Source organism: Sphingomonas sp. Leaf20, from assembly GCF_001421535.1.
Classification (GTDB): domain Bacteria; phylum Pseudomonadota; class Alphaproteobacteria; order Sphingomonadales; family Sphingomonadaceae; genus Sphingomonas.
This window is the reverse complement of the sequence record NZ_LMKN01000009.1, coordinates 285,726-516,411: the sequence shown is the minus strand read 5'-3', so window position 1 is coordinate 516,411 and position 230,686 is coordinate 285,726. Positions and strand designations below refer to the sequence as shown.

The 230,686-nt window shown below is 65.6% G+C and carries 201 protein-coding genes, 3 tRNA genes and 2 pseudogenes (2 of these 206 only partly in view); 94 read left to right on the top strand and 112 right to left on the bottom strand.

Features of this window, described 5'->3' with window-relative positions; genetic code table 11:
- The 4 genes from ASE72_RS15770 to ASE72_RS15755 all read right to left on the bottom strand — a co-directional run.
- Window positions 1-1,648 carry the 5' portion of a TonB-dependent receptor gene (locus tag ASE72_RS15770; protein ID WP_082446231.1) on the bottom strand. 1,562 nt of this gene lie to the left of the window's left edge, so only the first 1,648 of its 3,210 coding nucleotides appear in the window; it begins with the start codon at window positions 1,646-1,648; the stop codon falls past the left edge of the window.
- 475 nt (window positions 1,649-2,123) lie between these two features.
- The gene (locus ASE72_RS15765; RefSeq protein ID WP_235532393.1) at window positions 2,124-3,245 is read right to left on the bottom strand and encodes a glycoside hydrolase family 43 protein; all 1,122 of its coding nucleotides are present in this window, start codon (window positions 3,243-3,245) and stop codon (window positions 2,124-2,126) included.
- A 115-nt stretch (window positions 3,246-3,360) separates the two neighbouring features.
- Entirely contained in the window at window positions 3,361-4,731 is a 1,371-nt protein-coding gene (locus ASE72_RS15760; RefSeq protein ID WP_082446156.1) for an SGNH/GDSL hydrolase family protein, read from the bottom strand.
- Entirely contained in the window at window positions 4,728-6,875 is a 2,148-nt protein-coding gene (locus tag ASE72_RS15755) for an alpha-glucuronidase family glycosyl hydrolase (RefSeq protein ID WP_056023439.1), read from the bottom strand. The genes ASE72_RS15760 and ASE72_RS15755 overlap by 4 nt, the downstream gene beginning before the upstream one ends.
- Window positions 6,876-7,039: 164 nt before the next feature.
- Between ASE72_RS15755 and ASE72_RS15750 the strand changes: the two genes are divergently transcribed.
- From ASE72_RS15750 to ASE72_RS15730, 5 genes are read left to right on the top strand one after another with little or no spacing between them, the layout of a single operon-like run.
- Window positions 7,040-9,400 carry a glycoside hydrolase family 3 N-terminal domain-containing protein gene (locus ASE72_RS15750; RefSeq protein WP_443024778.1) on the top strand — a complete coding sequence of 787 codons (2,361 nt, stop codon included), beginning with the start codon at window positions 7,040-7,042 and terminating at the stop codon, window positions 9,398-9,400.
- Between the two features lie 9 nt (window positions 9,401-9,409).
- Window positions 9,410-10,621 (top strand): D-mannonate dehydratase ManD, encoded by a 1,212-nt coding sequence (manD, locus tag ASE72_RS15745; protein WP_056023436.1) that lies wholly within the window; start codon window positions 9,410-9,412, stop codon window positions 10,619-10,621.
- Window positions 10,615-11,904 (top strand): MFS transporter, encoded by a 1,290-nt coding sequence (locus tag ASE72_RS15740; protein ID WP_235532421.1) that lies wholly within the window; start codon window positions 10,615-10,617, stop codon window positions 11,902-11,904. The genes manD and ASE72_RS15740 overlap by 7 nt, the downstream gene beginning before the upstream one ends.
- Complete coding sequence (gene uxaC / locus ASE72_RS15735; protein WP_056023432.1) at window positions 11,901-13,313, top strand: glucuronate isomerase; 1,413 nt, start codon at window positions 11,901-11,903, stop codon at window positions 13,311-13,313. The genes ASE72_RS15740 and uxaC overlap by 4 nt, the downstream gene beginning before the upstream one ends.
- Window positions 13,310-14,761, top strand: a complete 1,452-nt coding sequence (locus tag ASE72_RS15730) for a mannitol dehydrogenase family protein (RefSeq protein ID WP_056023429.1) — start codon at window positions 13,310-13,312, stop codon at window positions 14,759-14,761. The genes uxaC and ASE72_RS15730 overlap by 4 nt, the downstream gene beginning before the upstream one ends.
- 54 nt (window positions 14,762-14,815) lie before the next feature.
- On the opposite strand, the gene ASE72_RS15725 is transcribed toward ASE72_RS15730, so the two are convergent.
- Complete coding sequence (locus tag ASE72_RS15725; RefSeq protein WP_443024784.1) at window positions 14,816-16,390, bottom strand: aldehyde dehydrogenase (NADP(+)); 1,575 nt, start codon at window positions 16,388-16,390, stop codon at window positions 14,816-14,818.
- 364 nt (window positions 16,391-16,754) lie between these two features.
- Between ASE72_RS15725 and ASE72_RS15720 the strand changes: the two genes are divergently transcribed.
- Window positions 16,755-17,858, top strand: a complete 1,104-nt coding sequence (locus ASE72_RS15720) for a LacI family DNA-binding transcriptional regulator (protein ID WP_082446154.1) — start codon at window positions 16,755-16,757, stop codon at window positions 17,856-17,858.
- A 154-nt stretch (window positions 17,859-18,012) separates the two neighbouring features.
- The gene (locus ASE72_RS15715; protein WP_268795914.1) at window positions 18,013-19,794 is read left to right on the top strand and encodes an IlvD/Edd family dehydratase; all 1,782 of its coding nucleotides are present in this window, start codon (window positions 18,013-18,015) and stop codon (window positions 19,792-19,794) included.
- Window positions 19,795-19,853: 59 nt separating this feature from the next.
- On the opposite strand, the gene ASE72_RS15710 is transcribed toward ASE72_RS15715, so the two are convergent.
- The 5 genes from ASE72_RS15710 to ASE72_RS15690 all read right to left on the bottom strand — a co-directional run bounded on the left by ASE72_RS15710 (window position 19,854) and on the right by ASE72_RS15690 (window position 25,054).
- Window positions 19,854-20,687 carry an aldose 1-epimerase gene (locus ASE72_RS15710; protein WP_056023421.1) on the bottom strand — a complete coding sequence of 278 codons (834 nt, stop codon included), beginning with the start codon at window positions 20,685-20,687 and terminating at the stop codon, window positions 19,854-19,856.
- Window positions 20,688-20,689: 2 nt separating this feature from the next.
- On the bottom strand, window positions 20,690-22,129 hold the full coding sequence (locus ASE72_RS15705) for a sugar porter family MFS transporter (RefSeq protein ID WP_056023418.1): 1,440 nt from the start codon (window positions 22,127-22,129) through the stop codon (window positions 20,690-20,692).
- A 67-nt stretch (window positions 22,130-22,196) separates the two neighbouring features.
- Window positions 22,197-23,090: an SMP-30/gluconolactonase/LRE family protein gene (locus ASE72_RS15700; RefSeq protein ID WP_235532392.1), complete on the bottom strand. Its 894-nt coding sequence runs from the start codon at window positions 23,088-23,090 to the stop codon at window positions 22,197-22,199.
- Window positions 23,091-23,093: 3 nt separating this feature from the next.
- The gene (locus tag ASE72_RS15695) at window positions 23,094-23,906 is read right to left on the bottom strand and encodes an SDR family NAD(P)-dependent oxidoreductase (RefSeq protein WP_056023415.1); all 813 of its coding nucleotides are present in this window, start codon (window positions 23,904-23,906) and stop codon (window positions 23,094-23,096) included.
- Window positions 23,903-25,054, bottom strand: a complete 1,152-nt coding sequence (locus tag ASE72_RS15690; protein WP_056023412.1) for a fumarylacetoacetate hydrolase family protein — start codon at window positions 25,052-25,054, stop codon at window positions 23,903-23,905. Before ASE72_RS15690 ends, ASE72_RS15695 begins: the two co-directional genes overlap by 4 nt.
- Before the next feature lie 376 nt (window positions 25,055-25,430).
- Between ASE72_RS15690 and ASE72_RS15685 the strand changes: the two genes are divergently transcribed.
- Window positions 25,431-25,667, top strand: coding sequence for a hypothetical protein (locus ASE72_RS15685; RefSeq protein WP_156350539.1), 237 nt, complete (start codon window positions 25,431-25,433; stop codon window positions 25,665-25,667).
- A gap of 31 nt (window positions 25,668-25,698) precedes the next feature.
- Here ASE72_RS15685 and ASE72_RS15680 read toward each other — a convergent pair.
- The 3 genes from ASE72_RS15680 to ASE72_RS15670 form a co-directional block, all read right to left on the bottom strand.
- Window positions 25,699-25,774, bottom strand: a tRNA-Ile gene (locus ASE72_RS15680).
- A 120-nt stretch (window positions 25,775-25,894) separates the two neighbouring features.
- Window positions 25,895-26,161, bottom strand: coding sequence for a hypothetical protein (locus ASE72_RS15675; protein ID WP_056023407.1), 267 nt, complete (start codon window positions 26,159-26,161; stop codon window positions 25,895-25,897).
- A 154-nt stretch (window positions 26,162-26,315) separates the two neighbouring features.
- The gene (locus ASE72_RS15670) at window positions 26,316-27,716 is read right to left on the bottom strand and encodes a M20/M25/M40 family metallo-hydrolase (protein WP_056023404.1); all 1,401 of its coding nucleotides are present in this window, start codon (window positions 27,714-27,716) and stop codon (window positions 26,316-26,318) included.
- Between the two features lie 103 nt (window positions 27,717-27,819).
- Here ASE72_RS15670 and ettA point away from each other — a divergent pair, with 103 nt between their 5' ends.
- From ettA to ASE72_RS15655, 3 genes are all read left to right on the top strand, one after another.
- A complete protein-coding gene (gene ettA / locus ASE72_RS15665; RefSeq protein ID WP_056024301.1) occupies window positions 27,820-29,499 on the top strand; it encodes an energy-dependent translational throttle protein EttA in 1,680 nt (559 codons plus the stop codon).
- Window positions 29,500-30,149: 650 nt separating this feature from the next.
- Window positions 30,150-31,349, top strand: a complete 1,200-nt coding sequence (locus ASE72_RS15660; protein ID WP_235532391.1) for a sensor histidine kinase — start codon at window positions 30,150-30,152, stop codon at window positions 31,347-31,349.
- Between the two features lie 70 nt (window positions 31,350-31,419).
- Complete coding sequence (locus ASE72_RS15655) at window positions 31,420-32,121, top strand: DUF3108 domain-containing protein (protein WP_156350537.1); 702 nt, start codon at window positions 31,420-31,422, stop codon at window positions 32,119-32,121.
- 27 nt (window positions 32,122-32,148) lie between these two features.
- On the opposite strand, the gene ASE72_RS15650 is transcribed toward ASE72_RS15655, so the two are convergent.
- The 3 genes from ASE72_RS15650 to ASE72_RS15640 form a co-directional block, all read right to left on the bottom strand.
- Window positions 32,149-32,919 carry an NYN domain-containing protein gene (locus ASE72_RS15650; RefSeq protein WP_056023398.1) on the bottom strand — a complete coding sequence of 257 codons (771 nt, stop codon included), beginning with the start codon at window positions 32,917-32,919 and terminating at the stop codon, window positions 32,149-32,151.
- 95 nt (window positions 32,920-33,014) lie between these two features.
- Complete coding sequence (gene greB, locus ASE72_RS15645) at window positions 33,015-33,491, bottom strand: transcription elongation factor GreB (RefSeq protein ID WP_056024295.1); 477 nt, start codon at window positions 33,489-33,491, stop codon at window positions 33,015-33,017.
- A gap of 31 nt (window positions 33,492-33,522) precedes the next feature.
- Window positions 33,523-35,532, bottom strand: a complete 2,010-nt coding sequence (locus ASE72_RS15640) for a lytic transglycosylase domain-containing protein (protein ID WP_056023395.1) — start codon at window positions 35,530-35,532, stop codon at window positions 33,523-33,525.
- Between the two features lie 79 nt (window positions 35,533-35,611).
- On the opposite strand from ASE72_RS15640, the gene dapA reads away from it, so the two are divergent.
- The 11 genes from dapA to ASE72_RS15585 all read left to right on the top strand — a co-directional run bounded on the left by dapA (window position 35,612) and on the right by ASE72_RS15585 (window position 49,702).
- Entirely contained in the window at window positions 35,612-36,511 is a 900-nt protein-coding gene (gene dapA, locus ASE72_RS15635; RefSeq protein ID WP_056023392.1) for a 4-hydroxy-tetrahydrodipicolinate synthase, read from the top strand.
- A 115-nt stretch (window positions 36,512-36,626) separates the two neighbouring features.
- Window positions 36,627-37,109, top strand: a complete 483-nt coding sequence (smpB, locus tag ASE72_RS15630) for an SsrA-binding protein SmpB (protein ID WP_056023389.1) — start codon at window positions 36,627-36,629, stop codon at window positions 37,107-37,109.
- 78 nt (window positions 37,110-37,187) lie between these two features.
- Complete coding sequence (locus ASE72_RS15625) at window positions 37,188-37,673, top strand: DUF2062 domain-containing protein (protein ID WP_056024292.1); 486 nt, start codon at window positions 37,188-37,190, stop codon at window positions 37,671-37,673.
- A 75-nt stretch (window positions 37,674-37,748) separates the two neighbouring features.
- A complete protein-coding gene (locus tag ASE72_RS15620; RefSeq protein WP_056023385.1) occupies window positions 37,749-39,827 on the top strand; it encodes a M13 family metallopeptidase in 2,079 nt (692 codons plus the stop codon).
- Window positions 39,828-39,922: 95 nt separating this feature from the next.
- Window positions 39,923-41,992 (top strand): M13 family metallopeptidase, encoded by a 2,070-nt coding sequence (locus ASE72_RS15615; protein WP_056024290.1) that lies wholly within the window; start codon window positions 39,923-39,925, stop codon window positions 41,990-41,992.
- 58 nt (window positions 41,993-42,050) lie between these two features.
- Window positions 42,051-44,435 (top strand): hybrid sensor histidine kinase/response regulator, encoded by a 2,385-nt coding sequence (locus tag ASE72_RS15610; protein WP_056024288.1) that lies wholly within the window; start codon window positions 42,051-42,053, stop codon window positions 44,433-44,435.
- A gap of 47 nt (window positions 44,436-44,482) precedes the next feature.
- Entirely contained in the window at window positions 44,483-44,833 is a 351-nt protein-coding gene (locus ASE72_RS15605; RefSeq protein ID WP_056023383.1) for a response regulator, read from the top strand.
- A 172-nt stretch (window positions 44,834-45,005) separates the two neighbouring features.
- Window positions 45,006-46,727: a dihydroxy-acid dehydratase gene (gene ilvD / locus ASE72_RS15600; RefSeq protein WP_056023380.1), complete on the top strand. Its 1,722-nt coding sequence runs from the start codon at window positions 45,006-45,008 to the stop codon at window positions 46,725-46,727.
- Between the two features lie 16 nt (window positions 46,728-46,743).
- Entirely contained in the window at window positions 46,744-47,112 is a 369-nt protein-coding gene (locus ASE72_RS15595; RefSeq protein WP_235532390.1) for a hypothetical protein, read from the top strand.
- Window positions 47,109-48,482 (top strand): bifunctional ADP-dependent NAD(P)H-hydrate dehydratase/NAD(P)H-hydrate epimerase, encoded by a 1,374-nt coding sequence (locus tag ASE72_RS15590; protein ID WP_056023374.1) that lies wholly within the window; start codon window positions 47,109-47,111, stop codon window positions 48,480-48,482. The genes ASE72_RS15595 and ASE72_RS15590 overlap by 4 nt, the downstream gene beginning before the upstream one ends.
- Window positions 48,479-49,702, top strand: coding sequence for a class I SAM-dependent RNA methyltransferase (locus tag ASE72_RS15585; RefSeq protein WP_056023371.1), 1,224 nt, complete (start codon window positions 48,479-48,481; stop codon window positions 49,700-49,702). Before ASE72_RS15590 ends, ASE72_RS15585 begins: the two co-directional genes overlap by 4 nt.
- A 72-nt stretch (window positions 49,703-49,774) precedes the next feature.
- On the opposite strand, the gene truA is transcribed toward ASE72_RS15585, so the two are convergent.
- Together truA and fmt are read right to left on the bottom strand one after the other, a co-directional pair.
- Entirely contained in the window at window positions 49,775-50,533 is a 759-nt protein-coding gene (gene truA, locus ASE72_RS15580; protein WP_056023369.1) for a tRNA pseudouridine(38-40) synthase TruA, read from the bottom strand.
- Window positions 50,530-51,444 (bottom strand): methionyl-tRNA formyltransferase, encoded by a 915-nt coding sequence (gene fmt / locus ASE72_RS15575; RefSeq protein ID WP_056023366.1) that lies wholly within the window; start codon window positions 51,442-51,444, stop codon window positions 50,530-50,532. Before fmt ends, truA begins: the two co-directional genes overlap by 4 nt.
- A 53-nt stretch (window positions 51,445-51,497) precedes the next feature.
- On the opposite strand from fmt, the gene recR reads away from it, so the two are divergent.
- The 3 genes from recR to rmuC all read left to right on the top strand — a co-directional run bounded on the left by recR (window position 51,498) and on the right by rmuC (window position 54,449).
- Window positions 51,498-52,094 carry a recombination mediator RecR gene (gene recR / locus ASE72_RS15570; protein ID WP_056023361.1) on the top strand — a complete coding sequence of 199 codons (597 nt, stop codon included), beginning with the start codon at window positions 51,498-51,500 and terminating at the stop codon, window positions 52,092-52,094.
- 31 nt (window positions 52,095-52,125) lie between these two features.
- Window positions 52,126-52,650, top strand: coding sequence for a peptide deformylase (gene def, locus ASE72_RS15565; protein ID WP_056023359.1), 525 nt, complete (start codon window positions 52,126-52,128; stop codon window positions 52,648-52,650).
- 356 nt (window positions 52,651-53,006) lie between these two features.
- A complete protein-coding gene (gene rmuC, locus ASE72_RS15560; RefSeq protein ID WP_056023358.1) occupies window positions 53,007-54,449 on the top strand; it encodes a DNA recombination protein RmuC in 1,443 nt (480 codons plus the stop codon).
- Window positions 54,450-54,458: 9 nt separating this feature from the next.
- Here rmuC and ASE72_RS15555 read toward each other — a convergent pair whose 3' ends face one another.
- From ASE72_RS15555 to ASE72_RS15525, 7 genes are all read right to left on the bottom strand, one after another.
- A complete protein-coding gene (locus ASE72_RS15555; protein WP_056023354.1) occupies window positions 54,459-55,256 on the bottom strand; it encodes a TrmH family RNA methyltransferase in 798 nt (265 codons plus the stop codon).
- 108 nt (window positions 55,257-55,364) lie between these two features.
- Window positions 55,365-55,637, bottom strand: coding sequence for an HPr family phosphocarrier protein (locus ASE72_RS15550; protein ID WP_056023351.1), 273 nt, complete (start codon window positions 55,635-55,637; stop codon window positions 55,365-55,367).
- Entirely contained in the window at window positions 55,634-56,041 is a 408-nt protein-coding gene (locus tag ASE72_RS15545; RefSeq protein WP_056023348.1) for a PTS sugar transporter subunit IIA, read from the bottom strand. Before ASE72_RS15545 ends, ASE72_RS15550 begins: the two co-directional genes overlap by 4 nt.
- A gap of 16 nt (window positions 56,042-56,057) precedes the next feature.
- Window positions 56,058-56,978: an RNase adapter RapZ gene (rapZ, locus tag ASE72_RS15540; protein WP_056023345.1), complete on the bottom strand. Its 921-nt coding sequence runs from the start codon at window positions 56,976-56,978 to the stop codon at window positions 56,058-56,060.
- Window positions 56,975-57,406 (bottom strand): HPr kinase/phosphorylase, encoded by a 432-nt coding sequence (locus tag ASE72_RS15535; protein WP_056023343.1) that lies wholly within the window; start codon window positions 57,404-57,406, stop codon window positions 56,975-56,977. Before ASE72_RS15535 ends, rapZ begins: the two co-directional genes overlap by 4 nt.
- 12 nt (window positions 57,407-57,418) lie before the next feature.
- On the bottom strand, window positions 57,419-59,002 hold the full coding sequence (locus tag ASE72_RS15530) for a sensor histidine kinase (protein WP_056023340.1): 1,584 nt from the start codon (window positions 59,000-59,002) through the stop codon (window positions 57,419-57,421).
- Between the two features lies 1 nt (window position 59,003).
- Window positions 59,004-59,711 (bottom strand): response regulator transcription factor, encoded by a 708-nt coding sequence (locus ASE72_RS15525; protein WP_056023338.1) that lies wholly within the window; start codon window positions 59,709-59,711, stop codon window positions 59,004-59,006.
- Window positions 59,712-59,956: 245 nt separating this feature from the next.
- Here ASE72_RS15525 and ASE72_RS15520 point away from each other — a divergent pair, with 245 nt between their 5' ends.
- Window positions 59,957-61,558 carry a phosphoenolpyruvate carboxykinase gene (locus ASE72_RS15520; protein ID WP_443024783.1) on the top strand — a complete coding sequence of 534 codons (1,602 nt, stop codon included), beginning with the start codon at window positions 59,957-59,959 and terminating at the stop codon, window positions 61,556-61,558.
- Window positions 61,559-61,640: 82 nt separating this feature from the next.
- Here the strand turns inward: ASE72_RS15520 and ASE72_RS15515 are convergent, their stop codons facing one another.
- Together ASE72_RS15515 and ASE72_RS15510 are read right to left on the bottom strand one after the other, a co-directional pair.
- Window positions 61,641-62,072 (bottom strand): NfeD family protein, encoded by a 432-nt coding sequence (locus ASE72_RS15515; protein WP_235532388.1) that lies wholly within the window; start codon window positions 62,070-62,072, stop codon window positions 61,641-61,643.
- Window positions 62,073-62,077: 5 nt separating this feature from the next.
- Window positions 62,078-63,064, bottom strand: coding sequence for an SPFH domain-containing protein (locus tag ASE72_RS15510; protein WP_056023329.1), 987 nt, complete (start codon window positions 63,062-63,064; stop codon window positions 62,078-62,080).
- 119 nt (window positions 63,065-63,183) lie between these two features.
- Between ASE72_RS15510 and guaB the strand changes: the two genes are divergently transcribed.
- From guaB to ASE72_RS15495, 3 genes are all read left to right on the top strand, one after another.
- Entirely contained in the window at window positions 63,184-64,641 is a 1,458-nt protein-coding gene (gene guaB, locus ASE72_RS15505; protein WP_056023327.1) for an IMP dehydrogenase, read from the top strand.
- Between the two features lie 117 nt (window positions 64,642-64,758).
- Complete coding sequence (locus tag ASE72_RS15500; RefSeq protein ID WP_056023324.1) at window positions 64,759-65,946, top strand: RsmB/NOP family class I SAM-dependent RNA methyltransferase; 1,188 nt, start codon at window positions 64,759-64,761, stop codon at window positions 65,944-65,946.
- 49 nt (window positions 65,947-65,995) lie between these two features.
- Entirely contained in the window at window positions 65,996-66,496 is a 501-nt protein-coding gene (locus tag ASE72_RS15495) for a tetratricopeptide repeat protein (protein ID WP_156350535.1), read from the top strand.
- A gap of 4 nt (window positions 66,497-66,500) precedes the next feature.
- Here ASE72_RS15495 and rsmA read toward each other — a convergent pair whose 3' ends face one another.
- From rsmA to ASE72_RS15475, 4 genes are all read right to left on the bottom strand, one after another.
- Complete coding sequence (rsmA, locus tag ASE72_RS15490) at window positions 66,501-67,349, bottom strand: 16S rRNA (adenine(1518)-N(6)/adenine(1519)-N(6))-dimethyltransferase RsmA (protein WP_056023317.1); 849 nt, start codon at window positions 67,347-67,349, stop codon at window positions 66,501-66,503.
- Window positions 67,346-68,347 carry a 4-hydroxythreonine-4-phosphate dehydrogenase PdxA gene (gene pdxA / locus ASE72_RS15485; protein ID WP_156350533.1) on the bottom strand — a complete coding sequence of 334 codons (1,002 nt, stop codon included), beginning with the start codon at window positions 68,345-68,347 and terminating at the stop codon, window positions 67,346-67,348. Before pdxA ends, rsmA begins: the two co-directional genes overlap by 4 nt.
- A 13-nt stretch (window positions 68,348-68,360) precedes the next feature.
- Window positions 68,361-69,632 carry a peptidylprolyl isomerase gene (locus tag ASE72_RS15480; protein WP_235532387.1) on the bottom strand — a complete coding sequence of 424 codons (1,272 nt, stop codon included), beginning with the start codon at window positions 69,630-69,632 and terminating at the stop codon, window positions 68,361-68,363.
- A 196-nt stretch (window positions 69,633-69,828) separates the two neighbouring features.
- Complete coding sequence (locus ASE72_RS15475) at window positions 69,829-72,093, bottom strand: LPS-assembly protein LptD (protein ID WP_200916318.1); 2,265 nt, start codon at window positions 72,091-72,093, stop codon at window positions 69,829-69,831.
- Window positions 72,094-72,248: 155 nt separating this feature from the next.
- Here ASE72_RS15475 and ASE72_RS15470 point away from each other — a divergent pair, with 155 nt between their 5' ends.
- From ASE72_RS15470 to ASE72_RS15455, 4 genes are all read left to right on the top strand, one after another.
- A complete protein-coding gene (locus ASE72_RS15470; RefSeq protein ID WP_056023308.1) occupies window positions 72,249-73,727 on the top strand; it encodes a leucyl aminopeptidase in 1,479 nt (492 codons plus the stop codon).
- A 73-nt stretch (window positions 73,728-73,800) separates the two neighbouring features.
- Window positions 73,801-74,238, top strand: coding sequence for a DNA polymerase III subunit chi (locus ASE72_RS15465; protein ID WP_056023305.1), 438 nt, complete (start codon window positions 73,801-73,803; stop codon window positions 74,236-74,238).
- A gap of 104 nt (window positions 74,239-74,342) precedes the next feature.
- Window positions 74,343-74,765, top strand: a complete 423-nt coding sequence (gene ndk, locus ASE72_RS15460) for a nucleoside-diphosphate kinase (RefSeq protein ID WP_056023302.1) — start codon at window positions 74,343-74,345, stop codon at window positions 74,763-74,765.
- Window positions 74,765-75,283 carry a GNAT family N-acetyltransferase gene (locus ASE72_RS15455; protein ID WP_056023299.1) on the top strand — a complete coding sequence of 173 codons (519 nt, stop codon included), beginning with the start codon at window positions 74,765-74,767 and terminating at the stop codon, window positions 75,281-75,283. Before ndk ends, ASE72_RS15455 begins: the two co-directional genes overlap by 1 nt.
- 41 nt (window positions 75,284-75,324) lie before the next feature.
- Here ASE72_RS15455 and ASE72_RS15450 read toward each other — a convergent pair whose 3' ends face one another.
- Genes ASE72_RS15450 through purM form a run of 3 tightly spaced genes read right to left on the bottom strand, consistent with a single transcriptional unit; the run spans window position 75,325 to window position 77,622 of the window.
- Entirely contained in the window at window positions 75,325-75,933 is a 609-nt protein-coding gene (locus tag ASE72_RS15450; protein ID WP_056023296.1) for a hypothetical protein, read from the bottom strand.
- Window positions 75,930-76,502, bottom strand: coding sequence for a phosphoribosylglycinamide formyltransferase (purN, locus tag ASE72_RS15445; RefSeq protein ID WP_056023294.1), 573 nt, complete (start codon window positions 76,500-76,502; stop codon window positions 75,930-75,932). The genes ASE72_RS15450 and purN overlap by 4 nt, the downstream gene beginning before the upstream one ends.
- Window positions 76,495-77,622 (bottom strand): phosphoribosylformylglycinamidine cyclo-ligase, encoded by a 1,128-nt coding sequence (gene purM / locus ASE72_RS15440; protein ID WP_056023292.1) that lies wholly within the window; start codon window positions 77,620-77,622, stop codon window positions 76,495-76,497. The genes purN and purM overlap by 8 nt, the downstream gene beginning before the upstream one ends.
- A 64-nt stretch (window positions 77,623-77,686) precedes the next feature.
- Between purM and ASE72_RS15435 the strand changes: the two genes are divergently transcribed.
- The 4 genes from ASE72_RS15435 to ASE72_RS15420 are packed head-to-tail and all read left to right on the top strand — an operon-like array spanning window position 77,687 to window position 83,289.
- Window positions 77,687-78,931, top strand: coding sequence for a heavy-metal-associated domain-containing protein (locus ASE72_RS15435; protein WP_056024282.1), 1,245 nt, complete (start codon window positions 77,687-77,689; stop codon window positions 78,929-78,931).
- Window positions 78,932-78,942: 11 nt separating this feature from the next.
- Window positions 78,943-79,587 (top strand): HdaA/DnaA family protein, encoded by a 645-nt coding sequence (locus ASE72_RS15430; RefSeq protein WP_056023290.1) that lies wholly within the window; start codon window positions 78,943-78,945, stop codon window positions 79,585-79,587.
- A 28-nt stretch (window positions 79,588-79,615) separates the two neighbouring features.
- On the top strand, window positions 79,616-81,781 hold the full coding sequence (locus ASE72_RS15425) for an RNA degradosome polyphosphate kinase (RefSeq protein ID WP_056023287.1): 2,166 nt from the start codon (window positions 79,616-79,618) through the stop codon (window positions 81,779-81,781).
- Complete coding sequence (locus tag ASE72_RS15420) at window positions 81,778-83,289, top strand: Ppx/GppA family phosphatase (RefSeq protein WP_056023284.1); 1,512 nt, start codon at window positions 81,778-81,780, stop codon at window positions 83,287-83,289. Before ASE72_RS15425 ends, ASE72_RS15420 begins: the two co-directional genes overlap by 4 nt.
- A gap of 7 nt (window positions 83,290-83,296) precedes the next feature.
- Here the strand turns inward: ASE72_RS15420 and ASE72_RS15415 are convergent, their stop codons facing one another.
- From ASE72_RS15415 to ASE72_RS15385, 7 genes are all read right to left on the bottom strand, one after another.
- Window positions 83,297-84,343 (bottom strand): c-type cytochrome, encoded by a 1,047-nt coding sequence (locus ASE72_RS15415; RefSeq protein WP_056023282.1) that lies wholly within the window; start codon window positions 84,341-84,343, stop codon window positions 83,297-83,299.
- Entirely contained in the window at window positions 84,340-84,960 is a 621-nt protein-coding gene (locus ASE72_RS15410; RefSeq protein ID WP_056023279.1) for a cytochrome c oxidase assembly protein, read from the bottom strand. Before ASE72_RS15410 ends, ASE72_RS15415 begins: the two co-directional genes overlap by 4 nt.
- The gene (locus ASE72_RS15405; RefSeq protein WP_056023276.1) at window positions 84,957-85,358 is read right to left on the bottom strand and encodes a hypothetical protein; all 402 of its coding nucleotides are present in this window, start codon (window positions 85,356-85,358) and stop codon (window positions 84,957-84,959) included. Before ASE72_RS15405 ends, ASE72_RS15410 begins: the two co-directional genes overlap by 4 nt.
- Entirely contained in the window at window positions 85,355-87,901 is a 2,547-nt protein-coding gene (gene ctaD, locus ASE72_RS15400; protein ID WP_056023273.1) for a cytochrome c oxidase subunit I, read from the bottom strand. Before ctaD ends, ASE72_RS15405 begins: the two co-directional genes overlap by 4 nt.
- Window positions 87,898-88,866 (bottom strand): cytochrome c oxidase subunit II, encoded by a 969-nt coding sequence (gene coxB / locus ASE72_RS15395; RefSeq protein WP_056024279.1) that lies wholly within the window; start codon window positions 88,864-88,866, stop codon window positions 87,898-87,900. The genes ctaD and coxB overlap by 4 nt, the downstream gene beginning before the upstream one ends.
- A gap of 115 nt (window positions 88,867-88,981) precedes the next feature.
- Window positions 88,982-91,900: a PAS domain-containing protein gene (locus ASE72_RS15390; RefSeq protein WP_056023270.1), complete on the bottom strand. Its 2,919-nt coding sequence runs from the start codon at window positions 91,898-91,900 to the stop codon at window positions 88,982-88,984.
- A 182-nt stretch (window positions 91,901-92,082) separates the two neighbouring features.
- The gene (locus tag ASE72_RS15385; RefSeq protein ID WP_056023267.1) at window positions 92,083-92,886 is read right to left on the bottom strand and encodes an N-formylglutamate amidohydrolase; all 804 of its coding nucleotides are present in this window, start codon (window positions 92,884-92,886) and stop codon (window positions 92,083-92,085) included.
- Here ASE72_RS15385 and ASE72_RS15380 point away from each other — a divergent pair.
- The 3 genes from ASE72_RS15380 (at window position 92,885) to ASE72_RS15370 (ending at window position 95,099) form a co-directional block, all read left to right on the top strand.
- The gene (locus ASE72_RS15380; protein WP_327196488.1) at window positions 92,885-93,847 is read left to right on the top strand and encodes a transglutaminase family protein; all 963 of its coding nucleotides are present in this window, start codon (window positions 92,885-92,887) and stop codon (window positions 93,845-93,847) included. The two genes, ASE72_RS15385 and ASE72_RS15380, sit on opposite strands and share 2 nt — an antisense overlap.
- 13 nt (window positions 93,848-93,860) lie before the next feature.
- The gene (locus tag ASE72_RS15375; RefSeq protein WP_056023263.1) at window positions 93,861-94,676 is read left to right on the top strand and encodes a transglutaminase-like domain-containing protein; all 816 of its coding nucleotides are present in this window, start codon (window positions 93,861-93,863) and stop codon (window positions 94,674-94,676) included.
- 87 nt (window positions 94,677-94,763) lie between these two features.
- The gene (locus tag ASE72_RS15370; protein WP_056024276.1) at window positions 94,764-95,099 is read left to right on the top strand and encodes a hypothetical protein; all 336 of its coding nucleotides are present in this window, start codon (window positions 94,764-94,766) and stop codon (window positions 95,097-95,099) included.
- Between the two features lie 16 nt (window positions 95,100-95,115).
- On the opposite strand, the gene ASE72_RS15365 is transcribed toward ASE72_RS15370, so the two are convergent.
- On the bottom strand, window positions 95,116-95,850 hold the full coding sequence (locus ASE72_RS15365) for a Crp/Fnr family transcriptional regulator (protein ID WP_082446148.1): 735 nt from the start codon (window positions 95,848-95,850) through the stop codon (window positions 95,116-95,118).
- Between the two features lie 75 nt (window positions 95,851-95,925).
- Window positions 95,926-96,531 carry an arylesterase gene (locus tag ASE72_RS15360; RefSeq protein WP_235532386.1) on the bottom strand — a complete coding sequence of 202 codons (606 nt, stop codon included), beginning with the start codon at window positions 96,529-96,531 and terminating at the stop codon, window positions 95,926-95,928.
- 181 nt (window positions 96,532-96,712) lie between these two features.
- Between ASE72_RS15360 and ASE72_RS15355 the strand changes: the two genes are divergently transcribed.
- The 5 genes from ASE72_RS15355 (at window position 96,713) to ASE72_RS15335 (ending at window position 102,473) form a co-directional block, all read left to right on the top strand.
- Window positions 96,713-97,387: an ABC transporter ATP-binding protein gene (locus tag ASE72_RS15355; protein WP_082446144.1), complete on the top strand. Its 675-nt coding sequence runs from the start codon at window positions 96,713-96,715 to the stop codon at window positions 97,385-97,387.
- Window positions 97,384-99,882 carry an ABC transporter permease gene (locus tag ASE72_RS15350; protein ID WP_056023250.1) on the top strand — a complete coding sequence of 833 codons (2,499 nt, stop codon included), beginning with the start codon at window positions 97,384-97,386 and terminating at the stop codon, window positions 99,880-99,882. The genes ASE72_RS15355 and ASE72_RS15350 overlap by 4 nt, the downstream gene beginning before the upstream one ends.
- Before the next feature lie 112 nt (window positions 99,883-99,994).
- Window positions 99,995-101,218, top strand: a complete 1,224-nt coding sequence (locus ASE72_RS15345) for a YihY/virulence factor BrkB family protein (RefSeq protein ID WP_235532385.1) — start codon at window positions 99,995-99,997, stop codon at window positions 101,216-101,218.
- Window positions 101,219-101,234: 16 nt separating this feature from the next.
- Entirely contained in the window at window positions 101,235-101,606 is a 372-nt protein-coding gene (locus ASE72_RS15340) for a ribonuclease HI family protein (RefSeq protein WP_327196487.1), read from the top strand.
- A gap of 132 nt (window positions 101,607-101,738) precedes the next feature.
- The gene (locus ASE72_RS15335; RefSeq protein WP_056024270.1) at window positions 101,739-102,473 is read left to right on the top strand and encodes a Crp/Fnr family transcriptional regulator; all 735 of its coding nucleotides are present in this window, start codon (window positions 101,739-101,741) and stop codon (window positions 102,471-102,473) included.
- Here the strand turns inward: ASE72_RS15335 and ASE72_RS15330 are convergent.
- The 4 genes from ASE72_RS15330 to ASE72_RS15315 all read right to left on the bottom strand — a co-directional run bounded on the left by ASE72_RS15330 (window position 102,470) and on the right by ASE72_RS15315 (window position 106,358).
- Window positions 102,470-103,234: a 3'(2'),5'-bisphosphate nucleotidase CysQ gene (locus tag ASE72_RS15330; RefSeq protein WP_056023244.1), complete on the bottom strand. Its 765-nt coding sequence runs from the start codon at window positions 103,232-103,234 to the stop codon at window positions 102,470-102,472. The genes ASE72_RS15335 and ASE72_RS15330 overlap by 4 nt on opposite strands.
- 5 nt (window positions 103,235-103,239) lie before the next feature.
- Window positions 103,240-105,153 (bottom strand): sulfate adenylyltransferase subunit CysN, encoded by a 1,914-nt coding sequence (gene cysN / locus ASE72_RS15325; protein ID WP_056023241.1) that lies wholly within the window; start codon window positions 105,151-105,153, stop codon window positions 103,240-103,242.
- Window positions 105,153-106,052, bottom strand: a complete 900-nt coding sequence (cysD, locus tag ASE72_RS15320) for a sulfate adenylyltransferase subunit CysD (RefSeq protein WP_056024266.1) — start codon at window positions 106,050-106,052, stop codon at window positions 105,153-105,155. Before cysD ends, cysN begins: the two co-directional genes overlap by 1 nt.
- An 87-nt stretch (window positions 106,053-106,139) precedes the next feature.
- Window positions 106,140-106,358 carry a hypothetical protein gene (locus ASE72_RS15315; protein ID WP_056023238.1) on the bottom strand — a complete coding sequence of 73 codons (219 nt, stop codon included), beginning with the start codon at window positions 106,356-106,358 and terminating at the stop codon, window positions 106,140-106,142.
- Window positions 106,359-106,616: 258 nt separating this feature from the next.
- Here ASE72_RS15315 and ASE72_RS15310 point away from each other — a divergent pair, with 258 nt between their 5' ends.
- Entirely contained in the window at window positions 106,617-107,213 is a 597-nt protein-coding gene (locus ASE72_RS15310; RefSeq protein WP_056023235.1) for a hypothetical protein, read from the top strand.
- Window positions 107,214-107,315: 102 nt separating this feature from the next.
- Window positions 107,316-107,510 (top strand): hypothetical protein, encoded by a 195-nt coding sequence (locus tag ASE72_RS15305; RefSeq protein WP_056023232.1) that lies wholly within the window; start codon window positions 107,316-107,318, stop codon window positions 107,508-107,510.
- Between the two features lie 51 nt (window positions 107,511-107,561).
- On the opposite strand, the gene ASE72_RS15300 is transcribed toward ASE72_RS15305, so the two are convergent.
- The 7 genes from ASE72_RS15300 to rnd all read right to left on the bottom strand — a co-directional run bounded on the left by ASE72_RS15300 (window position 107,562) and on the right by rnd (window position 114,050).
- Window positions 107,562-108,824 (bottom strand): N-succinylarginine dihydrolase, encoded by a 1,263-nt coding sequence (locus ASE72_RS15300; RefSeq protein WP_056023229.1) that lies wholly within the window; start codon window positions 108,822-108,824, stop codon window positions 107,562-107,564.
- The gene (locus tag ASE72_RS15295) at window positions 108,824-109,885 is read right to left on the bottom strand and encodes an arginine N-succinyltransferase (protein ID WP_056023226.1); all 1,062 of its coding nucleotides are present in this window, start codon (window positions 109,883-109,885) and stop codon (window positions 108,824-108,826) included. The genes ASE72_RS15300 and ASE72_RS15295 overlap by 1 nt, the downstream gene beginning before the upstream one ends.
- Window positions 109,882-111,087, bottom strand: coding sequence for a hydrolase (locus ASE72_RS15290; protein WP_056023223.1), 1,206 nt, complete (start codon window positions 111,085-111,087; stop codon window positions 109,882-109,884). Before ASE72_RS15290 ends, ASE72_RS15295 begins: the two co-directional genes overlap by 4 nt.
- Window positions 111,088-111,125: 38 nt before the next feature.
- Window positions 111,126-111,965: a DUF481 domain-containing protein gene (locus ASE72_RS15285; protein WP_235532384.1), complete on the bottom strand. Its 840-nt coding sequence runs from the start codon at window positions 111,963-111,965 to the stop codon at window positions 111,126-111,128.
- A 128-nt stretch (window positions 111,966-112,093) separates the two neighbouring features.
- The gene (locus tag ASE72_RS15280) at window positions 112,094-112,582 is read right to left on the bottom strand and encodes an RNA pyrophosphohydrolase (RefSeq protein ID WP_056023215.1); all 489 of its coding nucleotides are present in this window, start codon (window positions 112,580-112,582) and stop codon (window positions 112,094-112,096) included.
- Window positions 112,579-112,878: an I78 family peptidase inhibitor gene (locus tag ASE72_RS15275; protein ID WP_056023212.1), complete on the bottom strand. Its 300-nt coding sequence runs from the start codon at window positions 112,876-112,878 to the stop codon at window positions 112,579-112,581. Before ASE72_RS15275 ends, ASE72_RS15280 begins: the two co-directional genes overlap by 4 nt.
- Window positions 112,875-114,050, bottom strand: coding sequence for a ribonuclease D (gene rnd / locus ASE72_RS15270; protein ID WP_056023209.1), 1,176 nt, complete (start codon window positions 114,048-114,050; stop codon window positions 112,875-112,877). Before rnd ends, ASE72_RS15275 begins: the two co-directional genes overlap by 4 nt.
- 91 nt (window positions 114,051-114,141) lie before the next feature.
- Between rnd and aspS the strand changes: the two genes are divergently transcribed.
- The 5 genes from aspS to ASE72_RS15245 all read left to right on the top strand — a co-directional run bounded on the left by aspS (window position 114,142) and on the right by ASE72_RS15245 (window position 119,168).
- Window positions 114,142-115,965, top strand: a complete 1,824-nt coding sequence (gene aspS, locus ASE72_RS15265; protein WP_200916316.1) for an aspartate--tRNA ligase — start codon at window positions 114,142-114,144, stop codon at window positions 115,963-115,965.
- Window positions 115,966-116,070: 105 nt separating this feature from the next.
- Window positions 116,071-116,844, top strand: coding sequence for a polyphosphate kinase 2 family protein (locus ASE72_RS15260; RefSeq protein ID WP_056023206.1), 774 nt, complete (start codon window positions 116,071-116,073; stop codon window positions 116,842-116,844).
- A 157-nt stretch (window positions 116,845-117,001) separates the two neighbouring features.
- Window positions 117,002-117,709, top strand: coding sequence for a PAS domain-containing protein (locus tag ASE72_RS15255; protein ID WP_056023203.1), 708 nt, complete (start codon window positions 117,002-117,004; stop codon window positions 117,707-117,709).
- Between the two features lie 68 nt (window positions 117,710-117,777).
- A complete protein-coding gene (gene lipA / locus ASE72_RS15250; protein WP_443019348.1) occupies window positions 117,778-118,692 on the top strand; it encodes a lipoyl synthase in 915 nt (304 codons plus the stop codon).
- Window positions 118,692-119,168 (top strand): type II toxin-antitoxin system RatA family toxin, encoded by a 477-nt coding sequence (locus ASE72_RS15245; protein WP_056023198.1) that lies wholly within the window; start codon window positions 118,692-118,694, stop codon window positions 119,166-119,168. Before lipA ends, ASE72_RS15245 begins: the two co-directional genes overlap by 1 nt.
- On the opposite strand, the gene ASE72_RS15240 is transcribed toward ASE72_RS15245, so the two are convergent.
- The 3 genes from ASE72_RS15240 to ASE72_RS15230 are packed head-to-tail and all read right to left on the bottom strand — an operon-like array spanning window position 119,111 to window position 121,364.
- On the bottom strand, window positions 119,111-119,629 hold the full coding sequence (locus ASE72_RS15240; RefSeq protein WP_056023195.1) for a CinA family protein: 519 nt from the start codon (window positions 119,627-119,629) through the stop codon (window positions 119,111-119,113). The genes ASE72_RS15245 and ASE72_RS15240 overlap by 58 nt on opposite strands.
- Window positions 119,629-120,156 (bottom strand): hypothetical protein, encoded by a 528-nt coding sequence (locus ASE72_RS15235; protein WP_056023192.1) that lies wholly within the window; start codon window positions 120,154-120,156, stop codon window positions 119,629-119,631. Before ASE72_RS15235 ends, ASE72_RS15240 begins: the two co-directional genes overlap by 1 nt.
- Window positions 120,153-121,364: a bifunctional 2-C-methyl-D-erythritol 4-phosphate cytidylyltransferase/2-C-methyl-D-erythritol 2,4-cyclodiphosphate synthase gene (locus ASE72_RS15230; protein ID WP_056024260.1), complete on the bottom strand. Its 1,212-nt coding sequence runs from the start codon at window positions 121,362-121,364 to the stop codon at window positions 120,153-120,155. Before ASE72_RS15230 ends, ASE72_RS15235 begins: the two co-directional genes overlap by 4 nt.
- 115 nt (window positions 121,365-121,479) lie before the next feature.
- Here ASE72_RS15230 and dusB point away from each other — a divergent pair, with 115 nt between their 5' ends.
- From dusB to hflX, 7 genes are all read left to right on the top strand, one after another.
- Complete coding sequence (gene dusB / locus ASE72_RS15225; RefSeq protein ID WP_056023189.1) at window positions 121,480-122,478, top strand: tRNA dihydrouridine synthase DusB; 999 nt, start codon at window positions 121,480-121,482, stop codon at window positions 122,476-122,478.
- On the top strand, window positions 122,465-123,529 hold the full coding sequence (locus tag ASE72_RS15220) for a two-component system sensor histidine kinase NtrB (protein ID WP_056023186.1): 1,065 nt from the start codon (window positions 122,465-122,467) through the stop codon (window positions 123,527-123,529). Before dusB ends, ASE72_RS15220 begins: the two co-directional genes overlap by 14 nt.
- A gap of 10 nt (window positions 123,530-123,539) precedes the next feature.
- Window positions 123,540-124,985, top strand: coding sequence for a nitrogen regulation protein NR(I) (gene ntrC, locus ASE72_RS15215; RefSeq protein WP_056023183.1), 1,446 nt, complete (start codon window positions 123,540-123,542; stop codon window positions 124,983-124,985).
- A gap of 85 nt (window positions 124,986-125,070) precedes the next feature.
- A complete protein-coding gene (locus ASE72_RS15210) occupies window positions 125,071-127,320 on the top strand; it encodes a sensor histidine kinase (protein ID WP_056024257.1) in 2,250 nt (749 codons plus the stop codon).
- A gap of 4 nt (window positions 127,321-127,324) precedes the next feature.
- Window positions 127,325-128,701, top strand: a complete 1,377-nt coding sequence (gene ntrX, locus ASE72_RS15205; RefSeq protein WP_056023181.1) for a nitrogen assimilation response regulator NtrX — start codon at window positions 127,325-127,327, stop codon at window positions 128,699-128,701.
- Window positions 128,702-128,750: 49 nt separating this feature from the next.
- Window positions 128,751-129,344, top strand: a complete 594-nt coding sequence (gene hfq / locus ASE72_RS15200) for an RNA chaperone Hfq (RefSeq protein WP_082446142.1) — start codon at window positions 128,751-128,753, stop codon at window positions 129,342-129,344.
- A 25-nt stretch (window positions 129,345-129,369) separates the two neighbouring features.
- Window positions 129,370-130,662: a GTPase HflX gene (gene hflX, locus ASE72_RS15195; RefSeq protein WP_056023177.1), complete on the top strand. Its 1,293-nt coding sequence runs from the start codon at window positions 129,370-129,372 to the stop codon at window positions 130,660-130,662.
- Here hflX and mazG read toward each other — a convergent pair.
- The 7 genes from mazG to ASE72_RS15160 all read right to left on the bottom strand — a co-directional run bounded on the left by mazG (window position 130,643) and on the right by ASE72_RS15160 (window position 138,161).
- Entirely contained in the window at window positions 130,643-131,389 is a 747-nt protein-coding gene (gene mazG / locus ASE72_RS15190; protein WP_056023175.1) for a nucleoside triphosphate pyrophosphohydrolase, read from the bottom strand. The genes hflX and mazG overlap by 20 nt on opposite strands.
- An 87-nt stretch (window positions 131,390-131,476) precedes the next feature.
- Window positions 131,477-132,241 carry an MBL fold metallo-hydrolase gene (locus ASE72_RS15185; RefSeq protein ID WP_056023172.1) on the bottom strand — a complete coding sequence of 255 codons (765 nt, stop codon included), beginning with the start codon at window positions 132,239-132,241 and terminating at the stop codon, window positions 131,477-131,479.
- A complete protein-coding gene (locus tag ASE72_RS15180; protein ID WP_056023170.1) occupies window positions 132,238-133,026 on the bottom strand; it encodes a TatD family hydrolase in 789 nt (262 codons plus the stop codon). Before ASE72_RS15180 ends, ASE72_RS15185 begins: the two co-directional genes overlap by 4 nt.
- On the bottom strand, window positions 133,026-134,600 hold the full coding sequence (metG, locus tag ASE72_RS15175) for a methionine--tRNA ligase (RefSeq protein ID WP_056023167.1): 1,575 nt from the start codon (window positions 134,598-134,600) through the stop codon (window positions 133,026-133,028). Before metG ends, ASE72_RS15180 begins: the two co-directional genes overlap by 1 nt.
- A 74-nt stretch (window positions 134,601-134,674) precedes the next feature.
- A complete protein-coding gene (locus ASE72_RS15170) occupies window positions 134,675-135,667 on the bottom strand; it encodes an AAA family ATPase (RefSeq protein ID WP_235532383.1) in 993 nt (330 codons plus the stop codon).
- A 67-nt stretch (window positions 135,668-135,734) separates the two neighbouring features.
- Window positions 135,735-136,973 carry a D-alanyl-D-alanine carboxypeptidase family protein gene (locus ASE72_RS15165; RefSeq protein ID WP_082446140.1) on the bottom strand — a complete coding sequence of 413 codons (1,239 nt, stop codon included), beginning with the start codon at window positions 136,971-136,973 and terminating at the stop codon, window positions 135,735-135,737.
- A gap of 129 nt (window positions 136,974-137,102) precedes the next feature.
- A complete protein-coding gene (locus tag ASE72_RS15160; RefSeq protein ID WP_082446138.1) occupies window positions 137,103-138,161 on the bottom strand; it encodes a lytic murein transglycosylase in 1,059 nt (352 codons plus the stop codon).
- Between the two features lie 536 nt (window positions 138,162-138,697).
- Between ASE72_RS15160 and ASE72_RS15155 the strand changes: the two genes are divergently transcribed.
- The 4 genes from ASE72_RS15155 (at window position 138,698) to ASE72_RS15140 (ending at window position 142,037) form a co-directional block, all read left to right on the top strand.
- Window positions 138,698-139,081 (top strand): hypothetical protein, encoded by a 384-nt coding sequence (locus ASE72_RS15155; RefSeq protein ID WP_056023161.1) that lies wholly within the window; start codon window positions 138,698-138,700, stop codon window positions 139,079-139,081.
- Window positions 139,082-139,239: 158 nt separating this feature from the next.
- A tRNA-Pro gene (locus tag ASE72_RS15150) sits at window positions 139,240-139,316 on the top strand.
- A gap of 298 nt (window positions 139,317-139,614) precedes the next feature.
- Window positions 139,615-141,108 (top strand): FAD/NAD(P)-binding protein, encoded by a 1,494-nt coding sequence (locus tag ASE72_RS15145; protein ID WP_235532382.1) that lies wholly within the window; start codon window positions 139,615-139,617, stop codon window positions 141,106-141,108.
- Window positions 141,105-142,037: an AEC family transporter gene (locus ASE72_RS15140; RefSeq protein WP_056023154.1), complete on the top strand. Its 933-nt coding sequence runs from the start codon at window positions 141,105-141,107 to the stop codon at window positions 142,035-142,037. Before ASE72_RS15145 ends, ASE72_RS15140 begins: the two co-directional genes overlap by 4 nt.
- Before the next feature lie 220 nt (window positions 142,038-142,257).
- On the opposite strand, the gene ASE72_RS15135 is transcribed toward ASE72_RS15140, so the two are convergent.
- Complete coding sequence (locus ASE72_RS15135) at window positions 142,258-142,713, bottom strand: MarR family winged helix-turn-helix transcriptional regulator (protein ID WP_056023151.1); 456 nt, start codon at window positions 142,711-142,713, stop codon at window positions 142,258-142,260.
- Between the two features lie 116 nt (window positions 142,714-142,829).
- Between ASE72_RS15135 and ASE72_RS15130 the strand changes: the two genes are divergently transcribed.
- Window positions 142,830-143,255, top strand: a complete 426-nt coding sequence (locus ASE72_RS15130; RefSeq protein WP_056023148.1) for an organic hydroperoxide resistance protein — start codon at window positions 142,830-142,832, stop codon at window positions 143,253-143,255.
- 96 nt (window positions 143,256-143,351) lie between these two features.
- Here ASE72_RS15130 and ASE72_RS15125 read toward each other — a convergent pair whose 3' ends face one another.
- From ASE72_RS15125 to ASE72_RS15115, 3 genes are read right to left on the bottom strand one after another with little or no spacing between them, the layout of a single operon-like run.
- Window positions 143,352-144,113, bottom strand: a complete 762-nt coding sequence (locus tag ASE72_RS15125) for an SDR family NAD(P)-dependent oxidoreductase (RefSeq protein WP_056023145.1) — start codon at window positions 144,111-144,113, stop codon at window positions 143,352-143,354.
- Window positions 144,113-144,682 carry a type 1 glutamine amidotransferase domain-containing protein gene (locus ASE72_RS15120; RefSeq protein WP_056023142.1) on the bottom strand — a complete coding sequence of 190 codons (570 nt, stop codon included), beginning with the start codon at window positions 144,680-144,682 and terminating at the stop codon, window positions 144,113-144,115. The genes ASE72_RS15125 and ASE72_RS15120 overlap by 1 nt, the downstream gene beginning before the upstream one ends.
- Before the next feature lie 37 nt (window positions 144,683-144,719).
- On the bottom strand, window positions 144,720-145,805 hold the full coding sequence (locus ASE72_RS15115; RefSeq protein ID WP_056023139.1) for a catalase family protein: 1,086 nt from the start codon (window positions 145,803-145,805) through the stop codon (window positions 144,720-144,722).
- 315 nt (window positions 145,806-146,120) lie between these two features.
- Between ASE72_RS15115 and ASE72_RS15110 the strand changes: the two genes are divergently transcribed.
- Window positions 146,121-148,640: a TonB-dependent receptor gene (locus ASE72_RS15110; RefSeq protein ID WP_056023137.1), complete on the top strand. Its 2,520-nt coding sequence runs from the start codon at window positions 146,121-146,123 to the stop codon at window positions 148,638-148,640.
- Complete coding sequence (locus tag ASE72_RS15105) at window positions 148,637-149,821, top strand: YdcF family protein (protein ID WP_235532381.1); 1,185 nt, start codon at window positions 148,637-148,639, stop codon at window positions 149,819-149,821. The genes ASE72_RS15110 and ASE72_RS15105 overlap by 4 nt, the downstream gene beginning before the upstream one ends.
- 84 nt (window positions 149,822-149,905) lie before the next feature.
- On the opposite strand, the gene ASE72_RS15100 is transcribed toward ASE72_RS15105, so the two are convergent.
- Both ASE72_RS15100 and ASE72_RS15095 read right to left on the bottom strand, forming a co-directional pair.
- Complete coding sequence (locus tag ASE72_RS15100) at window positions 149,906-150,640, bottom strand: DUF4893 domain-containing protein (protein WP_235532380.1); 735 nt, start codon at window positions 150,638-150,640, stop codon at window positions 149,906-149,908.
- Window positions 150,637-151,422, bottom strand: coding sequence for a 3-hydroxybutyrate dehydrogenase (locus tag ASE72_RS15095; RefSeq protein ID WP_056024246.1), 786 nt, complete (start codon window positions 151,420-151,422; stop codon window positions 150,637-150,639). The genes ASE72_RS15100 and ASE72_RS15095 overlap by 4 nt, the downstream gene beginning before the upstream one ends.
- Before the next feature lie 150 nt (window positions 151,423-151,572).
- Here ASE72_RS15095 and ypfJ point away from each other — a divergent pair, with 150 nt between their 5' ends.
- Window positions 151,573-152,508, top strand: coding sequence for a KPN_02809 family neutral zinc metallopeptidase (ypfJ, locus tag ASE72_RS15090; RefSeq protein WP_056023134.1), 936 nt, complete (start codon window positions 151,573-151,575; stop codon window positions 152,506-152,508).
- A gap of 52 nt (window positions 152,509-152,560) precedes the next feature.
- Here ypfJ and ASE72_RS15085 read toward each other — a convergent pair whose 3' ends face one another.
- Both ASE72_RS15085 and ASE72_RS15080 read right to left on the bottom strand, forming a co-directional pair.
- Window positions 152,561-153,550: an NADP-dependent oxidoreductase gene (locus tag ASE72_RS15085; protein ID WP_082446134.1), complete on the bottom strand. Its 990-nt coding sequence runs from the start codon at window positions 153,548-153,550 to the stop codon at window positions 152,561-152,563.
- A gap of 142 nt (window positions 153,551-153,692) precedes the next feature.
- On the bottom strand, window positions 153,693-154,991 hold the full coding sequence (locus ASE72_RS15080) for a DUF2171 domain-containing protein (protein ID WP_056023128.1): 1,299 nt from the start codon (window positions 154,989-154,991) through the stop codon (window positions 153,693-153,695).
- Window positions 154,992-155,225: 234 nt separating this feature from the next.
- On the opposite strand from ASE72_RS15080, the gene ASE72_RS15075 reads away from it, so the two are divergent.
- A tRNA-Ala gene (locus ASE72_RS15075) sits at window positions 155,226-155,301 on the top strand.
- Window positions 155,302-155,334: 33 nt separating this feature from the next.
- Here the strand turns inward: ASE72_RS15075 and ASE72_RS15070 are convergent.
- On the bottom strand, window positions 155,335-156,570 hold the full coding sequence (locus ASE72_RS15070; protein WP_082446132.1) for a tyrosine-type recombinase/integrase: 1,236 nt from the start codon (window positions 156,568-156,570) through the stop codon (window positions 155,335-155,337).
- 435 nt (window positions 156,571-157,005) lie between these two features.
- Between ASE72_RS15070 and ASE72_RS15060 the strand changes: the two genes are divergently transcribed.
- Window positions 157,006-157,500 carry a helix-turn-helix domain-containing protein gene (locus ASE72_RS15060; protein ID WP_156350531.1) on the top strand — a complete coding sequence of 165 codons (495 nt, stop codon included), beginning with the start codon at window positions 157,006-157,008 and terminating at the stop codon, window positions 157,498-157,500.
- A gap of 89 nt (window positions 157,501-157,589) precedes the next feature.
- The gene (locus ASE72_RS15055) at window positions 157,590-158,087 is read left to right on the top strand and encodes a hypothetical protein (RefSeq protein WP_056023116.1); all 498 of its coding nucleotides are present in this window, start codon (window positions 157,590-157,592) and stop codon (window positions 158,085-158,087) included.
- A gap of 589 nt (window positions 158,088-158,676) precedes the next feature.
- Here ASE72_RS15055 and ASE72_RS21210 read toward each other — a convergent pair.
- From ASE72_RS21210 to ASE72_RS15040, 4 genes and pseudogenes are all read right to left on the bottom strand, one after another.
- Window positions 158,677-159,102, bottom strand: coding sequence for a HipA domain-containing protein (locus ASE72_RS21210; RefSeq protein ID WP_082446130.1), 426 nt, complete (start codon window positions 159,100-159,102; stop codon window positions 158,677-158,679).
- A pseudogene (locus ASE72_RS21205) lies at window positions 159,026-159,229 on the bottom strand (HipA N-terminal domain-containing protein); the annotation flags it as partial. The gene ASE72_RS21210 and the pseudogene ASE72_RS21205, both read right to left, overlap by 77 nt.
- Before the next feature lie 17 nt (window positions 159,230-159,246).
- A complete protein-coding gene (locus ASE72_RS15045) occupies window positions 159,247-159,516 on the bottom strand; it encodes a helix-turn-helix transcriptional regulator (protein ID WP_327196485.1) in 270 nt (89 codons plus the stop codon).
- Between the two features lie 139 nt (window positions 159,517-159,655).
- A complete protein-coding gene (locus ASE72_RS15040; RefSeq protein ID WP_200916345.1) occupies window positions 159,656-160,141 on the bottom strand; it encodes a low molecular weight protein tyrosine phosphatase family protein in 486 nt (161 codons plus the stop codon).
- 711 nt (window positions 160,142-160,852) lie between these two features.
- Between ASE72_RS15040 and ASE72_RS15035 the strand changes: the two are divergent.
- Window positions 160,853-161,692 (top strand): annotated as a pseudogene (locus ASE72_RS15035) (IS3 family transposase).
- A 435-nt stretch (window positions 161,693-162,127) separates the two neighbouring features.
- Entirely contained in the window at window positions 162,128-162,427 is a 300-nt protein-coding gene (locus ASE72_RS20325) for a hypothetical protein (RefSeq protein ID WP_156350529.1), read from the top strand.
- 537 nt (window positions 162,428-162,964) lie between these two features.
- Here ASE72_RS20325 and ASE72_RS15030 read toward each other — a convergent pair.
- The 7 genes from ASE72_RS15030 to ASE72_RS15000 all read right to left on the bottom strand — a co-directional run bounded on the left by ASE72_RS15030 (window position 162,965) and on the right by ASE72_RS15000 (window position 170,502).
- Window positions 162,965-165,223, bottom strand: coding sequence for a xanthine dehydrogenase family protein molybdopterin-binding subunit (locus ASE72_RS15030; RefSeq protein ID WP_056023110.1), 2,259 nt, complete (start codon window positions 165,221-165,223; stop codon window positions 162,965-162,967).
- On the bottom strand, window positions 165,220-166,173 hold the full coding sequence (locus tag ASE72_RS15025) for an FAD binding domain-containing protein (protein ID WP_056023107.1): 954 nt from the start codon (window positions 166,171-166,173) through the stop codon (window positions 165,220-165,222). The genes ASE72_RS15030 and ASE72_RS15025 overlap by 4 nt, the downstream gene beginning before the upstream one ends.
- Window positions 166,170-166,796 carry an aldehyde dehydrogenase iron-sulfur subunit PaoA gene (gene paoA / locus ASE72_RS15020; protein WP_056024238.1) on the bottom strand — a complete coding sequence of 209 codons (627 nt, stop codon included), beginning with the start codon at window positions 166,794-166,796 and terminating at the stop codon, window positions 166,170-166,172. Before paoA ends, ASE72_RS15025 begins: the two co-directional genes overlap by 4 nt.
- A gap of 14 nt (window positions 166,797-166,810) precedes the next feature.
- A complete protein-coding gene (locus tag ASE72_RS21110; RefSeq protein ID WP_056023104.1) occupies window positions 166,811-167,977 on the bottom strand; it encodes a (R)-mandelonitrile lyase in 1,167 nt (388 codons plus the stop codon).
- 64 nt (window positions 167,978-168,041) lie between these two features.
- Window positions 168,042-168,455, bottom strand: a complete 414-nt coding sequence (locus ASE72_RS15010) for a nuclear transport factor 2 family protein (protein ID WP_156350527.1) — start codon at window positions 168,453-168,455, stop codon at window positions 168,042-168,044.
- Between the two features lie 189 nt (window positions 168,456-168,644).
- A complete protein-coding gene (locus ASE72_RS15005) occupies window positions 168,645-169,502 on the bottom strand; it encodes an aldo/keto reductase (protein WP_056023101.1) in 858 nt (285 codons plus the stop codon).
- 16 nt (window positions 169,503-169,518) lie between these two features.
- Window positions 169,519-170,502 carry an aldo/keto reductase gene (locus ASE72_RS15000; protein ID WP_056023098.1) on the bottom strand — a complete coding sequence of 328 codons (984 nt, stop codon included), beginning with the start codon at window positions 170,500-170,502 and terminating at the stop codon, window positions 169,519-169,521.
- Window positions 170,503-170,650: 148 nt separating this feature from the next.
- Here ASE72_RS15000 and ASE72_RS14995 point away from each other — a divergent pair, with 148 nt between their 5' ends.
- Complete coding sequence (locus ASE72_RS14995; protein WP_056023096.1) at window positions 170,651-171,574, top strand: LysR family transcriptional regulator; 924 nt, start codon at window positions 170,651-170,653, stop codon at window positions 171,572-171,574.
- Between the two features lie 122 nt (window positions 171,575-171,696).
- Complete coding sequence (locus ASE72_RS14990; RefSeq protein ID WP_235532379.1) at window positions 171,697-171,999, top strand: DUF4113 domain-containing protein; 303 nt, start codon at window positions 171,697-171,699, stop codon at window positions 171,997-171,999.
- Window positions 172,000-172,494: 495 nt separating this feature from the next.
- On the opposite strand, the gene ASE72_RS20320 is transcribed toward ASE72_RS14990, so the two are convergent.
- The 6 genes from ASE72_RS20320 to ASE72_RS14965 form a co-directional block, all read right to left on the bottom strand.
- Window positions 172,495-172,713 carry a hypothetical protein gene (locus ASE72_RS20320; RefSeq protein ID WP_156350525.1) on the bottom strand — a complete coding sequence of 73 codons (219 nt, stop codon included), beginning with the start codon at window positions 172,711-172,713 and terminating at the stop codon, window positions 172,495-172,497.
- Window positions 172,714-172,970: 257 nt separating this feature from the next.
- Window positions 172,971-174,158 carry an abortive infection family protein gene (locus ASE72_RS14985; protein ID WP_056023090.1) on the bottom strand — a complete coding sequence of 396 codons (1,188 nt, stop codon included), beginning with the start codon at window positions 174,156-174,158 and terminating at the stop codon, window positions 172,971-172,973.
- A 290-nt stretch (window positions 174,159-174,448) separates the two neighbouring features.
- On the bottom strand, window positions 174,449-175,495 hold the full coding sequence (locus ASE72_RS14980; RefSeq protein ID WP_056023087.1) for a hypothetical protein: 1,047 nt from the start codon (window positions 175,493-175,495) through the stop codon (window positions 174,449-174,451).
- Between the two features lie 188 nt (window positions 175,496-175,683).
- Entirely contained in the window at window positions 175,684-176,364 is a 681-nt protein-coding gene (locus tag ASE72_RS14975) for a DUF7002 family protein (protein ID WP_056023084.1), read from the bottom strand.
- A complete protein-coding gene (locus tag ASE72_RS14970; RefSeq protein ID WP_082446122.1) occupies window positions 176,361-177,989 on the bottom strand; it encodes an adenylosuccinate synthetase in 1,629 nt (542 codons plus the stop codon). Before ASE72_RS14970 ends, ASE72_RS14975 begins: the two co-directional genes overlap by 4 nt.
- Window positions 177,986-179,326: an ImmA/IrrE family metallo-endopeptidase gene (locus ASE72_RS14965; protein ID WP_056023081.1), complete on the bottom strand. Its 1,341-nt coding sequence runs from the start codon at window positions 179,324-179,326 to the stop codon at window positions 177,986-177,988. Before ASE72_RS14965 ends, ASE72_RS14970 begins: the two co-directional genes overlap by 4 nt.
- Before the next feature lie 516 nt (window positions 179,327-179,842).
- Here ASE72_RS14965 and ASE72_RS14960 point away from each other — a divergent pair.
- Entirely contained in the window at window positions 179,843-180,841 is a 999-nt protein-coding gene (locus ASE72_RS14960; protein ID WP_156350523.1) for a hypothetical protein, read from the top strand.
- A complete protein-coding gene (locus ASE72_RS20315) occupies window positions 180,834-181,517 on the top strand; it encodes a hypothetical protein (protein WP_156350521.1) in 684 nt (227 codons plus the stop codon). Before ASE72_RS14960 ends, ASE72_RS20315 begins: the two co-directional genes overlap by 8 nt.
- Here the strand turns inward: ASE72_RS20315 and ASE72_RS14950 are convergent.
- Window positions 181,483-182,274, bottom strand: coding sequence for a DinB/UmuC family translesion DNA polymerase (locus ASE72_RS14950; RefSeq protein WP_443024782.1), 792 nt, complete (start codon window positions 182,272-182,274; stop codon window positions 181,483-181,485). The genes ASE72_RS20315 and ASE72_RS14950 overlap by 35 nt on opposite strands.
- 215 nt (window positions 182,275-182,489) lie before the next feature.
- Complete coding sequence (locus ASE72_RS14940) at window positions 182,490-182,966, bottom strand: LexA family protein (protein WP_200916310.1); 477 nt, start codon at window positions 182,964-182,966, stop codon at window positions 182,490-182,492.
- A 341-nt stretch (window positions 182,967-183,307) separates the two neighbouring features.
- Between ASE72_RS14940 and ASE72_RS14935 the strand changes: the two genes are divergently transcribed.
- The gene (locus ASE72_RS14935) at window positions 183,308-183,544 is read left to right on the top strand and encodes a hypothetical protein (protein WP_056023067.1); all 237 of its coding nucleotides are present in this window, start codon (window positions 183,308-183,310) and stop codon (window positions 183,542-183,544) included.
- 80 nt (window positions 183,545-183,624) lie between these two features.
- On the opposite strand, the gene ASE72_RS14930 is transcribed toward ASE72_RS14935, so the two are convergent.
- The 3 genes from ASE72_RS14930 to ASE72_RS14920 are packed head-to-tail and all read right to left on the bottom strand — an operon-like array spanning window position 183,625 to window position 187,522.
- A complete protein-coding gene (locus tag ASE72_RS14930; RefSeq protein WP_056024225.1) occupies window positions 183,625-185,205 on the bottom strand; it encodes a sensor histidine kinase in 1,581 nt (526 codons plus the stop codon).
- Complete coding sequence (locus ASE72_RS14925; RefSeq protein ID WP_056024222.1) at window positions 185,202-185,909, bottom strand: response regulator transcription factor; 708 nt, start codon at window positions 185,907-185,909, stop codon at window positions 185,202-185,204. The genes ASE72_RS14930 and ASE72_RS14925 overlap by 4 nt, the downstream gene beginning before the upstream one ends.
- A gap of 11 nt (window positions 185,910-185,920) precedes the next feature.
- The gene (locus tag ASE72_RS14920; protein WP_056023064.1) at window positions 185,921-187,522 is read right to left on the bottom strand and encodes a DUF4153 domain-containing protein; all 1,602 of its coding nucleotides are present in this window, start codon (window positions 187,520-187,522) and stop codon (window positions 185,921-185,923) included.
- A 304-nt stretch (window positions 187,523-187,826) separates the two neighbouring features.
- On the opposite strand from ASE72_RS14920, the gene ASE72_RS14915 reads away from it, so the two are divergent.
- Genes ASE72_RS14915 through ASE72_RS14905 form a run of 3 tightly spaced genes read left to right on the top strand, consistent with a single transcriptional unit; the run spans window position 187,827 to window position 190,910 of the window.
- Window positions 187,827-188,447 carry an OB-fold-containig protein gene (locus tag ASE72_RS14915; protein ID WP_056023061.1) on the top strand — a complete coding sequence of 207 codons (621 nt, stop codon included), beginning with the start codon at window positions 187,827-187,829 and terminating at the stop codon, window positions 188,445-188,447.
- Between the two features lie 26 nt (window positions 188,448-188,473).
- Entirely contained in the window at window positions 188,474-190,210 is a 1,737-nt protein-coding gene (locus ASE72_RS14910; RefSeq protein WP_056023058.1) for a flotillin family protein, read from the top strand.
- Window positions 190,211-190,214: 4 nt separating this feature from the next.
- Complete coding sequence (locus tag ASE72_RS14905) at window positions 190,215-190,910, top strand: phytanoyl-CoA dioxygenase family protein (protein ID WP_056023056.1); 696 nt, start codon at window positions 190,215-190,217, stop codon at window positions 190,908-190,910.
- Window positions 190,911-191,233: 323 nt separating this feature from the next.
- Here ASE72_RS14905 and ASE72_RS14900 read toward each other — a convergent pair whose 3' ends face one another.
- Window positions 191,234-191,626 carry a MerR family transcriptional regulator gene (locus ASE72_RS14900; RefSeq protein ID WP_056023053.1) on the bottom strand — a complete coding sequence of 131 codons (393 nt, stop codon included), beginning with the start codon at window positions 191,624-191,626 and terminating at the stop codon, window positions 191,234-191,236.
- A 107-nt stretch (window positions 191,627-191,733) separates the two neighbouring features.
- Here ASE72_RS14900 and ASE72_RS14895 point away from each other — a divergent pair, with 107 nt between their 5' ends.
- The 3 genes from ASE72_RS14895 (at window position 191,734) to ASE72_RS14885 (ending at window position 196,936) form a co-directional block, all read left to right on the top strand.
- Window positions 191,734-192,441, top strand: a complete 708-nt coding sequence (locus ASE72_RS14895; protein WP_056024219.1) for a MauE/DoxX family redox-associated membrane protein — start codon at window positions 191,734-191,736, stop codon at window positions 192,439-192,441.
- 240 nt (window positions 192,442-192,681) lie between these two features.
- Window positions 192,682-195,321, top strand: coding sequence for a TonB-dependent receptor (locus tag ASE72_RS14890; RefSeq protein WP_056023050.1), 2,640 nt, complete (start codon window positions 192,682-192,684; stop codon window positions 195,319-195,321).
- A gap of 22 nt (window positions 195,322-195,343) precedes the next feature.
- Window positions 195,344-196,936 carry an alkaline phosphatase D family protein gene (locus ASE72_RS14885; RefSeq protein ID WP_056023047.1) on the top strand — a complete coding sequence of 531 codons (1,593 nt, stop codon included), beginning with the start codon at window positions 195,344-195,346 and terminating at the stop codon, window positions 196,934-196,936.
- A gap of 24 nt (window positions 196,937-196,960) precedes the next feature.
- On the opposite strand, the gene ASE72_RS14880 is transcribed toward ASE72_RS14885, so the two are convergent.
- A complete protein-coding gene (locus ASE72_RS14880) occupies window positions 196,961-197,902 on the bottom strand; it encodes a 3-keto-disaccharide hydrolase (protein WP_235532377.1) in 942 nt (313 codons plus the stop codon).
- A gap of 198 nt (window positions 197,903-198,100) precedes the next feature.
- Between ASE72_RS14880 and ASE72_RS14875 the strand changes: the two genes are divergently transcribed.
- On the top strand, window positions 198,101-198,895 hold the full coding sequence (locus ASE72_RS14875; RefSeq protein ID WP_056023041.1) for a ThuA domain-containing protein: 795 nt from the start codon (window positions 198,101-198,103) through the stop codon (window positions 198,893-198,895).
- A 161-nt stretch (window positions 198,896-199,056) separates the two neighbouring features.
- Window positions 199,057-199,923 carry an energy transducer TonB gene (locus ASE72_RS14870; RefSeq protein ID WP_056023038.1) on the top strand — a complete coding sequence of 289 codons (867 nt, stop codon included), beginning with the start codon at window positions 199,057-199,059 and terminating at the stop codon, window positions 199,921-199,923.
- Between the two features lie 196 nt (window positions 199,924-200,119).
- Here ASE72_RS14870 and ASE72_RS14865 read toward each other — a convergent pair whose 3' ends face one another.
- Window positions 200,120-200,950 carry a 23S rRNA (adenine(2030)-N(6))-methyltransferase RlmJ gene (locus tag ASE72_RS14865; RefSeq protein WP_056023035.1) on the bottom strand — a complete coding sequence of 277 codons (831 nt, stop codon included), beginning with the start codon at window positions 200,948-200,950 and terminating at the stop codon, window positions 200,120-200,122.
- 326 nt (window positions 200,951-201,276) lie between these two features.
- Between ASE72_RS14865 and ASE72_RS14860 the strand changes: the two genes are divergently transcribed.
- Window positions 201,277-203,652 carry a TonB-dependent siderophore receptor gene (locus ASE72_RS14860; protein WP_056023032.1) on the top strand — a complete coding sequence of 792 codons (2,376 nt, stop codon included), beginning with the start codon at window positions 201,277-201,279 and terminating at the stop codon, window positions 203,650-203,652.
- 143 nt (window positions 203,653-203,795) lie between these two features.
- Window positions 203,796-204,083, top strand: a complete 288-nt coding sequence (locus ASE72_RS14855; protein WP_156350517.1) for a hypothetical protein — start codon at window positions 203,796-203,798, stop codon at window positions 204,081-204,083.
- 18 nt (window positions 204,084-204,101) lie between these two features.
- On the opposite strand, the gene ASE72_RS14850 is transcribed toward ASE72_RS14855, so the two are convergent.
- On the bottom strand, window positions 204,102-204,299 hold the full coding sequence (locus ASE72_RS14850; RefSeq protein ID WP_056023026.1) for a hypothetical protein: 198 nt from the start codon (window positions 204,297-204,299) through the stop codon (window positions 204,102-204,104).
- 148 nt (window positions 204,300-204,447) lie between these two features.
- Between ASE72_RS14850 and ASE72_RS14845 the strand changes: the two genes are divergently transcribed.
- From ASE72_RS14845 to ASE72_RS14835, 3 genes are all read left to right on the top strand, one after another.
- Window positions 204,448-204,837, top strand: a complete 390-nt coding sequence (locus tag ASE72_RS14845; RefSeq protein ID WP_235532376.1) for a hypothetical protein — start codon at window positions 204,448-204,450, stop codon at window positions 204,835-204,837.
- Between the two features lie 60 nt (window positions 204,838-204,897).
- Window positions 204,898-205,314, top strand: coding sequence for a secondary thiamine-phosphate synthase enzyme YjbQ (locus ASE72_RS14840; protein WP_056024213.1), 417 nt, complete (start codon window positions 204,898-204,900; stop codon window positions 205,312-205,314).
- Between the two features lie 136 nt (window positions 205,315-205,450).
- Complete coding sequence (locus tag ASE72_RS14835; protein ID WP_056023023.1) at window positions 205,451-206,074, top strand: CC0125/CC1285 family lipoprotein; 624 nt, start codon at window positions 205,451-205,453, stop codon at window positions 206,072-206,074.
- A 112-nt stretch (window positions 206,075-206,186) separates the two neighbouring features.
- On the opposite strand, the gene secA is transcribed toward ASE72_RS14835, so the two are convergent.
- Window positions 206,187-208,925, bottom strand: a complete 2,739-nt coding sequence (gene secA / locus ASE72_RS14830) for a preprotein translocase subunit SecA (RefSeq protein ID WP_056023020.1) — start codon at window positions 208,923-208,925, stop codon at window positions 206,187-206,189.
- Between the two features lie 97 nt (window positions 208,926-209,022).
- The gene (locus ASE72_RS14825) at window positions 209,023-209,274 is read right to left on the bottom strand and encodes a hypothetical protein (RefSeq protein WP_056023017.1); all 252 of its coding nucleotides are present in this window, start codon (window positions 209,272-209,274) and stop codon (window positions 209,023-209,025) included.
- 127 nt (window positions 209,275-209,401) lie between these two features.
- Here ASE72_RS14825 and argJ point away from each other — a divergent pair, with 127 nt between their 5' ends.
- Window positions 209,402-210,622 carry a bifunctional glutamate N-acetyltransferase/amino-acid acetyltransferase ArgJ gene (gene argJ, locus ASE72_RS14820; RefSeq protein ID WP_056023014.1) on the top strand — a complete coding sequence of 407 codons (1,221 nt, stop codon included), beginning with the start codon at window positions 209,402-209,404 and terminating at the stop codon, window positions 210,620-210,622.
- A 44-nt stretch (window positions 210,623-210,666) separates the two neighbouring features.
- Here the strand turns inward: argJ and trxA are convergent, their stop codons facing one another.
- The 7 genes from trxA to ASE72_RS14785 form a co-directional block, all read right to left on the bottom strand.
- Complete coding sequence (gene trxA, locus ASE72_RS14815; RefSeq protein ID WP_056023011.1) at window positions 210,667-210,990, bottom strand: thioredoxin TrxA; 324 nt, start codon at window positions 210,988-210,990, stop codon at window positions 210,667-210,669.
- Window positions 210,991-211,054: 64 nt separating this feature from the next.
- Window positions 211,055-214,483, bottom strand: coding sequence for a double-strand break repair helicase AddA (gene addA, locus ASE72_RS14810; protein ID WP_056023008.1), 3,429 nt, complete (start codon window positions 214,481-214,483; stop codon window positions 211,055-211,057).
- Complete coding sequence (gene addB, locus ASE72_RS14805; protein ID WP_235532375.1) at window positions 214,470-217,433, bottom strand: double-strand break repair protein AddB; 2,964 nt, start codon at window positions 217,431-217,433, stop codon at window positions 214,470-214,472. Before addB ends, addA begins: the two co-directional genes overlap by 14 nt.
- Window positions 217,426-218,181, bottom strand: coding sequence for a nucleotidyltransferase family protein (locus ASE72_RS14800; RefSeq protein ID WP_056023005.1), 756 nt, complete (start codon window positions 218,179-218,181; stop codon window positions 217,426-217,428). The genes addB and ASE72_RS14800 overlap by 8 nt, the downstream gene beginning before the upstream one ends.
- Window positions 218,178-219,146: an aminoglycoside phosphotransferase family protein gene (locus tag ASE72_RS14795; protein WP_082446208.1), complete on the bottom strand. Its 969-nt coding sequence runs from the start codon at window positions 219,144-219,146 to the stop codon at window positions 218,178-218,180. Before ASE72_RS14795 ends, ASE72_RS14800 begins: the two co-directional genes overlap by 4 nt.
- Window positions 219,143-219,586, bottom strand: a complete 444-nt coding sequence (gene tsaE / locus ASE72_RS14790) for a tRNA (adenosine(37)-N6)-threonylcarbamoyltransferase complex ATPase subunit type 1 TsaE (RefSeq protein WP_056022999.1) — start codon at window positions 219,584-219,586, stop codon at window positions 219,143-219,145. Before tsaE ends, ASE72_RS14795 begins: the two co-directional genes overlap by 4 nt.
- Window positions 219,583-221,940 (bottom strand): sensor histidine kinase, encoded by a 2,358-nt coding sequence (locus ASE72_RS14785; RefSeq protein WP_056022996.1) that lies wholly within the window; start codon window positions 221,938-221,940, stop codon window positions 219,583-219,585. Before ASE72_RS14785 ends, tsaE begins: the two co-directional genes overlap by 4 nt.
- A gap of 296 nt (window positions 221,941-222,236) precedes the next feature.
- Between ASE72_RS14785 and ASE72_RS14780 the strand changes: the two genes are divergently transcribed.
- On the top strand, window positions 222,237-225,311 hold the full coding sequence (locus ASE72_RS14780) for a TonB-dependent receptor plug domain-containing protein (RefSeq protein ID WP_056022993.1): 3,075 nt from the start codon (window positions 222,237-222,239) through the stop codon (window positions 225,309-225,311).
- A gap of 137 nt (window positions 225,312-225,448) precedes the next feature.
- Here the strand turns inward: ASE72_RS14780 and ASE72_RS14775 are convergent, their stop codons facing one another.
- The 4 genes from ASE72_RS14775 to hisI are packed head-to-tail and all read right to left on the bottom strand — an operon-like array spanning window position 225,449 to window position 228,563.
- Window positions 225,449-227,251 (bottom strand): acyl-CoA dehydrogenase C-terminal domain-containing protein, encoded by a 1,803-nt coding sequence (locus tag ASE72_RS14775; RefSeq protein WP_056022990.1) that lies wholly within the window; start codon window positions 227,249-227,251, stop codon window positions 225,449-225,451.
- A 3-nt stretch (window positions 227,252-227,254) separates the two neighbouring features.
- Window positions 227,255-227,686 (bottom strand): MerR family transcriptional regulator, encoded by a 432-nt coding sequence (locus ASE72_RS14770; RefSeq protein ID WP_056022988.1) that lies wholly within the window; start codon window positions 227,684-227,686, stop codon window positions 227,255-227,257.
- Window positions 227,687-227,718: 32 nt separating this feature from the next.
- A complete protein-coding gene (locus ASE72_RS14765) occupies window positions 227,719-228,204 on the bottom strand; it encodes a hypothetical protein (protein WP_056022985.1) in 486 nt (161 codons plus the stop codon).
- On the bottom strand, window positions 228,201-228,563 hold the full coding sequence (gene hisI, locus ASE72_RS14760; protein ID WP_056024207.1) for a phosphoribosyl-AMP cyclohydrolase: 363 nt from the start codon (window positions 228,561-228,563) through the stop codon (window positions 228,201-228,203). Before hisI ends, ASE72_RS14765 begins: the two co-directional genes overlap by 4 nt.
- 132 nt (window positions 228,564-228,695) lie before the next feature.
- Between hisI and purF the strand changes: the two genes are divergently transcribed.
- Together purF and ASE72_RS14750 are read left to right on the top strand one after the other, a co-directional pair.
- Entirely contained in the window at window positions 228,696-230,153 is a 1,458-nt protein-coding gene (gene purF / locus ASE72_RS14755) for an amidophosphoribosyltransferase (RefSeq protein ID WP_056022982.1), read from the top strand.
- 16 nt (window positions 230,154-230,169) lie between these two features.
- Window positions 230,170-230,686, top strand: partial view of an SDR family NAD(P)-dependent oxidoreductase gene (locus ASE72_RS14750; protein ID WP_056022979.1) — the 5' portion only. Its footprint extends 194 nt past the window's final position; only the first 517 of its 711 coding nucleotides appear in the window; its start codon is at window positions 230,170-230,172; its stop codon lies beyond the right edge, outside the window.

Here is a 230,686-nt window from a genome sequence, read left to right as displayed (position 1 = left end):
TGTTCGCGTCGATATAGTTGCCACCGACGTTGAACTTGCTGCCCCCGCCGAGGTCCCAGGCGACGTCGCCGCCGAACTGGTTGATCCGCGCTTTCTGGGTCGACGTGATCCGTCGCGCGACCTGGCTGCCCAGATCACCGACATCGAGGATGTTGTTGCAGTTGCCACCGCGGTTGCCGTTGGTCGCACGGCAATCGTTGATCGTCTCGGATTGCTGTGGGAAGCCGGTGGTGAAGTCGACCTTGTGCGAGGAGCGTACCGGGGCGCCGATCGAGATCGTCGTCGCCGAGGTTCCGTTCGAATTGTCCGGATTGGTCGTCGACTTGGCGTGGTTGGCGTCGAGTGTCAGTCGCAGATTGTCGGTGAAGTCCCACTTCACATTGCCGCCGACCGAGTAGAGTTCGGTCTTGGTCGCGAACCGCTGCTGCTCGTAGCCCTTGTCGGCCTGGATCGCCTCGGCGAGGATGACCGCGCTCTGCATCTGCTTGTTGTCGTCGAAGGTGACTTCGGTGAACGGCCGCTGGAACCAGTTGGTCTGCTCGCTACGCTCTTCGCTCAGCTTGTTGCGCGCATACATGCCGTCGATCGAGATCTCGAAACGGTCGCTCGGCTTGAACTGGATGTTGGCCTGACCGTTCAGGCGCTCGCGGCGGTTTTCCGAGAACTGATAGCGGCTGTCGTTGGGGATCTGCACATAGGGGGTCGTCGGACGATTGGTGATCGTCGTCGTCGGCCGGATATACGCGCCCGCGGTGTTGAGGAAATCGGCCAGCGGCACGATGTTCCAGTAATTGGGGTTGGACTGGACCGACGCGGAATTGCGCAGCTGATAGCTGCCGAACACATTGACGCCGAAGGTCTCGTTCGGGTTCTTGTAGTTGATCAGCCCGGACAATTCAGGCGTGACCTTGCTCGGATCGCTCTCGGCCTTGTCGATCGAGGTATCATAGAGTGCCTTGGCACCGATCGACCCCGAAAGGCCGCTCTCGTTCGCCGACAGCGGTCGGCGGGTGACGACGTTGATCGCCGCACCGATGCCGCCCGACGGAATGTTGGCGCGCCCGGTCTTGTAGACCTCGAGCGTGGCGACACCCTCGGATGCGAGGTTCTGGAAGTCGAACGAGCGACCCGTGCCGGTCGCGAACGCGTTGCCGGTGCTCGTGTCGATGCTCGTCGCCGGAAGCTGCCGGCCGTTCAGCGTGACGAGGTTGAAGCCGCCGCTGAAGCCACGAACGGCCACCTGCGACCCTTCGCCGTTCGCGCGGCTGATCGACACGCCGGTGACACGCTGCAATGACTCGGCGAGGTTGGTGTCGGGGAACTTGCCGATATCTTCGGCCGAGATCGCGTCGACGACGCCCGCCGAATTCCGCTTGATGTCGATCGCGCGGCCAAGGCTGGCGCGGATCCCGGTGATGACGATTTCGGAGTCGTCGCCCTGCGACTGCTGCGCCTGGACGGGCTCCTGCGCGACGACGGTTCCGGTTCTAGCGGGGGGATTGGCCGGCTGGACGGTGCTTGCAGGCGATCCTGCTTCGGTGGCCAGCGCCGTCTGCGCCATGCCGGCGGCCGGATGGATCAGGCACACGGCGACAGCCGCAACCGAACTTGAGCGCGCAAGCACCTTCAACACTGCAGAACCCCTCATCATTCTCTCCCCATCAGCGGCGTAGCACTGGTATCGACAAGCTCTGATCGGCTTGGTGTGTTAGGGCTAACATAGCGGCGCGGCGTGTCAACGGGAATCTCGCCGCTGATGACGTGAATACTGTGGCAAAACACGATCTTCTTAATACGTGACAATAATGTCGGCGTGGCGATGCAGCGAAAACCGATGTTGCGATGCAATAAATAGGGTGTCAGTTCTTACCATCACTTCAGCGGATCGGCGATTCGCGCCCTCGCCCTCCGGACGGACTGAATGATATAAACAATTACTTTAATATGCTTCGACTTGCTTGATCGCGTCGCGTGACGTGGCGCGGATTCAAACCGCTCGCGGCCGTTCCCATCTGCTCCGTGCAGCATAGGCAAAGCAACGCCGCGCCCGGTAATAGGACGCAGCGTCGCCTGTCGGCATCACGAATGGGACCGCCACCGCCGGTCAGGGCGGTGGCGCGCGCTCAATCCTTGAACGGGTCGATCGGGTTGATCGTCCCGTCGGGACGGAACGTCATCTCGGTCATCTTCGCCGAGCGCAGGTTATTGCGGTTCGACAACTGCGTGTCGTGATAGAACAGCCACCAGCGGTTCTTGAACTCGATGATCGAGTGGTGCGTCGTCCAGCCCTGGACCGGCGTCATGATATGCCCGGTATAGCGGAACGGGCCATACGGATTGTCGCCGATCGCATAGGCGAGAAAATGCGTGTCGCCCGTCGAGTAGGTGAAATAATATTTGCCGCTGCGCTTGAACAGCCATGACGCTTCGAAGAACCGCCGCTCGTGGTCACCGCCGAGGATCGGCTTGCCCGCCTCGTCGACGATCTGGACGTCGCGGGGGGCCTCGGCGAACTGCTTCATGTCTGCCGACATCCGCGCGACCTTGGGGGCGAGGGCGGGCTTGTCGTCCTGCTTCAGGTCGGTGTCGCCCGCATTGGCGTCGAAGCGACCATTGGCCCAGCGCTGCAGCTGCCCGCCCCAGATGCCGCCGAAATACATATAGCTTTCGCCATTCGTGTCGCTGAATACCGCGGGATCGATCGAGAAGCTGCCGCGGATGGGCAGCGGCTCGGCCTTGAACGGGCCGGTCGGCGACTTCGACGTCGCGACGCCGATGCGGAACACGCCCTGCTTGTCGCGCGCGGGCATGTAGAGATAATAGGTCCCGTTCTTGTACGCGGCATCCGGAGCCCAGGTCTGCTTCGACGCCCAGGGGATATGTCCGACGTCAATGCCGACGGGGTGGATCGTCACGGGGCCGCCGGGACGGTCCATGCTGAGCACACGGTAGTCGCGCATCGCATATTGACTGCCGAGATCATCATCGGGGATCCCCGAATCGATGTCGTGGCTCGGATAGACGTAGATCTTGCCATTGAAGACATGCGCCGACGGGTCGGCCGCGAAGATCTTGGTCACCAGCGGCTGCGCCAGATAGCGCCTGCCATCGGGACTTCGCGATTCGCCGCCGGCGTTGGCCTTGGCAGCGACCGGAGGCGCCTTGCCCGTCTGGGCGATCGCCAGACCGCCGGCGAGCAGGACGGGAAACATGGTCGCGAAAAGCGTCAGTCTACGGACGGTCATGGCCTTTGGATCCTTCCTAGGAATACGATCTTCTATCGAGATCTGTCGAGAAATTATGCACCGGATAGCGCTACCATACTCAAACCGGCGGCTGCGGCAAGACAGGTCTGGTGCGTCAGCGACGGCGGATGCGGCCTTTCGCGCCGGACGCTGCGGGCGTGAACAGTGCCAGGGGTATCGCCTCGCCCATCGCACGGTAGCCGGCCTCTGACGGGTGAAGATGATCGCCCGAATCATAGGCTGCGGCCAGCCGGTCCGGACGCGCAGGATCACGCATCAGTGCATCGAAATCGATCACCGCGTCGAACAGGCCGGATGTCCGGATGAAGTGGTTGACCGCCTGACGATCGGCCTCGTTCTGGGCGCCAGGGTGATAATAGTCGTTGCCGCCGAACGGCATGACGGTGCCGCCGACGACCTTGATGCCATGCGCGTGCGCGCGGGTGACGATCTGGGTGTAGCCAGCGACGATCTGCGCGACCAGCGCGCGGTGCTGTGCCGTGGTCGCGGGCGCGTCGCGGGTCAGCGTGCCGAGATCGTTGATCCCCTCGAGCACGATCGCCCAGCGAACACCGCTTCGCGCAATCACGTCGCGGTCGAACCGCGCGAGTAGATTGGGCCCGAGCCCGTCGAGCAGGATGCGGTTGCCGCCGATCCCTGCATTGAGGACGCCGATCGCGCGGGTCGCCGGGCTGGCGCGGAGCCGTATCGCCAGCACGTCGGTCCACCGCGAATTACGCTCGGGCAGCACGCCATAGCCGTCGGTGATCGAGTCGCCGATCGCGACGATCGTGCCCGAATTGGTGCCTGGCGCGACGGGCGCCATGACCTCGATATCCGAGAGCGCATACCAGCGCGTCGTCGGCTTTGCTCCGGCGAGCGCGACATCCGCCGCATGCGCACCGCGAAGCGTGAAGCTGGTTGCCCGCGCGCCGGGATGCCCGGTCTGCGGCGTCGGCGCATCCGGCAGGTACAGGCTGACCGCGACGTCCGCGCCCGCCGCGACGTGCAGCGTGACCGGATCCGAATAGAGCTCCGCACCCGCGGGGATCACCGTGTCCGGCCGTCCCGCGAAGGTGAGGGAGGTGCCGCCGTCGATACGCGGCGTTCCCGGCGCGGCTGCGTGTGCAAGGTGAGCGGCGCCGATCGGCAGTGGTCGTGTGCCGAAGACGTTGGACAGCCGGACGCGGATCAGATCGCCACCCGCCGACACCCGTACGATCTGGCGCAGCGTGACGTCGCTCGCGCGGTCGGCGGGGAGCGCGTTATCGCCTTCCGGAACGAGCTGCGACGTGCCCCAGGTCGCGATCCAGCGAGGCTCGGACGGTTGCGCGGCTGCCGAACGCACGGCGGGCGCCTGTGCGGGGTTCCGGGCAACGGCGCCGGTGGAAAGCCCGGTCGACGCCAATGCGGTGGCGAGCAGCGCTGTTGCGATCCACGGCGTCGTGGCGCGTCTGCTGGCGGGTGCGATGCGATCGCGGGTCATTGCGGGTTGCCCGGCGCATAGGGGAAGCTCTGCGCCTTGTACCACGCCAGGTCGTGCGCAGGCGGTGCGGCACCCGCGGGCAGTGTGAGGCCGTTGATCGACATCCAGTAGCTCAGCGACGCATCGCGCCACCAGCGCGCCTCCTGCTCCTGGATCGCGAGGAAGCGATCGGTCTTCGTCCAGCGCTCCGCGTCGATCTCGCTCCGAAGCGCGTTCCATTGCTGTCGCATGCCGCCGACATAGCCGACGCCGCGGTCGTAATCATGCACCATCTCCGCCCAGAGCGTCCGCCCGGACGCCATCGGCCGGTCCCAGGCGACATGGTGGAACCACAGCAGGTCGCGTTCGGGCGTGGTCGCCGGATCCGCTAAGCCGCGTGCGACCGACGGGGCATATTGAGCAACCGCGTTGCTGCCCGTCCTGGTCCGGTCGAACCCGATCCCGGCCTTGTCGGCGCGGTGATAATAGACCGGGTTCCACTCGGGACGCTTCAGCTCGGCGACCCATGGGCCGGGACCATAATGATGCCCCGTCGCCATCACATGCGCGAGACCCAGCGGCGTCATATAGTCGACGACCGCCTCGCGCGATCCCATCATCATTGCGGTTACCGGACCGACGATCGCGGGCGAGGCGCCAAAGGTCATCGCCGCCCATTCGCGTGCGACAGGCTCGGCGCCGATCGTCGGATCCCAGGCCATGCGTCCGAACGCGTACCAGTTCGCCTGGTTGAACGGCGAACCGGCCCAGTCGCGATCGCGGCCGATATTGGCGACGCCCGCCATGCCGGTCAGCGCATGCCCCTCGAGCGATCCGTCGACCACGCGCGCGACGGTCGATCCCTTGCCCCTCACCATCGTGTCGCTCGCCAGCGTCTCGGCGAACATCGGTCCGAGATAGGCGAGGTGGGTCGCGAAACCGAGATATTCCTTCGTCGTCTGGAATTCGATCATCAGCGGCGTCCTGGGCATCGCGCCGAACAGCGGATGGAACGGCTCGCGCGGCTGGAAATCGATCGCGCCGTTCTTGACCTGGACGATGACGTTCTTCGCGAACCTGCCGTCGAGCGGCTTGAACTCGGTATAGGCCTGTTTCGCGCGATCGTCGGGATCGGTTTCGGCATAGACGAACGCGCGCCACATCACGATGCCGTCATGCGGTGCCACGGCGGCGGCGAGCATGTTGGCGCCGTCCGCATGGCTGCGGTTATAGTCGCGCGGGCCCGGCTGTCCCTCGCTGTTGGCCTTGACGAGGAACCCGCCGAAATCGGGGATCGCACGATAGATCTCGTCGGCCTTGGCCTTCCACCACGCCGCCACCTGCGGATCGAGCGGATCGGCCGTCTTCAGCCCGCCAAGCTCGATCGGTGCCGAAAAGCGTGCCGACAGATACACCTTGATTCCATAGGGGCGGAAGACGTCGGCCAGCGCCGCGGCCTTCGCGATATAGCGGGGCGACAGGCTCTCGGGCTTGGCATTGACGTTGTTCAGGACCGTCCCGTTGATCCCGATCGACGCATTGGCGCGTGCGTAATCGGTGTAGCGCGGATCCTTGAAGTCGGGGAGCGTCCACCAGTCCCACAAGGACTGCCCCGCATAGCCGCGCTCGACGACGCCATCGAGATTGTCCCAGTGATTGAGCACGCGCAACTTGACGCGCGGTGCCGAGGACAGCGCGACGCCTGCCAACGTCCCGCCGGTCTGGAGATGGCGCAGCAGCGCGAAGCTGCCGTACAGCACGCCCCGATCGGTGTTCGCGGTGATCAGCGTCACGCGTCGGCCGCCGATCGATACGGCGCGCACGACATAGCCCTCGTCCCCGAGCGACGCCACCGGCAGCCTGAGCGCCGCGACGTCGCGGTCGGACGCCGTCGCGAGCATGATCGCGGTCGTGCTGCTGCCCTGCAGCAAGGCGGCGCCCGTCAGGCCCGTCAGCCCGCGGCGCAGCTCGTCGGCGGCGGCCCGAAGCGTCGCGCTGTCGCCGCGGATTTCGACCGCCTGCGCGTCGCGATGCAGCGTCGCCGCCTTGGCGGGCGACAGCGTGCGATAGCGCATCCAGAGGTCATATCCATCCTCGGCCTGCGCCGCGGTCGTGCCGGCAACAAGCGCGGCAACGGTAAACCCAAGCCAACCAATCAGCCTCATTCTTTCCTCTCCCGCCGACCGGCTCCGCATTGACAACGGAATGGTTTGTCGGACATTGTTATCGCTATCACAACGACGGTGTCGACAGCAATGCCGCGTTTAGAGACAGGAGAAGACGGTTGTTTGGCGACAAGACTGGCGCGATACCCACCAATAGGCGGGCTGTGTTGCGATGGCTGGGCTCAGCGTCCGCTGCCGCACTGACCCCCGGCGTCGCGCTGGCGGCAACCGCGGAGCGGCTCGTCTACCGCGACCCCAGGGCGCCGGTCGACCTGCGCGTCCAGGACCTGATGGCGCGTATGACGCTCGACGAAAAGGTCGCGCAGCTCATCACCTTGTCGACGACCAAGAAGGACGTGATGGACGCCGCGCTCCGGTTCGACCCGGCGCGCGCGGACACCGCGTATCCGAACGGCATCGGCCAGATCGCACGTCCCTCCGACCGGGGCGGCGCGGCGACGCTGACCAACACGGGCAACGACGTCACGGGCCGGTGGCGCGCGCCGGCGGACACGATCGCGTTCGTCAACGCCGCGCAGCTTTGGGCGACGACACGCTCGCGGCTCGGCATCCCTATCCTGTTCCACGAGGAGGCGCTGCACGGCTTCATGGCCCCCGAGGCGACCAGCTTTCCGCAGGCCATCGCGTTGGCGGGCAGTTTCGACCGCGAGCTGGTGCGGCGGGTGAATGCGGTGATCGCGCGCGAAGTCCGTGCGCACGGCACCGTCCTCGCGCTGAGCCCAGTCGTCGACATCGCGCGCGACCCGCGCTGGGGCCGGATCGAGGAAACGTTCGGCGAAGACCCGTATCTGTGCGGCGAGATGGGCGTCGCCGCGGTGATCGGGCTGCAGGGCGAGAGCAAGACGCTGGCCCCCGACAAGGTGTTCGCGACGCTCAAGCACATGACCGGGCACGGCCAGCCCGAAAGCGGTGAAAACGTCGCGCCTGCGCCGCTCGCCGAACGCGAGCTGCGCGACTTCTTCTTCCCGCCGTTTCGTGCGGTCGTCACGCGTACCGGGGTGGGTGCGGTCATGCCGTCGTACAACGAGATCGATGGCGTGCCGAGCCATGCGAACACCTGGCTGCTGCAGGACGTGCTGCGCGGCGAATGGGGCTTCGACGGAGCGGTGGTCAGCGATTATGCGGCGATCGGCGAACTCGCATCGCTACATCACATCGCCGCGGATCGCGACGCGGCCGCCCGCCTCGCACTCGCCGCGGGGGTAGATTCGGATCTTCCGGACGGGCTGGCCTATCGCTCGCTCGCGGATCAGGTTCGCGCGGGCAAGGTCTCGCTCGCTGCGGTCGATGCCGCGTGCCGCCGGATGCTGACGATGAAGATCCGCTCGGGGATGTTCGAGCGCGCGACGGTCGATCCCAAGGCCGCGGCACGGCTGACGGGCAATGCTGAGGCGCGCGCGCTGGCGCTCGAGGCGGCGCATCGCTCGATCACGCTGCTCGTCAACGATGGCATCCTTCCGCTGACCGCGGGCGCGCACAAGCGCGTCGCGGTCATCGGTCCGAATGCCGCGGTCGGCCGGCTCGGCGGCTATTCGTCGATCCCCAAGGCGACGGTGTCGCTGCTCGAGGGCGTGCGTGCGCGGCTGAAAGGCAAGGCCGAGGTCGTCCATGCGCAGGGCGTCTTCATCACGCAGAGCGAGGACCGCTCCGCCAACGAAGTGCTGCTCGCGGATCCGGCGAAGAACCGGCAGCTGATCGACGAGGCGGTCGCCGTCGCGACTACCGCGGACCTCATCCTCGTCGCGGTGGGGGATACCGAGCAGACCAGCCGCGAAGGCTATGCGCGCAATCACCTCGGCGACCGCACGAGCCTCGACCTGCTCGGCGAACAGAATGCGCTCGTCGCCGCGATGAAGGCGACGGGGAAGCCGGTGATCGTGGTCGCGATCAACGGGCGCCCCCCGTCCTGGCCCGCCGCGGTCGAGAGCGCGAACGCGTTTCTCGAATGCTGGTATGCGGGGCAGGAGGGCGGCACCGCGATCGCGGACGTGCTGTTCGGCGACGTCAATCCCGGTGCCAAGCTGCCGGTGACGGTGGCGCGCAGCGTCGGCCAGCTGCCGGTGTTCTACAACGCCAAGCCGTCCGCCCGCCGCGGCTATCTGTTCGACACCACTGCGCCGCTGTTCCCGTTCGGCTTCGGGCTCAGCTACACCCGCTTCGAGATCGGCGCGCCGCGGCTGTCGGCGCCGCGGATCGGAATCGCCGGCTCGGTTACGGTCGCGGTCGAGGTCGCCAATGTCGGTGCACGCGCCGGCGACGAGGTCGTCCAGCTCTACGTCCGCGACCAGGTCTCGTCGGTGGCCCGCCCGATCCTCGAGCTCAAGGGTTTCGAGCGCGTCACGCTGGCCGCCGGCGAGCGACGCACGCTCAGTTTCACGCTGAACGCCGATGCGTTCCGGTTCTTCGACATCGCGATGCGTGAAGTCGTCGAGCCGGGGCTGTTCGACATCATGGTCGGTGCCGATTCCGCGCACCTCAAGACCGCAATTCTCGAAATCGTCTGAAGGTCTGCAATGCCCAGAATCGTTTCTGCCCGTGTCATCGTCACCTGCCCGGGGCGCAATTTCGTCACGCTGAAGATCACCTGCGACGACGGCACCACGGGGCTTGGCGACGCGACGCTCAACGGCCGCGAACTCAGCGTCGCGAGCTATCTGACCGATCACGTCGTGCCGTGCCTGATCGGCCGCGACGCGCACCGGATCGAGGATGTCTGGCAGTATCTCTACAAGGGCGCCTATTGGCGGCGCGGGCCCGTGACGATGGCGGCGATCGCGGCGGTCGATACCGCTTTGTGGGACATCAAGGGCAAGCTGGCGGGCATGCCGGTGTACCAATTGCTCGGCGGCGCGGCGCGCGATGCGTGCATGGTCTATGCGCACGCCAACGGCACGACGATCGAGGACACGATCGCGGTCGCCAGGGCCGAGCAGGCGAAGGGCTACAAGGCGATTCGCCTGCAATGCGGCGTGCCCGGCCTCGCCTCCACCTACGGCGTCGCCAAGCATGGCGCGCGCTACGAGCCTGCGGACGCCGACCTGCCGAGCGAGAGCGTCTGGTCGACCGAGAAATACCTCCGCGTCGTGCCCGAGTTGTTCAAGGCGGCGCGTGAAGCGATGGGGTGGGACGTCCACCTGCTGCACGACATTCATCACCGGCTGACGCCGATCGAGGCGGGGCGGCTGGGCAAGGCGCTCGAACCGTACAACCTGTTCTGGATCGAGGATCCGACGCCCGCCGAGAACCAGGAAGCGTTCAAACTGATCCGTCACCACACCACGACGCCGATCGCGGTGGGCGAGGTGTTCAATTCGATCTGGGATGCCAAGGACCTGATCCAGAACCAGCTGATCGACTATATCCGCGCGACCGTCGTGCATGCCGGCGGTATCACGCATCTGCGCCGGATCGCCGCGCTCGCCGACCTGTATCAGGTGCGGACCGGCTGCCACGGCGCGACCGACCTGTCGCCGGTGGCGATGGCGGCGGCGCTGCATTTCGGGCTGTCTGTGCCCAATTTCGGCGTGCAGGAGCATATGCCGCACACCGAAGAGACCGACGCGGTCTTCCCGCACGCGTATAGCTTCGACGACGGCATGATGCATCCGGGCGACGCCCCGGGACTGGGCGTCGACATCGACGAGGAACTGGCGGCGACCTACGACTATAAGCGCGCCTATCTCCCGGTCGCGCGCCTGGAAGACGGCACGCTGTGCAACTGGTGAACGGCGCCGCTGCCGTCGCGCTCGAAAAGCCGCGCGGCAAAGTCCGCTGGATCGTCTGCGCGCTGCTCTTCGCGGCGGTGGCGCTCAGCTATATCGACCGGCTCGTGCTCCCGACGCTCAAGCCCGAACTCCAGGCGCGCTACAACTGGAGCGAGCAGGGCTATGCCGATCTCGCGATCGCGTTCCAGGCGGCGTACGGCATCGCCTATGTGCTGTTCGGCCGGTTCGTCGACCGGGTAGGCGCCAAGATCGGCTATGCGGTCGCGGTGACCTTGTGGACGATCGGCCATGTCGCACACGCCTTGTTCACCAGCGCCGGCATGATGATCTTCGCGCGCATCCCGCTGGCGATCGGCGAGGCCGGCGCCTTCCCCGCCGCGCTCGCCGCGACCAACGAATGGTTTCCACAACGCGAGCGCGCGCTGGCGATCGGCATCTTCAACGCAGGCTCCAATGTCGGCGCGATCCTGACGCCGCTGGTTGTGCCGGTGATCGCGGTGACGTTCGGCTGGCGGATGGCGTTCGTCGCGACCGGCGCGCTGACGGTCATCTGGCTCGTCGCGTGGCTCGCTTTCTATCGGTCGCCGCGCAAGCATCCGCGCGTCACGCCTGAGGAACTAGCGTGGATCGAGGCCGATCCCGTGCCGCCCGCCAAGCCCGTCCGCTGGCGCACATTGCTGCGGTTGCGGCAGACCTGGGCGTATATGCTCGGGCGGTTCCTGATTGATCCGGTGTGGTGGACGTTCCTGTTCTGGCTGCCCGATTTCTTCAACCGGCAATACGGCGTGAAGATGCTCGACTTCGGTCCGCCGCTGGTCGCGGTGTATGTGTTGGCGGATGTCGGATCGATCGCGGGCGGCTGGTTCTCGTCGCGGCTGCTCAGCAAGGGCGCAACGCCGAACCGTGCACGCAAGACCGCGTTGTTCGTATGCGCCTTGTTCGCCTTGCCGATCATCTTCGCAGCGCAGGCCCCCGGATTGTGGTGGGCAGTCGCGGCGATCGGGCTGGCGTGCGCTTGCCATCAGGGCTTTTCCGCCAACGTCTATGCGATCCCCGGCGATCTGTTTCCGCGCGGGATGGGTGGATCGGTGATCGGTCTGGGCGGGCTCGCCGGCGCGTGCGGTGGCATGCTGATGGCCAAGTTCGCGGGCACGATCCTCGCCGGGGTCGGCAGCTATGGACCGATTTTCGCGGTTGCCGGCTGCGCCTATCTCGTCGCATTGCTGGTTATCCACTTGCTCGTACCGCGCTATACCCCCGTCGATCCGGAACGCCTTGCATGACCCAGCCGCTACGCCTGCACCCCGACCGCCTGTTTCCTGCCGACGGCCGTACCCTCGACATCGCGCGCGCGCTGCATGCGGGCGTCAAGGACCTGCCGATCGTGAGCCCGCACGGCCATACCGATCCGGCCTGGTTCGCGCGCGACGAGGCGTTCAGCGATCCGGCATCGCTGCTGATCGTCCCCGATCATTACGTGTTCCGGATGCTCTACAGCCAGGGCGTGCCGCTCGACGCGCTGGGCGTGCCGACGGTCGACGGCAGCCTCACGGAAAGCGACCCGCGCACAATCTGGCGGATCTTCGCCGACAACTATCACCTGTTCCGCGGCACGCCGTCGCGGATGTGGCTCGACTGGGTGTTCGCCGAAGCGTTCGGGATCGACGTCCGCCTCGAGCCCGCGACCGCGGACCTGTATTTCGACACGATCGACGCCGCGCTGAAGACCCCCGAATTCCGCCCGCGCGCGCTGTTCGACCGGTTCGGGATCGAGCTGATCGCGACCACGGAGAGCCCGCTCGACCCGCTCGAGCACCATGCCGCGATCCGCGCGAGTGGGTGGCAGGGGCGGGTCGTCACCGCCTATCGTCCCGACCCGGTCGTCGATCCCGACACGCCGGGCTTCGCCGCGAACGTCCGCCAGTTCGGCGAGACCGCGAACGAAGACGTCGGCAGCTATGCCGGCTATCTCGCCTCGCACCGGTTCCACCGCGCGCGGTTCCGCGCGGCAGGCGCGACCTCGACCGATCACGGCCACCCGTCGGCGGCGACCGCAGACCTGACATTCGCCGAAGCCGAGGCGCTCTACGCGCGCGTGATGGCCCAGCCGACCGCCGCGGACGCCGAACTCTTCCGCGCGCAGATGCTCACCGAGATGGCGGCGATGTCGGTCGAGGACGGGATGGTGATGCAGTTGCACCCCGCGGTCTCGCGCAGTCACAATGCGCAGGTGCTGGCACGGTTCGGTCGCGACAAGGGCGGCGACATCCCGCTGCCCGGCGAATTCGTCCGCGCGTTGAAGCCGCTGCTAGACCGGTTCGGTAACGATCCCCGGCTGACGCTGATCCTGTTCACGCTCGACGAGGATACCTATTCGCGCGAGCTGGCGCCGCTCGCGGGACATTACCCGGCGCTGCGGCTGGGGCCGCCCTGGTGGTTCCATGACAGCCCGGAGGGGATGCGGCGGTTCCGCGAGCGCGCGACCGAGACCGCGGGCTTCTACAACACGGTTGGGTTCAACGACGATACGCGCGCGTTCCTCTCGATCCCGGCGCGGCACGATGTCGCGCGGCGGATGGACTGCGGGTTTCTCGCGCAACTCGTCGCCGAGCACCGGCTCGAGGAGGACGAGGCGCACGAGGTCGCGCGCGCGCTCGCCTATGATCTCGTCAAGCAGGCGTATCGGCTGTGAGGCTGTCGCAGGCCACGCTCGACCGGCTGCCCGCTGACGTCGTCCGCCCCGCCTATGACCGCGCGTCGGTCAGGCCCGGCGTCGTGCATCTCGGCATCGGCGCTTTCCACCGCGCGCATCAGGCGACGATCTTCGAGGCCGCGCTCGCAAGCGGTGATCTGCGCTGGGGGATCATCGGCGTGTCGCTGCGATCCCCGCAGGTCCGCGACCAGCTCGTTCCACAGGACGGACTGTACACGGTGGTCGAGCGTGACGGCAGCGACGAGCGCCTGCAGGTCATCGGTGCGATCGTCGACGTCCTCGTCGCGCCGGAGGATCCTTCCGCGGTCGTCGCGGCGATCGCGTCGCCCGAGACGCACCTCGTCACGCTGACGGTGACCGAGAAGGGGTACAAGCTGGATCGCGCAACCGGATCGCTGCAGGCAGGTGATCCCGACATCGTGCAGGATCTCGCGTCGCTCGACCGTCCGCGGACGGTACCGGGACTGCTGGTCGCCGGGCTCGCTGCGCGTCGCGCCGCGGGGCCCGGTCCGCTGACCGTGATGTCGTGCGACAATCTGCCGCACAACGGGACGCTGTTGCGCAGCGCGGTGCTCGCGATGGCGCAGCCGCATGATCCGGCGCTTGCCGCGTGGATTGCCGCCGAGGTCGCCTTCCCGCAGACGATGGTCGACCGGATCGTTCCTGCCACCACCGACGACGATATCGCGCGACTGGGCCAGACGCTCGGCGTCACCGATCAGGCGATGGTGAAGGCCGAGCCGTTCCTGCAATGGGTGGTCGAGGACAAATTTGCCGGCGCGCGCCCCGACCTTGCGGCGTTCGGCGTTCAACTGACCGACGCCGTCGCGCCCTGGGAGGACGCCAAGCTGCGCCTGCTCAACGGGGCGCATTCGGCGATCGCCTATCTGGGCGGACTCGCGGGCCTCGATTTCGTGCACGAGGTTGTCGCGATTCCGGCGGCGCGCGCGTTCGTCGAGGCCTTGTGGGACGAAAGCGCGACGACGCTCGATCCGCCCGCCGGGCTCGATCTCACCGCCTATCGCGCGGCGTTGATGGCGCGGTTCGCGAATGCTGCGCTTCAGCACCGGACGCGTCAGATTGCGATGGATGGCTCGCAGAAGCTTCCGCAGCGCCTGCTCGCGCCGATCGCCGAGCGGCGGGCAAAGGGCCTTGGCGTCGATACGCTCGCGCTTGCCGTCGCGGCGTGGATCCGCTGGCAATCGGGACGGACCGATATGGGTGAGGCGTTCGCGATCGACGATCCGATCGCGGATCGGCTGGGAAGCGCGGTCGCGGGCACGGCGGATACGGGTGCGCGCGTCGATGCGCTGCTCGGGCTGCTCGGGTTCACCACCGATGCCGACCTGCATGCGACGCTGGTCGCCGCGGTCGACCAACTCGCACAGGTCGGTGCGCTGGCGATGCTCGAGCGCTATCGGCGCTAATTGCGGCCGGTAGCCGCACGCCGCTCCCGTGGGGGACCGGCGTGCGGCCGGTGGTTACGCGGCCTCGACGACGCCGTCGATCACGCGCTCGAGCCCCAGCGGGTTGGCGTGCTTGACGGCGCGCGGCAGCAACGCGTCGGGCAGGTCCTGATAGCAGACCGGGCGCAGGAAGCGCTCGATCGCCGCGGTGCCGACCGACGTCCCGCGCGGATCCGACGTCGCGGGGAAGGGGCCGCCATGCACCATCGCTGTCGACACCTCGACACCCGTCGGCCAGCCATTGGCGAGGATGCGACCGGCCTTGCGCTCGAGCAGCGGGACGAGCGTTGCCGCGGCGTCGTGGTCCGCCTCGTCGAGATGCAGCGTTGCGGTCAGCTGCCCCTCGAGCCCGGCGAGCACATCACGCAGCTGCGCCATGTCGCGGCAGCGGATGATCAGCGATGCCGCGCCGAACACCTCATGCGACAGCGCCACGTCCGCCATGAACGCGTCCGCGGTCGTCGAGAACAGCGCCGCACGGCCGCGGTTGCAGCCCGTACCCTCGGCGCCACGCGCGAGCGTCGCGATCTCGGCATGGCTTTCGAGCGCGGTGACGCCCTTGTCATAGGCGGCATGGATGCCGGGGGTCAGCATGACCTGCGGCTGGGCGGCGCTCAGCGCCTCCGCCGCGGTCGCCGCGAACGCGTCGAGTTCGGGCCCGTCCAGCGCGACGACGATGCCGGGGTTGGTGCAGAACTGGCCCGAACCCATCGTCAGCGACCCGACATAGCCCTTGGCCAGCGCCTCGCCCCGCGCCGCGAGCGCCGCCGGCATCAGGATGACCGGGTTGATGCTGCTCATCTCGGCATAGACCGGGATCGGCTCGGCGCGTCGGTTGGCGAGCTCGACCAGCGCGAGACCGCCCGCGCGCGATCCGGTGAAGCCGACCGCCTTGATCCGCGGATCGACGACGAGTGAGGCGCCGAGCGCATTCGATGGCCCCTGGACCAGCGAGAACACGCCCTCGGGCAGGCCGCATTTCGCGACCGCCGCCTGGATCGCGCGCGCGACCATCACGGTTGCGCCGGGATGCGCGGGGTGACCCTTGACCACGACGGGGCAACCCGCTGCGAGCGCGGATGCCGTGTCGCCGCCGGCAACCGAGAAGGCGAGCGGGAAGTTCGATGCGCCGAACACCGCGACCGGGCCGACCGCGATCCGGCGCTGGCGCAGGTCGGACCGGGGCAGGGGCGTGCGGTCGGGCAGCGCGGAGTCGATCGTCACCTGCGTATAGCGGCCCTGGCGGAGCAGCTTGGCGAACATGCGAAGCTGGCCGGTGGTGCGGCCACGCTCGCCTTCGAGACGCGGCCGGGGCAGGCCGCTTTCGAGGATGGCACGCGCCACCAGCTCTTCACCGATCGCTTCGATCTCGGACGCGATCGTCTCGAGGAAGGTCGCGCGGTCCGCCGGATCGGTCTCGCGGAATGCATCGAACGCGGCGTCCGCCAGCGCGCATGCTTCCGCGACGTTCTCGGGGGACGATACGGCGAACGCGGTATCGAGCGTGTCGTTCGTCGCGGGATCGATGCCCTCGAACGTCGTGTCGCTGGTGACCGCACGCGCGCCGATCAGGAAACTGCCGTCCATGATATCATTCTCCTAGGAATTCGATTGAGGCCGTGATGTCGCAGGGGCGGACGCGGAGCGCCCGACCCGTGACGGTGGGATAATCCGCCATCGCCCCGTTGCAACGGGCGCCGGGTGCGCGCCGTTGATCCGGACACTATCTGAGGGTCCTGCCGCGCCGTTTCCACCCGTCAGGGCGAAACGCGTATCGTCCGCGGCGCATCGTTCTCCCGTCACACCATCACAAACGCATCATAGCAAGAATGGATGCTACCGCTACCATTGTGTGCATGCGATGGTGCGCGATCGGCAGGCGGCGGCGTCACGTGCGATTTCGGCACGGAATATGGGGCTTTCCGGCAGTGCGCGGCATGCTAGGGTTTCAACGATGACGACCAGTGTTCGCAAAACTCGTACCACCAAGCGGCAGGGCGGCGCGCCGACCATTTCGGACGTGGCGCTGCTCGCCGGGGTATCGCCGATGACCGTGTCGCGCGTCATCAACGCCGATACCAATGTTCGCGAAACCACGCGCGAGGCGGTCAACGTCGCGATCGCACAGCTCAACTACGCCCCCAATCCGGCCGCGCGCAGTCTCGCGGGTGCAGCGCAGTTGCGGATCGCGTTGCTCTATTCGAATCCCAGCGCGAGCTATCTCAGCGAATTCCTCGTCGGCAGTCTCGACCAGGCCGGGCGCAGCGACATCCAGCTGATCGTCGAGAAATGTGAAATCGGCGACCATGACGTCGAGGTCGCCGAACGGCTGGTCCGGAGCGGGATCGACGGCGTCGTCCTGCCGCCACCGCTCTGCGACTCGAAGGGCGTGCTCGAGGTGCTGCTCAACGCCAAGATCCCCACCGTCGTCGTCGCGACCGGGCGCGCGCCCGAAGAGGCGGCGTCGGTCAGCATCGACGACATGCAGGCCGCGCACGCCATGACCGCGCATCTGGTCGGGCTCGGTCACGCGCGGATCGGCTTCATCATCGGCAACCCCAACCAGACCGCCAGCGCCAAGCGGCTCGAGGGCTATCGCGCGGCGCTCGCCGAACACGGTGTCGCCGCGGATGAGACGCTGATCGCGCAAGGCCTGTTCACCTATCGCTCGGGGCTCGATGCGGCGGAGCATCTGATGGACGCGCCGAACCCGCCGACGGCGATCTTCGCAAGCAACGACGACATGGCCGCGGCAACGGTCGCGGTCGCGCATCGTCGCGGGCTCGACGTGCCCGGCGACCTGACCGTCTGCGGGTTCGACGACAGTGCGCTGGCGACGACGATCTGGCCCGAGCTCACGACCATCCATCAGCCGATCGCGACGATGTCGCGCGCCGCGGTCGAACTGCTCGTCGGGATCGTCCGCTCGGCGCGCAATGGCAAGACCGAGCGCGCGCGGCACGTCCTGCTCGACTACACGCTGATCCGCCGCCAGTCCGACGCCGCACCGCGTCGCCGCCCCTCGACTCGCGCGCAGCACAAATCGAGCAGGGACTAGGTCCGGCGACCGGGCAATGATCCGGCGCGACATTGATCCGGCGCGACATTGTTTTGACACGCTTTTTCGTCGCGTTGACCGCCCGCCGTCACGCTATCGCTTGACTGGGCCGTCAGTGACGGTAGCGCTCTCATAGGGTTATAACAGGAGAGATATCTTGGATCGCGTACCGGCAAGGCCGTTCCGTTCCCGCGACTGGTTCGCCGACCCCGCCCGGTCGGACATGACCGCGCTGTATCTCGAACGCTTCATGAATTACGGGCTGACCCCCGCCGAGCTTCGCTGCGGCAAGCCGATCATCGGGATCGCGCAGACCGGCAGCGACCTGTCGCCGTGCAACCGAATCCACGTCGAACTCGCCAAGCGGACGCGCGACGGAATTATTGCCGCGGGCGGGATCCCGATGGAATTCCCGACGATCCCGATCTTCGAGAACTGCCGTCGCCCGACCGCCGCGCTCGATCGCAACCTCGCCTACATGACGCTCGTCGAGACGCTTTACGGCTACCCGATCGACGCGGTGGTGCTGACCACCGGGTGCGACAAGACGACCCCCGCGGGGATCATGGCGGTATCGACGGTCGATATTCCGGCGATCGTGCTGTCGGGCGGTCCGATGCTCGATGGCTGGCACGACGGCGAACTCGTCGGGTCGGGCACCGTGATCTGGCGCAGCCGCCGCAAGCTCGCCGCGGGTGAGATCGACGAGGAGGAGTTCCTCCAGCGTGCCACCGACAGCGCTCCGTCCGCGGGGCATTGCAACACGATGGGTACCGCCTCGACGATGAACGCGGTCGCCGAGGCGCTTGGCATGTCGCTGACGGGGTGCGCCGCGATCCCCGCGCCGTACCGCGAACGCGGCCAGATGGCGTACGAGACCGGACGGCGGATCGTCGACATGGCGTATGAAGACCTGCGCCCGTCGAAGATCCTGACGCGCGCGGCGTTCCTGAACGCGATCCGCGTCGTCAGCGCGATCGGCGGATCGAGCAACGCGCAGCCGCACATCATGGCGATGGCGCAGCACGCCGGCGTCGAGCTCGACATGGCGGACTGGGCGGACCACGGCTACGACGTCCCGCTGATCGTCAACATGCAGCCCGCGGGCAAATATCTCGGTGAGCGGTTTCATCGTGCCGGCGGCGTGCCCGCGGTGATGCACGAGCTGTCCGAGGCGGGGATGCTCGACACCAGCTGCCTGACGATCACCGGACGCAGCGTCGGCGACAATCTCGGCGGGCGTGTCACGAACGACCGCGAGATGATCCACACGCTCGAGGCCCCCCTGCTCGAGCGCGCGGGGTTCCTCGTGCTCAAGGGCAATTTGTTCGACCATGCGATCATGAAGACCTCGGTGATTTCCGACGCCTTCCGGATGCGTTATCTGTCGACCCCCGGCGCCGAGAACCGGTTCGAAGCGCGCGCGGTCGTGTTCGACGGGTCGGACGACTATCATCACCGCATCAACGACCCTGCGCTCGGCATCGATGCGCAGTGCATCCTCGTCATCCGCGGCTCGGGACCGATCGGCTGGCCCGGCTCGGCCGAGGTCGTCAACATGCAGCCGCCCGACGCCCTGATCCAGCAGGGCGTGCTGACGCTGCCGACGCTGGGCGACGGCCGGCAGTCGGGTACGTCGGACAGCCCGTCGATCCTCAACGTCTCGCCCGAAAGCGCGGTCGGGGGCGGCCTCGCATGGCTGCGCGACGGTGACATGATCCGCATCGACCTCGAAGCCGGCACCTGCAATGCGCTCGTCGAGCCGGACGAGATCGCGCGCCGCAAGACCGAGCCCGTACCGCCGATTCCACCGAGCAATTCGCCGTGGGAGGAACTGTACCGCGAGAAGACGGGGCAGCTGGCGCAGGGCGGCGTGCTCGACTTCGCGGTCAAGTATCGCGGGATCGCAGCCAGGACACCGCGGCACAACCACTAGGGACGGGCAGTAGGGGGAAGGGGGCGTTCGCCCCCCTCCTTCGCATCCCCAACGCTCGGCTATACGGCGGTCAGCGTCATCGTGATCGCGTGGCTCTCGTCTGGCTGCAGGACGGCGGGCACGGCGCGGTTGAACGCATCGGGCATCGCGTTGACCGGCTCGACGCAGAAATACGGCTCGCCCGGCGGCGTGAACACGTGGAGGAACGACGTGTTCGTACCGGCCAGCCGCAGATCGCCATCGTCGCGCAATATCGTCGCGGTGCCCGACCATCCTTCATAGCTGTTGTCGATCAGGCTCGTCCGTTCGACCGTTTCGCCCGCAGCCCAGTCGCCGAGCCGGTCCGCCGGCGACGGCTCGGTCGGCAGAAACGCGTCATCGATCAGCCACATCCGCTCCGCATCGAAGCGAAGGCGCGAAACCCCGGCCTTTGTGAAATAGGGATGAAGACCAAGCGAGAAGGGCATCGCCCGATCGCCGGTGTTGGTGAGCGACAGCGTCAGGTGCAGCCCCTCATCGCCGAGCATGATCCGCTGCTCCGCGTCATGCGCCCACGGCCAGCCATCATCTGCGCCGTGACGATAATGAAGCGTCGCGGATCGTTCGTCGCTCTGTTCGACGGTCCAGGGCTGGAGCCACCCCGTGCCGTGCAGCGGATGCGCTTGGTCCGCGACGTTGCGCGGGATGACGAACCCTTCGCCCTCGAAACTGAAGCGGCCATCGGCTATCCGGTTCGCATAAGGCACCAGCGGGAAGCACGCGGCCTCGAGCGGGTGCCGCGCGTCGTGCGGGGTAGGGCGGAAGATGTCGGCCCCGTCACGCCGGAGCGCACCGATCGCGCCCCCCAGCGCGGGGAGCAGGTCGAGCTCCCACGCGCCGCATGCCAGTCGCATCGTCAACCGACCATGTCCTCGAGTTCGCGACCGCGGGTTTCGGTGACCATCTTCTGGACGAAGAAGAACGAAACGAGCGCGGCAATCGCATAGCCGAGATAGGTGATCGCCAGACCCGGCGACAGCACGAGCGACGGGAAGCTCACCGAGATCACCGCGTTGGCGATCCACTGTGCGAAGCCCGATACTGCGAGCGCCGACCCGCGGATCTGGTTCGGGAACATCTCGCCCAGCATCACCCACATTACCGGGCCCCAGCTGACGTTGAAGAAGATCACGTACATGTTGGCCGCAATCAGCGCGATCAGCCCGGTGTTGCCTGGCAGCGTGACGCCGACGCCCGACGCCGCAGGGATCGCGTTCGAGAACGCCCAGGCGACGATACCCAGCGTGACGGTCATGCCGGCCGAGCCGACGAGCAGCAGCGGCTTGCGCCCGATCTTGTCGATCAGCGCGATCGTCAGCAGGCATGCCGCGATCGAGAGCACGCCCGACAGGATGTTGATCTGGAGCGCATTGTCCTCGGTAAAGCCCACCGCCTCCCACAGCGTCGCGCCATAATAGAAGACGACGTTGATGCCGACGAGCTGCTGGAACACCGCGAGGCCGATACCTGCCCACAGGATCGGGCGGATCTTGCCGGTCTTCTTGTCGATCAGGTCGGACAGCCGCGGCTTGTGATGATCGACCGCGAGCGACGCACGGATCTCTGCGACCTTGCGACGCGCTTCGGCATTGCCGAACAGCCGCGTCAGAACGGTCTCGGCGCGCGCGTCATGCCCCTTGACGACGAGGTAGCGCGGGCTTTCTGGAATGAAGAACAGCGCGACGAAATAAATCGCTGCGGGAATGACCTGGAGCCAGAACATCCAGCGCCACGCCTGATAGCCCAGCCAGAATTCGGCAGTCGATCCGCCGGCGATCCGCGCAAGCGCGAAATTGGCGACGAACGCGCCGGTCAGGCCGGAGATGATCATGACCTGCTGGATGCTGGTCAGCCGTCCGCGAATATTGGCCGGAGCGACCTCGGAAATATAGACGGGCGATGTGACGCTTGCCGCGCCGACGCCGAACCCGCCGATGATCCGCGCGATGATGAACACAGCGGACGTGTCCGCCGCGCCTGCCGCGAGCGCGCTGATGATGAACAGGACCGCGGCCAGCATCATCGTGTTGCGGCGACCGATCACGTCGGACAGCCGGCCTGCGGCAAACGCACCGACCGACGACCCGACCAGGATCGCGCCGACATTGACGCCGATCCCGAACCGGCCGAGCCCGAACGCCGCCTCGATCCCCTTCTGTGTCCCGTTGATCACGCCCGAATCATACCCGAACATGAATCCGCCGACGGTCGCGACCGCGACGATCAGGCCGATCAACGTCCCGTTGACGCGACCTGCGTCGATGCCCGGGTCCGTGACAGTTGCCGTGCCGTTCATTAAGGCTTCCTTCCAGATGGTACGCGCTCTGACGGCGCGCTGTATTCGTGCGTTGGGTATTCGTCGTTCAGGTGGCGAGGCGTACCGGCGTCACCGGCGCGGCGCCCACGTCGACACGGAACGTGAAGACATTGCCGGCAAGCGGCTGATCCGCCAGCGCATCCGCCGACAGCCCCTGCCGCGCGGTGGTCGCGTAGGCGGTCTTGCCGTCTTCGCCGCCAAGCGCGATCTTGGTGATATTGGCGACGGGGAAGCGCACCTCGGCCGTCATGCTGCCATCGGGCGCAAACCGCCGCGCCGCCCAGCCGCCGTAGAAACCCACCCAGACGCCGCCTTCGGCATCGCAGATCGCCCCGTCGGGATACCCCGTCTGGCCGTCGAACGTCAGGAAACGCCGGCCTTCGCCGATGACGCCGTCGGCATCGATCGGATGCGCATCGATCGACAGCCCGAGCGTGTCGACGAGATACGCCGTCCGGCCGTCGGGCGCGATCGCGGGGCCGTTGGTGATGACGATGGGGGCGACCGGCGCGGGCGTGACCACGCCGGCCTGCCAGCGATAGAACCGGCCCGTCGCGTTCGCCTCGTCATTGTCCATCGTGCCGAACCAGATCCGGCCCGCCGGATCGATCGCCGCGTCGTTGAGCCGGTTGCGCGGCAGATCGTCCTCGACAGCGTTCAACAGCGTGAAGCTGCCATCCGCGGGATCGAACCGGTGGACGCCCGTGGCGAGACCGGCGACCCAGTATCCGTCGTCCGCGGGCAGGATCCAGCCGACATGATCGGGTGCGTCCCATCGGTCGAGCGCGCCGGTCGCGGGGTCGTGGCGATAGACGCAGGGCGCCTTGATATCGACGAACCACAGACACGAATCGCGCGGCGACCAGACGGGTCCCTCGCCGAGCTCCGCACCGACCGTCAGGATCGAACGGGCGTCCTTCTCCATCAATCCCTCATCCATGAATCAGCGCCATCCCGCGTCGATGAAATAATCATGACCCGTACACATCCGCGCATCGTCCGACGACAGGAACAGCACCAGCGCGGCAACGTCGCTCGGCTGGATGCGGCCATCGGTGCATTGTGCCGCGACGATCTCGGCCTCGCCTTCGGGCGTGTACCATTTCTCCTGGCGCGGAGTCTGGACGTTGCCCGGGACGACGGTATTGACGCGAATGCCCTCGCGGCCGAGATCGCGCGCGAGCCCGCGCGTCAGACCTTCGATCGCCGCCTTGCACGTCTGGTACAGAACCAGATCGGGGAGCGCGAGGTGCCAGCTGATCGACCCGAAGTTCAGGATGACGCCGCCGCCTGCGCGCTTCATCGCCGGCACCACCGCCTGCGCCGCGAAGAACTGGTGCCGCAGATTGACGTTCAGCCGCTGGTCCCAATAGTCGGGCGTGACCTCGTCGATCCCGTGGCGATCGTCGTTGCCGGCGTTGTTGATCAGGATGTCGACACCGCCGAGCACTGTCTCGATCTCGGCGAAGATCGACTTGAGCTGGTCGATGTCGGTCAGATCGCAGTGGCGGTAGAGGGGCTCGTGCACCGCGCCGGGGGTCAGTCGCGCGAGCAGCGCATGGCTGGCATCGTCCGCCACGTCGACGAACGCGACGCGCGCGCCCTGCGCCACGAAGGCCTCGACCAGGCCTTCGCCGATACCCGATCCGCCACCGGTGACGATGACTCGCTTGTCGGCGAGGCTTGGATAGATCGCCTTGCCGCCGATAGCGGTCGTTTGCTGCAGCACTGGGGTCTCCGTCTGGTCGATTATCATGCGTCTAACAGCCCGCGACGGGCCAGATTGTTCATCAGCCCGCTGATGCCGAGCGTCCAAGCGGGCGCGTCGCGCGACGTCGTCACGCGGTTGACCAGCGATCCGAGCTTCGGATTGGAGATCGACACCACGTCGCCCATCTTGTGCGTGAACCCGCGGCCCGGTTCGTCCCGGTCCTTGGTCGGGGCGAATAACGTGCCGAGGAACAGCACGAAACCGTCGGGATAATGGTGCTCGCTCATCGCCTGTACGACCAGGTCCTCAGGGTCGCGGCTGATCTCGCGCATCGAGCTATGGCCGTCGAGCACATAGCCGTCCTCGCCCTCGATCTTCAGCGTGACCTCGCTCGCACGAACGTCGTCGAGCGTAAAGCCGTCGTCGAACAGGCGGATGAACGGCCCGATCGAGCAGGACGCGTTGTTGTCCTTCGCCTTGCTCAGCAGCAACGCCGACCGCCCCTCGAAATCACGCAGATTGACGTCGTTGCCAAGCGTCGCGCCGACGACGGTCCCCTGCGCATCGACGAGCAGCACGACCTCGGGCTCGGGGTTGTTCCATGTCGAATCGGAGCGGATCCCGATCGGCCCGCCCCAGCCGACGGTCGACAGCGTCGGGCTCTTGGTGAAGATCTCGGCGTCGGGGCCGATCGCGACCTCGAGATATTGCGACCACATGCCGTCGTCGATCAGCGCCTGCTTCAGCGCCGCAGCCTCTTCCGAGCCGGGGACGACCAGACGGACGCTGCCACCAATCCGCGATTCGAGCCGGCCGCGTACCTCGGCCGCCTTGCTCGCATCGCCGCGGGCGCGTTCCTCGATCACGCGCTCGATCGCCGATACAGCGAACGTCACGCCCGCCGCCTTGACGCATTGCAGATCGATCGGGCTCAGCAGGCGGGCGGGGGCGTCGGTCGCCGCGGACAGCGCGAGCGTCTCGAGCGCGCCGAGTGGGCGGCCCGCTGTCGTGTCGAAATCGCCACCGGCGACCAGCGCGGAGACGGTCGGCGCGACGCCCGACATATCGAAGACCTGCCCATCCCTGACCAGCACGGGGGTAGGACCGTCACCCAGGTCGATCCGACCCAGCAGGAGCGCACTCCGCCAATCTGCGGGCAGCGCCGATTCGACCGGCGCGGCGATATGCGACATCAATTTCCCTCTCCACTTATGTTACCGCTATCGTATCGGCGATTGCCCGATCGTCAAGGGGTGCGGCGCATATCGCGGACTATCCGCGCGGCACTCGTCCTCCTCCGTCTGACGCCTGCACGCATCGGTGGCAAGCCGGTCGGCTCTACGCGGCCGCACAACGCGCGCGCATCATGATCGTCCCGTTCCGATCCGCCCTGCCGATTCGCGCGAAACCAGCCCGCGACATCGTCCGTTGTCGTGCGCGGCAAATGTCGAAGGGATAACGCTATCATTCATCGCGCGGAACCATGGCTGTGTGCGCCGGCAAAGCGAACGGGTGCTCGGCGAGGATCAAAGCGCGGCCCGGCCCGTTGACCCTGTGAGGAGAATGATGATGGCAAACGATGGCAAGCAGCCGATGCAGGCGGTTCCCGACAAGGACGACGCGAAAATGTCGGGCGATGTCGAGACGGGGCGCACGGGCGGCGGCGAGAGCGGCGGCGGCGCGTTCAAGGACAAGGACCAGGTCAAGGGTGACCCCGACAATGACGGCTTCGACCACCAACATGGCGGGCAGTCGCACATCGACTATAGCGGCCCCGACAATCCCAACGCGACGGCGGGAAGCTGAAGAGGGTTGAACGGGCTGGTTGCAGGGGTGTTGGTGGGCCCGGCAGGAATCGAACCCGCAACCTAGCCGTTATGAGCGGCCAGCTCTAACCGTTGAGCTACAGGCCCCACCGACGCCTGCGTTAGCGCAAGCGTTGGGAAAGCAAAAGACCACAAAAGAAAAGGGCGCCCCCGCGGGGACGCCCTTCCGACACCAAAACCTGTCGGGCGCGAGCGCCCGACAAAGTCTTAGTTCATGTTGTCGGTCTTCTCGTCGGCAGCTTCGCGGACGTTGTCTGCTGCTGCGTTCATGTTGTCGGCTGCGTTCTCGAGCACGTCGGTTGCGACTGCGTTCGAGGTGTTGTCCGCCATGGCGTCCATGTTGTCAGCCTGCATTTCCATGTTGTCTGCCAGCATGTCCGCGTTGTTCTCAACTGCGGCTGCTTCTGGCGACTTGCTGCATGCTGCGACGGACATCAGGCCGGCGGCAGCAGCGATCAGAACGATCTTCTTCATTCGAATGCTCCCAAGCATAGTTTCACTCGCGGCCGACCCGATTGCCGTCGCGAAGTCCCGTCAAATAGCGGACCCCCGCAGCCGGTCAATCCGCTAAATTCATCTCCTGGCAAGGTTTGCGACAGGACGATGACGCAATCGAGCCACCGATTGGTCACTTTCTAGGCACAACCGGTCCGATTTCTTCGGGTGCATTGGCGACGATCGCGAGCATCGTCGTCCACGCCGCGACGTTCTGCTGCAGCTGCACAGGATCGATCCGGTCGAGCGTATCGTCGGGCGTGTGATGCGTATCGAAATAGCGCGTACCCGACTGGTTGAGGTCGATCGCCGCGACGCCGAGCGCCATCGTCGGTCCGACATCGGTGCCGTCGCCGCCGACACCCGCGCCCCGCGCGATACCGAGCGGCGCGAGCGCGGAGGCGAGGCGATCGGCGACGGGCTTTGCGCTCTCGGGCAGGTTGGTCTCGAACCGCCAGACGCGGTCCGCACCGAAGTCGGATTCGCCGGCGGTCGCGTGGCGATCGGTCTTGTGCGCCTCGGCATAGGCCTTGCCGCCAAAGCCGCCGACCTCCTCGGCACCGAACCAGACGACGCGGATCGTCCGGCGCGGGCGCGGGCCGTCGAGGATCCGCTTGGCCGCCGCCGCGGTGATCGCCACGCCGCTCGCATCGTCGATCGCGCCCGTGCCGAGATCCCAACTGTCGAGATGCCCGCCGATCAGCACGATCCCCGCCTTGGGATCGGTCCCGGGGACCTCGGCGATGACGTTGCCCGATTCGTGCGTGCCCGTCATCCGCGGCGTCAGGACGAGCGTCATCGTGATCGGCTTGCCGCGCGTCGCGATGCGTTCGATCAGTTCGGCATCGGGGACCGACAGCGCGGCCGAGGGGATCGGCGTGACGCCGGCGGGGAAGTTGGTCGTGCCGGTATGCGGGTTGCGGTGATGGTCGGTGCCGATCGAGCGGATCACGATCGCGGCCGCGCCCTTGCTCGCCGCCATCGCCGGACCGACGAAGCGCGCAGGGCCATAGGCGCCATAGCTCGACCCGTCCTGCGTCGGCTCCATCGCGTTGCCGACATAGGCGATCTTGCCCGCAAGGCTCCCCGCAGGCGCCGCCGCGAGGTCGCCATACGTCTTGAACACGACGACCTGCGCGGTCAGCCCGCCTGCTGGCGTCGCACCCGAATTGCCGAGCGCGGTCAGCTTGAGCGCCTGCGGGAAGGGCGAGAGGATCGACGCGGTCTCGATCCCACGCACCCAGACGGGCATCTGGTACGGCTCGATCCGGACGTTCTTGAACCCGAGCGCCTTGAGCTTGACGACCGACCAGGCGCGCGCCCGCGCCTCCGCTTCGGTACCCGCCAGCCGTGGCCCGATCTCGGTCGTCATCCCCTCGACGATATCGTACGCGACCTCGTCCTTCAGCGCCGCATCGCGGAGCGCGGCGACCTTGGCGTCGACCGGCGCGGGCGGCGGCGGCGCCGTGCGCTGTGCCATAAGGGGAAAGGTCAGGGTGGAGGCGGCCAGTACCGCGAGCGTGCGCTTAATCATCGGCGAAGCCTATGTCGCCGCTCCCCGTTTGCCAACGGCCCGCCGCATCGCTATCTGCGCTCGTCAAATCCCGCCTCAGTCTAGCATGGAGCCCGGCACCCACATGGCCGTCCAGTACACCTACGTCATGAAGGGTCTGACCAAGACCTTCCCCGGTGCCGCAAAGCCCGTCCTCAACAATATCCATCTGCAGTTCATTCCGTCGGCGAAGATCGCAATCATCGGCCCCAACGGGTCGGGCAAGTCGACGCTCATGAAGATCATGGCGGGGATGGATCCCGATTTCACCGGTGAGGCCTGGGCAGCCGACGGCGTAAATGTCGGCTATCTCGCGCAGGAGCCGCAGCTCGATCCGACCAAGGACGTGATGGGCAACGTCAAGGACGGCGTCCGCCCCGTCGCGGACCTCGTCGATCGCTTCAACGCGATCTCGGCCGAGATGGGCGATCCGCAGGACGATACCGATTTCGACGCACTGATGGAGGAGATGGGCGATCTCCAGGCCAAGATCGACGCGGTCGACGGCTGGTCGCTCGACAGCCAGCTCGAACAGGCGATGGAAGCGCTGCGCTGCCCGCCAGGCGATTCGTCGGTCGAGAACCTGTCGGGCGGTGAGAAGCGCCGCGTCGCGCTCTGCAAGCTGCTGCTCGAGAAGCCGCAGATCCTGCTGCTCGACGAACCGACCAACCATCTCGACGCCGAGAGCGTGTCGTGGCTCGAGAATTACCTCAAGGAATATACCGGCAACGTCATCCTCGTGACGCATGATCGCTACTTCCTCGACAACGTCGTCAACTGGGTGCTCGAGCTCGATCGCGGGCGCTATTACACCTACGAGAGCAACTATTCGGGCTATCTGGAGAAGAAGGCGCAGCGCCTCAGCCAGGAAGAGCGCGAAGAGGCGGGCAAGCAGAAGGCGATCGCCGACGAGCTGGCGTGGATGCGCCAGACCCCCAAGGCGCGCCAGACCAAGTCGAAGGCGCGTATCCGCGCGTTTGACGAGCTGATGGAGAAGCAGGAGAACCGCGTCGCCGGCAAGGCCGCGATCCTGATCCAGCTGCCCGCGCGTCTCGGCGGCAAGGTGATCGAGGCGAAGGGCCTGACCAAGTCGTACGGCGACAAGCTGCTGTTCGACGGTCTCGACTTCACGCTGCCCCCGGGCGGCATCGTGGGCGTGATCGGCCCGAACGGTGCGGGCAAGTCGACCTTGTTCAAGCTGATCACCGGGCAGGAAACGCCCGACGAGGGCACGATCGAGGTCGGCTCGACGGTCAAGCTCGGCTATGTCGACCAGAGCCGCGACGATCTCGACCCGAACAAGAACGTCTGGCAGGAAATCTCCGACGAGCTCGAGATCTTCCGCTTCGGCAAGCAGGAGATGGGCACGCGGGCGTATGTCGGCGCGTTCAATTTCCGCGGGCCCGACCAGCAGAAGAAGGTCGGCCAGCTGTCGGGCGGTGAGCGCAACCGCGTCCACATGGCCAAGATGCTCAAGGAAGGTGGCAACGTCCTCCTGCTCGACGAGCCGACCAACGATCTCGACGTCGAGACGCTGCGTGCGCTCGAGGAGGCGCTCGAGACGTTCGCCGGCTGCGCGGTGGTCATCAGCCATGATCGCTTCTTCCTCGATCGCCTCGCCACGCACATCCTCGCGTTCGAGGGCGACAGCCATGTCGAATGGTTCGAGGGCAATTACGAGAGCTACGAGGAAGACAAGCGCCGTCGCCTCGGCGATGCCGCCGACCGCCCGACGCGTCTGGCGTACAAGAAGCTGACGCGCTGAACGACCCAGCCCGCCGCACCCGGGTGACCGGGCTGCGGCGGGTGAACCGGTCGCCCCGCGATGTGGGCCCAAGCCCTTGATGTCGAGACTCGTCATCCTGACGAAAGTCAGGATCCAGGGTTACAGGCGGTCCGCTTCATGGCTCTGGATCCTGACTTTCGTCAGGATGACGGAGGGGGGGATGGTGTTGATCAGCCCTGACGCTAACTCGCCATGCCGCTCAGCCCGACGTATCGGGGGACAAGAGGCCGACCCACTGCGGGGCCAAGTCCGCCGCGCGCCAATCAAAGGCTGCGGTCGATAAAGCGGTCTCCGCGCGACGGGGATGCTGGCACCTAACCTCCAAACCCCTCCGTCATCCTGACGAAAGTCAGGATCCAGGGTCACCAGCGACCCGCTTCATGGCTCTGGGTCCCGACGTTCGTCAGGATCACGGAAAGGCATCAACGTTCGTCAAGCTCGTCGCCCAAAGGCCGGCGGCGGCGGGCAACGGTCGCCGCGCCAAGCGACCTCGACCCGGAGCTTTACGCCCCGCGGGACAATGGTAAGAGGTACCATCCCGGTCACAGCAGCAACCCGGCATGACCGGCCGGACGTCCCGAAGCGCCCGTATCATGCCGCAAGGCGCGCAGAGTTTAGCGGAGTTGAGAGTGCCGATCGTCGAAATTTCACCCGGAGGGGATGCTCCCCCGGGGGCGGGCGAGCTTCAGTATCGCCTCCGCCAGCAGTCGATCCTCGCCGACTTCGGAATCGAGGCGTTGCGCGCGCGCGATCTGGATCCGATGCTCCAGCGCGCGACCGAGCTTTGCGGCGAAGGCATGCGGTCTAAATACTGCAAGTTTCTCGAATACCGGCCCGAGCGCGACACGTTGCTGGTCCGCGCGGGGATCGGCTGGGCGCCCGGCGTCGTCGGGTCGACCGAGATGCGTACCGATCTCGGTTCGCCTGCCGGCTTTGCGCTGGAGACGGGTGAGCCCGTCATCTCGAACCATCTCGAAAATGAGGGGCGGTTCCGGACGCCCGACTTCATGGCACAGCACCAGATCCGCCGCGCGATCAACGTGCTCGTCGAAACGTCGGGAAAACGCTTCGGCGTGCTCGAGGTCGACAGCCCCGACGAGGGCAAGTTCGAACCCGCCGATCTCGCCTTCATGCAGGGCTTCGCCAATCTGATCGGCGTCGCGATCGAACGCCAGCAGGCCGAGCAGCGGCTGAGCGACGCGATGGAGCACCAGGAACTGCTTACGCGCGAGGCGAGCCACCGCGTCAAGAACAGCCTCGCGCTCGTGTCGGCGATGCTCAACCTGCAGATGCAGGAGGACGACGATCCGCGCATCACGCGGCTGCTTGGCGACGCACAGGCGCGCATCACCGCGATCGCGCAGACGCACGACCAGCTCTGGCGGGGCGAACAGGTCGGCATCGTCGCGCTCGACGATCTCGTCTGCGGGATCGCGACGGGTCTTGCCGAGCAGGCGCCGAACCACCGTATCGACTGCGAGATCGATGCGATCCTGATCAGCGCCGACACCGCGATCCCGATGGGCCTGCTCGTCACCGAACTCGTCACCAACGCGATCAAATATGCCTATGACGAGGCGGGCGGCGTGATCCACGTCACGATCCGCGCGACCGAGGGCCGAATCATCCTGTCGGTCGTCGATGACGGCGTCGGCATCCCCGAGGACTTCGACCTCAAGGCGGCATCGCGCAAAAGTCTCGGCATGCGGATGATCAACAGTCTGGGGCGTCAGCTCGGCGGCGCGACGACGATCACCAATACGGGCAGGGGCACCTGCGCGACGCTCGAGATCGCCGATCCGCGAAAGGCAACGCCCGCCGAGGCTTGACGTGTGTTGCTCGAGCATAGCACACTCGCCCGCATAGTCGCAGGGCGGGGACATTGGCGGGGACATGGGCATGATCTTGGGCATGATGGCGGCAGCGGCCGTGACGATAGCGCCGCAGGGGGCGCCGCGGGGCGCGCGGCTCGTGCCCGGCGATCAGTGCTTTGCGATAACCCGGCCTGACGCGGCATCGGGGGGCGACGTGGTCATCGGCGCGACGCATCAGGTGATCCGCCGCGTCCGCATCGGCGGCAGGGCAGCCTTCGATATCGTCGTGAATCAAAGCGTCCCTGTCGCGAAGTTCGCGATGCGCGACCATTTCGTTCTCGCCCGCGCCGACCTGACGCCGATCGCGTTCGACAGCCGCCGCAACGGGGTCGACCATGTCTCGCTCAGCTATGCGCCCGGGCGCGTGACGGGGCGCCGGATCGAAAAGGGGGCGACCGTTCCGATCGACGTCGCGGTGCCGACGCCGGTCTGGGAGGGTAATCTCTGGGGGGTGACGTTCGGCGCGTTGCCGCTCGGCGCGGGCCGGTCCTTCGTGCTGCCCTTCTACCAGTATGACAGCGGCATCGGCCACTTCGACCTGACGGTGACGGGCAGCGAGCGCGTGTCCACGCCGACGGGCGCCATCGACGCGTGGACGGTCGCGATCGTCAAGGACGGCAAGCCCAGTGGCACCGCGCTCATCGCCAAGCGGGACGGCCGCGAACTTGGCTTGCGCAGCCCGCGTGGCGGCACCAGACTTGGCGGCGATTGCAAAGGCCTGGACTGAGGACCTCGGACTAGGCCTCAACCCGCCTCAGCGCACCCGCTTGACGAAGATCCGCCCGCCGTCGCGGCGCTCGGTCTGGAAATTGGGCACCGCCTCGATCAGCTCGGAGAGATGGTTGAACCCGTAATTGCGCGCGTCGAAGCTCGACCGGTTGCCCGCGCGCTGGCCCAGCTCGGTCAGGCTCTGATAGCCTTTCTCGTCGCGCTTACCTGCATTATACGCGTCGATCAGCAGTTTGATCAGGTCCGATCCGATCGGCTCSCCACCGCGCGACCGACGCGCAGTTGGCGCGGTGGGGGCAGGGGCCTTCTCGCCCCCGATCGCGGGCGGCAGCGACAGCGGCATCGGCTCGGATTCATCATCGAGCGCACTCACATCGATGAAGCGCGTGCACGCCTGGCGGAACCCTTCAGGTGTTCGGCTCGTGCCAAAGCCATAGACGGGAACGCCATCCTGGCGGATGCGCATCGCCAGCGGCATGAAGTCGCTGTCCGACGACATGATCCCGAACCCGTCGATCCGCCCGCGGAACAGCAGGTCCATCGCGTCGATCGTCATCTTCATGTCGGTCGCGTTCTTGCCCTTGGTCAGGTCGAACTGCTGCTGCGGCTCGATGCCGTGCTTGATCGACATGTCGCGCCACCCCTTGAGCGCGGGTTTCGACCAGTTGCCATAGACGCGGCGGACGTTGACCGTGCCAAGCTCTGCAAGGACGGTGAGCACGGGATCGAGCGTCGCGGACGAGGCGTTGTCGGCATCGATTAGCAAAGCGACGTTGCGGGTTGGGGTTTCGGCCATGGACCCGGGATTAGCCCCGCACGGTCCGCGCGTCCACGCTCGATCCGCCGGGTCGCGGCGCCAGACATCCCCGACCATGCCGCCACGCACGTTCGTCAGGGGTAGTGGATCGCCATCACTTCATATTCGCGCTCGCCCGCGGGCAGGTCGACGCGTCGAACGTCGCCGACGCCCGCGCCGCGCAAAGCGCGCGCGAACGGCGAATTCCAGCCGATCCGGCCATTGCCCGCATCGGTCTCGTCGTCGCCGACCAGCGTCAGCGTGCGGTGCGCGTCATCCTCGTCGGCGACCGTCACGCACGCGCCGAACCACACGCGCGACCGATCCTCCTGCGCGGCGGGATCGATCACCTTCGCCGCCTTCATCCGCTTCGATAGCCAGCCGAGCCGCCGGTCGATCTCGCGCAGGCGTTTGCGGCCATAGATGTAATCGCCATTCTCCGACCGGTCGCCATTGCCCGCCGCCCATGAGATCGTCTCGACGAGCTTCGGCCGCTCGTCGACCAGAAGCTGCTCATATTCCGCGCGCAGCACGGCATAGCCGGCGGGCGTGATGTAGTTCGGGCGATCCATCGTCATCTGCCGTCAGGAACAAGCGCGCCGATCAGCCCGGGCGGTTCTTGCCGAGATACCAGGACGTCCGCGTCGCGACGCGGCTCTTGGCGCGCGCGGGGTTCATGAGATCGTACACGACCGCATTCTCGATCACGCGCTGCACATAGTTGCGCGTCTCCTGATACGGGATCGCCTCGATCCAGTCGACGATGTCGACCGCGCTCTTCCGTGGGTCGCCATTCGCGCGCAGCCACTTGTTCACGTTGCCGCCGCCGGCATTATACGCCGCGATCGCAAGCGGATAGCTCCCATAGTTCGCATAGATCCGCTGGAAGTAGCTCGACCCCAACATGATCGATAGATTGGGATCGCTCGTCAGCGCCGCCTGATCGTAATTCAGCCCGATCTTCCCCGACTGCTCGCGCGCGGTCGCGGGCATCAGCTGCATCAGCCCGCGGGCCCCCGCATGGCTGACCGCGGCGCGATCGAACTGGCTCTCCTGCCGCGAGATCGCGTGGATGATCGTCCAGTTGTCCTCATAGCCCGCGGGCACGGGGACGGTCGGGAACCCCGCCGCCGAATAGTCGCTCAGCCCGTTGGTCAGCGCGCTGCGGCCGACCATCACGCCGAGGTCGGGACGGTTGATCGACTTGGACAGCTCGGCCGCCAGCACGTGATCGGTGTCGCTGGTCGCGTCCGCCGCGATCTGGCGTACGAACGCGGTCTGATCCTGCCAGTCGTTGATCCGGCCGAGAAACCGCACCGCGCGAACCGTCTCGCGCTGGTCGAACGCCGCGCGCACCGCGGGTGCGATCGCGAGGCTCGCCATTGGCGGCGGCGGGGTCAGCGTGCGCCCCATCCGCTCGGTCGCGAGCTGGCCATAGAATTGATCGCGATAGCCCGCCGCCTGCGTATAGAAGGCGGTGGCATCCGCGGCGCGCCCGGCTGCTTCGGCGGCGCGCCCGGCCCAGTAATAGCCGCGCGACCGGACCACGGGCGAACTCGACCCGCGCGCATAGCGGTCGAACAGCGTCATCGCATCGGCGGGTCGGCCGAGCTGCTTCATCGCTGCCTGGCCACCAAGCCACGCCAGATTGGTATATTCGTCTCGCTCGGCATAGGATTTCGCCGAGATGTTGGCGCCGGCGGGATAGGCATCGTCGATCTGCCGCGCGATGTCGTACGCGGTCTGCCACTGGCCGTCGTTCGCCGCGCCGCGCGCGTTGGTCACCAGCGTCTCGTACCATTTCGCCGGATTGCCAGGACGCGTCGTCAGCGACCGCGGCCGCGCGAGCCAGGCGCGTGCGGTCGGGCTCGCCCCGGCATTGCGCAGCCACAACGCGCGATCGGCGACATAGCCCGCATCGCTGCGATAGGTCTCCTGCGTCGCTGCCGACAGGTCGGAGGCGTTGGGGGCATTGGTGCGGAACGCGAGCCGTGCCTCGAACAGCGGACGCCGCGCCGGGCTGACCAGCATTATCTGCCGCTGCGCCGCGCTCGTCTGTCCGGACCACAGCAGCGCGTCCATTCGCGCGTCCTGGTCTTCGGCCGTCAGCGCGCCGGCAAAGCCCGTCGTCACCATGACCTCGTCGGTCGGCGACAGTCCGCCCGATCGCCAAGCGGTGCGCGCCGCGGCATAGGCGCGGTCGCGCTGCCCCGACGCCATCAGCGCGCGCGCGAAGGCGAGATTGCCCGTCGCGGACTGCGGTGGATAGCGCGTAAAGAACGCGACGACGTTCGCCGGTGCCCCGGTCGCCGCCTTGCGTTCCGCCGCACGCCGATTGGCGGTCTCGTTCGGCCAGCCGGGATGCGCCATCAGGAACCCGGCATAGCTGTCGAACGGCAACGCGTCGGTCTGCTGCAACGCGCGCCACTGCGCGATCGTCGCGGCGATCGCGCCATCGCTGAACGCGGGCGCGGCGGTCGTCTGTGCCTGCGGCCCCATATTGGCGAGCTGCGTCCGATACCGATCGAGCGTTTCCTGCCCGGCCCCGGACGCGATTGCGGTGCCCGCGAGCGCCGCCAGAATGATCGTCGATTTAAACGCCAATGCTACCATGTGGACAGGATAGCGCTTCAACCCGTATCTGTCCTGAACGAAATACCCGATTTCAGCGCAGCAGGAGCGCGATACACCGATGGTTTCAGGTTCCCAGTTTGCCGGCTCGATCCCGGCGCTCGTCACACCCTTCGCCGCGGACGGCAGTTTCGACGAGGCGACCTACCGCGATTTTGTCGAATGGCAGATCGCCGAAGGCTCGTCCGCGCTCGTCGCGTGCGGCACGACGGGCGAGGCGGCGACGCTGAGCTATGACGAGCATTTTCACGTCGTCCGCGTCTGCGTCGATCAGGCGAAAGGCCGTGTGCCCGTGATCGCGGGGGCAGGATCGAACGACACGCGCGTTGCTTCGGCGAACCTGCGCGCGGCGCGCGATGCCGGCGCCGACGCCGCGCTGATGGTCCCGCCGTATTACAACCGTCCGAGCCAGGAGGGGATCTTCCGGCATTTCGAAGCGCTCGCCACCGACGCGCCGCTGCCGATCATCCTCTACAACGTGCCCGGCCGTACCGTGACCGATATCCAGCCCGCGACGCTGGCGCGCGTCGTGACCGCGTTTCCGCACGTGTTCGTCGGCGTGAAGGATGCCAGCGGCGTGCTCGCGCGCGTGTCGCAGCACCGCGCAGCGTGCGGGCCCGACTTCTGCCAGCTGTCGGGCAATGACGACCTCGCGCTCGCGTTCAACGTGATGGGCGGTACGGGCTGCATCTCGGTGACCGCGAACGTCGCGCCGAGGCTCTGCGCGGACTTCCAGTCGGCGTGCCAGGCGGGCGATTTCGTCAAGGCGCTCGCCTATCAGGATCAGCTCTATCCCTTGCACGACGCGCTGTTCACCGACGCGTCGCCGGGTCCGGTCAAATATGCCATGGCGCGCGTGCGGGCCGGGTTCCCGGAGACATTGCGCCTGCCGATGACCCCCGCCGGCGACGCCTCGCGCGCCGCAGTCGATGCAGCGCTGGCCCACGCAGGGTTGGCCTGATCCCCTTGCGTCATCCTGGCGAAAGTCAGGATGACGTCGGGACCGACAATTAACATCCTGCTGGATACCGCGCCCGCTTCCCCTTCGCGCTCCGACCTCCTACATCGCGCATCGCATGGCACGTCCCAAACCCCCCACCTTCGAGAAGACCAAGATCGTCGCCGAGAACCGGCGCGCGCGGTATGACTATTACATCGAGCAGGTCTTCGAAGCGGGGATCGCGCTGACCGGCACCGAAGTGAAGGCGCTGCGCGGCGGCGAGGGCTCGATCGCGGAGGCCTATGCCGAGGTGAAGGGCAAAACCGTCCAGCTGGTCAATTCGAACATCCCCGAGTTCAGCCACGGCAACCGCTTCAACCATGAGCCCAAGCGTCCGCGCAAGCTCCTGCTGCACGAGCGCGAGATCAACAAGATGCACGGTGCCGTCGCGCGCCAGGGCATGACGCTCGTGCCGCTGATGATCTATTTCAACTCCAAGGGCCGCGCGAAGATCGAGCTCGCGCTCGCCAAGGGCAAGCAGAACCACGACAAGCGCGACTCGGTGAAGGAACAGGACTGGAAGCGCGAGCAGGGCCGGATCATGCGGGATCGTGGATAGGCCGTGAGCGGGACGCCGGTCGGTATCTTCGGACGCCTCGCGGCGTGGTCGCATCGCAATCTGCCGACCCGCGAATCGATGGAGCGCAACCGGCTGCTCCGTCCCGTCGCGCACCGCGTGCTCGCGCCCGAATTGTGGCGTTTCACGCGGCGTTCGGTACCGCGCGGCGTCGCGCTCGGGATGGTCGCAGGCATCCTCATCCCGGTCGCACAGACCCCCGTCGCCGCGTTGTTCGCGCTGCCGTTCCGGGCCAATGTCCCGACCGCGGCGCTGACGACGTTCATAACCAATCCACTGACGACACCGCCGCTATGGATCGCGGCCTACTGGATCGGATCCTGGCTGCTGCGGATCGACGCGCACGTCCCCGGCCAGCCCGTTGCCGAGGCCGCGGCGCAGGCGGACTGGATCCCGTGGCTGATGCAGGCCGGGCCGGCCACCGCGCTGGGTCTGCTGGTCATCACGATCGTCGCTTCGATTGGCGGGTATGCGCTCAGCGCGCTCGGTTGGCGGCTGTGGATCGCGCGTAAATGGCGTCATCGCCATGTCGGCAGGAACGCCTAGAATCGCGAATTGACGAGGCGTATTATCGGCGTACAACACGCCCAGTTTCAGGCTTTATCTTTTCAAGGATCACCGATGCGCACGCCGATTTTCGCTGCCCTTCTGCTTGCCTCCGTTTCGACGATCGGGTTCGCCCAGAGCCAGGGTCCCGCACCGACCGCGACCGGTCCGGGCGCGACGGCTGCACCGGCCGGCAAGCCCAAGCTCGGCGACTTCGGGGTCGACACCACCGCGATGGACAAGTCGGTCCTGCCGGGCAATGACTTCTACCGTTTCGTCAACGGCAAGTGGATGGAGCGGACCGAGATCCCGGCGGACCGCTCGAGCTGGGGCGGCTTCGCGATCCTGCGCGACCTGTCCGACACGCGCACGCGCGCCGTCATCGACGAGGCCGCCAAGACGCAGAATGCGCCGGGCAGCGTGCGCGACAAGATCGGCACCACCTATGCCAGCTTCATGGACGCGCCGGCGATCGAGGCGAAGGGCGCAGCGCCGCTCAAGCCCTATCTCGCCAAGATCGCCGCGATCAGGACGCAGACCGATCTCGCGCGCGCGTTCGGTGACGCGACGCGCAACGGCATGGACGTTCCGATCGGTGCCGGCGTGCAGCAGGACCTCAAGGACAACACCGTCTACGCGGTGTATCTGGGGCAGGGCGGTCTCGGTCTGCCCGACCGCGACTATTACCTCGTCGACAACCCCAAGTTCGTCGAGACGCGCGCGAAATATCAAGACTATGTCGCGACGATGATGCGTCTTGCCGGCCAGCCCGATCCGGCCGGCGCCGCCAAGCGCATCTTCGATCTCGAAAAGGCGATCGCGCAGGTCCACTGGACGCGCGCCGAGCAGCGTCAGGTCGAGAAGGGCTACAACCCCGAGATGGTTGCGGCGCTCGCGACCAAGATGCCCGGCTTCGACTGGAAGACGATGCTCGACGCACAGGGGCTCGGCAGCCAGTCGCGCGTGATCGTCGGCCAGCCCTCGGCGCTGGCGGGCACCGCGAAGATCGTCGCGGCGACGCCGATCGCGACGTGGAAGGAATATCTCGCCTTCCACACGATCGCGAAGTCGGCACCGTTGCTGTCGTCGCCGTTCGTCAATGCCAACTTCGCGTTCAACGGCACCGTCCTGTCGGGCACGCCGCAGCTCAAGGAGCGCTGGAAGCGCGGCGTCGACCTCGTCAACGGCAGCCTCGGCGAGGCGGTCGGCCAGGTCTATGTCGAGAAATATTTCCCGCCCGAGGCCAAGGCGAAGGCCGACGAGCTCGTCCGGAACCTGATCGCGGCGATGGACATCCGGCTGTCGAAGCTCGAATGGATGGCGCCCGAGACCAAGGTCAAGGCGCGCGCCAAGCTCGCGGCGTTCACGCCCAAAATCGGTTATCCCGACAAGTTCCGCGATTACACCTCGCTCAAGGTCGTGGCGGGCGACGTGCTCGGCAACGCCGACCGGGCGACCGCGTTCGAATATGACCGGCAGCTCGCCAAGATCGGCAAGCCGGTCGATCGCAGCGAATGGTTCATGACGCCGCAGACGGTCAACGCCTATGCCAATCCGGTGATGAACGAGGTGGTCTTCCCCGCCGCGATCCTGCAGCCGCCCTTCTTCGATCCGAACGCCGATCCCGCGGTCAATTATGGCGGTATCGGCGCGGTGATCGGGCATGAACTGAGCCATCATTTCGACGATCAGGGCCGCAAGTTCGACCCGAAGGGCAATTTCGCCGAATGGTGGACGCCGCAGGACGTGACGCGCTTCAAGGCGTACACCGACAAGGTCGTCGCGCAGTACGGCGCCTATGAGCCGATCGCGGGCGCGAAGGTGAACGGCGAACTCACGCTCGGCGAGAACATGGCCGATCTCGCGGGCGTGACCGTCGCGTATGACGCCTACAAGATCTCGCTCGCGGGCAAGCCCGCGCCGGTTCTCGACGGCTATACCGGCGACCAGCGCTTCTTCATGGGCTTCGGGCAGGTCTGGCAGAACAAGGCGCGCGAAGCGTCGATCCGCCAGCAGCTGACCACCGATCCGCATACGCCCAGCGCGTGGCGCAGCTATGTCGTGCGCAACCTCGACCCTTGGTATGCCGCGTTCGACGTCAAGCCGGGGCAGGCCTATTACCTCGCACCCGCCGACCGCATCCGCGTCTGGTAACCCGACCCGCCGACCCTATGTCGAGCCCCGTGACACCGGGGCTCGACGCCGCCCCCTGACCCGCTTCGTCACGACGACGAAGTCTGGAGACAATGATGAAGACCGTTCTCGTCGCCGGCCTGCTGGCCGCGTCCGCGCTCACCGGCGTGACCGCCGCGCTCTCGCAATCCACCACCGCCGCACCCGTCGCTGCCCAGCCTGCTACAGCCGAGCCTGCCGCGAAAGCGGGCCCCACCTTCGGGGCGTTCGGCTTCGACGAGCAGGGCATGGACCGGACGGTCGCGCCGGGCGACGATTTCTACGCCTATGCCAATGGCGGCTGGGCGAAGGCGACGCCGATCCCCGCGGACAAGTCGAACTACGGTTCGTTCAACCTGCTGTCCGACCTGTCGGAGTCGCGCACGCGCGGTATCCTCGACACGGCTGCGAAGGATCTGCAGTCCAAGATCGGGCGCGCCTATGCGACGTTCCTCGACACCGGTGCGATCGAGGCGAAGGGGCTCGCGCCGATCCGTCCATGGCTCGGCCGGATCGCCGCGCTCAAGGACCGGGCAGGCTATCCCGCCTTGCTCGCCGAAGCGGACCGCGCCGGGATCGGCGGACCGTTCGGCAGCGGCGTCGGGCAGGACGACAAGAGCCCCGAGCAGTACGCGCTGTCGCTCGGCCAGTCGGGGCTGGGCATGCCCGACCGCGATTATTACCTCAGCACCGACGCCAAGCTCGTCGAGGCGCGCGCCGCGTACCAGGCGCATATCGCCAAGATGCTGACGCTCGCCGGTGAACCCGATGCACAGGCGCGCGCCGCGGCGCTGCTCGCGTTCGAGACCGAGATCGCCAGGGTCAGCTGGACGCGCGTCGACAGCCGCGATGCGACCAAGACATACAACAAGATGACCGTCGCCGATCTTGCCGCCAAGGCGCCCGGCTTCGACTTCGCCGGCTATTTCAGGGGCATCGGCACGCCCGTCCCGACCGTCATCGTCGCGCAGCCCTCCGCGATCACCGGCATTGCCAAGCTTGTCGCATCCGCGCCGATCGGCGTCCTCAAGGATCAGCTGATCCTGCGCTCGCTCGACAATTATGCCGACGTGCTGCCAAAGGCGTTCGATGCCGAGCAGTTCGCGTTCTACGGCACCGTCCTCGGCGGCACGCCCGAGCAGGAGGCGCGGTGGAAGCGCGGCGTGCAGTTCACCAGCGGTGCGCTCGACGACGAGGTCAGCAAGATCTACGTCGCGAAATACTTCCCGCCCGAGACCAAGGCGGCCGCGGACAGCCTGGTCCGCAACGTCATCGCCGCGATGGACGCGCGGATCGACAAGCTCGACTGGATGGCGCCCGAGACCAAGGTCAAGGCGCATGCCAAGCTCGCCGCGTTCACCCCCAAGATCGGCTATCCGAGCCGCTGGAAGGATTATTCGTCGCTGACGATCACCGCGGGCGACGCGTTCGGCAACGCCTGGCGTGCGAACGAATGGCAGCACCGCGACAACGTCGCCAAGCTCGGCAAGCCGCTCCAGCGCTGGGAATGGGGCATGACGCCGATGACGGTCAACGCCTATGCCAATTTCGGCATGGTCGAGATCGTCTTCCCCGCCGCAATCCTCCAACCGCCCTTCTTCGATCCCAAGGCGGATCCGGCGGTCAATTATGGCGGCATCGGCGCGGTGATCGGTCACGAACTGAGCCATCACTTCGACGATCAGGGCTCGAAATATGATTCGAAGGGACAGCTGACCGACTGGTGGACGCCGCAGGACGTCGCGCGCTTCACCGCGCTGACGGGCAAGCTCGGCGCGCAATATGACGCGTACGAGCCGCTTCCCGGACTGCATGTGAAGGGCCAGCTGACGATGGGCGAGAACATCGCCGATCTCGCCGGGCTGACGGTCGCGCACGATGCGTATATGACCTCGCTCGGCGGCCGGACGCCGCCCGCCATCGGCGGGTTCAGCGCGGACCAGCGTTTCTATCTCGGCTGGGCGCAGGTCTGGCGGCGCAACTACCGCGAGGCCAATCTGCGCCAGCGGCTGCTGACCGATCCGCACTCGCCCTCGCAGCAGCGCGCCGCGGTCGTCCGCAATCTCGACCCGTGGTACGCGGCCTATCAGCCCAAGCCGGGGCAGAAGCTATACCTGACGCCGGATCAGCGCGTCCGCATCTGGTGACGCGCGGGAGCGGACATCGCGCTTGACGCTGAACCCCGGAACGGCGGAAGACCCGCGCATGGTTTCGCTTCCGCTCAACACCCCCGTATCGCCGCTTCGCACGGCGGGGCTGATCGCCGGTATCGTCGGTCTGGGGGCGGCCGGGCTCGTGCTGTTCCTGATCGGCAACATGCTGGTCGCGGCAGGATTTCTCGGCGCGGCGATCCTCGTCGTCGGCGCGATCTGGGCGTGGCACGCGCTGTCGCCCGAACGCCGCAGCGAACCGCGCGCGATCGACTGGGACTTTACCCGGGCGATCGCGCAGGCGAGCAGCGACGCGGTCGCGGTGACCGACCGTGCGGGCCGGCTGGTCTGCGCCAATGATGCCTATGACGCGCTGTTCGCCGGGTTCCCGACACCCCCCGGGCTGCCGCTCGACGACGCGGGCGTCGCCGCGCTCGGTGACGCGGGCCGCACCGCGTGGCGCGACGGTCGCGCGATCGCCGAACGCCTCGTCGCCAACGGCCTGCGTGTGTCCGCCGAGGTCACGCGCGCGGGCGACGAGGCCGACATGCTCGTCTGGCGGTTCCTGACCGCGCCCGAATACGACCTTGCGCAGACCGTCGAGCGGCTGATCGCGGGCCCGACCGGCGATCGCCTCGGCAGCAGCGGGATCATGGTCGCGCTGATCACCGCGGACGGCCGGATCCGCGCGACCAACCGTGTGCTCCGCGCGCGCGCGCTCGGCGACGGGCAGGACCTGATCGAGGGCAAGGACTTCGCGCGGTTCCTCGTCACCGACAGCCGCGGGCTCGTCCGGTTCGCGCATGAGGGGCTGATCGGCACGCCGTTGCGCGTCCTCCAGGTCCCGTTCATCGAGGGCGATGACGCGCCCGTCCTCGTCATGCTGCTCGACGAGGAGGAGAACGCCCCCGCGATCGGCGCCAGCGCGTCGGCGCATGTCAGCAATCTCGTCAGCCTGATGCCGTTCGGCATGGCACTGGTCGACCGCGACGGCCGCTTCATCCAGATGAACGACTCGTTCCGGCGCGCCGCGGGCGTCAACGGCACGGTCCCGCCGCTTTATCCGGGCGATCTGGTCGTGCGCGAGGACAAGGCCGCGGTCGCCGACGCGATCCGCCGGTTCGCGGGCGGCGTGACGCATTCGACCGACATGGCGGTTCGCCTCAAGGATCACCCCGACGAACCCGTCGCGCTCACCATCGCCGGCGCGCGCGGGCTCGGCGACGCCGCGGTCCTGCTCAGCCTCAAGGACAATTCGGAGGAATCGCGTCTCAAGCGCGAGGTTGCACAGGCGACCAAGATGCAGGCGGTCGGCCAGCTGGCGGGCGGTGTCGCGCATGATTTCAACAACATCCTGACCGCGATCATCGGGCATTGCGACCTGATGCTGATGCGCCATTCGCCCGGCGACAGCGATTATGACGACATCCAGCAGATCCGCACCAATTCGAACCGCGCGGCCGGCCTCACGCGCCAGCTGCTCGCGTTCAGCCGCCAGCAGACACTGCGCCCGCAGATCCTTCAGCTCCCCGATGTCGTCTCCGAAGTTTCCAACCTGCTCAAGCGGCTGATGGGCGAGACCGTCCGTCTCGACATGATGCACGGCCGCAACCTGGGGCCGGTGCGCGCCGATCCGGGACAGCTCGAACAGGTCGTCGTCAATCTCGCGGTCAACGCGCGCGACGCGATCCTGTCCGCCAACCCCCGCGGCGGCGGGACGCTGACGATCACCACACGCGGCGTATCTTCGACCGAGGTCCGCCAGATGGCATCCGACATCCTGCCGATCGCCGACTATACCGCGTTGATTGTCCAGGACACCGGCGCCGGCATCCCGCCCGACGTACTGCCCAAGATCTTCGAGCCGTTCTTCACGACCAAGGAGTTCGGCAAGGGAACCGGGCTCGGGCTATCGACGGTGTACGGTATCGTCAAACAGTCTGGCGGCTATATCTTCGCCGAATCGAAGCCGGGGCAGGGGGCAACGTTCAGCATCTTCCTGCCCGTCCATGCCGCGCCTGCCGCGCCGCGGCTCACGCTTCCCAAACCCGCCGCCAAGCCCGCGGACCTCTGGGGCACGGGGACGATCCTGCTGGTCGAGGACGAGGACATGGTCCGTGCGGTCGCCGAGCGTGCGCTCACGCGGCAGGGGTACAGCGTGCTCACGGCGGAGAATGGCGAGATCGCGCTCGAGGTGATGGCGCGCAACGGCCGGCCCGATCTGCTCATCACCGACGTCGTCATGCCGACGATGGACGGACCGACGATGGTCCGCCACGCGCGCGAGAAATATCCCGACCTGCCGATCGTCTTCATGTCGGGCTATGCCGAGGAACAGCTTCGCAAGTCGATCGACCTCGACAATGTCGAATTTCTTCCCAAGCCGTTCTCCGTGCAGCAGCTCGCCGAGGCGGCGCGCGACGTACTTGCCGGACGTTAAGCAACAAGGTGTTGGCAGACTGTAACAATCCCGCCTAAGGCGGTGCGATGAACGTTCCCCAGCAAATCCTCATCGTCGAGGATGAACCCTTGATCGCCATGATGCTCGAGGATTTTCTAGAGGTCTTGGACAAAGCGGTGGCCGGGTCGGTCGACACGGTCGCCGATGCCCTGTCGCGAATCGCGCAGGGCGGCGTCGACGGCGCGATCCTCGACGTCAATCTGCGCGGCGGGGAAAAGAGCACTGCGGTCGCCGAGGCCCTCGCGGCGCAGGGCGTACCGTTCGTGTTCGCCACCGGCGGCGGTGACGACGGTGTCGCACCCGAATTCCGCGACCGCCCCCGCCTGCAGAAGCCCTTCACGATGGACGGCGTGGCAAAGGCCCTCGAAGCGCTGTGACGCCGTCATCCTGACGAACGTCAGGACCCAGAGTTAATACTACCGTGACCCGTGTTTCGCGCGAATGAGCCCCGCTGCGTTCAGCGAGGGCCGGACAGTTTCGCGTGCTCGCGTCAAAAATCGACGCAACTCTCTTGCGCGAATGCCCCTTCCCGCGACATAGGCGGTCGCCATGACCCGCACATTCGATAAATCGCGCCTGCCGAGCCGTCACGTCTCCGTTGGTCCCGAACGCGCCCCGCACCGCAGCTATTACTATGCGATGGGCATTCCCGAGGAGGATATCGCCCGGCCGTTCGTCGCCCTCGCGTCCGCCGGCAACAACTCCGCACCCTGCAACACCACGCTCGACGCGCAGGCCGATGCCGCACAGGCGGGCGTCATCCAGGGTGGCGGCATGCCACGCCGCTTCAACACGATCACCGTCACCGACGGCATCGCGATGGGGCATCAGGGGATGAAGGCGAGCCTCGTCAGTCGCGAGGTCATCGCCGATTCGGTCGAACTCTCGGTTCGCGGCCATTGCTACGACGCGCTCGTTGGCTTTGCCGGCTGCGACAAGTCGCTTCCCGGTATGATGATGGCGATGCTGCGCCTCAACATCCCGTCGGTGTTCGTTTATGGCGGCTCGATCCTGCCCGGCCGCTATCAGGAGCGCGACGTCACCGTCGTCGACGTGTTCGAGATCGTCGGCAAATATGCGGCGGGCGCGTGCCCGCTGTCCGAAGTCCACGCGCTCGAGAAGGTCGCCTGCCCCGGTCACGGTGCGTGCGGCGGCCAGTATACCGCCAACACGATGGCCTGCGTCGCAGAGGCGATCGGTTTGTCCATTCCGAACAGCAACATGGTGCCCGCACCGTACACGACTCGTGAACAGATCGCGGTGGCCGCGGGGGCGCAGGTCATGGAGTGTCTGGCGGACAATATCCGCCCGCGCGACATCTGCACGCGCGAGGCGTTCATAAACGCCGCGCGCGTCGTCGCCGCGACGGGGGGCTCGACCAACGCCGCGCTGCATCTCCCCGCAATGGCATCCGAAGCCGGGATCGAGTTCGACCTGTTCGACGTCGCCGAGATCTTCAAGACGACCCCGTACATCGCCGACCTCAAACCCGGCGGCAAATATGTCGCGAAGGACATGCACGAGGCCGGCGGCGTCTACATGCTCATGAAGACGATGCTCAGCGGCGGCTTCCTCGATGGCAGCTGCATGACGGTCACGGGCAAGACGCTCGGCGAGAATATCGATCAGGTGACGTGGAACCCAGACCAGAAGGTCATCTACGACATCAACACGCCGCTGACCCCGACGGGTGGCGTCGTCGGCCTGCGCGGCAGTCTCGCCCCCGATGGTGCGATCGTGAAGGTCGCGGGGATGCACCGTCTCCAGTTCTCGGGCCCTGCGCGCGTGTTCGACTGCGAGGAGGACACGTTCGCGGCGGTCGAGGCCCGCGAGATCAACGAGGGCGAGGTCATCGTCATCCGCTACGAAGGGCCCAAGGGCGGCCCGGGGATGCGCGAGATGCTGTCGACCACCGCCGCGCTCTACGGTCTTGGTATGGGCGAGAGCGTCGCGCTGATCACCGACGGGCGCTTTTCGGGTGGGACGCGCGGCTTCTGCATCGGCCATGTCGGCCCCGAAGCCGCCGATGGCGGCCCGATCGCGCTCGTCGAGGACGGCGACATCATCCATATCGACGCGGAGGCGGGGACGATCGACCTCGACGTTCCCGAGGACGTGATGGCCGCGCGTCGTGCCGCCTGGGTCCCGCGCCCGACCGATTATGGTTCGGGGGCACTCTGGCGCTATGCCAAGACCGTCGGTCCGGCCTACAAGGGTGCGGTCACGCACCCCGGAGCCGCAGCCGAAACCCATGTCTACGCGGATATCTAAACGATCGCAGTATTTTGTGGCTGTTCTTTCGCTCCCGCTCGCATCATGCGGGCAGGAGCAGCCGGGCGCTTCGGAGACGGCGCAGCGTCGCGACGACGGGCAGGCGGCGATGCATATCCCGTGTGCGAAGGGCGATGCTGCACTCGCGGCCGATTGCACGATCGAACAGGCTTCGGGGCCTGACGGCATCGTCCTGACCATCCGTCACCCCGGTGGCGGGTTTCGTCGGTTGCGCGTCACGGCGGACGGCCGCGGTGTCGTCGCGGCAGATGGGGCCGAGCAGGCGCGTGTCACGGTGCCCGGGGCGGGCAACATCGACGTTGCGCTGGGTACCGAGCGCTACCGTCTCCCGGCAACGGTCCGCGCGGGGGCAACCGGCTCATGATCCCGATCGAGGGCCAGCCCGTCCTGACCGCCGCCGAGATGCGCGGGGCCGAGGAGGCGGTGATCGCAACCGGCATCTCGATCGACACGCTGATGGACCGTGCGGGCACGCGCATCGCGCACGCGGTCCGTCGCCTGGCGGGGGCGAACGCCGTCCTGATTCTCTGCGGTCCCGGCAACAACGGCGGCGACGGCTATGTCGCCGCGCGCGTGCTCGCGGACCTGGGCGCGACGGTCCGCGTCGCGGCGCTGTCCGAGCCCCGGACCGACGCGGCGAAGGCGGCACGGGCAGGGTGGGGCGGCCCCGTCGAAACACTCGGGGATGCCAGACCCGCCCCGGTGCTTGTCGACGCGCTGTTCGGTACCGGCCTGACGCGCCCGCTGGATGCCGCGGCGGTGCAGCTTCGCGCGTTGGCCGACGCCGCGAACCTCAGTATTGCTCTCGACCTGCCGAGCGGCCTCGCCACCGACACGGGCACCGCGCTCAGCACGCCCCCGGTCTTCGATCTCACGCTCGCGCCCGGTGCGGTGAAGCCTGCGCATCTGCTCCAGCCCGCCGCGCGCTATTGCGGGACGATCCGCCTGCTCGACATCGGCGTCCCCGTCACCAGCCAGGCCGCGGTCCTCGCACCGCCAGTGCTCGCGGCGCCGGGCCCCGATTCGCACAAATATTCGCGCGGCATGGTGGCGGTCGTCGCGGGTGGCATGCCGGGAGCAGCGGAACTGGCGGCCCGCGCCGCGATGCGCGCGGGCGCTGGCTATGTAACGCTGCTCGGCGACACCACAGGCGCGCCGCACGCGCTCGTCCGCGCGCCGCTGACCGACGCCGCGCTGGCCAACGACCGGATCGGCGTGGTCGTCATCGGCCCGGGGCTCGGCCGCGACGATCGCGCGCGCGCCCGGCTCGACGCGGCGCTCGCTGCAGGCCACCCGCTCGTCATCGACGGCGACGCGCTCCGCCTGCTCGACCCCGAGCGGATCGCGGCACTCGGGCTTCCCGTCATCCTGACGCCGCATGCGGGCGAGTTCGACGCGCTCTTCGGCGGATCCGATGCGGACAAGATCACGCGCGCGCGCGATGCCGCGGTCCGCGCGGACGCGGTCGTCGTTTTCAAGGGCGCGGACACCGTCGTTGCCGCGCCCGATGGCCGCGTCCGGATCGCGCACGGTGCGAGCGACTGGCTCTCGACCGCGGGGACGGGCGACGTGCTCGCCGGCGCAATCGGCGCGATGATGGCGGCACGGCTCGATCCGTTCGCCGCCGCCTGTGCCGGGGTGTGGCTCCACGGCGACGCCGCGCGCCGGTCGGGACCGGCATTTATCGCCGATGACTTGGCGGATGCGCTCCGGTCGGCCAGAGCGTCGGCATGACCTCCGACATCACGCCCGACATCGCCCCCGACCTCATCATCCGCGTCGCCGCGCGCGGGGACGGCATCACCGCGGACGGCCGCCATGCCGCGCTGACCGCGCCCGGCGACACGCTCGCACCCGATGGCACGGTGACGCACGGGGTCCACCACCAGACGCCGCCCTGCGTCCATTTCCCGACCTGCGGCGGCTGCCAGCTCCAGCATCTCGACGACCAGAGCTATGCCGAGTTCGTCACCGACCGGATCGCCTCCGCGCTCGACGGGCAGGGGCTGTCCGCCCCGCTACGCACGCCGCACGTCTCGCCCGAACGCAGTCGCCGCCGCGCGACGCTCCACGCCGAGGCCAAGGGGGGCAGGATCACGCTCGGTTTCACCGCCGAGAAGGCGCACACGATCGTCGACATCAGGGAATGCTGGATCCTCGATCCGCGCCTGTTCGCACTCGTCGAGCCGCTCCGCCAGCTGCTCAGGCGGCTCAACTTCCGCCGCCGCGCCGACATCCACCTGACGCTCGCCGACCAGGGCGCGGATATCCTCATCACTGGCTTCGCGCCCGAAGGCCTCGCCGCCGCCGAAGCGCTCACCCGGTTCTGCGAGACGCACAAAGTCGCGCGTGTCGCGTTCGACGACGGCCTCGGACCCGAGACGCGTTGGGAGCCCGACGCGGTCACCATCACGCTCGGCGGCGTCCCCGTGCCGCTGCCGCCCGCGTCGTTCCTTCAGGCGACCCCCGACGGCGAGGCCGCGCTGACCGATGCCGTGCTCGAGGCGATCGGCAAGCCCGCCACGGTCGCCGACCTGTTCGCGGGGCTCGGCACCTTCACGCTCGCTATCCCCGCCAAGGTCTATGCCGCCGAGGGCGCACGCGATGCGCTGTCGTCGCTGAAGGCGGCTGCGCACCGGTTGCAGCGTCCGGTCTATCCCGAGCACCGCGACCTGTACCGCCGCCCGCTGACGACCGCCGAGCTCGACCGGTTCGACGCGGTCGTCATCGACCCGCCGCGCTCGGGCGCGCGCGAGCAGATGGCCGCGCTTGCCGAGAGCAAGACGCCCGTCATCATGTACGTATCGTGCAACCCGGCGAGCTTCGCGCGCGATGCGAAGGACCTGTGCGCGGCGGGGTGGCGGATCGACTGGATCCAGCCGGTCGGCCAGTTTCGCTGGTCGACGCATGTCGAACTCGCAGCAAAGTTCGTCCGCGACGCTCAGCCGTCCTGACGCCCGCGTCATCCTGACGAAAGTCGGGAGCGAGGGTATCAGGCGCAGCGCTGCGTGACCTGGGGTCCCGGATCAGGTCCGCGATGACGGCGGCGGATACACCGCGGTCACGAAGTACAACCCGTCGGGCGGTGCATTCAGCCCCAGCATCGCCCGATCCCTCGCCGCGAGCGCCTTCGCCACATCGTCGACCGCCCAGCGTCCCATGCCCACCAGCGCGAGGCACCCGACCATCGACCGCACCTGGTGATGCAGGAACGACCGCGCCGCCGCGTGGATGAACAGCCGCTCGCCGTCGCGCACCACCTCGAGCCGGTCGAGCGTCCGCACGGGGCTGTCCGCCTGGCAATGCGCCGAGCGAAATGTCGTGAAATCATGCCGCCCGACCAGCGCGGCCGCCGCCGCCGCCATCGCGTCTGCATCGAGCGGCTGCGGCACCTGCCACGCCAGCCCCGCCTCGAACGTCAGCGGCGAGCGGCGGTTGACGATTCGGTACTCGTACGACCGCCCGATGCACGAAAACCGCGCATGCCAGTCGTCGTCGACGACCTCGCACGCCAGCACCGACACCGGCGCGGGCCGCACCAGCGCGTTCAGCGCCTCCATCAGCCGGAACGCCGCGACCGGCTTCGCGATGTCGACATGCGCGCGCATCGCCATTCCGTGCACGCCGGCATCGGTCCGACCCGCCGCCTGCACCGACGCGGTCTCGCCGGTCATCTTCAGCACGGCCGCCTCGAGCGCCGCCTGGACACTCGGCCCGTGCTTTTGCCGCTGCCACCCCATGAACGGCCGCCCGTCGAATTCCACCGTCAGCGCGAACCGCGTCAAAGCTGCGTACCCGAGGGGATCGCGAAGCCGCGGAGCAGGTCCGTCGCCGACGTCACGCCGCGCCCCGCGCGCTGGACGATCGTCGGCCGGATCGCGCCGTCGCCGCATGCGATCGTCAGCTCGCCATTGACCGTCATCCCCTCGCTGCCCGGGAAGGTGAAGGGCAGCACGTCGGCGGCCAGCACCTTTACGCGCTCGCCCTTGTACTCGAACCACGCCCCCGGTGCCGGGTTCATCGCCCGGACCAGCCGCTCGACCTCGGTCGCGTGCTTCGTGAAATCGATCCGCGCCTCGGACTTGTCGATCTTGGCGGCATAGGTGACGCCCGCGTCGGGCTGCACGCGCGCCGGGTGCGCGTCGAGATCGCCAAGCACCTCGAGCATCAGTCGCCCGCCCATTGCGGCAAGTTCGCGCGTGAGGTCGCCCGTCGTCTTCCCGACGATCGGCGTCCGTGCCTCCAGCCGGACCGGCCCGGTGTCGAGACCGGCCTCCATCTGCATGATCCCGACCCCCGTCTCGCTGTCGCCGGCCAGGATCGCGCGCTGCACCGGCGCCGCGCCGCGCCACCGCGGCAACAGCGACCCGTGGACGTTCAGGCACCCATGTTTCGGTGCGTCCAGAATGACTTGCGGCAGGATCAGGCCATAGGCTGCGACCACTGCGACGTCGGCATCGTGCGCGGCGAACGCGGCCTGTGCCTCCGCCGTCCGCAGGCTGGTCGGGGTGAAGACAGGAATGCCCGCCGCCTCGGCGCGGAGCTGCACCGCGGAGGCGACCAGCTCGCGCCCGCGCCGCCCCCCCGCGCGGGGGGGCTGGCTGTAGACCGCGACGACGTCGTGTTCCGATGCCACCAGCAGCGCGTCGAGGATGTCGCGCGCGAACTCGGGCGTTCCCATGAAGATGATCCGCATGCTTCCCCTCGAACACGCTGGCGGGGAGGCTTGCAACCCCCTATCTGTTCCCGATGGCATCCCCAGAGATCGAGGCGTTGACGCAGGCGCTGGCCCGGCTTCCCGGCCTAGGCCCGCGATCCGCGCGTCGCGCCGTGCTGCACCTGCTCAAGAAGCGCGACGCCGCGCTCGGGCCCCTGCGCGAGGCGCTGACCGCGGTCGACGAACGGCTCCAGAACTGCACTGTCTGCGGGAATGTCGATACGACCAACCCGTGCGGGATATGCGCCGACCCGCGCCGCGACCAGCGCGCGCTGTGCGTCGTCGAGGAGGTCGCCGACCTCTGGGCGCTCGATCGTTCGCGGCTGTTCCCCGGCCGCTTCCATGTCCTGGGCGGGCGCCTGTCCGCGCTGGAGGGCATCCGCCCGGAGGATCTCAGCATCGACAGCCTCGTCCGCCGGATCGAGGCGGGGGGCGTCGACGAGGTCGTGCTCGCGATGAACGCGACGCTCGAGGGGCAGACGACCGCACACTATATCGCCGAGCGGATCGAGCGCTTTCCGATCCGCGTCACGCAGCTCGCCCACGGGCTCCCGGTGGGGGGCGAACTCGACTATCTCGACGAGGGCACGCTGGCGCAGGCGCTTCGTGCGCGACGTCCGATGGCTTGACGGCACCCGGCGCAAAACCTAGCTGCGCGGTATGACCGTCATGACCGTTCTCGAAGTCCCCGATCCCCGCCTGCGTCTCGTCGCCGAGCCAGTGGAGACGGTCGACGATTCGATCCGCACGCTCGTCGCCGACATGATCGAGACGATGTACGACTTCAACGGCATCGGCCTCGCCGCGACGCAGGTCGGCGTCCAGAAGCGTGTCCTCGTCATCGACCTGCAGGATGAGCAGGGCGAAGACGAAAAGCCGATCAAGAATCCCAAGGCGTATATCAACGCCGAGATCCTGTCGGTCAGCGACGAAGTATCGACGTACAACGAGGGCTGCCTCTCGATCCCGGATCAATATGCCGAGGTCGCGCGGCCGGCGCGGTGCCGCGTCAAGTGGCTCGACGAGACCGGTGCGGCGCATGAGGAGGATCTCGACGGCCTGCTCTCGACCTGCATGCAGCACGAGATCGACCATCTCGACGGCGTCCTCTTCATCGACCATATCAGCCGTCTCAAGCGCGACATGGTCCTCAAGAAGCTGGCAAAGGCGCGCAAGCTCGGCTGACCTGCTTGCGGTGATGCGGTTGGCGGGCGCCCGACGCGCCCTGCGTCGCACTTAGGCGTGATTCTGAATGATTGCTCGCCGCCCCGGCCGAGGCCGGGCGCGGTCCATCGCAGCACCGCCAGCGTTGGCCATGCGGGGCATGGCCACGCCACGTCTTTTCGCCACGAATGCGGAAACGCGCTGCTAGAGCGCGGGACAGGCCGCGTAAAAATACTGCTGTCCTGCACGGCGTGTTCGACCTATGTTCTCGGCATGCCAGGCCAGACCGTCACTGCTGCGTCGTCGTGTATCGATCATGACGACCAGGGCGGGCACCGGTGCCGGCGCGTATGCCTCTTCAACTTGTGGATCGATTCATGACCGAACTCGTGATCGTCGCCGTGCTCGCGGCGGCTGCCGGGCTCCTGCTCGGCTGGCTGCTCGCGGCACGTCGCGCCGCCACGCTCGCCAGCGACCTTGCGGTCGCGCAGACCAGGGTGGCCGATGCCGACCTCGTTCGCACCGCGCGCGATGCGGTCGAGCGTGAACGCAACGCCGCGCTGCAGGATCTCGCCACGCTTCGCGCGCAGAGCGCCGAACGCGCAGGGGAGGCGGATCGCCTTCGCAGCGATCTGCTGACGATCCGCGCGGACCGCGATGCGGCGCGGACCGAACTCGCCACCGAGCATGCCCGCAGCGAGGCGTTCGAGGCGCGTCTGGTCGAACTGCGCGAGGCCAAGGACGTCATGGCGGCGCAGTTCGGCGATGTCGCCAACAAGCTGCTCAACGACGCGCAGAAGACGTTTCTCGACCGCGCCGACGCGCGCTTCCGCCAGTCGGAGGAGAGCGCGGGCCAGAACCTCAAGTCGATGCTCCAGCCGGTCAGCGACCGCCTTCAGCGTTATGAGGAAGGCGTCGCCAAGGTCGAGGCGGACCGTCGCGATGCGTTCGGCGATCTCAAGGGGCAGATCGAGCAGATGCGGCTCGGCCAGGAAAAGGTCTCGACCGAGGCCGCCAAGCTCGTCAACTCGCTCCGCAACGCGCCCAAGTCGCGCGGCCGCTGGGGCGAGCAGCAACTCAAGAACGTGCTCGAGACCTGCGGGCTCAGCGAACACACCGATTTCCAGACCGAGGTCTCGGTTGCGGTCGGCGATGACGGTGCGCGGCTCCGCCCCGATGCGATCATCCGCGTCCCCGGCGGGCGCGCACTGGTGATCGACGCCAAGGTCTCGCTCAACGCCTATCAGGACGCGTTCGGCGCGGTCGACGATGCCGAGCGCCTGATCGGTCTGGCGGCGCACGCCGCGTCGATGCGCGCGCACGTCAACGGTCTCGGCAACAAGGCGTATTGGAGCCAGTTCGCCGACACGCCGGACTATGTGATCATGTTCGTGCCCGGCGAGCATTTCCTGTCGGCGGCGCTCGAGCATGACCCGACCCTGTGGGACTTCGCGTTTGAAAAGAGGGTGTTGCTCGCCACCCCTACCAATCTGATTGCGATCGCCCGGACGGTCGCGGCGGTCTGGCGTCAGGAAAAGCTCGCCAACGAGGCGCGCAAGATCGGCGAGCTTGGCAAGGAGATGCACGACCGTCTAGCCAAGGTCGCCGACGATCTCCGCAAGGTCGGGGTCGGATTGAACAGCGCGGTGAAGAACTTCAACGGCTTCACCAACTCGTTCAACGGCCGCCTGATGGTCACGGGCCGCAAGTTCCGCGACCTCAATATCGAAACGGGTGCCCGCGATCTCGAGGACGTGTCGTCGGTCGATGCGCTGGCGTTGGGGGAGGGGCCGGCGCTGATCGAGAAGCCGGAAAGTTAAGGCGCTATATCAACGCTGTTGGGCAAGAACCTCGTACGCCATGACGGCGGTCGCAACCGCGGCGTTCAGGCTGTCGGCCTTGCCCAGCATCGGAATCTTGACCAACGTGTCGCACCCTTCCGCCATCTCGGCGGGCATGCCCTGCGCTTCGTTCCCGGTGAGCAGGAACGTCGGCGCGGCGTATCGCGCGGCGCGGTAGTCGGTCTCGGTATCGAGGCTTAAGCCGACCAGCTGCCCGGGTCCGCTGCGGAGCCAGGACTGGAAGGGGGCCCATTCGGTCTTGACCACGGGAATCGTGAACAGCGCGCCCATGCTCGCGCGAACCGCCTCGACCGAAAACGGATCGACCGACTCGCCGATCAGGATCAGCCCACCCGCGCCGACCGCATCGCCGGTCCGCAGGATCGTCCCGAGATTACCCGGATCGCGCAACCGCTCGGCAACCAGCCATATCCCGGCGGACTCCCGGTCGAGTTGCTCCAGCGTCGTATCGAACTCGTCGAATACCCCGACGACCGCTTGCGGGTTGTCCTTGCCCGACAGTTTGGAGAGGATATCCGGCGTCGTCTGGATCGACTCGCCGCCTGCCTCCTCGACGTCCATCGACAGCGCATGGACCAGTGGATGGTTCCCGCTCGCGGCGGCGTAGAACAGCGTCCGGGGCAGCCGCCCCGTCTCTCGCGCCTCGGTCAGGATGCGCAATCCCTCGGCCAGGAACTGTTTCGCCGCCCGCCGATGCCGTTTGTCGCGCAGATCGCGGACATATTTGATGAGCGGGTTGGAGAACGCGGTGATTTCGCGGGGCATCTGTCAGGCGTCCAGCGCGCGGGAGTGAGAAAAGTCGATGAGCACGCGCCGCTCATGCCCGTACGCACGCGCTCCGGCAAGCCGTGCAGCGGGCTGGTTCGCCGCGGATCAGTCCTCGCCGAACTTTGCCTCGACCAGTTCGGCGAGACGGGTGACGGCTTCGTCGGCGCCGTCTCCGTTCGCCGATATCGTGATCGAGTCGCCCATCGCGGCACCGAGCATCATCAGCCCCATGATAGACGTGCCCGTAACGCTGCCCGATCCGTCCTTCTCGACCTGGACGTCGCAACTCTGCGACGACGCGAGCGTGACGAACTTCGCGCTGGCGCGGGCGTGCAGGCCACGGCGGTTGGTGATCAGGACGGTCCGTGCGACGCTCACGCCGCGGCCTCGCCGAGAACCTCGGACGCAACCGAGATATATTTGCGACCCGCCTCGCGCGCGGCCGCGACCGCGGCGACCACGGTCATCGCCTTGCGCGCCGACCCGAGCCGGATCAGCATCGGCAGGTTCATCCCGGCGATTACCTCGACGCGGCCGCGTTCCATCAGCGAGATTGCCAGATTGGACGGCGTGCCGCCGAACAGGTCGGTCAGCACGATGACGCCGCGGCCCGTATCGACGTCGGCGATCGCCGCGGCGATATCCGCGCGGCGTTCCTCCATATCATCGTCAGGCCCGATCGCGATTGTCGCGACACGTTCCTGTGGACCGACGACGTGAATCATCGCGGTGACGAATTCCTCGGCGAGCCGCCCATGGGTCACCAAAACTAGGCCGATCATATCAGACGCTTCATACTCATGTGCCGACCGGTAGTCCCTCGAGCGAGTCCTGCGGCGCGGCCCCCAGGTCGCGATGGATGACCGTGGGCGAAAAACCCTCGACGCGCAACCGTCCGGCGATCCGTTCGGCGACATGAACCGAGCGATGTCTCCCTCCGGTACATCCGATCGCGACGCTGACATAGGATTTGCCCTCCGCCTTGTAGCGCGGGAGCAACAGGAGCAGCAGGTCCTCGATCCGCGAGAGGGCGGCCTCATAGGCGGGGTCAGTTGCGATATAGGCGGCGACGTTACCGTCCAGTCCGGTGCCCGGACGCAGGCTGTGGACCCAATGCGGATTGCGCAGAAAACGCATGTCGAACACCATGTCCGCGTTGCGCGGCAGGCCCCGCGAGAACCCGAACGACTGGATCGACAGCGTCGGCGTACCGCGTTCACCGCGCGCAAATTCCGCGCGAATCTGTTGTGCAAGTTCGTTGGCGGACAGTGTCGTCGTGTCGATCAGCCGGTTTGCCCAGTCGCGCAATGGTCGCAGCAGTTCGCGTTCGCGCGCGATGCCGTCACCGGCGGGGCGATCCAGCGCAAGCGGATGGCGACGCCGCGTCTCGGAATAGCGTCGCTCGAGTTCGGTGCTCGCACAATCGAGAAACAGCGTGCTGATCTCCAGCCCATGTTCGTCACGCAGATCGCGGATGCGACTGATGATCCGCTGCGAATCGAAGTCGCGCGTGCGGGCGCCGATGCCGATCGCGAGAGGCTGCTTGCCGTCGTCGAGCGCGTTGTGCGGGGGCGGGGTATCGAGCAATCGATCGAGCAACAGCAACGGCAGATTGTCGACGATTTCCCAGCCAAGGTCCTCCAGCGTCTTCAGCACGGTGGACTTTCCCGCGCCGGACATGCCGGTCAGAAGCAGGATAGGTTTGTGGTGAGTCGTCAAGCGAGTGCAACTCCGTTGCGCAGGGCGAATTCGATCTTGATCGGTGCAGAGCTATGGAACGGCTCGATCGCCACTTCGGGTACGTCGATCCCGGCGATCCGTCGGATTCTCCGATCGGGCATGCGCTGAACCTGGTCCTGCAACCTGACGAGCATCGCAACGGGTATGTCGGCGACATGCGGCAAAGACAGGATGCCGACGCCGCGGATCTCCAGCTTGCCAGCGATCGTCTGCGGCGGGCGTGCCAGCAACCGCGAACCGGCGCGGATGAGCAGCGTCTGGTCGTCGCTAATGAGCACCGCGCCACGGTCGATCAGCCGCAGCGCCAGATCGGACTTGCCCGACCCCGACGGCCCCTCGATCAGCACGGCAACGCCGCCGATCGCGACCGCCGTCGCATGCAGCCGATCCGATGACAGTTCGACCATCGCGCAGGCTCCTCAACTATCATTCAGCGGAATGCGGATGACGAAGCGTGCGCCACCAAGGCGATCTTCCCGCGATTCGACGGTAATCGCGCCCTGATGGCCTTCGACGATCGTCCGGGCGATGGCCAGACCCAGTCCCGAATGTCGGCCGAAGGTCTCCGATTCGGGGCGGACGGAATGAAAGCGACGGAAGATCGCGTCCCGCGCGTCCTCCGGTACGCCCGGTCCCTCGTCCTCGATCCGGATCACGAGATGCTGCGCCCCCCGAACCGTCGACACGGTGATCAGCCCGCCATCGGGTGAGAAGGACACGGCATTGTCGATCACGTTCTCGATGACGCGTTCGAGCCGCGCGCCCTCGCCGAGGATGACAAACGGGCCGTCCGTGCCGCGGTCGAAACGGATGCGGATATCCCGCTCGACGCCCCGTGCGGTGCGCTGTGCGAGCAGGCCATCGATCAGCGTCGCCATGTCGACCGGCTCGAACTTTGCCCGGCTCAGTTGCGCGTCCAGACGCGAGGCGTCCGAGATGTCCGAGATCAGCCGGTCGAGCCGGTGGACGTCATCGCGGACGATCGCCATCAGCTGTTCCTGCAACGCCGGGTCGCGCACGCGCGAGAGTCCCTCGACGGCAGACCGCAGCGAAGCGAGCGGGTTCTTCATCTCGTGCGTGACGTCAGCGGCAAACGCCTCGGTCGCATCGATCCTTGCCCGGAGCGCGAGGCTCATGTCGGACAGCGCGCGCGCCAGCATGCCGAGCTCGTCGCGCCGAGAGGGGAGTCGCGGCACGACGACTTCGCGCGCTCGCCCCAGCCTGACCCGCACCGCGGCGCGCGCCAGCCGCCGCAAGGGCCGGACGATCGTCCGTGCCAGGAACAACGACAGCAGCACCGAGACGATCGAGACGAGCAGCAGAACCATGCTCAGGCGGAAGCGCTCGATCCGGACGGTCCGCGTGATGTCCCGGGCGTTCACCGTCGTCATGACGACGCCGCCGCGAGGCAGCGGTGCGGATGCCGTGATGACGGGGGTACGGTCCGGCGCACGCCACACGGTCGCCGAAATGCGCTGGTGCTGGCGTGCTCGATCGACGTCGGGCCAGGATTGGCCGGCGCCACGTTCTCGGTAGAGCGGCGCTCGCGGTGCCATCACGACGATATCGATCACCGCGTCGAGAAAACGCGCGACGTCCTGACCCCAATCCTCCTTGTCGGGATCCTGGAGCACGAAATTGCGCAGTCCGAGCAAGCGGCTGTCCACGATCGGCTTTCCGGCAGCGTCGTAGAGTCGGATGCGCGAGCCGGTATCATTGCCGAGCCGGACGATCAGCGGGTCACGCAAGGCGGGCGCGACCGCGGCGAGCGCCTCGCCGATCAGTCGTGCCTCGCGACCGGCTTGCGCCACGCGGCTGTCGAGGATCCGGCTGCGATAGGAATCAAGGTAGAAGAACCCGCCGGCCAACAGCAGCAGCGCAAAGATGTTGACCGCCAATATCCGCCGGGTGAGCGAGATCTGGCCCGACCAGCGCAGCGTCAGATCCCGGCCATCTTCACTTTCGCGCAGATCGTCGATGTCATGCAGATCGGGGGCGGGCATGCTAATCGTCTGAAAATCTGTATCCGGCGCCATAGAGCGTCTCGATCGCATCGAATTCCGGGTCGACCTGTCGGAACTTGCGGCGAAGGCGTTTGATATGGCTGTCGATTGTCCGGTCATCGACGTAGATGTCGTCCTGATAGGCGGCATCCATCAGCTGGTTGCGTGTCTTCACGATCCCCGGCCGCTGCGCGAGTGTTTCGAGGATCATGAACTCGGTCACGGTGAGCGTAACGGGAAGCCCGTTCCACATCGTCCGGTGACGCGCCGGATCCATGTTCAGACGACCACGATCGAGCGGGCCCGCCGTCTCCGCTTCGGTTTCCGATCCCGGGGACTGCGTCAGTTCGGTGCGCCGCAGGATCGCACGGATACGCGCGATCAGCAGGCGTTGCGAAAAGGGCTTGGCGATATAGTCGTCGGCACCCATCGCGAGGCCCAGCGCCTCGTCGAGCTCGTCGTCCTTGCTGGTCAGGAAGATGACGGGGATCTGGCTCTTCTCGCGGAGCCGACGGAGCAGCTCGAGCCCATCCATTCGCGGCATCTTGATATCGAAGATCGCGAGATCCGGCGGGTTGTCGGTCAGCGCCTTCAGCGCCGTTTCCCCGTCGGAATAGATACGCGTCGTGAACCCCTCGGTCTGCAGCGCGATCGACACCGAGGTCAGGATGTTCCGGTCGTCATCGACCAACGCGATCGTCGCGGTCATGGGAAAACTGTCATTCGATCGCCGTTCGCATCCGTCATGCATCCATCACGTGCGGACCGGACTAAGCCAAAGTCGGGCGCCACTCAACAACATCGCGCGTTTGAGCCAATATGGGTCATGAAATGTCTGACGATGGTAAGATTGTAGGTTACCCCGTTTGACCCGTGCCGGGGCGCCGGATACATCGACTTTCAATCACATACATACGTATGCGGCAGAGTTTATGGAGAGTTGACGTGGCGGATTTGCGCATTCCCGATGGCGGGCTGGCAGAACAGGGGATCGAGACCCCGGCGAAGCTGCACTGGAACCTCGTTACCGCCCAGCTCGTCGAGGCCGCGCTCGAGCGTGGCGAGGGCACATTGTCCGCCGATGGACCGCTCGTGGTGACGACGGGTGCCCATACGGGGCGCTCGGCGCAGGACAAGTTCATCGTCCGCGATGCCGAGACGGAAAGCACCGTGTGGTGGGGCAAGAGCAACAAGGCGATGGAGCCGGCGCATTTCGAGGCGCTCAAGGCCGACTTCTTCAAAGCGCTCGCCGATCGCAAGGAGCTGTTCGTCCAGGATCTGTACGGTGGGTCGCAGACGGATCATCGCGTCCAGGTCCGCGTGATCACCGAGCTTGCTTGGCATAACCTCTTCATCAGGACGATGCTGGTCCGCCCCGAAGAGGCCGCGCTCAAGGGCTTCGTCGCCGATTATACGATCGTCGATCTGCCGAGCTTCCGCGCCGATCCGGCCCGTCATGGTTGCCGCAGCGAGACCGTGATCGCGGTCAACTTCACCGACAAGCTCATCCTGATCGGCGGCACCAAATATGCCGGCGAGATGAAGAAGTCGGTGTTCGGACTGCTCAATTATCTGCTGCCGCCGACCGGCGTCATGCCGATGCACTGTTCGGCCAACATGGGACCGAATGGCGATACCGCCGTGTTCTTCGGCCTGTCGGGTACCGGCAAGACGACGTTGTCCGCCGACGCGAGCCGTACCCTCATCGGCGATGACGAGCATGGCTGGTCGGATACCGCCGTCTTCAATTTCGAGGGTGGCTGCTATGCGAAGATGATCCGTCTCTCCGCGGATGCCGAGCCCGAGATCTTCGCGACCACGAAGCGGTTCGGCACCGTGCTCGAGAACGTCGTGATGGACCCGACGACGCGCCTGCTCGATCTCGACGACCACACGCTCGCGGAAAACAGTCGCGGTGCCTATCCGATCGACTTCATCCCGAATGCGTCGGATGAGAATATGGGCCCGGTTCCGCGCAACATCGTGATGCTGACCGCGGACGCCTACGGCGTTCTGCCCCCAATCGCGAAGCTGACGCCCGATCAAGCGATGTACCATTTCCTGTCGGGCTACACGGCTCGCGTGGCAGGAACCGAGATCGGCGTGACCGAGCCCGATGCGACATTCTCGACGTGCTTTGGCGCGCCGTTCATGCCCCGCCACCCTTCGGTGTACGGCAATTTGCTCAAGGAGCGGATCGCAAAGGGTGGCGTCGACTGCTGGCTGGTCAACACCGGCTGGACGGGTGGCAAATATGGCGTCGGCAACCGGATGCCGATCAAGGCCACGCGGGCATTGCTCAACGCGGCGCTCGACGGTAGCCTGAACGACGCGACGTTCCGGACCGATCCGAACTTCGGGTTCAAGGTGCCGGTCAGCGTTCCGGGCGTCGACGACGCGATCCTCGACCCGCGCGCCACCTGGGCGGACAAGGATGCCTACGACGCGACGGCGGCAAAACTCGTCGACCTGTTCGTCGAGAACTTCGCTCAGTTCGCCGATCATGTCGATGAGGGCGTCCGGCAGGCCGCCCCCAAGACTCGCGAAGCGGTATAACGCGTAGGATCTGTCCTGACCGGTCGTCTGCTTCGGGGCGGGGGTGCTTCATATTGCACGCCCGCCACGGGTATGCGTCGGGTCAGACCGGCGTCACGTCCGCCACGCCGTCAGCGACGCGCGTAATCCGAACACGTGTCCCAGCCGCGGCGTCGTCCCCGCGTGCCGGCCAGCTTCCATCGCCGACCAACACCCGCCCGCGTCCATCCACGATCGCCGTTTCGACGATCACGATCTGCCCTACCATCCTGGCGGACCGGTCGTTTAGCATCGGGTCGGCACCGGCGACGGGATAGTCGCGGTACCAGCGCCGGCCGATCAGGACCGTCGCGGTGCTCCAGACCGCGAACGACGCCAACTGGACGGCGATCGGCAACTCCGGAAGCGCGAGAAGGGCAACCCCGGTCACAGCTGCGGCGATTGCCAGGAACACGAGGAATATCCCGGGCGCGGCAAGCTCCGCGATCCCTAGCACAAGCGCGGCAATCAGCCACGCGCCAGCCGCACCGATCATTCCCATCAGGTCGTGGGCGGTTCGGTTGAGGACGACAGTTCAAACGGACCACGCGGCGCCGGTTTGGCTGGGGGTGGACTGACCGTTTCGCGCAGCGCGTCCTTGGCGAGTTCGCCGATCCCACCCAGCGTGCCCATCAGCTGCGTCGCTTCGACGGGGAACAATATCGTCTTGGCGTTTGGCGATGTTGCGAACTTGCCGATGGCCTCGACATATTTCTGCGCGATGAAATAGTTGATCGCCTGCGCCCCGCCTTCCTCGATCGCGTGCGAGACGGCGCGGGTGGCAGCGGCTTCGGCTTCGGCGGCGCGCTCGCGTGCTTCCGCATCGCGAAACGCCGATTCCTTGCGCCCTTCGGATTCGAGGATTCGCGCCTGTTTCTGCCCCTCGGCACGAAGGATTTCGGAAGCGCGTGAGCCCTCGGCGTCGAGGATGTTGGCGCGCTTCTCTCGTTCGGCCTTCATCTGCCGGCCCATGGCGTTGACGATGTCGGCCGGCGGTCGGATGTCCTTGATCTCGACGCGCGTGATCTTGACGCCCCAGGGGGTCGTCGCGTGGTCGACGACGCTGAGCAGGCGCGCATTGATCTCGTCGCGCTTCGACAGGGTCTCGTCGAGGTCCATCGACCCCATCACCGTCCGGAGATTGGTCGTCGTGAGCTGAAGAAGCGCCTGGTACAGATCCGACACCTCGTACGCCGCCTTTGCGGAGTCGAGCACCTGGAAGAACACGACGCCATCCGTCGAGATCATCGCATTGTCCTTTGTGATGATCTCCTGACCGGGGATGTCGATGACCTGTTCCATCATGTTGACCTTGCGGCCAACACGGTAAAAGAACGCGGGGTAGAAGTTGAAGCCGGGCCGGGCGACCGCGGTGAAGCGTCCGAAATGCTCGATCGTGTACTGATATCCCTGACGGACGATCTTGATGCTGGTCATCAGGTAGAAAAGCACCAGCGCCACTGCGAGCGCGGCTATCACAAGACCCATGGTAACTCCCCCATCCGTGTATCGCTTCGCTATAGCACGTCGACCGACGAGAGGCCTAGCCGTACGCGTCGGCTTTGGTTACATGGCGCGCCACCTCACACCCAGGATCGGCAGCTTACATGGATATCCGCCTCGGCCTCACCTTCGACGACGTCCTCCTGTATCCGGGCGAGTCGGACGTCCTGCCTAGCCAGGCGGACACGCGTACCCAGCTGACGCGCGGCATCGCGCTGAACATCCCGATCCTGTCCTCGGCGATGGACACCGTCACCGAGGCGGACATGGCGATCGTCATGGCGCAGCTCGGCGGCATTGGCGTGCTCCACCGCAACCTCACCGTCGAGCAGCAGGTGGCGGCAGTGCGGCAGGTCAAGCGGTTCGAGTCGGGGATGGTCGTCAATCCGATCACGATCAAGCCGACTGCGACGCTGGGCGAGGCCCAGGCGTTGATGGCAGGGCACCGCATCAGCGGTATCCCCGTTGTCGAGGCGGACGGCAAGCTCGTCGGTATCCTCACCAACCGCGACGTGCGCTTTGCCGGCAACCCGCAGCAGCCCGTCAGCGAATTGATGACGCATGAAAACCTCGCCACGGTTTCGACCGAGGTCGGCAAGGAAGAAGCCCGCCGCCTGTTGCATCAGCGCCGGATCGAGAAGCTGCTGGTCGTCGATGCGCAGTATCGCTGTGTCGGGCTGATCACCGTCAAGGATATCGAGAAGGCGGTCATGTTCCCCGATGCCACGAAGGACGAGGCAGGCCGGCTGCGCGTCGCGGCCGCGACGACGGTCGGCGACAAGGGGTACGACCGGACCGAGCAGCTGGTCGATGCGGGCTGCGATCTGATCGTGATCGATACCGCGCATGGGCATAACCGTGACGTCGGCCGCGCTGTCGAGCGCGTCAAGAAGCTCTCCAATTCCGTCCAGGTCGTCGCGGGCAATGTCGCGACCGCTGCGGCAACGCGCGCGCTCATCGACGCCGGTGCCGATGGCATCAAGGTCGGGATCGGGCCCGGTTCGATCTGTACGACGCGTGTCGTCGCAGGCGTCGGCGTGCCGCAGCTGACTGCGGTCATGGATTGTGCCGAAGCGGGTCACAAGGCAGGCGTCCCCGTCATTGCCGATGGCGGGATCCGGACCTCGGGCGATATGGCCAAGGCGCTCGCCGCGGGCGCCTCGACCGTCATGATCGGCTCGCTGCTGGCCGGGACCGACGAGGCACCGGGCGAGACGTTCCTGTATCAGGGGCGCGCTTATAAGTCCTATCGCGGGATGGGCTCGGTCGGCGCGATGGGCCGCGGCTCGGCGGACCGCTATTTCCAGGGCGATATCAAGGATCAGCTGAAGCTCGTTCCCGAGGGGATCGAGGGCCAAGTCGCCTATAAGGGGCCGGCAAAGGACGTCATCCATCAGCTCGTCGGCGGCATCAAGGCAGCAATGGGCTACACAGGCTCGGCAACGATCCCCGACCTTCAGTCGCGCGCCGAATTCGTCCAGATCACGGGCGCGGGCCTGATGGAGAGCCATGTCCATGACGTGACGATCACGCGTGAGGCGCCGAACTACCCGACCCGCTAAGCGCTGCCCCCCGAAAATATTCCCCTCCCGGCGCCGGGAGGGGCTAGGGGGGGGCATGATGATGAGCTTGTTGTACCGATCGCCGCTGATATCCCTCCTTGTTGAGGAGTCAGCAGCATGACCCCCCCGGCGCGAACGCAGGCTGCGATCGAACTGCTCGATCAGATCATCGTCGCTGCGCGCGAAGGCGGCGCTGCCGCCGACACGCTGATCGCGCGGTATTTCGCGACCAGGCGCTATGCCGGGTCGAAGGATCGTCGGGCCGTTCGCGAGCTCGTCTATTCCGCCATCCGCAAGGCCGGCGATCGCCCCGAGGACGGGCGGTCCGCCATGCTGCTCGTCGCCGATGCCGATCCCGCCGTTGCGGAAACCTTCGATGGCTCGACGCATGCGCCGGCGTCGATCGCAAAGGATGAGCCGCGGGCACGAGCGGGTGTCGCCCCGCAATGGCTGACCAAGGCGTTGCGCGCGTCAGGGCTTGATGGCGCCGCGCTGACCGACCTGGCCGGCCGCGCGACGCTCGATCTTCGCGTAAACCGGCTTATAACCGACCGCGCAGCCGTTCTGGCGGCGCTGCCCGAGGCGGAGGCGACCGATAAGGCGCCGGATGGCATCCGGCTTCCGCTGGGTACCAATGTCGAGTTGCTCCCGTTGTTCAACGGAGGCGCTCTCGAGGTTCAGGACGAAGGCAGTCAGATCGTCGGTCTTGCGATGCAGGCAAAACCTGGCCAGCGGATCGTCGACTTCTGCGCCGGGGCAGGCGGCAAGACGCTCGCGCTGGCAGCGGCGATGGCCGATCAGGGTGTGATCCTGGCATGCGATACCGACCGCAACCGGTTGGCGAGGCTCGCCCCCCGCGCAACCCGCGCGGGCGCGACGATCATCGACACGATGCTGCTCAATCCCGGCCGCGAGCGGGATGCGCTGGTCGAATGGAGCGGGCAGGCCGATGGCGTGCTTGTCGACGCCCCCTGCTCGGGGACCGGGACGTGGCGGCGCAACCCGGAGGCCCGGTGGCGGCTCACCCCCGACCGCCTGTCGCGGTTGCAATCGACGCAGCAGCAGGTTCTCTCGGCGGCATCCTCGCTGGTCAAGCCGGGCGGCGCGCTCGTCTATATTGTCTGCTCGCTGCTGGACGCGGAGGGCACGGATCAGGTCAGCTGGTTCCTGAACGCGCAGCCGGGTTGGCAGGTCGATCGCTTTACCTTGCCCGCCGGTGCGGAGCATGGTCACGGTATCCGCCTCGAGCCCGGCCGAGACGGGACGGATGGCTTTTTTGTCGCGCGGCTTATCCGCGCATGCTAGCCGCCTAGCAATGCTAGCCAATGTCGCTGTGCGCCGCCTGGAGACCCTGATGCGTTTTTCGACCGTTGCCTTTGCTGCCGCGCTAACGGTGGTGTCGGTGTCGACCTCGCTCAGCGGGCAGCGCCCGGACAACCAGATCGACCCCCGGTCGATGCAGCTGCTGGCGCAGGGCCGCAGCCTGAAGGCGGCCGGCAATCTGGACGGTGCGACCGACATGCTGGAAACAGCGGTTGCGGTCGATCCGCGCAATCGTGCGGCGTTCATCGAGCTGGCAAAGGTCGCAGAGGCACGCGACCTTCCCGGAAAGGCGATCCGTCTCTACCGCGAGGCGTTGCTGCTCGAGCCGAACGACGTCGTCGCGCTCAACGGACAGGGCACCGCCTTGGTCATGAAGGGTGCGGTCGTTCGTGCGCGCGACAACCTCGCCAAGATCAGGACGATCTGCAAGGGCGCATGCCCCGAGGCAAGCCAGCTTGCCGCGACGATCGCCAAGGGGCCGCCGATCACGACGGCGCAGGTCGCTCCCAAGCCGGCGCCGGCCAAGGACTGACCGATCAGCGGGAGGCGCTGACCGCTGATTCTGCCTCGCGGGCCAGCGCGACGAAGTCGACCACCGCGAGTGTCTCGGCGCGGCGCGTTCCGTCGATACCGATCCGTTCGAGCGCATCGAGCGCGCCCGGTACCGACTTCAGGCTTTGCCGGAGCATCTTGCGCCGCTGCCCGAACGCCGCGCCGGTAAGCCGCTCTAGCAGGCTGAAATCGACATCCTGCGGCGCGGGCGATGGGGTGATATGAACGACCGCCGACATGACCTTCGGCGGCGGCGTGAAGGCGGAGCGATGGACGGGCATCGCAATACGCGCGGTGCTTCGCCACTGCGCGAGTACGGCGAGCCTGCCGTAATGGTCGCTGTCGGTTGTCGCGACGATACGCTCGGCGACTTCCCTCTGGAACATCAGCGTCAGCGATTGCCACCACGGCATCCAATCCGTCGATAGCCACCCGACGAGCAACGCCGTGCCAACATTGTACGGCAGGTTCGAGACGATATGCGGTGCGCCTTCGAAGAGCGACGGGGCGTCGATCGCCAGTGCGTCGCCTTCGAGCACGCGCAGGCGCCCCGGGAACGCATCGCCGAGTTCGCCGAGCGCCGGGATGCAGCGATGGTCGCGTTCGATCGCGGTAACCCGCGCGCCTGCGGCGAGCAGCGCACGCGTGAGGCCACCCGGGCCCGGTCCGATCTCGAGAACTTCCCTGTCGTGGAGATCCCCCGGAACCGCGGCGATCCGCGCGAGCAGCTGCCCGTCGAACAGGAAGTTCTGACCAAGCGCCTTGCTTGCGTTCAGGCCGTGCCGCGCGATGACTTCGCGGAGCGGCGGCAACGGCATTGTCGGTTGGATCATTGCGCGAGCGCGGACCGTGCACGACGGTCCGCCGCCTGGCCGGCCATTGCAATCGCAGCGATCATCGCACCGGGCTCGGCCATATCCTTGCCCGCGATGGAAAAAGCGGTGCCGTGATCGGGCGAGGTCCGGACGATCGGGAGGCCGAGCGTGATGTTCACACCCTCATCGAAATGGATGGTCTTGAGCGGAACCAGCGCCTGGTCATGGTAACAGCAGAGCGCCGCATCATAGGTCGCACGGGCACGCGGATGGAACAACGTATCTGCCGCAAAAGGACCCGTCGCATCGATGCCCTCGGCCTGGAGGATCGCGATGGCCGGTTCGATGACGTCGATCTCCTCGCGACCCAGCGCGCCCTGTTCGCCGGCGTGCGGATTGAACCCTGCAAACGCCAGCCGAGGGGCTTCGATACCGAAATTGCGGGTCAGCCCCCGCGCGGTTGCACGCGCGCGCGCGAGGATGAGATCGATGGTCAACATGGACGAGACCGCGTTGAGGGGGACGTGCGTGGTGATGGGTACGACCCGAAGCGACGGACCGGCGAGCATCATCACGGCATTCTCACCGGCAATGCCAAACCGTTCGGCGACGAATTCGGTCTGACCCGGATGGCTGAAACCGATCGCATAGAGACGCGCCTTCGACACTGGCCCGGTCACCAGCGCGCGGGCTGCGCCGGTCCGGACGAGTCCTACGGCGAGTTCGAGCGAATGGAGCGCGCATCGGGCCCCATCGGTGTCCGGCACGCCCGGCACGACATCGCCCGCGTCCTCGACGCTCAGCACGGGAACGCCCGTCGCAAAGGCAGCGCTGCCTTCGTCGAGGCTTGTAACGCGGACGAGCGGACCGTTCCACACCCGCTCGATCGCTCGGGCGTCACCGATCGCCACGAACGGCGGCAGATCATGGGCTTCACGCTTAGCCCACGCCTTGGCGATGATCTCAGGTCCGATTCCGGCCGGGTCGCCCATCGATACCGCCAAGGGATTGCGCATGCTCATCGTTCGATCAGCGATATTCGACCACCGCGTCGCGACGGAGATCGCGCAGCTTCTGTTGCGCACGCAGGTTGACGCGCTGCTGCTCGAGCTGACCCTGGATCTGGGCCGAGCTTGGCAGCGCGCCCGATTGCGGATCGTCGCGACCACACAGCACGAGCGCGCGGACACCCTGTTCGGCGGAGCCGAATGGCGGACTCGACTCGCCGACCTGAAGCTTCAGCATGACTTCCTGCAGCTGCGGCGGGAGATCACGGATACGCACGGTGTCATTGTCGACCACGTCGGCGCCGATCCCGGCAGCGACCTTCTCGACGGTCCCGCAGCCCCGAAGATCCCTCGTAGCCTGCGCGAACGCCTCGGCGCGCACCGCGGCCTGTGCCTGCGTCGTGTTCGCCGGAAAACGCAGCGTGAGCTGCTTGAGGCTGAGCCGTGCGTCGCGCGGATCCGCCGTGAGCACCTGCCGCTTGTCGGTCAGATAGAGAATCGAATAGCCGCCCGAGACTTCGATCGGCCCGGCGACCTGACCGACCTGCATCGACTGTGCCGCCTCGGCGAGCTGCGGCGGCAGCGTTGCGGCGCGCACCCAGCCAAGGTCACCGCCGACTGCACGCGTCGACGCTTCCGAGAACTGCGTCGCATAATAATCGAACGGCTTGCCGCCCTTCTGGATATCCTGGATCAGCTGGCGGGCGTTGGCATAGACCTGCTGGCCGTTGGTCGCATTGCCCGCAAGGTAGATCTCCTTGAGGTTGAACTCGTCGGTGCCCTTGGCTGCCTCGAGGCGGTCGATGATGCCCTTGACCTCCTCGTCGCCGACATTGACGAACGGCTCCACGCGCTTGCGCAGATAGCGCTGCCAAGCCAGTTCACCCTCGATCTGCCGCTTGAGCGAACGATCCGACGACCCCGTTTCGCGCAGATAGGCGGTCATCGCCACGGGGGTGCGGTTGAAGCGCTTCGATACCGCGTCATAGCTCTGGGTAAGTTCGGCGGGCGAGATCGTGATGTCGGCCGTCTTCGCTTCCTGAAGCTGCAGCGTCTCGTCGATCAGCTGGCGCAGGACCTGGAGCTTCAGCCGGTCGCGGTCTTCGGGCGACAGCTTCGCACCTTCGTTTGCCATCGCGATCAGCGCGACACGCTGGTCGACGTCGGTGCCGGTGATGACCGAATCGTTGACGATCGCCGTCGGCTTTCGAACGTTTGGATCGACCTTGCCGAAGATCTGGAGGTTAGCCGGAATGTCGAGCCCGGTATTGTCCGGTATGCTCTGATCGGACACGGTGCGGCCCGAGTTGGCCGCCGGTGGCGCGGTTTGCGCTACGGCGCCAGCCGCCAGGGCCGCCAAGACCACTGCCCCGATTACCCGGCTTCCACGCGTTGCCAGTCGAACATCATGCTTCAAGATATCGGTATCCCATCATCGCGTAATCATCGCACGCAACGCGCGTCTTGCCGTGCAGTAGCTGAATAGGGGCTTAGCGGCCCAGATTAGTGAAGGCCAGCGTCAGCAGGAAACTGTTGCCCCTGCGCGCATCCCCGGTGTTGTTGTAATAGCGTCGCCACGTTGCACCGAGCCGCAGACAATCGTCCTCATATTGGACACCCAGCCGGTGGCGGATCGGATCGAAGCCGCTCGACTGCGACAAGGGGTCCTCCGCACGGTTCGTGAGATCGACGACCGCCGAACCGAACGCCGACCAGAATTTGGCGAACTGGACACGCCCTGCGACGCGCGCCTCTTCGCGATCCTGGAGATCCTCGATCGCCGGCGTGATGTCGCGGTTGAGCCGGAGATACCCGACAAGAATGTAGGTTGCGCGCGAGCCGAGCGTGGCGTCGATTTCGTTGCGGCGGACCGCGAAGCCGTCCTTGTCGAGGCGGAACCGGTGAGTCACCGAGACGAAGTCGCGGAAGCGGACCTCCGTGCGACCGACGACATCCGAGAACCGGTCGCTGAGTCCCGTGCCGTCGGGGAGGATGGTCGGTCGCGTGTCGAGGCGGTAGCTCTGGCCGATGTTCGTCTCGATCGCGATCCCCGGCAGATCGATCGCCCAGTCGGCGCCATAGGTGACACGGGTCGAATCCTCGAACCGGTCATATCCGGCGAACCGGTTGAGCGAAAACAGGTTGGACGTATCCAGATCGAGCGCACGACTGTCTTCATTGGGGACAGAAAGATTGGCCAGCTTCGGTGCCGCGACGACCTGTACCCGCGGCGTGAGACGCTGCGTGCCGCCGAGGAAGGACCCGATGAACGGCCATTTCACGTCGACGGCAACCGCGCCGATCGCGCGGCCGGTAAAGCCTTCGTTCCCGCGATAGCTCGCGACCGACGTCAGCAGCGTATCGTCGGTATTGTAGGCATCGCCGCGTGCGAAGGCGGTGAAGGTGACTTCCTGCCCCCACCGCGTCAGACGACGGAGGTCCCACTGGAGGCTGGCGAACGCGCGCTGCGTGTCCTGCCCATCCGTTCGCGTCAGCGCGAGCGTGTTCAGCTGCAGCTGGAACCGGCCTCCGAGCACGCCGTCGTCGAACCGCTTGCGATAGTCGATTTCCGGCAGCGCGATCGGTTGCTGGCCTTGCGGATCGTTGACCCGCAGCGTCTGTGCAGCCCAGGCGGTCAGCGACAGGTAGCTCGAATCGTCGACCCGCTGAATACTGGCGGTCGAACGGAGCCGATCATCGCGGGAAATGTCGTAGCGTCGCAGGAACGTGCGATCGGTCGTCACACGCAGCGATGCGCTGGCACTCCATTGCGGCGAGAACTGGTATCGCGCGATGCCGTCGAGATAGCCGCGAAAAGCCATCTCCGTGTCGGCGGGGTTGCTGTTCAGCAGGTCGTCGCTGCGCCGGCTGGCCGTGGCATAGGCGTTGACCCTGAACGCCCCCTTCGTCCCCAGCTGCGAATAATCGGCCTGCACCATCGGCAGGACGCTCGAATAGACGCGAGGCGTGATCACGAGGCCCTTGTTTGGCCCCAGCTTGAAATAATAGGGAACACCGAGCTCGAGCCCGTTGACCCGGCTGTAACTCGCGGTCGGCGACAAAAGACCGCTGTCGCTGCCGCCGCCCACGGGCGTGGAGAATTTGGGCAGCGGGAGCGAGGGAAGCCCGAAGAGGTGGAGTCGTCCGCCGTCGAAATAGATACGCTCTCGCTGCGGACGATAGGTCACGCGTACGGCCGTGATCTTCCACGTCGGGTCCTTCGGGCATCCTTCCGAATTGGTGACCGAGCACGGCGTATAGGCGGCGCTGCGAAGGTTGAGCGTTCCGTCCGCTTCGCGCGTACCCTGCGCTGCCGCCATTCGTCCGCCCTGCTCGAGCACCACGAGCATATTGTCGACGACGCCGTCCTTGAGCGAATCGGTGAGCTCGATCTGGTCGCCATAGGCGATGTCGCCCTGCGGGTTGGTCACCGCGATATCGCCGGTCGCGAGCACCTTGCCCGTCTTGCGGTTCCAGACGACCGTGTCCGCGCGCAGGCGGCTTCCCTCGCGAAACATGCGAACCGCACCCTTGGCGGTCACGACATCGGTGTTCGTGTCATATTCGAGCGTCTCCGAGCTGAACTGGACCTGGTCCGCGTCCGGCACCGTCGGCGCGCCCGCCGCCGGTGCTTCGGGCGCAGGGGGTGTGACCGGGCGGTCCTGCAGATCCTGCGCATGGGTAGGCGACGCCGCCAGCAATGCGAGCGACAGGGCGCAACCCGCCAAAAGGTCGATACGCAGCACGATGAACATCAGCCCCTTTTGGCATTCGGGCCACCGTTCGTGCCCGTCGAAGGCCGCCTATCGCACCACCGGGCCTTTGCTGCAATCGTCGTGCTTTGCCAGACCCGCGTCATGAGCCTAGGAGGCTGTCATCGCCTATTTATCCCGTGGTTCGAGGTCCCCTGATGCAGATCCATTTCGCTCCCGCCGCTGCCGCTGATGCCGCCATTCTCGCACTTCCCGTCGGCAAGGACGGCGTGCCCCATATCGTCTGGGGTGCGATCAGCGAGCATGCGCAGGCTGTCGCGGACCAGGCCACCACCGCGGCGCGCTTCTCGGGCGACGCGGGTTCGATCGTCGAACTCTTCGTCCCTGTCGACGATGTCGTTCGGCAGGTCTTGCTGGTCGGGACGGGTGCGGGAAGCGAGAACGACTGGGAGAAGGCCGGCGGCGCCGTCGTCGCGCGCCTGCTGACGTCGGGCGCGACGGCGGTCACCGTGATGATGCAGGCTCTGCCATCGGCACCTTCGGCCGATCTCGTCGCGCGGTTTGCCGCGGCTGCCGAACAGCGCGCGTGGCGCTATGATACCTATCGTACCAAGCTTGCCGAGACGGCGAAGCCGACGCTGACGACGCTGACGATCGTCGGGTCTGGTGACGGAGGCGAAGCCGCATGGGCGCGCCACGACGCCGTCACCGACGGGCTCGATCTGACCCGCTGGCTCGTCACCTCGCCCCCGAACATCCTGTACCCGGAGAGCTTCGTCGCGAAGGTCACGAAGGAGGTCGAAGGTCTGGGCGTCGAGATCACCGTGCTCGACGAAGCGCAGATGGCGGATCTCGGCATGGGCGCCTTGCTGGGCGTGAGCCAGGGCTCGCGTCGGGAAGCCCGTATCCTCGCGCTGAAGTGGAATGGTGCTGGCGCGGATGCACCGACGCTGGCGTTCGTCGGCAAGGGTGTGACGTTCGACTCGGGCGGCATCTCGATCAAGCCCGGCGCGGGCATGGAAGACATGAAGTGGGATATGGGCGGTGCCGGTGCGGTCGCCGGCGCGATGAAGGCGCTTGCCGCGCGCAAGGCCAAGGTGAACGTCGTCGGCGTCATGGGGCTGGTCGAGAACATGCCCGACGGCGCGGCCTTGCGGCCCAGCGACGTCATAACCTCGATGTCGGGTCAGACGATCGAAGTGCTCAACACCGACGCCGAAGGCCGGCTCGTGCTGTGCGATTGTGTCACATGGGTGCAGAAGACGTTCAAGCCGACGATGATCGTCGACCTCGCGACGCTGACGGGTGCGATGATCGTCGCGCTCGGGACGGAGAATGGCGGCATCTTCGCCAATGACGATGCGCTCGCGGACAAGCTCCTCGCGGCGGGGAAGGCGACCGGCGAGACATTGTGGCGGTTTCCGCTGTCGCCGGCCTATGACAAGCTGATCGATTCGCCGATCGCTGACATGAAGAATGTCGGTCCCCGCGGCGCCGGTTCGATCACCGCGGCACAGTTCATCCAGCGTTTCGTCGACGAGGGCGTCAAGTGGGCGCATCTCGACATCGCCGGCATGGTCTGGTCCGACAAACCGGGGACGAACCACGACAAGGGCGCGACGGGATATGGCGTGCGGCTGCTCGACCGGTTCGTCGCGGACAATTTTGAGGGCTGAGGCTAAAGCGCATGTGCCCATCGTCATCCTGAAAAGGTCGGGATGACGGAAGGGTCGGGCAGGGGGACGCAACGTGCAGGTCGACTTTTACCACCTCAGCATCCCCCTCGACCGCGTCCTTCCCCGGATCGCGGAGCGTGTCGTCGCCACCGGGGGAAGGCTGGTCGTCGTCGCGGAGTCGGAGGCGCAGCGCGTCGCGCTCGACCGGCTGCTGTGGTCCTACGCGCCCGAGAGCTTCCTGCCGCATGCGCAACAGGGCGCCGGTAACGACGGGGCACAGCCCATATTGATCGCGCCCGACGTGACCGCCGCAAACGCCGCCGGCAACGTCGCGATCGTCGATGGCAAATGGCGCGATACGGCACTCGACTTCGACCGCGCGTTTCACATCTTCGACGAAGACGCGATCCGTGAGGCACGGCTGGCGTGGAAAGCGCTTGCGGGCCGCGATGGCGTGGAACGACGCTATTGGAAACAGAACGATTCGGGGCGTTGGGAGCAGGCCGCCTGATCGGATCGCCCGGGCATGCGCGCGGCATAGACGTTGCTTTAGGGCCGCTCTGCGACTAAGCGCCGCGCATCCCATTTCCGTCAACACAGGAGCCCGTGACCAGCATGGCCGCGAACCGTACCTTTTCGATCATCAAGCCCGATGCAACCCGCCGCAACCTGACCGGCGCCGTCACGAAGATGCTTGAGGAAGCCGGCCTCCGCGTCGTTGCTTCGAAGCGCATCCAGATGACCCGCGAGCAGGCCGAGGGCTTCTACGCCGTGCACAAGGAGCGCCCGTTCTTTGGTGAACTCGTCGACTTCATGATTTCCGGCCCGGTCGTGGTTCAGGTTCTCGAGGGCGAGAACGCGATGCAGCGTAATCGCGACATCATGGGTGCGACCAATCCTGCGAATGCCGATGCCGGCACGATCCGCAAGGAGCTCGCCGAATCGATCGAGGCAAACTCCGTTCACGGTTCGGACTCGGACGAGAACGCCGAGATCGAGATCGCCTATTTCTTCAAGCCAGAAGAAATCGTCGGCTGATGACCTGGCGGCTGCGACGCGCGACACCGGGTGATTCACCCGCCCTGTCGCTCGTCGCATCCGCCGCGTTTCTCGATGCCTATGCGAGCGTGCTGAACGGGGCCGACATCATCGGGCACTGCGCGCGCAACAACAGCCACGCCGTCTTCGAGACTTGGCTATCGGATCCGCAGACGGTGGTGACCCTGGCCGAGTATGAACCAGGCCATGCCCCGATCGGCTACACGGTGCTTACCAGCCCGGACTTCCCGATCGACACGGACGCAGCCGATATCGAGCTGCGTCGGATATACACGCTCAAACAGTTTCATGGTGGCGGGGTCGGACAAGGCCTTTTGCGAGAGGCATGCGACGATGCGAGGGCGGGTGGCCACACGCGGATGTTGCTGGGTGTGTGGGCAAAGAACTCGCGCGCCAGGCGATTCTACGAGCGTGCCGGCTTCGAGGTCGTGGGGTCACGGTCCTTTGCGGTAGGCGATACGCTCTACGAAGACCCCGTATACGCGCTCCGGCTCTGAACGGGGCGATCGCATCCTGCCATCGCTGGCCAACCTCACCACTATGATTTCGGTTTTTCCCGCGCCCAGATCGCATCCAGCTTCGTTTGGTCGCCGCCCCGTTGCCGCGCGCGCAAGCCTTGCAGCTTGAGTGAACGGCCCGCCAGGAACCCGCCGGGTTTCGTCTCCCAGATGATGTCATGGATGCCACGCGCGGTGCGTACGGCATCACCATCGGTGTACGAGACCGTGATCAGCACCGGCAAGCGCCCCTCTTGCTCGTCCGCGCCACCGTCGGTCGCCTTGAGCAAGGGCTTTTCGAACCAGCTGCGCTGAATCTGGTCGGTCAGTGCCTCCTTGCGCCCAACCTGAAGGGCGGATGGAAAGGCGACGGTCGCATTCTGGATCTCGTGTTTGTCGTCGCGCAACAACAGCAGCGAGTCGCCGTTTTCCGCCGCTACCGCACGGATTTCGAACCGCCGCGCGGCCTGTCGTTCGCTCGCGCTGGCGTTCGCCCTTTCGGCCTTCTCGGCCGAACGTTCCGACCAGTTGCTCCATAGCGTCAGCGCCGCGATCAGAACGCCGGCGATGGCAAGAAGCTCTGCCAATGTGATCCAGCGCCGCCGGACTGCTGACGCTTCGGCGCGTTCGGTGGGCGTGGGGCCGCTCATCGCGTCACGAACGCGGCCAGCGTCCTTGGATACAGCGCATGCTCGGCCGCCAATACGCGGTTCGCGAGACGATCGGCGTCGTCACCGGGACGGATCGGGACCTCGGCCTGGCCCAGCACCGCGCCTCCGTCGAGTTCTTCTGTCACAAGATGGACGGAGCACCCGCCAACCGCGTCGTTGGCCGCGATCGCCCGTGCGTGCGTATCGAGACCCTTGTACTTCGGCAGGAGCGAGGGATGGATGTTGACGATCCGGTCCCGCCATGCGGCGACGAACGTGTCCGACAGCAGCCGCATATATCCTGCGAGCGCGACCACCTCGACGCCAGCGTCGCGCAGGGCCGAGTCGATCGCCGCTTCATAGGCCGGCTTGCCCAGGCCGCGTGGCGACAGCGCAAACGTCGGCAAATCGTGTGACCGCGCCCAGTCGAGCCCCGCCGCATCGGGCTTGTCCGATGCCACCAGCACGATCTCGTAGGGGCAATCCGGTTCGCGTGCGGCGGTCGCCAGCGCCATCATGTTCGAGCCGCGCCCCGAGATCAGGACGCCAACGCGCGTCCTGTCAGCCATGCGTCGCCGTCCAGTCGGCGCGCGCGCTCCACGTACCCGCCGATCCCCGGACGGTACAGCCGTGCGTCCCGGCCTCGATCCGCCCGATCGTGTGGACCGTTTCGTCCGATGCAGTAAGGGCGGCGGTAACGGCCTCGGCCTCGTCGCTGCTCACGATGACGACCATGCCGATCCCGCAGTTGAAGGTCCGCGCCATCTCCTCGGGTTCGATCGCGCCCTGCGCCTGTAGGAACGCCATCAACCGTGACTGTTCCCAGGCGTCGGCATCGACCACCGCGTGAACGCCGCCCGGCAGGACACGCGGGATATTCTCGAGAAGCCCACCGCCCGTAATGTGCGCGAGGCCCTTTATGCGACGGTCCCGCAGCAACGGGAGCAGGCTTTCAACATAGATGCGCGTCGGCGCCATCAGGTGATCGATCAGCAGCCGGTCCTGATCGAACAGCGCAGGCCGATCGAGCTTCCAGCCGCGATCGGCGGCAAGACGGCGAACGAGCGAGAACCCGTTCGAATGGACTCCGGACGAAGCCAGGCCGAGCATGACGTCGCCCGGCGCGATCTCGCGGCCGGTGAGGACATTGCTGCGCTCGACTGCGCCGACGCAGAAGCCCGCGAGATCGTAATCGCCATCGGCGTACATGCCCGGCATCTCCGCCGTCTCGCCACCGATCAGCGCACAGCCCGCCATCTTGCAGCCCTCGGCGATCGAGGCGACGACGCGTTCCGCCACGGCCGCATCGAGCGCGCCGCTGGCGTAGTAATCGAGGAAGAACAGCGGTTCGGCGCCCTGGACGATGAGGTCGTTGACGCACATCGCAACGAGATCGATCCCGACGCCTTCATGCCGGTTCCAGTCGATCGCAAGCTTGAGCTTGGTACCCACGCCGTCGTTCGCCGCCACCAGCAACGGATCGGTGAACCCTGCCGCCTTCAGATCGAACATCCCGCCGAACCCGCCAAGGTCGGCGTCGGCGCCGGGCCGCCGCGTCGCGCGGGCCAGGGGAGCGATCGCCCGCACCAGGGCATTGCCCGCAGCGATCGAAACACCGGCTTGGGCATAGGTGTACGAACCGGTCTGGGGCTGGTTCGGGGCGGCGGTTGGCTCTGGCGTGTCGGTCATGTTCGATGCGCCTAGCCATATCGCGCTTGGATTTCCACGCCTGCTTCGCCAAAAGGCCGATGTGATGCGTATCCGTGCCCTGCCCACCGCCCTTGCCGGCGCCGCCTTGTTGCTTGGCGGCGGCGCCGTGCTCGCCCAGATCGAGGGTGGCGGCCGGGGCGCGCCGCCAGTCGACAGCGGTAGCGCCTACGAGGTCAGCGGAGTCGTCGTCGACGTGTCCGGCAAATCCGCCGACGCCGCGCGCTATGGCGGTTGGCGCCTCGCGCAACGCAAGGCCTGGGTCCAGTTGTCCAACCGGCTTGGCGGGGGCGGGGGGCTGGTGTCCGACGGTACGCTCGATTCGCTGGTGTCGGGGATCGTCGTCGAAAACGAGCAGATCGGTCCGCAGCGTTATGTCGCCAAGCTCGGTGTCTTGTTCGATCGCACGCGCGCGGGGTCGATCCTCGGGATCTCGGCCTATGCGGATCGCTCGCCACCGATGCTCGTCGTACCGCTCCAATGGTCGGGCGGGGTCGCGCAGGGCTTCGAGCAGCGCACCGAATGGCAACAGGCCTGGGCGCGCTATCGCACCGGTAACAGCAGCATCGACTATGTCCGTCCTTCGGGCACCGGTCCGGACGCGCTCTTGCTCAATCTGGGCCAGTCGCAACGCCCAGGACGCGGCTGGTGGCGGACAATTCTCGATCAATATGGCGCGAATGACGTCCTGATCCCGGTCGTCCGACTGTACCGTCAGTGGCCAGGTGGACCCGTCATCGGCGCGTTCGAGGCGCGTCACGGTCCCGACAATCAGATGATCGGCCGCTTCACTTTGCGCGTCGGGAGCCCGGATGGCTTGCCGCAACTGCTCGACGCCGGGGTAAAGCGGCTCGACGATCTGTATCAGCAGGCGCGGCGCAACGGGACGCTGCGTCCCGACGCAACGCTGTCGCCGCCGCCGCCGCCCGAGGTGGCGCTCGATGAAGCAGTGGGCATCGACAGCGTCGCCGAGGCCAATCTCAGCCAGCTGGCGACGGGCGCCGGGCTGCCCGTGACGATCCAGTTCGACACGCCGTCGGCCGCTGCCATCACCGCGACTGAGAGCGCGATGCGGGCAGTGCCCGGCGTTCGGTCGGCGGCAACGACTAGCCTGGCGCTTGGCGGCGTCTCGTTGATGCGCGTGACCTTCGACGGAGATCCCGCAGCGTTGAAGGCCGCGCTCGAGGCGCGCGGATATCAGGTGTTCGGCACCGGACAGACGATCCGCATACGCCGGGTGAGCCAATTACTCCCGCCGGACCTTCCGGCGGACAATGCGACGACAGGGTGAGCATAGCCGGAATGACCCAGATTGCGCTGCCATTGGGATGGCCGGCGGACCCCCGTGACGACGCCTTTCTCGTAACGCCTTCGAACGCCCGTGCCGTCCAGACGCTTGAACACACTGCCACGTGGCCCGTGATGACCGCGATCCTGACGGGGCCGCGCAAGTCGGGCCGCAGTCTGCTGGCACGCATATTTGCCGCAAAGACCGGCGGCGCGATCATCGACGACGCGGAGCGGCTGCCCGACGCGCAGCTTTTTCACGCGTGGAACCGCGCGCAGGAGGAGCACCGGCCCCTGCTGATCGTCGCCGATGCCGCGCCGCCCGAGTGGAAGGTCAAGCTGCCCGACCTGCGTTCGCGTCTTTCGGCCAGCCCGATCGCCGCGATCGGCGCGCCCGACGACGAATTGATACGGCTGCTGCTTGCCCATCTCTTCGAGCGACGCAGCCTCGATGCGCGTCCCGATCTGGTCGACTGGCTCGCCACGCGAATTGAGCGTAGTCATATTGCCGTAACGCGAACCGTAGATGCGCTGGACCAGGAGGCCATGGAACGTCGCCGGCGTCTGTCCATTCCCCTTGCAAGAACCACTCTAACCGAGGCGGGTCTGATCGTCCGGCCACAACTGGCGTTGGATCTCCCGATCTTCACGCCGCCCTGACCGTCAACACCCGAGCCAAAGAGGACCGATGAACCGTCCAGCGCATATCGTCCGCCAATCGGAAGACGACGACGATCCCATCGGCGCAGAGCCGAACGACCGCTATTTCAATCGCGAGCTGTCATGGCTCGCGTTCAACCGGCGTGTTCTGGAAGAGGCGTGCAATCCAGCACATCCGCTGCTTGAGCGGCTTCGCTTCCTGTCGATCTCGGGGTCCAATCTCGACGAGTTCTTCATGGTTCGCGTCGCCGGACTGAAGGGACAGCAGACGCAGGACGTTGATCGGCGGTCCGCCGATGGCCTGACGGCTGGCCAGCAACTCAGCGCGATCGTCCGTGAGGCCGATGCGCTAATGGAAAGCCAGCAGGCGGTCTGGGGCGACCTTCGGGTCCTGCTCGACGATGCCGGGCTGTTCGTCCTTCGCCGCGAGGCGGTCGAGGGTGAAGCCGATGACTGGCTCGAAACGCATTTTCGCGAACAGATCTTCCCGATCCTGACCCCGCAGGCGCTCGATCCCGCGCACCCGTTTCCGTTCATCCCGAACCGTGGCCTTTCGGTCATCTTCGATCTCGTCCGGCGTTCGGACAACGAACCGGTGCGGGAGCTGGTGATGCTGCCGCACACGATGACGCGGTTCGTCCGGCTCCCGGGCGAGCCGGCGCGGTACGTCGCGATCGAGACGCTGCTGAAGCGGTTCGCGCCCGTGCTGTTTCCGGGGTACGACGTGCTCGCGGCGGCAAGCTTTCGTGTGCTGCGCGACAGCGATATCGAGATCGAGGAAGAGGCGGAGGATCTCGTCCGCTATTTTGCCAACGCGATCAAGCGGCGCAGGCGCGGGCGCGTGATCCGGCTTGAGCTGGAAACGGGGATTCCAGATGTCCTTGCCGCGGTGCTCAAGGACGAGCTTGGCGGCGCCGATGCGATCATCACCGAAAGCGGCAACCTTCTCGGTATCGTCGACCTCGATGGCCTTGTCGACGAGGATCGCCCCGATCTCAAATTCCCCCCGTTTACGCCCCGTTTCCCGGAACGCATCCGCGAGTTCGGCGGCGATTGCTTCGCGGCGATCAAGTCGAAGGACATCGTTGTCCATCACCCGTACGAGACGTTCGAGGTGGTGCTCGCCTTCCTGAAGCAGGCTGCCAACGACCCCGACGTCGTCGCGATCAAGCAGACGCTCTACCGTGCGGGAAAGCAGCCTGCGGTTATCAACGCGCTGATCACGGCGGCTGAGGCCGGCAAGTCGGTGACCGCGGTCGTCGAGCTCAAGGCCCGGTTCGATGAAGAGCAGAACATGGTCTGGGCGTCGGCGCTCGAGCGCGCGGGGGTCCAGGTGGTGTATGGCTTCATCGACTGGAAGACGCATGCCAAGGTCTCGCTGGTCGTCCGCCGCGAGGGACAGGCGTTTCGCACCTATTGCCACTTCGGCACGGGGAATTATCACCCCGTCACCGCCAAGATCTATACTGATTTGAGCTTCTTCACCGCCGATGCCGCGGTGGGTCGCGATGCCGCGCAGATGTTCAACTACATCACGGGCTATGTCGAACCGATCGACATGCAGCGTGTCAGCCTCTCGCCGCGCGACCTGCGGCAGAATCTCGTGAACCTGATCGACGTCGAGATCGCCAACGCGCGCGCTGGCAGGGCCGCCGGGGTCTGGGCCAAGATGAACTCGCTCGTCGATCCCGCCGTCATCGAAAAGCTGTACGAGGCGAGCGGGGCGGGCGTGGAAATCGACCTGATCATCCGCGGCATCTGCTGCCTGCGTCCGGGCGTGCCTGGCCTGTCCGAGACGATCCGCGTGAAGTCCGTCATCGGCCGCTTCCTCGAGCACAGCCGGATCTGGGCGTTCGGCAACGGCAAGGCGCTTCCGAACGACGGCGCCAAGCTGTTCATATCCTCGGCGGACTGGATGCCACGCAACTTCGACCGTCGTGTCGAGTACATGTTGCCCATTCTGAACCCCACGGTACATGACCAGATCCTCGATCAGGTGATGGTCGCCAACCTGATCGACAACGAACAGAGCTGGGAGCTCGGGCCGGATGGCGACTATACGCGCGTCGATCCGGGTGACCGGCCATTTAACCTGCATCGGTATTTCATGACGAACCCATCGCTCTCGGGTCGCGGCGCCTCGCTCGCGACCAGCAATGCCGTGCCCACCTTGTCGCTGCGACGAAAACGATGAGCGTTACCAACATTCTGTTAGGCACAGGTAAGCCCCGGGTCGAGACCGACGATCACCCGCGGACCGGGATCATCGATATCGGGTCGAACTCGATCCGGCTCGTCGTCTACCAAGGTCCGGCGCGGCTTCCCGCGATCCGGTTCAACGAGAAGGTACTGGCGGGCCTAGGGCGTGGGCTCGCGGCGACGGGCGCGATCGAAAAGTCGGCGTTGAAGACTGCCCGGATCGCGCTGGCGAGGTTTGCAGCGATCGCGCGCGAAATGGAATGCAACGTCGTACGCACCGTGGCGACGGCGGCGGTACGTGATGCCAGGAACGGTTCGGACCTCATCGCCGCAGCCGAGCATCTTGGCCTGACGGTGGAAACGCTGTCCGGCGAACAGGAAGCCAGCGCGGCGGGTTACGGCGTGCTTTCGGCAATCCCCGAGGCAGATGGGATCGTCGGCGATCTCGGCGGCGGGAGCCTCGAACTCGTTCGGATTCGCAGCGGCAAGATCGAGGACCGCGTCTCCTTTCCGCTCGGCGTCCTGCGCATCGGGGATATGCGCGCGAAGCGCGGCAAGGTGCTCGAACGCCATGTTGCGCGACTCGTGCGGGAAGCAGGCTGGGATCAGCGGGGGCAGGGGCTTCCGCTGTTTCTCGTCGGTGGTTCCTGGCGGGCACTCGCCCGGCTCGACATGGAGCTGTCGGACTATCCGCTGCCGATCATCCATCAATATTCGATGACAGCCGCCACGATCACGCGACTGAGCCGGACGATCCCGCAACTTTCCAAGCCGCGGCTGAAGGCGATACCCGGGCTGTCCAGCGGGCGCACCGCGACGCTTGCTGATGCAGCGGCGCTGCTTGGTGTGCTCATGCGCCAGCTGGGCAGCCGGACGACGGTGGTGTCGTCATACGGCCTGCGCGAGGGTCTCCTCTATGAGCAGCTCAACACGGCAACGCGCGCGCTCGACCCGCTGATCGTCGCGGCGCGTGAAGAGGGGCGTCTGCTCGGCCGCTTCCCCGAGCACGGCGATCTGCTCGACCGATGGATCGCGCCCTTGTTCGTGAACGAGCCACCGGCGACGGCAAGGCTGCGTCACGCCGCCTGCCTGCTCGCCGATGTCGGCTGGCGCGCCAATCCCGAATTTCGCGCGGAGCGTGGCGTCGAAATCGCCCTTCACGGCAACTGGGTGGCAATCGACGCGCCAGGACGCGGGATGCTCGCGCAGGCGCTCTATGCCAGCCTCGGCGGCGACCTCACCGCAGCCGATCCCATCGGTCGACTGGCCAGTCCCGCCGCGATCAAGAGCGCCACGGCGTGGGGGCTTGCGATGCGTCTGGGGCAGCGGATGAGCGGCGGGCTGGCCGGACCCCTCAAACGATCGAGACTGACCGATGACGGTACCGCGCTGACGCTGACGCTGCTTCCCGACGATCGCGGCCTCTATGGCGAGGCGGTCGAGCGACGGCATGCCGCACTTGCCGCGGCACTGGGGCGAAAGCCGTCGCTCGCGATTGCCTGAGCCGGGCTTAGCGCTGGCCCGACAGATACCGTGCGAGCGGGTCGATCATGTCTTCGGGGATCCGCCGCGCGATGACGGGCATCGTCGACTGCGACTTGCGCGCATCGACCACCGTCTCGTCGCCGCGCCAGTTCCGCAGGCGTTGCGCGATATAGCTGGCGCGCTGACCCGCGAGCACGGGATAGGGCTTGCCGGGCGCGTGGCAGCTTGCGCAGGCCGGGAGCTGGACCTTTGGCAGGCCCTCGCGGTCGATCCGTGCGGCTTCGACGTTGCCGTTGGGCGTGGTCGCGCCGATCCCCGGCATTGCCGCGAAGTGATCCGCAAGCCGCGTCATCTCGGCCGGCGTCAGCGTCGCGGCGGCGTTCGCCATCACCGCGCTCTGCCGCTTGCCGGTCGCATAGACCTCGAGCGCCGCGCGGAGATAGGCGGGGCTCTGTCCACCGAGCACGGGCATGTCGGGCTGTCCGCGACCACGACCGTCCGTACCGTGACAGCCAGCGCAGGTGGCGATGCGGGCCGCATCGGGACCGGCGGTACCGCTGCCGGGAACTTCGGTCAGGGCGCGATAGGTCGCAGGCGACATCTCAGGCAACAGGCGGACAAATGCGACCATGCGGCGGACCTCGTCGTCGCGGTCCTTGGCCGCCCAGCCGGGCATGCCGGTATATTTGACGCCGTGCTTGAGGATCCAGAAGATCTGCTTGTCGGTCCATTCGCGCGCGTTGACCGCGAGGTCGGGGGCGGGGGGCGTCGCCGCCTGCATCACCGGGAGCGGGCGCACGCCCGGCGCGCCGTGGCACGAAGCGCAGCTTGCCCGGAACAGGCCCGCGGCGCTGACGAGGCCCTGGTTCGCCTTGGGATCGTCGGGCGCGGTGAACGCGGCGTGCGTGCGCACCGAGTTGCGCATCGTCCAGTGGAGGAACCAGTCGGTGATCTTCCAATGCCCCGACGATGCGGCAATGTTGAACACGCCCGACCAGGCGAACAACAGCCCGGCTAGCGCGAGTGTGACGATGGCTGCGATCGCGCGCGCCCAGGTGATGCGGATCGTCATGCCGTCGCGCTCCGTGTCTTCAACAAACCGCCGAGCATCGCGAGCCCGCCGAGAAAATAGCTTGCCGCGCCGACCATCAGCATGACGACGCCGCCGAGCTGCTGATCCTCGAGCGGATCGAGACCATGCGCAGCAGGGTGCATCGCCATCATCGCGTAGAGCGGCCTGGGGGCGAGGCCGATCAGCGCGCCGAGCAGAGTCATGTGCATCGAGGTCAGCAGCATCGCCGCGACGCCCGACGCGCGCCGGTCGGTCGCACCGCCGTTCTGCGTGCCGAGCACCGCGCTCCACAGCAGCAGGCCCGCGCCGAGGAAGCTCGCCTGCTCGATCAACAACACCAGCGGCTGCATGTCGACGCGCAGCCGCAGCGCGGGCAGATGCCAGAGCCACACCACGACGAGTTCGACGAGCGACATCGCCAGCGGCGTCACCACCGCCGGCCACCGCTCGGCCGGATCGAAGCGGCTGCCCGCTAGGCCATATGCGAGGAACGGCGCGGCAACGGCGACGGCGATCATGTGGCCGGTCATATGCCCGACCATCCCGAGCGGCGCCGCGGCAAACACCCAGCCGAGCGGGACCAGCACCGCGCCCAGCACGAGGCTCGCGCGTCTCATCGGCAATCGCCGAAGATGATGACGGGCAGCGCGGTGAAGATCACTGCCACGAAGCTCAGCGCGGCGAGCAGCCGGGTCGAGAGCGCGAGGAAGCGCAGCCGGTCGATCGCGGTCCCTTCGTCATGCGGTGCAGGGTCGCCCGGCGTCTGCGACTGGACGCGCGCGATATACCCCGCCGCGACGATCCCCAGCAGCGCGACGACCGTCGCGATCAGCGTCGCCAGCGGGAACCCATCCAGCGCCGTGGCCGGCGTCGGCGATTTCGCGCACGTCACCGCCACCCACAGATAGCAGAACAGGAAATGGACGGCCCAGATCGTCGGCGGGATGATCAGCGTCCACAGCGTGACCTTGAGGTCGCGCGCCCAGTGTTTCCGGTTGTCCTTCGGCGTTGTCATGCGACACCCGGGAACAGGCCGATCGTGCAGAACGTCACGATGCCCGTCAGCGCGAGGAAGTGGTGGTAGACGGTGATGTTGCGCAGGTCTGCGTCATAGACCGGCGTCATCTTGCCCGCGAGGCTGCGCGCGAGCGTATAGGCCTGCATGATCACGCCGATTGCCGCGTGTACCGCGGTCCAGATCGCCAGCGTCCACACGATCGCGGGATAGACGTGCAGCTCGGGATCCATTCCCGACACCCAAGGCCCGGCGAGCCCCGCGAACAGGCTCGACAGCGTCGCGACAATGCCGAGGACCAGCAGCAGGCGGCCCGCGGCGACGTTGCCGCGACGGTGCACCTCGCGGGCGCCGACCGTCGCCGCCCAGCCGGTCAAAGTCAGCGCCAGCGCGACCATCGGCCAGAAGACGCCCGGTCCGTCCAGCCCCGCGCCCGTGGGCGGGAAATTGGTGTGGATCGTCCAGAAGAAGAAATAGCCGAACACCAGCCCCGAGAACGCGGTCGCATCCGCCATCATCGTGATGAACATCGCCCACCAGCCCGGCGCCGACGGCCCCGAGGTGTAGAGCGGTACCTCGATACCGTGGCCGATATGCTTGGTCGGCTTTTCGGGGATCTCGGCGGTGCCGGTCCACAGCCACCACAGCACGCAGGCGAGCGTCGCAACGCCGCTGAGCGCGGACAGGAGATAGAGGTGATAGGTCGTGAGGATGAATACGCCCGCCAGCGCGACCGCGGTCATCATCGGCTTCACGCTGGGCGTGCCGAGGCGGATCACCTGCAACGGCCGCGCATCGAGCACGGTGGTGATGATCGACTCGCGCCGCATCTCCTCCGCGTCGGGCAGGAAGAAGCGGCCCTCGTCGACCTTCTGGACGAAGTTCTTTTGATCCCAGATCGGATAGCGGCTCTCGATCAGCGGGACCGAGCGGATGCCCCAGTCCTCGTCGTCGGGCAGCGCGAGCCATTCGAGCGTCCCCGCGTTCCACGGATTGCGCGGCGCCTTGGCGCGGCGCGGCGACAGCGCGAGATCGATGCAGACGATCAGCACGCCGAGTGCGAACATGTAGGAGCCGGCGGTCGAGGCGAGGTTGAGCCCGCCGATCCCGAGCTCCTCGGGATAGGTGAACACGCGGCGCGGCATGCCGAGCAGCCCGGACAGGTGCATCGGGAAGAAGGTCAGATTCATGCCCACGAACATGATCCAGAACGCGATCCGCCCGAGCCTGTCGCTGAGCTTCTTGCCGGTGACCAGCGGCCAGTAATAATAGAGCCCGGCGAACAACGGCAGCAGCGTGCCGCCGATCAGCACGTAATGGAGATGCGCGACGATGAAATAGGTGTCGTGCGCCTGCCAGTCGAACGGCGCGACCGCGACCATCACGCCGGTGAGGCCACCAATCACGAACACCGCGAGGCTTCCGCTCGCATAGAGCAACGGCGTCGATTTCTTGACGTTGCCCGCCCAGAGCGTCGCGATGAACACGAAGATCTGCACGCCGGTCGGGATCGCCACCGCCTCCGACGCCGCCGCAAAGAAGGCGAGGCTGATCTTGGGCAGCCCCGTCGTGAACATGTGGTGGACCCACAGCCCGAAGCTGAGGAACGCGGTGCCGACCGCGGCCAGCACGATCCACGGATAGCCGAGCAGGTGCCGCTGCGCGAAGGTCGGGATCAGCATCGCGAACAGCGCGATCGACGGCAGGAAGACGATATAGACTTCGGGGTGGCCGAAGATCCAGAACAGGTGCTGCCACAGCAGCGGGTCGCCGCCCTTTTCCGCGTTGAAGAACGGCCAGTTTAGCAGCCGCTCCATCTCGAACAGCACGTCGCCCGCGATCAGCGGCGGAAATGCGAACAGGATCATTACCGCGACGACCAGGATATACCAGGCGTAGAGCGGCATGAGGTTGAGGCGCATCCCCGGCGGGCGGCATTTGAGCACGCCGACGATCAGCTCGACCGCGGCTGCGACCGACGACACCTCGATGAAGCTCAGCCCCAGCATCCAGATGTCGGCGCCAAGGCCGCTCAGATCGGTCCGCGTCGTCAGCGGCGGATACATGAACCAGCCGCCATCGGGCGCGGCATCGAAGAAGATCGATCCGGAGACGAACACGCCGCCGATCAGGAAGCTCCAATAGCCAAAGCCTGACAGCCGCGGGAACGGCAGGTCGCGCGCGCCGAGCAGCTGTGGCAGCAGGATGATCGATACCGCCTCGAACATCGGCACCGCGAACAGGAACATCATCATCGAGCCGTGCAGCGTGAACAGCTGGTTGAACGTGTTCGCGGTGACGAGATCGTTGTTCGGCACCGCCAGCTGCGTGCGCATGATCAGCGCGAGCACGCCTGCGAACAGCATGAAGCCGAACGCGGTCAGCGTGTACCACACACCGATCCGGTTGTTGTTGACGTCGGTCCAGCGGAAGAACCAGCCCGAGGGCGGCTTCCAAACCTCGCGCAGGCGATCCTCCTGGCCCTTGCGGACCGCGGGATCGTTCTGGTCGGGGGCGACGTACTGGGCGCTCTCGGTGGTCATTTGAGCCCCTGGAGATAGCTGGCGATCTGGTCGGCTTCGGCGGCCGACATCTGCGGGAAGGCGGGCATGCGCACGCCGGGCTTGGTCTTGCCGGGGTCACGGACGAAGCCCGCGATGTTGGTGTGCGTCATCGGCAGGATGCCGGCGGCAAGCGTCGGGCGCGAACCGAAATGCGTCAGGTCAGGGCCGATCCTGGCGACCGGGCCGATCCCGCGGACGCTGTGACAGCCGCTGCACCCATAGCTGGCGAACAGCCGTGCGCCGGGCGATGCGGTCGGCGTCGCGGGGCGTGCCTGCGCGGCAAGCCAGCGCTCGAACGCGGCGGGCTCCATCGCGACGACGTCGAACGCCATCAGCGCATGACCCAGCCCGCAGAACTCGGCGCAGACGCCGCGGTACGTCCCCGCCTTGGTTGCGCGGACGACGAGGCGGTTGGTGCGGCCGGGGATCATGTCCATCTTGCCCGCGAGGCCGGGCACCCAGAAACTGTGGATCACGTCGGGACTGCGCAGCGACAGCTCGACCGTGCGGCCAACGGGCAGACGCAGCTCGTTTGCGGCATCGACGACCGACCCACCGGGCGGGGCATAGCGCACACGCCACCAGAACTGCTCGCCATCGACACCGATGCGCAGATCGGCGTTCGCCACCGGGATCGGCCGCATCGCCGGCAGCGCATAGACGAGCAGCCCGAGCAGCAGGATCGACGGGCCGATCCCGCCGAGCCACAGCACCAGCTTCATCCCCCCCTTGTGCGTGAGCTGCCCCTCGGGCGCGCGCATCGCGTGCCGCATGAGGAGCGCCAGGCCAGCGGCGAGGATGACCGATCCGACGACGAGCACGATCGCAATCGAGCGGACCTGATCCGCCTGTTCGCCAAACGGCGACAACGTGGACTGGTGCTGATTGCAGGCGGCCAGCGATAGCGTGGCTGCCCCCGCGGCCAGAAATATCGCCTTTCGCATCATGCCCTTGCGTCAGAGTGTCATGCGCCCACTAACGGCGCGTCGGACGCAAGGTAAGCCGGAAAGTGACAGGCTTGTCATGGAAGAAATACCACGTGTACGCGGTATATCCTGATTATCGTAAGGTAATGAGATCCTTGATGCGTCCTGCCAGCGCCTCCATCGCAAACGGCTTGGTCATCACGTGCATGCCCGGGTCGAGATGCCCGTTGCCCACGACGGCATTCTCCGCATAGCCCGTGATGAACAGAATCCGGAGGTCCGGGCGACCGATCCGCGCGGCGTCGGCCATCTGCCGACCGTTCATGCCGCCAGGCAGACCGACATCGGTCACCAGCAGATCGATCCGGACGTCCGACTGCAGGATCTTCAACCCGGCAGGCCCGTCGCCCGCTTCGATCGCACAATATCCCAGTTCCTCGAGAACCTCGACGACGAGCATCCGCACCGTCGGCTCGTCGTCGACGACAAGGACGGTCTCGCCAGCACCGGCTCTCGGCGCTGCGGTCAGCTCCGAATCGGGCTCGGCGATTTCGGCATCACCGAAATGGCGCGGCAGATAGATGCAGACGTTCGTACCCTCGCCAACCTCGGAATAGATCCGGACCTGCCCACCCGATTGTCGCGCAAAGCCGTAGATCATCGAGAGTCCCAGCCCCGTACCGAGGCCGAGCGGCTTGGTCGTGAAAAACGGGTCGAAGGCCTTTGCAATCACCTCGGGGGTCATCCCGGTGCCCGAGTCGGATACGCACAGCGAGACATATTGTCCCGGATCGAGGTCGCGCTCGCGTCCGGTTCTGAGATCGATCCACCGGTTTCCCGTCTCGATCGTGAGCCGCCCCCCGCTCGGCATCGCGTCGCGCGCGTTGATGCACAGGTTGAGGATCGCGTTCTCGAGCTGATTGGGATCGACGAGCGTTGGCCAAAGGCCTGCCGCGGTGACCACCTCGACCGTGACGTCGGGGCCGACGGTGCGCGTGACAAGCTCCTGAAGCCCGCCGACCAGCCGGTTGACGTCAGTCGGCCGGGGGTCGAGCGTCTGACGCCTCGAGAACGCCAGGAGCCGATGCGTCAGCGCCGCTGCGCGCTTCGCCGCGCCCTGTGCCGCGATCGAATAGCGTTCGACATCGCTGAGCCTCCCTTGCGCGATCCGAACGCCGAGGAGTTCGAGGCTGCCGATGATCCCGGTCAGCAGATTGTTGAAATCATGCGCGATGCCGCCGGTAAGCTGACCCACCGCCTCCATCTTCTGGCTTTGACGGAGCGCCGCTTCGGCCTCCATCAGCTCGTGCGTGCGCGTCGCGACCTGATCTTCCAGCGTCTGGTTCCACTGCGCCATCTCGGCGGCCTGACGTCGGCGATCGTCGATATCGGTGTTGGTGCCGACCCAGCGTGTGATCGCCCCCGCCGGATTGCGCACGGCCTCCGCCCTTACAAGAAACCACCGATAGGCGCCATCGGCCCGGCGGATGCGAAACTCCGTCGAATAGTACGTGCCCGACGAAAGCGCGTCGCGCCATGCGTCCATGGATTGGTCGCGGTCATCAGGATGAACCAGCGATCCCCAGTCTTCGAGACCTTCGAGGTTGTCGCGTTCAAAACCCGTATAGTCGTAGACCTGGTTATTGAACCAGCCGAGTTTCCCGTCAGGCGCTGCAGCCCAGATCTGGTTGGGGACGGCCTGTGCGAAAACCCTGAACTGTTCCTCGCTTTCGCGCAGTGCCGCTTCGGCGCGAAGGCGTTCGGTCGCCGCGCGCACGCGCTCGGCAACGTCGCGCATCAGGCGTATCTCTTCGCTGGCCCAGACCCGCGGGTGTTCGTGGTTGGCATAGATGATCGCCACGAAACCCTGTTGTTCGAGCAATGGCATGTTGATGAACGACGATGCACTGATCCGCTTCAGGACCTCCGCCGAACCAGCAGTGCGCGGGTCGTGCTCGACATCCGCAATCGCGACGACCTCGCCACGCTTCAGATCCTCGATGTAACTCCCGTGTTGACGGAAATGGAGCGTGCCCGCGAGCGTCGCTATGCCGTCCGCGTTCCAGTCTCTCGCGACGGTGATCGTCTCCGCAACCGGATCGATAACGCCGTAGCCGACGCGGCTTACCTGCAATGCCCGGCCAAGGATTTCCGACGCCGCATACGCGATCTCTCCGGGATCAGTCATTTCCCTGACGACGTCGCCGAGCGCCAGCAACGCTGTCTGCCGAACCTCCGCAAGCTTGCGCGCGGTGATTTCAAAGCTGATTCCGGGAAAGCGGAGCGGGGCACCGTCAGGCGACAGCTCGCACCGTCCCTGTGCGGTCACCCAACGGATCGAGCCGTCACTGTCGAGAAGCCGGTATTCCGCCACGAAAGCCCCGCCGGAGGCGAGCGCGGCATCAATATGCTGACGGGTCGCAGCGATATCGTCGGGATGGATCCGCGCGAAAAACCGGGCCAGCGGCGCGCCCGCACGGGCAGCGTCGGGGTCGACGCCATACAGCGCCGCGAACCGCGCGTCGGCCGTCACGCGGTCCTCGGCGACATCCCAGTTCCACGTTCCGATCCCGCTACCTGCCGAGAGGGCGAGTTGCAGCCGCTCCTCGGATTCGTGCACCGCGATCTCGGTCTGCCGCCGCTTGGTGATGTCGGTGAAGATGATCGCGACGGTGTGCGCCGCCGGATCGCCGATCCGCGCCGCCTGTACTTCGAACCAGCGCCCCATCACAGCCGAACCGTCTTCGAAACGCATCGGCTCCCCGGTCAGGGCGATGCGACCATAGGTGTCGATCCAGTGCTGTTCGAGGCCCGGTGCCAGCGTCCGCGCGGTTTGACCGACCGGATCGACGAGCCCGGTCTGCAACTCGAACTGCGGGTTCACCTCCAGGAAGCGGTAGTCGACCGGGCGATCGTTCTCGAACAGCATTTCGATGATACAGAAGCCGGCATCGATCGCTTCGAACAGCGCACGGTATCGCGCCTCGGTCGGGATCTGCGGCGGCGTCGAAGCACGAGCCTCCGCCGGGGTGTTCGTCAGGTTCGAAGGCATCTGTGCAGGGTACTTCTGGTCGTGAGAATGACGGGGACGCGTTTGTAAGAAATTTGCCCCGTCTGAACGCGTCCGGCGCGCCGGATGATCCCGAGCTTTTGCGACGATCCCGATGATCGGTCGCTAGCGGCGCGCGAAAGTCGGGCGAGCACGTCTTGCCTATGGGTCGAAGGACAGGAGGCTTACGATGCGCAGGCCGAAACGAGCGCGTGTGCAATCCTGTCGGCCCAGTGCCGGCATCCCTCGTGGTCGGCGATCAGGTCCTGACGGATCTCGATCTCGGCATAGGGCAGGCGATCCGGATAGGCATGCCGGGGGATCGTATAGTCGATCAGATCCATGCGATAGGGTTCGTTGTCGCCGACGACGAGATCCGGGTCCGCGGTCAGAACATTCAGAAGCGCCGCGGCAAATGTCGTGTCGCCACCGTCGTGAAGAATGCCGATGTGCCAGGGGCGCAGCGTCGCTGTGGTACCATCGCCGGACGTAGCCAGCGCGCGCATGAGCGGCGTGAAACTATGCAGCGCGATCAGGATTGTCGTCCGGCCGGCGGCCGCGCGGCGCGCGACCTCACGCGCGATTGCCGCATGATACGGCTCGTGTATCGCCGCGAAGCGCTCCGCCTTCGCATCATCCGACAGTGCAAGATTGCCGGGTATGACCGTGGTGTCGCTGACTTCCGCGATGGCGTCGGGTTGCGCTGGAGAACGATTGCAGTCGACGACCAGCCGGGAATAGGCCTGACGAATGAACACCGCGTCGAGTTGCTCGGCCAGCATCGTGCCGGTGTCGGCGATGCCGATGTCCCAGCCGATATGCCGCGACAGTTCGTCCGACGTGATGCCGAGCGATGCCAGCGCGCTCGGGACCGCATTTCCCGCATGATCGCCGATCAGGAGGAACGATGAGGTCCCTCCCGGGTTGACTATCGCGACCGGTGGAATGTCTTCTGCCGTAATCAGCGGGCGGTGAGGCTCGCTGGTCATGCGACACGGATCCTTGATGCCATTTCTCACACTCTCCCACGTGACGACATATTCTTACCGCAACCCGGTCTCGTTTGGCGAGCATCGGATCATGGTCCGACCGCGGGAAAGCCACGACCAGCGCCTGATCTCGGCCGAGTTGACGATCACGCCCGAACCGGCTCAAGTCCGCTGGCTGCATGATGTGCTGGGCAATTCCGTCGCGGTGGCAACGTTCGACAGGCGTGCGAAGGACCTCGTGTTCGATAGCCGCGTGCGGCTCGAGCATAGTCCTGCCGACCTCGAAAGCGTGCATATCGAGGATTATGCCCGGCTCTATCCCTTCACCTATTCCTCGGAAGACATGCCCGACCTGCTGCGATCGATCGAGCGCCAGCATCACGATCCGCTGCGCGAGATCGATCGCTGGGCGCGCCGGTTCGTCGATGTCTCGGGTCAGACGGATACGCTGGCGATGCTGTCCTCGATGACGGCAGCGATCCGGCGAGAGTTCACCTATGTCCCGCGCCCGGAAAAGGGGACGCAATCGCCGATCGAGACGCTCGCCAAACGCAAGGGGACGTGTCGCGACTATGCCATGCTGATGATCGAGGCGGTGCGCGCGCTCGGGTTCGCGGCACGGTTCGTGTCCGGCTATGTCTATAGCCCGACCAAGCGGGATCAGCGCACGGGCGGCGGGAACACGCATGCCTGGGTTCGCGTCTATCTGCCCGGCTCTGGCTGGGTCGAGTTCGACCCGACCAACGGCATCGTCGGCAGCCGCGGATTGATCCGCGTCGCGATCGCCCGTGACATCTATCAGGCCGTGCCCGTGTCGGGCACCTGGGCCGGCTTCCCCGGAAGCTTCGAAGACATGACCGTGTCCGTCGACGTCACCGTCGACGAGCCTGCTGAGACCAACGCCCAGATTTCCAATACTCAACCGTCAGTTGCGCCGCCGCCACGCAAGGTGAAGGCATGAAAGGGTCAATTGCATGCTGATACGCGCCGGTTACAAGATCCGTTTCGAGGCAGAGGCGCCGACGCCGCTGATGGCGATGCTGTCGATTCACCCATCGCGGAACAAGGATCTGGTCTCGCCGCACCGGATCGTCGCGGGTCCCGATATCCCGATGTACGATTATCTCGACGCGTTCGGAAACGTATGTACGCGGATGACGATCCCTGCGGGTGGATTGACGTTGTCGTGCGATTTCACGGTGACCGATGACGGCAGGCCCGATCCTGTCGACCTCGACGCGCAACAGCATGCCGTGGAGGATCTGCCCGACGAGATCCTGATCTTCCTGCTCGGCAGCCGCTATTGCGAGACAGACCGGCTGTCGGAAACCGCATGGTCATTGTTCGGCCACGTCCCGTCCGGATGGGCGCGCGTCCAGGCGATCGTCGCGTTCACGCATGATCACATCGAATTTGGCTATCATCACGCACGCTCGACCAAGACCGCATGGGATGCGCATCAGGAACAGCAGGGCGTATGTCGTGATTTCGCCCATCTGGCGATCACGTTGTGCCGCTGCATGAACATCCCGGCGCGTTATTGCACCGGGTATCTCGGCGATATCGGCATAGCGCCGGTCGATGCGCCGATGGATTTCTCCGCATGGTTCGACGTCTATCTCGGTGGCCGCTGGCATACGTTCGACGCGCGCCACAACACGCCGCGGATCGGCCGGATCCTGATGGCACGGGGAAGGGATGCGACCGATGCGGCGCTCACCACCACGTTCGGTCGGGCGCAATTGGTGGGGTTCGATGTCCATACGGACGCGGTCGAAGCGACGGCTTGAGCGTTTCGCACTGTCCGTTTATCCTTGTCAGACGCCGAACGTTCGTGCGAACGGCGCCTGATTCCCAACTATGCTGCGATGCACAATATGCCTGCTGACACCACCGGTACCGTTCCTTCGAACGCCAACGCGCTATTGCTGCAGGCGATCGCGCTGCGACGGTGTGTGACCGCCGTCTATAACCGCATGCACGTGAAGCTCGCGCCGCACATCCTGTTCACCAAGCACGATGACGTGTTCGTCGACGCGGTAACGTTGCTGCGCGATGGCCAGCCCCCGCGCGAGATCAAGCTGGGGACCTTCAAGCTTGCCGGCCTGAAGGATATCGCGGTCGACGAGGACGGGTTCAAGACCGATGCCATCTTCAACCCGCACGACATCAAATATGAAGGCGTGACGCTGTTCGTCGTCGAGCCGAACTAACCGGCGGCCCCCAACTTCAGGGGGCAGCGGGGAGCCACGCGGTTTCGATCTCGCCGTAGCGGTCGACGAACCCCGTCTGTCGCATGAGCGAGTCGGGGTCGATCAGACGAAGCCGGCGCCCGTTGCGCTCGATGACACCATCGCGTTCAAGCGCACGGATCGTCCGGTTGACGTGCACCTTCGTCAGCCCGAGTGCGTCGCCGATGTCGCTCTGTGTCAGCGGCAGATCATAGGAATCGATCACGCCGCCTGCCGTCACGCGCAGCCGGGCGAGGATATCGAGCAGCAGCGTCGTCAGTCGTTCCGTCGCACCCTTGCGGCCGATCGACGTCAGCCGGTCGCTCATCGCGACGTTTTCCGCGGCGGCGATGGCATAGAGCAGACCGGCAAGCCGGGGCTGTTGGCGGAATATCCGGCCGAGCTCGACCTTCGGAAGCTCCATCACCGTACTGTCCGATACCGCCGTCAACGTCGCGGAGGCTACCGACCATGCGATGCTCGACGTTCCGATCAGGTCGCCCGCATAATGGAACCGGAGGATTTGACGCCCGCCCGTCGAGAGCTTTGCGGACGAATGCAGCCAGCCATAATGCACCACGAACAGCGTGTCGCTGAGCCCGCCCTCCGCCATCAGGATCTCGCCGGGCTTCAGGCGAACTTCACGATGTTCCGCACTGGTGATCGCCTCGCGTTCGCCCGCGGTCAGCACGAGATGCCTCTCAAGCCGTGCAATCAACCCACTTCGATGCATCGTTCCGCCCCCGTAACACAGATTATTCGGCCAGTTGAGACTACGCCTCGCGATCGTCAACCGGTTAGGGCCGTATCAGCCTTTACCGAGCTGTCCCATAACGATCGGCGTAAGACGATCCGCGATATGATCGATCCCGCTGGCATTCGGGTGGACATAATCGCGCTGCATGAGCGCAGGCTGTCCGATCACCCCGTCGAGAATGAAGGGGTAGAGGCGCGCACCATAGGCTTTGGCAAGATCGGGCCATATCGTATCGAATGCGCGCTGATAATCGGCACCCAGATTGGGGGGCGCGCGCATACCGGTGAGGATGACGGGAATGTCGCGGCGCTTGGCCTCGTCCATCATCGCCGTCAGGTTCGCCCGCGTCTCTGTAGGCGAGATCTGCCGCAAGACGTCGTTGCCGCCCAGACCGAGCAGGATCAGGTCAGGCTTGCGGGCCATGCTGTCGAGCGCGAAAACGAAGCGTCGCCGTCCAGCCGCGCTGGTGTCCCCCGATACGCCCGCGTTGACGATCGTCGCATTGGTGCCCGCCCGACGCAGGTTCGCCTGCACGACGTCCGGCAGGCTCTGACCACGTGCCACGCCATAGCCTGCATAAAGGCTGTCACCGAAGGCGAGGATCAGCCGCTGAGCACCAGCCGGCGGCGCGGGCATCGCCACGAAATTGTCCGTCACGGCGGTCTGGCTCGTCGCGACGACGGCGGATGGTTCGCGATCGGACGACGGCGTCGTCGACTCGTCGGGCCGATTGCAGCCGGCGACGGCCAAGGCTTGGAGAAGGACGGCCGCGACCGCATATGAGGACCGATATCGCTCCAACGTAAAGATCTCCATGTCACAAGCAGCTTCCGACGATATGGTGATATCGGCCCGCGATGTCACGTTGACGCTGGGCACGTCGACCGCGGCCACGCCGATCCTCAATAACATCGATCTGGATATCGCGCGCGGATCGAGCGTCGCATTGCTGGGTCCGTCGGGATCGGGCAAGTCCTCTCTCATGGCGGTGCTGTCGGGGCTGGAGCAGGCAACGTCGGGCCGGGTGAGTGTCGCCGGGCTCGACTTCACCGCGCTGAGCGAAGACGATCTGGCGCGCGCGCGACGGGGGCGGATCGGGATTGTCCTGCAGGCATTCCATCTGCTGCCGACGATGACGGCGCTCGAGAACGTTGCCGTACCGATGGAGCTCGCGGGCATCGACGATGCGTTCGATCGTGCACGCGCCGAGCTCGAGGCGGTCGGCCTGGCTCACCGGCTCGGTCATTATCCGACGCAGCTGTCGGGTGGCGAGCAGCAGCGCACCGCGATTGCCAGGGCGCTGGGGCCGCGCCCCGACCTTGTCTTTGCGGATGAGCCGACCGGCAATCTCGACGCCGCGACGGGCGCTGCGGTGATGGATCTGCTGTTCGAACGTCGCGCCGCGACGCGCGCGACGTTGGTCATCATCACGCATGACCCGGTTCTTGCCGCGCGGTGCGACCGCACGGTGGAGCTCGGTGACGGCCGGATCGTCGGAGACCATCGCGCGTGAACGACTTTCGCGTGGCATGGCGCATCGCCCGGCGGGAGCTCAACCTCCAGTTCCGCGGGCTCCGCCTCCTGCTGGCCTGTCTTTTCCTCGGCGTGGGCGCGCTCGCCGCGATCGGCAGCCTCACCCAGGCTATCGACGACGAGCTTTCGGCTCGCGGCAGCACGATCCTCGGCGGCGACGTCGAATTTGCCGCCTCACAGCGTGCTGCCTCGACGGACGAACGTGCGGCAATGGGCCAGCTCGGCCGCGTCTCGCAGACCGTTCGGATGCAGGCGATGGCGGTACGCCGCGGCACGAGTGTCCCGATCGAGCTCAAAGGCGTCGACAGCGCCTATCCGCTGTACGGCGCGCTCGCATTCGCACCGCGCGTCGGCCGTGCAACGCTGCCGGCCGACGGGGTCTGGATCTCGTCGGCGCTGGCCGAGCGGATGGGGATCGGCACGGGCGCGGCGCTCAATCTGGGTCGTGCCGGTTTCGTCGTGGCGGGGGTGCTCACGGAAGAGCCCGACCGTCTCGGCGAGGGCTTCACCTTGGGGCCGGTCGCGATCGTGTCGCTGGACGGGATCGCGCGAACCGGACTGGTGCAGCCCGGTAGCCTGTACGAGAGCAAGTACCGCGTGAGGCTTCCCGATGGGGTTGCGCCGCAAGCCGCGATCGACCGGATCAAGACCCGGTTCCCGAACGCCGGGTGGGAAACCAAGACGCGCGACCGCGCAGCGCCCGGAGCGGCGCGATTCGTCGAGCGGATGGGGCAGTTTCTGCTTTTGGTGGGGCTGGCGGCGCTCGTCATCGCGGGGATCGGGGTGGGGAACGGCGTATCGTCCTACCTCATCGCGCGCCGTCGGAGCATCGCGGCGCTGAAGGTGCTCGGTGCCACGTCGGGTATGATCGCACGGATCTACAGCCTGCAGATGGGCGCGGTCGCGGCGGTCGGCATTTCTGCCGGCCTCCTCGCGGGGGTGGCAGCAATACCGTTGATCGTCGCGGTGGCGGGCGACGTCCTGCCGGTCGCCCCGCGATTTGCCGTGCATCCGGCACCGCTCGCATTGGCCGCGGCCTATGGGCTGTTGATCGCGCTGGCGTTCACGGCGCCGCCGCTGATCGCGGCGGGGAGGGTTCCGGCAGCAGGGTTGCTGAGGGGGAGCCTGAGCGGGGGGACGACGGGGGGTCGCGCAACGCTTCTATGGGTAGGGGGTGCGGTTGTGGCGATCGTCGGCCTCGCGCTGGCGACGGCCGAGCAGCCGCGGCTCAGCGCGGGGTTCCTCGCCGCGGTCGCGGGCGTGCTCGGGCTGCTCGCAGCATTCGGGTGGCTCGTGCAGCGCGGTGCGGCGATGATCCCGCGTCCGCGCCGGCCGCTGCTCCGGCTGGCGCTCGCGGCGCTGCACCGGCCGGGGGCACGCACCACGACGCTGGTCGTCGCGCTCGGGCTGGGCCTGACGCTGTTCGTGCTGCTCGCGGCGATCCGCACGAGCATCGATGCGAACATCCAGCGGACGATCCCGCAACGCGCGCCGGCGCTGTTCGCGCTCGACGTTCCGCCCGAGCAGGCCAAGGCCTTCGCACACATCGTCGCGGGGGTCGCACGGCATCCCGTGATCGAGACCGTCCCCGCGATGCGCGGCACGATCACCGGCTATGGCACGACCCGCGTGGCGGATCTCAAGACCTTGCCCGAAGGCGCCTGGGCGCTGCGCGGCGAGCGCGGGCTCACCTATTCGGAAGCCGTCCCGAGCGGCAGCACGATCGTCGCCGGGCGGTGGTGGCCGCGCGGCTATGCGGGGCCGCCGCTGGTCTCGATCGACGAGCGTCTCGGCAAGGCGCTGTCGCTCAGGATCGGCGACCCGATCAGCTATTCGCTGCTGGGCGTCGAGCGAGAGGCGCGGATCGCGTCGTTCCGGCGGATCAGCTGGGACACGCTGGGGTTCAATTTCGTGATGGTGTTCTCGCCCAACGCGATCGCGGATGCGCCGCACATGCTCGCCGCGACGATCGATCTCGACAAGGGCGAGGAGGGCAGGGTGATGCGCGCGCTCGCCACCGCGTTCCCGTCGATCTCGGTGATCGAGGTCCGCGAGGTCATCGGCCAGGTCCGCACGATCGTGTCGCAGATGGGCACCGCGATCACCGCAGCGGCGTCGGTGGCGATCCTCGCCGGGATCGCGGTACTGATCGGGGCGATCGCGGCCGCACGCGAGGCGCGAACCTATGACGGCGTGATCCTGCGCACGCTTGGCGCCACACGCTGGCAGGTGCTCGGCGTGCAGGCGCTCGAATATGCGGTCCTGACGCTGATCCTGGTCGGGTTCGCGCTGCTGCTCGGCCTTGGCGGCGCCTGGTATGTCGTGACGCAGGTCTTCACCTTCACTTGGCTGCCGAGCTATCCGGCGGTCCTGCTGACCGTAGTGGCGGGCGGCGGGATGACGATGGCGATCGGGCTGATCAGCAGCTGGCCGATCCTCGGTGCGCGACCCGCACGCGCGCTCCGCCAGCTGTGATCGCGCATCGTGGGTCCGGTGACAGGGGGCACCAATTGCGGGCCCCCGCGTTAGGTGGAGGAGAAATGGGCATTCGGCGCGTCGGATGATGCCCGAAAAAGGGGAAGCGAAGGTGACGAGGACATTGGCTGACGGTAGCGATGCCGTCGATGTTGCGAACCCGTGGTCGATGTCGGGCAGCGCGTGGTGGGCCGTCCTCAAGCGGAGCTGGGCCGAGGCCGGTCGCGACAATATCGGCCTGATCGCGGCAGGAACCGCGTTCTACGCGTTTGCCGCGATCGTTCCGCTGCTCGCATCCATCGTACTCATCTATGGGCTCGTCGCCGATACCGCGACCGTCGTCTCCAACATCCGGGGGCTGTTCAGGGTCCTGCCTGCCGATGCCGCGCGGGTAATCGGTGACCAGCTTGCGACCGTCGTCAGCACGTCCGAGGGCAAGAAGGGGTTCGGCCTCATCCTCGCGCTCGTCCTCGCGCTCTACGGCGCCTCGAAAGGCGCGTCGTCGATCGTGACGGCGCTCAACATCGCGTACGAGGAAAGCGAGACGCGCGGGTTCATCGCTTCCTATGCGCTGTCGTTCGCGATCACCTCGGGGGCGGTGATCCTAGCGCTGACGGCCGCGCTTTCGACCGCGGCATTCGCGCTGCTCGACAGCCTCATACCCGCAGCGCCGACGATCGTCCTCACGCTGCTGCGCATGGTCAGCTATGCCATGCTCGCGGCGTTGGCGGTGACGGCGGCGGCGTGCCTCTATCGATTTGGGCCCAACCGCAAGCATGCGAAATGGGTGTGGCTGACCCCCGGTTCGCTCGCCGCGACGCTGATCTGGCTCGCCGCGACGGTCGGCTTCGGGTTTTACGTCTCGAACTTCGGCAATTACGGCGCGACCTACGGATCGCTGAGCGCGGTGATCGTCCTGCTGACATGGCTCTGGCTGTCCGCCTATGTCTTCCTGCTGGGGGCCGAACTCAACGCCGAGCTCGAGCACCAGACCGTGGCGGACACGACGGTCGGACCCGACCGGCCGATCGGTCAGCGTGGGGCGGCCGTAGCGGACGGCGTGCGCCAGCCTGACGCCGTGCCGTCGGACGCGGGTCAGGACGTCGGGCACGACGCCCGGGCCGCGCCGGGTATCGGCGTGCGAACCGCACAAGCGGGCGTGGCATCGCAGGTCGCAGGCGCCGGGATGCCCGCGTTCCTGCTGACGGTCGGCGGGCTCGGGGCGCTGCGACGCGGGTCGGCGAAGGCAGGGATAGCGATGATGGTGATCGGTGCGGGGCTCGCCTGGACACGTCGGGATAGCGAACGCGATGCCGACACCGCGCGTGAGGCGTGAGGTGGCGATAAGCGCCTTGCGTCTCTATTTCGACGGAGGCTGCCGTCCCAATCCCGGTGTAATCGAAATCGCCGTGGTGGTGCGGGGCGTCGAGCATATCGTCACTGGCCTGGGTCCAGGCGACAACAGCGATGCAGAATGGATGGCTGCGATCCACGCGCTGCATGTCGCGCGGGACCTCGGGGCAGAGCGGGTCGACCTTCGCGGCGACTCGATGCTAGTCGTTGGTCAAGCGCGCGGAACAGCGCCGTGTCGTTCGGACAGCCTGCGTGCGCACCTGAAGCAATTCCTGACCGCGGCCGCCGGTTTCGAGTCGGTCAGGCTACGCCACATCGGCAGGGCGCAAAACCTTGCCGGGATCGCACTGGCGCGACGTCATCCGCGGTGAGGGACAGGACAGACGAAACATAGACCATGTGATCGATGTTGATCCATGATATAGTGCGTCATCGTCGCTTCTATGATGGCCGTCGACGACCGAGAGATGCGTGTGCTCCCGCCCAACCGCGGAAGCTATGCCATGACCACCGACCCACTGCTCACGCCAATGATCCGCAAGCTGGAAACGCATGCGCCGCTCGACGCCGAGGACCGGGCGGCGTTGCTTGCGTTGCCGCATACGGTGCGCACCTTCGATGCGTCGGCGTATCTCGTTCGCGAAGGCGACCGGCCGGACAAATACGCGGTCCTGCTCAGCGGCTATGCCTTCCGTCAGAAGCTGACCATCGACGGGCTACGTCAGATTATATCCCTGCACATTCCGGGCGACATGCTCGACCTGCAGCATCTCCACCTCGAGGTCGCCGATCATAATGTCCAGACGCTGACCTCCGCCGAGGTGGCGACGATCCCGCGCGCTGCGGTGCAGACGCTCGCCCGGACGCGCCCGGGGGTTGATCACGCGCTGTTCGTTGCCGCGTTGGTCGAGGCGTCGATCTTCCGCGAATGGGTACTCAACATCGGCCGGCGGGATGCGCGATCGCGGCTGGCACACCTACTCTGCGAATTTGCGGCGCGACTCGATGCGCAAGGGCTGACGCCCGGTCGGGATTACGATTTTCCGATGACGCAGGAGCAGATCGGCGATGCGCTGGGACTGACCGCGGTCCATATCAACCGGACGCTGCGCGCGCTCGAAGTCGAGGGACTGATCGTTCGCAACGGCCGGCAGGTCAGCTTCCCGAGCTGGACCGCGCTGCGCCAGGTCGCGGACTTCTCGGTTCGCTATCTCCACCTCGGTATGCAACCGGCCTAGCGGCGCGCGGCGGCGATGGCGGCCAGCACCGGCCCGGCGAGCTCGGGGCGGCAGATCAGCAAATCCGGGAGCAGCGGATCCGCGCAATTGTAGACGAGCGGGCTGCCGTCGATCCGCGATGCATGCAGCCCCGCCGCCATCGCGACCGCCGCGGGTGCGCAATTGTCCCATTCATACTGCCCCCCGTCATGGAGGTATATCTCGGCGCGGCCGTCGACGACCGCCATCGCCTTTGCCCCCGCCGAGCCCATCGGGATCATCGTCGCGTGCATGGTCTCGCCGACCAGCCGCGCGATGTCGGGTGCGCGCGACCGGCTGACCACGATACGCGGCGGCGATCGGCTCGCGCCGCGGACGTGGACGGGATCGTCCGTGGTGTGCACCGCATCGCGCGCGGGTACGGCGACGGACCCGACATGGGGCACGCCATCGACGGACAGGCCGATATGGACGGCCCAGTCGTCGAGGCCCGCGGCATATTCGCGCGTGCCGTCGAGCGGATCGATGATCCACACGCGTCGCGCCGCACATCGCCGCCCGTCGTCGAGCGACTCCTCCGACAGGATGAAGTCGTCGGGCCGTTCGGCGCGAAGCCGATCGATGATGAGCGTGTTCGCCTCACGGTCTCCCGCGTCACCCAGCGCCTTGCCCGACAGTGTCCCACGCGCGCGGATCTCGAGCAGCAGCGCGCCTGCGGCCAGTGCAAGCGACCGCGCGAGCTGCGCGTCGGCGCGCGCGCCATCGTCGTCACGCTCGGACATTGCCGTCAAAGCTCGTAGCTCCAGACGCCAAGGACATGCTCGACGATGCGTTCCGCCGCGGCTTCGGGGGTTTCGCGGGTCGTATCGATGCGGATGTCGGGACGCTGCGGTGCCTCATAGGGGCTCGATATGCCGGTGAAGTCGGCGATCTCGCCCGCCCGCGCCTTTGCGTAGAGGCCCTTGACGTCGCGCGCCTCCGCGGCCGCCAGCGGCGTGTCGACGAAGATTTCCACGAAAGCCCCCGGGTCCACCATGGCCCGCACCATGTCACGTTCGGCGCGGAAGGGCGAGATGAACGCGGTCAGGACGATCAGGCCCGCATCGGCCATCAGCCGCGCGACCTCGCCGACGCGCCGGATGTTCTCGATCCGTCCCGCCTCGGTGAAATCGAGATCGCGGTTCAACCCGTGACGGATATTGTCCCCGTCGAGCAGGAAGCTGTGCCGCCCGAGCGCGAACAGCCGCTTCTCGACGAGATTGGCGATCGTCGACTTGCCCGACCCCGAAAGACCCGTGAACCACAGGATCCGCGGCGTCTGGCCCTTTTGCGCGGCGTGCGCCTCGCGCGTCACGTCGATCGACTGCCAGTGCACGTTCTGCGCACGCCGCAGCGCCGACTGTATCATCCCCGCGGCGACGGTGGCATTGGTCGCGCGATCGATCAGGATGAAGCCGCCGAGCTCGGCACCCGCGTCATAGGGCTCGAACACGATCGCCCGGTCGGTATACACTTCCGCGACGCCGATATCGTTGAGCGAAAGCGTCGGCGCGGACAGTTCCGCCTGCGTGTTGACGTCGACGACGTGGCGGGGCGGCTGGACCGTCGCGCCGACGAGCTGCGTGCCGATCTTGAGTTGATAGCTGCGGCCCGGCACCAGCGGCGTGTCCGCCATCCAGACGAGCGTCGCGAGGAACTGATCCGCCGCCTCGGGCGGTGCATCGGCGGCCGCGATCACGTCGCCGCGCGAGCAGTCGACCTCGTCGGCCAGCACGAGCGTCACCGACTGGCCCGCGACCGCCTGCGCAAGGTCGCCGTCGAGCGTCGCGATACGCGCGATCGTCGTCGTCTTTCCCGAGGGCACGATACGGACACGGTCGCCGGGCGACACCACGCCGCTCGCGATCGTTCCCGCAAAGCCGCGGAAGTCGAGGTCGGGCCGGTTGACCCATTGGACCGGCAGGCGAAAGTCGAGAGCCTGGCGGGCATCGGCCTCGATCGCGACGGACTCGAGATGCGCGAGCAGCGGCTGGCCGGTATACCACGGCATTGCCGGCGCAGGCGTCGCGACGTTCTCGCCCGTCAGCCCGGACAACGGGATCGCGGTGAACCGGGTGATACCGATCGAGGCCGCGAAGATGCGATACTCCTCGACGATCGCGTCGAAGCGCGCTTCGTCATGCCCGACGAGATCCATCTTGTTCACCGCGAGGACGATCTCGCGGATGCCGACGAGATGCGCGAGATAGCTGTGGCGCCGCGTCTGGGTGAGCACGCCCTTGCGCGCATCGATCAGGATCACCGCGAGATCGGCGGTCGACGCACCGGTAACCATGTTGCGCGTATATTGTTCGTGGCCCGGCGTATCCGCGACGATGAACTTGCGCTTCTCGGTCGAGAAGAAGCGATAGGCGACGTCGATCGTGATACCCTGTTCGCGTTCGGCGGCCAGACCGTCGACGAGCAGCGCGAAGTCGATATTCTGTCCCTGGGTCCCGACCCGACGGCTGTCCGCCTCGAGCGTCGCGAGCTGATCGGCGAAGATCGTCTTCGAATCGTAGAGCAGCCGGCCGATCAGCGTCGACTTGCCGTCGTCGACCGAACCGCAGGTGATGAACCGCAGCATCGACTTGTTGGCATGCGTATCGAGATAGGCATCGATGTCGGACGCGATCAGCGCTTCGGGCGTATAGGCGGTCATCAGAAATACCCCTCGCGCTTCTTCTTCTCCATGCTGGCCGCCTGATCGTGATCGATCGCACGGCCCTGGCGCTCGCTGGTCGTCGTCAGCAGCATCTCCTGGATCACGGCGGGCAGCGTCGCCGCCTCGCTCTCCACCGCGCCGGTCAGCGGGTAGCAGCCGAGCGTGCGGAAACGGATCGATCGCTCGACCGGAACCTCGCCGTCGCGAAGCCGGAAGCGCTCGTCGTCGACCATCAACACCATGCCGTCGCGTTCGACGGTGGGGCGGGGGGCCGCGAAATAGAGCGGGACGATCTCGATCCCCTCGGCGAGGATATATTGCCAGATGTCGAGCTCTGTCCAGTTCGACAGCGGAAACACGCGGATGCTCTCGCCCCGCGCGATGCGCGTGTTGTAGAGCCGCCAGAGTTCGGGACGCTGCGCCTTGGGATCCCAGCCATGGCTCGCGGAGCGGAAGCTGAAGATGCGCTCCTTCGCGCGGCTCTTCTCCTCGTCGCGCCGCGCGCCGCCGAACGCCGCATCATAGCCGCCCGCGGTCAGCGCCTGTTTCAGCCCCTCGGTCTTCCACATGTCCGTGTGGCGACTGCCGTGGTCGAACGGATTGATCCCCTGCGCCTGCGCGTCGGGGTTGGTATGGACGATCAGTTCCATCCCGGCATCCGCGGCGGCGCGATCGCGAAGCTCGTACATCGCGCGGAACTTCCACGTCGTGTCGACATGAAGCAGCGGGAAGGGGGGGCGCGCTGGGAAAAACGCCTTCTTCGCGAGATGCAGCATCACGGCCGAGTCCTTGCCGACCGAATACAGCATCACCGGCCGCTCCGCCTCGGCGACGACTTCGCGCAGGATGTGGATGCTTTCGGCCTCGAGCCGCTGCAGGTGAGTAAGCGCTGTCATGCCGTTGCAGATAAGCATGTCCGCGGGGCGTGCGACCAACTTAAAGTGTTGACCGGCAAAGCGCGACGGCGGCGACGCGCTGCGCGATCAGTCGGGCGGGCTGTTTGCGACCGAATCGATCAATCGCCCGCCGGCCATGAACACGGCAGTCGAGCAGGCCGCAAACAGCAGCCACCCGCCATAGCCGGGATATTGCTCCATATAATGCCGACCGCGCTCGACGGCGCCGAGCCCGAGGCCATAGATGACGAGAAACGCCTCGAACTTGGTCTTGATGATGAACAGGCGGGCAAAGCGGTTCCACATGCCGCTATCGATGCAAGGGTCGCGCCACCGGTGGATTTCTGCGGTTTTTTACTTGAGAAACATGCTTAAATGTAAATTAACCCGACATGGCGGCATTCGTCTGGAAGCCCGACCCGCACGGGGGAACAATCCGAGCCGACGCCGCGATGACGAACGCCCTGCTACCAGCGGCCCGGGGTTGCCTCTGCACCCGCAAACGCCCAGCGTCAGGTTGATGCGGCTCATGGCCAAGGGTGACTGCTATTCCGAGGAACGAACATGTCTGCAGACGATGACCGCCTGGACGGGTTTCTTTCGGCATCGCCGCTTGATGACGCGCGCACCTTGCCGGGGCGGGCGAGGAGCAATCGCATGCTGCTCGCCGTCGCGGGCGTCGGCGTGGTCATGTTCGGGATCGTGGTCGGCATCGCAATGCTGATCGCCTCGCGACCTTCCGACGTCGATATCCGGCCGTCACCACGTGGTGCGATGCCCCGCCAGGGCCCGGTCGTTGCGGCGAGAACTATGCCTCGCGACCCGCCCGCAAGATCCGCGCCCGAGCTTGCCGTGCCCGAACCGGCTGACAATCCGACCGCCATCGCCCAGGTGGCAGAAAACCCGGTCGCCCCCCCCAGCGACCCGCGTGTGATCGCTCCGAAACGCCCCGCCCGTTCCAGCGAGCTCGCAGTTGGGTATCAACGGCGGCACGCCGACCCGCACCGTCAACAGGCTGCCATCGAACCCTATCGAAACGGGATGCCTGCGGTCCATCTGGAAGGCGAGGCGCTGCGACTTGCGCTGATCGAAGATGCCAAGATCACGCAGCGCGCGAATGCGGCGGCGCTGTCATCCACGCTCGACCCGCCCGCGCAGTAGTCGCCGGGCACGTCAACGATCACGCCAAAGCGTCGACACGCACTAACTGGAATTAGTATCGGTTCGACGCTTCGCGCTTCAGGTGGCGCTGCGAAACGTACAATGTTGCGCCGCAACATGTGGTGGTCGAGTATGCTGGAAACGATACTGCTGATAGTCGAACTGATCTGGGGCATCTCCGCGCTCGCGGCCGTGATCGTCGCGCTGGCGGGCACCTGTGTCCCGCAGATGCAGGTGTTCCTGTTCGGCGAAACCGACCGGCGCAAACATCCGCGTCACGTCGCAAACGACTGGTAGCGGCCGCCGCCGCGTGGCGATCCCGCGACCCGCGGGTTCCGCCGCCTCTGCTCAGCCGTCGATCAACGCGACGAGATCGAGCGACTCCAGCAGCGCGGCGCGCGCGGTCTCGATTCGTCGGACGAATGCCGGATCGCCGATGTCGGATGGCGCGATATGGTCCGGCCAGTGCTGCGTGACGATGGCCGCAATGCGGTCAAGCGATGCGTGATCCACGAGGAAGCGGGGGTCGATCGTCGCGGGGTCGGCGACGACGCGAAGGCGCAGACAGGCCGGGCCGCCGCCATTGGCCATCGATTCGCGCACATCGACAACCTCGAGACGGCGGATTGGGCCGTTGCCGGCGACATGCTCCTGAAGCCACCCCCAGACCGCGGCATTGGCGCGCGCCTCCTCGGGCAGGATCAGCGCCATCCCGGTGTCGAGCGAGACAAGCTGCGCGTTGAAGAGATAGGATGACACCGCATCGGCAAGGCTGACGCTCGCCGCCGGAACCTCGACGATCTCGACGCCCGGCATCAGCCGGCGGAGATCGGCATAGAACCGATCGCTGTCGGCAAAAGCGTGTTCGTGCGTGAACAGCACGGTGCCATTGGCGACGGCGACGACGTCATTGTGGAACGCGCCGGCGGCGATCGCGGCATCGGACTGGCGGACGAACAGCGTGCGGGCAGGATCGAGCTGGTGCGCGCGCTCAACCGCTTCGCTCGCCTCGCGGTGCTGGCGTGCGGGGAAGGGCCCGCCCGCCTCGCCATAGACGAAGATCTCAACCCCCGCCGCGTCATGCGTCGTGCAGAGCCGCATATGGTTCGCCGCGCCCTCGTCGCCGAACGGCAGCGGGATCGGCGGATGAACGGCGAATGCGTCGTCCGCGAACGCGAGCCGAAGCTGCGCGAGCGTCGCGGGCCATTCGTGGCTGCGATGCGGCATCGTCCCGAGGTTGGCGACGGTCAGATGGCAGCGCCCGTCGCGCGTATCGGGCGCAGGGGACACCGTCGCGGCATTCGCTGCCCACATCGCCGATGCGGACACCGCCTGCGCCTGCAGATGTCCCGGCGCGTCTGCATAGCTGGTCGCCAGTTGTGCCAGCCAGCCATGGTCGGGGCGGGGATGCGGGAGCAGGATGCCCTGAGCGAGGCCGAGATCGAGATTGGCGCGCATCTTCGCGATCCCCTGCAACGCGGCGGCTTGAGGGTGGGCGATGCCCCCCGCGTTGCGCGTCGCAGCGAGATTGCCCGGGCTCAGCCCCGCGTAATTATGGCTCGGCCCGATCAGCCCGTCGAAATTGATCTCGATCATCGTCCCGAACGCCATCAGAGCCTCGCCACGTGCGTCACGCGGTCACCCGCCGCGATCCCAAGCGTCTCCGCGCACTCGGCCGAGACGATCACGGTATCCGCCCCGGCGCCGGGATCGCCGACGGAGACAACGCCAAAGCCGCAGCGAAACGCGGCAAGGCTGCCCGTCGCGACGAGAGACTGCGTGCCACCATCGATCGATCCACGCTGGCCGATCGCGGCGACGGTCGCGTCACGCGCTTCGGCGATCGACCGGACGCGATCGGTGCGCGCGGTCATCGTCGGACCACCGTCGAAGATATCGACATAGTTCTCGAACGCGAACCCCTCATTCTCGAGCATCCGCATCGCGGCGCGGCCCGACGGGTGGGGCAGGCCGATCGCCGCACGCGCGCTTTCGGACAGCATTGCGGTGTAGATCGGATGCTTGGGCATCAGGTCGGCGATGAACTGGTGCCCGTTGATCGCGTTGAACTGGTCCGCATCCTGGAAATTCATCCCGAAGAACCGGCCGGCAAGCCCGTCCCAGAAGGGCGACCCGCCGGCTTCGTCGATGATTCCGCGCAGCTCCGCGAGAATCCGGTCGGCGAAACGCGCACGGTGTGCCTTGATGAACAGATAGCGGCTGCGCGCCAGCAACAGCCCCAGGCCGCCCGCACGCTCGCCGGGATGGAGAAAGAGCCCGCCGACCTCGCTCGATCCCTCGAGATCGGTCGCAAGGCTGAGCATGTCGGCGCGGAACGTCCGCGACAATTCCTTGCTGTGCTGCGTCAGCTGGCCGATCCGGTAGCTGTAGAACGGCCAGCTCTGCCCGACATGCGTGAACAGCTGGCAAGTGCCGCGGACGTCGCCGGTCACGGTGTTTTCGAGAACGAGCACGAACAGCTCGTCGCGAACGCTCCCATCGGAACTGGCATCGGCATCGGAACGTGCGAACGCGGCATGGCTGCGATCGAGTTTCGCCCGCAACGCGCGGCGGTCGGGCGGGAGGTTGGTGAACCCGCCCCCGGTCAGCTTTGCCATTTCGTAGAGCGGCTGCAGATCGTCGTCGACCGCAGGGCGGATCCGGAAGGTCATAGGCCGTTCTCGCAGAGACGCAGGATGGTGAGTGCCGACAGCGCGGCACGTTCGCCGAGGCTGTCGGGGAACATATATTCGTCGGTCGAGTGGATCGCGCCGCCACGCACGCCCATCGTATCGACGACGGGCACGCCCGCCGCGGCGATGTTGTTGCCGTCGCAGACACCGCCCGTGGCCTTCCATGCGATGTCGAGCCCCAGGTCCGCGCCGCTGGCCTTGACCAGCGCAAACAGGCGTGCCGCGCCGTCGTCGATCGGCTTTGGTGGGCGGTTGAAACTGCCATGGACCGTGATGACGACATCGTGTTCGGCCGCGGCCATCGCGACGACCGAGTCGATATGCGACTGCGCGCGGGTGATGTCGTCGAGCGTCGCGGGGCGGAAATTGATGCGCAGGATCGCGAGATCGGGGACGACGTTGTTGGGGCCGCCGCCTTCGATCCGGGCCGGATTGACCGCCAGCCGGGGGCCGGCGATCCGCGCGAGGCGCACCGCGATATCCGCCGCCGCGACGATCGCGTTGCGGCCCTCCTCCGGGTTGCGGCCGGCATGCGCGCTGCGTCCGCGGACGATGATCGAGAAGTTGCCCGTCCCGCCGCGCGCGCCGGCAAGAGTACCGTCGGCGAGCGCGGGTTCGTAGGTGAGCGCGGCGACCTTGCCCCGGGCGGCTTGCGCGAGCAGCCCGGCCGACGAGAAGGAGCCGGTCTCCTCGTCGGAATTGATCACGACCTCATAGCCCAGGCGACCCGATTCCGCGTTCGTCTCGATCGCACGAAGCGCGGCCAGCATCACCGCGAGCCCGCCCTTCATGTCCGCGACGCCGGGCCCGTTGATCGTGCCGTCGCTCACCGTGCGGAGCGACTGGAACGGGTGATCGACCGGATAGACCGTGTCCATATGGCCTGTGAACAGCATCTGGACCGGCGCGTCGGGCCGGACGCGCAGATGAATGTGCCGGCCATGCTCGATCGCGGAGACGTGGCCGTCGGGCGCCACGGTCTCGGCGGCGTCGGGCTCCACCAGCATCATTTCGCCGGGAAGCGCCGCGAACGCGTCGCCCAGCAACCCCGCCATGGCGGCGAGGCCGGGCAGGTTCCGCGTGCCGCTATTGACCGCAGACCAAGTCTGTACCTGCTGCAGCATGGGGGCAGGATCGATGCCCCCGATGATCCGTGCCTCGTTGGGCGAAAGTCCTCTCATGCGCGAACCCTAGCGAGGACGCGCGCGCGGGGGAACCGTCAGAAACTGTAAACCAGCGACGCGCGGCTCGTCGTGTCCGTGGTCATCGACCCGACCGGCGGTTCGCTTTCATATTGGACCGTATAGGACAGCGACGCCGACAATGGGCCGATGAGCTTGGCGTTGAGCGCAGTCGTGCCGCCGAGCGTGCTGTTGTATCGCTGGACATAGGCGGACGCGATCTGGCTGACCGACAGACCGTTGGTGATCCGCCAACTGAAGTTCATCGTCCCGCGTGCGGCGATCGCGCTCTGGACCGTATCGTCGGTGAAGTCGGTATTCCGATAGGCCGGGCCGAGTTCGAGATCGAGCCTAGTCCGCGCCGTCTTCAGCACGCTGTAGCCCGCACCGACCGATGCCGAGTAGCGGTTGTTGTAGCCGAGAAACCGGTCGCCTTCATACTGAAGCGCGCCATAGAGATAGGCGCGATCGTCGAACTTGTAGTTGGGCTCGTACGACGCGAGATAATGCTCGCGCGTCGTGATGTTGAGGTTCGACTGATAGTCCGCCTGACCGTGAAACTTGTGACGCCAGCGAAGGCCTTCGCGGTTGAGATCGAGGACGGCGCTCCCACCGGCGGTATCCGAATTGCCCGTCGTGAGGTAGCCGCCGACCTCCGCCTTGCCGCTCCAGAGATCGAGGAAGCTCGCCTGGCGGATGACCTGCGTGCGCTGCGCCGCGCGGTCGGCCTTCCATTTCTCGGCGATCGCGAGCACCGCATCGCCGCTCAACGGGTCCGCTGCGCGCGCGTATTTGACGATCGTCGAGACATCGTTCTCGTTGCCCGCCTCGAGCGCGGCGTCGAGCATCGCGCGGATCGTTTCCGGAATCATCACCATCTGCGCTGCCGCAGGCGTAGCGACCGAGCACATGGCCGCAGCCGACGCCGATATGGCAAGAAAGGAGAAACGGGTCACGCGCACAGCGTTCCGTAACGTCGATCTCGCAAAATGGGAACGGTATAGCGCTACCTCGGTGCGCCAAGATGTGGCGCGAGAGCGGCCAGCACCTTTTCATAAAGCAATTTCTTGAATGGTATGATCACGGCCGGCAGCTCGCTGGGTTCGATCCAGCGCCACGCGCCGAATTCGGGGTGCGGGGTATTGATCGCGATGTCGGCGTCGACACCGAGAAACCGGTACAGGAACCAGCGCTGACGCTGCCCGCGCCACTTGCCTTTCCACGCCTTGCCGATGAGGTCGGCGGGGAGATCATAGGTGAACTCGCCGGGCGCCTCGGCGATCAGTTCGACCTTGTCGGGCGTCACCCCGGTTTCCTCGCACAATTCGCGCAGCGCCGCGGCCTGCGCATCCTCGCCGGGGTCGATCCCGCCCTGCGGCATCTGCCATGCCTCGATCGCGGTATCGAGGCGCTGGCCGACAAAGACCATCCCCCGCCGGTCGATCATCATGATACCCGCGCAAGGGCGGTAGGGGAGCGTGGTGGTGTCGGTCATGCGCAGGTAAAACGCTCGATCCGCCCCTTCGAATCGACATAGACGTTCAGACGATCCTGTCGGAAGTCCATCGTCACCGCCGTATCGGGCGCGATCCAGCGGAGCGTCCGGGCGCCCGAGCGCGCCTGCATCACGTCGGCGCGGGCGTCGCTTGCCCGCTTGCCGACGAGATCGCCGAGCGCGTCGGGCTTGCAGCTTGCGGCCGGGGCCGGTGACGGGGCGGGGGCCGGGTCGCGGAGCTGAACCGGGGTGCAGGCGGATGCGGCCAGCGCGGCGGCGGCAAGCGCGTACTTCATGCGGCATCCTCGGTACGGGTCATCTTGAGCTTCCCGTTGATGACCGCGAACGCCAGCCGTCCCTCGACAAGGTCAAGCGCATCGCGACCGAACTGGTCGAAGCGCCATCCTTCGAGCATCGGCAATCCATGCCGGACGCCCGCGGCGAGCGCTTCGAGTTCGTCCGTGCGGGCCAGCAGCTTCGATGCGACGTCGATGTCGCGCGAGCGGATCTTGAGCAGCAGCTTGAGCAGATCCGCGACCAGCGAGCCTTCCTTGCCGAGCCCCGGCTTGCGATCGTCGCGCGGCGGCAACTCGTCATCGCCGAGCGGCATCGCGCCTTCGATCGCGGCCATCAGGCGGCTGCCGATGTCGTTCCCCGCCCAGGTCGCCGACAGGCCGCGCACGCGCGCGAGATCGGACTGTTTCTTGGGCGGATGCCCCGCCATGTCGCCGAGCGTCTCGTCCTTGACGATTCGGCCGCGCGGCAGGTCCTTCGCCTGCGCCTCGAGCTCGCGCCAGCGGGCGAGCGCCTTGAGCCGGCCGAGCACGTCCGGCTTGCGGCCCGAAATGCGAACGCGCTTCCAGGCGAGGTCGGGATCGTTGGCATAATTGGCGATATCGCCGAGCCGCTCCATCTCCTGATCGAGCCACTGGCCGCGCCCCGTCTTGCGCAGGCGCTCGAGCATCTTGGGGAAGATCTTCGACAGATGCGTCACGTCGCCGATCGCATACTCGATCTGCCGCGCGTCGAGCGGGCGACGCGCCCAGTCGGTGAAGCGCGCGCCCTTGTCGACTGCGATTCCGAGCCAGCTGTCGACGAGGTTCGAATAGCCGATCTGCTCGCCCTGGCCGAGCGCCATCGCCGCGACCTGCGTGTCGAACAGCGGGAAGGGCGTCTTGCCCGTGAGGTTGTAGACGATCTCGATATCCTGCCCGCCCGCATGGACGACCTTCAGCACGTCGTGATTCTCGACGAGCAGGTCGAGCAGCGGCTTCAGGTCGATCCCCGGCGCCATCGGGTCGATCGCCGCGGCCTCCTTGTCGTCGGCGATCTGGATCAGGCACAGCTCCGGGTAATAGGTGCTCTCGCGCATGAATTCGGTGTCGACGCACACATAGTCGGCGTCGGCCATGCGCGCGCACAGATTGGCGAGCGTGGCACTGTCGGAGATAAGCGGGTGGATATGCATGACGTTTCCATAGCGAGGGTAGTCCGGGTTGACAAAGGCGGGTGAGGAAGGGAAGCGCGAGACACCTGTTTATCGTCCGAGAAGACCCATCATGCACGCCTATCGCACCCATAACTGCGCTGCCCTCCGTCCCGAACAGGTCGGCGAGGAGGTCCGCGTGTCGGGCTGGGTCCACAAGAAGCGCGATCACGGCGACCTGGTCTTCATCGATCTGCGCGATCATTACGGCATCACGCAGATCGTCACCGACGTGTCCGGCCCCGTCTTCAAGGTCATCGAGGGCCTGAAGAGCGAGAGCGTCGTCACGATCACCGGCAAGGTGACCGCACGGGCGCCCGAGGCGGTGAACCCGAACCTGCCGACCGGCGGGATCGAGATCCGCGCGACCGCCGCGACTGTCCAGTCGATGGCGGGCGAGTTGCCGATGCCGGTCGCGGGCGAGGCCGAGTATCCCGAGGATATCCGCCTGCGCTATCGCTATCTCGACCTGCGTCGCGAGCGGCTTCACGCGAACATCATGCTGCGCTCGAAGGTCATTACCTCGCTGCGCAACCGGATGAACGATCAGGGCTTCACCGAATTCCAGACGCCGATCCTGACCGCGTCGTCGCCAGAGGGCGCGCGCGACTATCTGGTGCCGAGCCGCGTCCATCCGGGCAAGTTCTACGCGCTGCCGCAGGCGCCGCAGATGTTCAAGCAGCTGCTGATGGTGGCGGGCTTCGACCGCTATTTCCAGATCGCCCCCTGCTTCCGCGACGAAGACGCGCGCGCGGATCGTTCGCCGGGCGAGTTCTACCAGCTCGATTTCGAGATGAGCTTCGTCACGCAGGACGACGTGTTCAACGCGATCGAGCCCGTCCTCCACGGCGTGTTCGAGGAGTTTGCTGACTGGCAGGGCAAGGGACGCAAGGTCTCGGCATTGCCGTTCAAGCGCATCCCCTACCGCGAATCGATGCTGAAGTACGGCAGCGACAAGCCTGATCTGCGCAACCCAATCCTGATCCACGACGTCGGCCACCACTTCGTCGATTCGGGCTTCGGCCTGTTCGCGGGCATCGTCGCCGGCGGTGACGTCGTCCGCGCGATCCCCGCACCGAACACCGCCGAGAAGAGCCGCAAGTTCTTCACCGACATGAACGACTGGGCGCGCGCCGAAGGTCATGCGGGTCTCGGCTACATCACGCAGAAGAACGGCGAACTCGGCGGTCCGATCGCCAAGAACCACGGTGAGGAGGCGACGCGGAAGCTGATCGCGGAGATGGGCCTCGGCCCCAACGACGGCATCTTCTTCGCCGCCGGCAAGGAACTCGCCGCCGCCAAGCTCGCCGGTGCCGCGCGTGCGCGGATCGGGGCGGATCTTGGCCTGATCGACGAGAACCGGTTCGAATTCTGCTGGATCGTCGACTTCCCGATGTTCGAATATGACGAGGACGCCAAGAAGGTCGACTTCAGCCACAACCCGTTCTCGATGCCGCAGGGCGAGATGGACGCGCTGGAGAACAAGGATCCGCTCGATATCCTGGCGTACCAATACGACATCGTCTGCAACGGCGTCGAACTGTCGTCGGGTGCGATCCGGAACCATCGTCCGGAGATCATGTACAAGGCGTTCGAGATCGCGGGCTACACGCAGGCCGATGTCGACACGAACTTCGCGGGCATGATCAACGCGTTCAAGGTCGGCGCACCGCCGCATGGCGGCTCGGCACCGGGCATCGACCGGATGGTGATGCTGATCGCGGGCGAGCCGAACATCCGCGAGGTCGTGCTGTTCCCGATGAACCAGAAGGCCGAGGATCTGATGATGGGCGCGCCGAGCCCGGTCAGCGCCAAGCAGCTGAAGGAACTCAACATCCGCCTGACCGTCGATGGTCCGAAGGATGCAACCAAGGTCGTCGCACCGACTGGCGGCTGACCCTGCCCGGCGACGATCAGCCGGAAAAACCTGGACCGCCCCCGTCGTCTGGAGCCGAATGGCGGACGGGGGCGTTTCCGTAGCCATTCCACTACGGAGCGTCCCATGTCGATCGATCTCACGCAGTATGAAGCCGGCGACGACTATGATGGCCGGTATCGGCGTGATCTTGCCGCGCTGCAGAAGCGGCTGGAACACATCCAGGTCGCGCACATCGTCAACAAGCGTCCGGCCGTCGTCATGTTGGAGGGCTGGGATGCCGCGGGCAAGGGCGGGATCATTCAGCGGCTGTCGGCGGAGTGGGATCCGCGCACCTATCGGGTCTGGCCGATCGCCGCGCCAAGCAGCGACGAAAAGGCGCATCATTTCCTGTGGCGCTTTTGGCAGCGGCTTCCCGCAGACGGGTCGATCGCGGTCTTCGACCGGAGCTGGTACGGCCGCGTCCTGGTCGAACGCGTCGAGCAATTCGCGAGCGAGGCGGAATGGCGCCGCGCCTATGACGCGATCAACGCGTTCGAGGCGGGATTGATCGGCAACGATACCACGTTGATCAAGATCTTCGTCCATATCACGCAGGAGGAGCAGGACCGCCGGCTCAAGGCGCGGCTTCGTGATCCGTGGAAGCACTGGAAGACGGGGCTCGACGATTATCACAACAGGTCTCGGCGCGCCGACTATCTCGAGGCGATGCACGAAATGTTCGAGCGCACCGATACGGCCGAGGCGCCCTGGGTGGTGATCGATGGCAACGACAAAAAGGCCGCGCGGATCGCCGCGCTGACGGTGATCGCCGATCGGCTGGAGGCTGGCGTCCAGATGGTCCCGCCACCGCTTGATCCTGCGGTACTCAAGGTCGCCAAGAAGGCACTGAAGCTCTGATCCGGCCATAGCCGAGTGAAGTTGACGTTCGCGGGATCAACATGAATTTCATGCCACATATGCAATCCATGTTAGCGCACAGGTGTCGCGTCGACTGTTAGTCCTGCTTATTCAAGGGGGTGCATCCGCGTCGCGGCTGCCTGACAAGGCTCTGGCGATGACCAATCTCGGATGCATGATGATCGACATGGCGGGTGTGATCGTCGAGGCCGACCCGGCGATCTGTGCGACGTTGCGCGCGCCCGCCGAAATACTCATCGGGAGCAACCTGTTCGACTTCACCGCGCCCGCCGATCGCGAGCGGTGCATGCACCTGTTCTCGCAGGTGCAGTCGAACGGCATCCCCGTCAGCACGGTCAAACGGCTGATCCGAAGCGATTCATCGCACCTCTGGATTCAGAGCCATGTGTCGATCGCGTCGCGGACGTCGGAGGGCGTCCGCATCCACATCGTGGTCCAGGACGGCAGACAGCCAAGTTCGACGATGCGGCCCGAAGCGCTGCTCAAGACGGCGCGGCTGACGTTCGAGGCGCGGCGTGCGCGGACCGAAATCTTCTCGGCGTCGCTCTTTGCCGACAGCGCATGGGACATTCTCCTCGCCGCCAATATCAGCGAAGCGGAGGGGCGCGTGCTCGGCATGGCGGACGTCGCGACGATGCTCGGGATGAGTGTCGTCAACGTCACGCGCTGGATGCGCGCGCTGAGTGCGGAGGGGCTCGTCGACTATGAGATCGGCGACGATACGCAACTGGCCAATGTGGCATTCCGCTTGTCGTGCGACGCGCATCAGCGGTTCGAACGCTATCTGTCCGAACGCTATATCACCGCGGTAGCCGCGGTGCCCAAACCCGATCCCTTCATGTAAAACCTGCAGAAATCCGCATGCATGTTGTCTCGGATAGCCGGGATCGCTATCTCGCCACCATGAACGACATGACCACGGTTGCCATCCCTCGCGCACGCAAGCCCGACTGGATCCGCGTCAAGGCGCCCACCTCGGCGGGCTTTGCCAAGACCCGCGAACTGATGCGGTCGAAAAGCCTGACCACGGTGTGCGAGGAGGCGGCCTGCCCCAATATCGGCGAGTGCTGGTCGAAGAAGCACGCGACGGTGATGATCCTCGGCGACACCTGCACGCGCGCCTGTGCGTTCTGCAACGTCAAGACGGGCATGCCGCGCAAGGTCGATGCAATGGAGCCGCAGAACGTCGCCGACGCCGCGGCGCAGATGGGGCTTAACCACATCGTCATCACGTCGGTCGATCGCGACGACCTGCCCGATGGTGGCGCGTCGCAGTTCGTGAAGGTCATCCAGGCGATCCGCCGGTCGAACCCCACGACGACGATCGAGATCCTGACACCGGATTTCCGCAACAAGGCGCAGGCAGCGATCGAGTCGATCGTCGAGGCTCGCCCCGATGTCTACAACCACAACCTCGAGACGGTCCCGCGACTCTATCCGACGATCCGCCCGGGCGCGCGCTACTACGCATCGCTGCGGCTGCTCGAGAGCGTCAAGCGGCATGATCCGTCGATCTTCACCAAGTCGGGCGTCATGTTGGGTCTTGGCGAGGAGCGGCTCGAGATCCATCAGGTAATGGACGACATGCGCTGCGCCGACATCGATTTCCTCACGATGGGTCAGTATCTTCAGCCGACCCCGCGGCACGCAAAGGTCGCCGAGTTCGTCACGCCCAAGGCGTTCGACGCCTATGCCTCGATCGCGCGCGCCAAGGGCTTCATGCTGGTCGCCTCGTCGCCGCTGACGCGCTCGAGCTATCATGCCGGCGACGATTTCGCCAAGTTGCGCGCCAACCGCGATGCCAAGCTGGGGGTCGTTCGCGACTGATGCCCAAGCATACCGAAACGCGCCATCTGCCCTATACACCCGAACAGATGTTCGACCTGGTGGCCGACGTCCGTCGCTACCCGGAATTTCTGCCCTGGGTCAGCGCGATGCGCGTCCGGAGCGACAGCGAGAGCGAGACGCTCGCCGACATGATCGTCGGGTTCAAGGGGCTGCGCGAGACCTTCACCTCGCGCGTCGAAAAGACGCGGCCGACGGACCTTTCGGTCGATTATGTCGATGGTCCGCTCAAATATCTGCGCAACGACTGGCATTTCCGCCCGACCGAGACCGGATGCGCGGTCGACTTCACGGTCGACTTCGCGTTCAAGAACCGGATGTTCGAACTGATCGCCGGCCAGGTCTTCGGCTCGGCGCTGCGCAAGATGATCGGCGCGTTCGAGACACGCGCCGCCGAGCTTTACGGCGCGGGATCGTCGACCGGCATCAGCAGTTCGAGCGCACACAGCGCCGCCTGAAGGCGGATGCCACCGCGGCCCAGGTCGCCGAAGTCGCGGCGGTCGGCATGGACGTCGTTGCGATCGCCGCCTTTTTCCGCGCGGGCGAATACCACGGTGCCGACGGGCTTCTTCGCGCTACCGCCACCCGGGCCGGCAATGCCCGTGATCGCGACCGCGACGTCGGCGCCCGATTTCTCGAGCGCGCCCTGCGCCATGCTCCACGCAACCGCGATCGACACCGCGCCGAACGTCTCGAGCACGTCGGCGCTGACCTTCAGCAGGCGAAGCTTCGCCTCGTTGGAATAGGTGACGAAACCGATCTCGAACACGTCCGAGGAGCCGGGGATCTCGGTCAGTGCCGCCGCGACCAGCCCGCCGGTGCAGCTCTCGGCGACGGCGACGCGGCGTCCGAGCGCCTTGTTCGCCTCGACCACCTTCCGCGCGGCGTCGATCAGTTCGGGTGGCAGGACGGTATCCATCAGCGATTTCCCTGGATCGTGCACAAGGGCAGGTCGGGGACCATCCGGACGCCCTGACGCGCCTTGTCGGCCTTCAGATAACGCAGCGTCTCAACGACGATGCCAGCCGTGTTGCGCGGGGGGAGGGGCTGTAGCAGCGTGATCAGCCGGTCGATCGTCCCGCAGTCGCGTGGCGCGATCCGGCCGACGATCTGCGGAACGAGCAGGCTGGTCAGCAGCGGCCGCGCAAACTCGGAATCGAGCAGCGCATCGACTGCCGGGTCGCTCAGCTTGACGATCGCCGCACGCGCGGACGGCCAGGCGCGATCGGCCTCGCCCTGATAGCGGCCGATCAGCGCGCTCGACTGGTTGCGTACCAGGCTGGTCGCGGGAAGCTGCGCTGCGCAGACTCGCCCCGTCTCGCGGATGATGTCGGGCAGCGCGACCAGCGTCATCGCCTCGGCTTCGGGCGCGGTAATGCACTGCGCTTGCGCGCTGACCGGGCTGGCGATCGCCGCCGCTGCCATGAGGATTGCCGAAAGCTTCAACCCTGTGCTCCTGAACTGCTGTTGGGGAGCGTGATCGTCGCGACGGCCTGCGCCGCGATCCCCTCGCCGCGCCCGGTGAAGCCGAGGCGTTCGGTCGTCGTCGCCTTGATGCTGACCCGGTCGGGGGTCAGGTGCAGAAGCTCGGCGATCCGCACGGTCATCGCGCCGCGGTGCGGGCCGATCTTCGGCGCCTCGCACATGATCGTCAGGTCGACAAAGCCGATCCTGCCCCCCTTGTCCGCGATTAGCCGTGCCGCATGCTGCAGGAACTGCGCCGAATCAGCGCCTTTCCACTGCGGATCGCTTGGCGGGAAATGCGTGCCGATATCGCCTGCCGCGATCGTGCCGAGCAGTGCGTCGGTCAGCGCATGCAGCGCGACATCGGCGTCGCTGTGACCCGACAGCCCCTTGTCATGGGGGATCCTGACCCCGCCGAGCCACAATTCCTCACCGGTTTCGAGACGGTGGACGTCGAACCCCATCGCGGTGCGGGTCTCACGGGGGGCGCGGGCTTCTGCCGCAGCGAAATCATCGGGATGCGTTACTTTGTCGAGCATCGGATCGCCCTGCACGAATGCGACGCGTCCGCCAAGTCGGCGGACCATCTGGCCGTCGTCGGTCGCCTCCTCGTCGCCGGGCCATGCGGCATGCGCGGCGCGGAGCGGTCCGACCCGGAATCCCTGCGGCGTCTGGACGCGGTAGAGCGCGTCGCGGGGGACGACGTCGCCCAGCCAGGTGGTGACGTCCTCGCGCTCGCCCCGTGCCAGCGTATCGACGACCGCCATGACCGGAATGGCGGCGTCGCACATCGACAGCGCGTCGACGACGGCGCCGATCACCGCGGCGGGCACAAACGGGCGCGCCGCGTCGTGGATCAGCACGCGGTCCGCGTCATCAAGGTGTACAAGCCCGTTTGCGACCGAGTCGCGCCGCGTCGCGCCGCCGATGACGATCGTCACCTCGTCATGAAGGTCCGCCAGTGCCTCGCGAGCGAGGTCGACCTGGTCTTGGGCAACGATGACGATCATGTCGGTTACGGCAGGATGGGCCTGCATCGCGGCGACGGCATGCACGAGCATCGGCCGCCCTGCGACGACGGCGAATTGCTTGGGCACAGTACCGCCCGCGCGTACGCCGGCACCGGCCGCGACGATCATCGCGACGGTACGCGCGCCGGGCCGCGCAGGCTGGGGATCGGAGGCATTCATCATCCCCGGCAATTAGCGCGTCGATCAAAGCCAGACCAGTGCGCCAGGCGCGGGGTCGCCCCGGCTTGTCAGTCACCGCCTCGGCCTGTATAACTGCCTCTTTTTTGGGCACATCATGCGTCAGCTATCTCCAATCCAGATCGGCCCGGTCCGTATCGAAAGTCCCGTCGTGCTCGCGCCGATGACGGGTGTGACCGACATGCCGTTCCGCACGCTCGTCCGTCGCTATGGCAGCGGACTGAACGTGACGGAGATGGTCGCGAGCCAGGCGGCGATCCGCGAGACGCGGCAGTCGATCCAGAAGGCGGCGTGGGACCGGCTCGAGGAACCCGTATCGATGCAGCTCGTCGGCTGTACCCCATACGAGATGGGGGAAGCCGCGCGGCTCAGCCAGGATCGCGGCGCGGCGATCGTCGACATCAACATGGGATGTCCGGTCCGGAAGATCGTCAACGGCGATGCCGGGTCGGCGCTCATGCGCGACGTGAAGCTTGCGACGCAGATCATCGAGGCCACGGTCAAGGCGGTCCAGGTGCCGGTGACGCTCAAGATGCGGATGGGCTGGTGCCATGACAGCCTCAATGCCCCCGAATTGTCCCGGATCGCGGAGGACCTCGGCGTCAAGCTGATCACGGTCCACGGCCGGACGCGAAACCAGATGTACAAGGGCAGCGCCGACTGGCGGTTCGTCCGGCAGGTCAAGGATGCCGTCACGATTCCGGTCATCGTCAATGGCGACATCTGCTCGATCGAGGACGCGGAGACGGCGCTCGACCACTCAGGCGCAGACGGCCTGATGATTGGTCGCGGCGCCTATGGCCGGCCGTGGCTGCTCAACCAGGTCATGACGTGGTTCGCGACCGGACGACGCATTGCCGATCCGTCAATCGACGAGCAATATACCGCGATCGCAGGCCATTACGAGGCGATGCTCGAACATTACGGGATCGAGACCGGCGTCAACATGGCGCGCAAGCATATCGGCTGGTACACCAAGGGGCTGCACGGCTCGGCGGAGTTCCGGAACCGCGTGAACCAGATTGCGGATCCCAATCAGGTCAAGGCGATGCTCGCCGAGTTCTACGCCCCCTGGCGTCACCTTGCCGCAGCCTGAGCCGTCGATCACCGGTCGCCCGGGGTTCGACGCACTCTTCGCCGCATTGCCCGTCGCCGCGATCGTCGTCGGCCCGGACGAGTGTGTCGCGCACGCCAACGCGCTTGCCGAAACATTGCTCAACCAGTCCGAACGCGTGATGCTGGGACAACCGATCGCGACGATCCTGCCGACGCCCGACCCGATGCGAAACTCCGAGCACCGCGGGCTCGCGGTCTATGATGCCGAGATCGTCACCGCACGCGGCGTGAAGATCCGCGTCGACTTCGCCGAGACGCTGATCCCGGACCATCCCGGCTGGCGGGCGATCACGCTGCATTCGGCCGCGATTTCCCGTCGCCTCGGATATCTCGCCGACCGGACGGGGGGTGCGCGCGCTGCGGTCGGGGCGGCAGCGATGCTGGCGCACGAGATCAAGAACCCCCTGTCGGGTATCCGCGGGGCCGCGCAGCTGCTCGGTGCCGGCGAACTAACGACGCTGATCACGACCGAGGTCGACCGTATCGCCGCGCTGATCGATCGGATGCAGGACTTCAGCGATACGCGACCCTTGCCGCTCGCCGCGGAGAATATCTATCCGCTCCTGACGCATGCGCGGCGGCTGGCACTGGCCGGATTCGCGCGCGGCATCACGATCGAGGAGCGGTTCGATCCCTCGCTGCCCCCCGCGCAGATCAACCGCGATGCGCTTCTCCAGATCCTGATCAACCTGCTGAAGAACGCGCGCGAAGCCGTTGGAAATGCAGACAATGCGCGGATCATCATGACGACGGCCTATCGTCACGGCATCACCGTCAGCGGGGCGCCGGGCAAGCCGAGGCAGCCGCTGCCGATCGAGATCTGCGTGTTCGACAACGGGCCCGGCGCCCCCCCCGACATCGCCGAACACCTGTTCGATCCATTTGTCTCGGGGCGTCGCGAGGGGCAGGGGCTCGGACTTGCGCTGGTCGACAAGCTGACGCGCGACATGGGCGGGATCGTGCAATATGCGCGAGAGGGGACACCGGAAATGACCGTTCTACGTTTGCTGCTGCCACGAGCCGCGTCGTGAGGGTCTGCGCATGAGCCAAGTGCTTGTCGTCGACGACGACGCCGCCATCCGCACCGTCGTCGCGCAGGCGCTGCGTCGTGCAGGTCATGACGTCGTCGTCGCGGACAGCCTTGCTCAGCTCGAGCGTGCGCTGGCGATCGCGGTTCCCGACGTCCTGATCACCGATGTCATCCTGCCGGACGGTGACGGGCTCGAGCATGTCCGCTCGATAACGACGCGGTTTCCGACGCTACCCGTGATCATATTGTCCGCGCAGAACACGCTGACGACCGCGGTCCGCGCGGCCGAGGCGGGGGCGTATGAATATCTCCCCAAACCGTTCGATCTCGACGTCCTGGCGCGGGCGGTGACGGGCGCGGCTGCGCGGGGCGGGATCCTGACGGATGACGGGATTGGTGCCGAGGACCGCGAACTGCCGCTGATCGGCCGGTCCGCGGCGATGCAGGACGTCTACAGGGTCATCGCGCGCGTCATCTCGAACGACCTGACCGTCCTGATCTCGGGCGAGTCGGGGACGGGCAAGGAGCTCGTCGCGCGTGCGATCCACGATCTCGGCCATCGCAGCGCGGCCCCGTTCGTCGCGCTCAACATGGCCGCGATCCCGCGCGAGCTGATCGAGGCCGAGTTGTTCGGGCATGAGCGTGGTGCCTTCACGGGGGCCGGCGCGCGCAATGCCGGGCGGTTCGAGCAGGCGGCAGGGGGAACCCTGTTTCTCGACGAGATCGGCGACATGCCGATGGACGCCCAGACGCGTCTCTTGCGCGTGCTCCAGTCGGGCGAGTTCACGACGGTCGGCGGTGCGCGGCAGATCCGCGTCGACGTCCGCATTCTCGCAGCGACCAACCGCAATCTCGCCGCACAGGTCGCGAGCGGCCAGTTCCGCGAGGATCTGTTCTATCGATTGAACGTCGTCCCCGTCACGTTGCCACCGCTGCGCGAGCGGCGGCAGGATGTCGCGCTGCTTGCACGGCATTTTCTCGATCACGCCGCCAACCAGGGCCTGCCACGGCGACAGCTCGCCAGCGATGCGATCGTCGCGCTGGGGGCGTATGACTGGCCGGGCAACGTCCGCGAGCTTGAAAACCTCATGCGCCGCCTCGCGGTCCTGTCGCGTGACGAGGTCATCGGTGCGGACGCGATCCAGGCGATGCTCGGCGCACGCACGCGGGGTGCCGATCCCGTCAATCTCGACATGGAGGGGGCGGTCCGCGCCCTGATCGCGCAGATCGAGCGCGACGATCCCGCCGCGCTCGACGATGGCAGCCTCTACGACCGCGTCATCGGCGAGGTCGAGCGGCCGCTGATCGAGCTGATGCTCGCGCGGCATGGCCAGAATCAGCTTCGCGCCGCCCGCGCGATGGGGATCAATCGCAACACGCTGCGCAAGCGGCTGGACACGCTCGGCATCGACGTCGGTGTCGAGCCTGGGAGGCTGGACGGCGTACCCCCGGGCTGAACGGGCGGCGGGCTGATCGGTCCACCGGGGCGATCCGGCGATTATGTGGTTTCCCGGCAACAATTGTCGTTGTATCAAGGCAACGATGATCGCCACAGCGACGCTACCTATCGACGAGGACGTCCCGCCGCACCGGTTCGCCGTCACCCCGGCCATCGAAGCCATGGTCGTCGCGCTTGCCGTCATCGTCGCGGTCGCGAGCTATCTCGTCATCAGCACCGCCGATTCGCCGCAACGGCTGATCGAGCCGCCGCTCATCGCCTTGCTGCTGATCGCAAACCTCGTCCCGGGTATCGCGCTGCTGATGCTGCTCGGACGGCGCGTGGCGATGCGCCGGGCGGCGCGGTCGCCGATCGGCGGGGGCGGGCGGCTCCACGTCCGGCTGGTGACGCTGTTCTCGATCGTCGCGGCGGTGCCGATGCTGCTCGTCACGATCTTCGCGTCGCTGCTGTTCCAATATGGCGTGCAGTTCTGGTATTCGGATCAGGCGCGCGGCATGCTGGAAAACGCGACCGAGCTCGCCCAGTCCTCCTACGCGCGCCAGCTCAGCCGCTGGGAAGAGGCGAGCGTGACGATGGCCGCCGACATGTCCAACTATCTCCGCGAGCGGTCACTGCAGAGCCCGGACTTTTCCGGCTATTTCTATCAGCAGGTCTATTATCGCAGCCTGTCCGAGGCGGCGCTGTTCAAGGTCACCCCGCAGAACGAAATCCAGACGTTCGCCGTCGTCAATCCGTACGAGATCGATTTCACGCGTCAGGTCACGCCGGACGCGATCAAGGAACTCCGCAGCGGCAAGCCCGCCGTCGTATCGGTCACAGGCGAGCGGATCCGGACGATCACGATGCTGCCGGGCGCGGACGAGCTGTTCCTCTATGCGGGGCGCGTCGAGGATACCAAGCTGCTCTCGGGGCAGACGCAGCGTGCGAATGCGGTGCTCGCCGGCTACCGGCAGCTGCTGGCGCGATCGCGAAGCCTGCAACTGCTGTTCAATGCCGCGTTGCTCGGGATCTCGCTGCTGATCGTCGGGATCGCGGTCTGGATCGCGCTGGCCGTTGCCGACCGCCTCGTCCGGCCGGTGGGCGAGCTCGTCGATGCGGCGCGCCGGGTCGCCGCCGGGGATCTCACGGCGCGCGTGCCCGATCCCCGAAGCCGTGACGAGGTCGGGACGCTGGCGCGCGCGTTCAACCAGATGACGGGGCGGCTGCACGAGCAGAATGCCGATCTGATGACAGCAAACGATCAGCTCGAGACGCGGCGTGCGCTGATCGAGGCGGTGATGGCGGATGTCTCGGCGGGCGTCGTCGCGGCCGCGAACGACCGGGTCATACGCATCGCCAATCGATCCGCTACGCAGTTGCTCGGCGTCGACGGGCTTGTCGGGCGGACGTTGCACGACGTGGCGCCGGAACTCGACGCGCTGGTCCAGGAAGGCGGTCGCGAGGCGATCGTCCAGGTCGGGCAGGCGGGCGAGGCACGCACGCTCGCCGTCCGGATCGCGCATGCCCCGACCGGCCCGATCCTGACGTTCGACGACATCACGCAGCAGCTGCTCGACCAGCGCCGTGCGGCATGGTCCGACGTCGCGCGGCGGATCGCGCACGAGATCAAGAACCCGCTGACCCCGATCCAGCTCGCGGCCGAGCGGCTGCAGCGTCGCTATGGCAGCAAGATCGATGTCGAGGACGGCACGTTCGCACGACTGACCGACACGATCATCCGACAGGTCGCAGACCTGCGCCGAATGGTCGACGAATTCTCGTCGTTCGCCCGGATGCCCAAGCCCGTCTTCCGCGAGGAGTCGCTGCTCGACGCCGCGCGCCAGGCAATGTTCCTCCACGAGGTCGCGCATCCCGGCATCCGGTTCCTGCTCGTGCACGACGATCCGGGCCCGATGCTCGTCTGCGATCGTCGCCAGATCGGCCAGGCGCTGACCAACATCGTCAAGAACGCGGTCGAGGCGATCGAGACGCGCAAGGACGACGAGGGCGGCGCGGTGACGATGACGCTGACCGAGACGCTCCACGAGGGGCGCGTGCTGTCCGTGGCGATCGAGGTGGCGGATACCGGCATCGGACTTCCCGCCGATCGCGATCGGATCATCGAGCCCTATATGACGACACGCGCTCGCGGGACGGGGCTGGGACTTGCCATCGTCAAGAAGATCATCGAGGAACATTGCGGGACGATCGGATTTTCGGATCGTCCCGGTGGTGGGACCGTCGTCACCATGAATTTCGATGCCAGAGCGCTGGCAGCACTCGACCAGGGGGCATCCGCACTCGAGCCGGCAGGGGAAGGCCAGCTCGTCGCAATGAACCGCAACCGGACATGATTTGATGGCGCTCGATATTCTCGTCGTGGACGACGAACGTGACATTCGCGAACTGGTCGCCGGCGTCCTGGAGGACGAAGGCTACCAGACGCGCGATGCCGGCGACAGCGATGCCGCGCTGGAAGCGATCGCCGCAAGGCGGCCGTCGCTGGTGCTCTTGGACGTCTGGCTTCAGGGATCGCGGCTCGATGGGCTCGAACTGCTCGACGAGATCAAGCGGCGCGACCCGTCGATCCCGGTGCTCGTGATTTCGGGTCACGGGAACCTCGACACCGCGGTCGCGGCGATCCGCCGGGGCGCGTCCGATTTTATCGAAAAGCCCTTCGAGGCCGAGCGGCTGCTGCTGATGGTCGCGCGTGCGACCGAGACCGAGCGGCTGCGTCGCGAGGTCGCGTCGCTACGCGCGACGGTCGGTCGTGAAACCGACCTGACCGGAAGCTCGGGCGCGATCAACGGCGTCCGTGCCACCTTGAAGCGCGTTGCCGCGACGGGCAGCCGCGTACTGATCATGGGCGGGGCAGGGGTCGGCAAGGAAGTGGCCGCGCGGCTGCTCCACGGCTGGAGCCTGCGCACCGACGCGCCGTTTATCATCGTCAGCGCCGCGCGGATGACGCCCGAGCGCGTCGACGAGGAGCTGTTCGGTGCCGAGGATACCGGCGACGTGGTCCGGCCCGGGCTGCTCGAACAGGCGCATGGCGGCACGCTGTTCCTCGACGAGATCGCGGACATGCCGATCGCGACTCAGGCACGGATCCTGCGCGTGCTGACCGACCAGAGCTTCACGCGCGTCGGTGGCACGCGCGTGGTCAAGGTCGATGTCCGCGTCGTGTCGGCGACCGCGCGCGATCTCGTCCACGAGATCGCCGAGGGACGCTTCCGCGAGGACCTCTATTACCGGTTGAACGTCGTGCCCGTGGTCATTCCGCCGCTCGCGGACCGGCGTGAGGACATTCCCGCACTGGTTCAGCATTTCATCGCGCATTATGCCGCCGAGCGCCGCGTGCGGACGCCGGAAATCGCGCCCGACGCGATGGTTGCGCTGCAATCCTATGACTGGCCGGGCAATGTCCGCCAGCTTCGCAATGTCGTCGAGCGTACCATCATCCTCGCGCCGGGCGACCGCATCGGGCGGATCGACCTCGACCTGTTGCCCGCCGAAGTGCTCGGCGATCAGGGGGACATGAGCGGGGCGGGGGGGACCGCGATCATGGGGTCGCCGCTCCGCGAGGCGCGCGAGACGTTCGAACGCGAGTATCTGCGTGTTCAGATCCGGCGTTTCTCGGGCAATATCTCGCGCACTGCCAGCTTCATCGGGATGGAGCGATCGGCGCTGCATCGCAAACTGAAGCTTCTGGGGATCACCGAAACGCGCGAAGAATGATCGTGCGGCGCGGTATCAGGCTATGGACGTAACGACACCGCGTTCCTAGATCAGCACCGCGCCCGGCAACCGGGCGAGTCTCCGACGCCGGGAAACGGCGCCATGCGGGCAAAGTCCCGCCAATAAAAGGGTTATCCCATTGGCCGAAAAAACTGGCTCGCTTCAGGACCTCTTTCTCAACGCGCTGCGTCGCACGAAGACGCCCGTCACGATGTTCCTCGTCAAGGGCGTCAAGCTCCAGGGGATCGTGACCTGGTTCGATAATTTCTCCGTCCTGCTGCGCCGCGATGGGCAGTCCCAGCTGATCTACAAGCATGCGATCTCGACGATCATGCCCGCGGGTCCGATGGACATCGACGCGATCGTCGCCTCGGTCGGCGAAAATCAGAAGAAGCAGCCGCTGCTCCAGGAGATCTTCCTCAACGCGGTCCGCAAATCCGAAGACAGCGTGACGATGTTCCTCATCAACGGCGTGATGCTGCAGGGGCAGATCGCTGGATTCGACCTGTTCTGCATGTTGCTGCAGCGCGAGGGCATGGCACAGCTCGTCTACAAGCATGCGGTGTCGACGATCCAGCCTGCGCGGCCGCTCAATCTCGCCGAAGAGACCGACGAGACGGACGACGGAGCGGACGAGGAATGATCGGCGCGATGACGGGACCATCGGTTTGAGCACTGGCTTCGAACGCGATCGCGACGATTTCGCGCGCGGTATGCGTGCGATCGTCGTCCTGCCCGATCAGGGCGATGCGACGCGCGACGTCGATGCGCGGCTGGAGGAGACCGCCGGTCTTGCCGCCGCGATCGGCGTGGTCGTCACCGAACGCATCGCCTATCGCGTCCGGCAGGCAAAGCCGGCGACGCTGATCGGGAGCGGGCAGGTCGAACTGCTCGCGACGCAGGTCCGCCTCGAAGAGGCCGGGCTGGTCGTGTTCGACGCCAGCCTCAGCCCGATCCAGCAGCGCAATCTCGAAAAGGCGCTCGAGACGAAGGTCATCGACCGGACAGGTTTGATCCTCGAAATCTTCGGCGAACGCGCGGCGACCGCCGAGGGCCGGTTGCAGGTCGAACTGGCACATCTCGACTATCAGGCCGGGCGGCTCGTCAGAAGCTGGACGCATCTCGAGCGTCAGCGCGGCGGGTTCGGCTTTCTCGGCGGCCCGGGCGAGACCCAGATTGAGGCGGATCGCCGCCTGATCCGTGATCGCATGGCACGACTGCGCCGCGAACTGGAGCAGGTCAGCCGGACGCGCGGGCTTCACCGTGACCGGCGTCAGCGCGCGCCGTGGCCGGTGATCGCGCTGGTCGGCTACACCAATGCCGGAAAGTCGACGCTGTTCAACCGGCTGACCGGCGCGGACGTCATGGCGGAGGATCTGTTGTTCGCAACGCTCGATCCGACGCTGCGCCAGATCCGCCTGCCGGGGATCGACAAGGCGATCCTGTCGGACACCGTCGGGTTCGTCTCCGACCTCCCTACACAGCTCGTCGCCGCGTTCAAGGCGACGCTCGAAGAGGTCGTCTCGGCCGATCTGCTGATCCATGTGCGCGATATCGCGCATCCCGATACCGAGGCGCAGCGCGCGGACGTCGAGACCGTGCTCGCCGAGATCGGCGTCGACGATACGACGCCCCGGTTCGAGGTCTGGAACAAGCTCGATCTGCTCGATCCCGCCGATCACGAGGAAGTGGTGGGCGAGGCCGCGCACCGCGATGACGTCGTGGCGATTTCAGCGCTGGGTGGGGAAGGGGTCGACGACCTCATCGCGCAGGTCGCGGCGAGGCTGACCAATGCGCATCGGCGGTATCACATCACGTTGGACGCCACCGACGGGGCGGGGGCCGCATGGCTTCACGCGCACGGGCAGGTGGTCGACAGCCACGATGACGGCCTCGAGACGACCTACGACGTGCGTCTCTCGGAAGCGGACTATGATCGGTTTAGCCGCCGCGACGCTTGACGGCCTGCCATAGCTCTTCCTTTTCGGCGAGCGTGAGGGCGGCAAATCCGGAGCCCGCTTCGTGCTCCATCGCACGGAAGCGGGCTTCGAACTTTGCGTTTCCACGCCGCAGGGCTGCCTCCGGATCGATGCCGAGGTGACGCGCCCAGTTGGTCACCGCGAACAGCAGGTCGCCCATTTCCTCGGCCACCGTATCGGGCCCTGCGGTCGCGATCTCGTCGATCTCCTCGTGCACCTTGGCGAGCGGCCCGGCGGCATCAGGCCAGTCAAAGCCGACACGGGCAGCACGCTTCTGCAGCTTTTCGGCGCGCGCCAGCGCCGGCAGGCCGAGCGCCACACCGGTGATCGCGCTGGTGTCGGCGGCATCGTCCGACTTCGCCATCCGTTCGGCAGCCTTGATCGTCTCCCAGCCGGGCGACGCCGACGCGTCGCCGAAGATATGGGGATGCCGCCGCTCCATCTTGTCGGATATCGCATCGACCACGTCCGCCAGCGTGAACGCGCCGGCATCCTCGGCGATCTGCGCGTGGAAGACGATCTGGAGCAGCAGGTCGCCGAGTTCGTCCTTGAGATCGGCGGCGTCGTTGCGCTCGATCGCGTCGGCCACTTCATAGGCTTCCTCGATCGTGTACGGCGCGATCGTCGACCAGGTCTGGACGCGGTCCCATTCGCAGCCCGCAACAGGATCGCGCAGACGTTTCATGATCTCGGTCAGGCGCTCGATCATCGGGGGACATCCTGTTGGCTGACGCTATCAATTCACCCATCGGCAAGATTGATAATATACATTATGTTAAATACGTGTGCGATCGTTTTACGCGGTGAGGACCATTCCGTCATATCCCGGCTCGACCCCCTCGGGCAGTTCCGCACGCAGCGACGCATAGTCCATGCTGTGATCCATGTGGATCAGCGCGGTACGGCGCGGCTGAAACCGCTCGACCCAATCGAGCACCGACGAGAGCTGCGGATGCGTCGGATGCGGCCGCTTGCGCAAAGCATCGACGATCCAGACGTCGAGCCCTTGGTACAGCGCGGTCATCGCATCGGTCATCTCGTGGAAATCGGTCGCGTAGCCGATCGACTTCCCCGCGGACTCGAACCGCAGCCCCGCAGCGGTGATCGAGCCGTGCGGCTGATCCGTGACGCTGATGTCGATCCCGCCGATCGTCAGCCTGTCCGGCAGGACGTTTGCCGCAATCGTCGAAGGATAGCCGCTGCGTCCCTTGAACGCATAGGTAAAGCGGGATTCGAGCGCGGTCAGCGTCGATGCCCGGGCATAGCCGACGACCGGCTTCCCCATGGCGTGAAAGACCTGCCGGAGATCGTCGATCCCGTGGCAATGATCGGCATGATCATGCGTCCAGATGACCGCGTCGAACGTCGCGACATTCGCCGCGAGCAGTTGCTCGCGCATGTCAGGCCCGGTGTCGATGAGGATCCGCGTATCCTCGTGCTCGATCAGCGCCGAAACGCGGGTACGGCGGTTGCGAGGCTCGGTCGGATCGCAGGCACCCCAGTCGTTGCCGATCCGCGGCACGCCCGACGACGTACCAGAGCCAAGTATCGTTACTTTCACGCCGAGGCCTCATCCTTCGTCTTGCTGAAGAGCGCGTGGAAATTCTCTGCGGTGCGGCGCGTCAGGCTTTCGAGTGTCTCACCGCGCAGTTCGGCAAGGAACTTTGCCGTGTCCGCGACGAATCCCGGTTCGCCCGTCTTGCCCCGGTTCGGCACCGGCGCCAGGAATGGCGCGTCGGTCTCGATCAACAGCCGCTCGATCGGCAACCGTGCCGCGACCGCCTGCAGATCACGGGCATTCTTGAACGTCACGATCCCCGACAGCGATATGAAAAGCCCAAGATCCAGCATCTTGTCGGCGAATTCTCCGCTCGCCGTGAAACAGTGGATGACCCCCGAATAGGCCCCCTTCCCCATTTCCTCCGTCAGGATCGCCGCGGTGTCGTCTTCGGCATCGCGCGTGTGGACGACGATCGGCAGCCCGGTCTGTCGGGCGGCGTCGATATGCGCCCTGAAGCTCGCCTGCTGGCGTCCGCGATCCGACGTCTCGCGATAATAGTCGAGCCCCGTCTCGCCCAGCCCGACAATCCGCGGGTGTTTTGCGCGGTCGACGAGCGTTGCGGCATCGACCAGGCCGTGATTATCGGCTTCGTTCGGATGGATACCGATCGTCGCCCAGACATCCGGCTCGCGCTCGGCGGTCGCAACCACGGCATCCCATTCGCTCTCGCGCGTCGAGATATTGAGCATCGCGGTGACACCGCGTGAACGCGCCCGCTCGAGCACCGCCGGCTGATCCTCGACGAGACCCGGGTAGTTCAGGTGGCAATGGCTATCGGCAAGCATCAGGCTTCGGCATCCTGCGGCAGTTCCAGGCGAGGGAACGCGCCGGTCGGAGCGACGATCCTGAACGCGCTTGCCGCGGTCCGTGCATACCAGCCATCGTCATCAATCGCGGCATGATCGCGCGCGTCGGCACCGATCTGGTCGAGTACCTTGCCGGCGGCGCTCGGTACGACGGGGATGATCGCGATCGCCAGCATCCGGATCGCGCGGACGAGCGTGCCGAGCACGGCGTTCATGCGCTCGGGATCCGTCTTGCGAAGCGCCCAGGGTGCCTGCGCGTCGATATACTGGTTGCAGGCGAAGACGCCGCGCATCCACGCCTCGATCGCGTGCGACAAAGCAAGGTCGGTGAACCCTGCCTTGAATGCCGCGCAGGCGACGATCACCTCCTCGATCAACTGCCCGTCGGCAGGATCGACGGTCCCCTCCGCGGGAAGCGCGCCGTCGAGGTTCTTGGCGATGAACGACAGCGTCCGCTGCGCTAGATTGCCGAAGCTGTTCGCCAACTCGGCGTTGACGCGCATGACGATCGCCTCGGGCGAATAGCTGCCGTCCTGGCCGAAACTCACGTCGCGGAGGAAGAAATAGCGCAGCGCGTCGACACCGAACGCATCCGCCAGCGCCATCGGATCGACGACGTTGCCGACCGACTTCGACATCTTCTCGCCGCGCGTCAGCAGGAAGCCGTGGCCGAACACGCTTTTGGGCAGCGGGATGTTCGCCGACATCAGGAACGCGGGCCAGAAGACCGCGTGGAAGCGCACGATGTCCTTGCCGATCAGATGCAGGTCCGCCGGCCAGAAGCGGGCGAGATCGGAATCCGCTGCGCCGGTATTCTGGCCGGTATGCGGATAGCCCGTCCCCGTCAGGTAGTTGGTCAGCGCGTCGACCCAGACATACATGACGTGTCCAGGGCTGCCGGGCACGGGCACGCCCCAGTCGAAGCTGGTCCGCGAGACGGACAGGTCGGACAGCCCGCCTTCGACGAACCGCATGACCTCGTTCCGGCGGCTTTCCGGCCGGATGAAATCGGGGTTTGCCGCATAGAGATCGAGCAGCGGCTGCTGATATTTCGACAGGCGGAAGAACCAGGTCTCCTCCGCGGTCCATTCGACCGGGGTCCCCTGCGGCGAACGGCGATCGTCGCCCTCGCCGGTCAACTCGGCCTCGTCGTAAAATGCTTCGTCGCGGACCGAGTACCAGCCCTCGTACCGATCGAGATACAGGTCGCCGGCGTCCGCCATCGCCTGCCAGATCGCCTGGCTCGCGGCATAGTGATCGGTGTCGACGGTGCGGATGAACCGGTCATACGAAATCTCAAGACGATCGGCCATCGCGCTGAAATAGGACGACATCTCGTCGGCGAATTCGCGTACCGGCACGCCCCGGTCGCGCGCGGCCTGGACCATCTTGAGGCCATGCTCGTCGGTACCGGTCTGGAAGAGCACGTCGCGCCCCGCCTGGCGCTGGAAGCGCGCGATCGCGTCGGCGGCGATCATCTCATAGGCGTGGCCGATATGCGGTCGCCCATTGGGGTAATGGATTGCGGTGGTGATGTAAAAAGGATCGGCCATGCCGCGCTCCTAGAACATCCCCCGGAGCAGGTGAAGCCACCGCGTGGCGACGCGGTGCACGCCCTCCCCCCGGTTCACTCGTGGAGCGTTGCGACGAGGCCCGCCATCTCGAACACGGTGGCCTGCGCATCGAGCGACAGCCCGATAGCCGCCCCCGCGAGATCGCGCGCAGCCGCGTGCGCGTCGAGCGCGGCCTTCAGCCGCAGACCCGAGCGTTCGCGTGCCGCCAGCGCGATGAACGCGGGCACCCGGTCGAGAAACGCCTCGTACCGCGGCTGTGCGGGCTTTCCCGCGAGCGCCTTTGCAAGCTTCAGTCGCTGCGCGTTGTCGCGGTCACCATCGCGCGCGATGCGGGCGATCGCGGTGTCGATCCCGGCGAGATCCAGCCCTGCATAGCGCAGCGCCTTGCCCGGGGCGCCTTCGCTGGCCAGGACCAGCGCTTCGACTTCGCCGTCGTCTAGATCGGGACGCGCCGCACGGATCGCGGCCGCGACCTCGGCGGGCTCGAGCGCCCCGAACCGCAACAGGCGGCACCGCGACCGGATGGTCGGCAGCAATCGCCCCGGCGCGTGGCTGACCAGCAGGAATATCGTCCCCGCGGGCGGCTCCTCGAGGTTCTTCAGCAGCGCGTTGCTGCCCCCGCGCTCGAGATCGTCGATCGCATCGATCATCACGACCCTGCGCGGCCCCATCGACGGGGTCGTCGCGAACAGCGGCTGCAGCGTCCGGACCTGCGCGATCGAGATGCTTCGCGCGATATCCTGATCGGGCTTGTCGGGATCCTTGGGCAGGCGCGCGAGGACGCGGAAGTCGGGATGCGATCCGGCCTCGATCAGCGACCGCGTCGGATCGTTGGCGGGCACATCAAGGCCGGGCGGCAGCGACGATCGCCCGCCTCGCGCCTCGGCCAGCATCCGCATCGCCGCGATACGCGCGAACGTCGCCTTGCCGACGCCGGGTGGTCCGGTCAGCAACCACGCATGATGCAGCGCACCACCGTGCATCGCCGACACGAACGCCGCCTGTGCAGCATCATTGCCGAACACCTTGGTCACAACGTCGCCCATCGGTGCGTCCGCGGATCGGGGATCGCGCGTGCCGCCGGATCGCGCATACGATCCGGCGCGGTGCGCATCATCCGAAGAAGCCCGTCAGCCCCGCCCAGGCGCGACCGAAGAACCCTGCCTCGGCGACATCCTTCTCGGCGACCAGCGGCATCCGCTGCTCGACGCCGTCGGGCATCGAAACGACGAGATCCGCGATATGCTGGCCGGCCTTGATCGGCGCCTTGATCGGCCCCTGATAGACGACCTTGGCGTTCATCCCGGGCGACGTGCCCGCGGGTACCGTGACGGTCAGCGCCTTGGGCGCGACGAGCCCGACGGTCGACGAATCGCCCAGCTGGACCGACGCGTCCTCGACCTTGCGGCCCTTCGCGACGATCGGCTTCGACTGCCACGCACGGAAGCCCCACTCCATGAACCGCACCGACTCGTCGGCGCGCTGGTTGAAGCCGGTCAAGCCTGCGACGACCATTACGAGGCGGCGACCATTCTGTTCGGCGGAACCCACGAAGCCGAACCCGGCCTCTTCGGTATGACCGGTCTTCAGCCCGTCGGCACCCGCGACGCGGCCGAGAAGCGGATCGCGGTTGGCCTGCGTGATCGCGCTGCCCCCCATGGTCTTGCCCCAGGTGAAGTCGCGCTTCGAATAGAATTGCTTGTAGAGCTTGGGATGATTGGTGATCGTCGCAGCGGCGAGCGTCGCGAGGTCATGCGCGGTGACATAGGTCACGCCGTTGTCGGGCCAGCCGTTGGACGTCCCGAAATGGCTGTCCTTGAGGCCGAGCTGGGCTGCCGCGCGGTTCATCCGCTCGGTGAACGCCTGCTCCGACCCCGAAATCGATTCCGCGAGCACGACGCACGCGTCGTTCCCCGACAGCGTCACGATCCCGTACAGCAGATTGGCGACGCTGACATTCTCGCCAGCCGACAGGAACATCGTCGAACCCGCGGACGGGCCATGCCATTTTGCCCAGGTCTCGGGGCGAACCTGAACCATCTGGTCGAGCTTGAGCTCACCCTTCTTGACCATGTCGAATGCGACATAGACGGTCATCATCTTGGCAAGCGATGCGGGCGGCATACGGCGGTCGGCGTCGCGCGCGAACAGCACCGCGCCCGACGACAGATCCTGCATATAGGCAATCGGTGCGGCGGTCTGGAACTGCGGCGCAGCGGCGATCGACGGCGTCGCCAGCGCGACCAGCGCCAGCGGCGCGGCGATCAGCCGCGGACGGACCGCCGCACTGAAAGCATGATGGGCAATCGCCGCGAGAGGTGCGGCCGACAGGGTCTTGGACAGCTTCGTCATGGGTATCCGTACGTCAAAAGAGGAACGCGGTATCGGGGCAAGGTCCCGCGCCGCCTTGGGCTTGCCGCCGCACCTTAGCCCGGCGGCACAACCGCGTCACGCGCGTGTTCCAGGATTTTTATGCGGCGCTCACCGCTCGACCGCATCGGCGAGAAGCCCGACCGACAACGCATAGAAATTCGAGCAGTTATAATCGAGGATCACGCGGTAATTGCCCGTCAGCAGATAGGCCGTTGCTCCCGGGCCATCGGGCTCGAGCAGCGTCGCCATGACCGGGTCCGCGGGCAGGCTCGCGCCCTGCGGAGCAATCCCCAGCGCCCGCCATTCCGCCATCGTCCGCCACCCGCTGTGCCGCTCGAAGACGCGGGGGCAGCGCGGCGATACCAGGCCATTGCGGATCTGTGTCCGGTCAAAGCCCGAAGGCACCGTGACCGCGACACCCCAGGGCTGGCCCGCGCGCCAGCCGGCATTGGCAAAGTAATTCGCGATCGACGCCAGCGTATCGGCCGGGCTGTTCCAGATGTCGGCACGGCCATCGCCATCGCCGTCCCGCGCAAGCCTGAGATAGATCGAGGGCAGGAATTGCGGGTTCCCCGTGGCCCCTGCCCAGCTGCCCTTCAGCTGGTCACGCGTCACGCCGCGATCGAGCATCTTCAACCCTGCGATGAATTCGCCGGCGAACAGCGTCCGCCGACGCCCTTCATAGGCGAGGCTCGCCAGCGAGCGCAGCAGGTCGAAATTGCCCGTGTAGCTGCCATAGTTCGTCTCATGGCCCCAGATCGCGACCATGATCGACTCCGGCACGCCCGTCTCGCGCTCGATGCGCTGCAACCGGCCGCGCTGCGCCAGATAGGTTTGTCGCCCGCGCCCGATGCGCGCGGCATCGACATGCTGGGCACGATAGGGGGCAAACGCCGGGATCGCGCTGCTCGAACCGCTGCCCGGTTGCGCACGATCGAGCGCAATCACCCGGTCGTTCAGCGTCAGCGTCGGAAACACGGCATCCGCGGTTCGCGCGCTGACGCCGTCCGCCAATGCCTGCTGTCGAAGCTGGCCCAGATACGCCTGAAATCCGGCCTCGTCCTGCGCGTAGGCGGCCCGAGACCCTGCCCCCGCGATGATAAGCGCCGCAACAGCGGTCACACAGAGCCGGCCAAACCGACGCGCTGTCTTTGATGATCCCCACATGGCGGCCGCTCTGCCATAGGGGCACCCGGATCGGAACCCCGCCCACCGCAGGGATCGCACAGACCGACGCGGCAAGGTCGCCGGGGATGCACAAGACGCGCGCCTGGCGTCCGGGACGACAGGACCGACCGCTGTTACTTATATACACTAGCGACGCACAAGTTTCTCATCCGTTTACGATGCAATTGCCCGGCATATATCAATAACAATGACATAACCACCGGCGACGTCTTTGTAGCCCTCTAATCCGCAGTACAGAGATAACTGGCGTACATTGACTCATCACGTATTGGCTTTAGTTCCAGCAGATACAAAGGAAACATCGAGAGCGGGGCTATCAGATGCACACAGTGGCGCGGTCCGAATACGGTTCATCGGCAACATCGGAAATCGATATTTATCTGGAATCGCCGCCGCCTAAGGGATTTGTGAAAGTTGATGCGCTTTGGGTTCGGCGATCGCGGATAGCTGCCGGCTGGATACTTGACGCGACATCCGGTAATCTGCCCGCGGTCGTCGATATCGGTTGCGGACAAATGTCGATCAGCGCATTTCTCCCCGCGCACACGCTGTATATCGGCTGTGATCACGTCGCACGCGATCTCGATACCATCGTCATCGACCTGAACGAGGCCAGCCTGCCCCTGTTCGATGTCGCCGACGCGGTGATGCTCGGCGTCCTCGAATATATCGACGACGTCCCGGCGCTGCTCGCGCAGCTGCAGCAATTCGAACGGATCACGCTGTCCTATTGCACGCATGCCTTCTGGCGCTCGGGCACCAAGCGGACGCGGTATTGGCGCAACGCCTATTCGGCGCGGCAGTTCAAGGCACTGCTGCGCGCCGCCGGGTTCGAGATCGTGCGCCAACGCTATCTGCGCGTCGGCGAGATGCTGTTCCAGATCAAGCGCGCCGCCTGACGGTCGGGTCGCCTGGCATCGCGTCTCGTCCACGGTGCGATGCCAGGGCCGGGTCCTCGAAATGACAACGCGGCAAATAAGCAAATACCCGATTTCGACGGGACGGGTAACGAAGCCGCTTGCCTTTGTCGAAGCGCAACCGCTAAGGGCAACGGCGTCGGGGAGTGGCGCAGGCTGGTAGCGCACCTGGTTTGGGACCAGGGGGTCGCAGGTTCGAATCCTGTCTCCCCGACCATTGTACGTTTGTCGTATAATCCTGGCCGCTTAGCGCTCACGCAAGCGACCTTTTCAAACAGATACACGTGACACCTTCATGGGCTCCAGAACGCCTGAGGTCCGACGCTTGTCAGCGCCACGGGCGCACACCCTGCTACCGTCACGTATCGACACGAAGCCGCGCACCTGCCCGGGCAGAGCGTCGACCTCCCGCCGTCAAAGGCCGCGAAACGTATCCCCAGCGCGTTATTTTGCTGCCCAGGCGGCACAGAGTAGCGGCGGCGCGTTGTCCCAGCTTCCTACCGGAACGGGATATGATGCCGAAAACACTGACTATTATCGGAATGGGCGCCTGCGGCGTCGCTGCGTTCGCCGAAGCTGTGACCCGGCTCAGCTATGATCCCGGCGATGGCTGGCTGATCCATCTCATTGAACGGGACGACGCGCTTGCGCGCGGGCTGGCGTTCGGCACCGAGCAGCCCGGGCATCTCCTCAACACCGAATCCCGACTGATGGGGTTGTATGATCAGGAGCCGGGCCACTTCCGGACCTGGCTCGAGGCGCGGCGCGCGGAAGCGGGTACGCCGCTCGATCCCGACGGGGTCGAATACCCGCAACGCCGCGAATATCGCCTCTATATGCGCGACGTCCTCGACCGAGCGCTCGATCGCGCGCGTGCCGCGGGGATCGACGTCCGGATCCATCACCAGGAGGCCGTGAGCATCGAGGGCAATCATCTCGCAGCGCGCATAACCCTGTCCGACGGCACGACGATCGCGACGGACATCGTACTCCTGACGATCGGCACGCCCGATCCGGACAGGTTCGGCACGCTTAATGGCGCGCCCGGCTATTTCGACTCCCCCTACCCTGCGCATCAGATGACGGAGCATATCGAGCGTGACCAACCGGTCGTCATCCTGGGCAGCGGGCTCAGCGCGATCGACGCGGTCATGACGCTGCTCGACAATGATCACCGGGGGCACATCCACCTGATTTCCAAGGAGGGGATGCTCCCGCGTGTCGAGATCCCCGCCCCCGAGACGGGCTATGAGCGGCGGTACCTGACGCTTGAAAACGTCCACCGTCTGATCCGCGAGCGCGGCGCCGCCTTCTCGATCGTCGACCTGTTCCGGCTGTTCCGGACGGAAGCCGAGACCGCGGCCGGTCGGCCGATCGATTGGCAGGCTGAGGACCGCTATGGCGGGGACGCGGAGGCCGCGCTGCTGCACGACATTGCCGTCGCCGAAGCGGAAGACGAGCCGTTCCAGCGCATCCTCACTGCCGCAAGACATGACTCCACGGCGATCTGGAACCTGTTGCGCCCGGTTGATCAGAAGCGGTTCGGCAAATGGCTCGCACCGCATTTCGCCGCGGCACGGTTCGTCACCCCCATGATCAACGCGCGGCGTCTCGCCGATGCGATGGCCCGTGGCCTGCTCACCGTTCGAGGCCAGATCGACGAGACCGTCGCTGACGAAGGCGGCGCGGGCTTTACGGTCACGTTCGACAATGGCGACACGCTCGAGACGCCGATCGTCGTCAACGCCACCGGACAGGCGACGACGCTGGACGAGATGAAGGAGCCGCTGATCAAGGACCTGCTCGCCAAGCAGTGGCTGCAACCGCATCCCGTCGGAGGCGCCATCGCGCACCGGGCGACGTGCCGGATCATATCCGCGACACGCGATGCGCCGCGTCTCTACGCGCTCGGCCAGTTGCTCAACGGCGAGCTTCGCGACACCAATGCGGTGTGGTTCAACGTCGAATGCGCGGGCCGCGCGGTCGATGACATCCTGCGCCAGCGATGAGCGCGATCGGCAACATCGCCGCGGCATTGCTGCCGCTCTACGGCGTCATCCTGATAGGCTGGGCCGTCGGGGGGCGTCTCCCGTGGGCGGCGAAGCTCTTCTCGACGATCCTCGTCTTCGGCCTCATCCCGCTCCTGGTGATCGACAAGGTGCTGGCTGCGGAGACGCGGCAGCTCATGGTGATCCCGCCATTGATGTTCGCCGTCGCCGCGCTGATGAGCATCCCCGCACACCGTCTGGCGCAGCGGCTCGGCAAGGATTTCGACCCCAAGCTCCTGTCCGCGTCCTTCTCGTTCTTCAACGTGGCGTTCTTCGGCGTTCCGGTCAGCCAGGCGCTGTTCGGCGAGGTCGGCGCATCGACGGTCATCTGCGCATATATCGGCAGCGCGCTGTATGGCGACACGATCGGCTATTTCCTGATCGCGCGTACCAAGGAGGGCGCACGCAAGGCGGCGACCAAGGCGTTGCGCGTCCCAATCGTTTATGTCGTGATCGGCGCCATCATCGCCAAACTGGCAGGCGTCACGATGCCCGAGGCGGCAAAGCCCGTGCTGTCGATTGCAGGCACGCTCGTCTCGATCCTCGGCATGGCAGTGATCGGTCTGAACCTCGCGGAGACCGGCCGTGACGACTGGCGACCGAAACTCATGACGCGCATCCTCGCTGTCAGGCAGGCCAGCGGTCTGATCCTGCTCGGCACTGCACTCGCACTCGAAGCGGCACTTGTCGGCATATTGACCCCGCGCGACCGTGTGATCGTCGGGCTCGTCGCGCTGTTCCCCATCGCCAGCAACGTGACGCTGTTCGCGACGCTGCTCGACACGAACCGCAAGGCCGCAGCAGTGCTCGTCGCCCTGTCGAGCGTCGTATCGCTGGTACTTGTCCTGCTGGTCGTTGGCCTGTTCCATTCGGCAATGCCGACAGGGTGACCGCGCCCTCCCCGCTCGGCGAGCCCGATCTCGCTGGGCGTGGAGCCAGGTCGACAGTCAGGGCGGCTGCTCGCTGGTCTGACGAAACGCTCTTTGCACTCGCTGCGCTCATCGACGCGGCAGAGATACGCGCGCGGCCTGCGTATCCGGTACCACGTGCGCGGGGGCTCTTGCAGGCAGCGTCCACGGATCGATGGTCAACGATCAGCCGCTTCGGCCGTCACCGGATGGGGACCGGGTCCGCGGTCAGCGCCTGCCGCATCGCCGTCACCTCGACGTTCAGCGCCGCAAGCCGGTCGCGGGACATGCCCGTCCGCTCGACGATCATGGGGGCGAGGCACCCGGTCTCGCGCCAACGCGCCCTTCCCCGCTCAGTCAGCCGAACACGGACCTGCCGCTCATCCGCGGGATTGCGAACGCGCGTGACGAGCCCCGCCGTCTCCATCCGTTTGGCGAGCGGGGTGATCGTGCTCGGCTCGAGCGCCAGACGCTCCGCGATCGCCCCGATCGGTACACCGTCCTCGGCGCCGTTCAGGATCTGGAGCACGAGAAACTGCGGATAGGTAATGCCGAGCCGATCGAGCACTGGCTTGTAGACGCGGTTGATCGCGATGCTCGCGGCATAGAGCGAGAAGCAGAGCTGCTCGTCGAGTGGCAGCGGCGCTGGGGTAGGCATCGAATTTCTCCTTAGGCCTTATATAGCACGGTGATGATTATCGCGCAAAATAGACCTGGACAGAATGCGAGACACTACCTAGATTGTTTATCGCGACAACTAAAAGGAGATCAGCCATGTCGATCGACGTCAAGTACAGCACGACCGCCACCGCGACGGGCGGCCGCGACGGCCATGCCCGCACCGAGGACGGCCGTTTCGACGTCAAGCTGTCCACCCCCAAGGAACTTGGCGGCGCGGGTGGCGACGGCAGCAATCCCGAACAGCTGTTCGCGGCGGGGTACTCCGCCTGCTTCATCGGCGCGCTGAAGGTTGCGGGACAGCAGTTGAAAGTGAAGCTTCCCGAGGACGTGGCGGTCACCGCCAAGGTCGGTATCGGGCCGCGCAGCGCTGGCGGTTTCGGCATCACCGCGGACCTGACGGTGTCGCTGCCGGGGATCGATCGGGACGAGGCCCAGCGGCTGGTCGACACCGCGCACCAGATCTGCCCTTACTCGAACGCGACGCGCGGCAACGTCGACGTCGGTCTGACGCTGGCCTGACGGGGCCGGGCCGGAGACCCATGTCTCCGGCCCGTTCCGCGTGAGCGCCCAGCAAATTCCCTCGCACGCAGCGCGCGAAGACCACCGCAGAGGCGCCTAGGATAGCGGCGGCTGTCCATTGGAGGCAGTCAGGCCGCCATCGACCGGCAGGTTGACGCCGGTTATGAAGCGCGCGTCGGCGCTGGCAAGGAAAGCGATCGCGCCGGCGATGTCGGCGGGCTCTGCGCCGCGACCCATCGGAATGCGCTCCTCGAACTTGGCAATTAGGTCGGGCTGCTCCTTCATGCCCGCGGTCAGCGCGGTATAGGTCAGCGACGGGTTCACCGCGTTGACGCGCACGCCGTTGCTCGCCTCGTCCATCGCCAATGCGCGGGTGAAATTGCTGACAGCGCCCTTCGCCGCGCAGTAGAAGCTGTGGTTCCAGTCGCCGCCGAGGCCGGACACGGACGACACGTTGATGATGCACCCCCGGGACTTGCGCAGATGCGCGATCGCGGCGCGGCTCATATGGACGACGCCGTACAGGTCGGTCTCGATCACCTTGGTAAAGTCCGCGAAATCGCCCTCGTCGAGCTTGCCGAGGTGGTCGACGCCGGCATCGTTGATCAGCACGTCGATCCGGCCGAAACGGTCGACCGCTGCCTGTACCAGCGCTTCGCAGGCCTCGCGGTCGGAAACATCGGTTTCCCGGGTCTCGACGGTTCCGCCAAGATCGCTCGCGAGGCGATCAAGCGCGGGCTTGTCGATGTCGCCCAGCATGAGCGTCGCGCCCTCCTCGGCAAAGCGGCGTGCGGCGCCCTCCCCGATCCCCGATGCGGCACCGGTTATGAGCACGATCGTGTCCGAGAAGCGCGCCATTACGCGTTTTCCGCCTGCACGGTGTGCTTGCCGTCGCCGAACGCCTCGACAAGCTTCGCGCAGAATGCGGGAAGGTCGTTGGGGTCGCGGCTGGTGACGAGGCCCTGGTCGACGACGACCTCCCGGTCGACCCAGCTGCCGCCTGCGTTCTCGATATCGGTCTTCAGCGTCGGAAAGGAGGTCAGCGTGCGTCCGCGCAGCTGATCGGCTTCGATCAGCGTCCACGGCGCGTGGCAGATCGCGGCGACGGGCTTCGACGCGGCGAAGAAATCGCGCACGAACGCGACGACCTTGTCCGATCCCCGCAGCGTGTCGGCGCCGACGCATCCGCCGGGGATCACCAGACCATCGAATTCGGACGCGGCGACGTCGTCGATCACCTTGTCGACCGTGAACTTGGCGCCCGGATCGAGGTCGTTGTTGAACGTCTCCGCCTCGCCAGCCTGAAGCCCGATGACGGTCACCTTGCCACCAGCCGCCTCGACGGCGGCCTTTGGTTGTGCGAATTCGGGCTGTTCGGTGCCGCGGGGTGCGATCAGTATCGCAATGGTCTTGCCTTCGAGCTTCATGACTATCCTTTCGAGTTCAGCGTTTCTGGCAACGGCGTCAGGCCGGAATGTCAGTGATGCGGGCCGTATTGGCCGCGGCGATCCCGGTTTGGCGGTGGCGGAAATCGCTCAGCGCGCGATACACCTGCATCCGGGCGCGCATTACGCCACCCAGCGGACGGTGCGCCGCCAGGCTGTGTGCGGGACGGAACGTCATCACTTCATCGAAATAGCGTACGCGCTCGGCGCCATAGGCGGCCTGCCGCGGCAGACGGATCGTGGCGATGGTCCGATACTCGCTGTCCTGAGTCGGCCAGTCGACCGAGCTGTCCTCGATCGGCTGCGTGTCCGCATTGGTCCACACCTGCGCACGCAGTTCGAACAACGCGTCATTCTCGGCAAAATAGTCGATGGCCGCATGACGAAAACCATCCTCGTCCTGATCCGGATCGAGCCGCCAGTCGTCGAGCGCGCGTTGTTCCGCCGCCACCGGGAACGCGCCGATCTTGGCGACATGGTCACCGAAGCGAACCGGACACTGGCTGAAATAGCATTCGTCGAGCGGATGGCTGAACGGGTGGCCATAGAAGTCGAGCGTGGGACTGGGGCTTCCGGCGACCGCGTTCAGCACCGTGTTGATGTTGCGCGCGATCGACGCCGCCGCGCTCTTGGCACCTTCGGGCATCGGCACGGTCAGGCCGATTGTCTTGGCCTGACGCAGGAACCCTGCGGCGGTACCGGCGGGAAACGTCGTTCCGCTCGCCAGCACGAAATCCTGCGTCGGTGCGTCGTGTCCGGGAAGCCTGGCGCCCTCGACGCCGAAGACCTTGATCGCCATGCCGCGATGCGTCGACACGCGGTCGCCGAGTTTTTCACCCGGGCCCTGCGCGAAGCGCACCGCGACCGCAAACGTGCCGGAATTCGCGAACAGCCCCTGCGCCAGTTCGGGCGGCAGATTGGCGGCGACCACCATCTCGCCGGTCACGCAGGCGGTGCTCTTCGCGTGGCTCGCACGAACCGCATGACCGTCCCGCTGCTCGACGGTCTGGCTCTCCTGCGTCATCCCCGCGATGATGCCGTCGATACTCGCCTGCTCGTCGGCTTCGGGCGTCTCTATGTCGTCGCGATAGGGTAGATAGGCCATGGAGAAACTCCCGTTGAATCAGGAGCTAAACACCGCAGCGTACCGAGACGTTGCGGTACGGTTCCGGGCAGAAATCGGCATCTGCGAGACGGCGCGGCGCGATGCCCGTTTGCTGGCAGACTAGCGATCGTCCAATCTGTCTCGCGGCCTTTCAGCGGCGGCAACACGTCGCTTCACGCAAACCAATCGTACGAAATCGCGACCGGAACGCGCCGTAAATTGGTATTTCTTTGGTTTTAGAATTCAAGATGTAACAATCCAGCACCATCGGGAACCTGATTGCCGCTTCGGCGGCGCACAGCTTCTGGGGGGTCCATGCTCAAGTCCGTTCTCGCAACCGGTACCGCGTTCGTCGCGCTGTACGCGGCGTCTGCCGCGCCTGCTCATGCGCAGGTCGTCGACGCAGCCACCGTCACGACAGCCGAACCGGGTCGCGAGGACGATCGGACCGCTGCCCCCGAACAGCCGAACAGCGACATCATCGTCACCGGCTCGACGCGTGCGCAGCGCCGCTTCGATGCCTCCTATGCGATCAACACGATCTCGCAGACCGACATCGAGAAGATCGCACCGGTCAACTTCGCCGACCTGATCGGGCAGCTGCCGGGCTTCCAGACCGAGATCACCGGCGGCGAGGTCCAGAACATCTATCGAATCCGCGGCCTGCCCAATGACGGCGGCTTTGTCAGCTTCCAGCAGGACGGCCTGCCGCTGTTCCATGAGAATGACGGCGTCTTCTTCCGCGGCGACGCGATCCTGAAACCCGATCTGATGACCGAGCGCGTCGAGGTCGTCCGCGGCGGCCCCGCGCCCGTCTATGCGAGCTATTCGGGCGCGATCATCAACGCGATCGAGGTGACGGGGCGGGACGAGGTACGCGGCAAGGCGCAGCTGACGCTCGGCGATACCGGCCTCTACCGCGCCGACGTGGTGCAATCGGGTCCGCTCGGCGGCAACACCTATTACGCGGTCGGCGGGTTCGTGCGCTATCACGACGGCTACCGCGACAACGGCTTCCCGAACGACAAGGGCGGGCAGTTCCGCGCGAACGTCAAGCATGATCTCGACAATGGCTCGCTGCGGCTGAGCGTGAACTACGTCAACGATCACAACGTGTTCTACCTGCCGATCCCGACCGCCGACCCGCGCAATCCCGCCGTCTCGCTCGACCGCTATATCGACTATTTCTCCGGCACGATGAACTCGCCTGCGCTGCGCAACGTCAATCTGCGCTACCGTGACGGCGCCGGCGTCGTCCAGAACGAGGCGAGCGACCTCGCCGACGGCCGCCATATGCGGATGATCAATATCGGCACGCAATATGATGCGGAGTTCGACGGCTGGCTGGTCGCGGCAAAGGCCGGCTTCACGATGGGCAAGCTCGATTTCAACGCCTTCTATTCGACGACGAACCCCGTCGATGCGAACGGTTTCGCCAATGGCTACCGCGCGCGCGCGACGACCGCGTTCGGGCCGGTCGCCTCGTTCGGCTATGTCCTTGCCGGGACCGCGACGCCCTATGATCCCTATGCCGCGTCGGGGCTCGTCGTGCAGGGCCAGTACCGCGACATCCATTCGAAATTCTATTCGAACCAGGTCAATCTCTCGGTCGCCAAGAAGTTCGAGACCGGCTTCGGGAGCCACGACCTTAAGCTCGGCGTCTATGGCAGCCTGTACGGCGAGGATAGCCGGACGATCTATCAGAACTACCTGATGGAGGTCGCGGGCAAGCCGAGGACGCTCGATCTCGTCGCGTACAACGCCGCCGGCACGCAGATCGGCCGCGTCACCGACAACGGCGTCCTGAACTATGCCGCGACGCTGACACGCGGCAACTCGGACGCGAAGATGATCGCACTCTTTGCAAACGACACGTGGGAAATCATCCCGGGCCTGCGCTTCGACGCGGGCATCCGCCACGAACGCTATAGCTACGAGGGCTATGCGGCGCTGACGGGGCAGGCCAATCTCGGCGACGCGACGACGCTCGCCGACGACACCACGCGCGCCTTCACCGGCGGCATCCTCAACCAGACGGGCAAGCCGCGTGTCACCAACTGGACTGCGGGTGCCAATTACGACTTCAACCGGCACATCGGCGTCTATGGCCGCGCGTCGCATCTCGAGACGCCGCCGAGCGTCCAGACGGTCATGAGCATCAACCCGACGATCCTGACCACGATCGCCGACCAGTATGAGGCCGGGCTGAAGCTCGCCGCCGGCCGGTCCTATCTCTACGTCACGGGCTTCTACACCAATTTCGACCCGCTCAACGCGTCGTTCCTCGCGTTCGACCCGACGACGGGCCGCAACGACGTCAACATCCCGTTTATCGGCGAGGCCCAGGTCAAGGGGATCGAGTTCGACGGATCGCTCGCGCTGACCTCGTGGTTCTCGCTCAACGGCGCGCTGACGATCAGCGATCCCAAATACAAGAACTTCCAGAGCTCGACCGGCGCCGATCCCGTCCTGGCAGAGGGCAAGCAGATCGTTCGCCAGCCCAAGATCTACGGCAATATCCGCCCGAGCTTCGACTTCGATCTCAACGGCAACGCCGTCTCGGTCTATGGCCGCTATACCTATATGGGCAAGCGCTTCGTCGACCTCTACAACAACACCGCGCTCCCCGCCTATGGCACCACCGGCGCAGGCGTCACGTTGCGCCATGGCACGTGGCAGGTACAGGTCGTCGGCGACAATCTGTTCAACGCGCACGGCCTCACCGAGGGCAACACGCGAACCGACCAGCTGAGCGGCCAGGGCAGCGCCGAGGCGATCTATGGCCGCCCGATCTTCGGCCGGAACGTCCGTCTCGTCGTCGGAAAGTCCTGGTGAGGTTCCGCGCTAGCATCGCGCTGGCCGCGCTGTTGATGGCGGGCGCCCCGGCGGGGGCAGGCCCGCCTGCGGCAAGCCTCATCGGCGTGCCGCCTGCCGGCGACCGGGTCATGGCGGCTTTGTCTCAGCGGCTTTTCCCGCTGTTCGACGCGATCGGCGCAGAGCCGGGCGCGGTTGACCGGATCATCGCGAAGCCCGGCATCGCGGCGATGCTGGCGGCGCGTACGGCGCGGCGTGCCGCCTGCGGACAGGATGTCGTCTGCATTGCGCAGGCGCTGGTCTGGACGCCGTCCGAAACAGCGCTTCTCGTCCGGGCGATCCCGCAGGACACCGCGCATGCGGACGACGGCGCCGCTGCGCAGGCCGGGCGAGAGGTCGAGGGCGTCAATGTCATCCTGCGCACCTATGGTCTCGGCCAGGTGCCGCGCTATCCGCAGATCGACGGTGCCGGTGCGATCGATCCGCAGGAGGCCAGGGCGCGACTCCAGGCCGCGGACTGGCTGTCGCGCACGCCGCGCGCACGGTCGGCGCAGCGCCTCGACACCAGCATCGACTATGCGCTGGCGCTGCTCGACGTCAGCGACCGGACCGACGCGATCGGGTTCGATCCGCTGACCGGCGGGCTGAACGCGCCCGCCGTCAAGCGCGCGCGATCGATCGACTGGAAGGCGTGGCGGTACAGCGCGATGATCGTCACCGGTGTCGGTCCGGAGACCCCCGACACGGCGCTCAGCCCGTTCGGCAAATACCATGTGCGGCTCGCCGCGGAACGCTTCGCGCGTGGCGATATCGCGTTCGTGATCGTCAGCGGCGGCCGCGCGCACCCCCGCGGCACGCGGTTCACCGAGGCCGAACAGATGCGCAGCGCGCTGATCGACCGCTATGGCGTGCCCGCGGATGCGATCGTCGTCGAACCCTATGCGCGCCACACCACGACCAACCTGCGCAATGCCAGTCGCCTGCTGGTCGCGCTGGGCGCACCGCTCGACCAGGACGCGCTGGTCGTCTGCAATCCGGGCCAGAGCGAGACGATTGCCAGCGCGGCCTTCACGCAGCGCAACCTGGCGGAGCTGGGCTATGTGCCGGGCGAAGTCGGGCAGCGCCTGTCGCCGACCGAACTGAGCTTCCGGCCATCGCCCCTGTCCAAGCGTATCGACCCCCGCGATCCGCTCGATCCCTGAGCGCGTATGGAGCGCGTCGTCCGCCCTGCCCTGCCAGCGTCGATCGCCGCGCCATGCCGGGACAGGCTGGTCATCCGAGACCCGTCAGTCGACGGGCACGATCTCGATCACGTCCAACGTCGATTCGAACCGGGGATAGGGTAAAACCAGCCGCCAGCGGCGCGCGCCGATCCGTTCGACGAGGCCCGCCATGTCGCGGTTGTGGTCGGTGCCATAGCGCATCGGATGGCGTTCGTCGGCGAGCTGCATGCTGCCGAGGAAAATACCGCGGGAATTGCTCTCGGCGTAGATCGATCCGACCGGCCGCTGCGATCCGGCGTCCTTGACGAAGTCGGAGACGCCATCCCCCGCCCCGGTCGAGATCCGGCACGGGAACCAGCCATAGGCGACGAACCGCAATCCCGAACCCGATGGCGCGCCGAGCTTGAACGTACGGCAGCGATAGCTGCCCGCCGGCGGTATCGGGTCTTCCAGCACGCGATCGGGTGCGAGCAGATCCCCCTGTGCCGCGATCTCGCCAGGCTTGAGCTGCGCGAGCGCACTCACCCATGCGGTACGCCATTCGCGCAGCCGCGTCCGGTCCGCTGTCGTCACGAGCGATCGCCACGCCGAACGACGTGGAGCGGACCGGGTATCTACCGCGCCCCCTCCCGCACGCTCCGCGCTTGCGCCGCGCGGGGTTTCGACGCGCAGCGCGCTGTCCGTCGACGATGCGCCGCCGCATCCCGCCAACAGCGTGCAGGTGGCGACGCCCGCGATCCACGCGCGACCGCCCGGGCGCATCGGCCCCTCCGCGGCGCGCGCTGCCGACCGGATCATGCCGCGGTCCACCCGCCATCCATCGACAGGTTCGCGCCGGTGATCGACTGCGCCTCGTCACGACACAGGAACAGCGCGAATGCCGCGACCTGCTCGGGCGTGACGAACGCCTTGGTCGGCTGCGCGGCAAGCAGGATGTCGTTCACGACCTGCTCGCGCGTCAGGCCACGCGCGGTCATCGTGTCGGGAATCTGGTTCTCGACCAGCGGCGTCCAGACATAGCCCGGCGAGATGCAGTTGACCGTGATGCCGTCGGTCGCCGTCTCGAGCGCGATCGTCTTGGTCAGCCCCGCAATCGCGTGCTTGGCCATGACATAGGCCGACTTGTTGGGGCTCGCGACGAGCGAATGCGCCGACGCGGTCGAGATCACCCGGCCCCAGCCCCGTTTGCGCATATGCGGGATCGCGGCACGCATCATGTGCCACGCCGATGCCATGTTGATCGCGATGATCGCGTCGAACTTGTCGACGGGAAAGTCTGCGATCCCGGCAACATGCTGGATGCCCGCATTGTTGACGACGATGTCGCAGCTCCCCGTCTCCGCGACCGCGCGCTCGACGAGACCCGCGATCTCGTCGGGTCGGGTCATGTCGGCCGCGTCATACAGTGCGGCCGCACCGCCCGTCTGCGCGATGCCGGCGCGCGCCGCCTCGATCGCGTCGGGTTCGCCAAAACCGTTGAGCACGATATTCGCGCCCTCGGCTGCAAAGGCCTTTGCGTAGGCCAGCCCGATACCCGAGGTCGATCCCGTGATGACCGCCGTCTTGCCCTTCAGAAACATCGTCTTTCCCTTCTGCCAGCGGGTACGCCAGGATATCGTGTGTGACATGTCAAACGCGATGATCGCCAATAGAGCCAGCAGCGACGGGATATGCAACTCCACGCGCTGCCGTGCATTTCGTTACCGATCCATAATGAAAGCCTGAAGACCATGCGGCTCGACGATTTCGATCCCAATATCAATGTCGAAGACCAGGGCCGCGGCGGTGGCAGCGGCTTTGGCGGCGGCGGTGGCGGCGGGGGTTTGCTGTTCGGGCTCTTGCCGCTGATCGGCAGCCGTTTCGGGTGCGGCGGGATCGTCGTAGTGCTGATCCTGATGGCGGTGTTCGGCGGGCTCGGGAACATCGGCGGAATGCTGGGTGGCGGCTCTGCACCGTCGGCTCCCTCGGGCCAGATCGCGCAGCGGGCGCCCGGCCAGACGGACGGCCAGACCGACGCACAGACGGTCTGCTCGGTAAACGCCGAACGCCGCGCCGCATGCAACGCGTTCAGTTCGGCGCAGAAGACCTGGGCCGCGATCTTCGCGAAGAACGGCGAGCAGTTCACCGCCCCCAAGCTCAGCTTCTTCGACGGCAACGGCCGGTCCGGTTGTGGCGCCGCGCAGTCGGCGATGGGGCCGTTCTACTGCCCGACCGACAACGGTATCTTCCTCGACACGAGCTTCTTCGACGAGCTCGCGACGCGCTTCGGTGCGCGCGGCGATTTCGCTCAGGACTATGTCATCGCGCATGAGTTCGGCCATCACATCCAGAACCTGGTCGGCACATCGGGCCAGGTCTCGCGCGCACAGCGGTCCGCCGGCGAGACAGAAGGGAATGCCCTGTCGGTTCGGCTCGAGCTACAGGCCGATTGCTTCGCAGGGGTCTGGGCCGCCGCCAATCGCGACCGCCTCGAACCCGGCGACATCGAGGAAGGCATGACCGCGGCGCAGGCGATCGGTGACGACACGCTTCAGAAGCAGGCGCAGGGCCGCGTTGTCCCCGACAGCTTCACGCACGGATCCTCGGCACAGCGCCAGACCTGGCTGCGTCGTGGTCTCGAGAGCGGCGACCCCGCCGTCTGCGACACCTTCTCCGGGACGATCTGACGCCCCGCACCACGTCCCCTCCTCCCGGCTGCCCGGGAGGAGGGAGTTGGTGTCAGACCTTGACGAGCATTTTGCCGGTATTGCCACCCGAGAACAGGCCGAGGAACGCGTCGGGCATCGCGTCGAGCCCCTCATGGACGGTCTCCTGCCGCTGCAGCGTGCCCTGCGACAGCATCGCGCCCATGTCCTTGTAGAATTCGGGCGCGCGATCCATGAAGTCGCTGACGATGAACCCGCGGATCTGGACGCGATTGCCGATCAGCCGCGCAAGATAGCGGAGCTGCGTCGCCGCCCCGCTGTTATAGACGTCGATCATGCCACAGATCGCGAACCGCGCGTGCAGCCGGGCATGCGCCAGTGCCGCATCGAGGTGATCGCCGCCGACATTGTCGAAATACACGTCGATGCCCTTGGGCGCGGCCTCGCCCAGCGCCTTCACGACGGGAACGTCACCCTTGTAGTCGATCACGGCATCCGCGCCGAGCGACTTGACCCAGGCACATTTCTCGGCGCCGCCCGCCGACCCGATTACCGTCATGCCCTTGGCCTTCGCGACCTGGACGACGGTAGATCCGACCGCGCCCGCAGCCGCCGACACGAAGACCGTGTCGCCGGGCTTCGCTTCCGCCACCGCCAGCAGCCCGAAATATCCCGTCATGCCGGGCATACCGAGCTGTCCAAGGAATGCCTGCGGGGGAACGTCGAGCGCGGGGAGTTTCTGGACCTGCGCTGCGGGGACCACCGCCTCGTCGCGCCAACCGGCCATGTGCAGCACCATGTCGCCCGACTTGAACGCGTCGTCCGCGCTCTCGATCACCTCACCCACGGCGCCGCCCTGCATCGCCTTGCCGAGTTCGAACGGCGGGACATAGCTTTTCACGTCGTTCATGCGCCCCCGCATATACGGATCGACCGATAGCCACCGGTTCGCGACCCGTACCTCGCCAGGCGCCAACGCGGCCTGGTCGAGATCGATCATGGCGAAATCGGTATGCTTCGGCATGCCTTGCGGGCGCGCCTTTAAGCTCCATGCACGGGCCATCTTTATGCTCCTGTCATCGTGTTTCGTAATCTGGGTATGGCGAAACGCCCCACCCGCGCAACAGCAAAAAAGCCCGGGTGTTTCCACCCGGGCCTTTCTGCAGACCGACGTCAGACGTCGTCGGCTTTACTGCGGCGATCGATCAGTAGGTGCCTGAAAAGCTCTTGCCGAGCGTCGTCCCCGAAGTCGTATCAGACGTTGCACCTGCGCTGGTGTCGGACCCTGTTCCCGGCACCGACCGATTGCGATTGGTCGTGTCGCGATCCGTCACATCCGAGCCGTACCGGTTCGTCTGCGAGTCGCGATCGCCACTTGAACGATCGCCACCTGTCCGATCGCCATAATTGGACGCGGCGGACGTCCGCTCCTCTTCCTTCCACGCGGCTTTTGCCTCATCCGCAGACTTGGACAATGTGACCTTGTCGTCGACGGTGCTGATCCAGCGCGACGGGATCGAATGATGCACGCCGCCTGCGTCCTTGTCGGACTTGGTCAGCAGGATGCGGTCGCCCTTCACCTTGTCGACGGTCCCCACATGGCTGCCATCGGACCCGACGACCTCCATATGCTCGGTGACCTGAGACAGCGAACTGCGCTGCCCCTGACGCTGCGTGCGCCACGAGGAGAACTCGTTGTGGAATTTCGAGCGGTTCTCGTCGCGATATTCAGCGTAGTCGCGATCGAATTCGGCGACCTGCGAAGAGCGCCAGCTATGATAATGGTCGTCCCGGTCGTTCGAGGACCGGCCGAATGCCGTGCCGCCCGTAGAGCCCGGCGAATAGGTGCGTTCGTCGTAGCGCGCATCGGCCTCGCGACGGCGCTCGGCCTCGTCGTCGCCGAACCACGAGCGGACCTCGTCGCCCGCCCGCGCGATGAAACCGCGATCGTCGTAATCATAGCCCTGAGGCTGCCGGCCATAGCCGCCTGACTGTCCACCGCGACCCTCAGACCCGCGCCGCGTGTCGTCATCGGCGTGGCGATTGCGGCCCACATCGTTGAACGGGCGACCATCCGATGCATAGCTGCCATGATATTCGGTGTCGCGGCCTTCGCTGCGGTAGGAGTCACGGCGCTGCGAGCGGTCGCGATCGAAGCGTGGTTGTTCATAGCGCGACGCATCCCGGTCCGCCCCGGCATATCCCGAACGCCCATAGCTTCCACCCTGCGACGGCGCGCCGCGATCGTTGTGGCCACCATAATAGTCCCGACCGCCTTGGTTCCGATCGGAGCGGGGGCGATCGCCCTGGGACTGCCAGGACTGGTCATTGCGACGCCCGCGGTCGTCATCCCGGTCATACTCGCCGGCCGCCGCATAATCGCGCGCGCTCGACCGCGGATAGTCACCGCCATCCGACCGGAAATCGCGCCCGTAATCCTGCGAGTTGGGCCGCCCATAATAGTCACTCGACTGACGATCTCGGGTATAGCGTTCGTAGACCATAGGAACCTCCTAATTGCTGTCCTGCGGCTGCCGGCATCGTCGTGTGCGACGCCGTGCACTCCGAAATCTACAAAGGCGCAGGAGTCGCTTTGTTCCGACCCGACGCGCGCGCCATCGGCGACCCGAAGCCCTGCCGCGACGACGCGCCGTTGATCAATGAAATCCGGCATCGGCCGTGTTGCATCGCCCGATCGCAATGGCTATGCGAATAGCATGGCCTGTGGCCAACCGCGCGGGGCCGTAGCTCAGATGGGAGAGCGCTGCAATCGCACTGCAGAGGTCAGGGGTTCGATTCCCCTCGGCTCCACCAGCGCAACCTATTGAAAGTTAAGCTCTTTTCAGGTCAGGCGGCAGGTGACGCTATTATCAGCGTATCGTTAGCGTATCGTAGATGAGCCGACGTGTGTTCCGACAACGCCTCGAAGAATGTATCAACCTCCCGGATCGCAGCCACCAAATAGTCGGGCGAGAGGTGTTCGTAATTGCGCGCGGTAGTATCCTGCGCGGCATGTCCGGCCAATGCCATGCGCTGCTCCTTAGGCACACCGCGTCTTGCGAGCCAGGTCAGCATTGTATGGCGAAGCGTTTTCGGCGTCGCGCCAACAATTCCGGCCTCGGCACATACGGCGTTCCAAACAGTCTTTACCGATCGGGTCTCTCGCTCGAAATGCGTTGGTCCGCCAGGGATCTGGTTACGCTCCGCGATCGGCACGCGATACTTGATCAACTTGCCCACGATTCCCGCAACCCAAGGGCGAACATGGCGTGCGATCGGCAGCACGGGCCGCCGCTTACGCAAGTGAACCTTGCCGGCGGCGTTAAGGTTGATGAGATTGTTCTCGAGATCGACGTTCTGGTCGGTTAACTCGAGCACAGCCTCTGGACGACCAGCGGTTCCTAATTCGATGACGATAAACGCGATCAGGTGTTCGCGTTCCGGCTTCCCCAAGCACGCATTCATGATCGCGGCGATCTCCTGCAAGGTCAGTACGCGGTCCCGCGCCGGTGCCTTTTGCTGTGGAGGGACATCGGCGATGAACGGCGCGTGTTCGAGCTTCTGGTTTTTCCAAGCCCAGTTCAGTGCACCACGCAAAGCCGCCAGGTCCCGACTGATCGTATGCCCGCCTGCGCCGGCCTTCGCTCGCGCGGTTCGAAACCGTGCCTGAAGGGGCGGCGTGAGATCCGCGACGGTAACCGCGGCGCCCAATAGCCCTGCCCTTCGTTCGCCGTCAAAGAAGTCCATCCAGTGTACAACGGAAACCGCGTATCTGTCAGGCGCGGCGAGCGTCGACACATGATACTTGAGCCAGTCCGCCATAAGGTCTTCGACAAGCGCTTCATCGCGTCTTTGGCGCACTGGGCGGCTGTGCTCCAGGTAATGAGCGGCTAACGCGTCTTTGGCTGCTGTAGGCGGCCGATCTGCCTCACCTCCTCGAACAGTCGTAGCCTTGCGCCTCGTGACGTCGCCTCCATTTCCGGGACGTTTTTCGAGCCAGCAGATGTTCCACGTTGCAGTGTCCGGTCGTTGCCAGAGCCAGAATTGTCCAAGTTGTTGTCGTTTGCCGTCGCGCTTACGCATGCTCTTCTCATCTCGTCGGCCTCCATACGGGCCAAAATTTGGTAAATGTCGTGCCGCAGCAGGACTCGGGCTGCCTCGTGGGAGAGATGAAGCTTGCCGTTGGGCGTTTGTGCCGCACGCCGGAGCCGCTTCATCAATTCAACGATCGGATCGATCTCGGTCACGGACATGTGCATTTTGATCGAAGGAGATGCTCCATGCGGATGCTCTGGAGCGGTACGGGGAGTACGGCATCGTTTACCGATGGCGCGGTTTTGCGGCTCTCATAGGGCCCGCATTTTGGGTTGCTTTGCATTTGTTGGATCTATAACAATATCTGCGACGACGTCGAGTGGGAAATACCACAATATTCCCGGTGACGCGCTTTTTAAGAGGCAGATTGTGATGATTACCACAAGCGACCACCACCCACTCGCGCATACACAAGCGACCAAGATGTTCGCGGAAGCGGTGGCGGCGAAGCAGAAGCAAGGCATTTCGCAAAAGGATCTGGCCGCGGCGCTCGGTCACAAATCGAGCGTGGTCGTAAGTCACATGGCGACAGGTCGAGCACCAATTCCGATCGATCGTTCGAGGGACATAAGTGATCTACTCGAACTCGATCGAAACGCATTTCTACTAGCCGTGCTCGAACAACGATTGCCCATGCTTGATTTTCAATCTCTCGTTGGCAGCCGTTCGCCTGCCGAAGGAAAACACGAGCACTTGATGAACCAGTCCGAGACGATCGGCGGGCGACCGCTGTCTGCGCTTCCTGATGACCTACTGGATCTCATTGAAGAGTGTGTTGCGGACAAGGATCCACGATCACGCTGGTTGAGCCTAGATGAGTTGCCGGTCGTCGCTCTCATTCGCCAGCTTCGACCGACGTTTCGGAGTCAGGGCCTTACGCAAGCAGATCAGAAAAAGGTTCTGGAGGCACTGCGATGATTGCAGCGCCGCCGGCCCCCTCGAAACGCGCATCGAACCCTCCTGCCACCTACAGGGATGGTCGCCCCGACCCGTTCTCACGCGAAAGTATGCGTAACGGCATCAGGCACTTCATCAAGACACAGGGATTTACGCACTCGCTAACGCTAAACTCAAACCGCGACTTGAGCATCCCTAACATCAGGGGCATGTTCGGTAATTTTTGCCGACGTGTGGATCAAGATAGATTTAAGAAACGCCACGTCGAACGCTTGCCGTCATGCTTCCGTTTTCGGGCGATCGCTTTTGTCGAACATGCCGCGTCTCACCCACACCTCCACTTAGCCATCGATCTTAGTCCGACTTGGCTTGCGAGCATTGTAGACGATCGCATTGATCGTCAGTTCCAAGCGCACTGGATCGAAGTCACTGACGGCGCAGGCTCGATACAGCTCGACCCGATCGCATGCATCCAAGGCTGGAGCCGCTACATCACCAAAAACTACCGGCGAGATGACGAATACTTCCTCTCCAGCGATTTTCATTCGGACAAAAGTCTGATACAATCTTCCGAGTTGAGACGTGTTTTAGACGCCATTGCCGCTTGACCGTCCATCCACGAGCCTTCCGCTCGATACATACTCGTTGGGGACCGCTTGTTCGTCGGTGCGCCCAGCTCACGCCGATGCACCGCTAGGCAAGGGCAAGACGTTTCCATCTTACCAACCTGCCGGTGTTTCGCCGGCGGGCATTCGTAAGATATTGCCAATCGCATTCAGCTTCAAATCACCTTAAAATAACAAGGCAAGCCGCAGCGAAGCGAAGGTGCAGCCTCGTGCCGACGCAGTCGGCACATACCTGACCGGACGTGAGCAACGCGCTAGGATCCACGCAAAGCGGGAATCCTCCAAATCGCAAATCGCCTATGGCTTGACGCCGTGAAACGGTGGCTGGCCATCGCACCTTGACGAAGTCGAGGTGCCTGCGCGTCGGCTGTTGTCACAAGGACACTTCACGATCTCACGCGACGCTATAGCGAACCCGGTCTGCGGGGATCATCACCATCTTGGCCAGGGCTTCACCAACCGCGGTACCCGAAGGCATCGTGTCGATAGCATCCATGAGTGATGTCGTGACCCGCGCGATCCTTTGCCGAAGCAAGGGATAGGTGATCCCTGCGCTCTCTGCGAATGCCTTCTATGTATCTATTCTAACCTCGTCGATCGTGCCCGCGCTTCCCAGCCTCATGGCCATGCGTGATGCTAACGCAGGCCAATGGATCGTCGAGAGCAAATCATAGAACGGTGCCAGCCGCGGTCCAAGGTCGTCTAGCACGAACGAGAAGTTTTTGCCGTGGGCGTCTGCGTTGCCGATCACAAGATTGAAGATCGCCACACTAACCAGGTTCAACACTGCCGAAGCCGGTACCCTGACATAGCCCCGCGTGAGCGTGAACAGGCCACGGAACGCTGGACCGCCTTCCGCTGCGTACTTACGCTCCGGTGGTACGCCCGGCGCCTGACACGCGTCCTCCTGATGAAGCCGCGGCGCCTTGTCGCTGGTCGGCTTCGGGCAGCAATCCTCCGAAGAACGGACGGCAGGCCGCGCGGTTGAAGGGCTCATCGCGTAGCGGCAGGGAGCGCGACAACGGCCTGTTGTCATCGCTTACCCACGCGGGGTTATATACAAAGCTCAGATCGCCACTGCGGTCCTGCGTCAGCAGGCCAACGATATTCTGGTCCCACGACACGACAAGCGCGCGGTCGGTCAAGGCTCCAGGCCATCGAGGCTCAACATCAACCCCAGTGCGGCAAGGACCGCCATCGCCTTGCCAAGCTGGATGGTCCGCTTGTCCGCTTCGAGCTCGTTCACGAACCGCGTGCCCACGCCCGCTACACCGGCGAGTTCCTCCTGGCGCAAGCCTTGCGCCTTGCGGGCGGCTCGGACTGCGGCGCCGAGTTCATACGTGGTGGCGAAGCTTTTGAATATCATCCTGATCGGGAAGATAGCGAATATATACGCCAGCGCGACCACCATTATTCCCGATCAGGAATATTGGTGTTGGTGCTCAGTGATAGAAGCTTCAAGATCTCGACCGGTAACATCATCATGGAAATGATCCCGCCCCTCACCTCTAAATCTCCAGTGCCACTACCAGTCTCGGCGGTTTGACTATTCAACTAATGGGAAGGTGGCGATCCAGTCGGGCGTGCCGAGGCGTTATCAACGCCAGGACCATGAACGCATAGTCGTCCGGTATGTCGAGACAGTTCAGGCGCTTGCCGTTGAGCGACGATCGAAACCGTTGCTGCACCTTCCGGCGGTGGATTTTCTCCATCACGACGATGACATCGGCCCACCTGACCAGCTCCGAGGTCAGCGGGTTCTCTGCCTCGTTGTTCGTACCAGCGGAGTCGACCTCGAGATCGGGGCGCGACGCGACAACCTGTTCGGCGGTCGGGCTACGGAGGCGGTTTTGGCTGCACACGAACAGAATCTTCTTCACACTACCGCACCTCAAGGTCGACTCGTTTTCGATCGCCACCGCGTATCGGTCGGCATCGTCGTGGCACGCATCATACGTATCGTCATGGCCGCGTTTTACACCCGGCGTTCTGTCGAGCCATACCAATTCACTTACTGCGCGCGCAGCGGAAACCATCAAGCTCGATCGTCCAAGAACATCCAGGAATGTCCAGGCAACGCGACTACCATTTGCTCCCACACCTAGATCAGCACCCCGCGAGGTTGCGTTTAGTTGTCAAATAGTTGCACGTTTTTGATGATTTAGACGCAACTCGATGCCACCCGCATCCCACCGTCAGGCATGCAATCACCGATCGTCAACGTTAAACCAAGGTGACATAATGCTCGACAACTTACCTCCATCAACCGCGTCGCTAAGGCTCTATCAGGTGAGCTACGAGACATGGATCCCTCCGGTGATCGTGGCAGCTAGGGCGCCCGAGCGTGCTGCGGCACTCGCAACTTACGGTCGGCCCCCGGTGCCAGATTCACCGGGGACTGTCGTTATCGACGTCACAGATGAGTTCGTAGCGCTTTCACCGATAGCCGCATCGCATGTTCAAGCGCTGATCTCGGGAAGGGTAGAAGGCGTGGTATCTTATGACGCCGAGGACGGCTGGGCTTACGACGCCCTGCGCTGAATCAACGCTCGATTTAGGTGGCTGACGGCTGAATACCGCGGTGGTGATGTGCCAGGTTCCCGTCTTTGTGATGCTTGGCGCACGCCAAGCCACCCTCCGGCAAACGACGGCTCGGTGTAGAAACAGCGAAAGTGAGGCATGGCGGTTGGTTGCGCCACGCAACCGGCCGCCTTCCGAGGCGGTCCGCGCCAACAGGAGGCTCGGAAATGGTGGGGCAAGGCTCGCAAGACAGCGCAGCCACTCAATCCGCACGTATGAGCTGCTGCGGCTTTCACGCCTGGCTAGTTCGGGCGCCCAGCAAGCGCACTTGTAGCGATGAAGAGTTCGGCGCCAGAGTCCGCGCGAGCTTCATCTCCAACTATCCCACCTACGGCGCGCGGCGCGTCTGGCACGACCTTCTGGCCGAAGGCCTTTCATGTGGTCTGCATCGCATCGAACGGCTGATGCGTGGCCATGGCCTGAGGGCCCGTCCGCGACGTCGTGGCCTGCCCAAGGACGACGGCCTGCGGTCGGTCATCGCCGACAACATCCTCGACCGCCAGTGCACCGCCGAGGCGCCCAACCAGAGGTGGATCGCCGACTTCACCTACATCTGGACGGCCGAAGGGTGGCTCTACGTCGCTGTCGTCATCGACCTGTTCTCGCGCCGCGTGGTCGGATGGTCGAGGGGCGACACCATGACTACTCAGCTCGTTACCGATGCGCTTATGATGGCGATCTGGCGACGCGGAAGACCCGACGCCCTGCTGCATCACTCGGACCAGGGCAGCCAATACACGAGCGAGCAGTTTCAGCGGTTGATGGCCGACAATGGCGTCACCTGCTCAATGAGCCGGTCGGGCAACGTCTGAGACAACGCGGCAATGGAGAGCTTCTTCTCGTCGAGGAAGACCAGACGGATCAGCCGGAAGACATATCAAACGCGCAATCACGCGAAGGCTGACGTGTTGGACTATATCGAGCGCTTCTACAACCCGACACGCCGGCACTCGACGCTGGGCTATCTCAGCCCCATGGACTTCGAGGGGCAAACGCATGTAGCCTAACTTCGTGTCCATGGGCCCGGCAGCAGCTTAAACCATGGCGATCAGCGCGAAGCGCGGCAATGCGGTTCAGTGCTCAAAGTAGGCGCAGCGTCTTGTTGCAGGCGCAACCTCTACGTCGGTCAGACTCGATGCCATATAGCGCTGCTCGGAGCGCCCGTGGCCGAGTTTCTCATCTCGACGTCGAGACAGTCAAAACAGCGGGTTCCAAGTGTGCGAAGCCTGGAAACTCCGGTTTGCTCCCGACTATGCGCAGTGGAAGGTGACCTCAACAATGACGAACGTGCCCATGAAAAGCTCGAAGTTTGAGATCGACTGCGAAGAGCGAGCGCAAATTGATCAAAGACTTAGAGCATGACTTCATATGATGCCACCCGACATGCAATCTAGTTAATGCAATACCTAGCTGGACCAATTAAGGTCGCTGGATATTGCAATATGTCAAACGAAAAGCATCAACGGGAAAGCTATCAAATCTATCAAATCGATATACCGGGACCAGTGTTCATACGTCACGTTGTCGCAACCTCTTTACGACGTGCGATGGAAATGGCGATCTTAGAAGATGAAGAGCTGATTGCAGGTACGATGTTAATGGTATCCAATGTGACCAGTGCTTGGATATGCCATTCACCATTAGCGTCGCAGTCAACTTGGTCCCTACTGCGAGAGCGCCGCGAAGGACTCGTCGATTACGACATCAATGAGGGGTGGGAACACTTGCCACCCGAGGAGTAAGTTCGGGTGTGACGGGCACGATGACTAGTGCCCGTCACAGAGCGCCAGAGCCGCCTGAATAATAGGGCCCGAAGTCCTAAAAGAGTTTATTCATGTATTGACCCGGGTAGGGTCAAACAGCCTAGCAAATTGCCTCCCAAGCCATCCACCGGCGGCAGCTTCATGCACTACCGCGCAACAGCAGTGTCGACCAGTTGCGCCACGCCGCTGCCGTGAGCCAGTTCCCTTCACAGGAACAAGACACTCTCTACGCTGACTTCCTGCAACCGTGCACCAATGTTGCGCTTCTTAGGCTGTCCGCGCGGTTGGTGCGATCCTCACCTGGGTGATCCATGATCGCGTGAAATAGGCGACAAGCATTCGCGCGTGCTTCACGAGCCTTGTCTCATTCTTCTAAACATTTGCGGCGCACGCCGAGGATCATAGTGCGCCGAGCATGACCCGCCTCGATATACCTGCCGTGTTCGTCATGAGGCGCTCACCGCACAGTGGCAGGGCGCGTGCAGCGCTCCTGCCACCCGTGCTGCCGCGAACCGCTCATGCAATCTGCGGAAGCTTGTCGAGATGCTTGTCCAGCGTGAGCGGGTACTCCCGAACACGAATGCCGGTCGCGTTGTAGATGGCATTGGCGATCGCCGGCGCGACGCCGGAGATGCCCAGCTCACCAACACCCTTGGCCTTTAATGGCGACATCGTCGGGTCGAGTTCATCCAAGAAAAAAACGTCCTGATGCGGAATGTCGGCGTGAACCGGTACCTCGTAGCCCGCCAGATCGTGATTGACGAAGAAACCGAACCGCTTGTCGACGGCCAGTTCCTCCATCAGCGCAGCGCCGGCACCCATGACCATTCCACCGATCACCTGGCTTCGTGCGGTCGTCGGGTTGAGTATCCGTCCGGCAGCGCAGACTGCCAGCATGCGCCGAATACGGATCTCGCCGGTCCAGGCATCTACGCCGACTTCGCAGAAGTGTGCGCCGAACGTCTGCTGCTCATAACGCTTTGACAGGTCGCCATATTCCATCTTGTCCTCGGCCGTGATCGGCCCGGCCTTCGCGGCACCCGCTAAAGGCACGCGGCGATTGCCCGATCGCACCTCCCCGTCCGCGAACTCGACATCACCGGAATTGAAACCGAGCGAGGTCGCAACTGCCTCACGCAATTTAACGCACGCGGCATAGACACCTGCGGTCGCAGTTGCCGCCCCGGCTTGCCCACCACCACCGAACGCCTCGGGGAAACGAGTGTCGGCGAGCTTCACGATGATCCGTTCTAGGGGCAGGCCCATCATTTCGGCCGTGGTCTGCCCGATGATCGTGTAGCTGCCGGTTCCCATGTCGGTCATGTTGCTCTCGACAGTGACCATACCCTTGGCATCCAACGTCACGCGCGCACCCGCTGGGATGATCGGCGCGCCACGGATTGCTGACGCCATCCCCATGCCGATCAGCCAGTTGCCGTCGCGCCGTGCGCCCGGCTTGGGATTGCGCGCCTTCCATCCGAACCGGTCCGCACCGGTACGAAGGCATTGCACCAATTCGCGGGTCGAGAAAGGGCGCACGGCTGGCCTTTGCGGTCCTTGGTTGCCGCTGGCGCCTTGTGGATCAGTTCCGGAGCCGCGGCCGGGGTCGCTTGGCACGACCTGAGTATCATTGATGATACGCAGCTCCACCGGGTCCATGCCGAGCTTTTCCGCCAATTCGTCCATCGCTACTTCCAGCGCCATCATGCCGGATGCCTCACCCGGCGCGCGCATGGCGTTACCCTCGGGCAGGTCGAGCGTGGCCAGCCGGGTCAGGTTGAGACGGTTTGCACCAGCGTAGAGCAACTCTGTCTGCGCAGCTGCGATCTCCGGCCCGCCGCCCGGCAGGTTTCCCGACAGACTTTCGTGCCCGATGGCGATCAGCTTACCGTCTTTGCCAGCACCAAGGCGGACACGCTGGATGGTGGCCGGACGGTGCGTGGTATTGTTGGGCATCAGCGGGCGTGGCAGCGCAACCTTGACCGCCCGCCCCGTCGCCCGCGCGCCCAGCGAGGCAAGGACGGCATCCGAACAAATACTGCCTTTACCGCCGAACCCGCCGCCAATGTACGTCGCGACGATCCGGATCTTGTCCTGCGGCACGCCGATCTTGTTAGCGAGATCTCGCCTCGCCCAGCCGACGATCTGCTGTGCCGACCAGAGCGTCAGTTCGTCGCCGTCCCAGCGCGCGATCGTCGCGTGCGGCTCCATCATCATGTGGCTCTGATCAGGCGTGGTATAGGTCTGATCGACCTTGACCGCCGCCTTGGCGAAGGCCCCCTCAAAATCACCAATCCTGACGTCCGGCTGGCGTTGGTGGGGCTTGGCACCGGCGCGTGCGGCGGGAAGATCGAACGCGCCCGTGCCGCGCGTGTAGTCGACGCGGATCAGCCCGGCTGCGGCGCGCGCCTGCTCGAACGTGTCCGCCACCACGAGAGCAATCGCCTGATGGTAGTGATCGACCTCGGGGCCAGCGAGCGGCTTGGCGACATAGAAGCCCGATGATTTTACCGGTCCGGCGTTGTCGGCCGTAATAACGGCGAGAACGCCTGATGCCGCTTTCGCATCGGCAACATTGATGGACGCGATCCGGCCCTTGGCGATGCCGGCACCAACGACGTAGCCATAGGCAGCGTTGGGTGCGACGGCATGGTTCTCATAGGAGTAGACCGCCGTGCCGGTGGTCTTGAGCGGCCCCTCGATACGAGGATGCGGCTTGCCGATGACCGTCTCGCGATCGATGGGGTTGATGCCCGCGGGCGTGTCGAACTTCATGCGGCCCGTGCCTCCGATAGGGTGGACGCCAGCGCTCGGGTGGCCAGCGATAGCTTGAACGCGTTCTCAGACGTCGGCTTGGCGCCTGCAAATGCCTGCGCCGTCACCGTAGCAGCGCCTTGCGCCATCGCCGCTTCCGCGGCTTCGACCCTCCACGGCTTGTGCGCAACCCCGCCGAATGCGGCACGACCGCTACCGTCCTTTTGAACGACAGCCGCGACAGACACGAGTGCGAACGCGTAGGAGGCGCGATCACGGACCTTGCGATAGATATGCGTCCCGCCGATCGGCCGCGGCAACGTTACCGACGTGATCAGCTCACCCTTGGCAAGGTTGGTATCGATGTGTGGGGTGTTACCAGGAAGCCGGTGGAAGTCAGCGATTGGTATCGATCGTGTCTGCCCATTCGGTGCGATCGTCTCGACGCTGGCATCCAGCACCCGCAACGCCACAGCCATGTCGCCGGGGTACGTAGCGATACATTGGTCAGATGATCCGATGACCGCCAATTGCCGCGAAATGCCGCCAATCGCGGCACAGCCTGAACCGGGCTTGCGCTTGTTGCAAGGCTGGTTGGTGTCGTAGAAATACGGGCAGCGCGTGCGCTGAAGCAGATTGCCCGCGGTCGTCGCCTTGTTGCGAAGCTGACCACTCGCCCCGGCCACGATCGCGCGAGTTAGCACGCCATAGTCACGCCGCACGCGCTCGTCAGCCGCCAGCGCAGTATTGGTCGCAAATGCGCCAATGCGTAGCCCGCCCTGCTCGGTCTTCTCGATGCGATCGAGGCGCAAATCCTGCACGTCGACGAGATGGGTTGGAGTCTCGATCTCCAGCTTCATCAAGTCGAGCAGGTTAGTGCCACCAGCCAGAAACTTCGCGCCCTGCAAGTTGCCGACCGCCGCTGCTGCATCGGCCGGCGTCTTGGCGCGCTCGTACGTAAAGCTTTTCATGCCTTGCTCCCGGCAACGTCAGCCATCGCTTCGGCGATGTTGGAGTATGCGCCGCAACGGCAGATGTTGCCGCTCATCCGCTCACGCATTTCGATATTCGTCGCCTGCGGCTTCGTTGTGAGGTCAGCCTGAACGTGGCTCGGGACGCCGGCCTTGATCTCAGCAAGAACCGCGACCGCCGAGCAGATCTGCCCGGGGGTGCAATATCCGCACTGGTATCCGTCATGCTTCACGAACGCCGCCTGCATCGGATGCAGTTTGTCCGGCGTTCCCAAGCCTTCGATAGTCGTGATCGCGTCGCCCTGATGCTGCACGGCAAGGCTGAGGCAGGAATTGATCCGCGTCCCGTTCACCAGCACCGTACAGGCGCCGCACTGGCCGTGATCGCAGCCCTTCTTCGTGCCGGTGAGCTTCACATGCTCGCGGAGCGCGTCGAGCAGCGTCGTGCGCGTGTCGAGCGTGAGGTCTTGGCGCTTGCCGTTGACGGTCAGCGATACCTGCATGGTTGCTGGCGCAGCCGTCTTGGCAGGTTGTGCTTGCACATTTGGCGCCGCCACCAGAGCGGCCGTCGCAGCGCTGCCAGCGAGGACGCCTCGCCTCGACATTTCGATCTCGGACATCATCGCCGGCTCTCCCATCACAGCTTGTTGTATAGATCGCCCGCGACCGGCTCGAGCCAGGTCACGGACGTACCGTCGAGCGCTTCCGACACTGCGACGTGCGTCATCACAGTGTCGCGAGCCGCACCATGCCAGTGCTTGACGCCCGGCGAGATGAAGACGGTATCGCCTGTCGCGATCGGCTTGGCAGCCTCGCCATCGACTTGAACCCACCCGTGTCCCGCGGTGACGATGAGCAGTTGCCCCAACGGGTGTGTGTGCCAGTTGGTATGGGCACCGAGCTGAAACGTCACCGTCGCGCCGCCAAGGCGGGCGTCGCCGGTTCCCTTGAAGGGCGATGCGACCGAGACGCTGCCGGTGAAATAGCCGGCGGGGCCGGGCTTAGGCTCCTGGCCGGGATGAACGATCTGGGCGGTTGTCATGACGGCGACTTCCTTTGTGGCAAATACCTTACCCGCGATGCCAATCGCGGCGTTCGCCTTCGGCCATCCCGCGTAGAAAGCGAGGTGGGTCAGCGCTTCAACGACTTGCGCCTGGGTCAGCCCATTCTCGTGACCACGTTGGACGTGGAAAGTAAGCTGATCACCGTCGCCGCCCGCGGCGAGCGCGGCGATGGTGACGAGGCTACGGTCGCGGGGCGACAGGTCAGTGCGTCGCCAGAGGTCGGCGAACACGACGTCGTTGGTGAGCTGGGCGAGTTTGGGTGCGATCGGCGCGAGCGTCTTTTGAACGGTCGCGGCACGTGCGCCATCGGAGCTGGGAAGCGGCGCGGTGGCCGGAGGGATTGCTGCGAGTGATTGCAGATCGACGTGGCGTGCGGCGAACACCTTCTCAACCTCATTCAAGGCCGAGACGGCGTTTGGCCATCCGGTGTAGAAGGCGAGCTGCGTCACCATGCCCGCCACCTCGGTCGGCTTGATGCCATTATCGAGACCGCGACCAAGATGGCTCGCCATCTGCGCGGTTTTGCCGGTCGCGATCAGCACCGACAACGTGACGATGCTGCGGTCTCGCGGTGCCAGTTGAGGACGCACCCAGACGTCGCCAAACAACACCCGATCGGTATAGCTCGCCAGCGCCGGCGCGATCGCCTGCATGTTCCTGGGTGCGACCGACGGACGATCCTGTGCTTCGGCCGGCACGGCCATCGCCAGAGCGGCAGCAGCGGTTGAAGCAACCTTCATAGTTTCATCTCCCATCCTACCCTCACACCGGCAACTTGCCATCGAACAGCGTCGTTCATCGACGCTACTTGCTGCTCGCACCCGCCCGCACTGGACGGCGAAGGTGCGAGAATGTCAGTTGGGCCAAGCGCCACTTGCCAGTCTGCTTCGTGTAGACTTCCGTGACCATGAAGGCGTTGGTGACGGTGTTGCCACCGACCACGGCCTCCAGATCCATGTCTTCCAGAACGATCGCGGTGTCACCGAACATCCGCACGTCCACCGCGTAGAGCGATGCCTTCTTGTACCAGATGCCTCCGCTCTTGATGGTGGCAAGCTCCTGATCCTTGCCCCACGTCCCGCCCATGTGGGTGAACATGGCGCGGTCGTCGAAGAGCGTTGCCAAGGAGTCGACCTTCTTGTCCGCCATCCAGTCCCACTTGGCCTTCGACAGGTCGATGACCTGCTGCTGCATCGGAGTATGGGTGGCGGCGGTCATGATTGTCTCCGTGGGCGGTGCCGGCGCTTGTTGTGCGAGCGAAGGCTGCATCGGCAGCAAGGACAAGACCACGGCACCAAGCAGGCGGCGCCAGCTCGTTCCCTGGTTCGATCGAGTATCCATCACCACTGCTCCCGCACGACATCGAAATTGGCAGGCCGATGCGTCGACATCGGCCAGGTTTGACGATCAAATCTTCCGTTCACCGAGCCATTTCACCATCGCCGGATCGCGGTGGTCGAAGAAGCTGCTGGCGTTCTGATCGAGCTTGGCGATCGCTTCGAGGTCGGCGGCGTCGAGATCGAAGTCGAAGATGGCGAAGTTCTGCGCCATGCGCTCCTTGCGCACAGACTTGGGGATCGCGACGATGCCCCGGTCGGTCAGCCAGCGAAGCACCACTTGAGCAACGCTCTTGCCATGCTTGTCGGCGATCGGCTGCAACACCTCGTTCGTAAATAGGCCATTCTTGCCTTCGGCGAACGGTCCCCACGCCTCGGGCTGAACGCCGTGTTCCGCAAGGGTCTTCACCGCATCAGCCTGCTGGTGGAAGGGGTGGATCTCAACTTGATTGACCGCTGGCTTCACTTCGTTGTGCAGCACGAAGTCGACAAGGCGATCGGGATAGAAGTTGCTGACGCCGATCGCACGGATGCGTCCGGCCTTGTGCAGTTCCTCCATCGCCCGCCATGCCCCATAGACATCGCCGTACGGCTGATGGATCAGGTACAGGTCGAGATAATCGAGCTGGAGCTTGTCCATCGATTGCTCGAAGGCCGCCTTGGCCCCCTCGTAGCTGGCGTCCTGTATCCAAAGCTTGGTCGTGACGAACAGTTCGCTGCGATCGATACCGTGACTCTTGATCGCCGTGCCTACGGCCGCTTCGTTACCGTAAGACGCAGCCGTATCTAGCAACCGGTAGCCGACGTCGATGGCATCGCGGACGCTGCGCTCGCACTCGGCTGGGTCCGGCACCTGAAATACGCCGAACCCGAGGATCGGCATCTCGACGCCGTTATTCAGCGTCACTGCTGAGATGATGTTGCTCATATTCGTTTCCTCCGATTCAGCGATTGATGAGGCGCTGATGCGAAGCGCCGTAACGCTCGCCTTGAAGCTCAATGCCGGCGAGCGAGTCCGAAATGCGTGTCAGATCCGTATCCGTGAGGACAACATCCACACCGCCCAGATTTTCCTCCAAGCGATGAAGCTTGGTCGTGCCGGGGATGGGCACGATCCACGGGCGCTGCGCCAGCAACCATGCCAGAGCGACCTGTGCCGGGGTAACACCCTTTTCAGCTGCGATCGATCCGACGAGGTCGACCAACGCCATATTCGCCTTCAGCGCTTCGGGTGAAAAGCGGGGAACGGTGCTACGGAAGTCGTCGCCGGCAAAGGTGGTGTTCGCGTCAATCTTGCCGGTCAGGAAGCCCTTACCGAGCGGTGAGAACGGCACAAAGCCGATGCCCAGCTCTTCGAGCAGCGGCAGAATTTCGGTCTCTGGCTCGCGCCAGAACATCGAATATTCGCTCTGCAAGGCAGCAACGGGCTGTACGGCATGGGCGGCGCGGATCGAGCCAGCGCCAGCCTCCGACAGGCCGAAGTGCTTGACCTTGCCGGCCTGAATCAGTTCCTTCACAGTACCTGCGACGTCCTCCATCGGCACCGATGGATCGACCCGGTGCTGATAGAACAGGTCGATGCGTTCGGTCCCGAGCCGCGCCAATGCTTTGTCGGCGACCTGACGAATACGCTCAGGGCGGCTATCGACACCCTCGCCCGGGACACCGTTCTTGAAGCCGAACTTGGTCGCGATCACGACCTGATCGCGCATCGGTGCCAGCGCTTCACCGACGATCTCTTCGTTGGTACCGGGACCATAGGCTTCAGCGGTGTCGAAGAAAGTTACGCCGCGCTCGAATGCAGCGTGGATTAGTGAGATTGCCTCGTTCCGGTCAGTTGCTGGGCCATAGCCGAAGCTGAGGCCCATGCAGCCGAGCCCCAGGGCCGATACCTCAAGCCCGCTCTCGCCTAACTTACGCTTTTGCATGATCGTGTTCCTGCGTGCTCGATGTGCGGTGCACGTCGAGCGCCGCCTACCAATCAAGATAGGCCCGCTGCATCACTACGATTAGACAGCATGTACGGCATGAGCCTATGACCAGTTGTCATGAAACCATATCGAGTTTGGCTGACCCGTGCGGCGTGAGGATCTTGGTAGTCTCACCATGTTCCTCGCTGTGGCTGAGGAACGTAACTTCACCCGCGCTGCTGCGCGGCTAGGCGTGTCGCAGTCGGCTCTAAGCCATTCGATGCGGAGGCTGGAAGCCAAGCTAGGTTTGCGGTTGCTGACCCGTACCACACGTAGCGTTTCGCCGACCGTTGCCGGCGAAAGGCTGTTAGAGACGTTGCGGCCTGCCTTGGAAGATATTGATGCCAGGCTCTCCTCACTAACCGAAATGCGCGAACGTCCTGCCGGGACAATCCGCATCACGACGTCCAAACACGCGGCGCGCACGGTCCTGTGGCCAGCAATCGACCGGCTTACTACTGAAAACCCCGACATAGAGGTCGAGCTTAGCGTCGATGCCGGGCTGACAGACATCGTTGCCGAACGCTTCGATGCCGGTGTTCGCTTGGGGGAGCGGCTCGAGAAAGACATGATCGCGATGCCGATTGGTCCGAAGCTACGGATGGCTGCGGTAGGTTCTCCCGGCTATCTTGCCGAAAATGGCACCCCGCAGACGCCCGGTGATCTTGCCCATCATCGCTGCATCAACTTGCGCTTCGTCAGCTCTGGTGGCCTGTATGTCTGGGAGTTCGAAAAGAACGGACGCGAGCTGAAGGTGAAGGTCGAGGGACAGCTTGTCCTCAACGACGTTGATCTGACCATCGATGCCGCAATGGCCGGCCACGGTATCGCCTTCATGATCGAGGATCATGTCGCGCCACAGTTGGCTGATGGGCGTCTCGTTCGGGTAATGGAGGATTGGTGTGAACCGTTCGACGGCCACTATCTTTACTACCCCAGCCGACGCCAGCCATCGCCAGCCTTCAGCCTGCTTTTGGAGGCGCTGAGGTACCGAGGCGCGAAATCGCAAAGCCAAGCTTCAGCGCTGTAACGATGAGGTACTAGGACTAACTGGTTGTGACGCTCGCGACTGGTATTCGTTGCATGCCATCGCCTTTAAGCGCAGTGCTTTCCATGACGCTGCTACAAGCAATTGGGACTACGCTTCCGACCGTGCAGGCACCTAGGCGCGGCGCCGAAAAGGCGTGGCGCGATGGCTATGCCTACACGAAGGCGGGCATCATGCTTGACGGCCTGTTGCCCGAAGACGAGCGGCCTCGCACGCTGTTCGAAGAGGATACGGCCAAGCGGAACCGACTGATGGGGGCGCTCGACGCCATCAACGGCAAGTTCGGGACGTGGACAGCGGTGACGGCGTCGCAGGGGTTCAAGCGCGAGTGGAAGATGCGGTCGGAGATGCGGTCGCCTGCGTGGACGACCGACATTGCTCAGGTGCTAACCGTCTTCGCAAGATAGCGTCGACCGTGTTGAAGGTCTTGCGTTCGCCGGGGTTCAGAACGAGGAAGCGGCCATGAGTCATGCGAGCAACATCGTTCGGTGCGATGGACCCGACAGCCCCCACGCGTTCGACGTCGTGCCACTTCAGCCCCGTAATGGCAGCCTTGATGCGATGTGTCCGGTCTGCAAGGGGCGCGGGCAGTGGAATACTGAAATTGATCTCGTCAGCTTTCGCTGCAAGCGCACGGCTTGCGATCGGTGTCACGGCGCGGGCTGGGTTGAGACGGGAACCGACCCTGTTGGCCTTCCTGACATCGAGATCTCGCCAGAAGGGTATCCCCGTTGGACGCTTCGCTTCGAACCCAGCGACACAGAGGTGGACGTCGACGCTGCCAAGCCAGGTCTCGCGAAGACCTGAGGCGGTAGTTCAATCATTTCCGATCAATCGAGGCGTCGTCGCGCTAAGAGATCGCAATCAGTGCTATCGCCCGACCTACTTGAGCGTAAGCAGCGTCAGATCCAAAACATCATGGCGGCGAGGGCCCCGGCGGCAAAAGCACCTGCCCCGACGATGCACCCGATCGTCACCGCCAGCCAAGGACTCATGGTCGCCGCCATCATGCGGTCCATCTCTTCCTGGTAACGCCTCATTGATTGCTGATTGAGTTCGCGCGCTTGCTCGACAACGCGCTCAACGTCAGCAGATGAATGAGATTGGTTGGATGTGTCCATAGACAGTTTCGCCACAGGAAGCTGGTGAAGGTGCGAGGTGACTCCGTATTCGCTTTACCGTCTCGCAGGTACGAACGGAAGAGCCGCCTTAAATGGCTCTCGAGAACGTGGTTTTGACTGTCGAATTTCAACTGCGGCCGGCGGCCGCCTCAAGCTGCAAGCTGAGCAAGGTAATGACCTCCAACGTAGTCGCGAACTACCGGACGGTCGTGGGATGATGCGCCGGTGCACCCAGATTAGCCGGTTTTGCAAGGGTATTATGCCGAAGGCGATCCCAGCCCAGAAGGATCCGACTGCGCTTCCCAGGTCGCGACTAGGAAGGTCGACATCGAGCCGGCAAGGTTGACCGCCAGTTCGGCATGACGCGCGGCGGGCTTTGCGCGCTTGCGACCGCCGCCATGCGCGTCACCGAGCTTATTGCGCAGCGCGCCGAGCGACTCCACCACTGACTGGCAGCTGCCGAGGATTTGCTTGAACACCTGCTCGGTGTGATCATCAGGCGCGAGCTTGAGCGCCTTAGCGAGCTTGCGGTACAGCGTGGGGAGGTCAACCTGCTCAGAAGCCGGCTCGCCTAGCTCGTCGAGAAGCCAACGGCAGACATCCTCAAGCAGGGTGCGCGCGAGCGTGATTGCGCCCGCTGGATCATGCGAGCGGCGGTCGAGCGCAGCGGTCCAACGGCCATGGATCAGGTCGGGATCGAAGCGCTGGAGCGCCGAGGAAATCGCAGCGTCGGCAGGCGAGCCGATCGAGTGAGCGGCAACGGTGAAGACAGCGCTACCCGAGATGCTGCCCGAGCGGGTGAGGCGATAGCCGTCATGCTGGAGATGCGAGTTAGTCCGCTCGACCCGCGCACGTTGCAAACCATCGTCGATCACACTCGGATGGACGCTGGCTTCGAGGAAACGAAAAAGCAGCTTGCGTGACGCCGTCATTAACCCAAGCCGCTCGAGCAGCTCACGATTGCTCCAGTCGTCATTGCGGCGCATATGCTGAAAGATGTCGTCTTTCAGCGAGCGAAAGCCGATGTCGTCGACGCTGACAGTGTTCTGGCTGCCGGGTATTGCTGCGATTGGCCAGATCGTCTCGAGAAATTCGATCTCATCATACTCGGTGCACAGCGGCTCGCCGTCGAACCCGGCCAGCAGCCGTCGGCGTGTCAGTTCCGTAACTGTGGACGTTCCCGCCTCGGACACCTTGGCGACTAGCTCCGCCAAGCCGAAATCATGCTTCTCCTCAAGCAGGAGCTCCGCGATTGCGACGAGGCGATCGCCCGCCACCGACGCCAACCGAGCGCTGGCGTAGCGAAACTTGCCGCTCATCGCCTCGGACTCCTCGCCTGCCTCCAATCCGAGACGCCCGCAGAGTGCGGGGACGTTGTATGCCTTCTCGCGCGCGATGACATCGCCGAGACTGTTACGAAGCTCGTGCAGTACACCGTTGTTCATGGCATCATACTAAACGCGGTATCCGCAAACGCCAAACGGTTCCAAAATGAAGAACAGAGCAGCGCAAACGTAGCATCACGCTAGAGCATACTAATGCATGCGGAACGATCGCGCCGAGGCGATCGACTTTCCGCCGTGGAGCCGTGATTGATAATTTCGCGTGGTAGCATACCTCGGCTGACCAGCGCCACAAGGCGACACTCGGAGCATTCTGCCAGCTTCCCAACCTCCGACGTTCGTTTACCTTAGCCATCGGCGGCTTCTGGCGATGGTCGGCCCGTTCAAGTCCGTCAGCCTTTCCGGTTGGCCCAAAGCTCGGCAATGTCGATATTCGGAAGCGCCTCCTCCATCCGTCGCCTTGCGTTGTCGGAAAAGCACGGGATCTTCTGCGCTCCGAACTCAAAAACGTGACAGCAACTCGGGTCGTCATCGATGCCGAGATGGTCGCGGAGTACCTTGGCTTTAGGCGGGCTGAGGCCAACCTTGGTGGAAAGCTCGTTTCGCTGAAGGTGAAACTTCTTGCGCAGATCAACTTCGCGGACGGCTGCCGCTGCCGCCGGATCGTCGCCGCCGACGTAGTGAACCGGCGCGCCCTGCTTTTTCGTAAAATGAACGACCATGTTGACGCCCTCACCCTCCGTGGTGGTGCCAACGGTTGCTAGGCGCGGGAACACCGCGGTGAACTCAGCACCACCACGCATTGCTTTCTCGATCCGGGCAATGTCGCGCTCGGAAATCTCGACCTCGTCGGTCACGATTGCCTCCATCGCAAGCATAGCGCGGATTCGGGCACGCGCCTCGTCGCGGGCGCGACGGCCGGGGTGCAGCAGCTCGTTGACGTACTTGAACTCCTTATCCACCAAAAATTCGAAGTCGCCCGGCGGTTTGGTTGAGATCGGCAAGACCCGGGGCGGAATGTGCTCTTGCAGAGCCACGTCCAGCTTGCGTTTCAGATAGGCGTCGAACGCGGTGATCAACGCCCGTAGCTGCATGTAAAGCAAGTCCTCTGACACGAAGACGAACCAATGCTGCGCCGCGTCTCGTTGAGCGTCGATCGCCCGCATTATCCCGGCTTCGTCGGCCGTGAGGTCGTGGTGCGACCGGCACTGACCGAGGCACTTCTCAAAGCCGATCGATTTGCCACTGTCCTTATCGAAGACCTTCGCCTTGCCCTGGACAAGGACAGCCTTGAGCAGCATCTCGCAGGCGTGTTGCGAATGCATCAGGACCGTGGTGATCCGTCCGGTGTCGTCGTAGCTGTTGAACGAAGTCATTGCAGTCCGAAGTGACTCGATCGCCTTGGTCTTGAGCGTTCGAGCGTCGCGTACCAGCTTCATTCTGCCCCCTCCAAGATCTCTTCCCCCGCAGTCGCAAAATGGAGGGGCACGCGCACCGTATCGACGTAGAGCGTATGCCACCTGACAGTTTCGACGGCCACCGACACAGTAATCCTGGCAAGCTTTTTACGCTTTAAAACCCTCCTCTCTTACCCGGACTTTACGGCTTCAGGACGCAAACAATCCCCTCAGGCGCCCCGCTCGTAGATCACGCCCAGGCTGTCGGATCCACGCTTCGACACCACCCTGACGACGTGATCAGCGATGTCAGTCACCGAATAGTCAATCGCGAGTTCCACAGCCCGCTCCGTCGCGCGCCGTCGCTTGCGCCAGTGCGCATAGGGATATTCATCGATCCGCAGGAACGCCTTCTCGTCGCGGGGGTGGGGAAAGGGCTTGGTGCAGCCGCTGTTGATGGGGCACAACCAGGCCCTTTCGCGATGAGCCGTAACGAGGGATCGGGTATCTACCTCTAAGACATCGTGTTCGTCATCACGGTACGTCCGCGCGCCCGTCAGCGTGTGGAGCCGTTCGATCGAGAGCCAGAAGAACACCTTCGCGTTTAGCAGAGCATACCAATCGCTCGGCGTGATCCTCGACGGCAGCGCCTTCAACAACCCGCCGTCGCTCATCGGGATCTGATCGCGCACAACCGCACCTGGCAGTCCGCTACCGATGATCGGCACGCTGGCCGGGCGATGCCTCCGCTCGATCCTGTCACGATCCGAGCCATCAATGTCGTAGAGGTCCATCAGTGCGGTGGTGCTCAGCAGACCGTAGTCGCGGATGGACGGCCAGGAGTCCTTCTCCGCCATATGGTACAGCTTCGGACAGTCGACGATTAGCTCGTCCAGCTCTGCGTCGGTCACCAGCTTCTCCTGTCGATCACGTTCCGCCAGTTGAAGTCGGTGGAGAGCATGGAAACGGGGCGCCCGGACACGCGCTCCACCTCCTCGACGAACCTAATCGTCTCCGGCGTCAACTGGTCGAAGCGGTATGCCTCTCGGTTTACCATCCCGAAATAGTCCACAAAGGTCAACGCTATGTCGGTCGGCCCGTTTAGCTGGACGGAGTCCTTGAACTGGACCCAGTCGAACTCGGCAATCCGCCGTTCTTTGTTCGTCGTCGTGGTCCTCTCCGCCTTCTTCAGCGGGTCTAGCGGGATGCCGCTGCGCCGATGGATCTCCTCCATGGTGACTTCGTAGTCCATCGGCCCCGACGGTCCCCCTACGCGTATCGGGAACGTGCGGCACACCATGATCACACGCCGCACGTTCGATGGCGCGATACCAGCATCGGCAAGACACCCGGCGACCGTAGTGTCGCGCGTCGTCACATGGGGATACTGTCCATGGTGAAGGCTCAGCGACGTGCCCTGCGTCCCCTCCAGTAGTATGCGATGGCGCTTCACGAAGGCGTCGGCGAGAACGGTACGAGCGCTGCCGATGAAGGGCTTCAGATCGTCGCAGTCCTTCGCGAGGAACCGACCGGAGCCGGACTTGTAGACTGATCTCCCGGTAAGCTTTCGAGCCGACGCAAGCCCTACTCCCTGCGCCGTTGAGCTAATGTTCGCGAACAGCTCGCGCTCCCTTGCTAGATCCTCCTCAGTGATAATCATCGCCTGCCCGTCAATGACTAGGCGATCGTTGCCGATCTCGTGCCTAGCGACCTCCTCCAACAGCTTCCGTGGGTTTATGACCGCGCCCGGTCCGAGGAGGAGCTGCGCCTTCGGCGCACGACGCGTTCCGGAAGGCAGATGGAAATACTTCTCGGGTTCGGGTTCGGCAAAGACCTGATGTCCCGCGTTCGGACCGCCAACTCGCACGAGTAGGTCATACTCCGGTGCGATGTGCCCAACGATGTTGCCTTTACCTTCGCTCCCATACTGGCCACCGATCAGGACGTCGACGAGCTTCTCCGCGCCGCGTGGATACAGGTCGAGAAGCGCCGTAGCGCGAACGAGCACTCCTCCCGCCGAGCAGCGGTCTGTGTCCACCACGACATCGGCAGTCTTCGACAGGTCCTCAATGTTCTTCTCGGTCCGACTCCGTTTGAGAGCATCGTATCCGGTCCCGGCGTCCTCCGCATGATTCCGCTCTGCATATCTCCGCTTGAGCACCTCCGGATCCGCGGTCAGGTGAATGTGGAACACCTCCGATCCGTGTGCCTTCCTGATAGCGTTGACCTGCTCTTGTATGCGTACGCAGTCCACCACGTAGATGCCCGACGGCGTCGAGGATTGTTGCGCGGCGTCAATGACGCGCTGAAGTGCCTCCGCGACCCACTCCCCTTTCGTGGTTCGGTCGAGGCGCTCACCGGCACGCTGAAACGCGTCCCGTCCGACTTTCGCCTTGGGCGCCGCTTGGAGGATCAGATCTCGCGTGCGCACGATCTCGGCACCATGGCGCCTTCGCAGTTCGTCGACCAAGGTCGACTTGCCGGAGCAGATGGCGCCGGACACGAGCACAACTCGGAACGACGCTCTGCTCCTCATCCGCCGAACAAATCCAACTGCTGGCGACGCGGAGGAAGATCGTAGACAGTAACCGGAACACCTCGCCGGACGAACTCGTCCTCGACCATCTCCTCAATCACTCCCCATTCGCCTCCTGCCGATCCCGCCCCGATCCTCGGCATGTGGACGCTCGCGTGAGACGCGGCGGCTATCTCCGCAATCTCGGCAAGCCCCCCCTGAAGAGCGCTGTATCGGATCCGCGGAAACAACGACGGTCCATAGCCTTCCTGCCCTACGATGCTGGCAAGCCGAATCTCATGGTTCAAGGGAACCGTCACGACCCGACCAAGCCTTTCACGAGGCGGCACCTTCATGACGCCTTCGCTGAAAGCGGCCTCCGCCTCGGGATACCGTCTTGCGAACGATTTGGCGACGCCGCCGCCCCAGCGTATTGCCCGATCGTTGACCAGCTGACAGATGATCCGCGGACCAGGTCCCAAGGGCTTGGTGACGTCGCCATGCACATATCTTATTGGCGTCTTGTCGCCATCGGACGCCTCGTGTCGGACGACACCGGCGACCCGTGGATAGCGGGATCCGGGATAGCCTGAAATGCCCACGTACTCGATGCGGCTTGTTTGCCCCGTGAACCAGCTTTCATCGGCCCGGTCCGTGTGCCCAATCGCCGTGCACGAGTAGGCTGCGCTGGTGCGTGGCAGTGTTCTTCCTTGAGTTAAAGTCCAAGGAGCGAGCGGGGACGCCACGGAGTAGTCGATCCGGTAATATCGTCCCGTCTCCTCGCTCTCACCGGGAGAGGCGAAAAAGACCGAGACGGGCGCCTCGGTGACGTTAGCGAAGCGGATAAGGAACGCCTCGGTGGAAACATCAAAGCTGCGTCGTTCCCGCATCAGATCTTCGATCGTTGCGTTGGCGATACCGTGTGGAAGGCTGCCGATGGGCAGCACGAACTCCGACGCCGCGATGTTGCACAGCATTTCCAACTGCCAGTCGTCAGGTGACGGACTACCGCCACGGTTGCGCACCTCCTCCGCCCAATCCGGAAAGAGCATGTGGGCGACCTCGTGAGCTATCGAAAAACGCACGCGCTCGCGCGCCTGCTGCGGATTGTATTCGATGACGGGTCCGTCGCTCGAAGGGATTAAACGTGCATCGGCGATGTTCGCGTTGGCCGATGCGGTTGCTCCGAGCATCTCGACAATTTTCAAGGGATTGAAGGGCGGCCCCTCCCAACCCCGCTCGCGTGCTTTCAAGACCAGGGATCGCGCAGCACCCTGAATGACCGCTATCGGATCGTCGTTCGCCGACAGGGCCAGCGCCGATTTGTTCGTCCATCTTATCGCGGTCCGAGCGTCCATGGCTTCTTGCCTAATGTACGGGTCTGCCACCGACCAGCGAAAATGTGGAAGCGGGGCGCCGTTACCAGACCGGCTCGACCCGAGCGAACGCGCTCGCGCCCGCCTGATACCTGCCAAACGTCCGCGGCGCCGCTCCTGTCGCCTCCGAACGCCCGAAGAGACGATCGTCAGCCTTTCCGCTTGCTTCTCGCGATGGCGTCATCGCGATTGCCCCAAGTTGAGCTGCAACAGTCGACTGTGATGCGCAGAGTCATGCACCACATTAGCCAACTTCGCTGCGCGCACCGTCGTCAGGTAGCGGGCGAGCCGACAAAGAGGCTGGTCCAATTTCTTGCCGCGATGTCCGCTCGCACCCCAACCGGGTGCAAACCGTGCTAAAAGTCGGTTCACCATCAAATATTACCGCTGCCGTCAACATAAGCACGGCATCAAAGTAGGTGACGCGCCAGGTACCCCAATTCCAAATCGCGCACCTTAACCTTGAGTCCTGACCCCGACCTCGCCATGGTCGCCGCGATGAACATTCTCGAACGGACGAAGAGATTTGCGCTGAGTACGGTGCGGCCTTACCGTGTGCTCGGTCGCGCCCTGATCGCGTTCAACTCCCTGTTGTTTATCATTTTTTTGGCCTTGGTGGCTTTGCGGGTTTGGCTTGACCATCCCAAGTGCGAAGAGCATCAGGTGAGAGTGGGAACCGAGCTGATGCGGCTGGTAAAGGCTTCCTGCTCGTCTGAACGTTGGTACTGGTCCTTTGGCGAGAGTATCGTCGATAATCTCGCGGCCGGTGTTGTGGTCGCAATGGTCAGCTCTTTTCTCCTTTGGCTGATCTCGCCCAAAGCGCACTTTGAGGAGGACATCGCAGCGATCCAGCCCTGGAACATCCACGAGCTTCTCGAGACACCAATAGCCGATACCAAGAACTACTGGTTTCGTGGCAGATCGGGCAGATTTATGAGGAGCGACGTGATGCCCGCACTGGACGCAGCGGGACGGAGGGATTCGGTGCTTAGAACATTGCATATGCTTCTGCCGGATCCTACCGATACAGTGATGCTGGCTGACTACGCCCATTATCGGGGGTCGTTGCGAGACGCGAAGGGAACATGGACCGCAGCGCGCATCCAAAACGAAATACTGGCGACCATCCTTGCCGCCGCAAGGCTCAACAACGCCAATCATTTCTTCGACGTGAAGCTACATCTGAAGAGTGACTTCGCCCTGTTCCGTCTCGACATGTCCGACGATCGGCTGATCATGACGCGCGAAGACCCTAAGTGGCCGGGCATTGTCTGCTCAAGTCGATCGAAGTTCTATGCTTCCTACCACGAGGAGTTCAGGAACGAGGCAAGGCGAGCGAAGTCGCTTGATCTCTCGCTCGCAGTCGTTCCCACGCCTCTTGAGCCCGCAAACGTTGATGGACTACTGATAGCGTTATCCCTTTTAATAACACTGACCAACGAGGATCGAGCCGCCATCGTGGAAGGCGTCGAGAGGCCGGAGCGGCCTTATGGTTGATCTCGAATGCGAGTTCGCCGTGCTGATAGCGGCAGCAAGGTCCGGTAACTTTGAGACCGCGCTCAGGCAATCCGTGTTTCACGGGTCGGAAGTTCGACGCCATCCGCTCAACTTTCTCGGAGCGAGGGTTGAGGACGAAGCCGGGTGTGCGTTGCGGTTACATCTCTGGGACGAGCGCTTTCATTTTAAGCAAGACGGTTTGGAGGTGCATGACCACACTTTCGATTACGAGAGCTTCGTGGTCGATGGGGCCGTCGGGCAGACGATCTATGATGCCGTTCCAGACATCAACGGCACGTACGAGGCGTTGGAGGTGTCCTACAGTTATGGAGGGTCCGCCCTTCGACGTAGCGGTCGGTATCTGCGGCTTGTCGAGAAGCACCAAGAGACTTTTGCTGAAGGCGCGCTCTACCGGCTGCCACACGGCGTGCTCCACCGGCTCGATCTCGTCGGCTCCTCGGCGGCAACCTTGGTGTTGACGCGTGATGTGGGCGGACGACCGATTACCATCGGGCGCGTATCAGTCGGCGAGCCACCATCGACTCCTCGGACTCCCGTTCGTGACACGAACGGTAATCTGCTTACTTTGGGCAATCACTCAAGAAGCCAGATTATTGAGGCTGCGGTTAGAAGCAATGACATCAAGGCGACGCGGCCAGCATCCGACCATGCCTAGCCGCCGCGATCAGTTCAAGGCTGTCGTTGGTCATTGGGTGCAGCGTCACCATTCTCGACCCGCCGTACTGCGGTCGGTCAGGCTTATGCTTGTTGGTATGGAAGAACGTGGTCAGCCGCGCAGCGACCAGCCCGTGCGATCGCAGCTTCTCCCCGGCGCGCAGTGCGTATTGCGACAGCGCGCCCCTCATTCGCTCGAAGTCACAGATCGGCGTTCCGAACGACCGTGTGACGGCCATGCCCTTCCGCCGCGGCTCGACCGCTTCGACCGCATTGGACGGCACCCCGCGTAGCTCGGCCACCAGCCGCTCAAGAACGACCGTCCCGACGGCGCGGGCCTGCTTCATCGGCATGTCTCGCAAAGCACCAGCGGTGTGGATCCCCAGGTCGGTCAGCTTGCGTGCGGTCGCACCGCCGACGCCCCACACGTCTCCGACCGCGAAGGCGTGCATCACATCGTGCCGCACGCCTTGCTCACGAAGCTCGGCCACACCGCCAAACTGCGGGTTCTTCTTGGCCGCCACGTTCGCCAGGTTAGCGAGCGTTTTCGTCTCCGCGATGCCGACGCAGGTCGGGATCGTGATCAATAGCTGGACCTGAGCACGCATGGCGTTGGCGTGGGCGACGAGATCCCGGCCCTCGAACCCGGCGAGATCAAGGAACGTCTCGTCGATCGAGTATATCTCGAAGTCGCGGGCAAAGGACTCGCACGCGGCGATCACGCAGCGCTGCATGTCCCGTACAACGCGTAGTTCGATGAACGAACCTGGATGCCGTCCCGCTTCACCTTATCGCGCAGGTGGTGGATCGGATCGTCCATCTTGATCCCAAGCGCCTTCGCCTCGGCCGAGCGAGCGATCGCAACCGTCGTTGTTCGATAGGACGATGACCGGGACGCCGACCAAGCTGGCATCGAAGGCGCGCTCGCATGATACATAGTAGTTGTTGCAGTCGATCAGGGCGATCGGCGCGCTCATGCCATCTTGCGCGCGACGCCGACGACCGTGCCCCATATCTCGACATGCTCGTCGACCAGGATGTCCGCAAACCCTTCGGCCTCGGGGACGAGCCAGTGACGGCCGTCGACAAAGCGCAACCGCTTCAAAGTCCGCTCGCCGTGCACCAGCGCGACAACGATCGCGCCCGTTTTTGCCGACTTGGCGCGGTTTACGACGAGCAGATCGCCGTCGATGATTCCGGCGCCTGCCATAGACCTTCCCTCGACGCGCATGACGTAGCTCGCGGCTGGATGCTCAATGAGCCACGCGCTCAAGTCTATCGGCTCCTGCATGTCGTCCTGCGCAGGCGACGGAAACCCTGCCGGCGTGGCGACTAGGAAGAACGGCACCTCGCACGGCACCAGTTCGAAGGGGACGTCGTGAAGCCGCACCACGTCATCGCGACGGTTGAGCGGCACAACGACCGGGCGACCGTGGTTCCTTGAGAGCACGCCTAGAGAATCGCGGCGAAGAGGAGCTGGTCGTGCCGGACGGTCAACACGGATCGCGCGTCTTGAGCGGCGCCGACGGCTTGCCGGGACTCCACGGACCCGAACCGCTCCGCCTCGTCGAAGCTGAACGGTACAGGATCCACAGCTGGATAAAAGTTGTCTTATATTACGCGAGCAGCCTCTCTCAGCCGCAGATCGTGCTGCATTCCATCGCTCCATCAATGTCGAGTCGCCGGTCGTGGCGTGTCCCTAGCTGAGCGCGATCCGGTTCGATTCGCAAGAACATTGCAAGAACATCAATCGGATGCGATTGGTAAGTTAACGATTGGAGAGCCGCTACGATGACTGATCACCACGACGACCATCAGGACCCCAGGCCCGCCTTCGGCCAGTGGCTGATCACGCAGAAAGATCGAAGCGATCTGGTCGGTCAGCTTGCGATCGGAGCCGTCGCTGATCGCCGTTTCCCGCGCAATGGAAATCCTGAAGCCGTGCGGAAGCACCTCAGCGCCATGCAGGCCGAAGGCGACATGTTTGCTGCGGTCGATGATGCCGAGTCTGATTGGCTGTCCGCTTGATTCAGGATGCGTGGGAGCAAGAGCCCAGCCAGGATCAGTTTACATGATTGGCGTGTGAACCTCGTTGTGCTCGTCGTTTACTAATGCGCCAACGGGGTACGAATAACAAAGGTGGTTATCTCGGTATCCGATATGGTCAAACTGCCCTTCTGGGCTTCAATAAGAGAACGGGATATTGCAAGTCCGAGACCGGTCCCACCTGTATCCCGCTTCGTTGTGAAGAATGGCTCGAACAGCCGGCCCCGATCAGCCAGCGGAACGCCGGGCCCGTCGTCGTTCACGCGAACTTCCAATCGAGTATTTGTGGTCGACAACTGGATCGTCACGGATTGGGCACCAGCCTGCCTACTGTTTTCCACAAGCGTCGCGAGTACGGCTTCCAAAGTCGTTGCTGGAATAGTAACAATTGGCTGGACAGCTAAGCTCACGATTTCGATCGAGAAGCTGGCCGTTTGCAAAGTATCTGCAACCCGCGTCAATACCTGGGCGGCATCGGTCCTTTCTTCATCTGGCTCAGCCATGTCGGCGCGTGCGAGATCCAGTAACCGCGTGACCAGCAACGCGAGACGGCGCGCATCCGCATCGGCGTTGGCGAGGAAACGACGTCGATCCTCCGGCGCCATATCCGGGTGATCCTGAAGCAACTCCACCGCACCACGGATGCTGGCGAGCGGGGTCTTGAACTCGTGGCTGACCGCGTGGGCGAAGTCGCGGAGATAGCGCGAACGACGCTCGATCGCCGCCGCCATCACCGCAAAATCGGCGTAGAGACCCTGAATCTCGATCGCCGCAGTCGGTGACGGATCGGGGACACGACCGCGTCCGCTCGCGACTGCGCGCGTCGCCGCCCCAAGTTGCTCGATCGGGCGAGTGACGCCTCGGGAAATGACGCCGCTCAACATCACGAGCAGCGCGAAGATCGTAGCGATGCCCAGCGCTATCTTGCCGCGGTCTTCATACAATCCCCGGAACAGCGCACGGGCGGAACGCGACAGCAGGACCACGCCGACTACGCGGTCGCCGACGATGATCGGGCGCGCGTAATGGACACGTATCGCTGCGGCTCGGGATAGCCATTCGAAGCGATAGGTCGCGCGGTATGCGCCGTTGCGACGAAGGACGGTCGAGGCGTTGCCGGCCAGTGCTGCGGCAACTTCAGAAAGCTGGGCGTAGCTGCCGACGGCCGAACTCCCGGCGACGATGCTGCCGTTGCGATCGAGCAAGATAATAGACGCCAAAGTCGTGGACCGCGTGGCGTCGATGATCGGCGAAAGACGCGCGGCGACGGCCACCGCGTCGGAAAATGGTTTGGCGCCTATCGCAACCGGTGGCCGCTCTGCGCGAATCGGCGTCGTGCTGAGGTCGATGCCGGATGCGGGTGCCCGGACGCTATAAGGGTTGTCCCCGCCTGCAACTTCGTAAGCCGCGGCCCGACCCGGCGGTGCGGCAGGCCAGAGCGCCGCCGCGGTCGCGGACAGCGCCGCTCCCTGCGCGACCAGTTCTGCCTCGGTCTGGCGAACGAGCGTGTTCTCGTAGACGCGCAGGAACACCGCGCCGAAGCCGGGAAGCGCGGCGACCAGGAATAATGTCGCAAACAGGATCGTCCGCAACCGCAACCGGGGCCAGTGGCCTTTCGCCCAGTCTTTGGCCTTGCCGATCATGCGCCCGTGCACGATCCGAGACGATAGCCGATCCCGGCGCGCGTCTCGATCAGGTCGTCTGCGCCCGCCTTCGCGAACTTGCCGCGCATGTTGCGGATGTGGCTGTCGATCGTCCGGTCGGTAACGGCGAAACCGGGGCCATGCAGCCGGTCGATGATCGCGTCGCGGCTGAATACCCGACCCGGCATCGACGCGAGCAGCCGGAGGATTTGGAACTCGGTAACGGTCAGCGCGATCTCGATCTCGTTCCAGAGCGCGCGCCAGCCCTCCAGATCGAGCCGCAACCGACCGTGCGACAGATCGCGCCCGTCCTCGGTGTTCGGTACCCGCGCGGACGTGCGTCGCAGGATCGCCATGACCCGCGCTACCACCTCGCGCGGCGAAAACGGCTTCACCACATAGTCGTCGGCGCCGAGCTCGATGCCGAGCACCCGGTCAATCTCGTCGTCGCGGCTCGACAGGAAGAGGATCGGTATGTCCGCCCTGCCCTGTCCACCACGGACGCGTCGACACACCTCCAGCCCGTCCATCCGGGGCATGTTGATGTCGAGCACGACAAGGTCGGGTGCATGCGTTTCGACAAGCGCCAGCGCGGCTTCGCCGTCCGCCGCCTCGATCGCGCCGAGCCCGGCCTTGTCGAACGCAAACACGAGCAACTGACGAATATGAGGATCGTCGTCGACGATCAGAATAGTGCGGGGCATCGGGCACAGGATCATTGTTGCGCACCCGGCGTCAACGGCTTTGGTGTTGGCATGGTAGGAGCGGGCGTCTGCGGCGCTGGAGCGAACGGCGGCGCTGACCGGACCTCCACCTTCGGCGGCAGCAGGATCAGCCCGTCGCAGTTCCGTCCGTCGGGCGCGGACCGCAAACGCGGCGCATTGGTACCGAACATCGCGCGGACTGTCGCGAGCCGTTTCGCATTGCGCGGCGTCCAGCGGCGCCAATCGGTCTGCGCGTCCGCTGTCTCGGTCTGATCCTCCCACCGAAGATACGCGAGCCGGTCGCGCAGACCGGGCTGTTTCGCATGCTGCTCCAGCATCGCCAGCGAGACCAGCGACGATGACCCGAGCCGCGCCATATAACAGAGGTCTAGCGGCGGTCCCGCCTTACCTCTGGCGAGCGTCGTGCGGACATTCCAAGCCGCGGCGGTCGCGCCGAGATCGACGACGCTCGCCGCCACCAAAACCGTGACAGCCGCCAGCGCATTGCCGTTGATCAGCCACGAAGCCGACTTGCGTGCCAGCAGTCGCCAGCCGATCAGCGCCAGTCCCGTGGCCACGAGCCCCATCCATGCAAGCGCGGACAGTCGCAACACTGTCATCCCGTAGGCGTCGACATAATCGAGCGTTCGCAATGCACTCGACGCGACCAGCAGCAAGTTCTGCACGATCCACACCGTCACCAGCCGCCGCACCAGCAGGTTCGCTGCCGCCGCGCTGCCCGGACGCAGGGCCAGCAACACGAACACAGCAGCGAGCAATGCGGTCACGATCAACGAATACGCGCCACGGTGCGCATAGTCCGCCATCGTCACGCCCGCAGGCAGTCCCGCACCGCTCCACAGGAACGCGATGTCGAGCGCATTCTCGACTGCGAAAATCGCATTGAAGGTCACGAGCGAAAGGATCAGCGTCGCCACACCCGGCTCGAACGCCATGCCGATCGAGCGTTCGTCGATACGCGATGCCCGCGTCGTGCGCCGACTTGGCCGCAAGCTTGCCCAGATCGTAACCAGCGCACAGAGCCCGAACACCGTCCGCCATGCCACCGCCCACGGATCCGGCAGCACGATCCGCGAAAATGTCTGACCGATCAGCGGATTGGCGCTCGCGAACAGCCCAAGAAAAACCACGCCACCCACCAAGGGCAACGCGACGACAGCCCCGATCGCGCGGATGCCACCGGAGGGCGGACCTCGACGCTGGCGGACCATCGACAGCCGCGCAGCATCCTTCAACGGCGCGACGACGGCGGACATCGCATGCCAGCCGAGCCTGCGCATCCAGGCGAGCGCATCGTCGAACCCATGGCGCGGCAGGATTGCGGCAAGCGAGACAGCCGTCCAGAACAGAACCCAGCCGAGGAAGCTTGGATCGTCAACGAGCACCACCGCCAATCCGGCGCCGGCAATCAGCGCCAGTCGCGCCGATCCATCATGCCAGATCGCCCGTCGCGTCAGGAACAGGGCGGTGATCCAGGCGAATGCGAACCCACCCACAACTGCGCCATTGCCATCGGCGATCAATATCTGCGCCAGGATGATCAGCGCCAAGGCAGCCCCGATCTTGGCCATCAGTCTTCCATTGCGGTTCATCTTCGCACTCCCCGATTGTCGAGGATCGGCTTTGCCGCGGTCCCGTGAGCGTCGGATCGCGAAGTCCGTGTGCGGTCCGTTCGCTTGTCGTGCAGATCCTGTGCAGAGGATGAATCCAAACCCGGTCGGTTTCCCTCAACCTGCGTTGCGAATGCCTCGGCACAGGGCTAGCCTCGCTTTGGAGGGGGTATCGACGCATGGCGTGCAAAGACCGGATCGGCCGGCGTTTCGTAACGAAGCGTTGTCGTCTGTCCGCTACCCGCTCTTCGATGCAGAACCAGAGTCCTCACCGGCGCCACGGCCTATGTTCGCGATCTTCCTGACGCCGGCCTACGCGCCGTTCGCGATCGCGTTCGTCGTGATGATCGGGATCGGGCTAATCGAGGCGATCGGCCTTGGGTTCGGCCATCTTGATCTCCACGCGGACGTCCATGCCGAAGCGGATGGCGGCGGCGTGCTCGACTGGCTCGGCCTCGGCCATGAACTGCCGATCCTGATCTGGCTGACCTCACTGCTTGGCTGCTTCACGCTGGCCGGGATCGCCATCCAGCAGGGCGCGACCGCGCTGGCCGGCGCCCCGCTGCACTGGAGCCTCGCCTCGGGCGGTTCATTGATCGCCGGCAGTCTGCTCAATACGCTCGCCGCCAACGGCCTCGCCCGGATCATGCCCGGCTTCGAAACCAGCGTGATCTCGACCAACGACTTCCTCCGCCGCCGCGGTACGATCCTCGAAGGCACCGCCCGACGCGGATCGCCCGCCCGCGCGAAGATCGTCGACCAGCACGGGCAGGCGCATTTCATTATGGTCGAGCCGCATGACGACGGCGACGCGATCGCCGCCGGCGAGACCGCGCTGATCGTCCGCCGCGACGGCAAACTCTTCTACGCACTGCCCGAGGCCAACGCGCTTCTGCGGTCGATCTAACCAACGCATAACCGGGGGAGGGTTTCATGCCCGCACAGCTTCTGAACGTCCTGATCTACGCCGGCATCGTCCTGTTCGCATTGGTGGTGATCGGCATCATCCTGACCCGGCTCTACCGCCGCGCGACCAAGGACGTGGCGCTGATCCGCACCGGCTTCGGCGGCGAGAAGGTCGTGCTCAATGGCGGCATCATGGTAATCCCGGTGCTCCACGAACTGATGCAGGTCCGCCTGACGACCGTAAAGCTCGAGGTGTCCCGCCTCAACAAGGATGCGCTGATCACGCTCGACAAGCTGCGCGTCGATGTCGTCGGGCTGTTCCACATCAAGGTGAAGCCCGACGCGGAGTCGATCGCCGCCGCCGCGCAGACGCTCGGCGATTCGGTCAACAGCCCCGACGCGGTGAAGTCGCTGCTCGACGGCAAGCTCGTCTCGGCATTGCGATCGGTCGCTGCGACGATGACGATGGAGCACCTCCACGCCAACCGCGCCGACTTCATCCAGAAGGTGCAGGAGGCGCTGATGACCGATCTGGACATGAACGGCTTCCAGCTCGAGTCCGTCAGCATCACGCATTTCGACCAGACCGCGTTCGAGCATTTCAACGAGAACAACGCGTTCGATGCCGAAGGGCTGACCGTGCTCACGCGGACGATCGAGGAGCGCAAGAAGATCCGAAACGACATCGTTGCCACCAACCGCGTCGAGATCGAGCAGCGCAACCTCGATGCCAACAACCAGTCGCTCGAGATCGCACAAGCCGCTGAGCAGGCGCGCTTGACGCAAGAACAAACGCTCTCCGCCCGCCGTGCCGAACAGGCTACCGCGATCGCCACCGCCGAGGCCGAGCAGACCCGCCTCGCCGAGATCGCACGCATCACCGCGAGCCAAGCGCAGACCGTCGCGCAGACCGAGGCCGACAAGGTCATCCAGACCGCCACCATCGCCCGCGACGGCGCGATCCAGACTGCGACGATCGAGCGCGACCGCACCATCGAGATCGCGCGCATCACGACTGCGGTGCAGACCGCGCAGAAGTCAGAGGAGGAATCGACCGCGACTGCCGCCGCCAATGAGGCGCGTGCACTTGCCGTCAGAGCCGAGGAAAGTGTCGCCACGGCCAAGGCAACCGAGATTGCCAACCGCAATAAGAATGTCGCGGTGATTGCCGCCACCCAGCGCGCTCAGGAAGAGGCCGTCGGCATCACCGTCGCCGCGACCGCCGAGAAGGAAGCCGCAGAGGCCCGCGCCAGTGCCCTCCGCACCGAAGCGACTGCCGAAGCCGATGCCGAGAAGGCCCGCGCTGAAGGTCGCGAGGCAGCGTTCAAGGTCGACGCCGCAGGTCAGGCATCGATTAATGAGGCGACCAACCTCCTGAGCGACGCGCAGACAGCGCTGCTGATCCGCCGCGCGATGCTTGAAGCGCTCCCCGCGATCATCGCTGCGGCGAGCAAGCCGATGGAGAATATCGACAAGATCAGCATCCTTGATGCGCGAGGACTGCATGGTGACGGCAGCAGCGATGGCGCGTCTGGCGGCGGTCAGGGCAATCTCGCCGACGCCGCGGTCGCCGCCGCGATGCGCTACCGCGTCGGCGGCCCGTTGATCGATGGCCTGATGGCGGAACTCGGTATGACCGGAAGTTCCTTGAACGGCATGCTCGCCGGCAGCAGCGCTGAGGCAGCGCCTGCCCAAACCTCCTCCACCGATGCCCACAAACACCGCGCCGCACTCAACGGCGGATCCGGCAACTCACCGGCCTGATCGAATGAACGTGAAGGCCCAGCCCCTGGAAATCGATCTGCGCTTCGAGGAAGACGGAGCGCAGATCTTTGCGGGTGCCTTGGATAACGCCACGTGCCTTTCGATCGAACAAGCGATCGCCGATCTGCCGAGCGACGTCCCAGGCGTGAGGATCGGGTTCGCCCCTGCCCTGCGCGCCATGCTCGCGGTGGAAGGTCCCATCGGCAGCATCGCCGCATCGGCGTCGGGCCCCAATGCGCGCGCCGTTCGAGCCGTGTTATTCGACAAGACGGCCGCCCGGAACTGGGCGCTCGGCTGGCATCAGGATCGCACGATCGTCGTCGAGCAGCGCGCGGGCGTCGACGGGTTCGGCCCCTGGACCGTCAAGGCTGGCCTCATTCAAGTCGAACCGCCTTTCGCCATTCTGGAGCGGATGGTCACGATCCGCGTTCATCTCGACCCGGTCGACACGACGAATGCCCCGCTTCGCATCGTGCCCGGATCTCACCGTCTGGGCCGCCTAACGGAAGCGAGTATCAAGCACGTCGTGGAGGACCGCGGCGAACGCGAGTGCCTTGCGAACCGCGGCGATGTCTGGCTCTACGCAACGCCGATCGTCCATGGCTCGCGCGCCGCCGATCCCCCACGTCGTCGACGTGTGCTCCAGGTCGATTATGCGGCCGTCGACCTGCCCTCCCCACTACGCTGGCGCGGACTGTAAAGGTCCGCTCGGCCTCTCATTCTGCGGTAAATCTGCGTATCGTACGCGTATCATAAACAGCGCTTTCTGGCGCTCGATCCAAGCGTTGAAGGGCGAGAATTAACGCATTTCCGCCCTTTTCAAGTCACGCCCCTGCAATCGCACTGCAGAGGTCAGGGGTTCGATTCCCCTCGGCTCCACCAGCGTTTCAAAAGCTCAGCTGGTATCGCGCATCACTTCGAAGACGGCACGGAAGACGTACCCCGGTCAGCGCATTGCCTTCGCGCCCACCGAACGGTGTGATCAAGCACGTACGTGGCTGGGCCGGACATATGTTCGACGCGCTAGGACTCCTCGAACGCGGTGAGGATGGGGCAAGGCCCCGCCGAGCCCGACCCGCACTCGTCCGCCAACCGCGCGAGCGCCTGACGCGCTGCGATCATCTCTGCGATGCTGGCATCCAGCGCCGCAATGCGCGACCGGGCAAGCTCGCGCGCGCGGTTGCGATCCTCCGTCGCGTCCAGCGCGAGCAACTCTCCGATCTCGTCCAGCGTGAAGCCCGCCGCCTGCGCCTGACGGATGAAGCGGAGGCGGCGCACGTCGCCTTCGTCATAGCTGCGGAACCCGGTCCCGCCGGGTCGCGCTGGCGCGATGAGCAGACCGCGCCGCTGGTAATAGCGGACGGTCTCCACACCGACACCGCCTGCCTCGGCGAGCTTGGCGATCGTCATCGACATCGGGGCTTGACTCCGGACCATGGTACGGACGCTATATGGGGCGGGTGCAGTGATCACCAGCGAGGAACGCACCCGTGTCAGACCGTCCCGAAGCCGTCCTCCACCGCATGGTGATGCCGGCGCACACCTGCCCGTACGGCTTGAAGGCGCTCGACCTTCTCCGGCGCAAGGGGTTCGCGGTGGACGACCGCCACCTCACCACGCGCGAAGAGACCGACGCGTTCAAGGCCGCACAAGCCGTGCGGACGACGCCGCAGGTGTTCATCGACGGCGTGCGCATCGGCGGCTTCGACGATCTGCGCCGCCACTTCGGCATGTCCGTCGCGGAGCCGGGATCGACCAGTTATCGCCCCGTCGCCGCGCTGTTTGCGATGGCAGCGCTGCTCGCGATCGCGGCCAGCCATGCGGCCTTCGGTTCGCCCTTCTCCGCACTCGCGCTCCAATGGTTCGGCGGCTTCAGCATGGCCATCCTCGCGCTGCTCAAGTTGCAGGACATCGGGAAGTTCTCGACCATGTTCCTCAACTACGACCTGCTGGCGGAGCGCTGGGTACCATATGGTATTCTTTATCCGTTCGCCGAGGGGCTTGCGGGCGTGCTCATGGTCGCGGACGCGCTGGATTGGCTTTCCATCCCGATAGCGCTGTTCATCGGCACCGTGGGCGCGGTGTCCGTGTTCAAGGCCGTCTACCTCGATGGGCGTGATCTCAAATGCGCCTGCGTAGGCGGCTCGTCCAACGTGCCGCTCGGCTTCGTCTCGCTTACCGAGAACCTCGGCATGATCGCCATGGCGATCTGGATGCTCGCCAGGATGTGAGCCAGACGAAATCCCTGCCACCATCCTATAGTCTCGCACCACATCTTCGATACGCGGCCAAGCGGCAGTTTTGGAATGACGCTCACTGTCATAAAAGGTCAGCATAACTGACGCGGTTATGTCGCGCCGGTATCATAGGCGATGCCTTCGAGACCCCGACCGGGGTCGCGCAATAGGCAGGGCCAGCCATCCCGTTCCGGGGAAGCCTCTCTGCTTGTCCCATTCGGAGATGCTGGCCCAATGTTGTGTCTTTCGCCCGCCGGACGCGTCCGGCTGGTCGCGTCCGCGGCCTGTACGCTGCCGCTGTTCTTCATCGCCAGCGCCGCAAACGCCGAAGATCCCGCCGCCGACCCCGATCAGACCAGGTCCGACATCATCGTCATGGGCGATCGCGCGACCCGCTCGGGCAAGCAGCAGGCGACGTCGGTGCGGGATTCGATCGTGTACGACGATCTCGAAACGCTGTCCGCCGACGGCAGCGTCGCGGGGCAGCTCATCCTGCTGCCCGGGATCAGCGCGATCGAGGACGGCGATGCGCCGCGCTTCGTCAGCATCCGCGGCATCTCGCCCGATCTCAACCAGACCACGATCGACGGGATCACGCTCGCGACGATCGGCAATGACGGCGAGGGGTCGCGCAAGGTCAATCTGCAGCAGATCCCGTCGGAGCTGTCGTTCCACAACGACGTCTACAAGACCTTCACCGCCGAACAGGACGGCGCGGCGATCGGCGGGATCGTCGACATCGTCACGCGCAGCGCCTTCGCGCTCAAGCGCCGCTACGTCATGCTCGACGGCTATGGCATCTATTCGTCGTTCAAGGGCGATGGCGGCAGCAATGCCGGCAATGGCAGCACGCCGCATTTCGGCGGCGGCGGCAAGATGGTGTTCGCAGACAAGTTCGGCGCGGGCGACCAGTTCGGCGTGGTCCTGTCGGCGCGCTACGAGAACCGCATCCGCAATTCGCGCAAATGGTGGCAGGACACCAAATATTACTTCAGCGACGCGGGCAAGAAGCTGGCCGGCCCCGACGATCCCGCGTGGAACGGCATCGCCGTGCCGTACAACCACAGCTACGGCAGCTATACCAACCGTCTCCAGACTGCGGGCAGTTCGGCGAAGTTCGAATGGCGGCCGCTCGGCACTGCCATCTATGCGTCGCTGCTCGGGTTCAATTATCGTCAGTGGGAATCCTCGACGATGAACAAGAACGATTACTACACCAAGAACAGCGTCAGCGACCTGACCGCGGAGGGCGGTGGGTCGGACATCAACAGCCTCTATTCGCGCTATCGCTACGACACCTGGAACAAGGCGACGGTCGGCGCGATCGGCAATGTCGAATGGCACGACGACCAATCGTCGTTACGCGTCCGCGGCGGCTATACCCGCGCCCGGTACGACAATACGCAGCCCTATATCGGCGTCCGCACTTATCCAACCGGGCTGTCGCTCGATTGGGCGGCAGGCAATGATGCCACCGGCGGGCTCCCCTACGTCACCGGGATCAACAAGCCCGGCCTCGTGCTCGGATCGGCGTACAAGCTGAGCACCGCGCAGACGACCTACCGCATGGCGAACGAAGGGCTGGCGACTGCGCGCGTCGACTATGGCTGGAACGCCGAGCCCGAGGATCGGGGCTTCGGGTTCGTCACAGGGGTCGAGTTCCGCAACCTCGAACTCGCGCGCGACGTCGACATGACCGAATACAAGCTCGGCCAGGCGATGAACGCCTATCTCTACGATCCCGGCTATATCCCGGTCGGCGCGCCGCAGTCGTTTCCATGGGTCGACTGGGCGCGGGTGAAGACCGACCTGTGGCCCAAGTTCGTCAAGGACGTGCCCAATTCGACCTATAACAGCATCACCGGCGACTATCGCTATACCGAGCGGCTGCTGACGCCGTATCTGTCGCTGCACTACGCCACCGACGACACCACGCTGGTCGCGGGCGTCCGCTACGACCACACGCGGTTCTCGGCGTTCCAGCCGACGATCACCGGCGGTACCGCGTCGGCAGTGATGACGCGCAACAAAGGCGGCTACGAGTATCTGCTGCCGTCGTTCACCGGCATCCAGGACTTTGCGGGCGGCAAGAAGCTCCGCTTTTCATACAGCCGCACGCTTGGCCGCCCGACGCCCGGCAACATCGCGCAACCGGAATCGCTCAATTGCGGCGACGAGGACCCGGGCGGCGCGGATTGCTCGATCAGTCGCGGCAATCCCGATCTGCGCCCGCGTCGGTCGGACAATCTCGATGTCCAGTTCGAGCAGTATTTCCACAAGGACGGCATCATCTCGCTCGGCGCGTTCGCCAAGTGGATCAAGGACGACATCTTCACGCTGACCACGACGCAGTTGATCGACGACGTCAACTACCGCGTGCGCCAGCCGCTCAACGCCGACAATTCGCGGCTCTACGGCATCGAGTTCCAGGCCGCCGATCACGACGTCAACCTGTTCGGCCAGCGGATCGATCCGTTCTTCAACGCAACCTGGCTCAAAGGGCGGATGTCGATCACCAGCGATGCAGGGACGCGCTCGCTCGACCGGCTGATCTACCAGCCGAAATGGATCATCAACGGCGGCGCGACGCTTCGCCTGCCCGCGATCGACGGCGCGTTCCGCACGACCGTCACGCACCGCGGAAGCTACATGGAGGGCATCGGCGAGACCGCGCAGGACGACAATGGTCGCGCCGAGCTTACCACCGTCAACCTCGGGCTGTGGCACCGCGTGACGGAGCACGTGACGTTCAAATACGAGATCACCAACCTGCTCAACGACCAGCCGAAATTCCTCGTCGGCAACGGCCTGCGCTACGTCAGCGAAGTCGACGATTACGGCCAGGGCGCGTTTTTCCACATCATGCTGCGCTGATCCGCCGAAGGGAGTACCGACCATGTACGAAGTCGACCGCCGCTATCTCCTGTCCGCGCTGGGAAGCCTGACCGCTTCTGGCATCCTGCCGTGGCGGGCTTCCGCGGCCGAGGTGCGCCCCCGCAACCTGATCGACGCCCCCCGCTTCCCCGCCCCGCCGTTCACGCTGGGCGTCGCGGCGGGCGATCCGAACGCCTCGGGGTTCGTCATCTGGACGCGGCTCGCGCCGCTGCCGCTCCAGCCCGATGGCGGCATGACGATGGCGCCGGTGCTCGTTGCCTGGGAGGTCGCCGCCGATCCCGACTTCCGCCAGCTGCTCCAGCACGGCGAGACGATCGCGCATCCCGAACTCGCGCATTCGGTCCATGTCGAGGTCGCCGGGTTGGCGCCGGCACGTCCCTATTGGTACCGCTTCACCTGCGGCGGCGAGCGCAGCGCCACCGGGCGCGGTGCCACCCTGCCCTTGCCCGGCGCGCCGCTCGACCGCGTGCGCTTCGCCGTCGCCGGGTGCCAGCATTACGAGGAAGGCTATTACACCGCGTGGCGTCACATCGCCGCCGAGCCGATCGACTTCGTGTTCCATTATGGCGACTATATCTATGAAGGCCCCGATCGCGGCGAGCAGGCGCGCGGCGCGAAGAAGCCGCTGGTGCGCCGCCATCTCGGTCATGAGATCTATTCGATCGGCGATTACCGCCAGCGCTACGCCCAGTATAAAAGCGATCCCGACCTTCAGGCCGCGCACGCCGCCGCGCCGTGGTTCGTCAGCTTCGACGATCACGAGATCGACAATAACTGGGCTGGCGACATCGATCAGGACGGCACCGCGCCCGAGGTGTTCCGGACGCGGCGCGCGATGGCGATGCAGGCCTATTACGAGCATATGCCGCTGCGCCGCTCGTCGATGCCCGATGGCGCGCACATGCAGATGTATCGCGGTGCGCGGTTCGGCGACCTGATGGGCGCGTTCTTCCTCGATACGCGGCAATATCGCTCGGATCAGGTGTACGGCGACCGTGACGCGCCGCAGGGGCCGGACGCGTTCGCCACCGACCGGTCGATCACCGGCGCGCCGCAGGAGGCATGGCTGTTCAAGGGGCTCGACCGGTCGAAGGCACGCTGGAACCTGATCGCACAGCAGGTCTGCCTGATGAACCTCGGCTATCACAAGGCGGGGCAGCCCGGGCAAGTCGTGTCGATGGACCAATGGTCGGGATACATGCACAGCCGCCGCCGCCTGCTCGCGCATATCGACGCGCATTGTCCCGGCAACGTCATGACCGTCAGCGGCGACGCGCACCGCCATTATGCCGGCGACCTGATCCAGGATCACGGCAACGGCAAGATCATCAGCAGCGAATATCTCGCGACCTCAATCAGTTCGGGGGCGGACGGTGTCGGCGAGGACGACGACTACACACGCTCGTCGCGCGCCGAGAATGCGCACCTCAAGGCGCTGACGGACCGCCGTGGCTATGTTCTGTGCGACGTCGGCCGCGACCGGTGGCGCGGTGACCTGAAGGTGCTGGACACGATCGCAACGCGGAACGGGACGCTGTCGACCCACGCCAGCTTCGTCACCGAGCGCGGCAAGCCCGGCCTGCAGCGCGCGTGAGGACGTCGCGGCAGCCTCGGACGTTTACGGTGCCGCGACGACGATCTTTGGAAGCGACGTGATCGGTTCGACCGTGATCGCGCGGAACCACGTCTCCGCGCCTTCGGATTGCAGCTGGATCTGGCCATGCGTCAGCGGCCGCCGGGCGCCGTCGGTCGCGATCGTTGCCAGGTCGTGCACCTCCGCGACGGGTACGCCGTTGACGACATGCACCGCGCGGTCGCCGACGACATACAGATCGAGCGTGTTCCACGCGCCGACGGGGCGCTCGGCATCGGTCGCGGCCTCGACGTTCCAGGTCGGGGTGGCGTTGACGATGTCGATCTCGCGGCCCCCGGCGCGATAGCGAAGATGCGGTTCGACCAGCGATGGATCGAACGTCACGCTCGTACGCCCACGCACCTTGCCGCCCACCGCGACGATCATGCCGGTCGACCCGGTCATGATCTCGAACTCGACCGACGGACGCCAAGTCCCGAAGACGTCGCCGGCGGTGCCGTGGGTATGATAGAGCAGCCCGTTGTTGCGCGGCAGCGTCGCGCGCGGCGCCCAGGTCTTCGCCCCCCATTTGAACTGCAGCCGCAGGTGATAGTCTCCAAGGTCGGCCGCATTGACGAGGCTGCCCCAGGTCTCGCCCTTCACCCAGATTGCGGGGGCACCGTCGACGGAGCGCACGGCGAAGTCGCCGCTGGTGTCGCGGCTGGTACCGATCGGCGGCGCACCCGGGTCCGATCGGTACGTGATCGAGGGGTCGGCATAGCCGAGCCAGGGCGTCCAGCCCTTCAGGCTCCGCCCGTCGAACAACGCGGTCGGCTTGCCGGTCGGCACGGGTATGTCCGTCAGCGTCAGCCGCTGCGCTGAACGTGCCGGTTCGCCCGCAATCGCGCGTGCCGCGTCCTTCGACGTTTGCGCGGTCGCGGGGGCAGACAGCACCAGCAGCGCCACCAATGTTCGATCAAACCACATCAACATTCGCCCCCGGCCATCGTTCGATGAGATAGTACTCTATTCGCCCGGCGCTGTATCGACACTCGTGGAATATCAGCCTTTGCGCAGCGCGATCATACTAGCGTTCGCCGCTATCGCGGCCTGTATGGCACGATCGCCGGTGTCTGGTCGCGCGGTTCCGCCATTTGCGCTATCGATGCGCCAGGAGATTGTACGATGCACAAGATGTGGGCGCTGATCGCACTGTTGACGATGGCGCAGGCCGCGCCCAATCCGCACCTGCCGGCCGCGACCTACGACAGCGTCGCCCCCGTGCTGCCCAAGGGGCTGCGGAACGCGGTGCTGATCGTTTCCAAGACCAATGGCTGGCGCCACATCGAGCATATTCCACACTCGAACACGGTGCTTGCCGATATTGCGAAAGGCCTGGGTCGTGCGAGCTACGCCACCGAGAATGCGGCGGTCTTCAACGACGAGCAGTTGCAGCACTTTTCCGTCGTCATTCTCAACAGCGCCAGCGGCGACTTTCTCACGCCCGATCAGCGCGCCGCATTCGCCCGTTTCGTGGCCCGGGGCGGCGGTGTCGTGGCGTTGCACGCGGCGGGCGACGATAGTCACACCGATGCCTGGTATACCGACACGATCATCCGCACTAGGTTCACCGGACATCCGGGCGGAATCGACCAGTTTCAGCGCGCACGGCTCCTCGTCGATCGACCGGACCACCCCGTCATGGCCGGTGTGACATTGCCCTGGTCGCCGGTCGACGAATGGTATGCCTTCGACGCCGATCCCGCGGCCCGCGGCATGACCGTGCTCGCGCGGATCGACGAGACCAGTTACCGACCCGGCGCCAAGCTCGCGATGGGCAGGCATCCCGTCATCTGGGCCAACCCCTCGACGAAGGGCCGTGTCGTCTACTCCGCGCTGGGCCACTTGCCTGAGGCCTATGACGATCCGAACTACCGCCGCATTCTGGTCAACGCGGTTCGCTGGGCGGGAAAATCATAAAATGGGCGCCAGTGAGTTGGACATCACCGGAATGGCCGACCCCAATCCGGTCAGGCCTGTTGCAAAACTCTGATCGCTGCAGCAGATCGACGGTAGAAACTGCGCCAGATCATCGCCTTTAAAACGACTGTGATATGCCGACGCAGCAAGCGAGAGGGTTTATGCGCGTCCAGAAGGTAGTCGCTTTTGTCGTCATGAGCGGCATCGCCGGTACCGCGGCCATCGCTGCAGACCGCGTCGTTCCGTTGAGTCCGTCCTCCAAGTGGCAGATGGATTATGCGCCTTCCGAATGCCGCCTCGTCCGCAGCTTCGGCGAGGACCGGGACCGGACCACGCTCCAGCTCAGCCGCCTCGATGTCAGTGACGTCCTCGAAATGGCGCTGGCCGGATCGCATATGCCGGCAACGGATGGCGACGTCCCGGTTTCGGTGAGCACGTCCACCGTCGCACATGTCCCCGGCATGCACGCACGCGGCTTTGCCACGGCGGGCGGCGCGCCCGGCAGCATACGCTTCCGGCCTGACAGGGATCTTCCCGGCGCGTTGCGTAGCGATGTAACGGCCGACCGACCGACGATGCTCGGCGTCAGCTTTGCAAGACGCTATGCGGTGCAACTCGACATGGGGCCGATGAAGGGCGCACTCGCAGCGCTCGATGCGTGCGTGGACGATCTGGTGACGAGCTGGGGGCTCGACCCGGCCGAGCAGCGACAGCGGAAAAGCGCGCCCGAGCCGGTCAACGATCCCGCCGGCTGGTTCCGTCCGGCCGATTATCCCGTCGCCCTCAACCGGGGCGGGTCCGGAGGGATTGTGGTGCTGCGACTCGTGGTGGCGGCTGACGGATCGATAAAGACCTGTGCGGTAGCGAAGGCAGGCGGCGACAAGGCCTTTGAGGATCTGACGTGCCGGTTGATGACCACGCGTGCGCAATTCCGCCCGGCGATCGACGGGAGCGGGCGCGCGATCGATTCCGTATGGATACGCCGCATCAACTGGCAGCCGGGAAAACCATTCGTAACCGCCGGCTGATTGTCGATCCTTGCATCACTCTGGGCGAGACCGGCGTCCCGTACCGCTGGGAATATCCCGGGCTGCCAAGCTATTGAGCGTCCTTCCGCCCGCATCGAGACAGCCCCCAACAGCGGCCGAATGTCGCGAGACCCTTCGCTGAAACCTACAACGCCGCGATACGTCCGTCGGGAGAAGGCTGCGATGCCGGTTTGCTTTAATCGACCAACCATTCGGTTGTGATCTCGCCCCGATGCCCCTCGGGTGACAGCACGGCGCGCAGCGCTTCCAGCAGCGGTGGCAGCGCCTGCGTGAACGCATAGGGCGGATTGACGATATACAGGCCGGCGCCGTTATAGATGCCGGGCTGATCGTCATCGTACAGCCAGTGCTCCACCCCCAGCATTTTCGGGATGCCGAGCTTGCGCAGCTGCTCCTTCCACCGCCACAGCGTCGCGCGGTCTTTGAGCGGATACCAGATCACCGTCACGCCGTGCGCCCATTTGCGGTAAGCGGCGGCGAGGGTCGCGGTGATACGCGCGCGTTCGTCCGTCTGCTCGAACGGCGGGTCGACCAGCACCACGCCGCGCGCGGTCCGCGGCGGCACCATCGCCAGCCAGAGCTCGTAGGCGTCGCGCTCATGTACGGCAGCGGCTGTGCCGCGCATCACGCCGCGCAGGGTATACGCGTCCTCGGGATGTTTTTCGTTGAGGACCAGGAAGTCCTGCGGGCGCAGCAACTGCGCCAGGATCCGCGGCGAGCCGGGGTAATAGTGAGGCTCGGCCCCGACATTCACCGCCTGCACGACCGCGCGGTAGTCGTCCAGCAACGGGTTCGGATCGGCAAGCGCCTGCAGCACGCCCTGTATCGACTCGCCGGTGCGCTGCGCGTCCTCGCCGTCGAGATCGTACAGCCCGCAACCGGCATGCGTGTCGATCAGGGTCAGTGCCCCCGGTTTTTGCTGCAGGGCGCGCACCAGCGCGATCAACAGGCTGTGCTTGACGACATCGGCGCTGTTGCCAGCATGGAAGGAATGGCGATAATTCATTGCGGCTCAGAACCCCGACGATCTGCCTGTCGACCTGTTGCTGGGCGCGATTGCCGAGTGCGAGGCGATTGAAACGACCAATCCGGTGCTCGTATAAAGTCGGGCAGAAACTTCAACGCACTTTTGCGTGCCGCGTCTGGTCTTCGCGAAAACCCCTTCGCGTTCCCGAACCACGGCGGCCCCCATGCCTCGCTGGCAACCCGCGTTACGCGATCGCCGTCTCGCGTTCGGCGTCCTTCATGAACATTTCGTCATTTTGCTTGCAACACAGATCAACCACGCCTAGCGCCCTCCTGCGAATGGTTATCAATAGCATTGAGGTGGGTATGCGGCACAAGGTCAAGCGCGACATTCTGGTCGGTACGGCTATGGCGGCAGCGAGCGTCTGGGCGCCGTCCTTTGCGAGCGCCGCCGATCTCGCCCCCGTACATGCAGGTTCCCGTGCAGCCAGCGACGGCATGGACGACGACACGACCGTGGCCGCAGACGACCAGGCGCGACGCGACGAGATCATCGTCAATGGCGAACGCATTCGAAAGACCGGGAGTACCGGCACCAAGACCGAGACGCCGCTGATCCGCACGCCGCAGACGATCACGAGCATCGACGAAAAGGAGCTCACGCTGCGCAACGCGCTGTCGATCAACCAGGCGCTCGGCTATGTCGCGGGCGTGTCGCCGAGCCAGCGCGGCAATGTCGCGACGCGTTATGACCAGCTCTACGTTCGCGGGTTCGCACCCGGTCAGTACATGGACGGCATGCGGCTGCTCGGCGGCATCTATTCGACCCCGCAGATCGACTTCCACCTCGTCGAGCGGGTCGATGTCGTCAAGGGACCCGCTTCCGTGCTGTACGGCAATTCGACGCCCGGCGGCCTCGTCAACCTCACGAGCAAGCTGCCCTATGACGTCGCCGGCGGGCGGATCGAACTCGCGGCGGGGGATTTCGATCTCGTCCGCAGCGCGATCGATGTGAACCAGCCGCTCGACGCCGATCACAAATGGCTGTTCAGGGTGATCGGCGGGGCGGAGCAATCCGACGGCTTTGTCGCGCGGACACGAAATCGTCGCCACTATATCCGGCCGATGCTGACCTTCGCGCCCGACGACGCGACCAGCCTGACGGTCATCCTCAACCATCAGCGCGATCCGGAATCGGCCTCGTATAGCGGCGTTCCCGTCTATGGTTCGGCGCTCGCCAACCCCTTGGGCAGCTTCCCCATCGACCTGAACGTCAGCGAGCCAGCCTATGAGGCGTTCGATCGCACGCAGAAATCGGTGACCGCGCTCTTCCGTCACGACTTCAGCCCGGCGCTCAGCTGGGCGACGAGCGCGCGCTATCTCGATGTCGACCTGCACTATCGCCAGATCTACCTCTCGAACTTCGCGACGACGGGCACGGGTGCGGACCGCAACACCGATTTTTCGCGCATCGTCCGCGGCGGTGGCGGCTCGGACGAGTCCTTCCGGACCATCACGCTCGACAACCACGTCACCGGCAAGTTCGCGACCGGGCCCCTGCAGCATGTCGTGCTGGCCGGCGTCGACTGGCAGAGCAATCGCGGCTCGAACGCACAGCAATTCAATACCGGCACCACGACCGATCCGGTGACGAGCATCCCCGATTTCACCCTGTTCGACCCCAATTACGGCGGCGTACAACCGAGCTTCGCGCTGACGGCGACGCGGGGATTCCGCAAGATCGATCAGGTCGGCGCCTATCTCCAGGACCAGATCGCGATCGGTGCGCTGCAACTGATCGCCAGCGGCCGGTATGACTGGTACGAACAGATGAGCGTCAACAGGAATACGGCGGCAGGCGTCGCCGGCGGTGTGACCCAGCTGAAGCAGGCCGCGTTCACGGGACGATTGGGCGCGCTCTACGAGACGCGCAGCGGGCTTGCCCCCTTCGTCAGCTATTCGGAAAGCTTCGAGCCGCAGACGGGCACGCAGACGATCTTCGCGCCGGACGGCAGGACGCCGATCGCGGGGCCGACCTTCGTGCCGGTGACCGGGCGGCAATATGAGGCAGGCGTCAAATACCAGCCGCGCGGGACCAACGCGGTGTTCACGCTGTCCGCCTACGACCTGCGTCGCCGCAACGTACCCGTGGCAGACCCGCGCGCAGGACAGGACGGCAGCACCATTCCTGCCAATGCGCAGATCCAGGTCGGCGAGGTCGAAATACGCGGGATCGAAATCGACGGCCGTGGCGAAATCGCGCCGGGGCTGACCGTGACCGTCGCAGGAACCTACACCGACCCCGACGTCCGGCGCGGCACCCCCGCGATCGGCACCGGCGACCAGTTGAGCGGCGTCACGGGAACCAAGCCGCTGGGCATATCGACATGGAGCGCATCGAGCTTCGCCAGCTATGATCTGGAACGCAGCGTCGGCGGCGCCGCGTCAGGCTTCACGATCGGCGGCGGGGTCCGGTACGTCGGCGAATCCGACGGCACCGCGACCCAGATCCGGTCGGGCCAGACGGTCACGACGCGGTTCCAGTCGCCGGGCTATGTCCTGGTCGACGCGGTGCTGGGCTATGATCTCGGCAAGTTCGATCCGTCGCTTGCCGGGATGAGCCTGACGGCAAATGTCGCGAACCTGTTCGACAAGCAGCACATCGCAAGCTGCTTCTTCGTCAACAGCTGCTATTTCGGGGCGTCGCGCACCGTCGTCGGCACGCTGCGGTTCAACTGGTAGCGGGCGAGCCCGCGGTTCGTCGCACGCAATCGCATGGTGACCGCATCGTCCCCGCCCCGCACTGGACCGCTGCGCACCGACGAGGCATCGGTCGATCTACAGCGGGGGCTGGAGTAACAAGCGTGTTCAAGACGATGTGGAAGATGCCGGCGACGCTCGCCCGGCTGCCGGCGCCGCGTGCTAACGACGGCGAGGATGCTGTTGGCGCGACCGAAGCGCAGGCGGGTGACCATGAAGCCGAAGACGAAAGCGCCGATCGCAAGGCCGTGATCGCAACCGGGTCGCTCGAGGACATGGTCAAGGCGGCCGACGACCTGTCGGAGGACGAGGGTCAGAACGTGATCATTGAGTGCGTCGGTCGCGACCGGCCTATCCGTTGGCCGGAGATCAAGGGACTGCGCGCGGCGACCACATTCCCGGATGGCAAGTGACCGGCGCGCCCAGACGGCTTAGCGGAACAGCCGGCTGAGCACGCGCTCGACGAGGCTCGACTGCTGCGCCATCGCCTGCTGTTCACGGAACCGGTCACGGTCCGCGGCCGCGCGCCGATACAGTGCGTCGAGTCGTTCAGCGCCATAACGATCCGACAGGCGTGGCGGCGATATATCGGTGCGATTGAAGATCGGCGGGTCTGACAGCGTGGACATCGGCGGCTCTCTGCGTGGTAAATCGTTGACGGCATGTTAGCTTTTCGTCTGTATTCCAACACGTTTCACCCGGTCCGGTTCCATATTTCGCGACGAATTGAATGGAGTTTTTACCAAAAACCGGGAACCTTACGCAATCTCGTCGGTAGTGTTGCGCCAGATCAACATCGCCGGGCCGGTGCCGCCGTTTGCGCAACCTCTACATCCGCCACTTGCATCGCGCGCCTGTACAACCACGCGTCCGGTCGGCTACGCGGCGCCCATGGGTGAGATCGACAGACTGGTACCTTCGGGTATCATCGAGCAATGGGTATTCCATCTTCGACGCCAGCGCTCACGCGCGGCTGACACCATCTGGTTGATCGACCAGGGTTTTACGATGCACGACGGCAAGAACGGCGTTCCGACGCAGGACGCGACCGCGCGCTACCGGCAGGAACAGCAGACCGTCATCGACGAGGTCACCGAACTGCTCAAACTCTACGACCGCATCAATCTGGGCAAGGACATCCCGGTCGCGGATGAACCACCGCGCTGATCGCACGATGGTGAAAACCATGTGCCTTGCCATCACCGAACCGTCCAGGGACCTATGATCATGCGGCAGGCTACCGGATTTCTGACGATCGATACGCGGCGCCAGGGCCTGCTCGACATCAGTGACGTCGTGCGGCGCTGGGTCGCCGATCAGGAAATGCGCGAAGGTCTGCTGACGATCTTCTGCCGCCACACTTCGGCGTCGCTGCTGATCCAGGAGAACGCCGCGCCCGAGGTAAGGATCGATCTCGAAGCCTATTTCGCGCGTCTGGCGCCCGAGTCCGCCGACTATTTCCACGACGACGAGGGGCCCGACGACATGCCCGCCCATCTGCGTACGGCGCTGACCCAGGTCCACCTGTCGATTCCGGTCATCGACGGCGAAATGGCGCTCGGCACGTGGCAGGGCCTCTATCTGTTCGAGCATCGCCGTCGCGCGCATCGCCGGTCGCTCGCGCTGCATATCGCCGGGGCCTGACCGCGCGAACGGGGCACCGGGGCTTTATTCGGGGGGTGCGCTTGGTTTCCGGAGCAATCCCGTTCATCAACCGTTCCACCACTGATGGCTAGTGTGAGGCGTTTCGCCGCATCCGCCGCGAACGGAGACGACAATCATGTTTATCATGCCTGGTCGCAAAGTCCTTTTGGCAGCCCTGGCGTCGAGCACGCTTCTGGTTGCCGGGTGCGCGACCGAAACGACCTATCGTCCTGCCACGGGACAGGGCTTCAGCCGGACGGGGTATAGCGACCGTCGGATCGAAGATAACCGCTTCCTCGTCAGCTTTGCCGGAAACAGCGTCACGTCGCGTGACACGGTCGAGCGCTACCTGTTTTTCCGCGCCGCCGAGCTGACGCTGCAGCAGGGCTATGATTATTTCCTGATGGCCGACCGCGATACGAACCTTCAGTCGCGGACCTTCTCGACCCCGGGCATCGGCGGTGGCTTTGGCTATGGCGGGTTCGGCGGATATTGGGGTCCGTCGTGGCGCTTTCGCGGCCGCGGGTTCGGCTGGCGCAGCTGGGATCCGTATTTCGGCGGCGGCTTTGGTGGTGGCGGTTTCGGCGGCGGGTTCGGCGGGCCTTGGGGCAACAATTTCGACGTCCGGACGATCGACCGTTACGAGGCGACTGCCGAGATCGTGATGCGCAAGGGTCCGATCCCGCGAGACAACATCCGCGCGTTCAACGCAAAACAGGTGGTCGACAATATCGGACCGACGCTGGTTCTCCCGAAGTAAGCCTCGGAAATACCGTCGACACAAAAAGGCCGGGCCGTCCTACTGGACAGCCCGGCCTTTCTTTTGCGTGTCGTCCGCCCGCAGGAGCCGCGGGCGGACCGGCGGGACGACGTCAGACCGCGCCGTGGCACTGCTTGTACTTGCGACCCGACCCGCAGGGGCATGGCGCGTTGCGGCTGACGACGCCTTCCCAGTTGGCGGGATCCTCGCCGATATCCGCCTGCTGCGGCTGCGGGATCTGCATCGGCGGCAGCTGCGACGTGATGTGCCCGGTCGTCCCGGCGTCGATGTCGTTCGAATTGTCCTCGCCGGTGAACGGGTCGAAATGCGTCGTGATGAAGTCGGGCAGCTCGGGCAGTCCGACCGGTGCCTGCATCTGGAACTGCGCATGCGCGATCGTCTTGGTCACGTCCTCGCGGATCGTCTCGAGCATCCGCTGGAACAGCGAGAACGCCTCCTGCTTATACTCGTTGATCGGCGTCTTTTGCGCATAGGCGCGCAGGTGGACGACCTGGCGCAGCGCGTCGAGCGTCGCGAGATGCTCCTTCCAGTGATGGTCGAGATTCTGCAGCAGGATCGACTTTTCGACCGACGTCCACGTCTCCTCATCGAGGTCGGCGGACTTCACCGCGATCGCCTCGTCCGCCATCGCGCGGATGCGCTCCTCGACGATCTCGGGATCGATCGCCTCCTCGAGCAGCCACGCCTCGATCTGCGGCTCGAGGTTGAGGACCTCGGACAGCCGCGTCTTCATCCCCTCGATGTCCCACTGTTCGGGATAGGAGTTGGGCGGGCACGCGTCGCCGACGATGACGTTGACCGTCTCCGCGCGCATGTCGACGACGACGTCGCCGACCGTATCGGCATCCATGATGTCGGCACGCTGCTCGTAGATGACCTTGCGCTGCTCGTTCATCACGTCATCATATTCGACGACCTGTTTGCGGATGTCGTAGTTGCGCGCCTCGACCTTCTTCTGCGCGGTCTCGATCGCCTTGCTCAGCCACTTGCTGCCGATCGCCTCGCCGTCTTCGATGTTGTTGCGCATCATCTTGGCGAACAGCGTGTCCGGCCCGAAGATGCGCAGCAGATCGTCGTCGAGGCTCAAATAGAAGCGCGACAGCCCCGGATCGCCCTGACGCCCCGAGCGCCCGCGCAGCTGGTTGTCGATACGCCGGCTCTCGTGCCGCTCGGTGCCGAGCACGAACAGACCGCCCGCGGCGAGCACAGCCTTCTTCTCGGCCTCGATCTCGATCTCGATCCGCGCCGCCTCGGTGGCGTATTCGGGCGTCCCCTCCACCAGCTCGGGATGCTCGTCGAGCATGCGGAATTCGAGGTTGCCGCCGAGTTTGATGTCCGTGCCGCGGCCCGCCATGTTGGTCGCGATCGTCACCGCGGACTTGCGCCCGGCCTGCGCGACGATGTGCGCCTCCATCTCGTGGAAGCGCGCGTTCAGCACCTTGTGCTCGACCGCCTCGCCGACGAGGAACTCGCTCAGCAGCTCGGACTTCTCGATCGATACCGTGCCGACGAGCACCGGCTGGCCGAGATCGGCGTGATGCTTGATCTTCTTGGCGATCGCCGCGAACTTGTCCTTGGTGTCCTTGTAGAACTCGTCCTCCTCGTCGACGCGCTGGACGGGGACGTTGGTCGGGATGCTGACGACGTTGATCTTGTAGATGTCGTAGAACTCGGCCGCCTCGGTCGCCGCGGTGCCGGTCATGCCGCCGATCTTGGGATACATGCGGAAATAGTTCTGGAAGGTGATCGAGGCCATCGTCTGGTTCTCGGGCTCGATCTGCACGCCCTCCTTGGCCTCGACCGCCTGGTGCAGGCCGTCCGACCAGCGCCGGCCGTCCATCATGCGACCGGTGAACTCGTCGATGATGATGACCTTGCCGTCCTTGACGATGTAGTCGATGTCCGACTTGAACATCACGATCGCGCGCAGCGCCTGGTTGAGGTGGTGGACCACCTGCGTGTTCTCGAAGTCGTACAGGTTCTGCCCCTCGAGCAGCCCCGCCGCCTCGAGCATCCGCTCGACCTTCTCGGTGCCATCCTCGGTGAGAATGATGGTCTTCTGCTTCTCGTCCTTGTCGTAATCGCCCGGGACGAGCTGCTTCACGACCGCATCGACCTGGATATACAGCTCGGACTTGTCGTCGGTCGGGCCCGAGATGATCAGCGGCGTACGCGCCTCGTCGATCAGCACCGAATCGACCTCGTCGACCACCGCGAAGTTGAAGCGGCGCTGCACCATCGAGCTGCGCTCATACTTCATGTTGTCACGCAGATAGTCGAACCCGAACTCGTTGTTCGTCCCGTAGGTGATGTCGGCGGCATAGGCGGCACGCCGCTCTTCGTCGGTCAGGTTGGGGACGATGACGCCGATTGTCATGCCGAGATAGGTATAGACCTGCCCCATCCACTCGGCATCGCGCGCGGCGAGATAGTCGTTGACGGTGACGACATGGACGCCGTCGCCGGGCAGCGCGTTCAGATAGGTCGCGAGCGTCGCGACGAGCGTCTTGCCCTCGCCGGTGCGCATCTCGGCGATCTCGCCGCGGTGGAGGACAATGCCGCCGACCATCTGTACGTCATAATGCCGCTGGCCGAGCACGCGCTTGGCGGCTTCCCGGACGGTCGCGAACGCCTCGGGGAGCAGGTCGTCGAGCTTCTCGCCGTTCGCGAGGCGCTCGCGGAAGCGCACGGTCTGGGCGGACAGCTCCTCGTCCGACATCGCGACAAGCGAGGGCTCGAACGATGCGATCTTGGCAAGGATCGGGTTGAGCGACTTGACGTAACGGTCGTTGGACGAACCGAACAAGGATTTGGCGAGGCCACCGAACATGGGCTGATTTCCTGAAGTTTTGACACGGCAAGCCCGCTACCGGGACGCACGCAAGAAAGAAGGGGACGGCCCGCAGGCCAGCACGAGGCGCCCGACGCTATTCGCGCCGGCGGTCTGTCCAAAGCGATGACATGTCGACCGCGATGGCGGGCAATGCGGGCGACGCCGCGACCGCCTGCAACGACGGCGGGCCGGCCACCGGTCGTGTCGCGCGCCTGACCACTGCAACCGCAACGGCCTGCGGAGAGACCGCACCCTGCGCCACCGCCTGCGCCGCCTGCCCACGCACGCCGGGTACCACGCCGGTAAGCGCGGACAGCAGGGCAGACAGAAGGAGAAGCAGGTTCATGTGACCTCGTCCTTATGACAGCCTGCCGCCAAGGTCCATCCTTTCACCGCATCGCAGCGCGGTCGGGGGCGGTTCGCCACGTGGACAAGCGGTTGCGCAGGGGCCGATCCGGAGGCAGAGGTCTGTCATGACCACCTCTCCGCTCGCACGCCCCTTCCCCGTCATGCCGGCGATTCCCGGCGTCACGCTTCATGTCGCCCGTGCCGCCTACAAGACGTGGGACCGGTGCGACCTGACATTCGTCACGCTGGACCCGGGTACCGTCGTCGCGGGCGTGCTGACGCAGAGCAAATGCCCCTCGCCCGAGGTCGAATGGTGCCGCGCGGCGCTGACGCTCGGCCACGCGCGGGCGCTCGTCGTCAATGCGGGCAATTCGAACGCCTTCACGGGATCGCGCGGCCGCGCTGCGGTCGAGGCGATTGCCGCGCGGACCGCAGCGCAGCTCGGGTGCCAGCCATCGGACGTGTTCGTCGCCTCGACCGGCGTGATCGGCGTACCGCTCCCGATCGACAAGGCCGAGGCGGGGCTCGACGCCGCGTTCGCCGCTGACCCGTGCGGCTGGGAGGATGCCGCGGCGACGATCATGACGACCGACAGCTTCACCAAGGGGGCAACGACCACCGCGGTGATCGGCGACCGCACCGTCAGCCTGGTCGGCATCATCAAGGGATCGGGGATGATCGCGCCGGACATGGCGACGATGCTGGGCTTCATCTTCACCGACGCAGCGGTCGAGCCCGGTTTCCTGCAGGCCGCGTTGTCGAAGGCGAACGCGCCCAGCTTCTCGTGCATCACGGTCGACAGCGACACGTCGACCAGCGACACTGTGCTGGCGTTCGCCACGGGCAAGGCCGGGAACGCGACGCTTGCGGACGATGACAGCGTGGGTGCCGACGCATTCCGGGCCGCGCTCGCGGATCTCTGCCAACAGCTCGCAATGCTCGTCGTGCGCGACGGCGAAGGTGCGCAGAAACTGATCGAGATCCAGGTCACCGGCGCCGACAGCGATCGCAGCGCGCACCGCATCGCGATGAGCATCGCAAATTCGCCGCTGGTGAAGACCGCGATAGCCGGCGAGGACGCCAATTGGGGGCGCGTCGTGATGGCGGTGGGCAAGGCCGGCGAACCCGCGGACCGCGACACGCTCTCGATCCGCTTCGGCAATACGCAGGTGGCGGAAGGCGGGCTGGCGCTGCAGGGCTATGACGAGGCGCCGGTCGCCGCGCATCTCAAGGGTCAGGAGATCGAGATCGGCGTCGACCTCGCGCTCGGCGAGGGCAAGGCCACCGTGTGGACGTGCGATCTCACGCACGGATATATCTCGATCAACGCCGACTATCGGAGCTGATCATTCCCGCCATCCCGGTGCGGACCGGGATGGCGGGAGGTCGGTCAGGCGAGTTCGCTCTCGAGCCATGCCTTGAGCTGGCCCTTGGGCGCAGCGCCGACCTTGGTCGCCGCTGGCGCGCCGCCCTTGAACAGGATCATCGTCGGAATGCCACGCACGCCGTACTGGCCCGGAGCGTCGGGATTCTCGTCGATGTTGAGCTTGGCGATCGTCACCTTCTCACCCAGCTCCTCGGACAGTTCCTCGAGGCTCGGCCCGATCATCTTGCACGGACCGCACCATTCGGCCCAGAAATCGACGAGCACGGGGCCTTCCGCACTCAGTACGTCGGCATTGAAGCTGGCATCGGTGATCTGCTTGGTCGCCACTGAAATTCTCCTTCGTTATACCATCATCTAGTGTCGCTGTTCACGCGTCTCAACCGTCGAGCCGCTAGCTTTGCTCCGTCGCTGCATAGCCCGGCTTGTGACGGACGAGCGTGTCCTCGGGCACCGCGATCAGCCGCGGCCCGGCGGTGTACAGAAGTGCCGCCTCGACCCGTCGTCCGGGGAAGATGACGCGCAACGCCGCGGCATAGGCCGCCATCTGGCGAAGATGATAGTCGGGCACCTCGGCGACGTCGCGCGGCGCGCGGCGGCCGGTCTTGAAGTCGATCACCCGGACCACGTCCGCACCGATCAGCAGTCGGTCGACGGTCCCCGATACGACGACGCCGTCTGCCAGCGTCGCTGCGATCGGTGCCTCCGCCAGCGACTCGGGGCCGAACAACGCGGTAAAGCGCGGGTCCGCGATCACGCCGATCGCACTTGCGGCGATCTCGGCACGCACGTCCGCGTCGGCGACGCCACCGGCCTGCGCCAGCCAGCGGTCCGCGGCACCTGCGCGCGCGTCCGCGGCGACCGCCGGCAGACGTTCGAGCAGCTTGTGGATCAGCGATCCGCGCTCGGCAGCCGCACGCATCGCCGGCGTCGGCGGCGGATCGGATACCGCGTCCTCGCCGAGTGCCGACGGCGACAAGGGACGCGACGGACGCGCCTCCCTCGGCGCTGCGACGCGTGCCCATTCGGGCAGCGGGACCGGCGTCGCGGGGCGCGCGTGCCTGTCGTCCTTCGCGATCACCGGCGCATCGACCGACGTTCCCGTGAAACACCGCTCGCCCTCCGCCTCCGGAATGTCGAGCGCCGTCAGTGCGCGCTCGGCCGCCGCATACCAGCTGGTCGCGGGCGCGACGCCCTTCGCCCGCGTTCCCAGCGCGCCGGCGATGACCAGCCGTTCCTCCGCACGCGTCGCGGCGACGTAGAACAGCCGCCAATGCTCCTCGAGCTCGCGACGCTCGGCGGCGCTGACCACCGCATCGAGTGGTCCGCCGCGCTCACTGCTGCGCGGCCGGAAGACGGGCAGCGGCGCGGGCAGATCCTCGGGTGTCCATTTCAAGATCGATCTCGGCGCGGCGGCGGGATCCGCGGTCGCATCGGCAAGGATCACCAGCGGCGCCTGCAGGCCCTTCGCGCCATGCGCCGTCATCACCCGCACCGCGTCGAGCGGCGCCGACGGATCACGGACGATATCGACGTCGCCGCGATCGAACCAGTCGAGAAAGCGCTGCAGCGACGGCGTCGTCGTGCTCTCGAAGTTCAGCGCGGCGTTGAGCAGTTCCTCGATCGGATCGCGCGCCTCGGTGCCAAGCCGGCGGATCAGCTTGCGACGTCCGTCGAGCGGCCCCGACAACAGCTCCTCGAGAAACTGATACGGCGTCGCGATGTCCGCGCGTGCCAGCATCGCAAGCAAAGGCGCGAGGCGCGCGGCGGGTTGCGTGCGTTGCAGATGCCGCCACAACGGCCCCGCCTCGCGCGGCGCGGCCTGCATCAGCTCGTCCTGCGTCCACCCGATCAGCGGCGAGACGAGCAACGCGGCAAGGCTCAGATCGTCCTCGGGCTGGAGCACGAAACGGATCGTCGCCAGCAGATCCTGGACCGCCAGCGGCGCGTTCAGCCGTAGCCGGTCGACACCCGCGACGGGCACACCCTCCGCATAAAGCCGCGCGACGATCAGCGACGCGAGGTCGCCGCGTCGCTTGACGAGGATCATCACGTCCTCGGGGCGCAGCCGCCGGCCCTTGCTGTCGAGCATCAGCCCGTCGGGCGCGAGCCAGCTCTTGACCGCCCGGGCGATATCGCCCGCCAGCTTGCGGACCGCATCGTCGATCCACCCTTCCTCGTCATCCTCGTTGCCGCCCGCGACGACCGGCGGCCAGAGCGTGACGCTCCCCGGGCCGCGGACCTCGCTTGCATGGACGTCGAGATCGCCGATCGCCCCAAGCCCGGGCTCACCCGTCGCCGCGACCGCGGCATCGACGAACTCCAGCACGGGTCGCGTCGACCGGAACGAATGCGTCAGCGACAGGCGTTCGAGCGGCAGCCCCCGCTCGTCCTCGGGCCAGTCATCGTCGCCCGCGACTTCCTTCGCGCGCCGCCCGAAATGCATCTCGGCCGCGGCGAAATTGAACGGGTCGGTCCCCTGGAACCCGAAGATCGCCTGTTTCCAGTCGCCGACCGTGAACAGCGTGCGCGTCGACGGCGCATAGATGCCGCGCCCGACGAAGAACTCGTCGGCCAGCGCGCGGACGATCCGCCACTGGTCGGCATTGGTGTCCTGCGCCTCGTCGATCAGGACGTGTTCGGTCGCCTGGTCGAGCTTGTAGCGGACCCACTCGCCGATCCCGGGCTGATCGAGCAGCGCGACCGTCGTCGCGATCAGATCGTCGAAATCGACACCGCCGACACGCCGCTTCGCCAGCGCATAGGCGCGCGCATAGTCGCGCCCGATCTCGAGCCCGTCGGCCAGCAGATCGGCGTACCCGACACGCTGCGTCATCGACACGATATCGGTGCAGGCGGCGCCGATATGCTGCGCGAGCACCTCGTAATCAGGTTCGATATCGAGCAGCTTCTTCTGCACCTTGCGCAGCTCGCCCTTGCCCGTCAGCACCACGCCCGCAAGATCGCCCAGCGTGCCCGCGCGGTCCGGCGATGCAAGCCACGCCTCGATGGTCGCCGCCTGCTTGAGGCCGGTCGCGGTGCCCCAGGCCGCGTTCGCCGCCGCGATGCGCGTGATCGCGTCGATATCCAGCGCGTCGCACCACTCCGCGACCGCTTCGCCGATATCGCCCGACGGCAGTTCCAGCGTCCGCCGCAGCCAGGGCTGGACCCCCGACGGCATCGTCTCGAGCGCAGGCAGCGCGCGCGCGCACGCCATCAGGAACGCCTCGGCACCCCCCTCGCCGAGCCGAAGCGACAGGCGCCCGACGATCTCGACCGGCCGCTCTCGCCCATTGCGCTCGGCATCCGCGAGCATCCCCGCCAGCGCCTCGCGGGCAAGCCCCGCCTCCTCGCGCGCTTCGAGCGGCCTGAACCCCGGCGTCAGCCCCGCCTCGACCGGAAACGCCGCGAGCAGCCCCTGGCAAAAGCCATGGATGGTCTGGATGCGGAGTCCGCCCCCCGGCGCGTCGAGCACCTTGGCAAACAGCGTTCGCGCATAATCCTGTTGCGCGGGCCCGCCCTCTTCGCCCAGCGCCTGCAGATCCTGGAACAGCGCGGGCCCCGGCATCCGCACCCAGGCGGCGAGCCGGCCGTTGATCCGCTGCGCCATTTCGGCCGCACCCGCCTTGGTGAAGGTCAGGCACAGGATCGCACCCGGATCGACCCCGCGCAGCAACAGACGGAACACGCGCGCCGCGAGCACCTGCGTCTTGCCGGTACCGGCCGACGCGGACAGCCAGACATGCGACGCGGGATCGCTCGCCGCCGCCTGCGCACCCTTGAGCCGGGGCAGCGTCCGCAGTTCGCCGCTACTCACGTCCATACCATTCGTCGCGTCGCATCAACTGGTCATATTCCGCATAGGGCGCGTATTCGGGGACGAGCTTTGCGGTGAACGCCGCGCCGCCGGTCAGCCACGTGCCCGCAACCTCGGTGAAATTATGCGCGGCGGTCGCGGTGAACTCCGCGGTCGGGATCTTGTCGCGCTTGCCATCGGGATCGACGGGGCTCTCGACATAGCCGAACGCGTCGCGTTTCTTGCCCAGCGACCAATATTCAAACGCCTGCGCCTTGCCCGCGACATCGGCGAAGCCACCGCGCTCCGCAATCAGCCCGAGCAACCCCAGTTGCAGGCTATAGCCCGCCCGCACCGCGGTCGCCGAGGGCGGCTTGCCCGTCTTGTAGTCGATGATCGCCAGCCCGCCATCGGCAAGCCGGTCGACGCGGTCATATCGTCCGCGCAGCGTCACCCCGGCGATCGCGATCTCGCCCTTCCCCTCCGCACTCGCGACGAACCGCCCCTCGTCCGCCTGCGCGGCGATCGCCCCGGCGATCCAGTCGATCGCCTCAAGCAACCGCGGCTGCCACAACGCGCGCATCATCGGATGCGTACGCTCGTCCCGCAGCATCGCCTGCGCACGGGGCTTGAGCGCGTCTATCGCGCAGCCGTCATGCTTCCACCATTGCTCGAGGATGTCGTGAACCGCGGTACCCCGCCAGGCCGCGCTCGGATCGGCATCGACCGGATCGAGTGGCATCAGCCCGAGCACGCGGCGCGCGTAGAACGCATAGGGGTCCGCCTTCAGCCGGTCGACCTCGGTCACCGAGATCAGCCTCGGCCGCAACGCGGCGGCGGGCGACGGCGCAGGCCGCTCGGCCGGCACATGCGTCTCCGGGTCGTCGAGCGCGCGCGTCCACGCCTCGAGCGCCTCGGCGCGCTCGAACCTGTCGCCCGCCAGCGCCTGTAGCCGCAGCCAGAGCCGCGAGGCGAGCGCGGGCGACTTGGCATCGCGGCGCGCACGCGTGACGATCGCGCGCGGCGCGCCCAGCGCCTGCGCGAAGTCGTGCGCCGAGGTTCCGACCTGCCGCTCCAGCCCGGGAAGCCCCAGCTCCGCACGGATCCGCGGCGCAAGCCACGGATCGGGCGCAGGCCGCCCCGGCCACATGCCTTCGTTCAATCCGCCCAGGATCATCAGGTCCGCGGTCTGCAGCCGCGCCTCGAGGAGTCCGTAAATGGCAAGCCGCGGATGCGCGCCCTGCAACGGTCGTACCGCAACCTCGTCGAGCAGCGTCCGCAGCAGCTGCCCGAGCTCGCCCGGATCGACGCAAGCCGGTCCGGCATCGGCCTCGAGCTCGAGATCCGCAAGGAACTGCGCCGCGGCGCGTCCCGACGGCCCCGCCCAGAGCTCATCGCCGCACAATGCCGCGGCGGTCTCGCGCACGGCGGCGAGCAACGGGGCCAGCGTCTGCGCCCCGCGCTCGAACACCGTCGCGATCGGCGTCAGCAGCGCCTGTACCTCCGGCCACCACCGCTTTGCGCTCCCGTCGCGCAGATGGGGATCGATCGCGTCGAGCCCCGCGGCGGGTCGCGGCCCGCGCATCGCCCGATCGAGCGCGCGGACGCCGTCAAGCCATCCGAGCCGCCCCTCGCCGCTGCGGACCAGCGGATGCTTCAGCAACGCCAGCAGCGCGAGTGGTGCGAAACGCTGCGCCGCGGCTTCGACCAGCGCGAGGATCAGCGTCCCCGGCGGCAGGATCGACAGCGGCCGCCCCGCGGTATCGTCGATGCCGATATCCCAGCGTTTCAGATGCGCGGCGACGCGCCGTGCCAGCGCGCGATCCGGCGTGACGAGCGCGGCGGTGCGCCCGGGCTGCTCGAGCGTCCCGCGGAGCGCGAGCGCGATCGCCTGCGCCTCCTCGGCGGGCGTTGCGAGTTCGGCGACCGTCACGCCCTTGAGGCGGCGGTCCTCGGCGTCGAGATGCGTCCATTTGCCGGTAAAGTCTGCGGGGGCGAGCGCATTTGCGATCGCGCGGCTGCGCGTCGCCTCGGCGTCGTGCCCGCCGCCTTCGCGCCACGTCGCGAACTCGGTGCGCGCGACCCCCATCCGCTCGAGCAGCAGCTTGAGGTGGAACTGCGGATGCGTCTCGATCGCGCGCCGCGTCAGGCCGGTCGCCGGATCGCGCGGATGCGGGCCGAGCGACTGCCATTCCGCGTCGGGCATGTGCAGGTCGAGATCGGCGAAGACCACCATCCCGCCCGGCATGTCCGCGACACAGCGCAACAGGCGCGCGATCGCCGGTGCCGAATCGGTCACGCCCGCGGCGCAGACGATGCCGCCCGGGGGCGCCGCCCGCCACCGCGCCGACAGCTGGTCGAGCAGTTGCGCGCGCCGCGTCGCCGCATCGATGCGCCCGAGCCTTTCGAGCTCGCCCGGCCAGCGTTCCAGGACCACCTCGAACGTCGAGAGCGCGCGCTGCCAATGCTCGGTCAGTTCGGGCCCTAGCTCGATCGCGCGCAGCCGTGCCGGCGGCACTTCCTCGACGAGCAGCTGGTCGAGCGTCTTGGCAAGCTCGCCCGCGAGCCGGACCGCCTCCGCGGCGTCGATCGGATGCCCGCCGCGCTGGCGTTCCTCCGACACCAGTCGGGCGAGGATCATTCGCCGCTGGTAGGGAGGGACCGCGGGGAGCGGCGGGTCGATGGAATCCGCCGGGTCCAGTGCGGCGCCGACAGCCTCGCCCATCCCCGTATCGCCGAGCGCGACCATCCGTGGCAGCACGAGCCCGCCGCCGCTGGCGCGGACGAACGCATCCGTCACTGCCCGGATCGCGCGGTTGTTCGGCAGGAGGATCAGCGCCCGCGCGAGCGCCAGCGGGTCGCTGCCCGCGCGTCGCAGTAGACCTGCGACGAGCGCATCCGCAAACGCCCGGTGCGCCGGGATCGTGTAGAGCCGGGGCCCCGCCTGCACGGCAGCGCCGGGTGCTGCGTCATCCACCGGCGAGAAACGCCTCGGTCTTCGGGATCGCGCCCGGCGTGCCGACATCGAACCAGAGCCCCTGGTGGACCTGGCCGTAAGCACGCCCCTCGGCGATCGCGCGGTCCCAGAACAGGTTGGTCGAGAACGGTCCCTCGGGCCAGTCGGCGATCAGTCGCGGATGGATGATCTGGATGCCCGTATAGGCGAACGGCGCGACGCAGCCGGGCTTGCGGCGGCTCGAGATCCGACCGTCCGCCGCGAGATAGAAATCGCCCGTGCCGCCGTGATTGTGCGCGCGGGCCAGCGGTACCATCAGCAGCAAGGCGTCCATGGCATCGTCGTCCCACCGCGACGCCAGCAGGCGGATCGCGTCGACGGGTCCGTCGATCCACAGATTGTCGCTGTTGACGACGAGGACCGGCGCTGTGCCGAGCAGATCGCGCGCCTGCACGAGGCCGCCCCCCGTCTCCATCAGGCGCGCGCGCTCGTCCGAGATGACGACGTCGATACCGGGATACCGGTCCGTCACGTGCGCCTGCAACGTGTCCGCGAGATAATGGACGTTGACGACGGCCCGTTCGATCCCGGCGCGCTGCAGCCGGTCGAAAACGTGATCGATCAGCGCCTTGCCCGCGACTTCGACGAGCGGTTTGGGCCGCGTCGCGGTCAGCGGGCGCATCCGCTTGCCGAGGCCCGCCGCCATGACCATCGCGGTCCGGGGCACCGTGCCGTGCGGCACCGGGCGGATCTCGCGCTGGCGTGTCATGCCGCGATCACCAGCGGATCGCCGCGTTGGTCGCGCGGCACGTGCGCCTCGAACCATGCGGCCACCGGTGCCATCACCGGCTGCGCGAGATCGCGCTCGATATAGGTCCAGACCCGGGGACACAGCGTTGGATATCGCGTCTTGCCGTCGCGCTTCCACAACCGCGTGAAGATCCCGAGGATCTTGGCGTTCCGCTGCGCACCGAGGACATGATAGGCGTCGAAGAAACTGTCGCCGACCCCGGTCGCCGCCGCGTAGCGCGCGAGCATCGCGGCCTCGACGGCGGGATCGACGTCGCGTCGCGCATCCTGGAGCAGCGAGACGAGATCATAGGCGGCGTGGCCCGCGAGCGCGTCCTGGAAATCGAGCAGCCCGAGCGACTTGTCCGGTCCGACCAGCATCAGGTTCTCGGCATGATAGTCGCGCAGGACGGTGACCGGCACGTCTGGAACCGCGTGATCGAACACCGCGTCCCATGCCGCGTCCCAGCTCGCGATGTCGGGCGTGATGCCAACCGCGGGGCAATACCAGTCGACGAACAACGCCGCCTCACGCTTCAGCACCGCGCGATCGTAGAGCGGCAGCGGTCCTGCGGCGTGGTCGCGCAACGCGACGAGAAGATCGACCGCCGGCGCATACAGCGCGAGGCCGTCATCCGAGGACGCATCGATCGCCTCGCGAAGCCGGTCGTCGCCGAAATCCTCGATCAGCACGAGCCCCTGGTCGAGATCGCACGCGAGGATCGCAGGCGCGGCGAAGTCGCGCTCGATCAGCCATTCGGCGACCGCGATGAAGGGGCGCGGGTCCTCGTGCGGTGGCGGTGCGTCCATGAGGATCGCCCGACGGGCGCCCTCGACGATCCGGAAATAGCGACGGAAGGACGCGTCGCCGGCGACCGGCAGCGTCGTCGCCCCGCCCCATCCATGCGCGTCGAGAAATGCGGCGGCGCCCGCCGGCGGGGTCATGTCGGCCATCGGGTTTCCCAAGCCTCCGGCACACCGACTGTCAAGCCGCGCGTGCCATCCGGCTCGATCGTCAGGCCGAGCCGAAGCGCGTCGGGCCAATAGCCCGGCCCCGCCCGCTCGGGCCATTCGACCAGCAGCAGCGAATCGTACCGCGAATCGTCGAGCGCGAGCTCGTCGATCTCCGCGGGATCATCGATCCGGTAGAGGTCGACGTGGAGCACGGGAAACCGGACCTCGGGCGGCTCATAGGGCTGGACGATCGCAAAGCTCGGCGACGGGGCCTCCCCCGGCAGGCCGAGCGCCGCGAGCAGCCCGCGCGCGATGCTCGTCTTGCCCGCGCCCAGCGTGCCCTCGAGCGTGACGACGTCGCCCGGCCGCACCAGCGTGGCCAGCCACGCGCCAAACGCCTCGGTGGCCTGCGCATCGGCGAGCGTCCTCATCGACGCGGCAGCTCGACGGTGACGAGCGTGCCGCTGCCGGGCTCCGAGACGAGTTCGATCGTGCCGTTATGCGCCTCGACGAACTGCTTGGCGAGGGGGAGACCCAGCCCCAGCGCGCGGTCGCCGATCGTCTTCGATTCGGCAAACCGGTCGAACGCGTGCGCGACCGCCTCGGTCGACATGCCCATGCCGTCGTCGGACACGATGATCCGCGCATGCGTCGCGTTACCATCGGTGTGCAGCAGGATCCGTCCGCCCTCGCCGGTCCCCGCCACCGCGTGCCGCAACAGATGCTCGACGATCTCGCGCAGCCGTTTGGCATCGCCGCACACGCGCCCGGTCGACCGCCCGATTTCGACCGCGAAGTCCAGGTTGCGGCGTTTGGCGACCGCGTGGATCGCCTCGCCGGCCGCGCGTGTCACGGCCGCCAGATCGACGTCCGCGCGCATGATCTCCATCCCGTCGGCGTCGGTCCGCGTCAGGTCGAGCACATCGTCGACGAGCAGGCCGAGCCGTTCCACGGATTCGAGGATCGCCTCGAGATAGCCTTCGGCCTGGCTGCCGAGCTTGCCCGCATAGCCGCCATGCAACATCTCGGCGAACCCGCTGATCGACGTCAGCGGCGTCTTGAGCTCATAGCTCATGTTCGCGACGAACGCGGTCTTGACCTTGTCCGCGGCCTCAAGCGCATTGGCGCGGTCGCGCAACGCCTGCTCCGCGCGCTTGCTGTCGGTGATGTCGAGCATCGTGAACAGCGCGTTGCCATCGGGCAGCGGCACGCCGGCGAACTCGAAATGCCGTCCGTCGGCGAACGCGACCCGGCCTGCGCGCTGCTGGCGCTCGACGGTTGCGGACCGGACCAGATCGGGGATGAGCACCGATCGGCTGGGGGTGGCGAGCTTCGATGCCGCCGCCTCGGCGAACACGTCGACGCGCGGATGACCCGCGAGGAACTCCTCCTCCAGTCCCCACAGCACGCGGAACCGGTTGTTCCACAATTGCAGCCGTCCGTCGGCCGCGAACACGCCGAGCGCCTCGAACAGATTGTCGAACGTCGCCGTCCGCACGCGCAGCAGCGTGTCGCGCGCGCTGGCCAGCTGGACGTGCTCGGTACGATCCTCGAAGATCAGCAACAGCCCGCCATCGGGCAACGGCTGCGCGACCACCCTCAGATGCGTCCCGCCGCGAAGATGCCAGATCTCCTCGCTCGCGCCGCCGTTGGGCATCGTCCCGGTCTGCATGAACCATTCGCGCCGCTCGGCCTTCCACGCGGGAAAGTCGCGCACCTCGGGCAGGCGGTTGGCCTCGCGCATCCGCTCGAGCACGCGATCGAATTCGGGGCGATCGGCGAGCCATTCGGCGCGCATCGCGAACATCCGCCGGAACGGCTGGTTGCAGAACACCAGTCCGCGATCGCCGCCAAACTGCGCGACGCCCGCCGATACGCGATCGAGCATCGCGCGCTGCGCCTCGGCAAAGCGCTTCGCGCCCGAGCGCGCCTGTTCGAGATCCTCGATGTCGATCGCGAACCCCGCCACGCCGCCGGTCGGCAGCGGCACGTCGTAGATCTGGAGCGAGCGACGCGCGCCGTCGATCGTCGCGGGCAGGATCTGTTCGTGCGGCCGCCCCTGCTCGCGTGCCGCCGCCGCACCCGCGAGCGGTCCACCGCGCCCGGACCCTTCGACCAGCTCGACCCCGCGCGCGATCACGTCCTTGGCATCCTGCCCCTCGACCGCGGCGACATAGGCGGTGTTGACCATCGACAGTTTCAGGTCGCGCGCGCGGTACCACATCGGCATCGGGGCGGCCTCGATCAGTCCGGTCAGCGCGTCGAATGCCGCCCCGAGCCGCGCGGTCTCCGCGCCGAGACGGTTGATCTCCGATTCGCTGTCGGTCGCGTCGAACGCCCAGATCAGCACGCTCCCCGTCGCGCCCATTCCGCCCGGCGCGCGACCGCCGCGCAGCGTGATCGCGCGCGTCGATCCGACAGGGCGCACCGCGCGGACGAACGGCCGCCCTGCCCGCTGCGCTGCCGTCACGTCGGCGGTGAGTGCCGCGGCATCCTCCGTCGACAGGCCCGAGCCGTCGCCCGACAGGTCCGCCAGATACCGCGGTGCCGGGATCCCGAGCCAGTCCGCCATCCGCCGCGGCATCTCGACCCGGCCATCCGAGCGCACGATCGTCGCCACCGCAGGCGATCCATCGAGCAGGCCGCGCATATTCTCGTTGTCGGCGATCGTCGAAGCCGCATCCGCGCGCGCACGCAGCCCCAGATACACCAGTACGGCACCCACGCCGACGAGCAGCAGAACCGCCACGCCCGCGAGCACGGTTTCCCATGTCCCGAGGACCATTACCGCCGAACCGGTCGAAGCGCGACGAACGTCATGCGCCCGTGTAGGCCAACAGCGCCCCCGGGGGGAAGACGGCGATCTGCAAATTGCCGCCGGACGGGGAAGTGCGACGGTATCGGGCGCTTGCGGGCAGCCCGACTGATCTGAAGTGTTGCAAGGAAGAAACACTCGGAAATATTCACGCAATGTGGGTCGAGAACGGATGGATTCCTGCGACCTCAGAGGCTTAGAGCGCCCGCTTCCGCGAAGGTCAGCGATATTGGCCCATCGCATCCAGTGCTGAGTCGAGAACGATCATGACCCCAACCTATCGCCGCAATCTGCTAGCCTCGACGCTGCTCGTCGCAGTGTCCGCGGTCGCGCTGCCCGCCATGGCGCAGACGGCGCCGGCCCCCGCCGCAGCGCAGGCCCAGCCCGCGACCGACGCCCCCGCGCCGACCGCGGCCGCTCCCGCCACGCAGGACCCGGTCGTCGAGTCCCAGGCCGGCAGCACCGCATCGGCGCAGCCCGAGCAGCCCGCGGGCGAGATCGTCGTGACCGGCTCGCGCATCGCCTCGCCCTCGGCCACCGCCGCGTCGCCGCTCCAGAGCGTGGGCATCGCCCAGATCCAGCAGGCCGGCGCGATCAACGTCCAGGACGTCCTGCTGCAGAACCCGGCGTTCGGCACCCCCGGCATCAGCCGCACCAATTCGAGCTTCGCGACGCAGTCGGCCGGTGTCGCGACGGTGAACCTTCGCAATCTGGGCGAAGATCGGACGCTCGTTCTCGTCAATGGCCGCCGTTTCGTATCGGGCGTGCCCGGTAGCAGCGCGGTCGACCTCAACGTCATCCCGACGCAATTCCTCGAGCGCGTCGACACGCTGACCGGCGGCGTATCGGCAGTCTACGGCTCGGATGCCGTCGCTGGCGTCGTCAACATGATCTACAAGACCAAGTTCGACGGCATCCAGCTCGATGGGCAGGTCGGCATCTCGCAATATGGCGATGGCTTCGATCGTCAGGTCAACGCGCTCGTCGGCAAGAATTTCGCAGATGGCCGCGGCAACATCATGCTGTTCGGTGGCTATTCGAAGCAGGGCACCGTGCTGAAGCGCGACCGGTTCACCGAAGCCGGTTCGAGTGCGATCGATTCGTCCAGCCGCGTCTACACCACCGGCGCCGATGAGGATTTCTTCACGCCGCAGCGGTCGCTGTCCGGTTTCGCGCCGCAGGGCCGCTATTACGCTGGCGATAGCGTGTTCACCTATGGCCAGGACGGTGCACTGCGCGATTGTGCATCGCCCAACGGGACCGCCGGGTGCGTCAATGCAAACGGGACGGTCGCAGGGCCGGACGGCTTCAACCGGTCCGACTTCCGCTATCTGGCCGTGCCGGTCGAGCGCTATGTGACCGCGGGGCGTGCGAACTTCGAAGTTTCGCCTGCATTGAACCTGTTCGTCGAAGGCAACTACGCCAAGACCAAGGTCAGCACGATCATCGAGCCGTTCCCGCTCGATTCGACGTTCAGCAACCCCCGCAATTCAGGCCAGATCCCGATCCAGTCGATCGTCGGCGGCGTGACCTACCGCAATCCTTACGTGCCGGACGCCATCTTCAACGCTGCGACCGACACCGACAATGACGGCTTGCGCGACATCTACTTCGACCGGCGCCTCGCCGATTTCGGGCCACGCACGAGCAGCGCGAGCCGTGACATGTTCCGTTTCGCGGGCGGCGCGACCGGCAAGTTCCTGGAAGACCGCTTCAACTACGAGGTCTACGGCATCTATGGCCAGACCAAGGAGAACCAGGTCGGCAGCGGGCAGTTCAACACGTCCAACTTCTTCCAGGCGCTGAATTCCTATCGTGATCCGGCAACCGGGCAGATCGTCTGCGCGGATCCGGCCGCGCGCGCTGCCGGGTGCGTCCCGGCGAACATCTACGGCGCGGGCGCGCTCGCTCCTGCAGCGGGGTATCTGGCAGCACCGACGACGCTCAGCACCAAGGTCACGCAGACGGTTGCCGGTGGCAACGTGTCGGGCAAGCTGTTCTCGCTGTTCGGCGCCGATCCGATCGGCTTCAGCGTCGGCACCGAATATCGCCGCGAAAGCAGCCGCAACGACTTCGATCTGCTCACGCAGCAGGGCCTCAACGGCAACAACGCACTGCCCTCGACCGCTGGTCGCTTCCACCTGTGGGAAGGCTTTGGCGAGGTCGTCGCGCCGATCATCCAGGACAAGCCGTTCTTCCAGTCGCTCAGTGTCCGCGGTGCGCTCCGCGTCTCGGACTATTCGACGATCGGAACGACCTACAGCTACAATTTCGGCGGCGAGTGGGCGCCCGTGGAAGACATTCGCTTCCGCGTGATGCAGGCGCGTTCGGTTCGCGCACCGAACATCAACGAGCTGTTCCAGGCACCGCAGCAGAACTTCCCCAGCGTCAGCGATCCGTGCATCGGCGTGACCGCGGCAACGGGCGGGACATTGGGAACGACCTGCCGTGCGGCACCGGGCGTGCTCACCAACATCGCAGCGAACAATGGGGCCTTCTTCGCCAAGCAGGAAGATATCCAGGGTGTCACCAGCTTCGAATCCGGCAACCGGAACCTGCAGGAAGAGAAGGGCGACTCGTTCACCGCAGGTGTGGTGATCAACCCCCGTTCGGTCCGCGCACTACGTAACTTCGTCATCACGGTCGATTACTTCAACATCCGCATCAAGGACGCGATCGTCCAGACGCCGCTGCAGTATATCCTCAACCAGTGCTATGAGCAGGGCAACGCGGACTATTGCAGCCAGATCACGCGGCGTCCGGCGGCGCTCGGCCCGAACAGCGCCGGCTCGCTCGACCAGCTCACGACCAGCTTCCTCAACAGTGGTGGCGTGAAGACCCAGGGCATCGATACGGTCATCACCTATCGCCAGGATCTGGCCGATATCGGTCTTGCGGGCATGCTGGGCCTGCGCGGCTCGTATACGCATCTGATCTCGGGCTATACCGTGCCACTGCCCGAGGCGGATCGTGACTATTTCGCGGGCGAGATCGGTGCGTCGCGCGACCGGTTCACGACGAACCTGTCCTATGACGTCGACGGTGTCGGCTTCACCACGACCGGCACGTGGATCAGCCAGGCGAGCCTCGACGACCAGCTGACCGGCGCGCGTCCGGGCACCAATCCGCTGTACCGCGTCCGTCCGCAATTCTACCTGGATTCGCAGATCCGCTTCCAGACCAACGACGGGTTCGAATTCTACATCGGCGGGTCGAACCTGCTCAACAACAAGCCGCCTTACCTCGCCGACATCGGCGCGTCGGCTGGCCAGGATACCGATGCGGGCACCTATGATCCGCTCGGCCGTCGCTATTATGCAGGCGTCCGGATCAACTTCTGATCCTCACGCTTCGCTAGCCTTTGAAAGGGGAGCCGGAAACGGCTCCCCTTTTTTGTGCGTGGCGCGAGCAAACAAAAAGGGCGCGGGCACCGGGGGAACCCCGACGCCCGCGCCCTTCGCGCACGTGATGGCGGCGATCAGGCCGCCATGAACATCTCCGGCGGCAGCGCCATGAGCGACTCCGCGCCGCCCTCGATCTTGCGACGCAGCGCGCCCGCGTCGGGCAGGATCCGCTCGGCATAGAAGCGCGCGGTGATCAGCTTGGCGTCGAGGAACGCCGCCTCGCCCTCGCCCGCTGCCTTCAGCTTTGCCGCGGCGACCGCCATCCGCAACCACATCGCGCCGACCGCGACGATGCCCATCAGGTGCATGTAGCTGACCGCGCCCGCGCCGACATTCTCGGGGTTCTTCATGCCGTTCGCCATGAACCACATCGTCGCCGCCTGAAGCTGGCCGTTCGCCTTCTCCAGCGCTTCGGCAAACGACGCGGTGACCGGATCGCCCTTGGCCGCCGCGACGTCGTCCGCGACGAGCTTGAAGAACGCCTGGATCCCGCGACCGCCATTCTGCGCGAGCTTGCGGCCGACCAGATCCATCGCCTGCACGCCGTTGGTGCCCTCGTAGATCATCGCGATCCGCGCATCGCGGACATACTGCTCCATGCCCCATTCGGCGATATAGCCATGGCCGCCATAGACCTGCTGCGCGTTGGTCGCGATCGCATAACCCATGTCGGTGCCATAGCCCTTGATGACCGGGGTCAGCAGGCTGATCATGTCGCCCGCGAGCTGGCGCTCCGCCTCGTCCGCGGCGTTATGCTCGAGATCGCCCTGCAGCGCGGTCCAAAGGATCAACGCGCGCAGACCCTCGGTCAGCGCCTTGCCCTCCATCAGCATCCGCCGCACGTCGGGATGGACGAACAGCGTGTCCGCCTTCTCCTGCGGCTCCTTGGGGCCGGTCAGCGCGCGGCCCTGGCGACGGTCCTGCGCGTACTGCACCGCATTCTGATACGCGACCTCGGCGACGCCGAGCCCCTGCAGGCCGACGCCCAGGCGCGCGGCGTTCATCATGATGAACATCGCGGCGAGGCCCTTCATCTCCTCGCCGACCAGCCAGCCGGTCGCCGAGTCATAGTTCATCACGCAGGTCGAGTTCGCGTGGATCCCCATCTTGTGCTCGATCGACCCGCAGGTGACGCCGTTGCGCGCGCCGAGCGAGCCGTCCTCGTTCACCAGCATCTTCGGCACCACGAACAGCGAAATGCCCTTCGAACTGTCCGGCGCGCCGGGCGTCTTGGCCAGCACGAGATGGATGATGTTCTCGGTCAGGTCATGCTCACCGCTCGAGATGAAGATCTTCGTACCGGTGATCGCGTAGGAGCCGTCCGCCTGCGGCTCGGCCTTGGTGCGGATCAGGCCGAGATCGGTGCCGCACTGCGGCTCGGTGAGGTTCATCGTGCCCCCCCATTCGCCCGACACCATCTTGGGCACGTACATCGCCTTCTGCGCGTCCGACCCCTTGGCGACGAGCGCGGCGATCGCGCCGTGCGTGAGGCCCGGATACATCGCGAACGCCATGTTCGACGAGATCATATATTCCTGGAACGCGGTCGACACGACGTGCGGCATGCCCTGCCCGCCATATTCGGGCTGGTTGCCGAGCGTCGCCCAGCCGCTTTCGACATACTGCTTATAGGCTTCCTTGAAGCCGTCGGGCGTCGTGACCGAACCGTCCTCATGCCGCGTGCAACCCTGCTGGTCGCCCGACAGGTTGAGCGGGAACAGGACCTCGGCGACGAACTTGCCGCCTTCCTCGAGCACCGCATCGACGACGTCGGGCGACGCCGTGTCGAAACCCGGGAGGTTGCTGTAGCGATCGAGACCGACCACCTGCTCAAGGACGAAGCGCGTATCGCGCACGGGGGGCGTGTACTGGGGCATGGTTTATCCTTTGTCCTGGGCCCGACTGGCCTCGAGGATGGCTACGAAGTTGGTGAGTTCGTCGATGGCGGCGTCGATGTCGCGCTTCTGTTCGGTGAGAAGCGCGATGCGCGCCTCGCTCCGTTCGATGACGACCTGTCGCTGTACGCGCCGGCCGTCGCCGACGTCGTACAGGTCGATCATCTCGCGGATTTCGCCGAGGCTGAACCCGACGCGCTTGCCGCGCAGGATCCAGGCAAGCCGCGCGCGGTCCCGGTGCGAATAGATACGCTGCGTGCCGCGACGCTCGGGCGCGATGAGCCCCTCGTCCTCGTAGAAACGCAGCGCGCGTGCGGTCACGTCGAATTCGGTCGACAGGTCGGAGATCGTGAAATGATCGCGATCGTGTCGCGGTTCGATCATCGCATAGGACTCGGGGGACGCGCGTGTTGCCATGCCCGGTGATGTAACTCTCGTTTACGTCAACGTCAACTACTGCAAAGACGCGTACCCTTGGACGATCGCAGCGTCAGCGCCTCGGACCGCGCCATGCTCTGGCGGTCGACGGTGACCGCCGCCAGCGTCGCCCTGCCCGTGCACAATGCCTGGCACGCATCGGCGACGGTTGCGGGAAACACGATCCGGTCGCCGTCATATTGCGCGACGATCCGGCAGTCGCCGAACGTCAGCCTGAGCGCGGTCCCCTCGCGCTCGGCGACACCCGTCGCGGCACAGCCCTGGTCCTCGCCATAATCGACGCTGACGCCGATCCGGCTGGTCTTCCCCGTTCCGACCACGCACAGCCGGTCGGTGTCGCGCGCCCATGCCCCCTCGAGCGGCGCCTCGGGATCGGACACGATCCCTGCCCGCTCGGCGGCGGCCTCGAGTCGGGCGCCAGCGCTGTCGCCCGTCGTCGCGGACGGCGCGCGATCGCACCCCGCGACGACGAGCGCGAGCAGGAGGATCGCCCTCACTCGGCGGGGACCAGCGCGTCACCTTCCAGACGACGGAAGAAACAACTGCGCGCACCCGTATGGCAGGCCGGTCCTGCCGCATCGACGATCAGCCACACCGCATCCTGATCGCAGTCGATTCGCACCTCGGCGACGCGCAGCACGTTTCCCGACGTCTCGCCCTTCTTCCAGAGCGCCTGTCGGCTGCGCGACCAGAAATGCGCGGCACCCGTCGTCTGCGTCAGCGCGAGCGCCTCCGCATTCATATGCGCGACCATCAGCACGTCCCCCGATACGCGGTCGGAAACGACCGCGGTCAGCAGACCGGCGGAATCGAATTTCGGGTCGAGCGTCAGGCCCGTGTCGCGGCTATGTGTCATCGCGCGGATATAGCCCAAAGCCACCGCGATGCGACCAGTGACATGCGATCGGGTGCGCAATGTTATTACAAAGAGGCGACAAACGCATGAACCGCGACTATAGGGCGGGCTCCGCACGACGTGAGACCCGGCATGCTGACCACAAACCCCTATGATGACGACAAACTCCGCGAAGAGTGCGGGGTGTTCGGCGTATCTGCGACCGATGGCGCGGCCGCGCTCGTCGCGCTCGGACTGCACGCGTTGCAGCATCGCGGGCAGGAAGCCGCCGGCATCACCACCTTCGACGGCGCGCATTTCCATACGCATCGCGCAATGGGGCATGTCGCTGGCAACTTCGATCGCGACGACGTCATCCGCGCGCTTCCCGGCACCGTCGCCTGCGGTCATGTCCGCTATTCGACGACCGGCGAGACCGCGCTGCGCAACGTCCAGCCGCTCTATGCCGAGCTGTCGACGGGCGGGTTCGCCATCGCGCACAACGGCAATATCTCCAACGCCATGCGGTTGCGCCGCGAACTGGTCCGGCGCGGATCGATCTTCCAGTCGACGAGCGATACCGAGACGATCATCCACCTCGTCGCGACCTCGAACTACCGGACGCTGCTCGATCGCTTCATCGACGCGCTCAAGCAGGTCGAGGGCGCCTATTCGCTGATCGTGATGACCCCCGAAGGCATGATCGCCTGCCGCGACCCGCTCGGCATCCGGCCGCTGGTGATGGGCAAGCTCGGCGACGCGGTGATCTTCGCGTCCGAGACGGTCGCACTCGACGTCGTTGGCGCGACGTTCGTCCGCGCGGTCGAGCCGGGTGAACTGGTCATCGTCCAGGGCACCGAGATCCGCTCGATCCGTCCGTTCACGCCGATGGCGGCACGCCCCTGCATCTTCGAATGGGTGTATTTCTCGCGGCCTGATTCGATCGTCGAGGATCATTCGGTCTATTCGGTGCGCAAGGCGATCGGTGCACAGCTTGCGATCGAGTCCCCCGTCGATGCCGACCTCGTCATCCCCGTCCCCGACTCGGGCACGCCCGCGGCGATCGGCTATGCGCAGCAATCGGGCATTCCGTTCGAGCTCGGCATCATCCGCTCGCATTATGTCGGCCGCACCTTCATCTCGCCCGGCGACAAGGTCCGCCATCTCGGCGTCAAGCTGAAGCACAACGCCAACCGCGCGCTCATCAAGGGCAAGCGAGTCATCCTCGTCGACGATTCGATCGTCCGGGGCACGACCTCGCTCAAGATCGTCCAGATGATGCGCGAGGCCGGCGCTGCCGAAGTTCACATGCGGATCGCCAGCCCGCCGACGCGGCATTCGTGCTTCTACGGCGTCGACACGCCCGAGCGCACCAAGCTGCTCGCAGCCCAGCTCGATCTCGGCGGCATGACGGGCTTCATCCACGCCGACAGCCTCAACTTCATCTCGATCGACGGGCTGTACAAGGCGCTGGGCGAGGCCAAGCGGGCGGACATTCGTCCCAAATATTGCGACGCGTGCTTCACGGGCGATTATCCGACGACGCTGACCGACCATGACGAAGGCGCCGAGGTCGATCAGTTCGCGATGCTCGCCGAGCGCGTTATCTAAAGATCCCGGAGTGAACATGACGGACAAGCCTCTCGAGGGCCGGCTCGCGCTGGTCACCGGTGCCAGCCGCGGCATCGGCGCCGCCACCGCCGTCGCGCTGGCGGCACAGGGCGCGCACGTCGTCCTGACCGCGCGGACCGCGGGCGGCCTCGAAGAGGTCGAGACGGCGATCCATGACGCCGGCGGTTCAGCGACGATCGCCCCGCTCGACCTCGCCGAGAGCGACGCGATCGCGCGGCTGGCGACGGCGATCGGCGATCGCTGGGACGCGCTCGATATCCTCGTGCTCAACGCGGGGATGCTCGGTTCGCTGTCATCGGTCCCCGCGATCGACCCCAAGGAGATGGCGCAGGTCCTGACGCTCAACGTGAGCGCGCAGGCCGCTCTCATCACCGCGTTCGACCCGATGCTCAAAAAGGCGAAGTCGGCCCGGGTCATCGGCGTCACCTCGAGCGTCGGCCGCAAACCGCGCGCTTATTGGGGGCTCTACGGCGCGTCGAAGGCCGCGTTCGAGACGCTGCTCGGCGCCTATG

Bases quoted from the DNA above. Each gene is read 5' to 3' on its own strand.
- ASE72_RS15765 (WP_235532393.1), bottom strand. From the start codon at position 3,245: ATGACCGTCCGTAGACTGACGCTTTTCGCGACCATGTTTCCCGTCCTG.
- ASE72_RS15760 (WP_082446156.1), bottom strand. From the start codon at position 4,731: ATGACCCGCGATCGCATCGCACCCGCCAGCAGACGCGCCACGACGCCG.
- ASE72_RS15755 (WP_056023439.1), bottom strand. From the start codon at position 6,875: ATGAGGCTGATTGGTTGGCTTGGGTTTACCGTTGCCGCGCTTGTTGCC.
- manD (WP_056023436.1), top strand. From the start codon at position 9,410: ATGCCCAGAATCGTTTCTGCCCGTGTCATCGTCACCTGCCCGGGGCGC.
- uxaC (WP_056023432.1), top strand. From the start codon at position 11,901: ATGACCCAGCCGCTACGCCTGCACCCCGACCGCCTGTTTCCTGCCGAC.
- ASE72_RS15720 (WP_082446154.1), top strand. From the start codon at position 16,755: ATGACGACCAGTGTTCGCAAAACTCGTACCACCAAGCGGCAGGGCGGC.
- ASE72_RS15710 (WP_056023421.1), bottom strand. From the start codon at position 20,687: ATGCGACTGGCATGCGGCGCGTGGGAGCTCGACCTGCTCCCCGCGCTG.
- ASE72_RS15705 (WP_056023418.1), bottom strand. From the start codon at position 22,129: ATGAACGGCACGGCAACTGTCACGGACCCGGGCATCGACGCAGGTCGC.
- ASE72_RS15700 (WP_235532392.1), bottom strand. From the start codon at position 23,090: ATGGATGAGGGATTGATGGAGAAGGACGCCCGTTCGATCCTGACGGTC.
- ASE72_RS15695 (WP_056023415.1), bottom strand. From the start codon at position 23,906: ATGATAATCGACCAGACGGAGACCCCAGTGCTGCAGCAAACGACCGCT.
- ASE72_RS15690 (WP_056023412.1), bottom strand. From the start codon at position 25,054: ATGTCGCATATCGCCGCGCCGGTCGAATCGGCGCTGCCCGCAGATTGG.
- ASE72_RS15685 (WP_156350539.1), top strand. From the start codon at position 25,431: ATGGCAAACGATGGCAAGCAGCCGATGCAGGCGGTTCCCGACAAGGAC.
- ASE72_RS15675 (WP_056023407.1), bottom strand. From the start codon at position 26,161: ATGAAGAAGATCGTTCTGATCGCTGCTGCCGCCGGCCTGATGTCCGTC.
- ASE72_RS15670 (WP_056023404.1), bottom strand. From the start codon at position 27,716: ATGATTAAGCGCACGCTCGCGGTACTGGCCGCCTCCACCCTGACCTTT.
- ettA (WP_056024301.1), top strand. From the start codon at position 27,820: ATGGCCGTCCAGTACACCTACGTCATGAAGGGTCTGACCAAGACCTTC.
- ASE72_RS15655 (WP_156350537.1), top strand. From the start codon at position 31,420: ATGATCTTGGGCATGATGGCGGCAGCGGCCGTGACGATAGCGCCGCAG.
- greB (WP_056024295.1), bottom strand. From the start codon at position 33,491: ATGGATCGCCCGAACTACATCACGCCCGCCGGCTATGCCGTGCTGCGC.
- ASE72_RS15640 (WP_056023395.1), bottom strand. From the start codon at position 35,532: ATGGTAGCATTGGCGTTTAAATCGACGATCATTCTGGCGGCGCTCGCG.
- dapA (WP_056023392.1), top strand. From the start codon at position 35,612: ATGGTTTCAGGTTCCCAGTTTGCCGGCTCGATCCCGGCGCTCGTCACA.
- smpB (WP_056023389.1), top strand. From the start codon at position 36,627: ATGGCACGTCCCAAACCCCCCACCTTCGAGAAGACCAAGATCGTCGCC.
- ASE72_RS15625 (WP_056024292.1), top strand. From the start codon at position 37,188: ATGGAGCGCAACCGGCTGCTCCGTCCCGTCGCGCACCGCGTGCTCGCG.
- ASE72_RS15620 (WP_056023385.1), top strand. From the start codon at position 37,749: ATGCGCACGCCGATTTTCGCTGCCCTTCTGCTTGCCTCCGTTTCGACG.
- ASE72_RS15615 (WP_056024290.1), top strand. From the start codon at position 39,923: ATGAAGACCGTTCTCGTCGCCGGCCTGCTGGCCGCGTCCGCGCTCACC.
- ASE72_RS15610 (WP_056024288.1), top strand. From the start codon at position 42,051: ATGGTTTCGCTTCCGCTCAACACCCCCGTATCGCCGCTTCGCACGGCG.
- ASE72_RS15605 (WP_056023383.1), top strand. From the start codon at position 44,483: ATGAACGTTCCCCAGCAAATCCTCATCGTCGAGGATGAACCCTTGATC.
- ilvD (WP_056023380.1), top strand. From the start codon at position 45,006: ATGACCCGCACATTCGATAAATCGCGCCTGCCGAGCCGTCACGTCTCC.
- ASE72_RS15590 (WP_056023374.1), top strand. From the start codon at position 47,109: ATGATCCCGATCGAGGGCCAGCCCGTCCTGACCGCCGCCGAGATGCGC.
- ASE72_RS15585 (WP_056023371.1), top strand. From the start codon at position 48,479: ATGACCTCCGACATCACGCCCGACATCGCCCCCGACCTCATCATCCGC.
- fmt (WP_056023366.1), bottom strand. From the start codon at position 51,444: ATGCGGATCATCTTCATGGGAACGCCCGAGTTCGCGCGCGACATCCTC.
- recR (WP_056023361.1), top strand. From the start codon at position 51,498: ATGGCATCCCCAGAGATCGAGGCGTTGACGCAGGCGCTGGCCCGGCTT.
- def (WP_056023359.1), top strand. From the start codon at position 52,126: ATGACCGTCATGACCGTTCTCGAAGTCCCCGATCCCCGCCTGCGTCTC.
- rmuC (WP_056023358.1), top strand. From the start codon at position 53,007: ATGACCGAACTCGTGATCGTCGCCGTGCTCGCGGCGGCTGCCGGGCTC.
- ASE72_RS15555 (WP_056023354.1), bottom strand. From the start codon at position 55,256: ATGCCCCGCGAAATCACCGCGTTCTCCAACCCGCTCATCAAATATGTC.
- ASE72_RS15545 (WP_056023348.1), bottom strand. From the start codon at position 56,041: ATGATCGGCCTAGTTTTGGTGACCCATGGGCGGCTCGCCGAGGAATTC.
- ASE72_RS15535 (WP_056023343.1), bottom strand. From the start codon at position 57,406: ATGGTCGAACTGTCATCGGATCGGCTGCATGCGACGGCGGTCGCGATC.
- ASE72_RS15530 (WP_056023340.1), bottom strand. From the start codon at position 59,002: ATGCCCGCCCCCGATCTGCATGACATCGACGATCTGCGCGAAAGTGAA.
- ASE72_RS15525 (WP_056023338.1), bottom strand. From the start codon at position 59,711: ATGACCGCGACGATCGCGTTGGTCGATGACGACCGGAACATCCTGACC.
- ASE72_RS15515 (WP_235532388.1), bottom strand. From the start codon at position 62,072: ATGATCGGTGCGGCTGGCGCGTGGCTGATTGCCGCGCTTGTGCTAGGG.
- ASE72_RS15510 (WP_056023329.1), bottom strand. From the start codon at position 63,064: ATGGGTCTTGTGATAGCCGCGCTCGCAGTGGCGCTGGTGCTTTTCTAC.
- guaB (WP_056023327.1), top strand. From the start codon at position 63,184: ATGGATATCCGCCTCGGCCTCACCTTCGACGACGTCCTCCTGTATCCG.
- ASE72_RS15500 (WP_056023324.1), top strand. From the start codon at position 64,759: ATGACCCCCCCGGCGCGAACGCAGGCTGCGATCGAACTGCTCGATCAG.
- ASE72_RS15495 (WP_156350535.1), top strand. From the start codon at position 65,996: ATGCGTTTTTCGACCGTTGCCTTTGCTGCCGCGCTAACGGTGGTGTCG.
- rsmA (WP_056023317.1), bottom strand. From the start codon at position 67,349: ATGATCCAACCGACAATGCCGTTGCCGCCGCTCCGCGAAGTCATCGCG.
- pdxA (WP_156350533.1), bottom strand. From the start codon at position 68,347: ATGCGCAATCCCTTGGCGGTATCGATGGGCGACCCGGCCGGAATCGGA.
- ASE72_RS15475 (WP_200916318.1), bottom strand. From the start codon at position 72,093: ATGTTCATCGTGCTGCGTATCGACCTTTTGGCGGGTTGCGCCCTGTCG.
- ASE72_RS15470 (WP_056023308.1), top strand. From the start codon at position 72,249: ATGCAGATCCATTTCGCTCCCGCCGCTGCCGCTGATGCCGCCATTCTC.
- ndk (WP_056023302.1), top strand. From the start codon at position 74,343: ATGGCCGCGAACCGTACCTTTTCGATCATCAAGCCCGATGCAACCCGC.
- ASE72_RS15455 (WP_056023299.1), top strand. From the start codon at position 74,765: ATGACCTGGCGGCTGCGACGCGCGACACCGGGTGATTCACCCGCCCTG.
- ASE72_RS15450 (WP_056023296.1), bottom strand. From the start codon at position 75,933: ATGAGCGGCCCCACGCCCACCGAACGCGCCGAAGCGTCAGCAGTCCGG.
- purN (WP_056023294.1), bottom strand. From the start codon at position 76,502: ATGGCTGACAGGACGCGCGTTGGCGTCCTGATCTCGGGGCGCGGCTCG.
- purM (WP_056023292.1), bottom strand. From the start codon at position 77,622: ATGACCGACACGCCAGAGCCAACCGCCGCCCCGAACCAGCCCCAGACC.
- ASE72_RS15435 (WP_056024282.1), top strand. From the start codon at position 77,687: ATGCGTATCCGTGCCCTGCCCACCGCCCTTGCCGGCGCCGCCTTGTTG.
- ASE72_RS15430 (WP_056023290.1), top strand. From the start codon at position 78,943: ATGACCCAGATTGCGCTGCCATTGGGATGGCCGGCGGACCCCCGTGAC.
- ASE72_RS15425 (WP_056023287.1), top strand. From the start codon at position 79,616: ATGAACCGTCCAGCGCATATCGTCCGCCAATCGGAAGACGACGACGAT.
- ASE72_RS15420 (WP_056023284.1), top strand. From the start codon at position 81,778: ATGAGCGTTACCAACATTCTGTTAGGCACAGGTAAGCCCCGGGTCGAG.
- ASE72_RS15415 (WP_056023282.1), bottom strand. From the start codon at position 84,343: ATGACGATCCGCATCACCTGGGCGCGCGCGATCGCAGCCATCGTCACA.
- ASE72_RS15410 (WP_056023279.1), bottom strand. From the start codon at position 84,960: ATGAGACGCGCGAGCCTCGTGCTGGGCGCGGTGCTGGTCCCGCTCGGC.
- ASE72_RS15405 (WP_056023276.1), bottom strand. From the start codon at position 85,358: ATGACAACGCCGAAGGACAACCGGAAACACTGGGCGCGCGACCTCAAG.
- ctaD (WP_056023273.1), bottom strand. From the start codon at position 87,901: ATGACCACCGAGAGCGCCCAGTACGTCGCCCCCGACCAGAACGATCCC.
- coxB (WP_056024279.1), bottom strand. From the start codon at position 88,866: ATGCGAAAGGCGATATTTCTGGCCGCGGGGGCAGCCACGCTATCGCTG.
- ASE72_RS15390 (WP_056023270.1), bottom strand. From the start codon at position 91,900: ATGCCTTCGAACCTGACGAACACCCCGGCGGAGGCTCGTGCTTCGACG.
- ASE72_RS15380 (WP_327196488.1), top strand. From the start codon at position 92,885: ATGCGACACGGATCCTTGATGCCATTTCTCACACTCTCCCACGTGACG.
- ASE72_RS15385 (WP_056023267.1), bottom strand. From the start codon at position 92,886: ATGACCAGCGAGCCTCACCGCCCGCTGATTACGGCAGAAGACATTCCA.
- ASE72_RS15375 (WP_056023263.1), top strand. From the start codon at position 93,861: ATGCTGATACGCGCCGGTTACAAGATCCGTTTCGAGGCAGAGGCGCCG.
- ASE72_RS15370 (WP_056024276.1), top strand. From the start codon at position 94,764: ATGCCTGCTGACACCACCGGTACCGTTCCTTCGAACGCCAACGCGCTA.
- ASE72_RS15365 (WP_082446148.1), bottom strand. From the start codon at position 95,850: ATGCATCGAAGTGGGTTGATTGCACGGCTTGAGAGGCATCTCGTGCTG.
- ASE72_RS15355 (WP_082446144.1), top strand. From the start codon at position 96,713: ATGGTGATATCGGCCCGCGATGTCACGTTGACGCTGGGCACGTCGACC.
- ASE72_RS15335 (WP_056024270.1), top strand. From the start codon at position 101,739: ATGACCACCGACCCACTGCTCACGCCAATGATCCGCAAGCTGGAAACG.
- ASE72_RS15330 (WP_056023244.1), bottom strand. From the start codon at position 103,234: ATGTCCGAGCGTGACGACGATGGCGCGCGCGCCGACGCGCAGCTCGCG.
- cysN (WP_056023241.1), bottom strand. From the start codon at position 105,153: ATGACCGCCTATACGCCCGAAGCGCTGATCGCGTCCGACATCGATGCC.
- cysD (WP_056024266.1), bottom strand. From the start codon at position 106,052: ATGACAGCGCTTACTCACCTGCAGCGGCTCGAGGCCGAAAGCATCCAC.
- ASE72_RS15315 (WP_056023238.1), bottom strand. From the start codon at position 106,358: ATGTGGAACCGCTTTGCCCGCCTGTTCATCATCAAGACCAAGTTCGAG.
- ASE72_RS15310 (WP_056023235.1), top strand. From the start codon at position 106,617: ATGTCTGCAGACGATGACCGCCTGGACGGGTTTCTTTCGGCATCGCCG.
- ASE72_RS15305 (WP_056023232.1), top strand. From the start codon at position 107,316: ATGTTGCGCCGCAACATGTGGTGGTCGAGTATGCTGGAAACGATACTG.
- ASE72_RS15300 (WP_056023229.1), bottom strand. From the start codon at position 108,824: ATGGCGTTCGGGACGATGATCGAGATCAATTTCGACGGGCTGATCGGG.
- ASE72_RS15295 (WP_056023226.1), bottom strand. From the start codon at position 109,885: ATGACCTTCCGGATCCGCCCTGCGGTCGACGACGATCTGCAGCCGCTC.
- ASE72_RS15290 (WP_056023223.1), bottom strand. From the start codon at position 111,087: ATGAGAGGACTTTCGCCCAACGAGGCACGGATCATCGGGGGCATCGAT.
- ASE72_RS15285 (WP_235532384.1), bottom strand. From the start codon at position 111,965: ATGGTGATGATTCCGGAAACGATCCGCGCGATGCTCGACGCCGCGCTC.
- ASE72_RS15280 (WP_056023215.1), bottom strand. From the start codon at position 112,582: ATGACCGACACCACCACGCTCCCCTACCGCCCTTGCGCGGGTATCATG.
- ASE72_RS15275 (WP_056023212.1), bottom strand. From the start codon at position 112,878: ATGAAGTACGCGCTTGCCGCCGCCGCGCTGGCCGCATCCGCCTGCACC.
- rnd (WP_056023209.1), bottom strand. From the start codon at position 114,050: ATGCATATCCACCCGCTTATCTCCGACAGTGCCACGCTCGCCAATCTG.
- aspS (WP_200916316.1), top strand. From the start codon at position 114,142: ATGCACGCCTATCGCACCCATAACTGCGCTGCCCTCCGTCCCGAACAG.
- ASE72_RS15260 (WP_056023206.1), top strand. From the start codon at position 116,071: ATGTCGATCGATCTCACGCAGTATGAAGCCGGCGACGACTATGATGGC.
- ASE72_RS15255 (WP_056023203.1), top strand. From the start codon at position 117,002: ATGACCAATCTCGGATGCATGATGATCGACATGGCGGGTGTGATCGTC.
- lipA (WP_443019348.1), top strand. From the start codon at position 117,778: ATGACCACGGTTGCCATCCCTCGCGCACGCAAGCCCGACTGGATCCGC.
- ASE72_RS15245 (WP_056023198.1), top strand. From the start codon at position 118,692: ATGCCCAAGCATACCGAAACGCGCCATCTGCCCTATACACCCGAACAG.
- ASE72_RS15240 (WP_056023195.1), bottom strand. From the start codon at position 119,629: ATGGATACCGTCCTGCCACCCGAACTGATCGACGCCGCGCGGAAGGTG.
- ASE72_RS15230 (WP_056024260.1), bottom strand. From the start codon at position 121,364: ATGAATGCCTCCGATCCCCAGCCTGCGCGGCCCGGCGCGCGTACCGTC.
- dusB (WP_056023189.1), top strand. From the start codon at position 121,480: ATGCGTCAGCTATCTCCAATCCAGATCGGCCCGGTCCGTATCGAAAGT.
- ntrC (WP_056023183.1), top strand. From the start codon at position 123,540: ATGAGCCAAGTGCTTGTCGTCGACGACGACGCCGCCATCCGCACCGTC.
- ASE72_RS15210 (WP_056024257.1), top strand. From the start codon at position 125,071: ATGATCGCCACAGCGACGCTACCTATCGACGAGGACGTCCCGCCGCAC.
- ntrX (WP_056023181.1), top strand. From the start codon at position 127,325: ATGGCGCTCGATATTCTCGTCGTGGACGACGAACGTGACATTCGCGAA.
- mazG (WP_056023175.1), bottom strand. From the start codon at position 131,389: ATGATCGAGCGCCTGACCGAGATCATGAAACGTCTGCGCGATCCTGTT.
- ASE72_RS15180 (WP_056023170.1), bottom strand. From the start codon at position 133,026: ATGCTTGCCGATAGCCATTGCCACCTGAACTACCCGGGTCTCGTCGAG.
- metG (WP_056023167.1), bottom strand. From the start codon at position 134,600: ATGGCCGATCCTTTTTACATCACCACCGCAATCCATTACCCCAATGGG.
- ASE72_RS15170 (WP_235532383.1), bottom strand. From the start codon at position 135,667: ATGGGCGACGTTGTGACCAAGGTGTTCGGCAATGATGCTGCACAGGCG.
- ASE72_RS15165 (WP_082446140.1), bottom strand. From the start codon at position 136,973: ATGACGAAGCTGTCCAAGACCCTGTCGGCCGCACCTCTCGCGGCGATT.
- ASE72_RS15160 (WP_082446138.1), bottom strand. From the start codon at position 138,161: ATGTGGGGATCATCAAAGACAGCGCGTCGGTTTGGCCGGCTCTGTGTG.
- ASE72_RS15155 (WP_056023161.1), top strand. From the start codon at position 138,698: ATGTCGATCAGCGCATTTCTCCCCGCGCACACGCTGTATATCGGCTGT.
- ASE72_RS15145 (WP_235532382.1), top strand. From the start codon at position 139,615: ATGCCGAAAACACTGACTATTATCGGAATGGGCGCCTGCGGCGTCGCT.
- ASE72_RS15140 (WP_056023154.1), top strand. From the start codon at position 141,105: ATGAGCGCGATCGGCAACATCGCCGCGGCATTGCTGCCGCTCTACGGC.
- ASE72_RS15135 (WP_056023151.1), bottom strand. From the start codon at position 142,713: ATGCCTACCCCAGCGCCGCTGCCACTCGACGAGCAGCTCTGCTTCTCG.
- ASE72_RS15130 (WP_056023148.1), top strand. From the start codon at position 142,830: ATGTCGATCGACGTCAAGTACAGCACGACCGCCACCGCGACGGGCGGC.
- ASE72_RS15125 (WP_056023145.1), bottom strand. From the start codon at position 144,113: ATGGCGCGCTTCTCGGACACGATCGTGCTCATAACCGGTGCCGCATCG.
- ASE72_RS15120 (WP_056023142.1), bottom strand. From the start codon at position 144,682: ATGAAGCTCGAAGGCAAGACCATTGCGATACTGATCGCACCCCGCGGC.
- ASE72_RS15115 (WP_056023139.1), bottom strand. From the start codon at position 145,805: ATGGCCTATCTACCCTATCGCGACGACATAGAGACGCCCGAAGCCGAC.
- ASE72_RS15110 (WP_056023137.1), top strand. From the start codon at position 146,121: ATGCTCAAGTCCGTTCTCGCAACCGGTACCGCGTTCGTCGCGCTGTAC.
- ASE72_RS15100 (WP_235532380.1), bottom strand. From the start codon at position 150,640: ATGATCCGGTCGGCAGCGCGCGCCGCGGAGGGGCCGATGCGCCCGGGC.
- ASE72_RS15095 (WP_056024246.1), bottom strand. From the start codon at position 151,422: ATGTTTCTGAAGGGCAAGACGGCGGTCATCACGGGATCGACCTCGGGT.
- ypfJ (WP_056023134.1), top strand. From the start codon at position 151,573: ATGCGGCTCGACGATTTCGATCCCAATATCAATGTCGAAGACCAGGGC.
- ASE72_RS15085 (WP_082446134.1), bottom strand. From the start codon at position 153,550: ATGGCCCGTGCATGGAGCTTAAAGGCGCGCCCGCAAGGCATGCCGAAG.
- ASE72_RS15080 (WP_056023128.1), bottom strand. From the start codon at position 154,991: ATGGTCTACGAACGCTATACCCGAGATCGTCAGTCGAGTGACTATTAT.
- ASE72_RS15070 (WP_082446132.1), bottom strand. From the start codon at position 156,570: ATGCGTAAGCGCGACGGCAAACGACAACAACTTGGACAATTCTGGCTC.
- ASE72_RS15060 (WP_156350531.1), top strand. From the start codon at position 157,006: ATGTTCGCGGAAGCGGTGGCGGCGAAGCAGAAGCAAGGCATTTCGCAA.
- ASE72_RS15055 (WP_056023116.1), top strand. From the start codon at position 157,590: ATGCGTAACGGCATCAGGCACTTCATCAAGACACAGGGATTTACGCAC.
- ASE72_RS21210 (WP_082446130.1), bottom strand. From the start codon at position 159,102: ATGAGCCCTTCAACCGCGCGGCCTGCCGTCCGTTCTTCGGAGGATTGC.
- ASE72_RS15045 (WP_327196485.1), bottom strand. From the start codon at position 159,516: ATGGTGGTCGCGCTGGCGTATATATTCGCTATCTTCCCGATCAGGATG.
- ASE72_RS15040 (WP_200916345.1), bottom strand. From the start codon at position 160,141: ATGGTTTCCGCTGCGCGCGCAGTAAGTGAATTGGTATGGCTCGACAGA.
- ASE72_RS20325 (WP_156350529.1), top strand. From the start codon at position 162,128: ATGTCAAACGAAAAGCATCAACGGGAAAGCTATCAAATCTATCAAATC.
- ASE72_RS15030 (WP_056023110.1), bottom strand. From the start codon at position 165,223: ATGAAGTTCGACACGCCCGCGGGCATCAACCCCATCGATCGCGAGACG.
- ASE72_RS15025 (WP_056023107.1), bottom strand. From the start codon at position 166,173: ATGAAAAGCTTTACGTACGAGCGCGCCAAGACGCCGGCCGATGCAGCA.
- paoA (WP_056024238.1), bottom strand. From the start codon at position 166,796: ATGATGTCCGAGATCGAAATGTCGAGGCGAGGCGTCCTCGCTGGCAGC.
- ASE72_RS21110 (WP_056023104.1), bottom strand. From the start codon at position 167,977: ATGAAGGTTGCTTCAACCGCTGCTGCCGCTCTGGCGATGGCCGTGCCG.
- ASE72_RS15010 (WP_156350527.1), bottom strand. From the start codon at position 168,455: ATGACCGCCGCCACCCATACTCCGATGCAGCAGCAGGTCATCGACCTG.
- ASE72_RS15005 (WP_056023101.1), bottom strand. From the start codon at position 169,502: ATGAGCAACATCATCTCAGCAGTGACGCTGAATAACGGCGTCGAGATG.
- ASE72_RS15000 (WP_056023098.1), bottom strand. From the start codon at position 170,502: ATGCAAAAGCGTAAGTTAGGCGAGAGCGGGCTTGAGGTATCGGCCCTG.
- ASE72_RS20320 (WP_156350525.1), bottom strand. From the start codon at position 172,713: ATGGACACATCCAACCAATCTCATTCATCTGCTGACGTTGAGCGCGTT.
- ASE72_RS14985 (WP_056023090.1), bottom strand. From the start codon at position 174,158: ATGAACAACGGTGTACTGCACGAGCTTCGTAACAGTCTCGGCGATGTC.
- ASE72_RS14980 (WP_056023087.1), bottom strand. From the start codon at position 175,495: ATGAAGCTGGTACGCGACGCTCGAACGCTCAAGACCAAGGCGATCGAG.
- ASE72_RS14970 (WP_082446122.1), bottom strand. From the start codon at position 177,989: ATGAGGAGCAGAGCGTCGTTCCGAGTTGTGCTCGTGTCCGGCGCCATC.
- ASE72_RS14965 (WP_056023081.1), bottom strand. From the start codon at position 179,326: ATGGACGCTCGGACCGCGATAAGATGGACGAACAAATCGGCGCTGGCC.
- ASE72_RS14960 (WP_156350523.1), top strand. From the start codon at position 179,843: ATGAACATTCTCGAACGGACGAAGAGATTTGCGCTGAGTACGGTGCGG.
- ASE72_RS20315 (WP_156350521.1), top strand. From the start codon at position 180,834: ATGGTTGATCTCGAATGCGAGTTCGCCGTGCTGATAGCGGCAGCAAGG.
- ASE72_RS14935 (WP_056023067.1), top strand. From the start codon at position 183,308: ATGACTGATCACCACGACGACCATCAGGACCCCAGGCCCGCCTTCGGC.
- ASE72_RS14930 (WP_056024225.1), bottom strand. From the start codon at position 185,205: ATGATCGGCAAGGCCAAAGACTGGGCGAAAGGCCACTGGCCCCGGTTG.
- ASE72_RS14925 (WP_056024222.1), bottom strand. From the start codon at position 185,909: ATGCCCCGCACTATTCTGATCGTCGACGACGATCCTCATATTCGTCAG.
- ASE72_RS14920 (WP_056023064.1), bottom strand. From the start codon at position 187,522: ATGAACCGCAATGGAAGACTGATGGCCAAGATCGGGGCTGCCTTGGCG.
- ASE72_RS14915 (WP_056023061.1), top strand. From the start codon at position 187,827: ATGTTCGCGATCTTCCTGACGCCGGCCTACGCGCCGTTCGCGATCGCG.
- ASE72_RS14910 (WP_056023058.1), top strand. From the start codon at position 188,474: ATGCCCGCACAGCTTCTGAACGTCCTGATCTACGCCGGCATCGTCCTG.
- ASE72_RS14905 (WP_056023056.1), top strand. From the start codon at position 190,215: ATGAACGTGAAGGCCCAGCCCCTGGAAATCGATCTGCGCTTCGAGGAA.
- ASE72_RS14900 (WP_056023053.1), bottom strand. From the start codon at position 191,626: ATGTCGATGACGATCGCCAAGCTCGCCGAGGCAGGCGGTGTCGGTGTG.
- ASE72_RS14895 (WP_056024219.1), top strand. From the start codon at position 191,734: ATGGTGATGCCGGCGCACACCTGCCCGTACGGCTTGAAGGCGCTCGAC.
- ASE72_RS14890 (WP_056023050.1), top strand. From the start codon at position 192,682: ATGTTGTGTCTTTCGCCCGCCGGACGCGTCCGGCTGGTCGCGTCCGCG.
- ASE72_RS14885 (WP_056023047.1), top strand. From the start codon at position 195,344: ATGTACGAAGTCGACCGCCGCTATCTCCTGTCCGCGCTGGGAAGCCTG.
- ASE72_RS14880 (WP_235532377.1), bottom strand. From the start codon at position 197,902: ATGTGGTTTGATCGAACATTGGTGGCGCTGCTGGTGCTGTCTGCCCCC.
- ASE72_RS14875 (WP_056023041.1), top strand. From the start codon at position 198,101: ATGCACAAGATGTGGGCGCTGATCGCACTGTTGACGATGGCGCAGGCC.
- ASE72_RS14870 (WP_056023038.1), top strand. From the start codon at position 199,057: ATGCGCGTCCAGAAGGTAGTCGCTTTTGTCGTCATGAGCGGCATCGCC.
- ASE72_RS14865 (WP_056023035.1), bottom strand. From the start codon at position 200,950: ATGAATTATCGCCATTCCTTCCATGCTGGCAACAGCGCCGATGTCGTC.
- ASE72_RS14860 (WP_056023032.1), top strand. From the start codon at position 201,277: ATGCGGCACAAGGTCAAGCGCGACATTCTGGTCGGTACGGCTATGGCG.
- ASE72_RS14855 (WP_156350517.1), top strand. From the start codon at position 203,796: ATGCCGGCGACGCTCGCCCGGCTGCCGGCGCCGCGTGCTAACGACGGC.
- ASE72_RS14850 (WP_056023026.1), bottom strand. From the start codon at position 204,299: ATGTCCACGCTGTCAGACCCGCCGATCTTCAATCGCACCGATATATCG.
- ASE72_RS14840 (WP_056024213.1), top strand. From the start codon at position 204,898: ATGCGGCAGGCTACCGGATTTCTGACGATCGATACGCGGCGCCAGGGC.
- ASE72_RS14835 (WP_056023023.1), top strand. From the start codon at position 205,451: ATGTTTATCATGCCTGGTCGCAAAGTCCTTTTGGCAGCCCTGGCGTCG.
- secA (WP_056023020.1), bottom strand. From the start codon at position 208,925: ATGTTCGGTGGCCTCGCCAAATCCTTGTTCGGTTCGTCCAACGACCGT.
- ASE72_RS14825 (WP_056023017.1), bottom strand. From the start codon at position 209,274: ATGAACCTGCTTCTCCTTCTGTCTGCCCTGCTGTCCGCGCTTACCGGC.
- argJ (WP_056023014.1), top strand. From the start codon at position 209,402: ATGACCACCTCTCCGCTCGCACGCCCCTTCCCCGTCATGCCGGCGATT.
- addA (WP_056023008.1), bottom strand. From the start codon at position 214,483: ATGGACGTGAGTAGCGGCGAACTGCGGACGCTGCCCCGGCTCAAGGGT.
- ASE72_RS14800 (WP_056023005.1), bottom strand. From the start codon at position 218,181: ATGACACGCCAGCGCGAGATCCGCCCGGTGCCGCACGGCACGGTGCCC.
- ASE72_RS14795 (WP_082446208.1), bottom strand. From the start codon at position 219,146: ATGACCCCGCCGGCGGGCGCCGCCGCATTTCTCGACGCGCATGGATGG.
- tsaE (WP_056022999.1), bottom strand. From the start codon at position 219,586: ATGAGGACGCTCGCCGATGCGCAGGCCACCGAGGCGTTTGGCGCGTGG.
- ASE72_RS14785 (WP_056022996.1), bottom strand. From the start codon at position 221,940: ATGGTCCTCGGGACATGGGAAACCGTGCTCGCGGGCGTGGCGGTTCTG.
- ASE72_RS14780 (WP_056022993.1), top strand. From the start codon at position 222,237: ATGACCCCAACCTATCGCCGCAATCTGCTAGCCTCGACGCTGCTCGTC.
- ASE72_RS14775 (WP_056022990.1), bottom strand. From the start codon at position 227,251: ATGCCCCAGTACACGCCCCCCGTGCGCGATACGCGCTTCGTCCTTGAG.
- ASE72_RS14770 (WP_056022988.1), bottom strand. From the start codon at position 227,686: ATGGCAACACGCGCGTCCCCCGAGTCCTATGCGATGATCGAACCGCGA.
- hisI (WP_056024207.1), bottom strand. From the start codon at position 228,563: ATGACACATAGCCGCGACACGGGCCTGACGCTCGACCCGAAATTCGAT.
- purF (WP_056022982.1), top strand. From the start codon at position 228,696: ATGCTGACCACAAACCCCTATGATGACGACAAACTCCGCGAAGAGTGC.